Here is a 230,686-nt window from a genome sequence, read left to right as displayed (position 1 = left end):
TCGGGCTCGTGCCGTTTTTCGTCTACTCGCGCCCGTCGGTGCGCGCGGCTTTCGACAACGCGCTGGATCTCGTGCAAGCCACCTGGCGCGAAACGCAGCGCCGCCAGCGGCTCGACAGCGTGCTGCAACATCTGCGCGACGGCGTGGTCGCGCTCGACGCGCGCGGCCGCGTGGAGGCGATCAACCAGCGCCTCGCGGCCGTGCTCGGCATCGATCCGGCGGCGGCCGCGGGCCAGTCGCTCGCAGCGCTCGCGCCCGACATCGCCTTCGCGCTGCCCGAGGCCGATGGCGAATCGCTCGAAACCGTGCGCGGCGTGAGTTACGTCGTGCACCGCGGGCCGCTCGTCGACAACGGCGTGACGACGGGCGCCGTGCTCACCTTCCAGGAGTCGCGCGCGGTGGAGCGGCTCGACCGCACGCTGCGCTCGCGTCAGCGCACGCAGCAGTTCGTCGCGCGCTACCGGCTGGACGACCTGAGCGGCGCGACGCCCAGCATCGAGCGCGTGCGCCAGCTCGCGCGGCGCTATGCGAAGTCGGACGCCACGGTGCTGATCCGCGGAGAAAGCGGCACCGGCAAGGAGATGATCGCGCAGGGCATTCATCGCGAGAGCCCGCGGCGGGACTTTCCGTTCGTCGCCATGAATTGCGGCGCGTTTCCCGAGGCGCTGCTGGAGAGCGAGCTGTTCGGCTACGAGGAGGGCGCGTTCACGGGCGCGCGGCGCGGCGGCAAGGTGGGGCTCATCGAGGCGGCGCACCGCGGCACGCTGTTTCTCGATGAAATCGGCGAGATGCCGTTGCCGTTGCAGAGCCGCCTGCTGCGCGTACTGCAGGAGCGCGAGGTGGTGCGCCTCGGCGCCACGGAGCCCACGCGCGTGGACGTGCGCGTCGTCGCCGCGACGCACCGCGCGCTCACCGAGCAGATCGAAGCGGGCGAGTTTCGCGCGGATCTCTTCTACCGCCTGAACATTCTCAATCTCGCCATTCCGCCGTTGCGCGAGCGCGGCGCCGATATCGCGCTGCTGGCGGCGGAACTGCTGTTCCAGGCCTCGCGCCGCGAGCCGCGCGTGGCCGTGCGCATCCGCACGCCCGAAGACGCGGCGCGCACGCTCGCGCTGGTGAGCGGCGCGCTCGCGCGGCACGCATGGCCCGGCAACGTGCGCGAGCTGCAGAACGTGGTCGAGCGGATGGTGGTGGAGCTGGCCGATACGGAAGAGGAGGTGCTGACGCCCGATGTGCTGCGCTCGATCGCGCCGGAGGTGTTCGAGTCGCGCGGTGCGGCGAGTGGCGCTGCAACGACGGCAGGCGAGGGCGCGCTCACCTTGCGCGAGCGCAGCCTCCACACCGAAGCCGATGAAATCCGCGCCGCGCTCGACGCGTGCAACGGCGATCGCGACCGCGCGTGCGAGATGCTCGGCATCAGCAAGACGACACTGTGGCGGCGCCTTTCCGCCGCGAAGGGCAAGCGCGGCGGTGCGGCCGCGGAGGCAACGGCGGCCACGGCTTCCCGCAAGGCGCCGCGCGCCTGAAACGTGCTCAGTTCTTCAGGGCGTTGAGCAGCGGCGCCACGGTGCCGTGCAAGTGCAGGATTTCGGGGCTCGCCTGCAACAACGCCTGATAGCGCTCGTAGAACTCCGCCGATTCCTCGCCGGAAAAGAGCGCCGCCACGCCTTGCGCCGCGCCGATGCGATCGTCGGGGCTCGCGTCCTTGGCGTCGAGCGTTTCGTCGACGTTGGCGATCACCGTCGAGAGCGGCATGAGCCAGCGAAAGCCCGAGCCGTTGATGAGCACCTGCAGGAAGGCCGCCGGCGTGACCGGTCCGAACTCGCGTTCGTAGTCCTTGCGCTCGTGGTCGAGAATCGCCTTGTGCAGCGTGAGCAGGGGCTTGCGCACGGTGGTGAGGAATTCAATCGCGCTTTGTTCGTTCATCGTGCGGCTCCTTCGGTAGCGCGAACCGTTCGCGCGGATATGCGGACGATGGTAGCGCAATGGCCGGCCGCACGTGGCCAAGCGGTAGATGAGCAGTGGACGAGCGCGGCAGCGCTACACTCTGCCGGTCCGCGAAACCGCGATGCTTGCGCCGATCACCCCGAGAACGCTTCGATGACGATGACGATCCTGCCACTGCACCGCAACGACCTGCCGCTCGACACCGCCGAGCTGGCGCGCTTCATGGTCGGCAAATACGTCGTGCGCGACCTGGCGCGCGGGCGCATGGCCGGGCGGCTCGTCGAAGTCGAAGCGTATCCCGTGGGCGACTCCACGAGCTACGCCTACATCGGACGCCGGCCCTATAACGCCGCGATGTTCCTCGAGCGCGGTCATGCCCACGTGCGGCTGACCTACGGCAGCGCCTGGATGTTCAACATGTCGAGCGAAGCCGTGGACGTGGGCGCGGGCATCCTGTTTCGCGCGCTGGAGCCGCTCGAAGGCATCGGCGCGATGGAGGCGCTGCGCCCCGGCGTCCCGCTGCGCGATCTCGCGCGCGGGCCGGGGCGGCTCTCGCAGGCGTTCGGCATCGCGGCGGCCTTCGACGGCGTGGACCTGTGCCGCGGGCACGGACTCTGGATCGGCCGCGTGGACGAACCCGAGCGGCCCGTGGGCGTGACGACGCGCATCGGGCTCTCGCGCGAGAAGGACCGGCCGCTGCGCTTCTACGAACTGGGCAGCCGGTTCGTGAGCGGCCCTCGCAAGCTGCTGGACGGCAGCGTCGCCCCGCTGTGACCGGCTCGAGCGCCCCGTGGGAAGGCGCGGGAAGCGCCGTGCCGCAAGGCGCTCGGGCGATATCGCATGCGCGCGGCATTGTTGCCGCGAATGAAAGTGTATTTTCTCAAAATAAGGGTTTCCCCTGGGCTCCTGTCTCAATACACTGAAATCACTGGTTCGGCGATGCAGGCAGACACCGCCGCCGGCATAAAACAAGTGATGGAGGTAATGAACATGAAGTCCCGTACCCTGATTCAAGCCGCAATCGTCGCTGCCCTCGTGGCTGCTCCGGCCCTTTCGTTTGCCCAGGTGCAAGGCAACGGTCCGGTCACACGCGCCGAAGTGAAGTCCGAATTGATCCAGCTCGAGAAGGCCGGCTACAACCCGGCTACCGCCAACGACGCGACGTACCCGAGCGACATCCAGGCCGCCGAAGCCCGCGTGAGCCAGCAGGAAGGGCTGGCGCAACAAGCGCCGGCAGCCGAAACGAGCGGCTATGGCCCGTCGACCTCGGGTTCGGCGCAGTCGGGCCAGCCGGCCACCGTGCGCCCGTCGCAGTCGGTGTACTTCGGCAACTGAGCGGCTACCGGCGTGGGCGACCGGCCCGGGCAACTGAGCGGATAACCGGGCAGGGCGCGCCGTCATGGGGCGCCGAAGTCCGGGGAAAGCGAACGGTGCAAACGGCCGTCGCTCAGACACCGGCGCAGGCGACATCGACCGGCCACAGTCTGGCCGCTCCCGCGCCAGCCGGTGCCGGGGCGCTTCGAGCAGGCCCAGACGCCCTCGCAAGTTGACCCGGCCGCGCCCCCACCCAGCCTGGCTCCCAACCGATACCGGCGAAGGCGGACACCGTTCCGCCTTTGTCGCATGCCGCCCGCGCAAGCCATCGCGCGATTTTTCATGCGTGGAACCTCCGCCGCCGAAAGGTGGCTTCGCCCAACCCCGTCGGGATTGGGCGCTTTTTCACGTCTGGCGGTCTGGAGGGAGGGGCGGGCGCGTTACGTCAGGCGCCAGGCCCGCCGGTGATGTAATGCTCGAGCTGCTCGATCGTGAACTTCTGCTCGGCGATGATTTCCTTCACCAGGTCGCCGATCGACACCATCCCCACGAGCTTGCCGTCGTCCATGACGGGCAAGTGGCGCATGCGCCGCTCGGTCATGAGCGCCATGCAGTCGTAGGTGGTCTGCTCCGGCTGGACGAAGCGCACGTGCGTGCTCATGATGTCGCGCACGGCGGTCGTTTTCGAAGATCGGTCCATCAGCACGATCTTGCGCGCGTAGTCACGCTCTGTGACGATGCCGGCGATCGACGGACCGTCGGTCACGAGCAGCGCGCCGATCTGCTTATCGGCCATCAGGCGGATTGCGTTATAGACGGAATCGGAGGCTTCGATCGTGTACACCACCTGTTCCGGCTTCGATTTGAGTACCTGTGCAACGCTTGTCATAGGGCGACCCTCTTCGTCCTTCTGGTTGTCCAGTCATTGCGCGGTGCGGCAAGCCGGGTGGATTGCCCGTCAAGCCATTGGAAAGCCTTTTCAGTATAGGCGGCTGGCGTGCCGCGCGTCGTCGGGGTATGCGCGGGGTCGCACCATTTATGCCGAGGGCATGCGGCGCAGACCGTGCTCCCCCTACGGGGCTGCGCGGCGGGGCGGAGCAAATGGCGGTAAACTCCGGTTCCGAACCTCAACCCGGCCCCTTGCCGGTTTTGCCCGTTTTTTGCTCGAGAATCATGCCTACGCTTCCTGAGTCGTCCTGTGCGGACGGCGACAACGCCAACGAATGCGTCGTGCTTGACGCGACTGCCACGCTGCCGACCCGCTACGGCACGTTCGAGTCTTATGTCTACCGGGTGAAGGACGGCGGCGCCGAGCATCTCGCGCTCGTCATGGGCGACGTGGGCAGCGGCGAGCCCACGCTGACGCGGCTCCACTCCGAGTGCCTGACCGGCGACGTGTTCGGTTCCTACCGCTGCGACTGCGGCGAGCAACTCGACCTCGCGCTGCGCTACATCGCCGCCGAAGGCCGTGGCGTGCTGCTCTATTTGCGTGGCCACGAAGGCCGGGGCATTGGCCTGTCGAACAAGATCCGCGCGTACCAGCTGCAGCAGCAGGGCCGCGACACCGTCGAGGCGAACCTTGACCTCGGTCTGCCCGACGACGCGCGCGAATACGATTCGGCGGCGGCGATCCTGCGCCTGCTGAAAGTGTCGTCGGTGAAGCTCATGAGCAACAATCCAAAGAAGTTCGACACGCTCAGGCAGCACGGCCTCCCGGTGATCGAACGCGTGGCGCTCGCGATCCCGATGCGCGAGGAAAACGAGCGTTATATCCGCACCAAGCAGGTCAAGTTCGGGCATTACTTCGAAGAAAACGAATAGCCTCGAACCGTCGTCACGACGGGCCGGGAACGGCAATTGCGCAGCGGCAAAACAAACTAGCTGGAACAGGGAGAAACGATGTCCAAGCGCTTCAACACGCGCCTGCGCGCGCTCGTACCTGCGCTCGCCAGCGCGTGCCTCGCAACCAGTCTCGTGCTCGCGTCGTCCGACGCCAGCGCGCAATCCGCGGCCTACACGAGCGAACCGGTGGATCTGTACGCAGGGCCTTCAGGCGACTATCCCGTCGTTGCCGAACTGGGACCCGGCCAGCCCGTCACCGTGATGGGCTGCGTGGGCGACTATTCGTGGTGTGACGTCACGGTGCCGGGACTGCGCGGCTGGGTCTACGGTGGGTATCTCAGTTATCCGTATCAGGGCAACTACGTGCCGCTCACCGACTATGGCGCGGAGATCGGCGTGCCGATCGTGGCGTTCTCGCTCGGTGCCTACTGGGGCAGCTTCTATCGCGACCGGCCGTGGTATGGCGAACAGCATCGATGGGATCATGTACCGCCGCCTGAACGCGGCCGCCCGCCGGCCGCGCCGGCGTGGCACGGCGCGCCGGGCCGTCCGCCCGCGATTGCGCCAGGCGGCGAGCGCCCGCCCGCGCCCAATGAGCCGATGCGCGGCGCACCGCCGCCCGGAGCGCAACGCCCGCCTGGCAACGTGGAGCAGCCCGGCACCATGCGTCCCCACGAGGCGGGGCATCCGCCCGAGCAGCAGCAGTTCGGCGGCCGGCCGCCGGCCGGCGCGCCCGCGCAGGGCTATGCGCGTCCGCCGGAGCCCCAGCCGCAGGGCGGCATGCGTGCGCCCGGGCCCGCACCTCAACAGCCGCAGGGTGGCATGCGTGCGCCCGCGCCCGCACCTCAACAGGCGCAGGGCGGCATGCGTGCGCCCGGGCCTGCACCTCAACAGCCGCAGGGCGGCATGCGCCCGCCCGCGCCCGCGCCCCAACAGCCGCAGGGGCGGCCGGCTGCGCCGCCTCAGGGTGGTCAGGGCGGCCACGGTCCCAGCCAGGGTGGCGAACGGGGCAACGAGCGGCAAACCGAGCACTAACGCATAGCGCGTTGCTTCGCTGCAGCGGCGGGATCTCGATGGCGGGAATCCCGCCGCTGCTGTTTTCCGGCTGAGAATTAGGATTGCGAATCAATCAAGGGGCGTGACGGTCATGCTCGGCGTTACGCGGGCTCACTGGAGCCATCGCCCGCGCCATGCCATCCGCCCGGCGTTTCACCGCTTTTCGTCGGTTCTGACAGATTTAACAATCCCTGACAGTAAATTCATGGCGCCCAGGTGAGAATACGTCGTCGCGGCAAGTGCAAGCACGGCCGCGCTCCGCCAGCGCCACGCGAGCTTCGCGCATGCGCCGCTGGCAACGGATTTCTGCTACGGGGGCTGGCTCGCTCGGGACCTGGCGACGCAGTCAGCAAGAGGAAGTCAGAGCGAACCCGAGTTCGCCGGATAACGCTGGGAAAACCAGTGCTTTGAGGTGGACGTGGCGATGGCGGCACGTGCCTCGTCGTGCAGGGAGGCGGCTGCGGCCCGCTGACAGCGTCGGGCGGTGACGCTGGCAGCGGGGCTCGCGCCGCGTACGACGATGACTGCGCTGGCGGTCCGACTCCGGGGGCGGAATCCGGAGACCACGCAGTGCGCAGCACGCGGCCGTCGCCACATTTTTTCCGCACTCCAGAACGCATTCTTTTTGCCGCTTCGCGCATGGCGAGCGGCTCGACGTTGTTGCGTCCTCGAAAAAACGCCTGGCCGCTTCACTTCCGTTGCTCTGCCTGCTTGTCTTCACGGGGGCTACATGTTTTTCCGATCCGGCCGTATGCGTTTTCCACCGGGCACGCGCGTGGACAGCCCCGACGGTGGCCGCGAGTTCGACCGCATCGAACTCGACCTCGCGCGCGACCGCCATGCGCGCGCCGCAATGGAGGCCTACGCGGACTCCTGCGCGGCCGAACTCCCGTGGCTCAGCGAAGCGCTGCACCTTTCGCGTTTCGGCGCGGCCGAGCGCCTGACACAGTGTTCGTCCACAGTGTTGCGCGTGTTCGTCATGGCGCAGTCGCGCGCGGCCTTGCAGCCCGACTATGCGCATGCGGCATGGGAGCACGTGCGCTCCCATCTGACCGCGCTGCTCGCGGAATCGCCTTCAGCCGCGGGCGAGGCGGCCAGGCCCGGTTCGAACGAAGGCAAATTCGACTACCATGAGTGATTAACATGAGAGCGATCTGTTCACCGAAGTCGAGCGCGGCCTCGCGCTCCCATTTTTTTCGAGACGCGGCGAGAGTAGCGGCCTTTGCTGCACGGCGGGTTGCGCGTGCCGCCAGGGCCAGGGCGGGTGGCCGACGATCCGGTGCCGAAGCGCGCGCCAGAGCCCGCCAGGCGATGGTCCCGGTGGCAGCGCGGTGCGGCAGGGAGGCAGTCCATCGCAGGACGATGAAGAACAAACCTGGTTGCGGGGTGCTATGAGAGTTGCAGTACTGGATGACGATGCAGCGCAGACCGAGTTCGTCTGCCAGGCCTTGAGCGCGGCGGGCCACGTCTGCCACGCGTTCGCCAAGGGCAGCGAGCTCGTCAGGCAGCTTCGGCGGCAGACGTTCGATCTGCTCGTGCTCGACTGGAACGTGCCCGACATGGCGGGCGACGAAGTGCTGCACTGGGTGCGGCAGAGCCTCTCCACGCGCCTGCCGGTGCTCTTCATGACGAGCCGCAGCCGCGAGGCCGACATCGCGCAAATGCTCAACGCCGGCGCCGACGACTATGTCGTCAAGCCCGTCTCGGCGCCGGTGCTGAGCGCCCGCGTCAATTCGCTGCTGCGCCGCGCCTATCAGCTGCACACGCCTGCGTTCAAGGAAACCTTCGGCGAGTACGAGTTCGACCTGAAGTCGCGCCAGGCTTCGGTGAGCGGCCGCAACGTCGCGCTCACGCAGAAGGAGTTCGATCTCGCGCTGCTGCTGTTTCAGCACCTGAGCCGGCCGCTGTCGCGCGCGCACATTCTCGACGTGATCTGGAAACAGTCCGACGACATTCCTTCGCGCACGATGGACACGCACGTTTCCATGCTGCGCTCGAAGCTCGGCCTGCGTCCCGAAAACGGCTATCGCCTCACGCCGATCTACGGCTACGGCTACCGGCTCGAGCGGATCGAGGGGGACAACGCGTGAGGGGCGTGCGTGCGGTGCGCGCCACCGCGGCGCCGTTCCTTGCCTTCGCGCTTGCGTTCATTGCCCTTCCCCGCGGCGCCGAGGCCCGCGAGCACGCGCCGGCGCAGCCGCCCGAGATGACCACCTACGTCACGCGCCCCGGCGACTCGCTCTACGACATCGCCACGCGTTACCTGCGCAATCCCGCCGACTGGAAGACGCTCGCGAGCCTCAATCATGTGAGCGAGCCGCGCCACCTCCGGCCGGGTACGACGCTGCGCGTGCCGGTCGCGCTGCTGCGCCAGGATGGCCTGAGCGCGAAGGTGGTTGCCGCGAACGGTCCCGTGCAGCATGCGTTCCGCAGCGGTCCGCTCCTGCCGCTCACGGTCGGCGCGAGCCTCGTCGAAGGCGACCGGGTGCAGACCGGCCACAACGGCTTCGCCACCCTCGAACTGGCCGACGGCTCGCATATCGCGCTGCCGCCCGATACCTCGCTCGACCTTGCCACGCTGCGTCAAACGGCGCTCACGGGCGCGACCGACCGCATCGTCGATCTCCATCATGGCGAGGTGAACAGCGAGGTCACGCACGCCACGAAGAAGGACGATCGCTTCCAGATCCGCTCGCCTTCCGTGGTGGCCGGCGTGCGCGGCACGCAGTTTCGCGTGAGCTACAACGGCGACAAGCGCGCGACGGCGGTCGAGGTGCTGGACGGCGCGGTGGGCGTGGACGCCGACTCGCCGACCCGCCGCCGCAGCGGCGCACACGCACGGCCGCCGGCACCGGGCATGCCGCTCACGGCCTCGGAGCAACTCGTCGCCGCGCACCACGGCAACCTCACGCTGGCGGGCCAGCCGGCGGGCGCGCCCGTCACGCTGCTCGACGCGCCCGAGCTGCTGCATCCGTCCAAAGTGCAGGATGACGAAGCAGTCGCCTTCGAAATCGCGCCGTCGGCGGGTGCGAGCGCCTGGCGCGTGCAGATCGGCCGCGACGCGGGGCTGCTCGACATGATTCGCGACCAGCGCAGCGCCGAGCCGCGCGCGTCGTTTGCCAACCTCGAAGACGGCACCTACTTCGTGCGCATCTCCGCCATCGACGCCCGCGGCCTCGAAGGCATGCCGGCGTCGTATGCGTTCGAGCGCCGGCGCGTCGCGCTCGGCACGAGCGCCGGCCCGATCGAAGGCTCGCGCGACTTCGCGTTCCGCTGGTTCATCGACCGCAACGCGCCGAACACGCGCTTTCGCTTCGTGCTCGCCACGACGTCCGATCTGCGCGCGCCGCTCATCGACCGTACCGACATCACGGCGGGCGACGCGGTCGTGCGCGACCTGCCGAAGGGCGTCTACTACTGGACGGTGATCGCCGAGCAGTTCGACAACGGCCACTATTACCAGAAGGCCAGCCCGGTCCAGTCGTTCAGGCTCGATTGGTGACGGAGCCGCGCATGAGCGTGAGGCCGCCCGCGCGCCTTGGCCGCTCCGTCGGGCGACGCTTCCTGTTCGAATGGGCCGGGGTGGGCTGCGCGGGCGTGGTCGTGGTCGTGCTCTGCGTGCTCGGGCGGCTCACGAGCGGCGCCGACCATCTGGTCTATGACCGTCTGCTCTCCGCGCGCGCGCTGCCGGTGTCGCCCGACATCGTGCTCGTGGAGATCGACAATGCGAGCGTCGCCGCGCTCGGACGCTGGCCCTGGCCGCGCGAGCTGCACGCGCGGCTCGTCGATCAGCTCGCGAAAGCGGGCGCGGCGGCCGTCGTCTACGACGTGCTGTTCACCGAATCGTCTCCCGACGACGCGCACTTTGCGCAGGCGCTGCGCGCGCGCCCGTCGTTCCTGCCGATCCTGCTCACGCCCGCCGACGACACCGGCCACCGCGAGGCCGTGCCCCCGGTCGCGCCGCTCGCGCAGGCGGTCGCCGGCATGGGCCATATCAACCTCGAAGTCGATAGCGACGGCATCGTGCGCAGCGTCGCGCTCTTCGAAGGCGACGCGCAGCAGCGCTGGCCGCAGCTGATGGTGCCGGTCTGGCGGGCGGTGCGCAGCGGCGCCGTGAAGCTCGCGCACGGTACGCCCGGCGCCGCGCAGCGCGATGAGGTGCTGCATGCGGCGGCACCCGGCAGCGAGTCGCGCTTCCTGATTCCGTTCGGCGCGAATTCGCAGGCCTTCCGCAAGGTCTCGTTCGCCGACGTGCTCGATGGCCGCGTGCCGCCCGAGCAGTTGCGCGGGCGCGTGGCGATCGTCGGCGTCACGGCCTCGGGGCTCTACGACCGCTTCGCCACGCCGCTCTCGGGTACGCTCGGGCCGCTGCCCGGCGTGTACATCCACGCCATCGTGCTCGACACGCTGCTCAACGGCGGCGCCATCCAGCCCGTGCCGCCGGTCATGGTCGTGCTTGCCTCGCTCGCGCCGCTCGTGCTGCTGCTGGCGGGCTTCCTCGTGCTCTCGCCGCTGCGCACGCTGCTGCTGCTCGCGTTCCTGATCGCCGTGTCGCTCGGCGCCAGCGCGGGCATGCTGCACGCGCGCCTCTGGCTTCCGCCCGTGCCGGCGATCGTCGCGCTGCTCATCGTCTATCCGGTGTGGAGCTGGCGCCGCCTCGAGATGACGATGGCGTATCTGCGCAAGGAACTGCGCCAGCTTGCCGACGAACCCTACCTGCTGCCCGAGGCCCCCACGCCGCGCCGTGAATTCGCCGGCGACGCGCTCGCCCAGCAAATGGCGCTCATGGCGCAGGCCGCGCAGCGGCTGCAGGACATGCGCCGCTTCGTGTGGGACAGCCTCGATTCCGTGCCGGAGCCGATTCTCGTGGCCGATCTGCGCGGTGTCGTGCTGATCGCGAATCATGCTTCGCGTGCGTATCTCGAGCGCCTGAACGTGAGCGCCGCGGAAGGGCGCCGGATGCAGGACGTGTTCGGCGACCTCGCGCTCGTCAAGCCGATCGACCCGGCGCCCGACGCGATGGCGTTTGCGCACGCGCACTGGCCCGCGCCGCTCGACCCGGCGCGCGACGAGTTCGCGGAATTGATGGAGCGTGGCGTGGAAGTGCGCGCGCGCGACGGCAGCGACTACCTGCTGCGCTACGCGTGCTGCACCAACGCGCAGGGGCAGGCGGTGGGCTGGATCGCGGGTCTCGTCGACGTGACCGAGCTGCACGACGCCGAACGCCAGCGCGAGGACGCGCTGCGCCTGCTGTCGCACGACATGCGCTCGCCGCAGGCCTCGATCGTTGCGCTGGTCGAGACGGAGCGCGAACGCGGCACGCTCGGCTCGGAGCCCGTGCGCGGCGTGATGGAGCGCATCGAGCGCTACGCGCGCCGCTCGCTCGAGCTCGCCGACGACTTCGTGCAACTCGCGCGCGCCGAGTCGCAGGTGTATGCGCTCGAGCCCACGAGCCTCGCGGAGCTGGTGATCGATGCGAGCGATGAAGTGTGGCCGCAGGCGCACGCGAAGCGCATCCAGATCGACACCGTGTTCGAAGGCGAGCAGATGGGCTGGATCAACGCCGACCGCTCACTCATGACGCGCGCGCTCGTGAACGTGCTGAACAACGCAGTGAAGTACAGTCCTGCGGATACGCGCATCGTCTGCACCGTCGCGCTGGACGACCGCGCACCGCCGCGTGTGCTCTGCTCGATTCGCGATCAGGGCTACGGTATTTCGCAGGAAGATCAGGCGAGGCTGTTCCAGCCGTTCCAGCGCTTTCACGCGGAACAGCGGCCCGAGGTGAGCGGCGCGGGGCTCGGCATGGCGTTCGTGAAAACAGTCGTGACGCGCCACGGCGGCGACGTCCAGCTGGATAGCGAGCCAGGCAAGGGCACCGTTCTGACGATGTCGCTGCCCGCGTTCGACGCGCCGGTTTGAGCCGCGCCGGACCGTTGCGGCGGCACATGCATAACCCGAATGCCGCTGGCCCCATGCCAGCGGCCACCCGATGGAGTGTTTCGTGAAGACCTTGCTGTCGATCTGTCTCCTGCCGATGCTCGTCGCCCTCGCCGGATGCGCGGGCGTGACGACCGACGTCGCGGCCACGGGTGCGCTGCCCGCTGCGGCGGCGACCAGCCAGCCCGAGCTCTACCGTTTTGCGCCAACCCCCGCCCAGGCCGATGCGGGCGAGATCCTGCCGTACCAGGCGTTGCTGAGCGACGGTCTCGCGCAGCGCGGCTTCAAGGCAGGCGCGCCCGAGGCGGCGCGCTATCTCGTCTCGGTGGCGTGGGACACGCATCCCGCCGAGGTGAAAGTCGTGGATAGCCGTTGCGGCGCCGGCTGCGCGCCGGCCGAGGGGCCGTCGTTGCCGTGGTTCGGGCGGCCCTACGTGCATACGCTGACGCTGCGTTTCTTCGCGTTGCCCGAAGGCGGCGAGGTCTACAAGGTGAGCGCCGTGAAGCGCGACCGCAACGCCGACGCACGCGAGGCCGTGCCGTATCTCGTGGCGGGCGCACTGGCGCGGCTGCCGTACGCGGGCGCGCCGCAATGGCGCGTCAAGCTGAAGGCTCCGGCCAGCGCCGGCACGGCGGAGCAGGCGCCGGGCATGCCGGAAGTGCTCTCCGTCTCACCCGTCAATCCGCAGTAGTTCAGGGCAACTTTTCCCAGGCCGCGCCGAACGCGAAGGCGCTATGCTGGCTCCAGAATCTGGCGCAACGGTTGCGCGCAGACATCACGGGAGTCGCTCATGTTCGATCACATCGGATTGCGCGTGCAGGATCTCGCACGAAGCGTGCGTTTTTACGAGGCGCTGCTCGCGCCGTCAGGCGTCGTGGTGTGCATGCGCGACGACACCTACGCGGGGCTCGGCCAGCCCGGCGAGCCCAAACTCTGGCTGCACGCCATATCCGCCGACACCGCGCTGGCGCCGCGCGGCGTGCACGTGGCATTCGCGGCGGCGAACCGCGCGGCGGTCGTTGGTTTCTATGAAGCGGGCCTGCGCGCAGGCGCGAAAGACAATGGCGAGCCCGGCGTGCGTGCCGATTACAGCCCCGACTATTACGCAGCATTCCTGATCGATCCCGACGGCAACAACGTCGAGGCCGTCTGCTACGCGCGCGAGGCGTGAGCGGGCGTCAGGCGCCGGGCGTTGCGTCCGGCGCCGCTTCGGCCACGCTGGCCGGCTCGTCATGCGGCCAGCGGTTTTCGAACACGCATTCGCCAAGCGGCTTGCGTTCGGCCCATTTCTCCATTTCTAGCATCGGCTGCGGGTAGAACGCGTCGACCTGACCCACGCACAGTATCGCCACCGGCTTGGCGCCGGGGGGCATGGCGAGCAGGGCGCGTACCTCGTCGACGTCGAAGATCGACACCCAGCCCATGCCGAGGCCTTCGGCGCGCGCCGCGAGCCACATGTTCTGGATCGCGCACGCCACGGAAGCGAGGTCCATCTCGGGCAGCGTGCGGCGGCCGAAGACGTGGGCTTCGCGGCGATCCATCAGCGCGACCACGAGCACCTCGGCGCAATCGCGCATGCCCTCCACCTTGAGCTTCATGAACTCGTCGCGCCGTTTGCCCAGCGCATCGGCGGTCGCGATGCGTTCGCGCTCGACCGTCGCATGCAGCTGTTCGCGCAACGCATGGTCCGTGATGCGCATGATGCGCCACGGCTGCATGAAGCCCACGCTCGGCGCGTGATGCGCGGCGTCGAGCAGACGCGCGAGCGTCGCGGGGTCGATCGGGCCCGGTGCGAAGTGCCGCATGTCGCGGCGCTCGTAGATCGCGCGGTAGACCGCCGCGCGTTCGGCTTCGTCAAAGGGCTGTGCCATGGAAGAGTGCGGCCGCGAAAGCCGGGTTGGAGGGCCAGTAAACGTGCATATAGGTGGCCGCGATCGAGCCGTGCCGATACAGCGCCTCGCCGGGCGCGCCAGTTTGAGCGTGGCGTGCCGTGAGCGCGGGTGCGAGCGGTGTGGAAACACGCGAATAGTGAAACGTATGGCCGCGTAGCTCGCCATGCGCGCCGTCGAGCTGCTGCATGCCGAGCGCCGCGAAGCGCTTTTGCATGACCGCCTCGCCCGGAAGCAGGCCGAGCATCGGCGTGCGCGTGCCTTCCACGTCGGTCAACGCATCGAGCAGATAGAGCATGCCGCCGCATTCGGCGACGAGCGGTTTGCCTGCGGATACATGCGCGCGCAACGAATTCGCGCTCCGCGTGTTGTGCGCGAGCGTCGAAGCATGTAGCTCGGGATAGCCGCCCGGCAGAAAGACCGCATCGGCGCCGGCGGGCGCGGGCTCGTTCGCGAGCGGCGAGAAGTAACTCACGCTCGCACCCAGCGATTCGAGCAACGCCATGTTCGCCGGATAGAGAAACGAGAACGCGGCGTCGCGCGCAATGGCGATATGACGGCCTTCGAGCCGCCGCGTCATCGCTTCGTCGTGCGAAGGATCGGCGAACGCCACTGCCGACGGCAATTCGGCGAGCGCGGTTTGCGCGAGCGCGTCGGCGGCGCGTTCGATGCGCGCGTCGAGGTCGTCGATCTCCGCGGCCTGATGCAGGCCGAGATGACGATCGGGCAGCGCCATCGTCGCTTCGCTCGCGATGTGCCCGAGCCAGCGCACGTCGGCGGGCAATGCTTCCTGCAGCATCTGCGCGTGGCGCGGCGAGCCCACTCGGTTCGCCAGCACGCCATGAAACGGCACCTCCGGCCGAAAGCGCGCGAGACCGAACGCGATCGCGCCGAAGGTCTGCGCCATCGACTTCGCGCTGACGATGGCGGCCACCGGCACGCCAAACTCAGTCGCGAGATCGGCGCTGCTCGGCGTGCCGTCGAACAGGCCCATGACGCCTTCGATGAGGATCAGGTCGGCTTCGCGCGCGGCCTGTGCGAGCAGGGCGCGGCACGCTTCTTTACCCACCATCCACAGGTCGAGCGAGAGCACGGGCGCGCCGCTCGCGCGTGCGAGGATCATCGGGTCGAGAAAATCCGGCCCGGTCTTGAAGACGCGCACGCGCCGGCCCGCGCGCCGGTGCAGCCGTGCGAGGCCGGCCGTGAACGTGGTCTTGCCCTGGCCCGAAGCGGGCGCGCTGATGAAGAGCGCGGGGCAGGCAACCGTTGCGCTCATGCGCTCAAAACTCCACGCCCTTTTGCGCTTTCACGCCTTGCTCGCGATACGGATGCTTCACGAGGCGCATTTCCGTGACGAGGTCGGCCGCTTCGATCAGGGCGTCGGGCGCATGGCGACCCGTCACGACCACGTGCACGTGCGGCGCGCGCGAGGCGATCACACCGAGCACTTCGTCGAGCGGCAGGTACTCGTATTTGAGCACCGTGTTGAGTTCGTCGAGGATCACCATGGCGTACTCGCCGCTCTCGATCATGCGCTTCGCTTCGTCCCAGCCCTTGCGCGCGGTGGCGATGTCTCCGTCGCGATTCTGCGTGTTCCAGGTGTAGCCGTCGCCCATCGTCACGAACTCGCAGTGCGCAACACTGCCGAGGAAATCGCGTTCGGCCGTGTGCAGTGCGCCCTTGATGAACTGCACGACGCCTAGCTTCATGCCGTGGCCGAGCATGCGCACGGCCATGCCGAACGCGGCCGTGCTCTTGCCCTTGCCGTTGCCGGTGTTGACGATCAACAGGCCCTTTTCGTGCGTCGCGGCGGCCTGCTTCTTCTCGTGGCCTTCGCGGCGGCGTTGCGTCATGCGTTGGTGCGATTCGGGATCGGTTTTCATCATCGGGAGTGGGTTGGTGGCGGCGTTTTCGCGTCCGCGTTTTCGTGATCTTGCAGAATGCCTGCGATTGCGACCGTCACGCCGTCGAGCGCCAGCTTGCCGCGCACGAGCGGAGCGCCGCCCGCCGCGAGACGCGCGCAGGGCTCGCACACGCCGTCCACACCGAACTGCGCCTGCGCGGCGGCGGAGGGCGGCGCCAGTGTCGGCGTCGCGGCGAGCTGCTCCCGCGTGTACGTCTGCAGCGGCAGCGCGTGTGCCGCGCAAAACGCTTGCAAGGCGGGTTCGCCGGCTTTGGCGTCGAGCGTCGCCACGGCCGTTACGCCGTCGAGCGGCCACGCGCCGAGCGCGGCGCGCACTGCGGCTTCGACCTGCGCGAGCGTCACGCCGCGCCGGCAGCCGATGCCGAGCGCAAGCGGCGGCACGCGCTGCGCGGGCTCCGGCGTGGCTTCGAATGAGGCTGCGCGCGAGGCGCGATGTTCGGCAGGATTCACGGCGAGAGCGTCGATCGAAGGCGTGACCGCAGAGGCAAAACGAGCAAAAGCGTCGCGTTCCAGCAGGCGCCGGATGCGCGCTACGATAGCACACGCTTTTGCGGCTTCCCACGCCTTCCTTGACGCGCAGGCCCCCCGCGCCTACACTCGCACGCACTCTGGTGCTCGCGCGCGCGATTCATAATGCACGCGCAGTTAAACGGGAATCAGGGAGCCATCCCGCCTCGGGCATGGCCAACCTGAACTGCACCCGCAACGGTACAACGAGCGCGGCGTTCGCACGAATGCCGCAAACCGCTTCCATGCTTTACGCAGTCCACGCCACTGTGCAAGCCGGCCGCAAGGCCGCTCGCGCGGGAAGGCGAAGCGGTGTTTCGTCAGTCCGGATACCGGCCAGATACGTGGGATTCGCGCTGCGGGGATGCGGTGCCGGGTCCGTGATTTTCATGCGTCAGCCGGGCGAGGCCCGGGTGCGTTTCTGGTCGTTCGTCCCCTGCAGGTTGTTGCATCGTTGCGCGTGACAGCGTCTCCATGGATACGCGCGTGTGCGCAACACGGCACCCGCACGAACGGCAGGCGCGACGCACCATGCCCCTCGATACGGCCTGGCGCCGAAGGAGCACTTCATGCAAATGCGCAAGATTCCGGTCACGATCGTGACGGGCTTTCTCGGCAGCGGTAAAACCACGCTGCTGCGTCACATTCTTCAGCACGCGGGCGGCCTGCGCGTCGCGGTCATCGTCAACGAATTCGGCGAACTCGGCATCGACGGCGAAATCCTGCGTGGCTGCGGCATCGGCTGCGACGAAGACGGCAACGAAACCGAAGGCCAGCTCTACGAACTCGCAAACGGCTGCCTTTGCTGCACCGTGCAGGAAGAGTTCTTTCCCGTGATGGAGAAACTGCTCGAACGCCGCGGCGATGTCGATCACGTGCTGATCGAAACCTCGGGTCTCGCGCTGCCCAAGCCGCTCGTGCAGGCGTTCAACTGGCCGTCGATCCGCAACGCGTTCACCGTCGATGCGGTCGTGACCATGGTGGACGGCCCCGCCGCCGCGAGCGGCCAGTTCGCCGAAAATCCGCAGGCCGTGGACGCGCAGCGCCGCGCCGACCCGAACCTCGATCACGAGTCGCCGCTGCATGAGCTGTTCGAAGACCAGCTTTCGGCGGCCGACCTCGTCATTCTCAACAAGACCGATCTGCTGGACGTTGCGGACCAGGACGCGCTCATCGCCGAACTGCGCGAAGAACTGCCGCCGCAGGTGAAGATCGTGCGCGCGCAGCACGGCAAGCTCGATCTGCATACGCTGCTCGGGCTCGAGGCGGCCTCCGAGGAGAGCATTCATCTGCGGCACGACCATCACGGTTCCGCCGACGATCCCGATCATCACCATGACGAGTTCGATTCGGTCGTGGTGTCAGGCGCTGCCGCTTCGCGCGAAAGCGTGATCGAGGCGCTGCAACAACTCGTCGATGCGCACACGATCTATCGCGTGAAGGGCTTTGCCGCGTTGCCGGGCGCGCCCATGCGCCTCGTGATTCAAGGCGTGGGCCGTCGCTTCGACAGCTATTTCGACCGCCGCTGGAACGCGCAGGAAAGCGCGGCACAGCCGCTCGCGAGCCGTTTCGTGCTGATCGGCGAAGACCTCGATGGCGCGACGCTGCAAGCGGCCTTCGATACCGCATTGGCGAACCTGCAGACCGCGGCCGCGAAGTGATCGCGCCGAGCTAGACGAGGCTGTTCCATGCATTTGCTGCGCACCACGCCGGGCGGTTTCGTCGACGACACGCAAGGCGTTATCCGGATCGACCAGCAGCCCGCCGAGATCGTCGTGCTCAGTTCGGCGGACACCACGCTCGCGCTGCTGGCGAGCGTGGTGCCGCGTCTGCCCGCCGGTTTTCCGGGCGTGCGGCTCGCGAACGTCACGTATCTGCGCCAGCCCGCGTCGGTGGACTTCTACGTCGAAGACGTCTTGCAGCACGCGCGCGTGGTGGTGGTCGATCATCTGGGCGGCGAAACGTACTGGCCTTATGGGATCGAGCAGGTCGTCTCGCTCGCCGGGCGTCGCGGACAACTGCTCGCGATGTTTTCGGGCGACTTGCAGGAAGACCCCAATCTCATCGCCAAGAGCCGCGCCGAGCCCGAGTTTTGCCGCTTGCTGTGGCGTTATCTGCGCGAAGGCGGCGCGGCCAACGCCGAATCGTTCCTGCGTGCGCTCGCGTGGCGCGCGTTCGACTGGGGCAGCGAGCCCGCGCCGCCCGTCGCGCTGCCGGCCGCCGCACTCTATTGCCCGCAGCGCGATGTCGCGACCATCGACGAATGGCGCGCGCGCTGGCAACCCGGCGCGCCGGTCGTCGCGCTGCTGTTTTACAAGGCGCATCTGCAGGCGGCGAACACCGCCGCTTTCGATGCCTTGATCGCCGCGCTGCTCGCGCGCGGCCTGAACCCGCTGCCGCTTGCGATCACGTCGCTCAAGGACGCCTTGAGCCGCGACGTGCTCGACCAACTGGCGGCCGAACACGACGTCTCGCTCGTGCTGAATACCACGGCATTCGCGGCTTCATCGCTCGATGACCCCGAACCGATCGCGCTCGCCGGCGACGCGCCTGTGCTCCAGGTGATCCTGAGCGGCGGCAATCGCGAAGACTGGGTGAAGGACAATCACGGCCTGAATTCTCGCGACATCGCCATGCATATCGCACTGCCCGAAGTGGACGGCCGCGTGATTACGCGTGCGATCAGCTTCAAGGGCCTTGCGTACCACTGCAAGGAGACGCAGGTCGATGTCGTGCGCTATCAGCCCGACGCCGAACGCGTGGCTTTCGTCGCCGAACTGGCGCGCCGGTGGTGCCGTCTGCGCAGCCTGCCGAATGCAGAGAAGAAGCTCGCGCTCGTGCTCGCGAACTATCCGATGAGCGAAGGGCGCATCGGCAACGGCGTGGGGCTCGACACGCCGGCCTCGGTGGTCGGCATCCTGCGCATGCTGCGCGACGAAGGCTATCGCGTGGCCGATCTGCCCGCAGACGGCGACGCGCTCATGCGCATCCTCACGCAGGGCGTGACGAACGATCCGGACACGCGCGCGCTGCGCCCCGCATGGCAAAGTCTTTCTCTCGACGACTACCGCGCGCGCTTCTCGCAGTTGCCCGTCGAGGCGCAAAACACGCTGATCGCGCGCTGGGGCGTGCCGGAGGATGACCCCACGGTGCGCCGCGGCCGCTTCATGATTGCGGGCTGGCGCTGTGGCCAGGTGTTCGTGGGTATCCAGCCGTCGCGCTCGCGCGGCGACGACACCTACGCGAACTACCACGACGCCGAACTCGTGCCGCCGCACGCGTATCTCGCGTTTTACTTCTGGCTGCGCGAGACCTTCGGCATCGACGCCATCGCGCACGTGGGCAAGCACGGCAACCTGGAGTGGCTGCCCGGCAAGAGCGTGGCGCTCGCCGACACCTGCTGGCCCGACATGGCGCTCGGGCCGCTGCCGCATCTGTACCCGTTCATCGTCAACGATCCGGGCGAGGGCAGCCAGGCCAAGCGCCGCGCCCAGGCCGTGATCATCGACCACCTGATGCCACCGCTCACGCGTGCCGAGAACTACGGGCCGCTGCAAGACCTCGAACGTCAGGTCGATGAGTATTACGAAGCATTGATGGTGGACCCGCGCCGCGCCAAGCTGCTGCGCAAGACCATCCTCGCGACGATCATCGAGCATCGGCTGCACGAGGAATTGAGCGTTTCCGCGCCGCAGGATCAGGCGGGCGAAGACGAATTGCTCACGCGCGCCGACGCTTACCTCTGCGAGCTGAAGGAAGCGCAGATTCGCGACGGCCTGCATACGTTCGGCGAATCGCCGCAAGGCCAGCAGCGGCGCGACACGCTGCTCGCGCTCGGGCGCTACGCATGCGGCGACGGGCAGGGCGCAAACGCGGGCCTGATCGACGCGCTCGCGCGCGACCTGCGTATCGATCACCTCGTCGATCCGGCTACGGTCGATTGGGCTGCGCCGTGGCAGGGCCCGCGTCCGCCGCAACTCGCTGTCGTGAGCGATACGCCATGGCGTCATGCCGGCGACACGCGCGAACGCCTCGAAATGCTGGCGGCCACGCTGATCGAAGACATTTGCTCAGGCGAACGAAGCGATGCGGAGCCTGCATCGCTGCCGCACGCGGCCCGGGTGCTCGCGCGCCTGCGCGACGACGTGCTGCCGCGCCTCGACGCCTGCGGCCCCGAAGAGTTGCGCCAGCTGCGCCGTGGCTTCGAAGGCCGCTTCGTGCCGCCGGGCCCGAGCGGTTCGCCCTCGCGAGGCCGTCCCGACGTGCTGCCCACGGGCCGCAACTTCTATTCCGTCGATACGCGCGCCATTCCGACCCAGGCGGCGTGGGCGCTCGGCATGAAATCGGCGCATCAGCTCATCGAGCGGCATTTGCAGGAGCACGGCGACTACCCGCGCGCCGTGGGGCTTTCGGTCTGGGGCACGGCGACGATGCGCACCGGCGGCGACGACATCGCCCAGGCGTTCGCGCTGATCGGCGTACGGCCGAAGTGGGCTGCCGGCAGCCAGCGCGTGACCGACTTCGAAATCATGCCGGTCGAGGCGCTGGACCGGCCGCGCATCGACGTGACGCTGCGCGTATCGGGCTTCTTCCGCGACGCGTTTCCCAACGTCATGCATTTGTTCGACGCCGCCGTGCAGGCAGTGGCCGATCTCGACGAGCCGGAGCACCAGAACCCGCTGCGCGCACGCGTGCTGCGCGAGCGCGATGCGCTGGTCGCGAACGGCATGGCCGCCGACGAGGCGCGCCGCCGCGCGGGCTGGCGCGTGTTCAGCGCGCGCCCCGGCGCGTACGGCGCGGGCTTGCAGTCGATGATCGACCATCGCCAGTGGCAGACCGACGCCGATCTCGCGAACGCGTATCAGGCGTGGGGCGGCTACGCCTACGCGCAAAAGAGCGCGGGCGATGAGGCGAGCGAGGCGTTCCGCGCGCGTCTCGCGTCGCTCGACGTGGTCCTGCAGAACCAGGACAACCGCGAACACGACCTGCTCGACTCGAACGACTATTACCAGTTCCAGGGCGGCATGGCCGCGGCGGCGCGGCATTTTTCGCAGGCGCAGCCCGCGCTCTATCACGCGGACCACAGCAATCCCGCTGCGCCGCGGATTCGTCCGCTGCACGAAGAGATCGCGCGCGTGATCCGCTCGCGCGTGGTGAACCCGAAGTGGATCGACGGCGTGAAGCGTCACGGCTACAAGGGCGCGGCGGAAATGGCGGCGACCGTGGATTACCTGTTCGGCTATGACGCGACCACGCGCGTGGTGGGCGATCATCAGTACGCGCTCGTCGCGAACGCCTACGTGCACGACGACGACACGCGCGAATTCATGCAGCGCCACAATCCGCACGCAATGCATGCCGTGTGCGAGCGCCTGCTCGAAGCGATCCAGCGCGGTCTCTGGCAGGAGCCGGGCGAGCATCGCGCACAACTCGAACACCGTCTGCTCGAAGCCGGGCAGCATCTGGAAGGATCAGGACCATGAGCGCTGCGGCCACGCGTCCCGCGTTTCCCTTTACCGCGCTGGTCGGCCAGGCGCCGTTGCAGCGCGCACTGCTGCTCGCGGCCATCGACCCCGCGATCGGCGGCGTGCTGGTGAGCGGGCCGCGCGGCACCGCGAAATCCACGGCCGCGCGGGCGCTCGCGGCCCTCCTGCCGGAAGGCGCGTTCGTCACGCTGCCGCTCGGCGCGAGCGAGGACAAGCTGATCGGCACGCTCGACCTCGAAGCGGCGTTGCGCGAGAGCGCGGTGCGCTTCGCGCCAGGGCTGCTCGCGCGCGCGCACGGCGGTGTGCTCTACGTGGACGAAGTGAACCTGCTGCCCGATGCGCTCGTCGACGTGCTGCTCGACGCGGCGGCGAGCGGTGTGAACACCGTGGAGCGCGATGGCGTGTCGCACACGCACGACGCGCACTTCGTGCTGGTCGGCACGATGAATCCCGAAGAGGGCGAGTTGCGTCCGCAATTGCTCGATCGCTTCGGCTTGATGGTCGAACTCGGCACGCCTTATGACGTCGCTGAACGGCAACGCATCGTCAAGGCGCGCCTCGCGTTCGACGCCGATCCGCAGGCGTTCTGTGCGGCGCGCGAGACCGAAAAGCGCGCGCTCGCACAGCGTCTCGCGGCGGCCCGCGCTGCGCTCGGCAAGCTCGACTGGAGCGATGCCGTCCACGAGTGCGCGGCGCAGCGTTGCATCGAGGCCGCCGTCGACGGCTTGCGCGCCGACCTCGTGATGCTGCGTGCGGCGCGTGCGCTCGCGGCGTTCGAAGGGGCGCAAGCGGTGAGCCCGGAACACGTCGACGAGGTTGCCGATTGCGTGCTCGCGCATCGCCGGCACGCCATGCCGCGGCGTTCCGATGCGCCGTCTTCCCCCGAGCCGCAGCAGCCGCCCTCCGCTTCCAGGCGCGAAGACAAGCACACCGAAACAACGTCGGATGCCGATTGGGGCGAGATGCCGCCCGAGCCCGTCGCGGCGAAGGCCGTGAAGGGCGTGGTCCCGCTGCCCGCAAAAAAACGCTGACCCGTCGGGCACAGGCCGCCGCCTCGGCACAGGGCGGCGCTCGACGGCGAGAAGGCCCGGGGCGCGGTCCCGCGCAAGTCGCGAAGCGCGGCGAGCGCATCGCCTGGCCGCCCACGCTCGCGGCCAAGCGCGCCGGGTCGTTGCAGGCGCAACATTTCCGCTACGCCAGACGCAAGACCGGCTCCGGCGCGCTCCATTGCTTCGTGCTGGACTGCTCGGCCTCGATGCTCGCGCGCGGCCAGCTCGCGCTCGCCAAGGGATTGTTGGTCGCGCTGTTCGATCGCGCCCGCGCCGAGCGTGTGGAGGTGGCGCTGATTGCTTTCGGCGGCGCCGGCGCCGAGCTGAGGTTCGGGCCCGCGGTGCCGCGCTGGTGGAACGAGCGCTGGATCGAGCCGATCGGCGGGGGCGGCGGCACGCCGCTCGAAGTGGGCATCGGCCGCGCGGCGCAAGTGCTCGAAACCGCCGCGCGCCGCGATCCGGCGCGCGCGCGTCATCTCTGGCTGTTCAGCGACGGCCGCACGACGCAGTGGCCCGAGCGGCCGCGCCACGCCGACCACGTCACGGTGATCGATTGCGAACTTGGCGCGCTGCGCGTGGGGCGCTGCGAGGCGCTCGCGCGAGCCTGGGCCGGCGAGTGCCTGGACGCTCAGGCATTGCTCGCCTGAACGCGCATTAGCGCATGCTGCCGGTCCAGTACAGCACGTCGTCCTGACGATCGAATACGTAGACTTTCATCGCCATCTGTTCGGCGGGCGTGAGGCGGTCGAGTTCGAGGCCGAGCGTCGCGTGGGCGGGGTCGCCCGTTTCCGCCTGCACGTTGCGGATGATTGCAGTGGTTTCGATCGCCGTCGCGTTGTCGCCCGAGCGCAGCTGGAAGGCCACGCGCAGCCGCTCGCCCACCTTGCCGAGTGCCCACGCGGCGCTCACCGAAAGCCCGAGCGCGCTGATCCCGCGTGCGAGCGCCACGCCGTCATAACCCGCACCTTCCTCGCCGATGCCATAGCGCACAGGAAATTGCGCGCGCACCCGAATCGAGCGGCGTTCGCGCAGGCGGCGGATGTTGGCGGGCTTCGAAAGCACGAGGTAGTCGAGCGGCGACTGGCTGAGCGCATGCACGGTGCATACGAAGCGATAGACGGCCTGGCTCGCAATCGCGACGATCTCCACGTTTTCGCCCGGCGTGATGGCGATGGGGCGGCCGTCGACATAGGGCGTCGTCACGAAGAGTGCCTCGTTGGGCGCGAAGCCGATCAGGCGGCACGGGTGCATCGGTGCGCCGCTCGCGCCCATCTGCGGACGCAGGCCCATCAGCGCGCCGATGGTCAGGTGCATGTCGCGCGTGGTGGCGGCGGTATCGCCGATGCTAGCCGCATTCGCGGCCGTTTCGCTTTCCGCTGCAGCCTCGAGCCGTTCCCTGTCGCCGCGATGAGGCGCGAAATGCTGGAACAGAAAGTCGCGTTCCGCTTCGCCCATCAGCACCGAGCCGGCGTCGAGCAGCAGGGCGCCGTCGCGATCGACGACGGGCCAGGCGAGCGGCTCGCCGACCGGCAGGGCTTGCGGCGTGAGCGGGGCGGCTTCGGTTACAGCATCGGTTGCGGCGTCGGTGGCTTCGGCTTGAGCTTCGGTGGTCGGGTTGGTCATCGGCGCAGGCTGGGCAGTAAGCGGTTCGCGTCGCGAATTCACTTCGCGGGTTCATCTGGTTTACGGCGCCGCGGCAGGGAAATTGAGTAGGTGCCGCGATTCGAAGGCGGTTTCGCGAGCCGCAGTATGATGCCCCTGAATGCAATCTGTAATTGGCCGGCACGCGGTACGAACGGTATCAACCCAATGAGCGGAGCAAGAGGAAACGCCTCATGAAGCTCTGGACACGATGTTTGCGAATCCTCCGCCAATGGAATCGGGCGCTCATGCAGTGGGTGGGAAGCCATCCGTTCATTGTCGGCACGATGGGCTCGCTGGTCGGCGCGGCCATCGTCGCCATCGTGCTGTTGGGGCTGATGCAGCAGCGCACCCAGGCCATCGTCAGCACGCAGCACAACTCGGGCGCGCTCGTTGCGCTGATGTCGAACGACCTCGAGGCCAATTTCAGCATCTGCGACCTGTTGCTGCTCGACGCCGCCGAGAGCGCGCGCGACCCGCGCACGCAAAGCCTGCCGCCCGACCTCCGCCGCAAGCTGCTGTTCGGCCGCGTGGCGACCGGCGCGTATCTCGACGACGCGTTCTATGCCGACGCGAGCGGCCATATCGTCGAATCGCGCGACGGCCGCGCGTATCCCGGCGTCAATCTCGCAGACCGGGACTATTTCACGGCGCAGCACGAGCGCTCGGTCGGCATGTATATTTCGGACCCGATTCGCTCGCGCACGCGCGAAGGCCAATATTCGATCGCGCTGTCGCGCCGCGTGAACGAGTACGACGGCTCGTTTGGCGGCGTCGTGTTGCTCACGATGCGTCTTGCGTATTTTCAGCAGCTGTTCGACCGGCTCGACATCGACCCGAAGGGCAGCGCGTTCATCCTGCTCAGCGATGGGACCTTGCTCGCGCACCATCCCTATTCGGACTACGAAGTGGGTGCGCAGATCGGCGAGCTCGACTACATCCAGCCGATGCTGAAAAACAGTGCCGGCTCGTTCATCGCCGTGGGCGAGGCGGACGAGGTCGAACGCATTTATACGTACAAGCGCGTTCCGCACACGTCGCTCGTCGCGGTGGTCGCGCCTTCCGTGGACGGCGCACTCGACGCATGGCGCCACCGCCTGCGGATCTATGCGCCGATGGCGTTGATCTTCGGCGCGCTGATCGCGGCTTCGTCGTGGCTGCTCGCATTTTCGATGCGCACGCGGCTCGCCACGCAAAAGGAATTCGAACGTCTCGCGGTCACCGACGCGCTCACGGGCCTCTTCAACCGGCGCGCACTCGACTTGCGCATCGAATCCGAATGGCAGCATGCGAGACGCGCGGGCGAGCCGCTCTCGGTGCTCTTCATCGACATCGACAAGTTCAAGCTCTTCAACGACTTCTACGGGCATGCCGAGGGCGATAAAGTGCTCGCCGCGGTGGCCCGTGCGATACGCGAGGCCTGCCGCCGCGCGACGGACATGGTGGCGCGCTACGGCGGCGAGGAGTTCGCCGCGGTGCTGCCGGCCACGCCGATCGACGGCGCCGTGAAAATCGCGGAAGCGGTGCGCCAGCAGGTGGCGGCGCTGGGCATCGCGCACGAGCATAGCGAATACGGCACGCTGACCGTGAGCATTGGCTGCGCCACCTGCGTGCCGCACAAGAGCGATGGCGCGCAGGCGCTGCTGCGCGCCGCCGACGCGGAGCTTTACGCCGCGAAGCAGGCGGGGCGCAATCAGGTGAAAGCGCGCGAGTTCGAGGGCGCGCCACCCGACCCGCGCGACTCGCTGCCCACCCTGAAGGCGTAAGTTTCTTTTAGGTATCCTCGCGATACCAGCGCGGCGTGTAAATCCACTCGCTGCCGTCGCCGCGAGCGAACCCGCGCGTGGCCGACGACCCGACGATCACCATCGTGCGCATATCGACGTCCGCCGAACGCAGTTCGCCGAGGGTCGTCGCGCGCAGCGTCTCGCCGGGGCGGCCCACGTCGCGGCCCAGCACCACGCGCGTGTGCGGCGCGCGCACGCTGCGCACGATGTCCAGCGCGCGCTCGAGCTGCCAGGGCCGCGCGCGCGAGATGGGGTTGTAGAACGCCATCACGAGATCGGCCTGAGCCGCATGCAGCAGGCGCTTTTCGATCACCGTCCACGGCTTCAGGTTGTCGGAAAGCGACAGCATGCAGAAGTCGTGGCCGAGCGGCGCGCCGACTTGCGCCGCCGTGGCGAGCGCTGCGGAAACGCCTGGTACGATCGCCAGCTCGACGGCATGCCAGCCGGCGTCACCCGAGCCTTCGAGCGCTTCGAGCACGGCGGCCGCCATGGCGAACACACCGGGGTCGCCCGACGAGACCACGGCCACGCGCCGGCCCTCGCTCGCCATCTCGAACGCGTGGCGGGCGCGCTGCAGTTCCTCGCGGTTGTCGGTCGAGTGGCGCTGCTGGTCCGCGCGAAACGGGCCCGCCATCTCCACATAGGTGGCATAGCCGACGATATCGGTGGCGCTGTCGAGCGCGGCGCGCGCGGCGGGCGTGAGCAGGTCGGGGCGTCCGGGGCCGAGGCCCAGCACCGTGAGCTTGCCGCGCGCGCGGCCCAGCGTGAGCGGGTCGAGCGGCGCGGCCGCGCAGGCGAGGGCGACGCCGTTATCGTTCGGCGCGTAGCGCTCGACATTTGCCGCGAAGTCGAGGGCGGCGAGCGTGGCTTGCGCCGTGTTCTCCGTGCTATCGACGAAGCGCAGCGGGACGCCGAGTTCCGCTGCGGCCTGCGCGAGCGATGCATCGCGCGTGTGCGCAGCAGGGGCGACCAGTGCCGCGAGCGCGAGCGGCGCGAGGCCGTGCGCATCGAGTGCGCGACGCACATCTTCAGCAAGCGCTGCGCGTGGCGCGCCCACGGCCGCGACGATGCTGCGCGGATGAATCACGAGATCGTCGGGACTGCCGTCCCAGGCGTTCGCGCTCACGCGGATGGCATGGCGTGCCGCGACGTCGCGCGGCAGATCGACGTTTTCCAGCCACGGTGCCTGGCCGTCCACGCGTGTCGTTGCGCCCGCAAGCAGATCGGAGACGAAGCGCTTGCCTTGCGCGAGACTCGCGAGCGCGTAGCCCGCGGGCGGATTGAGCAGGCAGGTGCCGAAGCGCAATTCGCCGCTCGTGGTGATGGCGGGCGCAACCGCGAGCGCCGCGCCAATTTCGCGCGCCATGACGTTCACGCCGGTGAGTCCACCGAGCAGCGGCACGACGGCGCTGCCGTCCTCGGCGAGCGCGAGCACCGGCGGCTCCGCGCCCTTGTTGGCGAGGAGCGGTGCGAGGCAGCGGATCACGATGCCCGCCGCGCACAGCGCGACGATGGGCAGGCCGCGCGTATAGCATTCGCGCAAATGCGCGCCAAGCTCGCTGAACGCGACATCGCCTGCCACGCGGCCCTGCAGTGCATGGACCTGCGCGCCGGGGTAGAGCGCCTGCACGCGCCGCGCCGTGGCGAGCGCGCCGGGCCCGAGAATGACGATCGCGGGCGGCGTCACGACTGCCATTTCACCCCCGGTACGACGAGCAGCGAGAAGTAGGGCGAAGCCATCGGATCGACGTCGTCGAGCGGGACGATGCGCTGGTTCGCCATGGTTGCGCGCTCGACATACCGCGCGCGATGCGCGAGGCCCAGTTCGCCCAGCACGCGGCGCACCTTGTCGAAGTTGCGGCCCAGTTTCATGATGACGGCGGCGTCCGCGTCGGCCAGGCGCCGGCGCAATTCGTCCTCGGGCAGCACGCCCGAGAGTACGGCGAGGCTCTGGTTGCGGTAGACGAGCGGCACGCCCAGCACCGCCGCGCCGCCCAGCATCGAGCACACGCCCGGCACGACTTCGGCCTCGTAGTGCGCGGCGAGCCGGTCGTGCAGATACATGTACGAGCCGTAGAAGAACGGATCGCCTTCGCAGATCACGGCCACGTCGCGTCCGGCGTCCAGATGGCGCGCAAGCATTTGCGCCGCGCCGTCGTAGAAGTCGGCGATGATCGCTTCGTACGAGAGCGGCGGTTCGAGCGCTTCGGTCGTCACGGGGTACACGAGCGGCAGGCGTTCCTGCTCCGCTTCGAGATGGGCCTCGACGATGCCGAACGCATTGCCTTTCTTGCCCTTCGCGACGAAATACGCGACCACGGGCGCGGCCTTGAGCAGGCGCAGCGCCTTGAGCGTGAGCAGTTCGGGGTCGCCGGGGCCGACGCCAATGCCGTGCAGACGTCCTTTGCGGATCATTTATTCGGTCTCCGAAGCGAGTGCGTTGACGGCGGCGGCGGCCATCGCGCTGCCGCCGCGGCGGCCGTGCACGACGACGAAGGGCACGCCGTGACTTTCGGCTGCGAGCTGCGCCTTGGACTCGGCCGCGCCGACGAAGCCGACGGGAAAGCCGAGGATGAGCGCGGGGCGTGGGGCGCCGGCGGCAATCATGTCGAGCAGATAAAAGAGCGCGGTGGGCGCATTGCCGATCGCAACGACGCTGCCTGCCAGATGCGGCCGCCACAGTTCGAGCGCGGCTGCCGAGCGCGTGTTGCCGATCTCGCGCGCGAGATCCGGGACGGCGGGATCGTCGAGTGTGCAGATCACGGCGTTGTCCGCGGGCAAGCGCGCGCGCGTCACGCCATAAGCGACCATTTTCGCGTCGCAGAGAATCGGCGCGCCGCCCGCGAGCGCGTTGCGGCCCGCCATGCCCGCGCCTGCGGAAAACGCGAGGTCGGCGGCCACGTCGACCATGCCGCATGCATGAATCACGCGCACGGCGAGTTTTTCGAGGTCGGCGGGAATGCGCGAGAGGTCGGCTTCGGCGCGGATCGTCGCGAACGACTCGCGATAGATCGCCTGGCCGTCGCGAATGTAATCAGACATCTTGGGTACTCCGGGGCCGCTGCGCGAGTGCCAGCGCGGCGGCTTCGATCGTCAGGCTGCGCGCGACGAGCCGGCCGAAGCCGCTTTGCGTATCGTCGCGCTGGTACAGGTCGTAGTGGTCGGGGGCGCTGGCGAGCAACGTGAACGGCGCGCAATGCGCGGCCGCGCAGGAGCGTTCGCAGCCGCTCAGGTGGGCTTCGGCGCCGGGCGGCAGCAGGGCGGCGAGGCGCTGGGCGTCGGCTTTCGTGTCTGCGCTGCTTTTCGCACATCCGGTCGAGCCCGTGCACGCGATGAGGCGGGCGAGCGGGTCGGCGCGCGAGACGATCAGGCCGAGCGCGTGCAGGCGTTCGAGCGCGGCGGGCATGGCGTGCGCGGGCACGTTCGGCAGCAGCACGCCTTGCCATGGCGTCACGCGCAGCGTCGCATCGCCCGAGTCTTCCGCGAGTGCGGCGAGTGCGCGCAGCGTTGGCGCGTCGATACGGCCGAGCGCGGGCTGCGCGCCCACGTAGCCGCTGCCGTCGGCGTGCAGCGCGTGCGCGCCGAGGCGCAAGCCGGCGGGGCTCGGCGCGCGGCGCCACGCGTGCAGCGTGGCGTCGTCACGCGTCAGCGCGCATTCGCCATGCTGTTGCGCGCGCTGCAGCAGCGCATCGAGCGAATGAGTGGCGAGGACGTCGCGCATGCGGGTGGCGTCCGCGTCCGCGAGATCGAGGAACGCATGCAACAGCGCGCGCATCGATGCGCAAACGTCTTCGGCCGCGAGCGTGCCGACTGGCTGCGCCGTGGGGCAACCTGCGAGCCCCAGCGCGAAGCGCACCGTTGCGCCATAAGGCAGCGCGGCGAGCCAGATGTCGTGCGGATGCTCGAGCATCGCCACACGCTCGCCGCCGTCCAGTTGCAGCGCGAACTTGGGCGAGAGCGCGGCGAGGCGTGGCTCGCGCTGCATCATGTCGATGAGCGCGGCGGCGAGTTCCGTCGTGTCGCACAACGCGTCAGGGTCGAGGCCCGCGAGCGGGCTCAGCATCACGTTGCGCAATTCGTCGGCGGCGCACGCGCGCTCGACCGGGCTCGCGGCGTCGATGCCGGCGGGGCCGAGGCCCGCGCCGATCAGCGCAGCGCTCAACGCCGCTTCCTCGCCCGCGAGCACGCCGCGAATCTGCACGTTCGCGCGATTGGTCAGTTCGAGCACGCCGCTCGCGTGCGTCGACGCTGCGTCGGCGAGGGCGCGCGCCCGCACGGCGCTCAGCATGCCGCCGGGCAGACGGATGCGGCACAGGCCGCCGTCGCGCGCCGCGACCACGCGCACGAGCCCCGGGCACGCCGAGGGGCGGAGCACGGCCAATGCGGCAGCGGGCGAGACGGGCTTCGTTTCGTGTTTCAAGGGAATACCGGGTAAGCATTGCGCGGCAACGGCAGCGATATCGGTACACCCCGCCCGATATGGGTTCGCGCGAACAGTCGGCCGGCAGGTCTCCTGGCTCACAGGTCGTCGACCGCATCGGCCTTCCCGGTAATACCAGTGGCTCAGGTGGATGCGGTCTCGCTGCTCACAGTCGCGAGGGCGGCCACAGCTTGCTGTGTTCCCTGATTGCGATCCGGAGTTAGCGCTTTAGCGCTGACTCTGGTCTCACGCAAAGTTGCCTTAACGGCGCCGGCGGACACGGTATTATGCCCGTTTTCGCGCGTGCTCCGCCCCATGATCGGGCTGCGGGCCCGTGGCGGCGTAGAGAAACAGGCAACAAAACAGGCAACGGCGGGAGAACGCATGCAGGGCAAGCAGGCATGGCTGACGGTGGTGGGCATCGGCGACGACGGCTACGCGGGGCTCGGGCGCGACGCGCGGCGCGCGCTGTTCGACGCGGCCATCGTGACGGGCGGCGAACGCCATCTCGCGATGCTGCCCCCACGCGTGCGTGCGCGGCGCGAGGCGTGGCCGCAGCCGTTCAGCGTGGAGGCGCTGCTCGCATACCGCGAGTCGAATGCGTCCGTATGCGTGCTCGCGAGCGGCGACCCCATGCTGTTCGGCGTGGGCGCGACGCTCGCGCGCCGCGTGCCGCCCGGTGAAATGCGCGTGCTGCCCGCGCCGTCGTCGCTCTCGCTCGCGGCGGCGCGCATGGGGTGGGCGTTGCAGGATACGGCGATGGTCTCGCTCGTCGGCCGTCCGCTCGATGCGCTGCGCCGCCATCTCTACGCGCGCTCGCGCGTGCTCGCGTTGAGCGCGGACGGCCGCACGCCCGCGGCGCTTGCCGCGCTGCTCGCCGAAGCGGGCTTCGCCGCCACGCGTCTTGCCGTGTTCGAGCATCTGGGCGGCCCGCTCGAACTCCGCATCGAGGGCCGCGCCGATGCGTGGCACGTCGAACAAGCCGCGGCGCTCAATCTCGTCGCATTCGAATGCGAAAGCGATAGTGCGCAGACGCCCGCGCGCGGCTGGACGCTCACGCCCGGCCTTCCCGACGACGCCTTTCGCCACGACGGTCAGATCACGAAGCGCGACGTGCGCGCGCTCACGCTCGCGCGTCTCGCGCCGACGCCCGGCGCGCTGCTGTGGGACGTGGGCGCGGGCAGCGGCTCGATCGGCATCGAGTGGATGCGCTCGCACGCCGCCTGCCGCGCGATCGCGATCGAGGCGCACGCCGAGCGTCAACGCTTCATCGAGCACAATCGGGCGGCGTTGGGCGTGCCGGCTTTGCAACTCGTCGCGGGCCGCGCGCCCGACGCGCTCGCAGGACTCGCCGCGCCCGACGCGGTCTTCATCGGCGGCGGCGTGACCGTACCCGGCGTGCTGGACGCATGCTGGGCGGCGCTCGCGAGCGGCGGGCGGCTCGTCGCGAACGCGGTGACGTTGCAGAGCGAAGCGGCACTAGTGGCATGGCGCGCACAGCACGGCGGCACGCTCACGCGCATCGGCATCGGCGAGGCGCAGCCGCTGGGCGGCTTCGACACCTGGCGTCAGGCGTTGCCCGTCACGCTTTACGAGGCGGTCAAGCCATGACGGCGCGCATCCTGCTGCTCGGCGGCACCGGCGATGCGCTGGCGATCGCGCGCACGCTCGGCCCGCAGCACGTGTACTCGCTCGCGGGCCTTGGCCGCGTGCCCGCCGATCTCGCCTGCGCGGTGCGAGTGGGCGGCTTTGGCGGGGCAGAAGGGCTCGCGCGCTTTCTCGCCGACGAAAACATCGCGCTCGTTTTCGACGCCACGCATCCCTATGCCGCGCAGATCAGCGCCAACGCGGCGCGCGCATGCGCGGCGGCAGACGTGCCGTACTGGGCGCTGCGGCGTGCGCCGTGGCAGCCGCAGCCCGGCGACGACTGGCGCATGGTAAGCGGCTGGGCTGGGGTAGTCGAGGCGATTGCGCCGTTCGCGCGCCCGCTCTTCACGCTCGGGCGCGAGCCGCTCGCGCATCTGAGCGAAGTGCCGCCGCAGCAGCACTGGACGATCCGTTGCCTCGAAGCGCATCCCGGCCACGCCCGCGCATGCATCATCGATGCGCGCGGGCCATTCACGGAAGAAGGCGAGCGCGCGCTCTTTACCGAGGCGCGCACCGACGTCGTGGTCAGCAAGAACAGCGGCGGCGCCGCGACCGAAGCGAAGCTCGCCGTCGCGCGCGAACTGGGCTTGTCGGTGGTGATGATGCAGCGCCCGCCGCTGCCCGACGCGCAACGTGAATTCACGTCGGCGCAAGCGGCAAGCGACGCGCTCGCGAACCCTATTCAGCGGAGTTTCCACGCATGACCGTTTTCTTCATCGGTGCGGGGCCGGGCGATCCTGAACTGATCACCGTGAAGGGCCAGCGCCTTGTGCGCAGCTGCCCCGTCATTCTCTACGCGGGCTCGCTCGTGCCGCCGGCCGTGCTCGAAGGCCACCGCGCGCATAAGGTGGTGGACACGGCGCCGCTCAAGCTCGACGAGATCGTCGCATTGCTCGAAAACGCGCATGCCCAGGGCTTCGACGTGGCGCGCGTGCATTCGGGCGACCCGTCGCTCTATGGCGCGATCGGCGAGCAGATCCGGCGCTTGCGCATGCTCGGTATTCCTTATGAAGTCGTGCCCGGCGTGACCGCGACCGCTGCGTGCGCGGCGGCGCTCGGCAGCGAACTCACGCTGCCCGGCATTTCGCAGACGCTCATCCTGACGCGCTACGCCACCAAAACGTCGATGCCCGAAGGCGAGCAGCTAGGCGACCTCGCGCGGCACAAGGCGACGCTCGCGATTCACCTGGGCGTGCGCCATATCGCGCGCATCGTCGACGAATTGCGGCCGCATTACGGCGAAGATTGCCCGGTCGCGGTGATCTATCGCGCGAGCTGGCCCGACGAGGAACGCGTAACGGGCACGCTCGCGGACATCGCGCAGAAGGTGCTGGCGACTGATATCGAGCGTACGGCGCTCATTCTCGTGGGGCGCGTGCTCGCGGCGGAAGGGTTTGCGGATTCGACGCTGTATGGGGCGCAGAAGCGCTAAGGCTACGAAAGCGCGCGCAAGTGCGCCCGCAGCTTGTCCACCTCGCCCTCGGCGAATTCCTTTTCGATTTCGGCATGCGTTTGCTGCCAGAGCGGAAACGCCGCGTTGAGCAGCCGATGCCCCTCGTCCGTGAGGCTCAGCAAGCGGCTGCGCTTGTCTTCCGGGTCCTGCTCGATCACGACGAGACCGCGCCGCTCCAGCGGCTTGAGCGCGGCCGTGAGCGTCGTGCGGTCCATGGCCAGCAGCGACGCCACGTCTTTCATGCCGGGCGGATGCGGCCGGTTCAGCGACATCAGCAGCGAAAACTGCCCGTTCGTGAGATCGAGCGGCCGCAGCACGTCGTCGAAAATGCGCGCGAGATTGCGTGCCGCCCGCTGCATATGCAGACACAGGCAGCAATCGCGCACCAATAGCGTGGTTTCGAAGGGAAGTTTCTTTGCGCGTGCCATGTTGCAATTATGTTGATATCAACCTATGCTGTCAAGGCCGGATGAGCGACATGCCGTTGCTCCCGTTTTCAGACCAGCAACCAGACCAGCAGTTGGAGGACACATGAGCGATCAGAAACTGTTTCTCGCTGTTTTTCTCGGTACCAAAGACAACGCGCGCATGAAGGGTTGGGCGGCGCTTTCCGAAGCGGATCGACACGCAAAGGAAAAGGAGGGCATAGCGGCCTGGCACGCGTGGGTCGAAAAGCACAAGGCGTCGATCGTCGATATGGGCGGCCCGCTCGGCAAGACCAAGTCGATTGGCGAGCATGGCATCGCGGATACGTCCAACGCGCTAACGGGCTATACCGTGCTGCGTGCCGCATCGCACGAAGAGGCCGCGAAGCTGTTCGAAGGGCACCCGCATTTTTCGATTTTTCCGGGCGAGGGCGTCGAAGTGATGCCGGTTCTGCCGATTCCCGGTGTCTGAACGGAGGCGCGCCATGAAACTCTACGGCTTTGCCGGCACCCGTTCGCAACGCGCGCTATGGGGCCTCAAGGAAGTCGACGCCGATTTCGAATTCATCTCGGTCAATCTGCTCGCAGGCGAGCACAAGCGGCCGGAATACCTGCGCATCAATCCCGCGGGCAAGGTGCCCGTGCTGATCGACGGCGACCGCGTGATTCCCGAATCGGCTGCCATCGTGCTGTATCTCGCGGATAAATATCCTGAGAAGGCGCTGTTGCCAGCGGATCTCGACGAACGGGCGCAGGCGTATCGCTGGACCCTGTTCGCGGTCACCGAGCTGGAGCAGCCGCTCTGGAGAATCACGCGGCATTCGTTCCTGTATCCGCCGGAAAAGCGCAGCCCCGCCGAAATCGAACTCGCGCGGGAGGACTTCAGGACCATGGCCGCGGTGCTCGAAAAGCATCTCGAAGGACGCGAGTTCATCGTCGGCAACCAGCTTTCGGTCGCCGACTGCGTGACGGTGTATCTGATGGACTGGGCCAACGAAGTGCAACTGCTGGACGGCTTCCCGCGTTTGCAGGCGTATCTCGAACGCCTCTACGCGCGACCCGAGGCGCCGCAGCGCATAGCCGAAGCGCGCAAGGCGGCATAAATGGAAAACGGCCCAACCGGATCACGCCGATTGGGCCGCCTCGCTATCGCGTTACGCCATCTCAATGCGCCCGCGCATGCTCATGATCCACATGCGTGCGCGGCTGCGTCACCGTGCTCACCACCACGAGCACGATCACGTTCACGAACAGCGCAAGGAAGCCGATGTTGACGTCCTTGAGCGCGTCCGGCGCGAACGGAATCAGCTGAGCCACGCTCACATGCGTGAGCGTCGTGGCGATCACCACGAGCACGCCCGCCACGATGCCGCAGAACGCGCCTTGCTTCGTCACGCGATTGTGCGCAAAGAGGCTGCACACCAGCGCCGGGAACAGCTGCGTGACGAAGTTGTAGCCCATCAGCAGCAGCGCGACGATGGTGTCGCCGCCCTTGAGCGTAAAGCCGACCGCCACGAGCGCGATTACCGGCACGAAAATGCGCGCGAGCTTCGCGACTTGCGCGTCGTCCGCGCTCTTCGAGAGTGCGCCGCGATAGACGTCGTTGGCGAGCAGCGTCGAAGCCGTGGTGAGGATCATCGAGCCCGGCACGAGTGCGGTGAGCACGCCCGCAGCGCCGATGACGCCCACGAACCACGGATCGAACGTCTGCAGCGCGAGACGGAACAGCGAGAGGTCGATGTCGGAGCCCTTGAGGCCCGGCACCTTGAGCACGGCCGCGAAGCCGCAGAAGAACACGAACAGCAAAATGAGTTGATAGAGCGGCAGGATCATCGCGTTGCGGCGGAAGATGCGCTCGTTCTTCGCGGTGTAGACCGACATGAACGTGTGCGGCCACATGAAGAAGCCCAGCGCCGTGAGCAGCACGGTGGACTGGAACCACGTCACGCTCTGGCCTCGCGCCGGGAACGTGAGGAAGCCGGGCTTGGCGGCGTCGATGGCGCGGAACATCTCGCTCAGGCTGCCATAGTGGTGGATCGGCAGGTAAATGCCGAGGAACACGGCAATGGCGAGAATCATCGTGTCCTTCACGACCGAGTTCCACGCGCAGCCGCGCACGCCCGAAACGATCACGTAAGCCGTGACCACGGCCGCGCCGATCCAGATCGCCGCCGTGGAGGAGATCGCGCCATAGGAGGCCGTCGTCACGATGATGCCGAGGCCCTTGAGCTGCAGGACGAGATACGGCACGAGCGCGAGCACGCCCACGCACGCCACCAGCACGCCCAGCGCGGGGCTCTGGTACTTGCGCGCGAAGAAGTGCGGCTGCGAGACGAGCCGGTGCTGCTTGGCGAAGCGCCATACGGGCGGCAGCATCCAGTACGAGAGGATGTATGCAAGCGTGCCGTAAGCCAGAATGTAATAGACGGGCGCGCCCTTGCCATAGGCGAAGCCGCTGCCGCCGAGGAACGTGAAGGTGGTGTAGATCTCGCCCGCCATCAGCAGGAACACGAACGCGGTGCCGAAGCTGCGGCCGCCCACGGCCCACTGCTCGAGGTTCATGTCGTGCCCGCGGCGGGCGCGCATGCCGAGGTAGAGCGCGACGAAGGTCATCGCCGCGATGATGATGAGGGCGCTCATGATCGCACCTCCGCATCCGCGTCGCCCGAAAGCCGGTTGACCGGGTCGAGTCGGTAGACGATCCCCATGATCACCGCGGCCAGCACGACCCACATGACGATCCACGCGAGCACGAGCGGCATGCCGAGCACGAGCGGCTCGGTGCGATTGACGAACGGCACCCCTAACAGGATGCCGATAAAGGGCAAGGCAGCGAGCAACCGCAGTGACATGGCAACTCCTCTTTCATATAAGAAGAAAAGAAACGTCGCGTCGGGGTGCGAGGCCACTCACTCTATGCTTGTGAACGCGCCCCGTAAAGCTGCCAAAAATACTGAAGGACTTGCCGTAAAGTTTGGTGCAATGCGCCATTTTCGGGGGCATCGAGCGACATCGATCCGGCACGCGTGACGCCGATCCGGCTACACTTCTGGCAGCCCGGCGCGCTTTTTGCGCATGCCCTTAACGGATCGACTCCATGATCGAGAGCCTGATTTCAGACATCCTGTTCGGTTTCACCGGACTCATCAGCATCATCAATCCCTTGAGCGGTGCTTTTGTTTTTCTCGATCGCACCACGACGCTTACCGACGAAGAGCGGCGCCTGCTCGCCAAACGCGTGGCGATCAACGCGTTCTTCGTACTGGTCGGGGCTTTTTTCGTCGGCACGCCCATCCTGCATTTCTTCGGTATTTCAATGGAAGCGCTGCGTATCGGCGGCGGCCTCGCCGTAGCCGTGGCCGGCTGGCAAATGCTCAACGCGCCCGAGCCGGAGCCGCCCGCGGTCGATCATCCGGTCAAGCCCGTGAGCGCGAGTTCGGCTTCCGGCAAGGCCTTTTTTCCGCTGACCATTCCGCTCACCACCGGCCCGGGCTCCATCGCCACGGCCATTGCGCTGAATGCCAACCGCACGCACAAGCTTTCGGCGTGGCTGCTCTCGAGCTTCGCGTCGCTCGTGATCTCCGCGCTCGTCATGCTCGTGATCTATTACGTATACAGCCGCGCTGCGCGGCTTTCGCAGTACCTGGGTGTGGAAGGCACGCGCGTGGCCATGCGCGTGTCGTCGTTTCTGCTCCTGTGCATCGGGGTGCAGATCATACTGACTGGCCTGACCGGCTTTCTCACGCCGATCGCCGACCTGCGCGCCGCGAAGTAGCGGCGCTGTCAATCGGGCCGGCGTACACAAGCGTTCTCACGCGAAGGAGACCATCATGTGCCGCTGGCTTGCGTATAGCGGGAACCCCGTGCAACTCGAAACCGTGCTATTTCACGCACGGCATTCGCTGATCGACCAAAGCCTGCATTCCACCAAAGGCGCGACCACCACGAATGGCGACGGCTTCGGCATGGGCTGGTATCAGGACCCGCACGACATTCCCTATCGCTACCGCAGCGTGCATCCCGCCTGGAACGACCGCAACCTGCGCGAGCTGGCGCGCGCGGTGCGTGCGCCGATGTTCGTCGCGCACATTCGCGCGGCCACGCATACGCCGGTGCAGGAAACGAACTGCCATCCGTTTCGGCACCGGCGCTGGATCTTCGCGCACAACGGCCTGATCCGCAGCTATCCGCTGATGCGGCGCGATCTGTTGGTCGCGATCGATCCGGGGCGCTTCAATGCGCTCGAAGGGTCGACGGATTCGGAAACGATGTTCTATCTCGCGATGACATTCGGCCTTGAAGTCGATCCTGTTCTTGCGCTGGAACGCATGGCGGGTTTTGTCGAGGCAACCGCGCAAAAGCATGGCGTCGAGCCGGCGCTCAACATGACGGTTTGCGCATGCGACGGCGAGCAGATCGTCGCCGTGCGGTATTCGAGCGAACGCAATTCCCGCTCGCTTTATCACACCACGGCGTTCCGGCATCTGCGCGAACTGTATCCCGACGACCCGCGCATCATCGCGGCCGGCGACGACGCGTATCTGCTCGTTTCCGAGCCGCTTGGCGATGCGCCCGATGTATGGGCCGAAGTGCCGGAATCGACGGCTATTGTCGTGCGCGGGCCCGAGGTCGAATACCGGCCGTTCGCACCTATCTCACCTTAAGGCACCGTAACTTAAGGGCGCGATAAGTCGACCTCACGCGCTGCGGCGCCTTTGCCTTGCCGCCGCGAGCGCGAGCACCTCGTCGAACAGCGTGACGTCCACGGGCTTCACGAGGTGCATCTCGAAGCCCGCTTCGTGCGTGAGTTCGATGTCGGCGGCCTGGCCGAAGCCCGTCATCGCGGCGAACAGCGTGTGTTTGAGCGGCGGCAGCGCGCGCAGGGCGCGCAGCGTTGCATAGCCGTCGATCTCCGGCATGGCGATGTCGATGAGCGCGGCGTCGGGCGTGAAGCCGTCCACTTCCTCGCACGCGTGGGCGGCGCTGTAGGCCACGCGCACGTCGTGCCCTTTGAGTTCGAGCAGCATGGCGAGGCTGTCGGCCGAGTCGCGGTTGTCGTCGACCACGAGCACGCGCAGCGGCGGCACGCCGGCTTCCGCCAGCGCGGCAAGCTCGGTGGTGTCCGGCGTGAGCGGCGCCGGCTGCACCGCGTGCGCGCTCTCGCGCGCGAACGGCAGGCGGATCGTGAACGTGCTGCCTTTGCCGGGCCCGTCGCTCCTCGCGGAGATGGTGCCGCCATGCAGCTCGACGAGCGAGCGGCACAGCATGAGGCCGATGCCGAGCCCGTTTTCCGTGGGCCCCGGCATCGAGCGGTCCTGGCTGAAGAGGCCGAAGATCGACTCGTACGTGCCGGGCCGCAGGCCACGGCCTTCGTCGTGCACCTGGATCTGCACGGCGCGCGCGGCGGAACGTACGTCCACGACGATGCGGCTGCCGTCGGGCGAGAACTTCGAGGCGTTGTGCAACAGGTTCTGCAGCACCTGCACGAGGCGCGTGTGATCGCCCGTCATGGTGAGCGTCGCGTCGGGCATCTGCACGTCCACGTGCTGGCCGCGTGCCGAGGTGAAGGGCTGCGCCGCGTCGATGGCGTGCGCGACCACTTCGTGCAGGTCGAGCGGCGCCTCGCGCAACTCGATCTTGCCCGACGTGATGCGCCCGACGTCGAGCAGGTCGTCCACGAGCCGGGTGAGGTGCACGATCTGGCGGTCGATCATTTCGCTCGCTCGCTCGATCTCGGGGCTCGGCGCATCCATGAGGCGCATCGTGGCCACGGCGTTGCGCACCGGCGCGAGCGGGTTGCGCAGTTCGTGCGCGAGCAAGGCGAGGAACTGCTTCATCTGCTCGCTCGAATGCTCGAGTTCGTCGGTGCGGCGGCTTTCGGTCATGTCGCGCGTGACCTTCGCGAAACCCGTGAGGCGGCCGTGGCCGTCATGCACCGCGGTGAGCGTGACGTTGGCCCAGAACATCGAGCCGTCCTTGCGCACGCGCCAGCCCTCGGTCACGACCCGGCCCAACTCCTTCGCGCGGCGCAACTCGCGCTCGGGCTGACCGGCGGCGACCTCGTCGGGCGGATAGAACACGGAAAAATGCTGGCCGACGATCTCGGCCGGGCGGTAGCCCTTCAGGTTGGTCGCGCCGGTGTTCCAGCTCACCACGTGGCCCTGCGGATCGAGCATGAAGATCGCGTAGTCGCTTACGCTTTCCACGAGCAGGCGAAAGCGCTCTTCGGAAAGGCGCAGTGCCTCGACCTGGCGGCGCTCGGCGGTGAGGTCGCGCGTGACCTTGGCGAAGCCGGAGAGCGAGCCGTCGCGCTCGCGCAGCGCCGTGATGACGACGTTGGCCCAGAACGTCGAGCCGTCCTTGCGCACGCGCCAGCCTTCGTCGTTGAAGCGCCCGTGCAGCGCGGCCTGCTCCAGCTCGTGATCGGGCCAGCGGCGCGCGTTGGCGTCGTCGGTGTAAAAACGCGAGAAGTGCTGGCCGATGATCTCGTGCGCTTCATAGCCCTTGATGCGGGCCGCGCCGCGATTCCAGCTCACGATGTAGCCGCGCGTGTCGAGCAGGAAGATCGCGTAGTCCTCGATCGGCTCCACGAGCGCCTCGAAGCGGCGTTCGTGGTGGCTTTCGGTCGCGGTGTCGTGCGGGGCGATGCCGGGGTCGGGCGTCGTCATGGTCCTCGGGTCTGTCATGGGGCCTGTTCACAAGTTTGACAGGCTCTGGCCTCTTGAATGGACGTCCCGCGCGCAGCGGGCGCCGCAGCTTACCACGCGCGCTGCCCCGAGCGGTCGTACTTTTCGGCCATTGCCGGAATGCCTGCGCGCACGTGGCGTTCCGCGCGGCGTACCTGGCGGGTGAGCAGTACGACGTGGGGCGGCACCACGCGGCGCGCGCGCAAGGTCCAGAACGCGCCGCGCAGCAGCGCCACGCCCGCGGGCCCGAGCGAGCGCTGGCGGGCGAACACGGCGAGCGCACGGCCGGTCGCCGCGATCGCATCGCGCGCGGGCAGGCGCATCCATGCCACCCAGGCGGTGTTGCGCGCGAGCGCGCATTGCTGCGCGCGCGTGAACCAGCGGTAAAGCGGCTCGCGATGCGCGAGCGCCTGCTCGCAATAAACGATCTGGTGGCCGGCCGACAGCATGTCGAGCGCGGCCAGCTCCTCGGCGCCGCCGTGCGAAAGCCGCTCCTCGTAGCCGCCGAGCGCGCGGAACACGGCTGCGCGGAAAATGCACGCGCCGGCCATGAAGTTCGCGAGCCCCGGCCCGGCCTCGCCTTCCGCGCCCGGCGATGTGGCGGCGAGCATCAGGCAGGCGGGGTGAATTTCGCGCTCGTCGCCGCTCACCACGCGCGCGTTGAGCACGGCCACCTGCGTGTGGGCGTCGAGCAGCTGCGCCGCGCGTGCGAGCGCGCCGGGCGCGAACCAGGTGCTGTCGTCGCAGCACGCGACATAGTCGGTGCGCGCGAGCAGCACGGCGCGATTGAAACCGGCCATGCCGTGGTCGCCCAGCGACTGGACGATGCGCACCTGCGGAAAGAGCGACGCCAGCAGGGAGACGGTGGAATCGGTGGAGCCGTTGTCGGCCACGATGACGTCGGGGTGTTCGGGAAGGGCGGTGAGGCGCGCGACGGTATCGATGATTTGACGCACGTGATTGCGCGTGAGGACGACTACCGTCACGCGTGGCGCGCTGGGAGTTCCGGGGGCAGGGGCGGAGTCGTTCATCGCAGCAGGCGGCGGGAGCCGGCCGGTGAGTTGTCGAATTGACCTATGTCAGCATACGCCGATGGCGCGCGACATGCAGTACATGGCGTGCGCCAGTGGCGGGGCGGCGCAGCGGCGGTGCTGCACTGCACAGCCGGGAACTGCGCAATTTTCGCGCCGCGTCCGGCGGCGCGCGCGATCAACCCGATTCGCGGCTCGATCCGCCGCTCAATCGCGCGCGCAGACTTCGTCGAGGTGGCCGAGCAGGTCGGCGGGATCTTCGTACACGCGCAGCGCGCCCGCGCGTTGCAGTTCCTCGGTGCCGTAGCCGCCCGACTGCAGGCCGATGCCGAGCGCGCGGCAGCGCTGGGCCGCGAGCATGTCCCAGACGCTGTCGCCCACCACGAGGCAGCGCTCGATCGGCACGTTCAGCCGCAGCGCCGCGGCGACGAAAAGATCCGGGTCGGGCTTGGCGTGGCGCACTTCGTCACGCGTGACCACGGTCGTGACGGACGGGTCCACGCCGAGCGCCTGCAAGTTCACGGACGCCGTGGCGAGCCGCCCGCTCGTGGCGATCGCCCAGGGCACCTGTGCGGCGCTGAGCGCGTCGAGCAGCGCGCGAGCGCCGGGCAGCGGACGCACCTTGTCGGCGTGGCGGCGGTAGGCGTCGGCGTGTAGTTTTTGCAAGCGCGCGATGCGCTCGGGCGCGATCGACTCGTGGGCCTCGTGGGTCTCGCGCAGCAGCTGGTTCATGAAGAGGCCGCCGCTCATGCCGATGCGACGGTGAATGCGCCACACCGAAAGCTCGATGCCGTCCGCGTCGAGCGCTTCCTTCCATGCGAGCACATGCTGATACACGCTGTCGACGAGCGTGCCGTCGAGGTCGAACAAAAAGGCCGTTTCGTTGCGCATGGGGGGCTCCTGTTGCTACACGACGATTACGCGGTGGTGGCGCAAAAAGTGTACGCCGCGCGGCGACGGCGTGCGCCGCGGAGGGCGCGCGGCGTCGCCTCAGGGCGCGCTGGCCGCAGACGCGTCGGACGCCGCCGGTGCGCCTTGCGCGGCGCCCGTCTGCGGATACAGCTGCAGCAGCACGCGCAGCACGCCGTTGGTCCATCCAAAGCCGTCCTGCAGCGGATATTCGCCGCCGCCCGCCGACGAGGCCTTGGTGGCCGACGCGCTCACGTCGTACTTCTCGACGAGCTTGTGCGTGCGGGTGTAGTAGGCGAGATTCGTGGTGATCCAGCGCGTGGCGATTTCCTGCGCGAGGTCCTGCTCGCCATAGCGGCGCAGCCCCATGACCGCGAGATATTGCAGCGGCGCCCAGCCGTTCGGCTCGTCCCATTGCTGGCCGGTCGCCACCTGGGTGGTGGCGAGGCCGCCGGGGCGCAGCAGTCCGGCGCGCAGCGCGGCGGCCACGTCCTGCGCCTGGGCTTTCGTCGCGACGCCCGCATAGAGCGGGTAAACGGTCGCCGCCGTGAGCCGGTGCGTGAGCGTATGGTGCACGAAGTCGTAGTCGCTGTACGCATGCAGTTGCGGGTCCCACAGCACGCGGTCGATGGCGTCGGCGCGTTGTTGCGCGCGCTTCGTCATCAGCTCGGCCTCGCGCGCGTCGCCCTGCAGGCCGTAGGCCTTCGCGAGCGTGCGTTCGAGGATCACCATCAGCGAATTGAGGTCGACCGGCGCGAGCGAGGTCACGTCGATGGTCGAGAGCGTGTGGCCGTCGGCGAGCCAGCGCGAGCTGTAGTCCCAGCCCGTTTCCGCGCCCGCGCGCAGGTTGCGCCAGAGGTCCGAGGCGTCGCGCTGCGGCGTGGCGCGCGCGGTCAGGATGTCCTCGCGGTACGACTCGTCGCGCGGACGGTTGCGCGCGTCCCAGTAGCGGTTGAGCAGCGTGCCGTCGGGCAGGCGCACGAGGTGGCGCGCGACGTGGCCGGGCTTGAGCGTCTGCGCGCCGGCCATCCAGTAGTCGTATTCCTTGCGTAGTTGCGGCAGGTAATGGAGGTACACGGCGTCGCCGTCTTTCTGCGCGACGAGGCTCACCATCTGCGCGAAAAACGGCGGCTGCGAGCGGCTCAGGTAGTAGGTGCGATTGCCGTTCGCGATATGGCCGTAGCGGTCGATCAGCGCGGCGAAGTTGTTCAGCTCGTCGAGCGCGAGTTCGTGGCGGCCGCTCGCTTCCAGGCCGAGCATGATGAAGTACGAATCCCAGTAGTAAATTTCGTTGAAGCGCCCGCCCGGCACGACGTACGCAAAAGGCAGCGGCAGCAGCGACGAATACGGATTCGGCTTTGCGTCGGGGCGGCGGCTCAGCACGTTCCAGAGCGTGTCGATGTGGCCGACGACATCCTGGTTCGGATCGGAGACGTAGTGGTCTTCGGTTTGCGCCGGGGCCGTGAAGGACTGGTTCACGAACTGCGTGAGCGCGGCCTTGCGCGCGGCGTTGTCGTGCAGCCCTGCGTGCTGCTGGCGCCAGCGCTCGTAGCCCGCCGTGATCTGGCTCGGGCGCTCGTTGGGCAGCATGTCGGCAAACGTCTTGCTGTCGGGGAAGATCTGTGCGAGCTGCACGTCGTGATAGAGGCGGCCGTAGAGGTCGGCGGGTGTGGCGGGCTGGCTTTCTTTTACCGCGTCATGCTGAGCCGGCGAGCGAACCGGCTTTGCCGATCGCGCCGGCGTTTGTAATTCCTGCGCGGCGCCGGGCGTGCTGGCGGAGGCTGCGGCGTCGGCGGCCTGGGCGGTTTGCGCGAGCGGCCAGGCAAGGCACAACGCGGCGGCGAGCGTGGCGGCAAACGGGATGGGGCGGGATTTCGTGGTGGATTCGGGCGTGCGGGAGCGGAACGGGAAAGACATGGCCTTGATGTTTTTGATGGGCGAAGAGCGCGCCCGCGCGAACCAGGAGCGCAGGCGAAGCGTGTCCAAGAGCAATTTCCGTTCCGCGCAGCGGGCTGGCGAGGCGGCTGGCAACTGCGTCGCTATTCGAAATCGGGATAGTGCATATTCTTCATATCGCGTTGCGCGATAACGGGTGCAGCGGCGAAACTTGCGAAAAATCAATTCAAGCAACGCCGCATCAGGAGACATCTCATGCGCACTCAGGTTGGTATCATCGGCGCCGGGCCCGCGGGCCTGCTTCTTTCCCATCTTCTGCATTTGCGTGGCATCGACTCGGTCGTGCTCGAGCTGCGTGGCCGCGAGCAGATCGAATCGACCATTCGCGCCGGCGTACTCGAGCAAGGCACGATGGATGTGCTCACCGAAGCGGGCGTCGGCGCCCGCATGCAGGCCGAAGGCGCGCTGCATCACGGCTTCGAACTCGCGTTCGAAGGCAAGCGCCGGCGCATCGATCTCACGGGCCTCACGGGCAAAGCCATCACCGTCTACGCGCAACACGAAGTGCTCAAGGACCTCGTGGCCGCGCGCGTGGCCGCGGACGGCAAGCTCTTCTTCAATGTCTCGGACACGTCGATTCACGGCGTCGACACCAGCACGCCGTCGATCCGCTTCATGCACGAAGGCGAGGCGCACGAGCTGCACTGCGACTACGTGATCGGCTGCGACGGTTTCCACGGCGTATCGCGCGCCTCGATTCCGGCGGCGTTGCGCCAGGACTACGAGCGCGTGTTCCCCTTCGGCTGGTTCGGCATTCTCGTCGAGGCGCCACCCACCTCCGACGAGCTGATCTACGCGCGGCACGAGCGCGGCTTCGCGCTCGTCAGCACGCGCTCGCCGAACGTGCAGCGCATGTATTTCCAGTGCGATCCGAAGGACAACGTCGACAACTGGTCCGACGATCGCATCTGGGCCGAGCTGCACGCGCGCGTCGATTCGCGCGAAGGTCACCAGGTGCTGGAAGGCAAGATCTTCCAGAAAAACATCGTGGGCATGCGCAGCTTCGTTACGACCACGATGCAGCACGGCCGCCTCTTTCTCGCGGGCGACGCGGCGCACATCGTGCCGCCGACCGGCGCGAAGGGCCTCAATCTCGCGGTGGCGGACGTGCGCGTGCTGACCGCGGCGCTGGTGGCGTTCTACCAGGAAGGCCGCACCGATCTGCTCGACGGCTACAGCGAAACGGCGCTGCGCCGCATCTGGCGCGCCGAGCACTTCTCGTACTGGATGACGCGCATGATGCACCGCCTCGACGACGCCACGCCGTTCGAGCAGCGCCTGCAGGTTGCGGAACTGGAGCACGTCACCACGTCGCGCGCCGCCGCGACGGCGATGGCCGAAAACTACGTGGGCGCGGTTGCCGTGTGAGGTAAGCGCAACGCATGAAACGGCCGCGCGAGTCCCAAAGGGCTCGCGCGGCCTTTATGTTTACCGCGTCGCGTTGGACAGCCTCAAATCGCCGTGAGCGGCGCGATGGCCAGTTCGTTGGCGATATCGGCGAAAGGCTTTCTCACGGAGTCGGGCAGCGTGATCGTCTGCATGTGCCGCGCACGATTTTCCGCTTCGTACTGGCCGGGGTACTGGACCGGCTGCGCCGGATCCTGCGGCGGGCAGCTGAGCAGATAGTCGAGGAACGATTCGACCTCCTGCGAGCGCCACGTCGTGTTGAAATCCACCTGCGGATCGAGCACCAGCGCGAACAGATTGTTGGTCGCCACGCCATTGCGCGGGTTGTCCGGATGGATCGTGCCGCCGCCCGAGAGCACGCCCGCGAGCAGTTCCGCCACGAGGCCGAGCGCATAGCCCTTGTGCAGACCGAACGGCAGCAGCGCGCCGGGCGGGTCGGCGAACAGCACGTTGGGGTCGGTGCTCGGCTGGCCGTTCGCGTCGATCACCGAGCCGTCGGGTGCCGGCAGGCCGTTTTCGGCGAGCACGCGCGCCTTGTTCACGGCGATGGCGCTCGTGGCGATATCCACGACGAAGGGCGGCCGCCCGCCCGGCAGCGGACCCGCGAAGCACAGCGGGTTGGTCGTGAGCCGGGGCTCGCGCCCGCCGAACGGCGCGACGGTCGGCGCGCGATTCACCACGTTGGTGAAGGCGAGCAGCACGTAGCCCTGCGCCGCGACCATTTCGCCGTAGTGGCCCATGCGCCCCAGGTGATGGCTATGGCGCAGCGTCACGATGCACTGGCCATGTTCGCGCGCGCGAGCGATCGCGTCTTCCATCACGACCTTGCCGACGTGCTGGCCGAAGCCGCTGTGGCCGTCATAGCCGATCAGGCTGCCGCGGTCGACGACACGCTCGGCGCGGCCGTCGGCGGTGACGAAACCCGCGGCCAGCACGCGCTTGTAGTTCGGCAGGATCGACAGGCCGTGGCTTGCGTAGCCCACGCGGTCGGATTCGATCAGATGGTCGGCCACGTCGGCGGCGATGTCTTCGGGCACCGAGACGTTCGTGAGCACGGCCGTGGCGAAGCGGTGTGCGTCGTCGATCTTGACTTCCATGAGCGGCTCCTTGCTAACCGTGCAGCATTCGGGTGCAGCGTTCAGATCCAGCCCAGCCAGCGCCACCACGTCGCGGCGAACAGCAGCAGCAACACGTAGCCGACGATGGTCAGCACGATGCCCGCGCGCGCGAACTGCTTCGCCGTGAACGTTTCGGTGGCGAGGCACACCATGTTTTGCGGCGCGTTGATCGGCAGGATGAAGCCGAAGCTCACGACGTAGCCAAGCAGCATGGTGAGACCGAGCCGGTTGAAGTCGCCCTGCATGGACTGCAGCACCGACACGAGAATCGGCAGCATCGCGGAGGCGAGCGCCGTTGCGCTCGCAAATCCGAGGTGGATGAGGATGAGGAAGGCCGAGAGAATCGCGAAAGCCATGAACGGGGTGGCGGTGTCGAGCCCCGTGTGATGCGCGACGAGGTCGCCGAGCCATTGGCCCGCCTTCGTCGTGAGCAGCGCCGTGCCAAGGCTGATGCCCACGCCGAACACGATCACCGTGCCCCACGGAATGCGGCTTTGCACGGTCTTCCAGTCCATCACGCCAAAGCGCGGCAACAGCAGCAGCACGAGCCCCACGTAAGTGACCGAGGTGGTGTCGAACGGGTGCAGCTTGCCTTCGGTCGCCCAGAACAGCAGCAGGCCGATGGACACCCCGAGCAGGCGTTTTTGCGGGCCCGTCATGGGGCCGAGTTCGCGCAGCGAGGCTTCGACGGCTTCCTTGCCGCCCGCGATGGCGTCGGCTTCGGGCGGCAGCATCTTCAGCACGATGAAGAGCAGCGCCGCCGACATCACGATCGCCCAGGGCGCGCCCGCAATGAGCCAGTCGAGCCACGTGACACGTGCGCCGAGCATCTTGTCCATGAAGCCCACGGTCAGCAGATTCTGTGCGGCGGCGGTCTGGATGCCGACGTTCCAGATGCTCGTCGCTTGCGCGACCACGATCATGATGCCCGCCGCGATGTTCGAGCGCTTGTCCACGCCGAACGCCGAGATCACGCCCACCATGATCGGCACGACGCAGGCGCTGCGCGCGGTAGCGCTCGGCACCACGAGCGAGAGCACGATGGTCACGGCGACCGCGCCGATCAGGATGCGCCGCGTGGTGGTGCCGATCAGCGAGAGCGTGACGAGCGCAATGCGCCGGTCGAGCCCGGTGACGGTCATCGCCGCGGAGATGAAGAGGGCGCCGGCCACGAGCGCGAGCGCGGAATTGGAGAAGCCCGCGAGCGCCATGCTGATGGCTTTGTTGGTGCCGTAATCGACAGCGGGGTTTTCGATGGTGGGCGCGGTGCCCACGAGAAACGCCATGAGCGAGGTGATGATGATGGCGCTCGCTTCGTACGATACGGCTTCGGTGAGCCACACGACCACGGCGAACGCGAGGATGGCGAGCATGCGCTGGCCGGCCGGCGGGAGGCTATCGGGCAGGGGCAGCAGCAGCACGACGACGAGCGCGATCACGCCCGCGATCAGGCCCACGGGTATGCCCTTTTTCTGCGGCGCGGCGCTCGCATTGGCGGCTGGCTGGGGTGCATTCATGGCGATGACTCCATGTTGGGCATGCACGCGGCATGGCTCGCGTGTCGCTTCTGGCAGAGCGCATACCGCGTCGAAAAGCGGCGGTGTGGCGGCTTGCGAACGAGTCAGCGCATTCGCTTCGCGGATGGTACTGCCATTCGACTGATGAAGCGTTTAGTGTGTACAGCGGGAGCGCGCGAGCGTGAAGGCGGGGAAGCGCAGCGTTGCAGCATGCTGCGGGTGATGCGGGCGAGTTGAGGGTGAAGGCGTTTTAACCGGCAAAACAGCCGGTTAAAACGGCCGCTGACGCGAATTATTGGCTGGCGCCAACCGCAGCGTTAGCTTTCTTCTGTGCGTCCTGCAGGTTCTGCGGATAGTTCGGGTCGTTCAGCGCCGGCTTGTAGCCCGCGTCTTCCAGCTTCTTCAACTCGGCATTGTTCTTCGCGCGAGCCTGCTTGCGCTCGGCCTTGCGCTGCGCTTTGGCTTGAGCCTTGGCCTGTGCTTTCTGTTCCTTCGTGAGCGGTTGCGAGGCCGCGGCGGCGGCGGGTGCGCTGGCTTCCGTTTGAGCGAACGCCGGCGCGGCAACGCCGATCAGGAATGCGGCGGTAGCCGCGGCGAGAGTCAGCTTGCTGGTGGTGGAGCGCATTGATTCCCCTAATGTTGATTTGAACGACTTGCCCAGGGCTGGGAGGATGGGCGCCAACGGCTGCGGCGCGCCCGTCCCTCAATGTAATCGATCCCCACCAAAGACGGTAGCAAGCGCTGACCCTGGCTTGCCGGCAACCGCGGCGGCTAAGCCCGGCGGCCTCATCGGGCGTTCAGGCGCCGAGCTTCGCGGCCGCTGCCGCGACTATGCGTGCGCGTGCGGCGAGCGACGCGGCTGTCTGCGCGCGCAACCTTTCCACGATCGCGCGCGGCGCGCTGGCGGGATCGCCCGCATCGAACGGCGGCGCGGGCGCGTACTCGAGTTCGAGCTGGAGCGCCTGGGCGGCTTCGTCGCCGATCAGCTCGGCGGCTAGCGTCAATGCGAAATCGATACCCGCGGTGATGCCGCCGCCGGTCAGCAGGTTCCCGTCGCGCACCACGCGCGCTTTCACGGGCAGCGTGCCGAGCGGCTCCAGCAGTTCGTGGAAGGCCCAGTGCGTGGTCGCGCGGCGGCCGCGCAGCAGCCCGGCCGCGCCGAGTACGAGCGCACCCGTGCAAACCGAGGTGACGTAGCGCGCCGTGCTCGCCTGGCGGCGCAGGAACGCGAGCGTCTCGTCGTCGGGAATCAGCTGGGAGACGCCGCTGCCGCCCGGCACGCAGATCACGTCGAGCGCCGGGCAGTCCTCGAAGGTCGTGTCGGGCGTGAGCATGAGGCCGGTGCTCGAGCGCACCGGATCGCGCGTCTTCCAGATGAGCCGCGCCCGGCTGTCCGGCATCGAGGCGAGCACGTCGTACGGACCGGTCAGGTCGAGCTGTTGAACGTTGGGAAATGCGAGAAATCCGATCTGCAGTGCCATGTAGTGTTCCCGGTCAAGGTTGGACGGTCGAAAAGGGTCGACGGTGTGCCGATGATGCGGAAATCACTCTAATCTCGCCCCGGTCCACAACCATGCCAAAAACCGCGCAAAAACTGCCAGCGGCGCGCGAGCCGCAATCGGGAAGCACTCGGTGACCGGTACCTGCGCCGCGTTCAGCCGCCGCTTAATTTGCGGCAGCTGAACGCGGCGCGTTTGCTGCTTCGAACTCAGGCCGGCAGCTTGCGGAACGTCACCGCGATGCGGTTCCAGCCGTTGATCGCGATGATCAGCAGCGTGAGGTCGGCTATCTCCTGATCACTGAAATGCGGCTTCACGCGTTCCCACACTTCGTCGGGCACGTGCGTTTGCGCGAGCAGCGTGACCGATTCGGTCCATTCGAGCGCCGCACGTTCGCGCTCGGTGAAGAACGGCGTTTCGCGCCACACCGATACCGTGGCGAGCCGGCGATCGGTTTCGCCGACTTTGCGCGCATCCGCGGTGTGCATGTCCACGCAATACAGCCGTTGATCTGCGAAGCGCGCAGGCGCACCAGTTCCGCGAGGGGCTTTTCGATCGAGCTTTTGCTCGCGCGCTCTTCGAGCGCAATCATGGCCTTCGTGTTTTCCGGATTGGCCTTGTAGAAATCCAGACGTGCTTGCATGAGCGTTCACCTGTCGAGTTGAATGTCGTGGCGCAGTCGTCGACAGCGAGGCTGACAACGATGCGTTGGACTTGCGAATTGCGTCACCACAGGGGCACTTTAGGCGTTGCGCTGGCGCGTTCACATAGCCATTCTGGCAATATTTCGGGTGACCACTTTCACCCTCGTCGAGCGCCACCTGCAGCATCATCATGGAACTCCACGTCACCGTGTCGGGCCGCCGCGACCTCGCGGGCCAGATCTATCGCCAGCTACGCGACAGCATCGTCGATGGCCGGCTGGCCGGCGGCACCCGCCTGCCGTCCACGCGCGATCTCGCCTTGCAGCTCGGCGTTTCGCGCAAGACCACGCTCGACGTCTTCGAACGCCTGCTCGCCGAAGGCTATCTCGGGCGCGAAGGTCGTGCCGGTGCCGGTGGATCGCGACGGGCTCGTCGTCGCGCGGCTGCCGAAGTCGGCGCGGCTCGTGTACGTGACGCCCTCACACCAGTTCCCGCTCGGCATGCCGCTGAGTCTCGAGCGGCGCGTCGCACTGCTCGAATGGGCGCAGGCGTGCGGCGCGCTCGTGATCGAAGACGACTACGACTGTGAATACCGCTTCGAGGGCCGCTCGATGGAGCCGCTCAAGAGCCTCGACAACGCCGGCTTCGTGGCCTACGTCGGCACGTTTTCGAAGACCATCTTCCCCGAACTGCGCGTGGGCTACATGGTGCCGCCTGCCGCGCTGGCCGCGCCGCTCGCCCGCGCACGGCAGATCGGCGACGCCCACGGCTGCGTGCTCACGCAGACGGCGCTCGCCGACTTCATGCTCAACGGCCATTTCGCGCGTTATTTGCGGCGCATGCATCAGATGTACGCGCAGCGCCGCGACGTGCTGCTCGCGCATCTGCGCGGACCGCTCGCGCCGTGGCTCGAAGCCGTCGAACCGAACACGGCGGGGTTGCACCTGGCGGCGCGGCTCGTCGCGCCGCTCGACGCCGCAGCGGTGGCGCAGGCCGCGCGCCGCGCGTCGATCGGGCTGCATCCGCTCGCGCCGTTTCATCTCGAAGCACCTGTGCAGAGCGGTTTTCTGTTCGGTTACGGTGGGGTCGACGCAGAGCGTATCGACGCCGCGCTGACGTCGCTCGCCACGCTGCTGCCCACGCTTTGACTGCATCCTGGCGTCGCGGCGACACCGGCGCGGCAGCCGAAATCGTGCAAAAACGCCATACGTATGGCGCTTTCCTGACGAACGCGCCGTACGCCGCGCCGACCGAAGCGTGTCGTCCGTCAGTGATCCGGCTGCGCCAGGTGCACGTTTACCCCTGTAAACAGGCGTCAAAATGTGATCGGGAGTCAGCGCCGCGCAACAAAATCGTAACGACAATGCAAAAGCTTCACGCAAAACGCTTGCGCGTATGTAGAATCCGCCGTTGAAGCACGTGCATTCCGCAGTGCTTCTTCGATTCACTGACCAACACTGGTAGGAGAAACATGCCGACTTCCGCAAAGAAAGTGGCCGCAAAAAAGGCAGCTGCCCCGGCCAAGAAGGTTGCCGCAAAGAAAGCGCCCGCCACCAAGACGGCCGCAGCTAAGAAGGTCGCCGTGAAGGCGTCCGGCGCACCGTCGCCGATCAAGGACACCTTCACGAAGGCCTCGCTGGCTACCCACGTCGCTGAACGTGCAGGCGTCGAGCCGAAGGCTGCCAAGGCCGTGCTCGCCGCGCTGGAAGACACGATCCTCGGTTCGGTCCACAAGAAGGGCGCTGGCGAATTCACGCTGTCGGGCCTTCTGAAGATCGTCGTCCAGGCCGTGCCGGCGAAGAAGAAGCGCTTCGGCAAGGATCCGTTCACGGGTGAAGAGCGCTGGTTCCCGGCGAAGCCCGCATCGGTCCGCATCAAGGCGCGCGCCCTGAAGAAGCTGAAGGACGCAGCAGCAGCCTGATTGCGCTTGAAGCCGCGGCCTTCGGGTAGCGGCTTCCCGTCAGTACCAAAAAATCCCCGTAGGCGTCGAGCCCGCGGGGATTTTTCATTTGGTGCGTGCAATGCGCACGGGCGCTGCCATGCTATGTCCTTATGTTATGGCAGACATCCGGTATCATGTCCCAATCATTCAGGAATAATCGTCATCTGCATCGTATGTAAACGATGCCGTGGACCCATTAATTCGAATATTCATAACACAGTGTTATGCAGACAGCCGACCTCAGTTTGCGCCAGGTGGAAGCGTTTCGCGCGTTGATGCAGTGGCGCACCGTCACGCGCGCGGCACAGGCGCTCGGCGTTTCGCAGCCCGCGGTGAGCCGTTTGCTTGCCGACTTCGAAGCAAAGATGGGGTTCGCACTTTTCGAGCGGCGCCAGGGGCGTTTGCTGCCGACCGTCGAGGCCCAGACGCTGCAAGACGAAGTCGAGCGCGCGTTCTTCGGCTTCGAGCGCGTGGCCCAGGCGGCCGCGCAGATTCGCGCGCAACGGCGCGGCATCGTGCGCGTTGCGGCTTCAGCCGATCTTTGCGCCGACTTCCTGCCGCGCGTGGCCGCCGCGTTTGCGAGCGAGCACGAAGGTGTCGATTTCGAACTGCTGACTGGCGAAGCCGCGGATATTGCCGAGCGCGTGGCGGCGCAACGCTGCGATCTCGGCTTCGTCGCGCAAGCCGTCGCGCATCCTGGCGCGCGTCTCGAGTATCTGGGCGAATGGCCGCTGCGCTGCATCGTGCCGCGCGGACACCGGCTCGCGCGCAAACGCGTGATTCATGCACAAGACTGCGCGGGCGAACGTTTCATTTCGTTTGCCGCGGCGAGCGAGGCGCGTCTGTCCATCGACCGGCACTTTGCCGAATGCGGGGTGGCGTGCGAGCCCGGCGTCGAAGCGGCGCTCGCGCAATCGGTCGTGGCGATGGTGGAAGCGGGGATGGGCATCGCGCTCGTCGACGCGCTGACCGCCCAGCATGCGAGCGTGCGGGTGAGCGTGAAGCGCTTCACGCCCACGCTGTCGGGCGCGCTCCATGTCGTGCGCGGCACGCAGCGCGCAGCGACGGCGCTGGGCGACGCGTTCGTGTGGCACGCCGCCGCCGCGCTGGCGCGGCTGCGCTGAACCTTTCGTCCGTGTAAATGGCGTGTAAACGGCGCAAGGCGCGGCTGTGCGCGAACACGCCCTGGAGGATCGCTTCTAAAACCCCGCGGGCATAAAAAAACCAGCCAGGGCTTGCGCCCGAGGCTGGTTTGTGCAGCGTGTCGTTTTTAGCTGCGTGGTCTTGCTCGCTGCGCCGGAATGGCTCGTCAGCCAGTTCCGGCGCCGGGCCGAGGCCCGGAATGAAGCGTTGCTTAGAACTTGTGGCGGATGCCCAGGCTGACGATTTCCTGCGAGCTCGACGACGAGTTGAAGCTGTACGAGCCGATTGCTGCGCCAGCCGTCGTCGTCGTGCCGTCCGCGTTGCGCTGCGTGCCGTTGGCGTGCTGGTAAGCCGCAACAGCGTACAGGTCGGTTCGCTTCGACAGGTTGTAGTCCGCGCCAAGCGAAACCTGGTTGTACGTGTTCGACGTGTCGCCAGCGCCGTGCGTCCAGGTGTAGCCGAGGCCGAGCAACAGGGCCGGGTTCAGCTGGTAGCCGACGAAGCCGCCCGCGACGTTGAAACGCTGGTTCGAAGCGAACAACGAAGCGCTGTCGCGACGCATCTGAACGTTGCTGTAACGGCCGCTGAACGTGAACGGACCAGCGACGTATTGCGCTGCAATCGAAGCGATACCGACCGAACTCGCCGTGTTGTAGCCAGCGGTGATCTGGTTGTCGCCGAACATCGAGTCCGACGTTGCGGTCGACGACCAGCCGGTGCGGGCAACTGCCGACGCCGAGTTGTCCATGCGGAAGTAGCCGCCGGCAATGTTGAACGAGCCGATGCCGTACGTAGCCGCTGCGCCCCAGCTCTGACCCGAGCCCGTTGCGCCAGCCACGCCGCCCAGCGCGTACATGCCTTCGAACTGGAAGCCCTGGATGTTCGGCGAGACGTACTTGATGGCGCTGTTCGTACGCGAGCTGTTGTCGTTGTTGTCGACGTCACCCGGCGTCGTGAACGTGCTGCCGAAGTAGTTGTCGGCGGTCAGCGGCTGGACCATGTCGACCAGCGGGTCGTACTGGCGGCCGAGCGTGACCGTACCGAACTGTTCGTGCGTCAGGCCAACATAGGCTTGACGGCCGAACATCTTGCTGCCTTGGCCGAGCTTGCCGGTGTTGATGTCAAAGCCGTTTTCCAATTGGAAAATCGCCTTCATGCCGCCGCCCAGATCTTCCGTGCCCTTCAGGCCCCAGCGGTTGCCCGACAGGTTGCCGCCAGCGAGGCCCCAGAAATTCTTGTTCCCTGCTGCGCCGCCGACCGGGCCGGTGTTGTGCGCGAACTGGATCGATTCGTCGATCACACCATAGAGGGTCACGCTGTTCTGAGCGTGCGCGGTGCCAGCTGCGGCCAAGAGGGCCAGCGAGAGGGTCGAGAGAGCGACTCGTTTCATTCTGTTTTCTCCACGCAGAAATTGTGTAGTTGTTGCGCGTTGGAGAATAACGCAGCAGGCCAGGCGACCTGAAATGAAAAAATAAAGATTGTCGCGAAAACCTGACACCGGCCAGAACCCCTTGTCAGACGGGGCCTCCGTCGATTATGCCGTTTTAAGGAATATTGGATTGTTGATCGAGCATTATTGTTGTTTTTGATAAAAGTTCCGTAAACAACCGTTATTTTTTCGCCTTACTGCGACCTTTGGTGGCGGCCTCAATTGGCCCGGCGGCGTTGGGATGCCGGCGCCTGCCGACGGCCGTCATGGCGAGCGCCGCGCTCGCGACGAACAGGACCGAACCCCACGGGTGGCGCTTCACGTAGCGGTCGGCGGCGGCGACCGTGCGGCCCGCGTGGACCAGCGTGAGTGCGGCCGCGTAGGTGGCGTTGTCCTCCATGCGCACGACCGAGCGGCGGATCTGCAGCCCCGATTTCAGCCTTCCGAACGCGCCGCCGTGCGCGCTCGCGCGCCCGATTGCGCTGAGCGGCGTTTCCGATCGTGTCGATTTGTCTGCCGAAACGGCCGCCGCCAGGGCCGCAGGCATTGCCGCAGCGGTTGCGCCGCCGTTTCCGATCGGCACGGCCGACGGCGCCGTCGCAGCGGCGGGGCGGTCCGCACGCTTCGTGTCGTGCCGCGCGACGATGGTGGAGGCGGCGAGCACCGAGGCCAGCTTGGCGCGGCTGCCGGGCGGTGTTTCCTCAAGGAAACCCCACGCGCCGCGCGGGTCGTGCATGCGCCCGCGCGCGGCCGAGAATTCCGCGCCGAGCAGGAGCACCGCCGCTGAAAAATAGAGCCACATGAGCAGCACCGCGAGCGAGCCGGCGGCGCCGAAGGCCGTCGCCATGCCCGCGTGCGCGAGATAGAGCGCGAACAGCTTCTTGCCCGCCGAGAACAGCACCGCCGCGACGATGCCGCCCACCATCGCGTCGCGCCAGCGCACCCTGGCGTCGGGCAGGAAGCGCAGCAGGGCGCCGAACGCGACGGCCAGCACCACGAGCCCCACGCCAAGCTGCATCAGGTTGCCGATGATCACATAAGGAGAATCGCCCCAGAGCCACTGACCGACGAATGTAATGGCCGTGTCGAGCACGAGCGAGACGATCAGCAGGAACGCGACGCCCAGCACGAGGCTGAACGAAATGAGCCGCACGCGCACGAGAGCCATCACGCTGGAGGGCCGCTGCCCGTCCGGCGGCCAGACGATGTTCAGCGCGGAATTGAGCGAGGAAAAGGTTGCGGACGCGCCGATCACGAGCAGGGCGAGCGAAATGATCGCCGCGACGCCGCCCTTGCCGCCCGCCCGGTGCGCGTTCTGCACGATGGTGGTGATGCCCGCGGCCGCGTCGTCGCCGAGCACGTTGTGGACCTGGCGGAAAAGTTCGCCGCGCGCGGCATCGACGCCGTAGAACCAGCCCGCCACGGCAATCACCATCACGAGCGTCGGCGCGAGCGAAAACGCCGAATAGAACGCGATGCTCGCCGCGAGCGACGGGCAGCGATTGGCGATGAACTGGCGCAACGCGCCCACCACCCACGACGCTTCCTTGCGTGCGGCGGACTGCAGTCGTTCGGTGGAAAGCGTTGACATGACGGAGTGCCCCGCGGTGGTGCTTCAGTGGTTCGTTTTCGTCACAAAGATGGCTCTTTCGCCATTCAATATTAGCAAGCGTGGTTCCCGGGCGAACTCGCGCTGCACGCGTGTAACGCTCGCGAGCATCCAGCGCGATCCGTCTCCCAAAACGTCTTATACTGAAAAAACCCACAACCAAGCCGAGGACGAATCATGCTGCAGATGTCCCGGCGTCAGTTCCTCAAGGTCACGGCAACGTCGCTGGCGGGTTCCAGCCTCGCGTTGATGGGTTTCGCGCCCGACAACGCGCTTGCCGAGGTCCGACAATACAAACTGGCGCGCACCACTGAAACCCGCAATACCTGCCCGTACTGCTCGGTTGGTTGCGGGATCCTCATGTACGGTCTCGGCGATGGCGCGAAGAATGCTACGACGAGCATCATCCATATCGAGGGTGATCCCGATCACCCCGTCAATCGCGGCACGCTGTGCCCGAAGGGCGCGAGCCTGATCGATTTCATTCATAGCGAGAGCCGCCTCAAGTACCCCGAGTACCGGGCGGCCGGCTCGAACGAGTGGAAACGCATTTCGTGGGATGAGGCGCTCGACCGGATCGCGAAACTGATGAAGGAAGATCGCGACGCGAACTTCGTCGAGAAAACCGCCGACGGCAAGACCGTGAACCGCTGGTTGACCACGGGCATGCTGGCCGCATCGGCAGGCAGCAACGAAGTCGGCTATCTCACGCACAAAGTGGCCCGCAGCATGGGCCTGCTCGCGTTCGACAACCAGGCGCGTGTCTGACACGGCCCGACGGTGGCAGGTCTTGCCCCGACGTTTGGCCGTGGAGCGATGACGAACCATTGGGTCGACATTCGCAATGCGGACGTGATTCTGGTGATGGGCGGCAATGCGGCCGAGGCGCACCCGTGCGGCTTCAAGTGGGTCACGGAGGCGAAGGCGCACCGAGGCGCGCGGCTCATCGTGGTGGATCCGCGCTTCACGCGCACGGCATCGGTCGCGGACTTCTACGCGCCGATCCGAACCGGCACGGACGTCGCCTTCCTCGGCGCGGTGATCAACTACCTGCTCACCAACGACAAGATCCAGCACGAGTACGTGAAGAACTTCACGGACTTCCCGTTCATCGTGCGCGAAGACTTCGCGTTCAACGACGGCATTTTCTCGGGCTACGATGCGCAGAAGCATGCGTACCCGGACAAGTCGTCGTGGAACTACGAGCTCGGCGACGACGGCTTCGTGAAGACCGACGACACGCTGCAGAATCCGCGCTGCGTGTACCAGATGCTCAAGCAGCATTACTCGCGCTACACGCCCGAGATGGTCGAGAAAGTGTGCGGCACGCCGAAGGACAAATTCCTCAAGGTGTGCGAAATGCTGGCGAGCACGGCCGTGCCGGGCCGCGCGGCCACGATCATGTATGCGCTCGGCTGGACCCATCACTCGATCGGCTCGCAGAATATCCGCACCGGCGCGATGGTGCAGCTCCTGCTGGGCAACATCGGCATTGCGGGCGGCGGCATGAACGCGCTGCGCGGTCACTCGAACATCCAGGGGCTGACCGACCTCGGGCTCATGTCGAACCTGCTCACGGGCTACATGACGCTGCCGTTCGAAGCGGAGCAGGACTACGACGACTACATCAAGAAGCGCGCGTCGCAGCCCATGCGGCCGAACCAGCTCAGCTACTGGCAGCATTACGGCGCGTTCTTCGTGAGCTTCATGAAGTCGTGGTGGGGCAATGCGGCCACGAAGGACAACAACTGGGGCTACGACTGGCTGCCCAAGCTCGACAAGCCGTACGACCTGCTGCAGACCATCGAGCTGATGAATCAGGGCAAGGTCAACGGCTATATCTGCCAGGGCTTCAACGTCATGGCGTCCTCCCCGAACAAGGCCAAGACCGTCTCGGCGCTCAGCAAGCTCAAGTGGCTCGTGATCATGGACCCGCTCGCCATCGAGACGGCCGAGTTCTGGAAGAAGTACGGCGACTATAACGATGTCGATACGGCGTCGATTCAAACCGAAGTGTTCCGTTTGCCCACTACGTGCTTTGCGGAAGAAAACGGCTCGCTCGTGAGTTCGAGCCGCGTGCTGCAGTGGCACTGGAAGGGCGCGGAGCCGCCGGGCGAGGCGAAGAGCGACCTCGAGATCATGTCGGGCCTGTTCCTGCGCATCCGCGCCGCGTATCAGAAGGACGGCGGCAAGCTGCCCGATCCGATCGTCAAGCTCGACTGGCCGTATTCGGATCCCGCGAGCCCCACGCCGGAAGAACTGGCGAGGGAGTACAACGGGAAGGCTCTCGCCGACCTGACCGACGCGAAAGATCCCACCAAGGTGCTCGTGAAGAAGGGCGAGCAGCTCGCGGCCTTCGCGCAGCTGAAGGACGACGGCACCACCGCGAGCGGCTGCTGGATCTTCTGCGGCGCGTGGACCCAGGCGGGCAACCAGATGGGCCGGCGCGACAACGACGACCCCACGGGTATCGGGCAGACGCTCAACTGGGCCTGGGCGTGGCCGGCGAACCGGCGCGTGCTGTACAACCGTGCCTCGTGCGACGTGGCGGGCAAGCCCTTCGATCCCACCCGCAAGCTGATCGCCTGGAACGGCAGCGCATGGGCGGGCGCGGACATACCCGACTACAAGGTCGACGAAGCGCCCGATCAGGGCATGGGGCCGTTCATCATGAACCCCGAGGGCGTGGCGCGTTTCTTCGCCCGCGACGGCATGAACGAAGGTCCATTCCCTGAGCATTACGAACCGTTCGAGAATCCGCTCGGCTATAACCCGTTCCACCCGAACAACCCGCTCGCCACGAGCAATCCGGCGGCGCGCGTGTTCCCCGACGACCGCAAGACGTTTGGCACCGCGCAGCAGTTCCCGCATGTGGCGACCACGTACCGGCTTACCGAGCACTTCCACTTCTGGACGAAACACGCCCGGCTGAACGCGATCATTCAGCCGCAGCAGTTCGTCGAGATCGGCGAGGCGCTCGCGAAGGAGGTGGGCGTGGTGGCGGGCGAGCGCGTGAAGGTGTCCAGCAATCGCGGCTACCTGGTCGCTGTGGCGGTGGTCACCAAGCGCATCAAGCCGCTGACCATCGAGGGCAAGACCGTGCATCAGGTTGGCGTACCGCTGCACTGGGGCTTCAAGGGACTCACGCACCCGGGCTATCTGACGAATACGCTCACGCCGCCCGTGGGCGACGGCAATTCGCAGACGCCCGAGTTCAAGTCGTTCCTCGTGAAGGTCGAAAAGGCATAGGGGAGGCGACGACATGGCATGGCAATCACTTGACGTCAAACGCCTCTCCGCGACCACCTCGGAGCCGCCCGGCGTGCGCGAGCCGGTGACGGGCACGGTCGCGAAGCTCATCGACGTTTCCAAATGCATCGGCTGCAAGGCGTGTCAGACCGCGTGCATGGAGTGGAACGATCTGCGTGACGAAATCGGTGTCAATACGGGCGTCTACGACAATCCGCACGATCTAACCGAGCACTCGTGGACCGTGATGCGCTTCACCGAGTACGAGAACTCGCAGGGCAACCTCGAATGGCTGATCCGCAAGGACGGCTGCATGCATTGCGAGGACCCCGGCTGTTTGAAGGCGTGTCCCGCGCCGGGCGCGATCGTGCAGTATACGAACGGCATCGTCGACTTCCACCAGGAAAACTGCATCGGCTGCGGCAATTGCATTACCGGCTGTCCGTTCAATATTCCTCGCATGTCGAGCGAACGCCGCGTCTATAAATGCACGCTCTGTTCGGACCGCGTGGCCGTGGGGCAGGAGCCTGCATGCGTGAAGACCTGCCCGACCGGTGCGATCGTCTTCGGCACCAAGGAAGACATGAAGCAGCACGCGGCCGAGCGCATCGTGGATCTCAAGGAGCGCGGCTTCGAGAACGCCGGGCTTTATGACCCGCCGGGCGTGAGCGGTACGCACGTGATGTACGTGCTGCATCATGCGGACCGGCCGTCGCTCTATGCCGGACTGCCCCAGGATCCGCACATCAGCCCGATGGTGCGGATCTGGAAGGGCGTGGCCAAGCCGATCGGGCTCGCCATCATGGCGCTCACCGCACTGGCCGGTTTCTTCCATTACACGCGGGTAGGCCCGAACGAAGTGACGGCTGAAGACGAAGCCGCTGCGCGCGAAGAGGCGCGGCGCATGCGTGGCGAACCCCCCGAGGAGCGCGGCGATGAAAGACGATGAACCGCAACTGATCGAGCGCTACACGCCCAACGAGCGCAGCAACCACTGGATCACCGCAATCTGTTTCATCCTGCTCGCGCTCTCGGGCCTCGCGATGTTTCACCCGGCCATGGCGTTTCTGTACGCGGTGCTCGGCGGCGGCCAGTGGACGCGCATTCTGCACCCGTTCATCGGCGTGGTGATGTTCGTCTCGTTCCTGATTCTTGCGCTGCGCTTCTGGCATCACAACTATCTGGACAAAGACGACATCCAGTGGATGAAACAGATGGACGACGTGCTGAACAACCGCGAAGACAGGCTGCCCGAGATCGGCCGCTACAATGCGGGCCAGAAGCTGTTATTCTTTGTGATGGTGGTTTGCCTCGTGCTGTTGCTCTTGAGCGGCATCGTGATCTGGCGGCGATATTTTTCGGTCTACTTTCCGATCGAAATTATCCGGCTCTCAGCGTTGGTGCATGCGGTAGCGGCATTCGTGCTGATCTGCGGAATCATCATTCATATTTATGCAGCGATATGGGTGAAGGGCTCGATCGGCGCGATGACGCGCGGTTATGTCACCTGGGGCTGGGCGAGAAAGCATCATCCGCGCTGGTTCCGCGAGAGCATCAAGTAACGCACAGGCTGCGCGCCGCCTGCCGCGCCGTTTGGCCAGGGCAGTGGCGGCGCGAGCGGCAAACCGCCGGCGCCCGCGAGGGCACGGCGGTTTTTTCTTTGTGAAGCCGTTCTGGAGCCGACCCGTCGTGACGCAACGCATTCTCGACCCGCAGCAAATCGAATCGCTCGATCCTTCGGCCATTCCGCGCATCCGTCTGCCCGAACGCGTCGCCTTTTTCAGCACGCGCGCCGTGCGCCTGCGCCATCTCGCGGACCACAACCCCATTGGCGGCTACGTGCGGCTCATGGCGGCGCTCGTCGACGCGCAGCAGGAGGCCCTCGAACATTGCAGCGCGTCCATGCCCTCGCGCGAAGCCATTGCGAACGCGCAGCATCACTCCATGCCGATTCTGCCGGCGCTTTCGGGCGAGCGCGACCCGCAGTGGCGCGCCGTGCTCTTGCGTCTCGCCGATCGGGTCGAAGCCGCAGGGGCGGTCGCGCCTGCGCTCGCGAACGTGCTGGGCGAGCTGCGCGCCATGACCGATACGCAACTCGACGCCCAGGCCGATGCGGTTCTCGCCCAGCGCTATACCGAAGTCGCACCCGCCACCGCGCCGTTCATCATGGCCGCGCTGCAGGTGGTGTGGACCGACCTCGCGAGCCGCATCGACGTGCGCGACGTGCCCTATGTCGACGCACCGGGCGCGTGCCCCGTGTGCGGATCGCCGCCCGTTGCCAGCATCGTGCGCATCGGCGGCGTGTATCAGGGCTACCGGTTTGCGCAATGCGGCCTGTGCGGGACCGAGGCTCACGTGGTGCGCGTGAAGTGCACGCACTGCGATTCGACCAAGGGCATTGCGTATCACGGCATCGAAGGCGGCAATGCTGCACTCAAGGCCGAATCGTGCGACGAATGCCACACCTACCGCAAGATCGGCTATCAGGAGAAGGATCTCGACTTCGAGCCGCTGGCCGACGACCTGGCGAGCCTCACGCTCGATCTGCTGATGAGCGATGCGGGCTACCGTCGCGCGAGCCCGAATCCGTTGCTATGGCCCGAAGTGCCTGGCGACCAGTAAGGAGCCGCGCACGCCATGAGTGAAGCCGTGGGACAAACAGCGGAGCACGATGCGCACGCCCTGCATGCGCTGCTCGCGCAAATGCCAGCGGTCGAGCGTGTGATTGCCTCGGAGCAAGCGCAGCCGCTGATCGCGCAGTACGGACGCACCCAGGTGCTCGACGCAATACGCGCCACGCAGGACGGCTGGCGTCGCGATGTGCGCACTGGCGTGCTGGCGCATGAAAACAAGGATGCCGAACCATTTTCACTGGAGCGCGTGATCGAAGCGACCGCGCAACGGTTGACCGAACGCGCGCAAAGCCGCCTGCGTTCCGTCTTCAATCTCACGGGCACGGTGCTGCACACGAATCTCGGCCGCGCGCTGCTGCCCGACGAGGCCGTCAAAGCCGTGGTGCAGGCACTCACGCAACCCGCAAACCTCGAATTCGATCTCGCGAGCGGCAAGCGCGGCGACCGCGACGACCTGATCGACTCGCTGATCTGCGAACTGACGGGCGCGGAAGCCGCGACCGTCGTGAACAACAACGCGGCGGCCGTGTTGCTGCTCTTGAGCGCACTCGCCAATCGCAAGGAGGTCGTCGTTTCGCGCGGCGAACTCGTCGAGATCGGCGGCGCGTTTCGCATTCCCGACATCATGAGCCGGGCGGGCGCACGCTTGCGCGAGATCGGCACGACGAATCGCACGCATCTCAAGGATTACGAAGCGGCGATCAACGCGCACACCGCGCTCCTGATGAAAGTCCACTGCAGCAACTACGCGATCAGTGGCTTTACAAAGAGTGTCGAACTCGATGAACTCGCGCCGCTGGCGCGTCAGCACGGCCTGCCCGTAGCGGTCGATCTGGGCAGCGGGACGCTCGTCGATCTCGCGCAGTGGGGCTTGCCGGCCGAGCCCACGGTGCGCGCGACCGTGGAAGCGGGCGCGGACCTCGTGACCTTCAGCGGCGACAAGCTGCTGGGCGGCCCGCAGGCGGGGCTGATCGTCGGCCGCAAGGAACTGATTGCGAAGATCAAGAAGCACCCGCTCAAGCGCGCGTTGCGGGTCGGCAAGCTCACGCTCGCTGCGCTAGAACCGGTGTTGCGGCTTTATCAGGCGCCCGAATTCCTGCGCGAGCGGCTCACGACGCTGCGTCTGCTCACACGGCCCGCCTCGCAAATGCAGGAGGCCGCGCAGCGCGCGCTGCCCGCGTTTCAGCGCGCCATCGGCGAGGGGTATACCGCGAGCGTCGAGCCGATGTTCAGCCAGATCGGCAGCGGCGCGCTGCCCGTAGACGTGCTGCCGAGCAGCGGGCTCGTCGTGCGCCATGCCGGGAAGGGCGGCAGTGGCCGCGCGCTGCTCAGGCTCGAACGCGCCTTGCGCGAGCTGCCGCGGCCCGTGATTGGCCGCATTGCCGACGACGCGCTGCGTCTGGACCTGCGCTGCCTCGAACCCGCGGACGAAGCGGCGTTCGCGGCGCAACTCGCGGAGCTGCGTCTGTGATCGTCGGGACGGCGGGGCACATCGACCATGGCAAGACCACGCTGGTCCGCGCGTTGACCGGCGTGGACACCGACCGCCTGAAAGAAGAGAAGGCGCGCGGCATTTCGATCGAACTGGGTTATGCGTACCTGCCGCTCGCCAACGGCGACGTGCTGGGCTTCATCGACGTGCCCGGCCACGAAAAGCTCGTCCATACGATGGCAGCGGGTGCGTGCGGCATCGACTTCGCGTTGCTCGTGATTGCGGCCGACGACGGCGTGATGCCTCAAACGCGCGAGCACCTTGCCATTCTGCAACTGCTGGGCGTGCAGCAAGGCGCCATCGCGCTGACCAAATGCGATCGCGTGGGTGCGGCGCGGCTCGACGCCGTGCGTGCCGAAATCGCCGTGTGGCTCGCTGACACGATGCTGGCGGACGCCCCTGTATTCGAGACCAATGCCACGCAGCCGCATGACGAAGGTGTGGCGCGCCTCGACGTCTGGTTGCGCGAGCGCGCGAGTACATGGCGGGCGCGACGAGACGATGGACTCTTTCGCCTCGCGGTGGATCGCGTATTTACGCTGACGGGCCAGGGGACGGTGGTGACGGGCACCGTATTCGCCGGGCGCGTCCAGGCGGGCGACGCGCTCGTGCTCGCGCCCGCCGGCACGCCTGTGCGCGTGCGCGGACTGCATGCGCAGAATCGCGCGGTACAGGCAGGCGAGGCGGGCCACGCCGGCCAGCGTTGCGCGCTCAATCTCGCGGGCATCGACAAGGAACAGATTGCGCGCGGCGACTGGATCGTCGATGCGCGCCTGGCTGAGCCGGCCGTGCGTCTCGACGTCGAACTGCAGTTGCTCGACGACGCGGGCATTACGTTGCAGCACTGGTCGCCGCTGCATGTGCATCTCGGCACGACGCATCGCGTCGCGAACGTCGCGTTGCTCGAAGGCGAAACGCTCGCGCCGGGCGCGGCTGCCCGCGTGCAGCTCGTGTTCGAAGCGCCGTTGCACGCGTTGCCGGGAGACCGCTTCATCGTCCGCAACGCGCAGGCAAATCACACCGTAGGTGGCGGGCGTGTGCTCGATCCGTCCGGGCCGTCGCGGCGGCGCCGGACGCCGGAACGGCGTGCATGGCTCGACGCATTGCGCGCGTGGCTCGACGAAGCGAGCCTGGCGCTGCTGATCGAAGAAGCGCCGCGCGGCATTGCGCGCGCGACGCTGGTGCAGTTGACCGGTTACGACGAAGCTGCGCTCGCTTTGCCCGCCGATGCGATTTCCATCGCACCGCAAGGACGCGACGACGAAGGCGCAGTGATCGCACACGCGCACTGGACGAGGCTCACCGGGCGCATTGTCGAAGCGCTCGCCGAGTTTCATGCGCGGTCGCCCGATGAGCAGGGGCCGGACGCGGCACGGTTGCGCCGCATGGCGGCGCCGCTCGTGAGCGATGCGGTGTGGCGCGCCGCGATTGAAGCGCTCGAGCGCGAGGGGCGTGTGGCGCGCAGCGGGCCGTGGCTGCATCTGCCCTCGCACGCGGTGACGCTCGACGCCGATGATGAAGCGCTCGCCGCGCGCCTCATGCCGCTGCTCGCGCGAGGGCGTTTCGATCCGCCGTGGGTGCGGGATCTGGCACGCGAGACGCGGCAGCCGGAAGAGAAGGTGCGTGCGCTGCTGCGCAAGCTCGCGCGCCTGGGTATGGTGTATCAGGTCGTGCGCGATCTCTTTTACGATCGCGACGTGGTGCAGACGCTCGCGCGTGCCGTCGCACAGATTGCCGCGGAGCAGGGCGGCGCAGTCAACGCCGCGGCGTTTCGCGACGCCACGGCATTGGGCCGCAAACGCGCGATCCAGATTCTGGAGTACTTCGACCGCGTTGGATATACTCGCTTTCAGCGCGATACGCATCTGCTACGGCACGATAGCCGGATGCGCGAATGGTTGTAGGCACATCGATATGTGTGTGCGGTTGCGGTTGGTTGGATTTGGTGAAGGAAGGCATTCGTATCCGGTGGTACGGCCGGGCTTCAAACCCGGTTGGGGGCGTCAGCCGCTCCCGGGTCAGTTCGACTCTGGCTGCCTTCCGCCAGTTTTTTTATGGGGACCCCGATCCCCATCATCAGTTGCGGAGGTAGCCATAAAGCTTCCGCCTGGAAGTCGACAATGTCGGGACGACGCGGACGTACGCTCCTGTTTTAATAGGAGGGCTTGTCTCAACGGGCACATTGCGCGGAGATTTTTCGACAAAGTTCAGCGCCGTCACGCGAGAGAAGAATACTTATCGCAATAGGTTGATCTTGCGTCGATCTCTGGAGAAAACCAACAGATCGAGCACGCGCCCGCGAAGACCGGGAGACGCGCTGTCCCCAAAGTGGCTGGAAACGGTTCAAGGCAGCTGTGCGCCACGGCGGGGAACGCGTGCCAGGCCGCTAGCCTCAACAGGAGACTCACAAGTAACCCGGTGGCGGGGGCGTGTCGTAGGCCGGCCGAGGTGGCGGTGCTTCGTCGCGAGTCTGAGATACAGCGGCGGCGCCCGGGACTGGCACACGCTCGCCATTTGCGTACATGCATTGAATGTACGCCTGGTCATAGCGAGTTTGAAGGCTGGTGGCGGCGCGCTGTGCTATGCCGGCGCCGATCATGCTGCCACCGAGCAAGCCCATACCTGCACCGACTGCCGCGCCACGGCGGCCGTTGAACGCGGCACCGGCGGCGGCACCAAGCGGGGTGCCGACGGCCGTACCGCCGAGCGCGCTGCTTCCTGAGGCCGATTGAGTGTTGGCGCCGCCTGTCTGCCCGGAAGCGAATTGCTGGCACATCGCGTCATCGCTGCGGAATTGTTCGAACGATTTGCCGGTGCCGGGCAGCGCCATCACTGTGGGGGCCATCGGCGTGGCAGCGCAACCGGCGAGCGCGACGATACCGGTTGCGATAGTCATGGCAACTACGACGAATAAGCTCCGTTTCGCGCTCGGAATCGGGGAAATCAAATTGTTCCTGGTCATGTCATTTCGTCCCGGCCGGTTTCGCAGGCACCTCTACCCAACCGCTCGAACATTCCTTGACGTATGGGTAATATTTCTTCGTCGCTGGGCAATACCACCACGAGCCCACCGCCGGACTTTCCTGGGCCTTTTCAACATACGCGGTCGTCGGCGATGGCTGGATCGATTGGACGACGACGGGGGATGGCGCTGCGTAGAACATCGGCGCGGGCGCGACCATGACCGGAGGCGGCACCCCTACCACTACCCCGATGCGCGTATGCGCTTGCGCACTGCCACACAAGCATGCGGCTATAGTTGTCAAAAAATGTATAACTATCCTCAATCGCACAGCAGTGTCCCTATTCAATGAAGCGGGTATAGTCGCGATCCGGCGCACAACGGCTGGCGATTCCAGACAGGAACGCGAAGGACCACTAACTTCCCGACGTACCGATGCAGCTGACGGAAGCACAGTTTTGTTCGACGTCCTACACCGGCGTCGCGTTACGCAAGACTTGACAAGACTGGAAAGGTTTGCCTATAGCGCGCTTCGACGTCCAATCAACTTTCCTGATAAATCGAACGATAGGAGGCCAGGCGCGACGCAGTCGTTGCGCCGGAAAGCGATGAATCGTATTTCACTGCGCTGGCTCTGCTGAACGCCTGCTGTCGAGCCGCCAGGCTCGCCAAAGTCACGTGCATGTCCGCAGGACTGGGCGAATAGCCATCGATGCGTTCGCAGTCCGCCTGCTGCAGTTGAACGCTGGCTTTGCGCGCCAGTTCACGCGCCAAAGGATCGTTGTTCTCTGCGGATCTGACAGTGGAAAGAGGGAGGACTGATACGACCGTGAAAACGGGCATGGATGCGTTCGCCATGGTGAACTTCCTATCTTGGGCGTCGGAGACAATGACGCGGATTATCTGGAAATGACCTCGGGAGAATCTGGGGATCTTTCTGCCTATGGTCTCGAGGAGCGTAATATTCGTATCCGCGTATTTCAAACGGCTTACATAAATTCATTGTTTCCGGGTATGCAACGTTCGTCGCCAGATAGTGCGGGAGCCGTCGTCGCTGCGCCTTGGCCGGAAAGACCTGCGCTACGCCTCGACGCCGCTCCGCAGTATTCCGGGCGTTCGCCGATACGCTCGTTGCGCCTGAAGAGCTGCCACGGGACGGCTCGCCCGCAGCCCCGCCACGCTCATTGCGGAGGCACCCCGGTGCGGTGCATGGAGCAAAATCGTTCGCAGGTTCGACAAAGGGATTATGTACGCAAACAACGTGAGCAACGACGCCCACACGCGGGACTCATTTCTGTTTTGGGCAACAACTCCCTGTCGAACCATCTGCGCACGGACCGCACCAGAAATATTCCGACGCCGCATGTGAGCAGGGCGCTGAAGATATGAGCGGGGACGATAGTGAGCGCACGCAGCCGGTCGCCGCCCAGAGCCAGGGCGCCTACTACGACAACGCAGACGGCAGCGTGAATCAGACCCGCAAGTGTCGACCGACCTTCCGGTGAATTTCCGGCTGCGGCCATTGCAGTACGTACCCGGTTCGCATGAAACAACGAAGCGCCGATGGTCAACGCGACGATCAACGCGACTAGACCGCGAGTGCAATGTGGACGAAATCGCGACAGCTATCAGTCAACGCCAGGCGCGGCCACAGGTCGTCGCCGTGTTGCCACGTCTCGTTTGCCCCGCCAGTGTTCGTCGGGTGGTCGATGAAAGAGGCAACTGCAAGACAAACATCCATAGCGGCCGCGAGTGTCGTGTGCATTTGCGCAGGACTTCGCGGCCGCGAGCAGCTTCTATCAGTTCTATTGGGGGAATTGCGGAAGCGGTGACGAGGGGGGCGTCGGCAGTTTAGGGAGCTGTGTCGGCAACTGTGATGGAAGCTGGCTCTGGGCTTGAGACGTTCCCTGCGCCAGCTGCTGCGACGAAGGCTGCTGTGACGAAAGCTGGCTCCGGGCTTGAGACGTTGCCTGCGCCAGCTGCTGCGACGAGAGCTGCTGTGACGAGGGCTGCTGCGAAGCGAGCTGCTGACACGTTACGCTTTGGGCGAATACTGACGAGCTGATAAGGACAACGAACGCTGCCAAATAAAGTTGTTTCATGGTTATCTTCTGGTTTTTGAGGAATCAAGTTAACTTCGCCGGCCTGCGAAACCGGCCACCTGAACTGTCGCGCCGCTAACTTCAAATATCCGATATCACGCTGCTGCCGGAAACGGGTTGCACTGACGAATGCTTTGCGGACGAACCTCTCACGCCCCCATATTGTTCAAACGCCTGTTGTTGAGCCTGCATCCGCGCCTTGGCGCATTCAAAGTCCATCGGATAGCCGGCGGCGGCGGTTGTTCTGTCCAGGTAGCTTGGACCCTGCTGCCGAACCGGAACGCGCACTTGTTCGCTCATTGGCGAGCCAGTGCTGTGTGCGAATGAAACAGCCGGTACGGATAGCACAGACGCGAGAACGGTACTTGGGATGAACTTTCTTGCCTTTGCCATGATGGTCTCTCCACTAGCGCGTCGGATACAAGAGAACGCGGATTTCTGAAATAACGTGCTGGCGCAGCACAGTGTCTTGCCGCCAGTTCGTTGAGCGAGAGTCTATCGAATTACTAACCACTGACAAGCAACTGCGCGGCAACGAACAGTTCCTCCGGGCGCAACGTCAGAAGCTCGCACGGACCAGCCCATCGCCGCGTTCGTTGGCAAGATGGAAACAGACAATTTCGAGCGGCGATTCAAGGTCTGCGGCGCATATACTTCCCGCCGTCACCTCATCCATCAGGTGCCGGATTCTTATTGTCCAGAGAAGGAGTACTTATGGAAAAGAAATTCATCGCGAGGATCGGTAAAGCAAGACCAGAAAGCGCTCACCAGATCGTACGGGCCGCGCTTCGCAGTGCTGCTACGGCGTCCACGCCCAACGGCGCCATTGACCTGCTTGGCGAGGCCCTGCTGCATCTGGAGCGCCTGCTCGCACTGAATAGCGAGCAGATGCACTGAACTTCATCGGTTCACGTGGCCGCCCCAGAACAGATGCAACCCTCCAGTGAGGTATCAATGAAGAAGTCACTTGCCGCGCTGCTCCTGCCGATAATGGTCCATGCCAATGCGGCTACCGATGCGTCAATCGAGACCACAGTCGTGGGCGCTCCGGCCACTGACTCGAACGGTGGTTTCATGGTACTGGCGTCGGTGGATCAGAAATGTCGCTACTACGGCGACCTTTGGGAAAGGCCGCGGGAACCCCGCGGCCTGGTTGAACAGATCAAGGCGATGCCGCGTGGCGGGAAAATATACGAATGGGTAGCTGTCGTCAGGTATTCGGCATGCGTGCAGCCGGACGGGAGGGAGTTCAGTAAACCGGTTTCACTGGTTTCACCGGCTGGCAAGCGGTTCCATATCGGAGATAGTGCGGTCCTGCGAGCGGCAACGCATGCCGCGGAAGAGGGCAGATCAGACTGTAGTTGACGACATAGCCACGAGTGATGATAACATCACATATGTGGACTGCGGGCGTGTTTCCGCTGTCGCCATGCGGTGCCCGCAAATGCGTGGTGATCAGGGCAGGGTAAAGGCAGCGCATGCGAGTCAACCCAGTTTGCGGCGCCGCTCGCGTGCCGAACAGATGCTTTAACGCCGAAAGGTCGTACCTATGATTGCCTCATCGCCAATCATTGTTCTGGGGAGCCGTCGCCTTGTCGGCCGGCGTCTTGCTATGGATCCTGCGTCCCGTCCTGATGCCGTTTCTGCTCGGTGCCATGATCGCGTACATTTTGCTTGGGCGGCTCTCGAAATTCTCCAGAGTCTCGCGATCTAATGCCTGCCGATCCTCCGCTTGCTTTAACACTTTGATATGCTTCCCAGACAAGCGCGTTAGGAATGTCATACGACTTGGTCATTGTGCTGTCCTCCTCCCGCCTACGCGGTTGACACAACACACTGCCTGGATAATTCAGCCCCTTCGCTCCGCCGCCATTACAGCGGCTTCGACACTACTACGAGCTGCTCCGCCCCTTGGTGGCGCATCGCTACTGTCGGCCTCGCCTTTCGAGCTTGTGCCTTTCGCTTTACATCGCCACCGAAGGTTCCCGCAGTTCAACGTAAGAGCCTGGATCAGACTCACGCTGCCTCTATGTCGGACACCGCCTGGCCCGTAAGCCCACCATCGCCAACACCCGTTCGCGCTCAGGTGAGGGCTTGGTGCCTGGCTGCGACGCGAAGTCCAGACGCTGCATGGCCAACTCCACGGCGTGCACATGGCCGTGAGCGAGGGAGCCGGTGACTTCGAACGCCTGGCCCAGCGGGATGAACGTCTCGCCCTGCAGCGAGCGCCGAATGATCTCGACCAGCGACTCGGGCAGATGCGAGAGGTTGCCCAGCGTCTCGTTCTTGACCTTGCCGTCCTCGCGGTAGCTACGTCGCAGCAGGTGTGTGCGGTACACCTCGCCCTTGTAGGTGCGCGACGTAGTGACGACATGAGCGGTGCCGGTTCTGGATGCCATGCACGAAGATATAGTCGAAAAATCGCATACTTCAATATATTTTAGTGACTACATTATGAAGCCAATAAAAGCGCCCAAAGGGCGCCAATATTCAGCCATCACGCGGACTTGCGGCCGCGTGATGAGTACGGGGAAGTGGGGAACTTAGGGTTGCCCTAAAAGCCAGGCGGGGGCGGCAAGGGTAGGCCGGGTGGGGGGGGCAGCGATGGCAGGGACGGAGGCGACGGAGGGGAGGGCAGGGACGGAGGGGAAGGCAGGGACGGAGGGGAAGGCAGCTTTGGCAACGCACCAACGGGCGGCTTGAGCATACTGATAACGGATTTGAGCTTCTTGGCGATGGCCTCGGTGACCGCCTTTTTCGCCTCGTCCGCGAGCGCCTCGCACACGGCACCGATGATCTCCGGCGGAGTGGCGCCGTTCGTGGTCACGCCGATATTGGCGAGATGCAGCGTAGGCAGCGGTACCGTAAGCGCGCCTCCAGGCAGGTGAATGTCAAGTGATAGCGTGCCGCCCATGACGGCAAGGTTGCGGATGATGACCTTGCGCGCGTTGCTGCCGCCCTGGATGGCGGCCGGGGTGGCGGAATAGGCTTGGGCTTTGTTCTTGATGGTCTCCAGGTTGCTGGTGTCGGTGGGACTTTGCGCCTCGTAAGTAATCTGCGGTGCGATCACTGTGGCGGAATCAACAATGACAGGGCCGCCGCCGAGAAGTGAACTGCTCTCCACATGCAAGGCGATACGGTCCACCACGACGGCGTAGGGCGAAGAGAAACCAGTGGGGTTGCCCACGGTAAGTCCATCAAGCGCGCCCACGCCGGTTAAGGGCGAGAATTCGACGCTACCCACGAGCACCTGCGTCTGGGTCGCAAGCGCGCCGTCCGTCTCGATAGTGGACTTGATGGATGGTTCGAACCGGGCGAGCAGGGTCCACAGCGCAATAGCGGCGATGGCGAGCAGGGTGGCAACGGCAAGTCCGAGGGTTTTTTGCATGGTGTTGGGTAACCCGTGAAAGGCGGTGGGCCGTCCAGACGCGCGGCATGTTCGGACGGGCCGACTCCGCAATAACTCCATCCGAACAGTGCGGGGGCTGAGTGTTGAATGCGCAGCGTAAGGGGGACTGAAGGGGCAAGCGGTTGAGCGCGACGCACGAGTCCGGCGATGGGTCGTTGCGACCGACTTTGCCAGCCGCAACGACCTCAGCTTAGGACTGCTGGAAACAGGTCACTCCGCCTGAACCTTCTTCGGCTTAGGCGGCGATTGCACCTTTGCGTACTGGAAATCAGGCGTTGCCTTCAGGGCGTCCCTGGTGGCGCCCGGCAGATATAGATTGCCGCCGCGCACGTCGAGTGCGGCGATGGGCACAGCTAGGTCATGCGTGGCGACGCCGAGGAAGCCGCCTGTAGCGATGATGGCCGCCGAGACGGAGCCGTCCGGGGCCACGATCAGATCTTTGATCGCGCCGATTTTTTCGCTTTGGTCGTTGTAGACCGATTTTCCCAGCACGCTCTTCTTGACGCTCCATCCCTGCAAAATCGCCTGGGACTGCTCAATAGTGACGCTCAGAGGCTGTGTGCCGGCGAACTGTGCGTGCGCATCGATACATGCTACAAGTGCCACTGCTACCAATACTGCCTTGTGCAAAGCCATATCGCTCACTCGATGGTTAGAATCGGTTTCTTCCACGTTCTTCGGACCCCCCGGGGGCGACGCCGGCCGAGAGCCTGTATGCCAGATCGTTGGGCGGCAGTTTATCCACTTGCTGTCGGCTTACAAGCCCCGTGGCGCCAACTCATAGTTCCCGTGTTCGCAACGTTGAGAACCAACGACGCTTGGTCGATGATCTGTAAGCGCCAGTTTGCGCCCACCTGGCTTCCGTGCTTGAGAAGGTTCACGATTGCGCCCCCAACTCATCTTGCGGACGCAAGCTTCGACCGCGTGGACAAGCAACGACTGATTGATGCCTGCTGCAACCGGGCGCATTGCTGTCTGCAGTCGTCCCGGATTCGGATAAGAAGTGCTGATCGGCGCCGTCAGGCAACGCCCGTTCGGGCCGTTCCCACCGAGCAATTTGATAGTCGCAAGTCGCCAAAACCCTCGATCAGGCGAACGGTCGCACCGTCGCCCGCATGGAAGATTCACTGGGAATAGCGGCGACGGCCTGACGGGGACGGTGCGGAATACGCTTCAATGCTATCTATCTAGGATGGCTATGTGATTTAACATAAATTAAATGATCGTTTTTCGGTTTGTAGTCCTATGTTTTTGAATCGAAGCAGCGATGACGTCGCGAGGCGATCTGGCCTCAAGGCGATTACGCTGGTGAAAGCAGTGGTCGTGAGTGTTAAGAACGCGAGCGCTGTTGGTGAATAAAGGGCCGGATCCACGTCTTTTTAAGCGGTCATGTGTCAAAGCGACAGCAATTGCCTGTCTTCGCTGCCATTACAGGGTGTGGGAGGCGGATTTCGCGGCTCAAACGACAAGAATTGGTTGGAAAACAGCGACATTAATTGGTGAACTCCACACAGTCGTCAGCAGTGTAGAGGTAGCCATAAAGCTTCCGCCTGGAAGTCGACAATGTCGGGACGACGCGGACGTACGCTCCTGTTTTAATAGGAGGGCTTGTCTCAACGGGCACATTGCGCGGAGATTTTTCGACAAAGTTCAGCGCCGTCACGCGAGAGAAGAATATCTTTATAGTAATGGAGTCTTCATTTCTGACGAAAACTTCCGCCGCTCACACAACTAATCTTGTAGTCCGATTTCAGCTAAGGGCGTATATACCCGTGCGTCTTTGCCACCGCGTGCGTGGCTCCGCTGCGTTTGAAGCGGAATAACGTGCGTGCGCCCTTGCACTCGCATTGAAAAGTAGAGGTAAGCTTCAGCAGGTCAAGCAAAAAACGTGTAATCCTTATTATTTCAGTTCTCCGTGAGCGAGACGTTTGCGCGAGCCGTGACATGCCTCCCCCGGAGGCCTTTTCTTCCGAAGCGGGCGCGGCGCGGCACCTGGCGCTTATCTGGAAAGCTTCGCCCGCATGCGCGCAACGCCGATTAGGCGCGTGGCGAGCGATCCGTCAGGCGGCGTCTCCTGCAAGGGCGCCTCTCGGAGGAAGGTGACGAGCACCTTGATCTTCTCGATCGGCATCCGTGGTGCGATGGAATTGCCAATACTGTCCGAGCCCAGCAGGAGGCCCTTACCCGGAAAGAGCTCTCCCGGGTAGAACTTCTGAATGGCCCAGAAACGCCGCTCCGCAATGGGCGTGAGGAGCCTTTCGCTGTCGACGTAGATCGCGTCCCCGTTGGGCAGCGGCACTGCATCAAACAGCGTGCATTCTATGAGTCGGGATATTTGCTCGTAGTCGCCGTTGCACCTGATCTTTCTGATCGTTGTTGCATATGGGTCGATAAGGATGGCCTTCACCGTCTGTCTCCTTTGTCCCAGGGTAGCTGGATAGCTGGAGCTTCGCTGGCCAAAAAAAGACAAAAAAACAAATGTGCCGAGGTTATCTGCGTAGCGGGAGGCCGAGACAGACCTCAACACGGGCGGTCATGCGAAACGGTGCGTGGTCCCGATGGGCTTTCCTTACATCCGACCTCTAATACGCGTGGCTTCTGCCGCATTACGAGGCCTGTGGATCGACGCGAATGCGATTTTCGTCGTGTACATGGTGGCACGGCCTGGTCGGAATTCGGTCCGCATCCGCTTCCCGCTCGTGCCGCTGGCCGCAGACAAGCGCCCCCGCGTTGACCCGCAATGGTGCGACGCGGGCCCTGCTTGCCAAGGGCAAATCGTCTTGGCGTACGATTTTCCCCAAACTCTGAATTCCAGCACAACTAGACAAAGCGCCCTGCCTCAAGGTCAGCGAACGCCTCCGCAATTTCGCTATCGGTGTTCATCACGAACGGGCCGCCGATGGCAACGGGTTCGTCGATCGGTGCACTCGAGCAAATCAGCAGCTCGGTTTTAGTATCGGCGACGATCGGAAGCGACTCCGCTTGCGACGTCGGTTGCGATTGCGAGGCCCAGGCTACATTTCCCCGTGCAACCACCTGGCGAGCCGCACCCAACTGCGCTGCCCCTTCCATCAACCAGGCAAAGCAGCGATCGCCTCCCGGTATGGGAAGGTCATAAGAAGCGCCAGCCTCCAGCGTCAAATGAATGAACGTTATAGGCCACGTCGATCCGAACGGTACGGTCTCGTCGCCCAACTTGCCCGCGTAGACCCGAGCTAGCACCCCCGGAGCTTCCACAGTTGGCGCATCGGAACAGCGAACATAGGCGTATCTGGGCTGCACCCTCTTTAGCGCGCTGGGCAGGTTCAGCCATAGCTGTAACGTATGCACACCTTCCTCGCCCGGTAGTTCACTGTGCAAAACGCCGCGGCCCGCCGTCATGAACTGAACATCCCCGGCTTTCAATACACCGTGCGCGCCGGTGTGATCTGCGTGGTGCAATTCCCCTGCAACGACATACGTAACAGTCTCCATACCGCGGTGGGGGTGGGTGGGGAAACCGCCCGGCTTCGCAAACCAGTCTTCAGCCATCAATAGGAACGGGCTGTTTGCAGTGACGTGGTATGGGTCGATGACAAGGCGTGCCACATGGTTGCGGCCACGCGCTTGCTTGGCGCCCACCGTTTCGACGCGATCGATCAACAACATGATTCACCTGTCTCCTGCCGCGGCCGTCTGCCTGATACTGGTCTCGTGCATGAGGACATCGGCTTTTGGCACTCCCAGCGTCTTGCGATACTTGGGTACGAGCATGTGCGCGGATTTGGCCATCCTGTTGAGCCATCCTGTCGTGACCAATCCGATTCCAGGCAATTGCGACGCACCCGCCCGGCTTCCTAGCGTGACGACCATCGTCGGATCGTTCGTCTTGGCCTTGTAACGCTTGAGTGCATCTGAACGCCCCTCGAGCACCGACCGGATGTTTGCTTCGGCCACTTTGACTTGACCTTGCACGTGCCAAGCCATCTTGTTCTCGGCCAAGTCCGTGATATCGCCGAGTGCAAACACGCTGCGTTGTCCGCAAACGCGTAAAGTCGGATCGACTTTGATCCGTCCTGCCGAGTCGAGCAGTTCGAGATGCCGTCCCCGCATAAACGCAGTGTTGGGCTGCCCGCCGATGCACCACAACAGCAGATCATAGGAAAGCATGCGGCCGCGGTCGGTTGTCGCTTCTCCACCGGGGGCAAACACGTCGTCGGTCGACTGACTTCCCGACAGTCGCTCGTTCACGATGACGTTGACACCGCGTTCGGCCAATACCCGTTGCGCGTGGGCGGCGAGTTCTGGCGTGGTTCCTCCGAGGATTCTCGGCCCTGCCTCCAGCACGGTTACCCGCTTGTCTGGAAACGCCTCGCTGAGCTCCCCTGCGACCTCGATCCCGATGGGGCCGCCGCCAACGATCAATACGCTCTGCGCTCGCTGCAGGCGCGCATGGAAGCGGCGATAGAAGGTCTTGCGCTCCTCGAGCGTGCCTTGCTCCGAGCGCATCAGCGGGTTGGAAAAACGGCTGCCGGTCGCCAGGACGCTAACGTCGCTTGATAAGGTCGACATGTGGCCATCCTTCTCTTGCACCTTTGCCGCATCCGTGGACCACTCGATCAGCCGTCCGCGAATGTGCCTGACTGTCGGCAGCGCTGCCGAGAACGGGATGATTGCCGCCTCGGCGAAGTTTGGCGCAACGAGGCTACGCGGCGCCGACATGGGCACTTCGAAGTAGTCGAGCGGATCCACGAGCGTAACCGGATAATCCGGGCTTAGCCGGCGAGCCAGCGACGCGCCGGCGATTCCGCCGCCGAAGATCGCAACGGTTTTTGAAGAAAGCGGCATAGAAGATCCTTCTTTTGCGAATGGGCACACGAACTCCGACCGCAAGGCGCCGCGCATGTACACTTAAAGGTTACCTTTGATAACCTGGTAAAAATACAGTACTGTTTAAGACACTACAAGAAGGCACATGTATGTTACCGACCAGGAAAATTCACTCGGGCAAGCAGCCAGCCGAGAAGCAGGTGCCACAGAATGGCAATTCCTTATCGGCGCTGACCATGCAACACGTAGGCTCTGAGGAAAGCTCGGCCTGCCAGACAGTGGGCACGGTGCTCTCGCGTATTGGCGACAAATGGAGCATGCTCGTCGTCATGCAGCTAGCGGACGGCCCTCGTCGCTTCAACGAATTGAAAAGAGCGATCGGCGGCATCTCGCAGCGCATGTTGACGCTTACTTTGCGCGGACTCGAGCGAGACGGTATGGTTATGCGCACCGTATTCCCGACCGTTCCGCCGAGGGTCGATTACTCGCTGACGGAGTTGGGTCAGTCATTGAAGGCGCCTGTAGAAGCGCTTGGCATTTGGGCGTTCGAGCATCTTCCCGCGATCGAGGAAGCGAGGCAGGCCTTTGATATTCGGCATGGACTCGATGAAAGCACTTGATGGCCGAGCCTACCGGGCATGGTGGAACCGGAACCGGCGTCAGATGGCGGTTTCACCGGCCCACGCGGCATGCCCTGTGAGCCGGTACCAGGTGTCGAGCCATTCCAGCGCTGATAAGCCTTCCTGCGCCGGTCGCCCAAATGTCTCCAGCGCCGTTTGCGGGCGCAGGAGACAGCGTATTCGCGGCCGTAGCTGCAGGTGCCGATGACGGCTAGCTCATGTACAGGCCGCCGTTTAGCGAAAAGTCTGCTCCCGTCGCGAACCCGGCTTCGTCGCTGGCAAGCCAGGAGACGATTGAGGCAATTTCAGGGGCTTCCCCGAGACGGCGGACCGGAATGCTCTGAACGATGGCATCCAGTATCTCAGGGCGCACTGCGCGAACCATGTCAGTCCCGATGTAGCCCGGAGACACTGTATTCACGGTGATCCCCTTGGTTGCGACCTCCTGAGCAAGCGACATCGTAAAACCGTGGATGCCGGCCTTGGCGGTCGAGTAATTAGTCTGGCCGAATTGCCCCTTCTGACCGTTCACGGACGAGATGTTGATAATTCTGCCCCACTTTTTGTTGACCATCTCGTCGATTACCTGCTTGGTCACGTTGAACAGGCTCGTGAGGTTAGTCGCAATGACCTCGTTCCAGTCCTCCCTGGACATCTTGCGGAACACGCCGTCCCGAGTGATGCCTGCATTGTTGACCAGCACGTCGATGTCGCCGACCTCCTTCTTCACCTTTACAAAGGCAGCCTCGGTCGACTCCCAGTCAGCGACATTGCCCTCCGACGCGATAAACGAGAAACCCCGTTCGGCTTGCTCAGCCAGCCACCGCTCTCGTCGCTGAGATTTCGGCCCGCATCCTGCGACGACAGTGAGCCCGTCCGTGTATAGACGCTGGCATATCGCCGTTCCAATTCCGCCCATGCCGCCGGTTACATAAGCAATCCGCTTCGCCATATCATTCGCTCCAGGTGGGTTACGGTGACTCCGGTAAAAAATAACGGACGTCGTTTAAGACTTGCAACGCTACGTTCTACTGAGTGATTCAGGGGGAAGCGGCTTTGTTGCGTGTGGGTCAAAACATCCGAAGGTGCTGTGCCTTAGATGTGACCGACGCCATGTGTGGAAACGGTCACGCGCACGACTTCTTCGCTCACGCGGGTGCAATCGATTTTTGCAGGGTCTTAGGTGACGATCGTTGGCTCATCTCGGATCGAGACTCTCACGTATGACTTTTAGTTATCGCGCGCTAGGGCTTTGAGGGCGCATGCTTACGCTAACCGGAATTTTTTTCAATTTCAAGTGCTACCTTCGAATTCTTATGCGGGACCTTGAGTGGCTGGAAATTATCGGCGCATGTCGCGCAATGACGTGCGTTTCTCAGACGCTTTCAACGCGTCGCGGTGAAAGTTCGGTCGCCGGCAAGTTCCTTGCCGATCTGTACGCGCACATGCGCGGGATTGGAAAGAAAAGACGGCGTGAGCCCGAAGTATCGCTTGAATGTTCTGCTCAAGTGCGCCAGATCGGCGAATCCCGTGGCATGGGCTATTTCGGTGAGTGTCGACCTTGTGGAGAAGAGTTCTGCCGCCTTGCGCATTTTCACCCATAGCAGATATTCGCGAATCGAACTTCCTGTCGCAGACGCAAAGAGATGGGCGAGGCGGCTCTCCGATAATCCGCAGAAATGAGCCAGTTGCTGCGGATTCGTGCGCACCGGAACGTGCGTCGATAGCCAGGAGGCGACCGCGTCGACGCGCGCATCGATCGGTTGCGATCTCGCGGCCAGGGGAAACAGCGTGTTCAGAATCTGCTCCGAACCGGCGCGAATCTGTTCACAGTCTTGTGGTTGACCCAGCGCTGATTCAGCAGTTCGCACCACGAAATCGTCGGCTAGTTCCGAAAGATCAACGATTTGCCTTCCTTTCAATACGTGTTTAAGCAGGTGCTGGAAAAACGCGTTCGTCAACTCCAGTTGAACACTGTAAAGCCCTCCATTGCGTGCTTCAATCGAGCGACTGACGTTGGGGGCGACAAGGAGGATCCGCCCGATGTGGCACTCCCGCGCCGTTGCGATCCGCAGCGTCTCCCCTGTAGAGACTGCCAGCACCATGACAGGGCGCGACGTCCAATTCGCCGCGAAACTCGGCGAAGTGTAAATGATGCGATCCGCCAAGATCGAAAGAGACGCAACCGGGTTGTCCATAACCAAATTCGCCGAACACGTCGTCGGCATGCGGTAAGAAGGCACGTTCTGGGTTTCCCGAAAGATTTACCTGAGGTAATTCCAGAAGATCCTTTCCGGGCCGCCGCCCGCTAGCTGAAGCCGCGTGACCAGGTCATCAGGCACTTTCTGGGGGGGGCTCAAATTCATTTGGCGCCGCAAGGGGCGAATTCTAACAGGCCGTCACAGCAAGAAAAAAACAAAGCCTCGCTCTCGAAAAAAGGGCTTCCCCTATGAGAAAGGAGCAGTTTCATTCAAGTCATTCCGCCCCACTGGCACCGATAATGTGAACGAGCCGCGAGAGACGCGACCTCGTGATCGCGACCGGAATCGTCGCTCGAAGATATCCCCCATAGCAAGAAAGATAGTAAAACTAAACCATGCATGACAACGGGCGGTTACACAGCGCGAATATGCACACGCGGACGATGTGATGCTGATGTCCGTCACCGACGCTCAGAGCCGCATTCGCTATGCCAATCCAGGTTTCATTGCCGGCAGAGGCTTCGACAAAAGCGAATTGATCGGCGAGCCCCCCAACATCGTGTGGCATCCCGACATGCCGCCCGAAGCGTTTGCCGACAAGTGGTCGACACGGCGCGCGGGAATGTCATGGAGTGCGCCGGTCAAGAACCGGCGCAAGAACGGCGTCCAATACTGAGTCCGCGCCAACGCCACCCCAGTCGTGCGCGACGGCAAGCTCGAGGGGTACATGTCGGTTCGCGCGGCCGGATCGCGACGATGTCGCACTTGCCGTCAATCGGTACTCGACCGGACGACCCAACACAACGCGGCGCTGGTCGGGCAATCGGCCGCAGCCGCAGAGAGTCTGCGAGACCGCGCTCAGCGCTTGCGTGAGGCAAATGGCTGCGTTCGTATAAACGCTGGCTGGACGCATCGCTTTCGGCCTGGCGCCGGCGCAATGCCTGGATCAATGGCCGATATCTGACCGCTCGTCTGAAAGCCGGTGCTCCGCGCCCCGCAGGCAGTTCTGGAGCGCACGCCCATTTTTCGATGCCTGCCCGCAAGAGTGCGGGCCGTCTGGCCACGCCCGGGGACCAGGCGTGGCCAGATCGAGGCTCCGCACACTCTCACCGAAAGCTCGCATGTGCCGAGATCAGAGGCGCCCGAATTAACGATGTAAACGTGAAATCATTCAATGATGAATTTGTAATTAATGAAGATCTGCACCATTGCGATGATTGCCGGGAAAGCGCTTGAGCCACATTGGTGCCGGAATTCGCAATAAGAGAGCAAATGCCTAAACATGATATTGCTCCATCAAAAAAAGTTTTCTCACCGGCATTTTTTTTTGCTATCTTCAATCCGCTTCAACAAAACTGACACATAGAGCTGCTGTCCTCAAGCGCCCGAAGGGTTCAGGCGGAAAGCAAGAGCGGACAGCTGGCCGGATCGGTGTCGGCACGAAAGGCATTGAGTTAGGACGACTATCAAATAGTCGCAAGGAAAAAAGCATTGTGGTTCCCGGAGCGGCTCGAAATTGCTGTACAGAATCGGTTTTTGTAATTCGTAGTGCTAATGTAATTTCACATCGAGTGAATTTCGGTCACGCGGACTAATGGTCACGACGTGACGAGGGTTTTCTGCGGCAGGATTGGGGCGTACTGCGCCGAGGGAGCGAAGGTGGTGATGAAAGTGCAAGTGGGAGCGGCAGCCGAAGGCGTGCGCTCGGGCGGATCAGGCCGCCCACGCGAATTCGGGCGTAGGCAGCAGAACCCTGTGCGCCGCTACGGCGGAATTGGCGCGGTAATCGTATTGCACATTGTGCTCATCTACGCGTTGGTCAATGGTCTTGCAAACAAGGTCGTGCAGGTGATTCAGCATCCGATCGAAACGAAGATCATCCAGCCCGTGGCGCCGCCGCCGCCGCCCCCGCTGCCTACCGTACAACTGCCGCCGCCGAAGTTCGCGCCTCCTCCGCCGCCTTTCGTGCCGCCTCCTGAAGTGCCGGTGCAGGCACCACCGCAGCAGTCGATCGTGCATCAGGCTGCGCCCGTGGTCAGCGCGCCTGTCACCGCACCGCCTGCGCCGCCCGCGCCGCCTGCACCCGTGCAGAAGCCGGTGAGCCACGAAGTGGGCGTCGTGTGTCCAAACTCGGATGAGATCCGTTCGTCGATCCGCTATCCGAAAGAGGCACAGGACAACGGTGTGACCGGCGACGTGCTCATCGAATTCGTGGTGGATCCGCAAGGTCACGTTACGAACGAGCGAGTGGCGCAGTCGGCCAATGACGACAGTCTGGATGCCGCTGCATTCAACGCAGTCAAGAAGTTCAACTGCATTTCGCAAGGCCAGCCGGTACGCGTGCAGGTTCCGTTCTCGTTCAGTCTCAACTGACGCTCGGGCTCCATGTATCGGGTGGCGAGTCATTACCCGGATTTTTAGATGTTCAACGGATGAATTGGAGCAGGCATGAAAAAGCGTTCCTACGCCGCACTCGCGGCAAGCATGTTGATCGCGGTAGCCACGGTCGATACCTTTGTCGCACCGCAGCTTGCCAACGCGCAGGCTAGCGCCCCGACTGCAGTCGCGTCGGCGCCCGCCACTGCGGCCATCGCCGCACCGTCACCCGCTGCGAGCGCGGACCAGCCGGCGCCGCCCCCGGCACCGGCCACCTCGGAGACGGTCACGAACCCGTACGGTCTCGGCGCGCTCTGGAAGAACGGCGACTTCGTCGCGCGCTTCGTGCTGTTGCTGCTCGTGGTGATGTCGATGGGCAGCTGGTACATCATGATCACCAAGTTCTTCGAGCAGTTCCGCGCAAACCGTCGTGCGAAGAGCGCAGACGAGCAGCTCTGGAGCGCGCCGTCGCTAGCAGAAGGCGCAAAGCAGCTCGAGGAGTCGTCGCCGTTCCGGTTCATCGCGGAAACCGCGATCGAGGCCGGCGAGCATCACGACGAGGCGCTGCTCGAGGCCGTCGATCGAAACACGTGGATCGACGTTTCGGTCGAGCGCGCCATCACCAACGTGTCGAACCGCCTGCAGGACGGCCTGGCATTCCTCGGCACCGTGGGCTCGACCGCGCCGTTCGTCGGCCTGTTCGGTACGGTGTGGGGCATCTATCACGCGCTGACGGCTATCGGTATTGCAGGTCAGGCTTCGATCGACAAGGTCGCCGGTCCGGTCGGTGAGGCGCTCATCATGACCGCCATCGGTCTGGGCGTGGCCGTGCCGGCGGTGCTCGGCTACAACTTCCTCGTGCGACGCAACAAGGCGGTGATGGAGCGTGTCCGCGGCTTCGGCGCTCAACTGCATACGGTTCTGCTGGCTGGCGGCAAGCGCGTCGCGCGCTCCGCGCCGCGCGCCGCCGTCATGGCCGACTGAGCGAGGAGTACGCCATGGCCATGAGCGTGGGAGGCGAGGGCGATGACGACGAGGTCATCTCGTCCATTAACACGACGCCGCTCGTCGATGTGATGCTGGTGTTGCTGATCATCTTTCTGATCACGATTCCCGTGGTGACGCATACGGTGCAGCTCCAGCTACCGAAGCAGACGGTGACGCCGCTGCAGACGCAACCGAAGAGCATCGAGATCGCGGTCAATCGCGATGGCGACTTCTTCTGGTACGAGCAACACGTCGATGCGCCGACGCTGCTGGCACGCCTGAAGACAGTGTCCGTACAGACGCCGCAGCCGGAAGTGCATATCCGCGGCGACCAGGCGACGCGCTATGAGGCCATCGGGCGCGTGATCACGTCGTGCGAGCGGGCGGGAATCGCGAAGGTGTCATTCATTACGGAGCCGCCGGCGCGCGGCGGTTAAGGGGCGGTTATGGGCATGAACGTATCGTCGGGCGGTGGCGGAAGCGAACCCGAAGTGATGGTGGACATCAACACCACGCCGCTGATCGACGTGATGCTGGTGTTGCTGATCATGCTGATCATCACCATTCCGATCCAGATGCACGCGGTGAAGATGAACTTGCCGGTGGGCAATCCGCCGCCGCCGGCCGTGCAGCCGGAGGTGGTGCAGATCGACATCGACTTCGATGGCACCATGACATGGAACGGCACACCGGTGCCCGACCAGGCGACGCTGGAGCACAGGTTGGCGCAGGTCGCGGCCGAACCGGAGCAGGCTGAAATTCACCTGCGTCCGAACCGGCTCGCGCCATACAAGGACGTGGCCGAAGTGATGGCCGCGGCCCAGCGCGAAGGCGCAACGAAGATCGGCTTGATCGGCAACGAACAGTACATGCAGTGAGGCATTCGAAAGCGATGAGCATTCCTTATCGATTCAAGAGGGCGGCGCTTACACTCGCGGTGAGCGGATTGTCGACGCTGGCCATGGTGCCGACAGCGGCGCGGGCGGCGGGCACGCTACGTCCCGACGTGGCGAAGCCGCTGAACGACGCGCAGAACCTGTACCGCGCGCACCACTACGAGGACGCGCTCAACAAGATTGCGCAGGCCGCGGCCGTACCGAACAAGACGTCGTACGAAACGTACATGGTCGAGGAGATGCGCGGCGCCGCCGCCATGGCGGCAGGCCAGAACGGCGTTGCCGCGCAGGCGTATGAATCGCTGCTCGCGAGCGGGCAGCTCAAGGGCGAGGACGCGCAGCGCACGACGGCGGCGCTTGCGGGCATCTACTTCCAGCAGAAGAACTATGCCCAGGCGATCAAGGTCGCGCAGCGCTACCAGAAGGCTGGCGGCAGCGATCCCCAGATGGCCACGCTGCTGGTCGAGTCCTACTACCTCTCGGGCGACTATGCCAGCGCGACGCGTCTGCTGAATGCGAGCGTCGAAGCCCAGCTGCGCGGTGGCCATACGCCGGAAGAGGCGCAACTGCAGCTGCTCGGTACCTGCGCTCAGCATGCGAACGACCAGGAAGCTTATCGCGGCGCGCTCGAAAAGCTCGTGGCTTATCACCCAAAGCAGTCATATTGGGACGACCTGCTGCACGCAATTCGCAGCAAGCCCGGCTATCTCGGCGCAGTGGATCTGGACACGTATCGCCTGCGCCGCGCGACGGGTTCGCTCTCCGGCGCCGATGACTACATGGAGATGACGCAACTGGCGATCGTTGCCGGATCTACGGCCGAAGGCAAGCAGGTCATCGATCAGGGCTTTGCGTCTGGCGTGCTGGGTCACGATGCTGGAGCCGATCGCGAACGTCGCCTGCAGGCACTAGCGGCAAAGCGCGCCAATGCCGCACCCGACCCGGCCAATCCCGTCGCACCGTTCGATGTGGCATTCAATCAGGTATATGCGGGGCAGGCGAAGCAGGGTCTTGCGACCATGGAATCGCTCATTGTGAAGGGCGGCCTTGATCACCAGGATCTAGCGCGACTGCGCCTCGGCGAGGCTTATTTGGCCTCGGGGCAGAAAGCACGAGCCATCCAGGCTTTCAATGCAGTACGGGGCAACGATGGCAGCGCTGATCTGGCGCAGCTCTGGGTGCTGGTGGCATCGAAGCAGTGAGTGTTTGAGCGAACCGCAACAACGCATCAAAGTTAGTCATTTAATTAGGTATACGTAAGAAATAAGGAATGGCGTGGCCCGGTTTGGCTCGGCAGGGGTGGACGTGACAGAAGTGAAGCAGCACGAGGCTTTTGGGGTAAGTGGTCGGCTGTAAATGGAAGAGCCCTGGGGAGGGCGAATCCAGGTAAAAAGTGGCGCGATGCGACAGCGTCGTCAAATCTAATGCGGGGGTTCACGAGACCTTGCTTCGCATAACGAAGTAGACGTGACCGACGAGAGAGAAGGGGGAACTGTGAAACAAAGGGCATTGGCGGTGGCCATTCGAAGGATAATCTGGGCTGAACTCGCGTTTTCGGCTGCGTTCGCCGTACCGGTATTTGCGCAGAGCCAGGCGGCGACTAACGGCGGTGTGGCTCTCGCGGCCGATAATGCAACCGCACCAGCGGCAACGCCGCAATCAGGCGCGAGCGCGCAGTCAGATGCTACCGGAACAGGCAGTGCGGCCGCCACGACTGGGGACAAAACAGCCGTCAAGCAGATGAAGAAGTTCGAAGTGACCGGTTCGCTGATCCGGCAATCGGACAAGACGGGCTTCCAGCAGGTGCAAACGATCACCACGAAGGACATTCAGAATAGCGGCGCGACTACCGTGGCCGACTACCTGCGCTCGGCCTCGGCCAACTCCGCCAATAGCTGGAGCGAGGGCCAGGCGGGCAACTTCTCAGCGGGCGCGTCGGGTATCGCACTGCGCGGCTTGAGCGAGAAGTACACCCTCGTGCTCGTCGACGGTCAGCGCGTTGCGCCGTTCGCCTTCTATTCGAACAGCACCGACAGCTTCTTCGACCTCAATACCATCCCGCTCAACACGATCGACCGCATCGAGATCGTGAAAACCGGCGCGGTGTCGCAATACGGCTCGGACGCCATTGCGGGTGTAGTCAACATCATCACGAAGCACGATTTCCGCGGTCTTCAGCTCGACGGCAGCTACGGCAGTTCGGTGAGCGACGGCGGCGGTAACGGCACGACGAAGTTCGGCGTTCTGGCGGGCTTCGGCGACCTCAATGCGGACCGCTTTAACGTCACCGCGTCCGCGAGCGTCTATCATTCAGCGGGCTCGACGCTGGCCGACCGCGACTCCACGGCGGCGCAGGACTTCACGAACAAGCCGGGCGGCCTCTCGCTGCTCGCGCCGTCCTATTGGCAGACGAGTCCCAACACTGCGCAGGCGTTGAGCGGGTGCCCATACGGCGGCGCGGTCCATCCAGCCGCCAGCAATTTCCTGGGCGCGGCTGCGGGCCTGGGGGGCACGGTGTGCGCCTTCAATACCGCCAACAGCATGTCGATCGCGCCGGAGACCACGCGCGCGAGCGCGAAGGTCCATGCCGACTTCAAGATCGACGACACAACCACTGCCTTCGCCGATCTGTGGGAAAGCTACAACCAGACGACCCAGAACGACGGTCTTTGGAACAACACAGTCGGCAGCCCGCAAACGCCGACGCTGGTGTACACACCGGGCGTCGGACTGACGCCGTTCAACAACGTCGTGCCGGCAAGCAATCCGTACAACCCGTACGGCGTGGCGACGCCGCTTACCTATTCGTTCCCACGTACCGTGGCAGAAGAGACGGACGCGAACTTTTGGCGGGCGTCCACGGGCATTCACGGGTCGTTCACTGTGCCGAAGTATGGCGACTGGGACTGGTCGACTGCGTATAGCCACTCGCAGAGCAACGTTTCGAACACCTACACGAACCAGCTCAACGCTGCGACGCTGAATAACATCTATCAGAACGGCACGTACGACTTCGCCAATCCGTCCGCGACGCCGAACGGCTTGAATGGCCTGTACATGAACGCGAACAACCAGGGCATCTCGAAGCTCGATACGGTTGACGCGACGCTGGCCACGCCAAACGTGTACCACCTGCCGATGGGCGATGTTGGCGTTGGCTTCGGCGCGCAGTTCCTGCACCAGAGCGAAGTCATCAACCCGGGCGCGGAGTTTTCCCAAGGCCTCGTGGCGAACCCGATGTTGCAAACCGTCAACGGCCAGCGCAACGTCGCGGCGGTGTACTACCAGTTCGATGTGCCCATCATCCACAACCTGACGTTTAGCCAGTCGGGCCGCTACGACCACTACAGCGACTTTGGTGGCGCGTTCTCCCCGCGTTTCGCCCTGCGCTATCAGCCCGTCCAGGCGCTGACGATGTACGGCTCCTATAACCGCGGCTTCCGCGCACCGACGTTCGTCGAAAACAGCACTTCGCAGACGCTAGGTATCCAGCAGTCGGCCACCGGCACGGTTTCGACGATCACCGAGGGCAATCCGAACCTGCAGCCGGAGCGCACGCGCAACATCAACCTCGGCTTCCAGACGTCGCCGACGCGCACGACCGATTTCGGCTTCGACTGGTACAAGATCCGTGTCGATCACGTCATCGGCGAGGCGGCTTCGCCGTCGCAGGTCGTTACAAATGCGCAAGGCCAGGTGGTTTATGAAGTTTTCCCGTACGAGAATCTCGGTTACCTCGACACGAACGGCTTCGAAGGCACCCTCCGTCAGTCGTTGCCGACGAAGGCGGGCACGTTCACGCTGACGGCCGACTGGGCGTACGTGAAGGACTTTACGCTGGGGCAGTCCACGGGTCCGATCAACGGTGCGGGCAACAACTACACCATCACGCAGCCGTTCGGCGGCAGCTTCCCGCGCTGGAAGGGCAATACGACGCTCGACTGGGCATATCACGGCTGGAATGCGGCGCTCACCTGGATGTTCACGGGCCCGTACGCGCAGGCGCTTTCCGTGGCGGCCCCGACGGCGGTAGCGGACAAGGTGGGCTCGTATAGCCAGTTCAACCTGATGGTCACCTACACGGGCATCAAACACTGGACGATCTACGGCGGCATCAACAACATCTTCAACCGCACGCCTCCGTTCGATCCGATCTTTGCCAGCAGCTCGCTCGACCAGACGGGCTACGACACGTCGCTGTACAACTATATCGGCCGTTTCGCGCAGATCGGGGCGACCTACAAGTTCTGAACATTCGGCGCAACGTAGTGAGCAGTGCATGAAGCAGGCGGCCCTGGCCGCCTGCCTCGGATATTTCCTGTAGTGGCGAGCGACGGCGGCAGACCCCTGCCACGTCGAACCGACGAACCGTGCATCGGCCACACGCCGGCGCACGTACTCATGCAGACAGACGATGAGATTGAAGAAGTTGAGGTTGTCACGATTGTCGCCGCATTGGTTTGGTGCTGCTTCCGCACTGGTACTGGTAGCTGGTGTGGGTGCGCTTTACGTGGTGCCGGCGCAAGCGGCTACGGCGCTCGCACAGTACGACCAGCCGAAGTATCCCGCCGGCTTCACGCATTTCGACTATGCGGACCCAGATGCATCGTCGAATGGCGTCCTGAGTTTCGAAAACTACAATGATTTTCAAAGCTACGATTCACTGAACCCATTCCTTGTGCGAGGTGCACCCGCGCCGGACATCCAGAATCTGATGTTCGACACGCTAATGCAGCGCAGTTGGGACGAACTGGCCTCCGAATATCCGCTGATCGCCGATAACGTTGAAGTCGCGGCCGACCTTTTGTCAGCGACGTTCCATATCAACCCGGCTGCGCGTTTCTCGAACGGCGATCCAATAACGGCCACCGACGTCAAATATTCGTTCGACACGCTCACGAGCCCTCAAGCTTCGCCGCTCTTCAATGCGCAGTTTTCGGTGATAAAGAAAACGGTCGTGGTGAACCCCTCGACGATCCGTTTCGAGTTCCGTCGTGCGGAGCGTGACGCGCCGCTCATTGCGGGCGACTTGCCAGTCTTCTCGCCGAAGTGGGGGATGAAACCCGACGGCACGCGCGTTCCATTCGACCAACTCTCTAACGTGCCGCCCATCGCGAGCGGTGCTTATCTGATCGCCGAACGCAAGAACGACAAGCAGATTGCGTATCGCCGCAATCCCGCGTACTGGGCCGTCAACCTGCCCACGCGCCGCGGCATGTACCACTTCGAGCGCATCACGTTCAAGCTCTACCTCGACCTGTACACGCAACTCGAGGCGTTCAAGGCCGGCGATGCCGATGTGCACGTGGAAGACAGCGCGACCCAATGGGCGCGCAAGTATGTGGGCAAGAACTTCCGTAACGGCATGCTCAAGCAGACCAATTTCCCGGACGGACCGGCACAAATGCAGGGCATGCTCTTCAATCTGCGCAAGCCGATGTTCCAGGACGCGCGCGTGCGCCACGCGCTTTCCCTCGCGTTCGATTACGACTGGATGAACCGCATGATGTTCTACGGGCAGTACCTGCGCCTGCACAGCTATTTCGAAGCAAGTCCCTTCGGCGCGACCGGCGTGCCGGGCGAGAAGGAGTTGAAGCTGCTCGAACCGTGGCGTGCGAGCCTGCCGCCGGAAGTGTTCGGGCCGATGATCACGCAGCCCACGACGCTGCCGCCCGATTCGCTGCGCGGCAATCTGCGCGAGGCGCGCGATCTGCTTGCGCAGGCGGGTTGGCATTATCGTGACGGCGCGCTGCGCAATGCCGCTGGCGAGCCCATGAACATCGAGATCCTCGACGACCAGCCGGGCATGGACCGCGTGATCCTCCCTTATACGCAGGCCCTCGCGACGCTGGGCATCAATGCGCATCTGCGTGAAATCGACAGTGCGCTGTACCAGAAGCGCCTGGACAACTTCGACTACGACATGACCACCTGGCTCTACAGCCCGGTGACGATTCCCGGCGCGGAGCTTGAACGCCGTTTCGGCAGCGCGGCTGCCTCGCAGGTGGGCTCGGAAAACTATCCGGGCGTGCGCTCGCCGGCCGTTGACGCGCTCGTGAAGGCAGTGCAGGCCGCGAACACGCTCGACGATCTCGAAGCGGCAACACGTGCTCTCGATCGTGTGCTGCTGAACGAGTACTACCTCGTGACGGAGTACTACCCACCTAACGCACGCATCGCATACAAGACGTCGCTCGGTTATCCGTCAGTCGTGCCCGTATCGTTCGGGGCCCAGGACTGGATCATCGACTACTGGTATCGCAAGCCGAAAAACGCACAGGTCGCCCAGACCGCGCAAGCGGCTGTCCACTGAGGATCACCATGTTCGCCTACATTTTTCGACGTCTATTGCTGATGGTGCCGACGCTGATCGGCGTCGTCACGCTCACGTTCGTCGTCACGCAGTTCGTGCCCGGCGGCCCGGTCGAGCAGATCATGGCGCAACTGCGCCATGGCAATGCGACGCGCGGCGGCGAGACCGGCGCAGGAGGAGGCGGCTATCACGGCAGCCAGGGCGTGGATCCGCAACAGATCGAGCAGATCAAGAAGGAATTCGGCTTCGACAAGCCGCCGCTCACGCGCTATTTCCTCATGCTCAAGAACTACGCAACGTTCGATCTTGGTCAGTCGTACTACCAGCACGACAGCGTCTGGAACGTGATCCGCTCGAAGCTGCCGGCTTCCATCACGCTCGGCTTGTGGACAGTGCTGCTAACTTACGTGATATCCGTGCCGCTCGGCATCGCCAAGGCGGTGCGCAACGGGTCGCGATTCGACACCGTGACCAGCGTGCTCGTGCTCTCCGGCTATGCGGTGCCGGGTTTCGTGCTCGGCGTGCTTCTCCTGATGCTTTTCGGTGGTGGCACATTCTGGCAGGTGTTCCCTATGCGGGGTCTCACGTCCGATGACTTCGCGGACCTGAGCCTCGCGGGCAAGGTGCTCGACTACCTGTGGCACATCGTCTTGCCGGTAACGGCCTCGGTGGTCGGCAACTTCGCGATCGTCACGATCCTCACGAAGAATACCTTCCTCGATGAGATCGGCCGCCAGTACGTGCTGACCGCGCGGGCAAAGGGGGCGCCCGAGCGCGACGTGCTGTGGAAGCACGTATTGCGCAACGCCGCCATTCCGCTCGTCACTGGCCTGCCCGCCGCGTTCGTGGGTGCTTTTCTGAACGGCAACCTGCTCATCGAAACGCTGTTCTCATTGGACGGCATGGGCCAGCTCTCTTACGACTCGGTTATCCGCCGCGATTACCCCGTCGTCCTTGGCTCGCTGTTTCTGTTCACGCTGATTGGCCTCGTAACCAAACTCATTGCTGACGTCTGCTATGTCCTCGTCGACCCCCGCATCCAGTTCCACCGCCTGGACCGCTGATTCCGCGGCCGTTCCGCACGCGCCGTCGGTCTCGCCGTGGCGCCGCACCTGGCAACGCTTTCGCGCACAGCCGCTCGGCTATTGGAGCCTTGTCATCTTCGTCACGCTGTTTGCGATCAGCATGCTCGGCGAGGTGCTCGCAAATGACCGGCCGCTCGTCGTGCGTTACGACGGTCAATACTACTTCCCGATCGTGAAGGATTATCCGGAAACGATCTTCGGTGGCGACTTCCCGGCGAGGACCAATTATCTCGACCCGTATATCCGGCAACGTCTGGAATCGAACGGCAATTTCGCGATCTACCCGCCCAATCATTTTCATTACGACACGATCGACTACTTCGCGGCGCGACCGTATCCGTCCGCGCCCTCGGCCACAAACTGGCTCGGTACCGATCAGTTCGGCCGCGACGTGCTTTCGCGCTTGCTCTACGGCTTCCGGCTTTCGGTGCTGATGGCATTGGCGCTAACGGTTTCGGGCATCGCGTTGGGCGTGTTGACGGGCGCGGTGCAGGGTTTCTATGGAGGACGAACCGATCTCATCGGGCAGCGACTCATCGAAATCTGGAGTTCGATGCCTGATCTGTACCTGCTCATCATCTTCGCCTCGATCTTCGAGCCTACGCTTTGGCTGCTATTTATCCTGCTTTCCATGTTTGGATGGCTTGTGCTTTCCGATTACGTACGCGCTGAGTTCCTGCGCAACCGCTCGCTCGACTACGTGAAGGCGGCGCGCACGATGGGCCTCTCCAACTGGCAGATCATGTGGCGCCACGTGCTGCCGAACAGCCTGACTCCGGTCATCACGTTCCTGCCATTTCGAATGAGTGCGGCCATTCTCTCGCTCACGAGTCTCGACTTCCTCGGGCTCGGCGTGCCGCCACCTACGCCCAGCCTTGGCGAGCTGCTCCAGGAGGGCAAGAACAATCTCGAGGCATGGTGGATTTCGCTCTCGGCTTTCGCGGCGCTCGTGATCACGCTGCTGCTGCTCACGTTCATGGGCGATGCACTGCGTAACGCACTCGATACGCGTACGCGTGGCTCGGCATTCGGCGGAGGTAAATAATGAATCGTCCTTTGCTGGAAATCGAGCGCTTCAGCGTGCGCTTCGGCGAGAAACAGGCGGTGCGCGAACTGAGTCTTTCGATTGAGCGCGGTGAACGCGTGGCGCTCGTCGGCGAGTCGGGCTCGGGCAAGAGCGTGACGGCATTATCGATCCTCGGCCTCGTCGAGCATGCAAGGTTCACGGGACGCATTCTGTTCGACGGCGAGGATCTGCTGCAGAAAACCGGGCAGCAGATGCGCGGCATTCGCGGAGCCGATATCGCCATGGTCTTTCAGGAGCCGATGACTGCCTTGAACCCGCTGTACACGGTAGGCAAGCAAATCGCCGAAAGCCTGCGCCTGCACGAGGGTTTGAGCGCCGGCGCGGCGCGTGAGCGTGGCATCGAGCTCTTGCGGCGGACCGGCATTCCCGAGCCGGAGCGCCGCATCGACAGCTTTCCGCATCAGCTATCCGGCGGACAGCGCCAGCGTGCGATGATCGCGATGGCGCTCGCGTGCCGCCCGCGCCTCTTGCTCGCCGACGAGCCCACCACGGCGCTCGATGTGACCGTGCGCCAGCAGATCGTCGATTTGCTGATCGACCTCCAGAAGCAGGAGGCCGCAGCCCGTGGCATGGCCATATTGCTCATCACGCATGACCTGAATCTCGTGCGGCGCTTTGCGCAGCGCGTAGCGGTAATGGAAAAGGGCGTCCTCGTCGAAACGAACACGACCGCAGAGCTTTTCTCGAACCCGCAGCATCCCTATACGCAGCGCCTGCTCGATAGCGAGCCGCGTCGCGAGGTGGCTCCGGTCGCAGTGGATGCGCCGCCCATCCTCGAAGTGCAAGGCCTCGCCGTGGATTACCGCACGGCGGTCAAGGGTTGGCGCTCGGTGTTCGGCAGCTCGACTTTCCGTGCCTTGCACGAAGCGAACCTGACGCTGCGGCGCGGCGAAACGCTCGGTATCGTCGGCGAGTCGGGCTCGGGCAAATCGACGCTCGCGGCCACCGTGCTCGGCCTGAAAAGCGCGGCAGCGGGCGAGATCCGCATCGACGGGGTCGCGCTCTCGGCGCAACGCAAGGCGAGGGCCCGCCGCGCACTGTACTCGCGCATGCAGGTGGTGTTTCAGGATCCATTCGGGTCGCTTTCTCCGCGCATGACGATCGAGCAGATAGTCGGGGAGGGGCTGGCCGTGCACAGACCGGAGGTTGACGGACCGGCGCGGCGTATGCGTATCGCATCACTGCTCGAGGAAGTGGGCCTGCCCGCCGATTCGCTGCAGCGGTACCCCCACGAATTTTCTGGCGGCCAGCGCCAGCGCATCGCCATTGCCCGTGCACTGGTGGTGGAACCGGAACTGATCGTTCTCGATGAGCCAACCAGCGCGCTCGACGTCTCGATTCAAAAACAGGTGCTCGCGTTGCTGACGAACTTGCAGAAGAAGTACAAGCTGAGTTATTTGTTCATCACGCATGATCTCGCCGTCATGCGCGCGATGGCGCATCGTGTGATCGTGATGAAAGCGGGCCGCATCGTCGAGCAGGGCGACACGCTCGACGTGCTGCACGCGCCGTCTCATCCTTACACGCAATCGTTGCTGGCGTCGTCGATGCTCGACGAGCCGGCGGTGCTACAGGAGAAGTTCGCATGATCGAAGAGCGTTGGGTGCAGGGCGCGCGCACGCTGAAGAGCAGCGCCGATTTCTGGTCGCTGCGCATGATGGACGAAGTTGTCGAGGACCACGTGGTGCGCAACGACGTCGCGCAGCCGCTGCGTGTGGTGCGCGAGCGGGGCGCTATGCTGACAGCCTGGGCCGGCGCCGGTGCCGGCTATGCGGCTACCGCCGATCTCAGTGCCGGGGGCCTCCAGTGTGCACTCGATATCGCCACGGCGCGGGCGTTCGCATGTGCGCAAGTCTCATTGATCGATCACCGCCGCATTGCCCGGCCCGTTGCGAGCGGCAGCTATGCTTCGCCGAACATCGACGCGCCGCTTCCCACCCGCCGTGAGTGGCTCGGCCAACTCGCGCACGAATGCGCGTCGGCGAACCTCGACGCGCGCATCGTCGAGCGCGTAGCGAGCATGCACGTCGTGCACACGGATCAACTCTATCTCACGAGCGACGGTGTGCGCATCGAGCAGCGCTTTCGCTACCTCATGCCAGGACTGAGCGTGGCCGCGCATGCGAACGGCGACACGCAGGTGCGAACGCTTGCCGGCGACCACGGCGCGCTCGGGCAGGGAGGTCTGGAGATACTCGCACGGCACGGCTTCAATGGCGCTGGCGCCCGTGTGGCGGACGAGGCGCTGCAACTGCTCGCGGCGCCGAATTGCCCGTCGGGCATGCGCGACCTGCTGCTGATGCCGGACCAGATGATGTTGCAGATTCACGAATCGATCGGTCATCCACTCGAACTGGACCGGATTCTCGGCGACGAGCGCAACTTCGCTGGCTGGAGCTTCGTGAAGCCGGAGATGTTCGGCAGCTATCAGTACGGCTCCCCGTTGCTGAATGTGACGTTCGACCCGGAGCTGCGCGAAGAAGCCGCTACCTACGGGTTCGACGACGAAGGCAGTTCGGCGAGCAAGCAATACCTGATCCGCAACGGGGTGCTGGAGCGGCCGCTCGGTGGGGCACTCTCGCAGCAGCGCGCCGGACTGCCGGGAGTCGCGAACTCGCGCGCGGCCAACTGGAATCGCCCGCCTATCGACCGCATGGCGAACCTGAACATCGAGCCCGGTACTGAAACACTCGTCGCGATGGTTGCAAGCATCGAAAACGGCATTCTGATGACTTCGAATACGTCCTGGTCGATTGACGACCATCGCAACAAGTTCCAGTTCGGTTGCGAATATGGCCGGCTCATCGAGAACGGCAAGCTCAGGCAGGTCGTCAAGCGGCCTAATTATCGCGGCATTTCGGCGAGCTTCTGGCGCAGTCTCGTCGCCGTAGGCGACGCGAGCACCCGAGAGGTCTACGGCACGCCTTATTGCGGCAAGGGAGAGCCCGCGCAGGTCATTCGTGTGGGGCACGCGTCACCCGCGTGCGTCTTCAGCAACGTAGACGTTTTTGGAGGCGCCTGATGAGCGACACACTTTTTGCAAGCGAACGCGTGGCGGTGGATTGGCACACGCATTTCATGATGCTCGCCGATGCGATCGACCGGTTGTTGCTGGCCGGTGAAACGGCGCTCACTTCTTTTGCCGCAGAGCAGTCGGACTTCATTCGCTTCAACGGCGGCAAAGTCCGGCAAATGGGACTCGTCTCCCAAGGCAAGCTCACGCTCCGGATGATCGACGGCGCGCGCCAGGCGTATTCCACGCTCGACATCTGCGGCAACGCTGATCAGGATCTGCGCGATGTGGGCGCGACGTTGCAAACGCTTCGCTCGGACCTGCGTGATGCACCTGATGATCCGCATCTGCTCTACGACACGACAGCGTGGCAGCGTTCGACGCGGCGCACGGGACGGCTGCGGGACCCGCATGCGCTCATCCATGTGGTGGCCGAATGCGCGCGCGGGCTCGACTTCGTTGGCTTCTACGCGGGCGGCATGCTCGCGCGCGGCTTCGCATCCAGTTGCGGCAGCCGTGGCTGGCACGAAGTCGAAAACTTCTGCTTCAGCTGGTCGCTCTATCATCCGGGCGGCCGCGCCATCAAGACGACATATGCGGGCGAGAACTGGGACGATGCGAAGTTTGCCAGCAAGGTGCAGGAGGCGGCGGCACGCCTGCCCGTGCTAGCGCTCGCGCCGCGAGCGCTCGGGCCGGGCCGGTACCGTGCATGGCTCGCGCCAGCGGCGCTCGAAGAACTGCTGGGCGTTGCTGCGTGGGGCGGCTTTTCAGCGCGCGCGCAGGCGACGTCGCAGAGCCCGCTTTACCGGCTGCATGGCGGCGAGCTTTCGCTCGACGCGCGCGTCTCGATCACTGAAGAGCTCGGACTTGGTATTACACCTGCCTTCAACGACGACGGCTATTTGCGCGAAAGCGTGCCGCTCGTGCGTGAGGGGAGGAGCGTCGCGCAATTGACAAACGCCCGGACGGCGCGCGAGTACGGCCTGCTCCCTAACGGTGCACTGGCGAGCGAGGCGCCGTCGTCGCTTTCGATGCCGGGCGGCGACCTCGCGGATGCGGATGTACTCGCGGCGCTAGGCACGGGTTTGTACGTCGGCAACCTCTGGTACGTGAACTTCTCGGATCGCATGGGCTGCCGCCTGACCGGCATGACGCGTTTTGCGACGTTCTGGGTGGAGGCGGGGCGTGTCGTTGCGCCGGTAGACGCGATGCGCTTCGACGACAGTCTGTACGGCCTGCTGGGCGAGCGCCTCGAGCGTCTGGGTGCGCAGCCCGAGCTGCGCCTGTCCGAAGACACGTGGGGTCAACGCGCGACAGGCGGCATGCAGCTTCCCGGGGTGCTGGTGAAGTCGTTTGAACTGACGCTGTAGCCTGCCTGACCGTCCCTGACGTCTCAATCAAGAAGGGAACAACAATGCAGTCGCGCTTACCCGAGGGGCTCGTCGTGCGCGCATTGCGCCCCGGCGATGCCGAAGCGTTGCATGCGCTGGGGCACAGCCCGTCAATAGTGCGGGGCAATGCAGAGCCACCGTATAGTTCGGTCGCACAGACCCGTGAGTGGATCGCGAACGTGGTATCGCCGGCCGTCATCATCGGCGCGTTGGTGGGCGAGACAATCGTGGGCGAAGCTGAACTGCATCCGCAGAAGTTGCGCCGCGCGCACGTCGGCGAGATCGGCATAAACGTACACGACGATTGGCAGCGTCGGGGCGTCGGAACGCTCCTCATGGAGCAAATCCTCGACTTCGCCGACAACTGGCTGGGCCTACGGCGGCTCCAGCTTCACGTCTATACCGACAATGCTGCCGCGATCGCGCTTTACCGAAAGTGCGGTTTCGAAGTCGAGGCGCGTTTGCGCGGCGCAGTATTGCGCGAAGGAGTACTCGCCGACTTCTTCTTGATGGCGCGCCTGCACGATCCGCTGCCCCTCACCCCGGAGTGATCCCCATGCACGTCCCGACACCATCGCCCGCGTTCGCGTCACCCGGTACTATTCGCGTGCGCACCTGCGAGCCCGCCGATTTCGAGGCGATCGCCGACTTGATGAATCAGCCAGGTGTGCGCCACGGCACGCTATTGAGCGGGTGGCGCACCCCCGAATCCTTGCGCGCGTGGTATGAGAGCCGGGCGCCCGGCTGCATCACGATTTGCGCCGATATCGACGGGCGCGTGGTGGGACAATCGCAGCTCGATGTCGCGAAGGCGCGCCGATCACACTGCGCTTGCGTGGGCTTCGGCGTGCACGACGCCTGGCAGCGTCGTGGCGTGGGCAGCGCGCTGATGGCGGCGATCGTCGCCTGTGCCGACCATTCGCTGGGCCTGCGCAGGCTCGAACTCGAAGTGTTCGCCGACAACGAAGCCGCGATCGCGCTCTATCGCAAGTTCGGCTTCGTCGTAGAGGGCCGCTCGCGCGGTGCCGCAATGCGCGCCGGCGTACTTGCCGATACGCTTCATATGGCGCGCTACGCGGAAGCACCACCGTTCGCTTCCCCCTTGTTCCCCTAACCGTACCGGCGAGCGCGTGCCCTTCTTTTTTATCGACAGGCCGGTCTTCGCATGGGTCATCGCGCTCGCGATAATGGTCGCGGGCGTGCTCGCGATTCCCATGCTGCCGGTCGCACAGTATCCGCAGCTCTCGCCGCCGCGCATCGTCATCAGCGCGGAATATCCGGGTGCGTCGGCGGAGGAGGTGGGCAACAACGTCGCGAGCGTGATCGAGGAGAGCCTCGATGGCGCCGAAGGCCTGCAGTACTACGAAACGACCAGCGATGCGCAGGGGGACCTGGAAATCGACGTGACCTTCACGTCGGATACCAATCCCGACATCGCGCTCGTGGACGTGCAGAACCGTCTGAAGCAGGTCGAGGCGCGGTTGCCGCAGCAAGTGGTGCAGCAGGGCATCGACGTGGAGAAGGCGTCGAATACGTTCCTGATGCTCGTCGCGCTCACGTCCACCGACGGCACGCGCGATTCCGCGCAACTCAGTGACTACCTGAACCGCTTCATCCTTCGCGACCTCAAGCGTGCACCGGGCGTTGGCGCGGCGGAGCTCTGGGACGCCGACGAGGCCATGCGCATCTGGCTCGATCCGGTGAAGCTGCGCGAATACGGCCTCACGGCGGCCGAGGTCAACGCGGCCATTGCCGCGCAGAACTCGCCGGTGACGGCGGGCACGCTCGGGAACGCGCCGTTCGTGAACGGACAGCAAATCACCGAGTCGGTGAGCGTGAAGGGGCAACTCGAAACGCCCGACGAGTTCGGACAGATCGTGCTGAAGGCGAAGCCGGATGGCTCGCTCGTGCGCTTGCGCGACATCGCGCGCGTGGAACTCGGCCGCGCCGACTACTCGTTCTACTCGCGCCTGAACGGCAGATCGGCGGCGACCGTGGGAATCCATCTCGGCCCACGCGGCAACGCGCTGGAGACTTCGAACAGGATCCGTGCGCGTCTCGCCGAGCTGTCCAGACGTCTGCCGCCGGGCGTAGCGATCGAAATTCCATTCGATACCGCATACTTCGTGCGCGTGGCGATTCACGAAGTGGTGATCACGCTCATCGAAGCCGTGGTGCTCGTATTCGCGGTGATGTGGCTGTTCCTGCGCGACCTGCGCTCCACCCTCGTGCCCACGATGGTGATCCCCGTCACGCTCATGGGCGCATTTGTAGCACTGTATTGGGCCGGGATGTCGATCAACGTGTTCACCATGTTCGGCCTCGTGCTCGCTATCGGCATACTCGTGGACGATGCCATCGTTGTCGTGGAGAGCGTGCAACGCACAATGCACGAGCGCGGGCTTGCACCGCGCGAAGCCACGCGCGCCGCGATGAAGCGCATTGGCGGCGCGATCGTCGGTGTGACGGCGGTGCTCACCGCCGTATTTGTGCCGATGCTTTTCTTCAACGGCAACGTAGGCGGCATCTACCGGCAGTTCGCAGTGGCGATGATCGCGTCGATGCTGTGTTCGTCGTTCATGGCGCTCACGCTAACGCCGGCCCTTTGTGCGAGTCTGCTAAGGATGCCGAAGCGAACGTCGAAGCCCGAGCGCGGTTTGACGGCGCAAGCGGCGCGGGCCTCGCGCGGCTACCGGGCGGTCGTGGCTGCGCTACTGCGGCGCGGCCCGCGTGTGCTAGCGATCTACGTGGTGCTGTGCGCGTTTGGGGCGCTCTTGTACTGGAAGCTGCCGCAGGGCTTCCTGCCGAGTGAGGACGAGGGTCAGTTGCAGGTGATGATTCAGTTGCCCGCGGGCGCCACGCAGGCACGCACGCTTGAGGTGGTAAAGCGCGTGGAAGCGATGCTTGGCAAGCAGCAGGCCGTAGGCAACGTGACGAGCGTGGTGGGGTGGAGCTTCGCGGGCAGCGGGCAGAACGTGGCGATGGCGTTCGTCGAGCTCAAGCCGTGGGGTCAGCGCGGCAAGGACGAAATCGACGCGCAGACTGTGCGCGACACGCTAAACGAGCAATTCGGCACCATCCTCGACGGCGACGTGCAGGCTATGCTGCCTTCCGCGGTGCCGGGCATCGGCCACTCCGAGGGCTTTACGTACCGGCTGGAAGATCGCGGGGGCGTCGGCATGGACGGATTGAAGGCCGCGCGTGACCAACTGATCGACGCGGCCGGCAAGAGCCGCATGGTGGCGCAGGTCCACTCGGAGGACCTGCCCGACGGGCCGCGCGTGGAACTCGAAGTCGACCGCGACAAGGCCTACGCATATGGCGTATCGTTCGACCGCATCGCGGACGTGCTGGGCAGCACGTTCGGCTCCAGTTATGTCGACGACTTTCCAGCAGGAGGGCGCATGCGCCGCGTCATCGTCGCCGCCGACGCACCCACGCGCATGAACGCCAGCCAGCTGCTCGACCTGCCTGTGCAAAATACATTCGGCGGGTCCGTGGCGATGTCGTCGATTGCGGCCACGCACTGGACGCTCGGCCCCGTGATGCTGAGCCGCTACAACGGTTATCCGTCGCTCGACGTGACGGGGCGCGCGGCTCCGGGGCATAGCTCGGGCGAAGCAATGGCGGAGATGGCGCGGCTCGCGCTCGCTTTGCCCGAAGGCGTGTATGGCGAATGGACCGACGCCGCGTTCGAAGAAGTCGAGGCCGCGCGCCAGACGCCGCTCCTCATCGGCCTTTCGCTGCTTGCGGTGTTCATGGTGCTGGCGGCCCTCTACGAGAGCTGGATTACGCCTCTTTCGGTACTGCTGGTCGTTCCGCTCGGGGCGCTCGGCGCGGTGAGCGCGTTGCTCCTGCGCGGGCTGCCCAACGACATCTATTTCAAGGTGGGCATGGTGACCGTGATCGGCCTCGCGGCGAAGAACGCCATCCTGATCGTGCAGGCCGCGGCCGTGCGCCGTACGGGCGGGGTGCCGCTGCGCGCCGCGGTTGTGGACGCGAGCGTCGAACGTCTGCGACCTATCGTGATGACTTCGGCGGCGTTCGTGCTCGGCGTGCTGCCGCTCGCTTTCTCGCAGGGCGGCGGCGCGCAGAGCCGGCACGCCATCGGTACGGGAGTCCTCGGCGGCTTGATCGCGGCGACGCTGTTCGGGCTCGTGTTCACGCCAGTGCTTTACTACGCGGTGGCGTCGCGCGTGGCGGCAAGACCCGTGCATCGCGTACCGCCGCGCCGAAGAGAGGAAGCTGCGCAACGCACGAAGGAGACGGAAACAGAGGAACCCTGACCGCTACGCGCACATATGCTCGTATGGCCGCAGCTCAGAACAGACGCGGCGTCCCCACCCAGACGAGTACGGTCTCCTGATCGGACATATTGCTCCAGGCGTGCGGCACTGTCGATTCATAGTGCGCGCTGTCGCCCGCGCGGACCACGAAAGTTTGACCTTCTAGCGTGAGTGTCACTTCACCAGAGAGCACATGCAGGAACTCTTCGCCTGCGTGCGTGGTGACTTCGCTGGAGCGCTCGCCGGGTGGCATACGCACGAGAATGGCTTCGAGCTGGCGTCCGCCAGAAGGATTAGTGAGGCGTGCATAGAGGTCGGCGGAATTTGCGAAACCGAAAAACTTCAGATCCTGGCCACGGCACACGCAGCCCGCTTCGGTGGGCGCATCGACGAAATAGCTTACCGGCACGCCGAGCGCCTTGGCGATGCTCACGAGCGAGGTGATCGAGGGAGTGGCGCGATCGCGCTCCACCTGCGAGAGAAAGGGTTTGGAGAGCTGCGCCGCGGTGGCGATGTCTTCGAGAGTACGGCCTTGTCTCTTGCGCAGTCCGCGAATCTTGCTGCCTACGGAGACGACGTTCAGTGATTCAACGGGTTTCGAAACCATGGCGGAATTTTGTTGTCTGTTTAATATGTTTGAGTCCGAACACGGGACTAGGTGAAAGCCCGGCTTTGCCGTACGCCATTAGGTGTCCAATAATTTTTATCGCAAGGGTGGTCTCACGGTGTGTATCTGGCAATCCCAGAGACAAATCGGCCAATAAGCGATGGGATATGCCTTTGGAATCTAATTCTAATTCTCGCGCATACGTCGGCGTTCACGCCTTGACTGCAGGTCACGGAACCGCTCATCGCAGGGGCCCGCCCTCTGCGGCTCATGACCGATAGTGTGAAATCTGCAGGGTACCACTATTCGACGGCGCGCTAAAAATCGCCAAACGTTTCAGGCAATGGCTTAGATGCCCCGTGAGTTTGGTCCGTGAAATCATTTCCGACATCGAGATGATTCGTCGCCGGCCACGCTTTAACCAGGCGATCTCGCGTTCAATGTGCAGTTCGGGTTCCTCCCCGTCATGCGAAGCCAGGGTTCGGTGGTGCGAGCGAAGAACCTTGCCGAGTAAATCCGCCAAGCAGTCGTGCTGCGAGCGGTCTTCGGACGCGATTGGGGCCTTTAACCGACCATCGCTGGGCAGCAATCTAGACATTTACTGACCCGCGGCCTGGCGTTTCGGGGTTCCGGAGTGTCCCTATCAGCGAACATCTGCGCGCGAGGCCGATGGACTCCCGGGGCATCATTTCCGCGCGCTGCATTCGCCGAATGCCTTCGGCGGCTTTGGCGCAGGATGCAACGGGTTCAGCACGCCGTTCACGCGTTCGGCAAGCTGAATGTGCTGGTCAACGACGCGGGTATTTCGACCTACGGACTCATCGAGCATCTGGACGACCACGATTGGGAAAAAACGCTCGCGGTCAACCTCTCTGGCGTTTTCCGAGGCATCAGGGCGACGATTCCCGCGATGAGAAGCGCGGGCAGCGGCTCGATCGTCAATATTTCGTCTGCGGCGGGGATGCTCGGTAACACCGGTCTGCCGGCCTACGTTGCGCCGAAATTCGGCGTTCGCGGTCTCACGATGGGATCCGAGTTCATTGTGGATGGCGGCCAGACCGCAGGGGCGATCGTGTGGGGCTTTGACGACGACTCAGCTACGTCACTGGTACGACCCATTCAGGTAGCGGGGGCGACACGGTCGCGATCATGGACTGGGATTGCAACCGCTACCTGCAGTTCTATTTCGCAGTTCCGATGATGGGTGCCATTGGCGTAATTTTGATCGGCTATCATCCGGGAAAACCCGGGCGTCCTGGCTCGCGTCGCGCCCTCGACGGAGATCAGGTGTAGCCCGGAAGTACGCCTCGCCGGGCGCATGCCAGACCGGAGATCCCGGGAGGCGTGCGCATCAGGTGTCCATCCCAACGCCGGGCTGTAACGCCCGGACATCGGCCACGGCCACAAGCCCAGTTGCCGACACGCACGGATATCGTCGACCATGATCGCCGCCGCCTTCTCACGCGCGTTGCAGCGCGCACTTGTCGAGGACCCCGATTTTGCGCGCCTGCGCGGTGCAGCACGGTCGACGCTCGCTTGCCTGCTGACGGCGGGCGTGGGCGTGTCCTGGGCGCTCCATCATGATGAAACGCCGACTCTTGCCGTACCTGGCGCGTTGTTCGCAATGATTGCGCCTTTGTTTCTGCGCGAAGCGCGTTGGTCGAGCTGGCTCACCTCGCTCCTCATTTTTTATATGTGCAACTGCGCCACCTTCGCCGGCGCCACCGCGCTCGCCTTGCAGCCCGCGCAGCGCGACGCCGGAGCGCTGCTCATTGTGTTCGTGGGCATCTTGTGCCAATCGCTCGGTGCCCGCGCGGTGGGCGCAGCGATGCTCATGCTGGTGTCCTTTTACCTCGGCCTGTATCTGCATCCTTCCCCCACGCGGCTGAAGGAGATGCTGACCGCCATGGCGGTGGTTCCGTTCATCGTCGCATTCGTTGGGCGCGTCGTCATCCCGATGGAGCGGGGCCGCGCGCCGGCGCCGTCGTTCATGTTCGCGTTGCCCCATACCATCGTGGCCGCGAAGGCACGGGCTCGCGCGGCCGTGCGTTACGTGGCTGTCCACGTGACCGGACGGCAGACCGAACGGCCCCTTTCCACCGTGCTCGCGCATCGATTTCACCGGCTCGCATGGCGGCCGGCTCTCGTCGCCACCGTCGCGGCCCTCCTCGCCATATTGATGGGCGGCGAGTTGTCGGAAGACCGTTCGATGTGGGCGGTCATCAGCACGTTCGTCGTTTTTCTTGGGACGACCTCGTATCAGGGCACGCGCGCACGTGTCATCAAGCGCATTGCTGGCACGCTGAGCGGCGCGGCGGCCAGCGTGCTGCTCATTACCGTGTGCGGACACCAAGCCTGGATTCTCGTGGCCGCCATGGCTTTGTCGGTTTTCGGCTGGGCCTATTACATTCTTCATGCGTATGCCCGCGGCGTGTTCTTTATCACGATGCTTGTCGGGCTCGTTTACGGCCAGCTTGGTGTCGCCATCGTGCCGCTTGCAGAATTGCGTATCGAGGAAGTCTGCGCCGGATGTCTCGTCTCGCTCGCGGCAGCCTTGCTGCTTATGCCTTCCACGACCGCGCGCGCGGGTGCCGTGCTGGCTCGGGAGTGACAGCGGACGCTTTCGCGCGTCGGCTTGCATTGACTCCTGGCACGCGTCCGCCTACGGCGAGGCGGCTTGCGACGCCGTGTTGATACTGTGCCTGCGCGCTCGCTTCGGCGAACGATGAACGCCAGAAAGCTCACGCGACACCCTGGGTCGGGCCGCCTCGTAACGGTATGGGCAGTGCCATCCTCATGGTGCGGCTACGCGGCACCTACAGGAGGGTGTTCGATGGCGAGCTGGATCCGGTTGGCCTCTTCGGCGTGTTCGCCAATGACGACGACGTGCCGGCCGAGGCATTCGAGAAGCGGCATGCAGCGGTCGAGCGTTTCGCTGTCGGCGGCCGCGAACACGAGAAGATTACGTGAAGCCGCGAGCTGCGGATTTCCGAGCACGGGCGCCGACACAAATTGCTGACCGAGCGCGTGGTGCAGATCGGCGAGTTCACGCGCCGTTTCCCTACCGATGGTGCTCATCGACACATGGACCGCGTAGGTAAGGAGCACGTTCGAGAGCTGGAGTGCGACGTCGAGCACCGCGCCGTCGCCAGGTAGCATCGTGATGACGAACTCGCAGTCGGCCAGGTCTTGCCAGTCGTTCGTCGCAATTGCCTTTCCCCGCGCGGCTCCTTCAGCCTTGCTCAGGTCGCGGTCGAGCAGTACCGTCGCGAATCCCGCGCGGTCAAGATTTGCGGCAATGGCCGCCCCCATATTCCCGACCCAGACCACTCCGACACGCTTTTTACCCGCCATTGCCACGGCGGCCGGGTCGGGCGATGCTGCATATGGTGTATTCATGCTTCTCATTGCGCCCACAGCGCTGCTTCCACTTGAAAGGTTCAGCAACGGCCGGCCCGCTCTCGCGGGCGGCCGTCGTCACGTCGGCGCTTAGATCAGGTAGTCCGTGCGCAGCGGTTCCATGAGCTTCGGGTTGTCGGAATAGTCCACGGGAATCGCGACTACGGCGGGACCTTCCGTCTGCATGGCGGCGCGCAGCGTCGCGCGCAGCGAGTCGGCCGATTCGACCGCAAAGCCCTTGGCACCGAAAGATTCGGCATAGGCCTTGAAGTCGATCGGGCCGAACTCCACGCCGGAGCGGCGCTTGTACTTTTTCACTTCCTGGATCTCGACCATGTTGTACATGTTGTCGACCCAGATGACGTGGACGATGTTGCTCTTCAGGCGCACCGCCGTTTCGAGCTCCATGCTCGACTGCATGAAGCTGCCGTCGCCCGACACCGAAATCACCTTCTGGCCGGGGCGCACGAGTGACGCGGCAATGGCCCACGGCAGGGCGACACCCATCGTCTGCTGGCCGTTCGAGATGAGAAGCTGGCGGGCACGGAAGCTATACAGGTAACGCGCGATCCAGATATGAAAGCTGCCCATGTCGACGCACATCGTCGTGTCGGGGCCCACCACGTCCTGCAGCTCCTTGACGATGCGAAGCGGGTGCACGGGGCTACCGCCAAGCGTGGCTGCCTTTTGTGCAAGCGCGAGACGCGCGCCGGCCAGCGTCGTCAGCACACTCTCGAACTGCGGCGAGGTCGTGCGCGACGGGACTTCCGCGGCGAGTTGCGTCATCGTTTTCGCGATGTCGCCGATCAGCTCTACCGCAGGCCGGTAATAGCGGTCGGTGTCGGCGGGTTGCACGTCCACATGGATGAGCGGGCGGCCCGCGTCCTTGTTCCAGAGTGGCGGATCGTACTCGACGGGGCTGTACCCGACAGTCACGATCACGTCGGCCTGTTCGAGCAGCACGTCGCCCGGCTGGTTGTTCCAGAGGCCGACGCGTCCCGCGAAGCGGCTGAAATTATCAGCGTCGATGGTGCCTGCGGACTGATACGTGCCCACTACCGGGATGTTGGTACGGGTCACGAACTCGCGGATCGCCTCGGCGTTCTCGGGGCGGCTCGCCAGCAGACCGACCAGCAGCACGGGATTGCGTGCGTTGCGGATCAGCCCGGCGGCCTCGCTGAGCGCCTCGGCGGCCGCGGCGCCGAGCGCAGGCGGCACGTACTCGGTTAGCACGTCGCCTTGTGTCGGCGCGTTGACGATGTCCATCGGCAGGCTGACGAACGACGCGCCGGGGCGGGACCCTTCGGCAGCACGGAAGGCGTTGCTCATCACCTCGGAGATCGTCGAGCCGGTGACCACTTCCGCGGCGTAGCGCGTGATGGGCTTGAACATCGCCACCGTGTCCATGGTCTGATGAACCTGCTTCAGGCGGTCGTCGAGCTTCACGCCGCCGCCGATCGCGACCATGGCGTCACCTTCGGAGGTCGCCGTGGCGAGGCCCGTGGCCAGGTTCGAGCAGCCGGGGCCCGAGGTGACGAGCGCGACGCCCGCCTGTCCCGTCAGGCGGCCGACGGCCGCTGCCATGAACGCAGCGTTCGCTTCGTGGCGGACCACGACGGTCTCAATCGTCGAGTCGACGAGCGAGTCGAACACGCGATCGATCTTCGCGCCGGGAATGCCGAAGACGTGCTTGACGCCTCGGGCTTCGAGGTTGGCGACGACGAGGTCGGCGCCGCAAGTCCATGTCTGGTTTGCTTGATTAGTTTTCCTGAGCATGATGCTATCCATATCAGATGTTGAATCGGGTCGCGCCACCGGTGCCGATGCGCGATTCTCGTGTTCGGCGCTTAGCCTTCCGCTGCTTCGATGGCGCTTGCCATGTCCTCGGAGTGCAGTGTGGCGCGCTCGAAGTGGTCGGTCTTAGGCAAATCGATGCGTAGTCTCGAGATGCGCGCCACCTCGACCTTGCCTTCGATCAGGCGGTAGTCCAGCACGTGGCCGCCGCCTTTGCGGTCGTCGGTGATGAAATGAACGTGAAAGCCGGCAACGTTGATGCCCTGCACGTATTCGGGGCAGCGGAAGCCGACGAGCGTGCCGGAGGTTTCCTCGAACGCAAAGATGGGCTGACCCTCGATCGCCTGGAGCATCGGACGGTACGGCATGGTCTGGCGCGGCACCGTGCGCGTCTCGACACGGGAGAAACGGCCGTCGATGCGGAACGCGCAAAAGACGTTGGGCGAGCCGATCAGCTCGTCGATGACGGCGTGAACCTCGTGCTTCGTGCGCGGCTCGGTCAGCGAGCCGAACATCGTCGGGCGGAAGTGGGTCACGACGGCGAACGGGGTTTTCTGATCGGGGCTGACCGCGCGGGCGCTGCCGTCTCCGCGCAACTGGTGCACCTCGCTGTCGAATGCGACGAGTTCGCCGTCGAGTTCGTTGAAAGTGCCGAGGCCGAAGTCGCCATGCTTGAGCAGTTCTTCGATCGTCATGTCGCCGTCATACACGCCGTCGATGAGGGCGCTCATCAGCGAGGTCTGGTACAACTCGCTTTCCGTTTGGCCGTCCCGCACAAAACGTGTGAATGATCGTGCGATGTCGCTGACACACGAGCATGGATTTGGGTTGATCATGCGGTTTCCTGAAAGAGTGTTGCGGTGGAGAAAGTATGTTTCCCAGGCGCCGTGGCGTCTAATATCGCAAACAGTCTTTTTCGATATGAGTTCGATATGGAGTTTCGCCATCTGAAGTACTTCGTCGCCGTTGCGGAAGAGCTGCACTTCACGCGTGCAGCAGAGCGTCTTGGCATGGCGCAGCCGCCGATCAGCCAGCAGATTCACAAGCTGGAACGGGAAATGGGTGCGCCGCTCTTTCGGCGCCTCACGCGTGGTGTCGAACTCACGGACGCGGGATGCGTGCTTTACGAAGACGCCGTGCGTATCCTCGAACTCGTGGAGCAGGCGAAGTGTCGTGCACTGAGTGCGGCGCGAGGTCAGAGCGGGCGCATACGGGTTGGTCTCGCCAGCTCGATCGTGTTTCATCCGGTCATCTCCGATGTCATGGCGTCCTACCGGCAAACGCACCCGCAGGTGTCGATTTCGCCGTCGGAGAGCAATATCTCGGCGCTGATGGACGATCTCGTCGAGAAGCGGATCGACGTCGCCATCATTCGCCAGACCTTGCAGGCGACGGAGCTCGTGAAGCTCGAGCCGCTGCTCGACGAGAACATGCTGGTCGTCCTGCCCGCGCGGCACGCGCTGGCGCGCGAGGACAGAGTGCCGCTCGATGCCCTTGCGCAAGAACGTCTCATCATGTTCCCGCGCGCCATCGCGCCCGTGCTGTACGACGACGTGATCGCCGCGTGCCAGGACTGCGGCTTCAGCCCGCAACTGGGCGAGCAGTCCACGCAGGTGGCGTCGGCGGTCAGCATGGTGGCGGCGGGATTCGGCGTGACCATCGTGCCGAATTCGATTCGCGACCTTCATCCGCAAGGCGTGACGTACCACGAAATCGAGGGTACGCAGCCCACGGCTCGTGTTCTGCTCGCTTACCGTTACGACGACCGCTCAAAGGTGGTGCGCGATTTCGTGGACGCGGCGAAGTGCGCGGGCATGCGGCACCGCGGCGACGCGTCCTTGTCGCTTGTGTGAGGGGAGAAGGGATACCGCCGCTCGGTATCGATTGTTCCGTTTAGACCGCGATGGGTAGCGTTTCGGTATCCGATGCAAGTTCGCTCAATACCGCATCGTCTTTCTCGAGACGAGGTGGGAGCCAGTCGCAAATGAAATTGATCCACGATCGTGTCCGCGCGTCGACGAACCGGCGCGAGGGGTAACGAATGCAGACTTCGCGCGTATCGATGGTGTACTGGGGCAGCACTCGAACGAGCGTACCCTCGCGCAACTCGTCGAGTGCGGCGTAGGCGGGGAGCGGCGCGATCCCCATGCTCTCGCGGGCGGCCGTTGCAAGCGATTCGGCAATGTTGATGCTGACCACGCTGTCGACCGCGAGCGTAACGGGCACTCGGTCAGAACCTTCGAGGCACCACGCTCGCGAAGATAGCGTCGTCGTACGAAGCGTCAGGCAGTCGTGCGCGTTCAGATCGTCCGGCGTTTGCGGCACGCCGCGCGCGGCGAGATAACCGGGTGAAGCGCAAAGAATGCTGTGCGACCAGCCCAGACGGTGCGACGCAAGGTTGGCGTCCGGTGTCGGCGAAAACGCGATGACCGATGCATCGCAAGTGCCGTCGAAGAAGTTGGGCAGCGTCTGCGACAGGCTCAGTTCCACCCGGACGTCGGGATAGCGTGCACGGTAGGCCTGGATCGCGGGCATGACGTGCCGATGGCCGAGACTCGCGAAGCTGTGCACGCGCAGTAGTCCGCTCGGGTGGTCGGCGGCGCGCGCGGTGTCGTCTTCGGCCCGCACCACGTCGGCCAGGATCCTTCGGCAACGTTCGGCGTAGGCCAGTCCTTCGGGCGTCGGGGAAATTCGGCGCGTGGAACGGTGCAGAAGGCGCGTGCGCAGATGCTCCTCCAGTTCGCTGACTGCCCGTGACGCGGTGCCGAGGCTCACGTCGAGCGAGGCCGCTGCGGCCGTGAAGCTGCCCGTATCCAGCACACGGACGAGGATCTGCATGTTGTGCAAGGTATTCATGCGACAGTGTGCAATCGTGGGTTTGTTGGAGGCGCCGATGTCCGCAAGCGCAGCATCGACCAATCGGCCCCGGTGTGTGCGGCAAAGCCGGAGGGCTGCAACTGTGTGCGCATTCTTGTGGGCTGCAGTTTCGATGCCATTTCAGCGACGCATGCGGCGCGTTTCAAATGAAACGAAGTTCGGATCGATGTGAGGCATTGCCCATTGTTGTTTCAACTGTAACGAAAGCGCCCGGTCTCCGAAATGGCGCTGCAACGGCGGCGGCCGATTCTGTTTCGCCAGTGCACGCCGCGCGAGAGACGGGGCGTGCGTTCGGCTCCATCACCCTGTGCCGACGCGAACCGGGCGCATCGCAAATCAAAGCGCGCGGCTTGGCCGGTCGCAAGCGACGCCCCTGTATGCAATCGTGACTTCCCGACCGGTTTCCGAATCGTCAGCGCCCGAACGACGTGGCGCTCCACGAGATTTGTTTTCGACGCGTCTGCGCCGCGCCATGGCCGATTTCGCTGCGCGCGACGGCCTGATCTGGCTGCACCTCTTCAAGACCACGTGCGCGGCGCTCGTCGCACTCGGCGTGGCGATGGCGCTCGAACTGCCAGCACCGCGCGTGGCGATGGTGACGGTGTTCGTGCTCATGCAGCCCGTGACGGGCATGGTGCTCGCCAAGAGTTTTTACCGTGTGCTCGGCACGGCGGCGGGCGCGGTGGCCGCCGTGGTGTTCGGTGCGCTATTTCCTCAGCAACCCGAGTTGTATCTGACGGTTCTGACGCTGTGGACCGCTACGTGCACGGCACTCGCGGTGCGTTTCCGGCATTTTCGCTGGTACGCGTTCGTGCTCGCCGGATATACGGCGGTCCTCGTAGGCATACCGGTGGTGACGCATCCCGACGCGTTGTTCATAGCGTCGCTCACGCGCGCGGCGGAAGTGACAATCGGTATCCTCAGTTCGGCGGCGATCAGCGCGCTCGTCTTCCCGGTTCGCGCGAGCGCCGCGCTCATGCACGGCCAGCGCCAGCGCCGCAGTGCGATTCTGGAACTGTGCGCGGACGTGCTTGCGGGCCGTTGCGATCATGTCACGTTCGGGCAGCGCTTCGCGCGCCTTGCGGGCAGCATCGCGGGGTTCGAGGCCGCTCGCACGTTCGCCTCGTACGAAGACCCGAACCTGCGCATGCGCAGCCAGCGGCTCGCCGCGATCGACAGCGAATATGCAGCGATCTGTTCCCGACTGCACATGCTGGAGCAGCAGATCGAACGACTCGACAGCACCGGCGCGGCGGCGCTGATAGCGGACATGCGGCCGTCGCTGCTGCAGGCGGCGGGTCTGATCGACCGGCTGCGAGACGGCCTTTCCGACGATGCGCCCGATTCGCAGTCCGTAATGGCGTTGGCGCGTCTCGCCGCCTCGCTCGCACCCGTTGCGGAGGAAGCGGCGGCCGAAGCCGGTCAGGGGCCGACCTCTTCGGCCGTCGAGGTACGCACAATGCGAGAAGCGCTTCGCCGGCTTCTGCGCAACCTGCTCGACTACCTCGAAGTGGGTGCCGCGGGGGCGGGCCCGAACCCTTCGCCGCGCGCGCCGGCCACTCCTCCGCGGACCAGCTCCTACGTGGTCGCGCTCACCTTCGTGCGCAACGCACTGACCGTGGGCGCCGTTGGCGCGCTCTGGCTGTTCACGGCTTGGCCGAGCGGCGGACTGGCAGTGATCGCGGCCGCGATCGCTGCGGGTCTGACCTCGGCCGCACCGCGCCCCGAGAAGCTGGCGATGCAGATCGCGTTGGGCGCAGCAGGGGCCGTGGCGATCGGCTACGTCTACATGTGCTTTGTCTATCCCGCCATCGACGGTTTTCCCCTGCTCTGCGTCGCGCTCGCGCCGATCGTCGCAGGCAGCGCATTCCTCGCGAGCCGGCCGGCCACGTCGGGTTACGGTATCGGCTTGTGCGTGTTCTTCGTGGTGCTGGCCGGCCCGGACAACATGATGGGCTACGCCCCGGACGCGCTGCTCAACAATGGGCTCGCCGCGGTCACGGCGCTGTTCATCGCCGTGATTGTGGCGACGATCGTGTTTCCGTTCCAGGCGCCCTGGGTCGTGGGTCGCATCCAGCGCGATCTGCGCCGCGAAGTGGCGTTCGCATGGGAAACCCGGCTGGACGGGGCCGATGCGCGCTTTCGCTCGCGCACTCACGATCTCTCATCGCAACTGCGCTTGCTCCTGACACCAGGCACGCGGCGCCACGACGAAGCGTGGCACTGGCTTCTCGCGACGCTCGAAGTGGGGCAGACGTTGCTGGATCTGCGCACGGACCTCGCGACACTTGCCCCCCCGCGCCCATCGGACCGTCCCCGCTGGCTACTGTGGGTCGAACAGGCCGGCCGGCGCGCAGCGGACCTCTTCGAACGACCCGATGCGCGACGCACAGCGCTGGCCGTCCGCGCAGCGAGCCGCGCGCTGGAAAAGGTGGCCGGGGAGATGCAAAGAACCGCGCAAGGGCGGCGTCGGGCCGCGCTACAGCAGCTATGGGGCGACCTCCACCTCATGCGCAGTGCGCTGCTCGACCCGGACGCGCCGTTTCATCGCCAGGCCGGCGACAGGTCTTGACGCGCGGCGCGCTCGAATCGCGCAGATGACAGTCGCGCGATAGACGATTGCGCCCGCTCCGCCGCGAGAACGCCAACGATGTCGGCACACGCCCGCGCCTTCGCGAGTCATGTGCCATCTGCGAAAGGATCCCTTCCGCAGTGACCGCTTAATTGAGACGCCACGGCGTCTTATAGTTTTCACCGTCGCAGCAAGTTTTGCTGCTTGTCTGGAGTCCAGCCATGAAATCCCTGAAGTACCTCGTTCTCTCGCTGACCCTATGCGCCGCCGTCGCGCATGCGCAGGGCAACCAACCTCAGGCCGGTGCCGTGAGCACCCAGGCCGCGTCGAACAACGGCACGCAGTCGGCGGCGCAGTCCGCAGGCCGCGCCACGCCGGAAAAGCAGACCCAGAAGAAGGACGAATGCGTCGGTCCCGTGTCGTTCTGCAATATCTACTTCGGCAGCTGAGCGGTCCTGGGTCGTGCCGTCCATGCCCGCAACGTAGCGCAGCGCCGGAGCGCTCTACCGGTGCGTCGCCATGCGCGGCCGCCGAGCGCGAGGCTCTGTGAGAAGACGTTTCAGATGTAATCTGGCGGCGTGCGGCCCGAAACCGGCGGGTAACCGCGCTCACCTAGCATCGTATCGCCAGCCTGCGCTAGGTGCGCATGGCGGCGAGGCAAGGGAAAACTGTGAGCGCGGACGAAATTCTTGTTATCGAGGACGACCCGGTGATGCGCGACCTGATCGTCGCGACCCTGCACGATGCAGGGTTCGCGGCGAAGGCGTCGCTCGCGGCGCGCCACGCGGGGGCGGCCGCTCGACTGCTGGTGGTCGACCTTGGCGAGCCGAAGACGGACGGCGCGGATAGCGTGCGCGCCTGGCGCGCGCGTCATCCCGACGCGCGGATCATTGCCATCTCGGGCCGTTTCAGGTTCAATGCGGCCACGGCGGCTTCTGTCGCGCGGCAACTGGGCGCCGACCGGGTGCTCGCGAAGCCGCTCGACTGCGACGCACTCGTTGCCAATGTAAGACAACTCATGGGCGGACCTGTCCTGTGAAGCCTGCCGCGCGAACTCCGTTCATGCCGGAACCCGCCGGACCCGCCGGGTCCGCCGGTGCATACGACGGCTGGCCGATCCACAGCCGTTACCGCACGACGGTCGCGGGCGGCCTGCTACTTGTCACGCTCGTCTGCGTGGCCGCCTTCTACAGCGTTCACCAGAATCGACAAACCACGCTTGCCGCGGGCCATCGTACGTTGGAACTCGTCGCGCGCGTACTGGCCGAGCAGATCGGCAGCACGATTGACCGGATTCCGGCGACGCTCCAGTACGAGGCAGATTCGACGCCCAACCTGACCGGCAAAGACGGGTTCGCGGCCTTCGAGCAGCAAGCACGCGCGCGCATGCCTCAAATTCGGTCCCTCAATGCGGGCGGCTGCGGATACGAACACGACGAGCACGACCTCGGCGACGGCGCGCGCGCGGGGGGCGCATGGGCGCACTCATGCTGGCCGTCGTCCGCATACGCCGCCGCCTCGCCTGCGGCCGGCGCGGCAACATTTCCGCTGCTCGTTCGCCTCGCCGCGCAGAACGGGCAAGGCGTCGTTCCCGTTGTGGCGAACATCGACTGCGCCGCACTGCTCGCCCGGCTGGCGGCCACGGCGCGCGACGAACACCTGATTTTCACGGTGGCAAGCAAGGACGCCGCAAACGGCTTTCGCTGCGCGGTGAGCGCTTCTTTTGGGCAAGAGGCGTTGAACGACCTCGAGACCGCGCAATCCGCGGTGCCGGGCTATCCGCTGACCATCGATGTAGGCCGTCCGCGCGCGGATATCCTGCGCGAGTGGCGCCGCAACACGTGGGCGACACTTGCGCGCACGCTGGCGATCTCGTCGTTCGTTCTCGTGCTGCTGTATGTGATGGTGCGTCAGGTTCGCCGTCAGGCGCTGGCCAACCGGGAACTGCGGGCCGGCGAGCAGCGTTGGCGCGCCGTGTTCGACGAGGCACCGGTGGGTATCGTGATGCTGTTGCCCAATCAGCCTTACATGGTCGCCAATCCCGCTTTCAAGCGCATGGTTGGGTATTCGCTGGATGAACTGCATCAACTGGCCCCCTCCGATATCACACATCCCGACGACGTCGAACTCACGCGCGCGAAAGTCGCGGAGCTCGAGCGCGGCGAGCGCTCCGCTGTCAAGTTCGAGAAGCGCTATCTCCACCGGGACGGCCGGGTGATCTGGACGGAAATCACCATCTCGCGGCTGTCCGAAACCGGCGCGCTGGGCGGGACGCTGGTCGCCGTGATCGACGACGTGAGTGCGCGCCGCGAGGCCGAGGCCGAACGCCTGCGACTCGAGGCGCAACTGCGCCAGTCCCAGAAGCTCGAGGCGCTCGGCACGTTCGCAGGCGGCATCGCACACGATTTCAACAACATCCTCAGCGCGATTCTGGGCTACGGCGAGCGCGTCTTCCGCGCGCTCGGCGCAGACTCGCCGCTGCGGCGCGACGCCCAGCAGGTGCTCAACGCAGGCATGCGCGCAAGCCTGCTGGTCGAGCGGATTCTCGCATTCAGCCGCAGCGGGATGACGGCGCGGCTGCCGGTGCATGTCCAGCCGGTCCTCGTCGAGACTGTGGATCTCTTCAAGGCAAGCGTGCCGCCTGAGGTGAAGGTCGTTCTCCAGCTCGATGCGCCGCAGGCCTATGTGCTAGGCGACCCCACGCACCTCCATCAGGTGGTGATGAATCTGTGCAGCAACGCACGTCATGCGCTGGAGGGGCCGGGGACAATCACCGTGTCGGCGGTGGAAGTCGCGACCGGTGAAGTCCGCGCGCTGCATTCGGGCACGCTCCAGCCCGGTGACTACGTTTGCATCGGCGTGGCGGATACCGGCGCCGGCGTCAGCCCCGATGTACAGGAGCGCATGTTTGATCCGTTCTTCACGACCCGCAAGACGATAGGGGGGACAGGTCTCGGCCTTTCGCTGGTGGACGGCATTGTCAAGGAGTATGGCGGCGCCATCGAAGTGCGCAGCGAACTCGGGCGCGGCACGCAGTTCAACATCTATTTACCCTTGTCCGCGCAGCGGCCGGCCGCACCGCCGACACCCGCCACCGGGACGCGTCGCGGAAACGGGGAGACGGTCCTGCTGGTGGACGACGAGCGCGCGCTGGTCGAGCTCTGCGAGGATCTGCTGGCGGACCTCGGCTACGAGCCGCTCGGATTTTCTTCGCCACGCGAGGCGCTGGAGGCTTTCCTCGCCGAACCACTGCGCTTCGATCTCGTGATAACGGACCACACGATGCCGGAAATGACCGGCATCGACCTGATCCGGCAGATCCGCGCGGTGCGCCCCGAACTGCCGGTCCTGCTGATGAGCGGCTACGGCACCCACCTCGTTGAGGAGGAGTCGCGCTCGCTCGGCGTACGCGCGATACTCAAGAAACCGCTGATGCGTGCCGATTTGACCGAGGCAGTCACCGACGCCTTGACACGCGAGCCGCCGGGCTGAGCGTGTACTGCGGCCATGCGGGTGCCGTCTGTGGTGGCCTGGTGAAAAGCGGAAACCGGATCTGATAAGAATCACTAAGCGTCTGCATCGGATTCCAGATTATCGGGACATTGCGCAAAAGTGGAGTAGCAATCATCAGACGTACTGCGCGCCGCCCGGCCGGTCGGCGGGCGGCCAAATGCCGCTATAATTTTTCCGTTTAACCAGAGCTTGTCCACCATGAACGACATCAATCTTCCTCGCGTCCTCGTGGTCGACGACGATGAGGCGGTGCGCGATCTGATCGCCGCCTATCTGGGCGAAAACGAAATGCGCGTAAGCGTCGCGGCCAATGGCAAGCAAATGGCCGAGGCGCTGAAGGAACATGCGATCGATCTCGTGGTGCTGGATCTGCGCCTGCCAGGCGAGGACGGCATCGAAATCGCACGCAGGATTCGCGAACAGTCCACATTGCCCATCATTGTGGTGTCGGGCCGGCGTGATGAAGCGGACCGGGTGATGGCGCTGGAACTCGGCGCCGACGACTACCTGACCAAGCCCTTCAGTTCGCGTGAACTGCTCGCGCGCGTGCGCGCGCTGCTGCGCCGCTCCACCGCCGCGGTTGCTGCGAGCGGGCGTCAGCTCGACGCGCGGGCATATCGTTTCTCGGGCTGGGAACTCAACCTCGGCACCCGCAAGCTCACTTCGCCCGCGGGCGAGAACGTGCCGCTCACCAACGGCGAATTTTGTCTTCTGAACGCTTTTCTGGCTTCGCCGGGTCGGGTGCTGACGCGCGAACATTTGCTCGAAGCGAGCCGGCTGTACGACGACGTCTACGACCGGTCGATCGACGTGCAGATTCTGCGCTTGCGGCGCAAGATCGAGGAAAACGCGTCGCGGCCCAAATACATCAAGACCGAACGGGGCGCCGGATATGTTTTCTCTGTCGCGGTGGAAAGGCTGAGCAAGGCCGCTACCTGGGACGACGGTGGCGCCGTGGAGGTCTGAGCGCGGCGCACATGGGCCGTGGCGAGGCTTTCCCCACGCCCGCGCGCTTCACCCAACCGTCAGCGCTGCCGCTTCCTCGTGGTCGGCTTAGAACGTCGCGCGTGCGCCGTGTTCGGGCGTGAAAGCCGGGCGTGCCGGCTGCCAGTCGCGATGGCTGCTCAGGCTCGCGAGCGATGCGTGATCGCGTGCGAGCGCGGGGGGCAAAAACTCGCGCATGTAGTCCAACCATGTCCGCGTTCTTGCGTCGACGTAGCGGCGCGACGGAAAGAGCGCGCAGATGTCCTTGCTCTGCAGCGTGTATTCGGGCAGCACGCGCACGAGTGTGCCCGCGCGCAAGCCGGCGAGCGCGGAGTATACGGGCAAGGGGCCGATGCCCATGTGCGCGCGGATTGCCGCCGCCAGCGACTCAGCGATGTTGATGCGAAACACGCTGTTGATCGCGATGTTTTCGGTGTCGCCACCGCCCGCCTTTTCGAGCATCCACTCGCGCGACGAGAACGTGAGCGTGCTGAGGGCGAGGCAGTCATGGTCGATCAGGTCGCTGGGATGCCGGGGCGTGCCGCGCGCATTTAAATAGGCTGGCGACGCGCAAAGGATGCTGCAGGTCGAACCCAGCCGATGCATCACGATTTCCGAGTCCGGCAGGCCGGAGACCGCGAGGATCGAGGTGTCGCAGGTGCCATCGAACAGATCGGGCAAGGTCTGCGAGAACTGGAGATCGATTCTCACTTCGGGGTACAGGCGGCGATACGCGTGAATGGCGGGAACGATGTAATGCTGCCCGAAGCTCGCGAAGCTATGGATGCGCAACATGCCGCGTGCACGACTCCCTGCCTCGGAGACTTCTTGTTCAGCTTCGTCGACCGCGTGTACGATCTCCCGGCAGTGCTCGAGGTAGGTGCGCCCGGCATCGGTCAATGCGATGCGGCGCGTGGAGCGGGTCAGCAGACGGACTTTGAGGTGTTGCTCCAGTTCGCTGACTCCCCTGGATGTCGACGCTGAGCTCGAGTCAAGCGAATCCGCCGCCGCCGTGAAACTGCCCGTGTCCACGACGCGCACGAATGTCCGCATGTTCTGCAAGAGGTTCATAAACCATTCCCGTGGGCTGGAGGTTGGCGGCTCGTCTGGCACCGGCGCGGTGCCGGCGTGCCGTGCGGATCGCCGCGGAATGCACGAAAGTGTGCGGGTGCGCGATTACTGCGTTGTTTCGCGCAGCCGCCGCCGTGTTGCAATTGAAACCGGGCTTCAGGGGAGGTGGGCTCAGAACCTGTGACGGATGCCCAGCGCGAGTACGAGTTGGTCCGGACCCGCGGCGTGCGAAAAGTTCGAAATCTGTGCACCGGGAATGCCGGTGCCCGCAAGCCCGTTCGCGCGTTGGTAGATCGCTTCGGCGTAAGTTTCGGTACGCGCGGACAGGGCATCGATTCCGATCAGGCCGAACTGATGCCAGGTAGGGCTCGCATGGCCCGAAGGCGAGTCGAACGATCCGCTCGTGAAGGTATAGCCTGCGGCCACCGTCCATTGGTTCGTCAGGGCATAGCGCGCGTTCAGTTCCGCGTTGCGAAAGACGATATCCTCGCCGCGCAGCGCGATCGGCGTGTCGGCGACATTGTTGATCGACGTTGCGTTGTCGAGCTGGGTCCTGGTGACAATGGCCGACACGCGCAGGCGGTCCCACTTGCAGGCGCCGCCAAGGCCCGCCGTGCGCTGCCGCGTCGCGTTGAACGGCGCGCCGGCGGGCTCCGCGCCTTGTGTGTTGGCGGTTGCGAGGTTGCTTTCGCCGGCGAACTGCTCATAGCTCGCGCCCGCCGAGCAGGCTCCGTGCGCGTAGGTGCCCGCGACGCTGTAGCCGCGGTTGTTCGAAAACGCCCCCGCCTCGTTGGAAAAGCCATACGTCGCGCCGAACTGGAACCCGTTCATCATCGGGCTCGTGTACTTCACCGCGTTGTTGGTCCGCGTGTAGTTGGCGAGATCGTCATTGTCGAACGGATGCGCGAAAGCGACACCTCCATAGGGCGTGCCGCCCAGCGCGAAAGGCTGGACGAACTGAAGCATCGAGTCGAACTGCCGCCCGAACGTGACGGTGCCGGAAGCATGGGAGGCGAGCCCGACATATGACTGGAAGCCGAACATGCGCCCCTGCTGTCCAGTTGCGCCGTTTGTGATGGAGAAGCCGTTTGCCAGCACGAACAGCGCGCTCAAGTCGGGATTCAGCGGTTCGTTACCGGAAAGGATCCAGCGGCTGACGTTGACGTCGCCCGATTTCGCCTGCAGCGCGCGCGTGCCCTGGCTGCCGCCGAAATCGTCCACGTATGCGAGGCCGCCGTCGATGAGGCCGGTGATGGCCACCGTGCCCTGGGCGTGAGCGGCGGCCGGTAGGCCCAGCGCGAAGGCACAGCAGGAAACGGCTTTCAGCCATCCCCTCGCGCCTTTCCACGTGGATCCGGAAAAGGTATTGAACATGGTCTTGGTATAGGCTGCGTCCGGATGGACCACATGCGTTGCCCGGAAGATAAGGACAACTACCCTCAGCGCAGCACGCGGGATCGCAGCAGGTGTGCGACACACGCGCTTTCGGTGACTTCGCGTTCGATCTCGCGAGCGTGGCAGGACGATGCCTGCGGCGTGGCGCCGAAGCCCCTTGACGGAGGGATATCGGCGGAGGACGCGTCACTGGTAATCAAAGCCTGCGCGTTCTGGGCGAGTTCGGCGAGCCGCGCGAGGTCTGCGTCATTGAGCATCGCGTTAACGTATTCGAGCGGGCAGAGCGCCCCGACCAGCGTTTTGAGCCGCTGCATCAGCACGCTCGCGCACGCAGCCTGTTGGTTCACGACCAACGACTCGAAGCGCGTGGCGGCGATCGTGGCTTCGAGCTTGTCGATTTCGAGGCAGGCTCGTCGGCGCAGCTTCCGCAGTGCTTCGGGCTCTCGCGGCGCGGGCTGGGCGAGACGGCCCGCCACCGCCTCGAGATACGCGGCTGTGCCCTCGATTGCGCCCGCAGCGCTGCTGCCGAGCCGATGGTGTTCGCGGTCGGGCCAGGCGAAGAGGCTGACGAGGAAGCCGACGAGCACGCCTGCCGCGCTGAACTCGATCCGCGCGACGGCGAGCGCCCACGGTGTGCCGACGGGCGTGCCGAGATGCGCGACCAGGATGAAGTGCGAGGTCAGGAACAGGATGTACGAGACGTAGCTCACCGTGCGCGCGGCCAACGTTCCGGTGGCAAGCGGGAGGACGATGAGGGCGAGCAGCAGCGGGTCGTGAACGAACAACGACAGCGCCGAAGCCAGCACCGCGCCAAGCAATGTCCCGCCAATGCGCAGGCCGGACACTTTCACCGTTTGCGACAGCGTCGGCTGAAGGATGAACATCGTGGTCAGCGCCAGCCAGTAAGCCTGCTGCATGCCCGAGAAGCGTGCGAGGCTAACCGCGATCATCGCCGCCACGGACAGGCGCGCAGCGTACCGCGTGTAGGCATTCTGGGCGGCGAACTCCGCGATCAGCGCCGTCAGCCGGCCCTGGCGCGGACGTTTGCGCGGCGCCGCGAGTGGGGCTGCCACGATGCCCGGAGCAGCATCCATGCGCGCTTCGCGAGCGAGCAGAACGGACAGGCGCTCGACGAGATCGAGATTGGCACGCAGCCACGTCAATCCCTCAGCAGACCCGTGGGTCGCGAGCCACGCAGGCTCGCACGCTCGCAGGGTTTGTTGCAGCCGGGCCTGACACTGCTCGACCGCGCCCCGGAATGCGCTCGAACCGTTGCGCAGGCGCGTCGCGCTCGCGTCGATCTGCGCGGCGAGCTGGCCGTAGGCGGGCGCGAGCAGGGCGGCGGCTTCACGCCGGGCGGCATCGTGCCCACCGGCGAGGAGTGTTTCCAGGCCCGCGAGCAGGGCCATCGCCTGTTCCGCGTCGTGGACCCACCCGGCGCACGCCGAAGGGGCGTCGCCGTTGCAGTTCGCGACGGCCACCGTCATCGTATCGAGCTGCGTGCGCAGTTCGGCGCGCCCGTGCTCGAGCTGCGCCCGGTTGCCGTGGGCCGCCTGCCCGAGGCGGCTGGCAAGCGACGACATCGCATACAGATAGGCGAGCGTTGCCTGCTGCGCGCGCTTCGTGCGGCTGGTCTGCCAAAGGCCGCCGCCCGCGAGCGTCGCCCATACGCATCCGATCAGATAGAAGACGGCGTAGTGCGTCGCGGCGTCGAGGCCATGCGCCGGGAAACAAGCGGATACCGAACAGGCCGTTGCCGTAAGCAGGCCACGCAGTCCCGGCGCCGGACCTCGCGCACGCACGGACGCGCCCGCGTAGGCAACCGCGCCGACCACGGCAATCGACAGCACGGGGAGCGCATGCGCCGCGATCGCGCAGGCCGACGCGAGCGCTCCGGCCACGCCGAACACGAGCCCCTTGCAATGGCGTTCAAAGCCCGGCCGCCCAGGTTCGTCTGCGAGGCACGTCCAGAACGCGGCGATCGCAGACCAGCACAGCAGCGGCATGTGCAGCATGGCGGCCAGCACGGCGGGCGCGACGCAGATCACGCCGCCCCGCAAGGCGTCCGCCATGGGTAGCCGGTGGCGGCCGTGGTGCCAGAAACGCAGCAGCTGGTCGCGGCCGCTCGCGAAGCGTTGCATTTTGCGGGTCCGGTTATCGTGCCGCGTTCACACGAGGCACGGCAATCACGGTCAGCGACCGGATGCCCTGCGCCCCGCGGATCAGCACGCCCTCGATATCCGCCGTCGCGGACGGGCCGCTCATGAGGCACGCGTAGCGCGCCTCGAAGAACTCCCGGCGGTGATAGGCGTGATGGAGGTTGTCGACGATATCGGACGGATCGACGAGCGCCACGAGATGCTGCGAGAGATAGCCGAGCGCATTGACGCGATACTCATGCTCGCTCAGCCAGATCGAGCCAGTCTCCGCGACCGCGAAGGCGGGACGGACGATGCCCACGTCCACATCTTCGAGATCGTGTGGACGCTCGACGTCCCCGATTCGGCGGGTGCCCTCGACTTCGGGCACGGCCGAGCAGACCACGCGCGCCTGCGGGAAGCGCGAACGGATCAGGGCTTCGAGATCGCCGTCGGAAGGCGCGTCGCACCACGTGCCGCCAAGGCGCGCGAGCGACTTCTTGAACGTCTCGAGCGTGGGCGGCAGATGCTGGTCGAACAACGGCACTTCCGGCAGCGGACGCGGCGCGGGCGCCACTTCGCGAAGACGGGAGAGAATCAGGTCACGGCTGCTCATTTCTTGTTCCTCTTCAGGTACCAGTCACGGAAGGTTTCGGTCGGCGCTTCGGGCACCTCGCGTTGCTTGCCCCATTCGTTGAGCGGGTTGTAAAGAACGACGCGCGGCAGCGTGGAAACGGCCTTGTTGGCGGTTTTGACGGCGGCGCGGTAAAGCTTCGGATGCGACAGCACCTGGCCCGCGACCTTCATCGCTTCCTGCTTGACGAATGGGAGCTCGTGCTTTTCGGCGATGATCTGCCGCCACTTGTAGATCTGTTCGTGAATGTTGATCTTCACAGGACAGACGTTGGTGCAGCTGCCGTTCATGGTGGAGGCGAATGGCAGCGAGCTGTACTTCTTGAGGTCGTAAGTCGGGTTGATGATGGCGCCGATCGGACCGGAGTACACGCCGCCGTAGCTCAAGCCGCTGCTGCGCCGATACACCGGGCAGGTGTTCATGCACGCGCCGCAGCGGATGCACTTGAGCGAGTACCAGAAGTCGTCCATCGCAAGGCGTTCGGAACGGCCGTTGTCGACCAGCACGAAGTGCATCTCGCCGCCCTCGCGCGGCCCACGGAAATGCGAGGTGTACTGGGTGATCGGCGAGCCGAGCGCGTTGCGCGACAGCATCCGGATAAAGAGGCCCAGGTGCTCCAGCTTCGGAATGAGCTTCTCGATACCGATGGAGGCGATATGCAGCGACGGCACGTTCGCGCTCAGGTCGGCGTTGCCCTCGTTCGTGCAGACCGTGATGCCGCCGGTTTCGGCCACGGCGAAATTGCAGCCGGTCATGCCGGCGTCCGCGTTCAGGAAGAGCGGGCGTGTGGCGTTGCGCTGGGCTTCGGCGAGCTTCGGAATGTCGGTTTCGTTCGGGTCCGTGCCGAGCTTGTCGGCGAAGATCTTTGCGACGTCCGTCGCGAGCTTGTGGACGGCCGGTACGACGATGTGCGAAGGCATTTCGTCGTCGAGCTGCTGGATCTGCTCTCCGAGGTCGGTTTCCACGACGGTGATGCCGCGCTCCTCGAGATACGGGCGCATCTCGCACTCTTCGGTCAGCATCGATTTGCTCTTCACGAGAACCCGGGCGTTGCGGCCGCTCAGGATCTCGTACACGATGCGATTGTGCTCCTCGGCATCCTTCGCCCAGTGAACCGTCACGCCATTGGCGGTGGCGTTGCGCTCGAACTGCTCGAGGTAGTCGGGCAGATGCGTGAGCGTGTGCTCCTTGATCGCCGAGGCGAGCGAACGCATTTCCTCCCACTCGGGAATACCGTGGACTTCGATGTCGCGGGCACTGCGCAAGCCCCACAGGCGCTTGTCGTGGAATTCGATGTGCTTTTCGTCTGCGATGAACTTCTTCGAAAAACCCACATGATCGACGCGTTTCATGCTCGTGCTCCATTCAGGATCTGGGCGATATGGATGAACTTCAGGCCAAGTCCGAGGCGGTCCGCGCAACCCTTCTGGTGCATCAGGCACGAGGAGTCGGCCGAGACGATGTACTCGGCGCCGTTGCGCTTGTGATCGCGCACCTTGTCTCCGCCCATGCGGGCCGACACGGGCGCCTCCGAGACGCAGAACGTGCCGCCGAAACCGCAGCATTCGTCAGGCCGGTCCGGCTTGATGAACTCGATGCCTTTTACGCCCTTGAGGAGCGTCATCGGCTTGGAGAAGACAGGTCCCGCGATTTCCGACATGCTCGCCGTCTTCAGGCTGCGCAGCGTGCCGCAGCTGTTGTGCAGCCCCACCTTGTGCGGAAATTCGGCCCATGGGAATTCGCGCACGTGCAGGACGTCGTGGATGAACTCGACGAGTTCGTAGCTGTTGCGGCGCACCTTCTGCGCGTCGCTGGTCTGGTCCGCTGCCGTGAGATGGTCGCGGACGTGGTGCACGCAGCTGCCGCTCGGCGAGACGATGTAGTCGTAGCCGGTGAAGTTCCGCACGAAGAGGTTTTGGGTGGCGGCGGCCTGTTTTTCGCAGCCGCTATTGCCCATGGGCTGACCGCAGCAGGTCTGGTCGAGTGGATAGTCGACGTCGCAGCCGAGGCGCTCGAGCAGCTCGAGCGTGGCGATGCCGACATCGGGGAAAAACGAGTCGATGAAGCACGGAATGAACAGGGCGACCTTCATGGCAGCAGTTCCTCAAACAAGATAGTCGATTCAGTGATAGACATGGTCGCTGGATACGCGGCCGCGGAAAACGGCGTACGCCACGTACGTATAGGCGACGATGATCGGGAGAACGAAGAGTCCGCCTCCCCAGAACATGAACGTCTGGCTGGAAGCCGGTGCGGCTGCCTGCTCGATCGTGAGATCGAAGGGGACGACATACGGCAGGTAGGACGCTGCGAGCGTCACGAGGAGCAGCGCGCAACTGAGCGCCGCAAGGACGAAGGGCGTGCGTCCCTCACCGCGGCGCGCGGCGAGCGGCAGGCCGATCAGCGTCGCAAGGGTCAGCAACGGCAGAACGAAAAGCGCCGGGTGAAGCTGCCAGCGCGCTTCGATCACGTGATGGTCGAAGAGCGTGGCGGCGAACATCGCCGCGAGAACAAGGACCGTTACCGGCGTCAGACGGGAGAGAGCCGAGCAGCCAAACTGGCGCAGATCGTTCTCGCCCTTGAGGACCAGCCAGCCGGCGCCGAGGAGGCCATAGCAGAGCACTGCGCCGAGACCGCACCACAGCGGAAATGCAGTGGCCCACTCGAAGCCGTTACCGGCGTAGTGCATGTTCTCGACTGGCACGCCCTTGGCGTAGGCGCCGAGCGCGACGCCCTGCGCGAACGCGGCGAGCAGCGAGCCTGCGAACAGCAGCAGATTCCACACCCAGCGCGAGCCGTGCGCCTTGTGGCGGAATTCGATCGCGACACCGCGCATGATCAGGCCGGCCAGCATGGCCGAGAGCGGCGCGTAGAGCGCCGGGAGCGCGATCGAATAGATCGCCGGGAACGCACCGAACATTATGGTGCCCGCGATCACGAGCCAGGTCCCGTTGCCGTCCCAGACGGGCGAGATGGAGGCGACCATCTGGTCGCGCCGCGCGGTGCTTGCGGCGAAGCCGCTGAGAATGCCGACGCCGAGGTCGAAGCCGTCGAGCACGATATAGGCGGCGAGTGCGAAGGCGAGTTCGACCAGCCAGAACCAGTCAAGCATGATTTTCTCCCGATTAGTGGTTGGACGACGAGATGCGCGACGAGGCGTGCACGGCGCTCGTCTGCGAGCGCGGCTCGTAGGTCTGCGGAATGACGTGCCCGTTCCAGACGGTGAGCACCTTGCCGCTGAAAACACCGCCGCGAATGATGCGCAGGATGTAGTAGACGCCGAAGCAGAAGATGAAGCCGTAGACGGCCACGTACATGATCAGCGACGCGAGGGCGAAGTGAGCCGAGAGTCCGGGCGTCATCGCGTCTGCGGTGCGCAGCACACCCCAGACGGTCCAGGGTTGACGACCGACTTCAGCGGTGAACCAGCCGGTGAGGACTGCGGCGAAGCCAAGCGGGAAGCTGAGGGCGACTGGCCACAGGAGCCATTTGCGTTCCTCCAGCTTGCCGCGCCGTGCCACATAGGTGCCGATCCAGGCAAGGGCCAGCATCAGCATCCCGCAGCCCGCCATGATCCGGAATGCGAAGAAGGGAACGAGGATCGGTGGCCGATTGGCGAGGGGGAAGTCCTTGAGGCCGACTTCGCGCGAATCGAGTGTGCTGGAGGCAATGAGACTGCCCAGCACCGGGATCTTCCATTCGTAGCGGTTGCGTTCGGCATTGACGTCGGGTACCGCGAAGATCACTTCGGCAGCCGGCTGTTCGTCGACCCAGCGGCCTTCGACGGCCGCGAACTTCACGGGCTGGTAATCATGGATGTAGTCGCCTGTGAGGTGACCGAAGAGGATCTGCAGCGGCACGAGCACGGCGGCAAGGCCAAGTGCCATGCGGAACATGACAGTGGCCTCCACGCGGCTCGTGTCCTTGAGCAGGTACCACGCGCCGACGGCCGCGACGCAGAACGCCGTGGTCAGATAGGCCGCGAGCAGCATATGGGGAAAGCGAACCCAGACGACGCTGTTGAAGACGATGGCGGCCCAGTCGGTGGGCACATAGACACCGTTCTGCACGATATAGCCCACCGGATGCTGCATCCACGAGTTGTTGACGAGGATCCAGAACGCCGAGAGCGTGGTTCCCAGTGCCACGAGCATGCATGACATCAGATAGAACCACGGCTTGACGCGGTTACGTCCGAACAGCATCACACCGAAAAAAGTGGCCTCGAGTGCGAACGCCGTCAAGGATTCATAGGTCAGGAGAGGGCCCTGAATCGGGCCGCTTGCGCGCGACAACTCGCTCCAGTTGGTGCCGAACTGGAACGCCATGACGATGCCGGACACGACGCCCATGCCGAACGCAACGCCGAAGATTTTTAACCAGAAGTCGAACACGCGCCGGTAGACAGGGTTGCCGGTCGCGAGGCGCATGGCCTCGAGCACGGACAGCCAGGCGGCGAGGCCAATGGTGAAGGACGGAAAGATGATGTGAAAAGAAACCGTCGCGGCGAACTGTATCCGCGATAGCAGGAGTGCAGAGGCTTCCACGTGCTTGCTCCAGTCAAGTGGGTGTTGACTGGAGTTTGGGTCTCGCGTATTGCTGGCCGGTTGCGATCCGGCGCTCGTGCATTACATCCGTAACTACTCGTGTAGCAAAGCCAGGATAGTCGTCGCGTTCACCGTGGCGCGGAGGCGAATCGCGCACGCGCACCCCTTCACGGCGTCTGAGCGACGGGTTAGATGGCGCAAGGGCAGGGCGCAGGTTACAGACGTAACCGAGCCCTCGGCCTTTGCAACGTTTGCGAAACGACGCGCACCCATCATTCACGGGCACTGACCGACGAAACCGTTCGAAACCGTCGGCAGGTCATACTGAGTATCCGGATTGGACATGGAACGCGAAGGGAAAACTCCAAAGCCACGCGCCAGCGCCGCGCCGCGTCTGCGGCGCGCATTAAGTCTGCACGAAATCGCCGTACTGCTGCTGCTCGCCTCTGCGCCTGTCGAGGCAACGGTCTGCACGCCAGATTATTTCGCGCTTCAGAACGCGGGGCTGGTGGATGTCGTGGATGCCCGCTTTGCGCTGACCGACTCGGGCAGGGCGCTACTCCATCTGCTCGAACGCGCCTGAATCGTTTCCCCGGGCTCGGGTTTCGTTTCTTGACAGATTGAAGCCAAGGGTGGCTGCGTAGCTATACCTCAACGCTGCCTGCTGTATTCCGGGCGTTCGCCGATACGCTGGTGGTGCCGGCTAACGAAAAACTGCTACGCGGTGGTCCGTTCGAAGCGGCCCCGTGCCCATCGGGGGCGCAAACGAGCGGTCCGTGGACCAAAACCGTTCGTGGATTCGACAACGGGATGTCCGCGGCACGCAGCCGCTTCAGGATGGCGAACAGAAGTTCACTTCTGGTGTCGGCAACGATCCTGGGACTCCTGACGTGCCCCGTGACCGTGAGTGTAATGCCATCGGGCGTCAACTGACTGAACATCACGGACGGCAACGGATGCTCCAGAACCGAAGGGTGATCCCTGTAGGCGTCGAGAAGAATCTCGCGGACCCGCTCCGGGTCGACATCCAACGCGAATGTGAGCACCAGGGAGGTGACGCCTTGTGTGGTGTTTCCCATCGTGACGTTGCGCACATTCTGCGATATGAGCTGTGAGTTCGGCACAATCACGGTTGACTTGTCTGCAAGCTGGATCTGGGTGGCGCGTACACTAATGCGTCGTATGTCGCCCTCGATGCCGGCGATACTGATCATATCGCCCACCTTCACCGGCCGCTCCGCGAGCAAGATGAGTCCGGAGATAAAGTTTTTCACGATCTCCTGCAGGCCGAAACCGATTCCCACCGACAATGCACTCACTATCCATGCAAGGTTGTGCCATCTGACACCTAGCACGGACAAGGTCTGCAGTACGACGAGTACGTAACCAATGTTCGCAAACAACGTCAGCAGGGACGTGCGCATGCCAGGACTCATTTCTGTCTTCGGCAACAACTCCCTGTCGAACCATTTGCGCACGGACCGCACAACGTACAGACCAACGCCGGATGTGAGTATGGCGCTGAGGATATGAGCGGGGACGATATTGAGCGCACGCAGCCAGTCCCCGCCTAGCACCTCGAAAATGCTGTCGATGAGATCGGCGGGCGTAGTTCCCAGACCACCTGTGAGCAGCGCAACGACCGCAGCGACGATGAGCGCGCTTCGGCAGACTCCGGAAAGGACCGTCGCAATCTGGGCGAGATGGGCATTTTCGAGACCAAACAGATGCTTGATCGTATTGCCGCTTGAATGCGCCGGCGAAAAGACGCTTTCGCATAGATCACGCGTAAGCATCACAAGAAAATAGAGACTGCACAGGACGATGTCGAACCACACGAGTTCATAGGTCAGGAAACGCGCAACGGAAACGTACCCGCAGAGCAATGCGGCCAGGGCCCCCACGACGACAACGCAGACGGCAGCATGAATCAAGCCCGCAATTGTCGACCGTCCGTCAGGCGAATTTCCGACCGCAGCGAGTGCGGTGCGTACCCGGTTCGCGTGCAGCAATGAAGTACCGATGGTCAACGCGACGATCAACGCGACTAGACCGCGAGTGAAAATCGTGAGTTGAAGGCTGGTATCGACGGCCCTGTTGATCTGCTCTATCGCTCCTGAAAACAGCAGGAGCGCGGCCAAAGTCCGTGGAAAAGATCTGAGCGCGTGCGCAACGGGATCGGCGATGGCAGGTAGGCGCCAGGTTGGATGCCTGGTGCACAGAAACGCCCTGCCAAGCGCGACGACCAACGCACAATTGACGATGTGTTTGACAAGTTCGTCGGTGAAAGTCTGAAGGGCGGGCGACAAACTTTGTTGACTGGTTATGGCCAGGCCAGCGAGGTGTACCGCCACCATCGTGGCTGCCAGCGTCGCAAACACGGTCGATATCGCGAAAGCGCTGCGCCGCAGCCGTCCTTCTGGCAGACGCCGAAGGCAAACCGATCCTGCCGTTCGCTCAAGAACGCGAACACCAACTGTTGCGCACGCCAGCGCGATCAGTAAAAGCAACGTGGTCGTGATGTGGCGTCCCGGCTGCCACATCGATTGCATCTGCTTTTCGACCTGCTCGCCAAACGCTCGCAGACTTTGATAGTCAGCCGCATCCGGGTGAACGACGGGCGCCCAGAACGCAGCGCTCAGAATGCTGCCGGTGCGAAGCGCCAGTTGGTCTTTCAGATGTTCGTGAAGCAATCGTGCAATCTGTGCGTCGACGTTGACCAGATTACCTTTGATGCCTTCCGCCTGCCTGACTTGCGCATCAAGCCGCGCTTTCTGCGTCGTGAGTGCGTTGCGATGCTGCGTGACGGCGGGTGTTTCTGAACTTGCGCCGGCAACGGGCGCAGCTCCGAGCACATCGAGCTGCGCATGCGTCCTTTCGAGCTCGGGCTCCAACGAGGTTGCGACCAGTCTGTCGACGTCGTCGACGATACGCCGGCTCAGCGAGTCCAGTTCGATCAGTTCGGCATCACCGGTTGCCGTCGATGCGCGTTGCCTGATCGCGTCTTCCTTGGCCTGAAGCGCATTGAGTGCTTCCGCCGCGTCGGAACCGACGCCAGCGACGGGCACAAAATAGCCACTGTCGGGCGCGAGAGGCGGGGTGCCAGCCGCGCATGCAAAGGCCGGAACCAGGCCAGACAATGCAAGGACGATGAGGCGGAAAGTGACCAGAAGTACTTGTCGCATAGCTTGGGCATGGGAAGAGACGCGCAGAACGTCTTTGCATGCCAGATGGCGCAGCAGGCGCCATCCATCAATGTGCCCACGCCGTAATGGAACAGACGTTAGCAGTCCGACGTCGTAAATGACAAGTGTATCATAAATGATGAAAGTGCGTGAGAATGTGCGGCCGTTGCCGCGTCCGGTCGCGGCTCGAGGTCGCGTCAGGGCGGTCTACGGAAAACACAACTGCGAGCTTGCCCGTTATGATCCGGCCGGTTCGTGGCCCTTCGTCGATACGATATGAGAAACAGGGTGGGGGACGCCCGGGCATACCCTGCGTCTGGTTTGTAGCACGTTTGACACATCACCATGCGCCTCGCCGCATCGGGCGCTACGCCGAATATATCCGGCGGGCGGGGCGGGCTTTGCGGCTCGCGCGTTGGCGAGATGGAAACAAACAATTGCGAGCGTCGATTCAACGTCTGCGGCGCATATACTTCCCGTCATCACCTCGTCCATCAGGTGTCGGATTCACATTGTCATGAGAAGGAGTACTCATGGAAAAGCAATACATCGCTGCAATTGGTGAAGCAAAACCAGAAAGCGCTCACCAGATCGTACAGGACGCGCTTCGAAGTGCTGCTACGGCGTCCACGTCGAACGGCGCCATTGACCTGCTTGGCGAGGCGCTGCTGGAACTGGAGCGCCTGCTTGCACTGAATGGCGCGCGGGTGCACTGAACTCGATCGGATCACGTGGCCGCAAAAGATGCAATATTCGAATGTGAGGCATTAGCTTTCCTAAAGCATTGTTGAAGCGTTAGAGGCGATATTTGCGTGCCTGGCGTCATGCCGCCGATTCGCTTGAAACGCTTGCCGCTTGAGGGGGCGCAGGGAAGGGGCGATGAGCAATCCTTTCGGCTTCGGTGCGTTTGAGGCCGAACGCCTGCAACACAATGGCCGCCGTGCTGTCGGCGAACTTTTCGTGCCTGGATCGAAGGGTCTTTCGTGCGCGAACCGCCCGCTTTGAAGATCCAGAGAGGTGAAGCTCAGCAGCTATTGCAGCGACGACAGTACCGATCACGGAAAACACGCACATCAGTTCGTCCGCGACCATGAAGCGTCGTTCCGAAATCCCTCTCTTTGTGTCCCGCAGTAGCCGCTGACCCAGCCCCCTGCTCAGTACCCGCGTGGATAGCCCTTCGCGTATCAGTAATTGCCCCCAAACCGGCTCCCGGTAGGCCCGCAAAAGCGTGTGACGTACCGACACTGCGATCGCTTCGGCCGGGTCGGACAACCCGGTTGCGAGACGATCAAGCGTAGTCGCGAATTCCTCGAATGACCATTCGACGAGCGCGGCGAAGATCCCTTCCTTTGAATCGAAGTGGTTATAGAAGGACCCAAATCCCACGTCGGCGGCGTTCGTAATCTCGGTGATCGTGACGCTTTCCATTCCCTTTTCCGTCGCCAGCGCAAACGCGGCATCGAGCAAACGAAGCCGCGTTTCAAGCTTACGTCGGGCCACGCGCGGCGATCGCGTGGCGGTGGACTCGCGACCGGCAACGGGCGCCTTCGCCAGTTGCCGACGACTCGTGCGGGAAATCGGGACGTTGGGCATGTCAACTCCTGGAACCATATATTGTCAGATTTTAGATGCAAATGTCATGGTTGACAAGAGCATCAGTATTGGGTTTAATCTCATCCGTGCGACGGTGGAAGCGGAAAACAGTCGGGACCCACGGGAAACGAAAGCGTCTCGGAGACGCTGGTAGATACCTGGTGCCAAAGTCCGCGGGCGCCGCGCAGAAAAGCGCAAATGCATTAGCGAATGCGCCTATCAGATGGTGCCGAGCCGCTTCGAGACACGTGTGGCGATCAGCTGCGATGGCCTGTCAACAACGCTCGGGCCGCCGGTCCATGGGGTCGTCGAAGAGGATCCGTTCCGCATCAATGGCTTCGTCTTCGCGCTACGGGCAACGCGCGCTTCTTGCAGGCGCGACTAGCCATCGGCGCAGATGACTTTTCTATCTGTATTCATCACCTGCCTTGTGAACATCGTGAAACAACCCGGTCTTGTCGCGCTGAAACGAGTGCGCTCCCTCCTACCTTCCTTCGTTCCATCGACGCACAAGTTGACTGTCGTCGTTGCGGCGTGCAGCGCCATCGCTCTTTGTGCATGCCACCAGACTGATGCAGTCGTCCCGGAGGCCAAGCCCGTCGTTGCGCTTGCGGTTCATCCGGATGGGCACGCTGAGAGCAACTCGCTGCCGGCACAGGTCCAGGCGCGTTATTCGACGCCTCTGTCGTTCCGGGTGGGCGGCAAGGTCATCGAGCGGCGAGTGCATATCGGCGATACGGTCAAGGCGGGACAGGTGGTTGCGTTGCTTGACCCGACGGATTTGCAGAACAACCTCGTCAATGCGCGCGCCCAGCTCGACGCCGCCGAGCATCGCCTCGTTTTTGCAAAGCAGCAGCTCGACCGCGATCAGGCTCAGGCGCGTGCGAACCTGATTGCTCCCGCGCAACTGGAGCAGACCGAGGATGCCTACGCTTCGGCGCTTGCGCAGCGCACTTCCGCGCTCGCCCAGATGGCGCTCGCAACGGATCATCTGCGCTACGCGACGCTGACCGCGGACCACGACGGCGTCATCACTTCCGAGGATGTGGATACCGGCCAGAACGTCCAGGCAACCCAGGCTGTGTATCACCTCGACTGGACGGGCGACGTCGATGTCGCTTGTGACGCGCCTGAAAGAACGCTGAACGCTCTCGCCGTCGGCAGCAACGCGCTCGTCACCTTGCCCGCGCTGCCCGGCAAGACTTTCGAAGCGCGGGTGCGCGAGGTTTCTGCGGCGGCCGATCCGCAAAGCCGCACGTGGCGTGTGAAGCTCACGCTGACCGCACCGAGTCCCGAGGTCCGTCTTGGCATGACCGCGAATGTGGCATTCAGCGTAGCGGACGATGCCGGCCAGGTCTTCACTCTGCCGGTGACGGCGCTCTTCCACAAGGGTGAGAATCCGGCCGTGTGGGTGGTGCGTAAAGGCAGCGACACGCTAGAGTTGCGCCCGGTCACGATCGAGCGGTACGACGAACGCACTGTCTCGTTCAGTTCGGGACTGCACGATGGCGACCGCGTCGTCCTGCAGGGCGTGCATGCCGTGAGTTCCGGGCAGCATGTGCAAGTGGTGCCTCCGCTGCATTCAGAGGACGCTTCGGTATGAACGCGCGCGACCACGAACACGCGCTCGACAGCGCGCCGGCGAACGCTTCTGGCGAGCAAAGCGCTAGCGGTACGGGCTTTAACCTCTCTGCATGGGCGCTGCGGCACCAGCAGCTCGTGATTTTTCTGATCGGGCTGGCCACGCTTTTTGGGGTGATCGGCTATACCCATCTTGCGCAATCGGAAGACCCGCCGTTCACGTTCCGGACGATGGTCATCAAGACGTACTGGCCGGGCGCGACCGCCCGCGAAGTGCAGGAACAGATCACGGACCGGATTGGCCGCCAGCTGCAGGCGGCGCCGTACGTCGACAACATCAAGAGCTACTCGCGCCCCGGCGAGTCGATGATCTTCTTCGCGATGAAGGACTCGGCGCCTGTCAAGGAGGTGCCCGAGACCTGGTACCAGGTCCGCAAGAAGGTGGGCGATATCGCGGCGACGCTGCCGAGGGGAACGGCCGGACCCTTCTTCAACGATGAGTTCGGTGACGTCTACACAAACATCTACGCGCTCGAAGGCGATGGCTTTACGCCTGCGCAACTGCATGACTATGCGGATCAGCTGCGCACGGTTCTGCTGCGCGTGCCGGGCGTCGCGAAGGTCGATTACTTCGGTGACCCTGATCAGCATATCTTTGTCGAGATATCGAACGCGCAACTCACGCGTCTGTCGATCACGCCGCAGCAACTCGCTCATGCAATCGACGCGCAGAACACCGTCGCACCCGTCGGCACCATTACGACGGCGGACGACCGCGTATTCGTGCGGCCGAGCGGCGCGTTCAAGAACGAACAGGCGCTCGCGGACACGCTGATCACCGTCAACAACCGCTCGTTCCGTCTTGGCGATATTGCAACCATCAAGCGCGGTTATGACGATCCGCCCGTAACGCAGATGCGCGTTGGCAGCCACGCTGTGCTCGGCATCGGTGTAACGATGCAAAAGGGGGGCGACGTCATTGACCTCGGCAAGGCACTCGACGCGAAGACGGCGGAATTGCAGGCGTCGCTGCCGGCCGGCGTGAAGCTCGAGCCGGTCTCGAGCATGCCACACGCGGTCAAGCACTCTGTAGACGACTTCGTCGAGGCGGTTGGCGAAGCGGTGGCGATCGTGCTGGTTGTCAGCCTCGTTTCGCTCGGCCTGCGCACGGGCATGGTCGTCGTCATTACGATTCCGATTGTGCTGGCCGTGACGGCGCTGTGCATGCATCTATTCGGAATCGGGCTCGACAAGGTTTCGCTCGGCACGCTCGTGCTCGCGCTCGGGCTGCTCGTCGACGATGCAATCATCGCCGTCGAAATGATGGCCGTGAAGCTGGAGCAGGGCTGGAGCCGTATGCGCGCGGCGGCCTTTGCCTACACTAGCACCGCATTCCCGATGCTGACGGGCACACTCGTCACGGTCTCGGGCTTCCTGCCGATCGCGCTCGCGAAATCGAGCACGGGTGAATACACACGCTCGATCTTCGAGGTATCGGCCATTGCGCTCGTCGTTTCGTGGTTCGCTGCAGTCGTGCTGGTGCCGTTGCTGGGCTTCCATCTGCTTCCGGAGAGCAAGGCTTATGCGAGCGGTGGCCATGAACATGATGTCTACAACACGGGCTTTTACCGGCGTCTGTCGGGCTGGGTCGCGGCGTGTATCGACCGACGCTGGATCGTGCTCGGGGTCACCGTCGTGCTCTTCGTCATTGCGATGGCGGCATTCACGCGCGTGCCGCAGCAGTTCTTCCCGAACTCCGAGCGGCCCGAACTGCTGGTCGACCTCAGGCTGCCGGAAGGCGCTTCGTTCGAGGCGACGTTACGTGAATCAAAGCGCCTCGAGAAGGTCCTCGATGGCAAGCCCGGGATCGACCATTTCGTCGACTACGTCGGCACGGGCGCGCCGCGCTTTTACCTGCCGCTCGACCAGCAGCTGCAGCAGCCCAACTTCGCGCAGTTCGTGATCACGGCCAAAGACGTCGAAACACGCGAGGAACTGATGCACTGGCTCGACGCGAAACTGGAGCAGGACTTTTCCGGTGTTCGCACACGTGTGGCACGCCTCGAAAACGGTCCGCCCGTGGGTTTCCCGATCCAGTTCCGCGTGAGCGGTGACGATATCGCGACTGTGCGATCGGTCGCGGAAACGGTCGCAGAGAAGGTCCGTGCAGACTCGCGCACGCGCAACGTCCAGTTCGACTGGGACGAACCGGCAGAACGTTCAATCTCGTTCGAGATCGACCAGAACCGCGCGCGCCAGCTTGGCGTCACGTCAGAGGACGTTTCGAGCTTCCTCGCCATGACGCTGTCGGGCTACACCGTGACGCAGTACCGCGAGCGCGACAAGCTGATCAACGTCGATCTGCGTGCGCCGAAGAGCGAGCGCGTCGACCCCGCAAAGCTCACGAGCCTTGCGATTCCGACACCGAACGGTCCGGTTCCGCTCGGCTCGCTCGGACGTGTGCGCGACACGCTCGAATACGGCGTGATCTGGGAGCGTGACCGCCAGCCGACCATCACCGTGCAGGCCGACGTGCGCGGCGACGCGCAGGGGATCGACGTAACGCGCGACATCGAGCACGCACTTACGGCCGTGCGGGCGAAGCTGCCTGTCGGATACCGGATCGAGGTGGGCGGGGCAGTGGAAGAGAGCGTGAAAGGCCAGAGGTCGATCAACGCGGAAATGCCGCTGATGATTATCGCGGTACTGACGCTGCTGATGATCCAGCTGAAAAACTTTGCGCGCACCTTCATCGTCGTGCTTACCGCACCGCTGGGTCTGATCGGCGTGGTGACTGCGCTGTTGCTGTTTGGCAAACCGTTTGGCTTCGTCGCGTTGCTCGGTGTGATCGCGATGTTCGGGATCATCATGCGCAACTCCGTCATTCTGGTGGACCAGATCGATCAGGACATCGCGGCGGGGCACGCGCGCTTTGACGCCATTATCGGCGCAACGGTGCGGCGTTTCAGGCCGATCATGCTGACTGCCGCCGCCGCCGTGCTCGCGCTGATTCCGCTGCTGCGCTCCGGCTTCTTCGGGCCTATGGCGACCGCGCTGATGGGCGGCATCACCACCGCCACGGTGCTGACGGTGTTTTTCCTGCCCGCGCTCTACGCGACGTGCTTCAGGGTCCGTCGTGACGAGCGCGGCACCCACGAGGTCGTCGTCGAGCATACGGAGGGTTGATCATGAGTTTTACATATAAGGCATCCGTGCTCGCTGCTGCGGCGGCGCTCGCCATGACGGCGTGCTCGTTCGGGCCCAGCGGCGAGCCACCGGCCATGCCGTCTCCCGAGCATTACGGTGCCGAGACGCAGCCTGCGAAGACGGTGGCAGCGGGTGGCGTTGCGCAAACCTTCGATGTCGGCGCCACGCCTGGGCCGCAATGGTGGCAGCTCTACCACTGCGCCGCGCTGGACGCGCTTGTGGACGAAGGACTGCGCAACAGCCCGACGCTCGCGGCAACGCAGCGTACGCTCGCCGCGGCGCACGAGCAATTGCGCGCGCAGATCGGCTCATCGACGCTGCCGTCGATCGACGGAACCGCGCAGGTCCAGCGCGCCCGTTCACCGGTGGCGCCCCAGCTTGGCCTGCCCGAGCAGGTGCAATACAACTTCTTTGCCGGGCAGTTGCAAGCGCATTACACGTTCGACCTGTTCGGCCAGACGCGCTATGCGAATTCCGCGAGCGCGGCCCGCGTGAATGTGCAGGCATTCGAACTAGAAGCGTCGCGCCGTGCGCTCGCTGCAAACATCGTGGCTGCCACGATCAATGTGGCAGCACTCGATCGGGAGATCGCGCTCACCGAGCGGCTCGTCGCCGTGTCGGACGATGCGGCGAACGAAGACGCGCAGCGCTACGCGCTCGGCTCGGTCTCGCGAGCCCAGGCGTTCGAGTCGAAACAGGATGCGGCCTCCATCGCGGCGACGTTGCCCGCACTGCGTCAGCAACGCGCGACTGCGGTTCATGCACTCGCGGTGCTGATCGGCCGTACACCGGACAACGCCCCGAGCGTGCCGGATCTGGACAGCCTGTCGTTGCCAGAGCACGTGCCCGTCGCCGTGCCTTCGGACCTGTTGCGCTCGCGCCCGGACATCCAGGCTGCCGACGCCGCCGTCAAGGCGGCCGCCGCCGATGTGGGCGAGGCAACGGCGCAACTTTTCCCGAGCCTGTCGCTGACGGGCGCAATGGGTCGCGGCGGTTTCAGCTGGCCGGCAGTGGTTTCGGGCGCGGGCGGCCTTTGGGCTATCGGCGCGAGCCTCTCGCAGCCGATCTTCCATGGCGGCGCGCTGTTCGCGCAGCGCCGCGCGTCGATCGATACTTACGACGCCACCGTGCTGCATTACAAGTCCACTGTGCTTTCGGCGTTCCAGGACGTAGCGAATTCACTCGCCGCGCTGGATAACGACGCACAGGCCCTCGCGTCGAGCGAAGTCGCCGCTGACGCCGCGCGGACGGCATTCGAGGACACGGCGTCGCGCCACCGCCTGGGCTCGCTGCCTTCGGCGGCAACGCACGCGAGCGAGTCGCGGTATCTGAACGCAGAGATCGGCGCAGTGCGCGCGGCGGGCCAGCGCATGAGCGATACAGCTGCACTGTTCCAGGCGATGGGGGAGCTGCCCTCGGCTCAGCGGACTCAGCAGACGACCGCATCAACGCATTGACCCAGGCGTTCGTGCAACGCGAGGGCGATCCGCCAGGACCGCCCTCGCCGTTCAGCAGTGGCTCGAGCCACGCGATGGCCGTTGGACACATCAATTGACGGGCTGCCGCGCCGGCCGCGTGATTCGGCCGTTGCGCCAGTATGAATGCCACCGGATTTCCGCTTTATTTCCGTATGGAATATCAGAGACTAATTGCCTGCCACGAATGCGATCTGCTGTTTCGCAGGCCTTCCAGTGTCAAAGGGCGCCGCGCAGCCTGTTCGCGCTGCGGTGCGGGCATGACAGCGCTACCGGGCAGCGGATGGCCGCTTGACTGGATTTGCGCTGTGACGCTCGCCGCATTGATCGTTTTTGGCATCGCGCAGAGTTTCCCTGTGATCGAGCTACGCGCGAACGGCATGACATCCGAGGCGACGTTGTTTGGCGCCGTGCGCTCCCTTTGGTCCGGCAACATGCGCGTCGTCGCGATCATGGTGTTCTGCTCGGCGGTACTCTTCCCGTTGATCGAACTGCTCTCATTGCTATATGTGCTGGTGCCGCTCCGGCTAGGCAAACTGCCACCCCGGTTCAACGCGATGGTGCGTCTCGTGCAGCTCGTTCGACCATGGGGCATGGTCGAGGTGTTCATGCTCGGGGTGCTGGTGACGATCGTGAAAATGGTCAGCATCGCGGAAGTGATCCCGGGACCGGGATTGTTCGCAACGGGCGCGCTGACTGTCATGCTGGGCGTTGTTGCTTCATTCGACCCGAGCAGGCTCTGGGCGGTCCGTGACGAAATCAGGTGTGCTCGAATCGCGGACGTTCGCTGGTCGAGAGTCAGTGCAGGGCGAGGGCGTTTCACGCGGCCATCGGGGGCGCGCAAAACCGGCTCATCGCCCGCCATTACGGCACGGCGCGCCGGCCTCGTCGGCTGTCACGCATGCGGGCTCGTTCAGACGCGTATCGATCGGGAAGCCCACCAGCGCTGCTCCCGATGCCAGCATGTGCTGCACGAACGCAGGCCGGACAGCCTGACGCGAACGGCCAGTCTGCTTCTTGCCGCCGCGTTTGCCTATATTCCGGCGAACCTGCTGCCGATCATGCACGCCTCATCCGTGGGTGGTTCGGAGGACGACACGATCCTTGGCGGCGTCGCGTATTTCTGGACTTCGGGAGACTGGCCCCTTGCTGTCGTCGTTTTTGTCGCCAGCGTTCTCGTGCCGGTTCTCAAGCTCGTTGTTCTCACGCTTCTCACGGTAGCCGCTTCTCACGGTTCGGGATGGCGCGCTCGTGAAAGAGCCATCCTGTACCGGCTCGTCGAGCGCATTGGCCGATGGTCGATGCTCGACGTCTTCGTCGTTGCACTGACGGTCACACTGGTTCATTTCGGCTCGCTTGCCGTCATCACTGCGGGACCGGCCGCTCTCGCTTTCGGAGCGGTTGTGATCCTGACCATGCTCGCATCGCATCAATTCGATCCGCGGCTCAACTGGGACAACGTGGACGCGGGGCAGCGTGACGCTCCAACTGCGAACGATGAAGTTCCTCGTGCTTGTCTCCCCACCAACCGCATATCCTGAAACAGACGATGCATCTTTCCAATCTATCCGGACCTGAATTCAAGCCGCGCAAACGTTGGCTGCCATCCCTCATCTGGTTAGTACCACTAATCTCTGCATTGATCGGGGTTGCCCTGGTGGTCAAATCCGTTGCAGAAAAGGGGCCGGTCGTGACGGTCACCTTCAATAACGCGGAGGGCATTGAGGCAGGCAAGACGAAGGTAAAGTACAAGGACGTTGAAATCGGTGTCGTGCAAGCCATTGCACTGTCCGCCGATTTGCGCCGCGTCATCGTGAGTATCCAGTTGAGCAAGGACGCAGAGAAATTTGCGACGCAAGGCACGCGATTCTGGGTCGTACGCCCGCGCATTGGCGCCAACGGCATCTCCGGGCTCGGTACGTTGCTCTCTGGTGCGTACATCGGCGCGGACATCGGGCGCTCGACCGAGAGGCAAACCGCGTTCCTCGGTCTCGAAAGCCCGCCGATTGTCACCACGGGACAGCCTGGGCACCAGTACACGCTGCGAGGCGAGTCGCTGGGCTCGATCGATATCGGCGCCCCCATCTTCTACCATCGCATCCAGGCGGGTCAGGTGATTGGCTACTCCCTCGATCCTCACGGCGCCGGCGTCATCGTGAACGTCTTCGTGAATGCGCCGTACGACCAGTACGTCGGCAGCAATACGCGGTGGTGGAATGCAAGCGGCGTCGATCTGCGTCTCGATTCCAACGGGCTGAAGCTCAATACGCAATCACTCGCGACTGTCGTCGTCGGAGGGCTGGCGTTCCAGTCTCCGGCCGGGCAGGACGCTGGCCGACCGGCAGCAGACAGGGCGGAGTTCCGACTCGCCGCGGACGAATCGGACGCCATGCGCGAGCCCGACGGCCAGCCGCTCAATGTCGTCATGCGTTTCAATCAGTCTTTGCGTGGACTGTCTGTTGGCGCGCCTGTGGACCTTCGCGGGATTGCGCTGGGGCAGGTGACAGAGATTGGTATCGAGTACGACGAAAAGCAGAAGAGCTTCAGCATGAAGGTGTCGATGGCGCTTTACCCTGACCGGCTCAGCCGGCGCTCCAGCGAGGCACTGCCGGCGCCGGACACGCCCGGCGGTCACGAGATGCTGCAGCATCTCGTGACGGAAGGGCTGCGCGGCCAATTGCGGACCGGCAATCTCCTGACGGGACAGTTGTATGTCGCGCTCGACATGTTCCCGAAGGCGCCGCGCGCGAGTGTCGACGTGCACAGCAACCCGATCGAACTGCCGACCGTGCCGAATACGCTCGACGAGCTCCAGGTGCAGGTGGCGGACATCGCAAGGAAACTGAACCAGGTGCCGTTCGACCGGATCGGCGCCAACCTCGACGGTGCACTGGAGAACGCCAGCAAGCTGTTCGGGCATATGGACACCGAGGTCGTGCCGCAAGCACGCGACACGCTCGCTGCCGCACAAAAGACCTTCGCGACCGCGGAATCGACGCTGCGGCAGACGGCGCCGATGCAGTCCGACGTTCAGGACGCCATGCAGCAACTCACGCGTACGCTGCAGTCGCTCAATGCGCTCTCCGAATACCTGGAGCGCCATCCGCAGGCGCTGCTGTTTGGCAAAAAAGGAGACCAGCAATGATCGCAATGCAAACCCGCTCGTCCCGCACCATGGTGAGGACGCTCGTCTCTGTCGTTGGGCTGGCCCTTCTGACGGCGTGCGCAACGCCCGCGACGCGCTTTTATACGCTCGAAACCGACGCCGAGCCGGCCATCGCAAAGAATACGACAAGCCCCGCTTTGCGGATCGATGTACGCCCAGTGAAGGTGCCGGCCGCCGTCGCCAGGAGTCAGCTTGTGGTGCAGATCAACCCCGCCCAGGTGCAGGTGCTCGAAGACGATCGCTGGTCGTCGGCCCTTCCGGACGAGATTCGCGATGCACTTGCGGCTCGCGTGAGCCGGCAGGCCGGCGCGTCCGTCGCCAACGCAGTTGGCCGTGGTGAGGAGGTTCCCGTCTATCAGGTCGGCGTCGACGTTCAGCGCTTTGAATCGTGGCCGGGATCACACGTACTCGTTGATGTCGTATGGAGTGTAAGCAGGTCTGCGGGCCTGGAGACGCTGAGTTGCCACAGCGTAGTGAGCGAGCCCGTGTCTGGCGGGTATCAGGCGATCGTCGACGGGCATCGTCATGCGATCAACGCGATCGCTGATCAGATAGGCGAGGTCGTGCGGGAGTTCGCTGGGACCGCGGCGGATCGGCCGTTTAGACCTGCGGGCGCGTCCAGCAGAACGGGGATGACGACGCTGTCCTGCCCGCAATTTTTAGACGGCGCGCAAACCGCGGTCGAGGGGGCGGCGGCTCCGCGCTCTGGGGTATAAATTCGCGGCGTGTCGCCAGTCGGAACGGGGCCGGTTGCCAGACCGGCTCCCCTCGCGACCGGCCGAACTCACGCTGCCTCGTCGGCTTCCTCGACGATGGGCAGTGGACGCGCGGCAATCTTTTCCGCCTCCGCCCGCTTCAGGCCGAGCATCTGCAGCAACATGGCTGCCGTGCGCTCGGGAAAGTGCTCGCCGCTGAAACCCAGTTCTTCCAGCGCGCTCGCCGCGCTCGCGCCGGGCGCGGCGAAGTTCAACTCGGCCGCAATCACGGAGAGCACCGTGCCGCCGACTGCGAGAAATCCGATAAGCGGGTCGCCAACGACAAATCGCTTTGCCGCAATGCCGGCTCGAATGTCGCGCAGGAGCCGCTGGCCCAGCCCGCGACTTGTCACGCGCGCGGAAAACCCTTCCCGTATCAGAAAGCGTCCCCACACGGGATCGTGCCGCGCACGCAGGACAGTGTGGCGCACAGCTACGGCAACCACTTCCGCAGGATCAGATAAGCCCTCCGAGATGCGATCGAGCACGTTCGCAAACTCTTCGAACACGTTGTCGACGAGCGTCGCGTAGATCGCCTCCTTCGACTCGAAGTGGTTGTAGAACGAGCCAAAGCCGACATCGGCGGCCTCCGTGATTTCATTGATCGCCACGCCTTCCATACCCTTTTCGGCCATCAGCCTGAGGGCGGCGTCGAGCAGACGTGCGCGCGTCTCGCGCTTGCGGCGCGCACCACGAGGCTCTTTTTCTTCGATGACGGGGGCCGGGGTGGCGGGCGCCGCCGGCGGAGAGCGCCTGGCTGCCCCGCGCTTGGTCGTGGTTGTCATGATGGATCCAGGTCTGGTCATGACCACAGTATAGATTCGAATGTCTTTATTGACAAAACGATCATCGATGAGTTTAATGTCATCATCGGCTGTCGAGAGCCGGTCTAACTAAAACAGACGGAGTGACTGTGGAGACAGCAATCGCAATCGGCATTGCGCCAAGCGGCCGGCATCACCTTCCCCATCCGCCCATCCGGGCATTACGACCCGCTATCCCCCCCGCGCCAGCAAATTGGCCGTCAGGTGAGCCTGCGAGCGCTCACGTGCTCCCGAGGTGCGGCGCGCCAGCGCTGCGGTCTGCATCACCGATCCCAACTGCCTGAGTACCGTCCACCATGAAACTGACTACTGCACAGCCGGCTCGTCACCCGAATCCAACGGCGAAAGCGAACGCATTGGCCTATCTCATGTTCGATCGGCCGGACCTCGGGCAAGCTGAACGGTTTCTCAATGACTTCGGGTTTCGAACGGTAACGCGTGGCGAAGAGATGCTGCTTCTGCGCGGTACGGCCGCGTCGCACTTCTGTTATGTCGTACGCAAGGCGTCCAAAGCGCGATTTGTCGGGTTCGGCCTGCAGGTCGGCAGCGAAGCCGAACTGGACGCGCTGGCCAGGGTGCCGGGAGCATCGGAGCTGGAACACTCTGCGCTGCCGGGCGGCGGCTACGTGGTGCAGTTGCAGGATCCGTCCGGTTTCCGTGTCGATGCGATCTGGGGCCAGGCGCCCGCCTCCGCATTGCCGCATCGGCTGCCGTTACCGTTCAATTCCGTCGATGCTGCTGTTCGCGTCAACGGCACGCAGCGACCGCCCGAGAGCGCGCCTGAAGTCATCAGGCTTGGGCACGTGGTGCTGGAACTCGCTGATTATCAGGAAACCTGTGCGTGGTACACGCGCCATTTTGGTTTTATCCCCAGCGACGTGCAGGTGCTGCCCGATGGGTCACCGGCTGTCGCGTTCATGCGGCTCGATCTCGGCGACAGACCCGCCGACCATCACACGCTTGCGCTGGCACAGGCGTTCGCCCCGAAATACAGCCATAGCGCCTACGAGCTCGTCGATGCGGACGCGGTCGGTATGGGCCAGCGCGTCCTGCGCGCGAGCGGATGGACGCATGCGTGGGGCATCGGCCGACATATCCTCGGGAGCCAGATTTTCGACTATTGGCAGGACCCTTGGGGAGATAAGCATGAGCACTACTGCGACGGTGATCTTTTCACCAGCGACACGCCGACGGGAATCCATGGCGTCAGTCGCGAGGCGATGGCCCAGTGGGGGCCGACAATGCCGCGCAGCTTCACCAAGCCCCGATTGACGCCCGCGAACATAGCGGCGCTGATCGCAAACCTGCGCCGAAGCCCCGACGTCACGCTGGCGAGGCTACGGGCACTGTTCAAGATTTTTGCCTGACGCACCCCTTTTTCGAACCCGGAGACCGCCAACATGGCAATTCACGTTCTGCATTATCTGCACGATGGTCGCGCCCAGTGGGGCGTAGTGGCTCAAAACGCTATCACGCCGATTCCCGGTGAGTTCAAGACGACCGCTGAGTTTGTCCATGCCAATCCGGTCGAGCGGTTAATGACGCTGAATGGCCCCACGATTCCCGAAGCGGATGTGCAGTGGCTCTCGCCTGTGACCGCCAATCAGCAGTTCATCTGCCAGGGCGCGAATTATCGCCAGCATATGATCGAATCCGGCATGGACCCGGACGCGAAGAAATTCAACATGATCTTCACGAAGGCCACGAGTTGCATCGTTGCTGCGGACTCGAAGCTGGTGAAGCCGCACGAAGTGAAGTTCCTCGACTACGAGATCGAAGTCGGTCTTGTATTCAAACGCGACATCACGTCCCGGGCAACGATTACCGACGAGAACCTGCACGACTACATTGCCGGCGCCGTGATCGTGAACGACTATTCCGCGCGCGATATCCAGATTCCGCAGATGCAGTTCTACAAGGGCAAGAGCTATCGCACGTTCGGCCCCGTCGGCCCGTACCTTTGCCTGCTCGAGAAGCACGACATGCCGAAGCTCAAGGAGCTCGTGCTGACGCTGACGGTCAACGGAACGGTCCGACAGAACGATTCCACTTCGGGTCTTGTCTATGGTCCGGCAGAAACATTGACCGAGCTGTCCGGCGTTCAAGACCTGCATGCCGGTGACTTGCTCGCCACGGGTACGCCGTCCGGTTGCGCGCTGATCATTCCGTCGCCGGAAAAGCAACGCGCCGCGGCACAGCTGCCCGAAGCGGAGAAATGGCGTCTTTTCCTCGCGTTGCAAGCCGAGCGACCGCAGTACCTTCAGGATGGCGATGTGGTCGAAGCACGTATCGTCAGCCAGGATGGCTCGATCGATCTTGGCACCCAGCGTAATGTCGTCATCGCAGAGGCCGCATGAAAGGCGTCGCAAACGAGCATGACGTCCTCGCTATCGAATCGCAGGGGCAGCAGCCGGCGGATCTACCGTCGAGCACCTACGAATTGATCTGCCGGGGCGCCGCCATTAATCCATCTGCACCCGCGCTTTCGTTCTTCGCAACCACGAACGACTACGCGACCCCCGAGCGATGGACGTACAGCGAACTGGTGCGCGACATCACGCGCACGGCAAACATGTTGTCGCGGCTAAGTGTGCAGCGAAACACGGTCGTCGCTTATGTACTGCCGAATCTGCCCGAAACGCACTTTGTGATCTGGGGCGGCGAGGCGGTCGGCGTTGTCTGCGCGATCAATCCGCTGCTCGAAAGCGACGCGATCGGCGAGCTGCTCAATGCCTCAGGCGCCAGCGTGATTGTCACTTTGGCGCCTTATCCCGGCACGGACCTCTGGCCGAAAGTGCAGGCGGTCTTGCACAAGATTGCCTCGCTCGAGCATGTCGTGCTGGTCAACCTCGCCGACCATGCACCCGGCGAACAGCGATTTGCAGCTCGAATGCTTCAGCGCGGCGAGTGCACAAGGTTGCATGGCGAGGAGGGCGTGCGAGGCGCGGTTCCTTCGCAGATCAGCATCCACGACTTCGGCGAAGCCATCGCGCGGGAGCCGGGCATCGCGCTCTCCACCCCGCACCGCATGAACCGGGATGACGTATCGTCCTACTTCTGCACGGGCGGCACTACAGGCCTGCCAAAAATTGCGATGCGCCGGCACGGCAACGAGGTGGCCAATGCATGGAGCGCCGGAGAATTTCTCGGTGAAAGCGTTGCGCCAGGCAAGACGATCTTCTGCGGATTGCCGCTTTTCCACGTGAACGCCGTGATGGTGACGGGTTTGCTGCCGTTTTCACGCGGTGCACATGTCGTGCTGGGCACGCCGCAAGGTTATCGCGGAGATGGCGTCGTCAAACGCTTCTGGGATATCGTCGAGCATTACCGGATCAACTTTTTTAGCGGCGTGCCAACCCTCTTTGGGTCGTTGCTGGACGTTCCCATTGGCGGCCGCGATATCAGTTCGCTCGAATACGGGTTGTGCGGCGCCGCGCCGATGCCGGTGGAATTGCTGCGTGCTTTCCAGGCTCGAACCGGAATCAGGATCCTCGAGGGCTATGGCCTCACGGAGGGCACCTGCGTTAGCAGCGTCAATCCTCCGCTTGGCGAACGGCGGGTCGGCTCCATTGGCCTTCGTCTGCCGGGCCAGGCCATGAAAGCCGTGATGGCCGATGAATCGGGCCGTTATGTGCGGGACTGCGTTGCGGACGAGGTTGGTCAACTGCTGATCTCCGGCCCGAACGTGTTCATCGGCTATATGCGGCCGGAGCAGAACAACGCCATCTGGATGGACCTGGCTGATGGCGGCAGATGGCTGAATACCGGCGATCTCGGACGCTGCGACGCGGAAGGCTACTTCTGGCTCACAGGCCGGAAGAAGGAACTCATTATTCGAGGCGGACACAACATCGATCCTGCAGCGATCGAAGAAGCGCTGCACCGACATCCCGCAGTGCAGATTGCTGCAGCTGTAGGGCGCCCTGATATGCACGCAGGCGAACTGCCCGTCGCCTATGTCCAGCTCAAGCCTGGCATAACGGCAAATGAAGCAGAAATGACAGCGTTCCTGCGTGACGAGATCAGCGAGCGAGCCGCGTTCCCCAAAGGCATACGGATCGTCGAAACGATGCCCCTGACGGCTGTTGGCAAGATCTTCAAACCCGCGCTTAAGCGGATCGAAACCGTAGATGCCCTGCAGTCGGCGCTCGTGGAAGCTGGTGTTGAGGGGGCAACCGTCAGCATCGTTGAAGAAGCCTTGCGTGGGATTTCCGTTCATGTCGAACTCTCCGACGCCGAACTCGAACCATTGGCGACTGCCGCGCTTGGCCGCTTTCCGTTCGCGTTCTCAATTGCGGTCGCGGAGGGCTCCAGAGGCAGCGTTGACGGCAACGCAATGTAAGAGACGCACAGAGTTTCAAAGTGACATGGTTTCTCGCATCGACACAGGCGTCCAGTCACTCGCATGCGCGGTGATGGCACGCCTGAATCGCGAATGTCACCGGTTTTGGTTTGGGGAAGAAGATGGACATTGCATCAGAGAGATCCTTGCGTTCGGTTGTTGAAAAATGGCTTGCGCTGGATTCCGGAGCCCCGGTGCGAGTTACCCGATTAGGTCGTGCGCAGTCGCATCCGTGGAACTGCGTGCATATCGAGCTACTTTTGCCGACAAGGCCGGTTGGGATGTTTTTTTCCGGCACCGCGACGGTTCGTGGAACGTGTTCCCGCCGCATGCCGAGCGCCTTGTGATGCGAGTTCACTAGCATGCCGGGCAACTTGTCAAACCTGGCAACCGCGCAGAACGGCAAAGAGAAGTAACAGGCGTACGCAGCCCAGGACTCGATACGTTGCACAGGCAGAAAGCAACGCGGGGATCCGGGTAAATCAATTCATTGTATTTAGTATACCTATATAAAAGGAGATGATTTTTCGAGTCGGTCTATACCTACGAGGACCGATCCAACGAGCCGGATCAATGGGCGGCTCGTTAAAGCCCTGAGCACGATAAAAAGATATTTAGCCGATGAGGCAGGAGAAGACGCGTGAGGAACTACGGGAAAAATGTTCGACCTGCCGTTATGGCGGGTTTTATCTGTTCGGCTGCGCTTGCTGGAAATGCGAATGCGCAATCGGCCGGAAGCTTTACGCTGGCGACGGGGTGGCTTTACGTAGCCCCACAGGGCCATGCCACGCCGCTTACCGTGGAAAGCGTGGGCGGTATGCCGGTCAATCAGCAGTTAACGGGTAGTGGTGCGCACGCGTCGTCGACGAATACGCTCGGCATCACCACCGAATACTACGTGACCGACCACATCGGCATCGCCACCCTCTTTGGCCTGCCACTAACAGTGAATCTTGTTGGCGACGGGACACTCTCGAAGTACGGCACCCTCGGCACGACGAGGCCGATGCCGCCCGCCATCGAGCTTCGATACCACCTGTTCGAGGCTCAGTCGAAATTTCGTCCTTTCGTCGGATTGGGCGTGAATTACACGTGGTTCACCCAGGTTCGCGCAACCAACAACCAGTTCATCACTGATAGTGTCGGTCCTGGCGGATCGATACATGCGACCCTCAGTGCGTCGTGGAACCCCGTGTTCGAGGTCGGGGCAAGCTACGCGTTCTCCAAACACTGGTCGGTCGGAGCATCAGTTGGCTACATGCCGCTAAAGACGAACATGACCATATACGGACAAACCGCAAACGGAACGCAGATCGTTTCGAAGTCGACGCTCCGAATCGAACCCATTAACGTATTTTTGAATGTCGGCTACACATTCTAGCGAGTACGACCCGCGTTCCCAGACATCGATCGAGGCGGCGGGTCGTGCCGCCAACGCTCCCTAAACACCACCAGACATGATTGCGCCCGCCTGAGCGGCTTGCCCGTTCAGGGAGCCGGTCCGCAATTCCATGATGCTTGCACCTGCGAAGCCTTACCATTGGATCAAAAAGTGAAACGACAGATCCTCAAGACCATTCTCTTTGCCATGCCCAAGGTCCTCGACCTGACGGCACGCCGCTTCCCTGCCTATCGCGACCGGCTAAAGCAGCGCGATCTCGTCGCGTGGATCGGGCTCATGGATCAAAGCATCGGCCGCGTCATCAGGCTCAAGAACGGCCGCATCCGGTCGTGTGCCGGCAGGCATCCGCAGCCCGACGTGCGCATGCTCTTCAAGGATGTGGCAACCGCCCTGAAATTTCTCTCCGCCACTCCGGACTACCTGGAGATCATTCACGCAGCGAAAAATTTCAAGGTGGTTACGGAAGGCGACGATGAATTGCTGGTGTGGTTCATGCAAACGCTGAGCATGATGCAAACCATCAGCCTGCCGATGGGCACGCCCATGCATGACGGCACGCAGCGCTACACCACGTGCACCAACGGCGGCCCGTTATTTGTGTACGTGAAGAATGGACGCATCATTCGCGTGACGCCTGTCGATCTCGACAGCAAGGATGCTCCGAGTTGGGAGATCGAAGCGCGCGGACGCCGGTTCAGCCCGCCCCGGCGCGGCCTCGTTGCGCCGCACGCATTGGCGATCAAGTCGCTCGTCTATTCGGACAAGCGCATCCTTCACCCGATGAAGCGGGTCGATTTCGACCCTGATGGCGAACGCAATCCGCAGAACCGTGGCAAGTCCGGCTATGTGTCGATCAGCTGGGACGAGGCCCTGGACATCGTCGCGAAAGAGATCAACCGGCAAAAACGTGTTCACGGACCGGGCTCGATCACGTTCCCCATGTCGTCGCACCATCAGTGGGGCAACATCGGCTACTACCTCAGCGCGCTCACGCGTTTCGCCAACCTGATCGGCTTCACACGGGTGGCCGCGAATCCGGACAGCTGGGAAGGCTGGTATTGGGGCGCCATGCATCACTTCGGCAACTCGATGCGCGTTGGCGTGCCCTCCGGCTATGGCGGAATCGAGGATTGCCTTAAGGAAGCCGAAATGATCGTTTTCTGGTCTAGCGACCCGGAAAGCACGAATGGCGCTTACGCCGGATTCGAAGGGACGCCGCGGCGTCTATGGGCCAAGGAACTGGGAATCGAGTTCGTCCATATCGATCCGCACTGCAATCCGACCGCCCAGTTGCTGGGCGGGCGATGGGTTCCGGTCCGACCGCAAACGGACGCAGCCCTCGCCACCGCCATCATGTATGTATGGCTGACGGAAGGGCTGTACGACAAGGATTACGTCGCTAACCGGACGACCGGATTCGACGAATGGCAGGCCTACCTGACGGGCGAGACGGATGGCGTGCCCAAAACGCCCGAATGGCAGGAGCTGGAAACTGGCGTGCCGGCCAAAGACGTTCGCGCCCTCGCGCGGCGGTGGGGGACGAGGAAAGTGTATCTCGCCGTCGGAATGACGGGCGCGGGATTCGGTGGGGCTGGACGCGGTGCGACGGGGGCGCAATGGGCGCGTTGCATGATCATGATGATGGCGATGCAAGGCTGGGGCAAGCCGGGCGTGAATTTTGGCTGCCTCGAAATCGGTGTTCCGCACGATCTGAATTTCTACTTTCCGGGCTACGCGGACGGTGGGATGTCGGGCGACCTCGCGTGGACCGCGAACGCCGTGAACAACTATCAGCGTATGCCTCACATCCTGACCATGAATCCGGTCAAGCAGATGGTCCCGCGGCAGCAGTTGCCCGATGCCATCATCAACGGCCACGCGACTGGCTACCTCTGGGACGGCATGTCCCAGGAAGCGCAGTTCGCGCCGTTCAGTTACCCGATGCCCGGTTATTCGCCGATCCGCATGATCTATCGCTATGGCGGCTCTGCCTTCAGCACGGTCACGAAATCGGGGCGCTGGGCCGAAGCGTACCGTCACCCGAGCATCGAGTTCGTGGTCAACCAGTCGATCTGGATGGAGGGCGAGGCGCAGTTCGCCGACATCATTCTGCCTGCATGCACATCGCTGGAGCGGTGGGACATCGGCGAATGGTCGAATTCCGGTGGCTATGCGCATCACGGCTTCAACACGGTCAACCACCGTATGATTACGCTGCAGCACAAATGCATCGAACCTTTGGGCGAGTCGCGCTCCGACTATGACATCTTCACCGCTATTCTGACCCGCCTGGGCCTTGGCAGTGTGTTCACCGAGGGCTGCGGTGAGCTGGACTGGGTCAAGCGCGTATTCAGCTCGTCGGATTTGCCGGATCACATTTCGTGGCGTGAGTTCTGCCGTAAGGGCTACTTCGTTGTGCAGACCGAAAAAGCGGAACTGCGACATCCAGTGGATATGCGCTGGTTCGCGGAAGGCCGGCGCAAGGATCTACAGGAACCGCATCCGATGCCGTCGCAATATGCCGAAAAATTCGGCATGGGCCTGCAAACGCCTAGTGGCAAGCTCGAGTTCGTACCCGAGTTGCTGAAGCGGCACACGGCGGACAACCCGGAGCGGCCGCCGCTGAACCGATACATCCCGTCCTGGGAGGGCTTGCGCTCTCCACTGGTACAGCGGTATTCACTGCAACTGATCGCCACTCATAGTCGTTACAGTTTCCACACCCATTGCGACGGCAAGAACTCGTCGGTCAACAGCATCGAAGATCATCGTGCGTTGATCGGCGGACATCGCTTCTGGCTGCTGAGACTCGGTCCCGTCGACGCGGCGGCCCGAGGCATTGCCCATCGCGATCTCGTCAAGGTGTACAACGACCGGGGCGCAGTGATCTGCGCGGCTGATGTGTCGCCTCTGGTCACCGCCGGAGTAGTCAAGTCGTACGAGGCGAGTGCTGAGTTCCAGTTGATAGAAATAGACGGCGAGTGCGTCGAAATTGGCGGCTGCATGAACCTGCTGACCCCAGATCGGCCCCAGACGGCGGGTACAAGCAGCATGAGTCCGAATTCGTGTCTTGTGCAGGTGGAAAAGTGGAAAGGCGCGGACGCTTTCATGATCCGTCGCGCAGCGTGAGGAGCACACGATGAGCAAGTGGAATCTGGTTATCAAGGTCGGGCAATGCGAGAACTGCCAGAACTGCGTCATCGCTGCACGGGATGAGCACGTTGGCAATGACTTTCCTGGGTATGCCGCGCCTGCCGCGGCGAGTGCCGAAAGCCCCATTCGCATCCTGCGCCGCGTGCAGGGCGAGTCCCACATGGTCGAAACGACGTACTTGCCGGTGATGTGCAATCACTGCGACGACGCACCCTGCATGCGCGTCGGCGGCGATGCGATCCGCAAGCGATCCGACGGCATCGTCATCATTGACCCGGACAAGGCGCGAGGGCGCAAAGACATCGTCAAGTCCTGCCCATACAAGGCGATAGTCTGGAACGAAGAACTGCAACTGCCGCAAACGTGGATTTTTGACGCTCATCTGCTCGACCAGGGTTGGCAGCATCCGCGCTGCGAGCAGGCTTGCCCCACCGGCGTCTTCGAGGCCGTCAAGCTCGATGATGCCGCCATGGCCGAAAAAGCCCGGCGTGAAGGGCTCGAGGTTTTGCGGCCCAATCTCGAAACAAAACCCCGCGTGTGGTATAGCGGCTTGAAACGCTGGAAAAGCTGCTTCATAGGCGGAAGCGTCAGTGCCAAGGTCGGGAGCGTCGTTGAATGCGTCGCTGCTGCAGCGATTGTCCTGTACTCGGGCGACCAGTGCGTTGCAGAAACGGTCACGGACGCATTCGGCGATTTTCGGTTCGGTGGTCTCGCGAAAGATAGCGGCATGTACCGGATCGAGATTCGTCATGCTCTGGGGAATGCATCGCGCGAGTGCAAGGTCGGCGAAAGCGTGTACCTGGGTGAAATCAGCCTCGCGCTGTCGCACAGCGCGGTCGAGGCCAACTGATGCCGCCAATCTCGCGCCAACTGGCGGACCGCAGGTGCGGCCGCTGGCTTGAGCCGGCAGGGACAACTGGTCGCAATCGCAGTAGGCATGGCTGTGTGTATCAATCGAGCCGGCCTCGCTCGCGCCCTCAATTTATATATTGACTAAATGATCAGTTATGAGTTTAATGTCGCATATCCGTTGGATTGCATGAGCAGGTTTCAGCGGGGTCATCGACAAACAGCAATTTCACAGGTTCGCCTTTGCGCAGGCGAGCGCGGACCGTGGGATAGCCTCAAACCACGCCATGAAGCCCGAACGCCTGAGCCACGCGCGCAGAAAAGAGCTGACCCGGGAGCGCCTGTACGTCGCCGCAAGGACCATGTTCCTTGAGAAGGGTTTTGCTGCGACGAGCGTGGGGGACATCTGCGAGACCGCCGGGTACACAAGGGGCGCGTTCTACTCCAATTTCACGAGCAAACAGGACCTGCTGACGGAGCTGTTGCGGCGCGATGCCGATGAGGCGCAGGCGAATCTGCGGGCAATCCTCGAGGGCACCACGCCTGAGCAAGCCACGGCACGCGCGATTGCTCATTTCGCCCGCTCTTACCGTGACCTCGAATGCTTTCCGCTTTGGGTTGAGGCGTACCTTCTTGCGCGCCGCGACAGCGCCTTTCAGGAGCGGCTTCATGCGTTGCGACGCGCGAGGCTATTACAGGTCAGCGCCTATATTCGAACGCACCTGAAGGAAAGCGACAACGCATTGCCACTGCGTGCGGACGCGCTCGCGCTAGGCCTCGTGAGCCTGTGCGATGGCATGCAGCTCTTCAGTCTGTGTTATCCGCAGAGTGCAGCCGACCAGCTGATCCAGACAGTGCTGGAGGAATTTGCATCGTCCGCACTGTATCGGCAGCCAATGGAAAAAAGCACCGCCGACGCCTAGGGCAGAAATGCCGTAAATATTCAATTCGCTGACGAGTCCAGACGGGCTGCGATTAGACCTTGCAGAGGCATACGCGTGATGAATCTTGCTGCCGAAGTATGGAGTATGCCCGTCGCAAGCCTTGGCGGACACTCCACCGCGAGCGAGACTGCCGTGGACGATTTATCTCTTCAACGATGGCGGGATCGCCCCGACTGGGACCGTGAAGGCGGTTGCCAGAAAAAGTAGATCATGGAATATATAGAAAGCTTGCGCCTCTTCCGCACGATCGTCGAAGTGAGAAACTTCCGACGCGCGGGCGAAATGATGGCCCTGTCACCATCCGTTGTTTCACGCTCGATAGCATCACTGGAAGAGCGTCTGGGAACGCGACTGTTTCACCGTTCGACACGGCAGTTTTCGCTCACGGAAGCCGCAGAGCACTTTTACGAGGGTTGCTGTCGCGTTCTCGACGATCTCGACTGCCTGGAAGCGTGCGCTGCAGGTCACGGACGACTACCCGCGGGCGTATTACGCGTGGTCGCGCACACTACCGCTGCGTTGACATGGCTTGCGCCATTGATTGCATCTTTCAAACGCAAACATCCAAATGTCAGTCTCGATATCACATTGACCGAGCGATCTGTCGACCTGACGGCCGACGGGTACGATCTGGGCATCGTGCTACCGTTCATGTTGACGACGGATCTTGCCGTGACGCGTCTTCTTCAGCGGTTGCCGCTGGTCATCGTCACAACGCAGGCGTACCTGGGCAGACGTCCGCCGCCGCGGCATCCTGCCGACCTGGCTGATCATGTGTTCGTCACGGTGCCGCCCTCGATGCACAAGCCAACCCTGAGTTTTCGAATAGATCAGGAAAACGTCGCGGTGCCAATCACATACGAGATTGCCTCGAATAACCCAATATTCAATCGCGACATCATTCTCGAGGGATTCGGTGTGGGCCTGCTTCCTTTTGCGCTTGTGGAGCAGGACATCAAGGCGGGTCGACTCGTACGTCTGCTGGAAGACTTCGAGATCATTGACTCAGCGGCGGAAGTCCGACTGGCCTATATCGGGCGAGCGCTGTTACCCGCAAAGGTCAGAGCATTCATCGACCATACCGCAGAGTTCTTTGAACAGGGCATGGAGGCTCCCCGCCGCTCAACGACGACTGACGGCCCGTGGTTCCAGGCGACCGCATCCAGTTAACGCAAGTCATCACCAACCTGGTCGTGAATGGCATCCAGGCGATGGACTGTATCGAGGATCGGCCCCGCGAACTGTCGACAGAGGCGGAAAAATGACACCGCTTTTTCACGTTGGTGAAGCGTCTTCCCTCCGGTTCGCTTCGCGCCTTCGCGCGCCTGGCAGCGTGAACTGGAACACAGCGCCGCGTGGCGCATTGGAGCTTGCCCATAGGCGTCCGCCGTGTGCTTCTATGATCGACTGGCAGATTGATAATCCCATGCCCATTCCGCCGGCTTTGGACGTGTAGAAAGGCTGGAAGATGCGGTCGATGCTATCGGCCGCCAGGCCTCGGCCGCGATCGCGCACGCAGACGATAACGTCGCCGGACTCGTCGCTTTTAGTGTCGACGATCAATTCGCGCCGCTGATCCTCGAGCCCGCTCATTGCTTCGACCGCGTTGACCACGAGGTTCAGCATCACCTGTTGCAGTCCGATGCGATCACCTTCGATGATCGGCAAATCGTCTGCAAGCTGCATGCGCACCGATACGCCGCTTCCGGCAACCTGAGCGCGCATCAGCGCGATTACCTCGCCGATGACCTCATTGATCCGCAAACGTTCTGTGGAAGGCGGGTTTTGCCCGACGAGGCCATGGATCCGGTCCAGGATTCCCGCAGTTCGCTCGGCATCCTTCAGGATTCGAGCGAACGCTTGCTCGATCTTCGGCAAATTGGGCGTCGCCGCATGCAGCCAGATCAGCCCCGCGTGAACGTTGGTCATGATAGCGGCTACCGGTTGCTTGATTTCGTGGCTCATCGACGTTGCCAACTGTCCGATCGTCGTGACCCGGTTTGCATGTGCGAGCGCCATCTGCGCTTCACGGTATCGCCGCTCGCTCTCATGTGATGCGGCTTCCGCGCGCTTTTGCTCTGTGATGTCGCGCGAGATGCCGATCAGGAATTGAGGCTTGCCGGTCGCGTCGACGATTGGGATCTTGATGGTGTGCACGAGGCGCGGTCCATCGCGGGTCTGAACCGTTTCCTCCGGTATGTCCACCGACTGGCGTGCCTCCAGCACGGCGCGGTCCATTTGCGCGAAGAATTCCGCCTGTTGCGCGGGGAACAGGTCGTGAACCGATTTCCCAATGAGTTCCTCGCGCCCGTAGCCAAGCAGGTCCTCGGTGGCCCTGTTCACATGCAGGAAACGCAGCGACACGGCTTCCTTGACGAAGAGTATGACCGGAATATTCTCGATGATGCTGTCCAGGAAGTGCTCGCTAGCTCGCGCCGCTTCTTCGGCGCGTTGACGTTCGGCCATCTCCGCGGTTTGGCCCGCAAGAGCCGCTGCCAGTTCGGCGGTGCGCTGCGCGACGCGCGTCTCCAGTTCGGCATTCAGCCGTTTGAGCGCGTCCTCGGCCCGCGCGCGCTCGCGCCGATCTTCGAGAAACTGCTCGACTGCACGCGCCATGTCGGCGATCTCGTCGGCGCCCTCCACAGGCACTCGGGTTTGCGCGCCGTCGCTTTCGCCTGCGGCCTCCCGATCGCCGTGTCGCAGGTAGTGGCTGACAAGGCGCAGCCGCGCCACGATGTGACGGCCGAGAAACACCCGCACGATCAACCAGGTGAGCAACAGGCTCACAGCGACTTCGCCGACGACCCACGCGCGCAGGCTCTCTGAGTTCTGTGCCAGGTTTTCGATCGTCTTGCGGTAGTCGAGCGTGAAATCGTCCGCCACCTGGCGCGCCGCGGCGGACAGCGCGTCGGCCTGGCGTCGTACCTCGTCATCGAGGCCGGCCATGGGGCCGGCGGCCTGCGTGCCGGCTCCCGGCAGGCCTGTCGACGCAAGCATCGTCGCGCGCATCTGCGCCTCGATGTTCACTGTATTGCGAAAACGCTGGCTCGATCGATGCAGCGCCAGCACATCGACACCGACGTCGTTGCCCGCGGCGGCCGACGCGAGGCGGTCCACCAGACGGTCGAAAACTTCCAGCTGTTCGAGGATATGCAGATGGGTTTGTCGCAGCGCACCGACGGTGTGGTCGCTCGACAACTGCAGCGCCATCCTCTCGATCGTCAGTGTGCGCTGCACCAGCGCTTGAGCATCCTCTCCGCGCTCGAGCTTGGCCTGCGCGAGTCCGCGAACCGCATTGGCCGAATAGGTCAACGAGTAGAGGGCCGTGGCGCCCACCGCGAGCACCAGCGCAGCGAGGCACGTGACCACCAGAGCAAATTGCGCGGTGAGCGATTGAGGCAGCAGGCGTTTCATGGCCGTTGCCAGATGCGACGATAGATGTCGCGATAGCCGTTCGCGGGGTCGTAAACGAGCCGCTCGCCGCCGTCCGCGGTGACGTTGGCAGCCGTCACGAGGTGCACCGGAAACACGTAATCCGTGACGTGTTCTCCAGCGAGCAGGCGGTTCATTTCGTCGATAAGCTGCCAGCCCTGCAGAGACAGCGGCTCGGCGACCGTTCCCGTCTGGAAAGTGCCGGTGCGCACGCGCAGGAACGCTGACTCGCTACCGTCGCCTGCCGACAGCATAACCATCGCGCTGGTGGGCAAGCCCGCCTGCGTGAGCACCGGGACGGCGTAGTCGAAGTAGATGTCGTTGATGGCCAGTGCGCAACTCCAACGCTTGCCATAACGCGCGAGCAACTCGCGCGTCGTAGCCGGCATCAATTGCTCGCTGCGCGAAATCGGGACATCGCGCACTTCCAGCAGCCTGCATTGTTTGCACGCCCGCACGACGGCGGCCATCGCATCGGCTTTGTCTTGCGCCACCCTGAAGTTCGAGTCCGTGAAAATGACGACGCCCGGGTGCCCGCCCGACTGCGCGATGGCCGCGAGCGCGGTCACGCGCGCAACTTCGCGCGGATCCGTCGACACGTTCATCGCCACCGGCGTGCCTCGCACTGGACCTGCCTGAGGCGCGACATGCCAGCCGACGATCGGCAGCTTTCGGCCGGCAAACGGCTGTAATCCCGGCAGCAGCGCCTGGGCGTCGCCGCCCACCACGATGAGACCGTCGGGGCGACTTGCGAACGCGTTGGCAAGCGTCTTCAGCCGCAGGTCGGGCTGTCCCTCCGAGTTGAATATCTTGACGTTCCAGCCGATTACCTTGGCCGCGTCGACAACACCGTCGACGACGCCGAGAATGCCGCCATTGCGCAGATCCTCTGCGTCGATCGCGATGTATTTGCCCGGTTGTGCGCGCGGTCCGTTGCGCGGCCCGCTCCAGGGCGGGGTGGGTTGCGCGGCGGTGTCGGCGACTTGCCGCGCTGCCGCGACAGAGATGTTGGCGGCGTCATACGGGGCTTCAGCAACCGGCTCCGGCAGAGCCTGCCCGATGCTGGCCGACGCGGCGAATGCACAGGCAATTGCGCATGCGCACGATAAAAGCAAGTTCCTCATGCTGATTCCCCTGCTGCCTGCAGGTTGATCGACTGACAGTCCGCGCGAGGTCGTGAGCGCATCTGTCGGTAGAATCACTTGACAGTGGGCCCGGGATGGGACCACTTGCTCTCGACAGTTCACTCCCGTTCGTCCCGAACTGGAATGCCGTATCGAGTCCGGAGACACCCCCCATGCCGACAGCAACGCCGAATATCTTGAGCCAGAATCCGAATACCTCACGGTAGACACGGTTTGCGGTCGCGAGTGCCATCGCTTCGAGTACGGCCAGCCGCGCAGCCAGTCCGATGGTGAACGATGGGAAGATGATGTGGAAGGAAACGGTCGCCGCGAATTGTATCCTCGACAACAGCAGGGCTGAGGCTTCCATAAGAGCGCTCCTTTCAGAGCGAGGTGAGGGGAAACTGTTCGAACGGGGAGCAGTGATTTACGCCATAAAGCCACAACGGAAGGCGGCCTGATAGCTGTGACTATGAGCGCATTCCACGTCAGATCAGCAACGTCAGGCGACCGGGAAAAAACAGAAAGAGTTACTGGATGCAGACCTGGTTGAGGTCAACTGTTCTGCGGTACATGTTCCTGTTGAGCCAAGGGACGAACGTGTATTCGTCGTATGCGTTGGCGCCGATGTAGATCCAGTTGTGCAGTCTGTTGGACATGTCAGTTAGCTCGAATAGAAGGTTGGTGAGTAGTGCTGTCCGCATCCGGGACGCGCGGCGACACTACGGCTGGTGCGAACGCGGGACTAATATTTCGCTTATCTGGACGGCGGCCGCCTATAGACGAGAGAAGGCTGCTGGCCAGAAACAGGATTTTCGTTACGCAGTCGATGAAAGCGACGGCTGGCTGGAGCAGCGGTCCAGTAAGGTGAACCGCTGCAAGCGCAGGGGCGATCGCGAGCGCGCTCATCGCGCAAAGAAAACAGAAGACCGAGCGTGCAATCCGGGAGTTGAGTACGACTGCGAGCCCGCACACCACCACGATTAATCGTGTTCCTATCGTCGTGGCTAGCGTGGCGTCGTCTGTCGATGTGAAGTCGAGCGCTATCTCGATCAACTCCCACCAGCAAACGACAAGTGCTGAAACGGTGGTCGCCAGCCCGGATGGCTCGATGCCGCTGCGGGCATCGAGCGCGGGCTGTGGCAGATCGCCATGACGTGTGCGCTTGCTGAACATGGTTCAACCCCTTCGCCGACATACTTGACGGGAACACCTGCGCGCCGTGACTCACGAATTGCTTGCTGCCAGTTAGCGAACAGCTTGCGACGCATCGGCTCCTGGTAGACGGAGAGGGACCTGTCACGACGTCATAAATCAGGCGCCGAAGCAACACCGTCTATGATTGCCAAGATAGAAGGAAGATCGGTATCGATTCCATTCTGCTAGCGTATCGACCTTCGCCTACCGTTGCTTGCGGCATCTATACGTTCGTATGACCCGCATTGCCAACGGGGTGAAGCAAGTGTGCGGATGGTACGGACGCGAATGGACAAAAGCCGGTTTCGAACCGGGGGCACACAGCGAGTCGCAACGCTGCGCCAGGCGCCTGGCTATACATTCCGGAGGGATAGCGCGATATACGCCGGTATTATGGACAAGCAGCTATTGGCCAGATAGATTGGATTCGCGGGTACTTCGGCGGAAAACTCATGCCCTCAAGCCGTCCAACTAGCGCTCCGCCCCCGAGCCGGGCTCAGGGGACCGTCTGGATTGTTGACGACGATGAATCCTCGCGCCTTGCAATCGAGAGCCTTGTGGAATCGCTCGGCTATCCGACGCAGGTCTTTGCTGCGCCGGACGAGTATCTGGCTGCGCGCACCGCCCGCTTGCGCACCGAGGATGGCGTCCTGATTTCCGACATCCGTATGCCCGGCATGACCGGCCTGGAGTTGCTCGATCGTCTTGTAGCGCTGGGCGCAGCGCCACCGACAATCTTTGTGAGCGCGTTCCCAAGTGACGAGCTGCGGTTGCGGGTGCGGGCAAGCGCGGCCGTCGCGCTCCTCGATAAACCAGTGGACGCCATGGCTCTTAAGCGCGAACTTGCAAACATCCGGTTCTGACCCGGGAACCGGAAAGTCGACAGTTGCGCCCCCTCCTTTGAATCATCTACCACCCGTCAGCAAGCAGACGTTGATACTGCGCCCTGTTTCCATTGCCACGGGCTTGAACACGATGTCCGCGAGCGAATGTGCGACCTTGGGGAAAATCGCAGCCTGCCTGGCGTGAAAGGCGCATTTTCCGCCGCTGCGTTGTGCGCACGTATTGCACGCGAACTCCCTGCGCCTTATACCGGCGTATAGCATTCGATGCGCACGTAGAGGCGGCGCTACCCGTTAGTAGAATGGAATCATCGATCTGGCAAGACTATCTTGTCTTATGGCAGGTGCGATCGGGCGGTGGGTTCGCGTTGAGCGTTTTCATATGGCGGCTCATTCGTATGCATCAAAGGGGTTGAATCCGGTCCGTCGACACGCTCCGGCAAGAAGTCCACGAATTGCATTATCTTTTGTACTAAGGAAAGCAAAATGTTGGAGAACTGCGCTGAATCTCAAACTGCCGAGCAACTGAAGGACGTAGCGGAATTGCACAGCTGGATTGAAGCCTGGTATCACCATTCCGTTTTGGTTGGCTACATTCAGCCCATGTACGTTCTTGACAACTTTACTGCACACCGTCTTGAAAACTATTTCCGTTGGGGCCTTACGCCCTGCGAGTGCGCTGACGTGATGTTCGGAACCTTGCATTGAGGGTGGCTACAGACCGCGCGATAGCGCCACTTTGTTCGTAAATCGATGTAAGACCTCGGAGAAAAGCCAGTTTTCCTTAGCGTGTATTATCCGGCACGCAGTCTTGCCGCCGTTGGGTCGGCGTGACGTTGCTCCGGGGATGGGGACGCCGACAATCGTCGTGAGTGCGTTCACGAGCGACCAGGTGCGCTCGCGAGTGCAGGCGAGCCAGGCCGTGACGCTTCTGAATCAGTGGACGCGCTAGCACTGAAGCCCGAGCTTGCAAACCAATCTGAACCGGGCACACGGGACCGGCGTGTTTGAGTGTGTTCCGCCCATCCATGGCGGAGACTTCTCAGGTATGCGGCTGCCCAGGCTTCGGGCCGATATCGAGCGCAGCGGCTTTGAACACGAGATCCGCAAGCGAATGCGCGTCCATTTTTTTCATCAACTGTCCCCGATGTATCTTCACGGTGATTTCGCTGACGTTGAGCTGCACGGCGATCTGCTTGTTCAGCATGCCGCGCACGACCAGGGCCAGGATTTCTCGTTCACGCGGCGTTAGCGAGTCGTAGGCCGCGCGTAGCGCCGTGAGGCTTTGCTCCTTTTCGAGGCGTTGCGCGTCCTTTGAAAGTGCCTCGGAGATCGCGTCGAGCATGTCCTGGTCGCGAAACGGCTTCGGGAAGAAATGGAATGCGCCAGCTCTCATCGCTCGCACCGACATTTCCATGTCGCCGTGACCGGTCATGAAAAGCACCGGCATATGCAATCCTTCGCGAGCCATCGCCTGCTGGAATGCCAAACCGCTTTCCCCTTTCAGCCTGACGTCGAGTACAAGACAACTGGGGCCACCGGATTTGCGGAAATCGAGGAATTCCCGGACAGAGCCGAATGTTTCGACGCCATACCCGACCGACTCCAGCAAGTCGCGCAACGCGAGACGGATGGACTCATCATCGTCGACGACGAAGACTGTCGAGCCACGGATACCACTCGTAGCCGACGGAACATGTCTATCGGTAGCCATGGAAAGTCCCTGGTAGGCGCGGACGAGGCCTGCAGTATCTGGCGTGCCTGTCGCACGCACGTCGTGACCTGTTCGAGGAAGAACCACCATTTTAGTATGGTACGGCGATAACCAGGGAAGGGGGTAAATGTGCGAACGCAGTTCTGCGCCGGCTCTGGCCGGATCGTATGCTCGAATTGAATTCCGGTTGCGTCGTGGCATGCTCGGCACCGCGAACGCTACGGCCGGCCGCTGTTACCGCTGAGCCATCACAGCTCTTACGCCGCCCCGGTGCATTCGTGTCGTTCGGCAGGCAGGGTCAGCCGGAACACTGCGCCGCGGGACTGCCCCGGACTGGCCTCGATGCGTCCGCCGTGCGCCTCCGCGATGGACTTGCAGATCGCTAGACCCAGCCCCATGCCTTCCGGTTTCGTCGTATAAAATGATTCGAAGAGGCGTGCGGATTCTGCGCCCTGTATCCCGGCGCCCGTATCCCGCACCTCGATGAACGCATAGCCTTTCGGATCGACGCCTGTCGCGATGGTCATTTCGCGGTGTTGGTCGTCCACGTCACGCATTGCATCTATCGCGTTCACTATCAGATTGATGAGTACCTGTTGGACCTGGACGCGATCGCCGTCGATAAAGAGAGGGGCATCTTCGATTTCCTGCATGAGCCGGATACGGTTGCGCGCGATGTCGGCCCGAGTTAGCACGGTTGCTTCTTTTACCGCTTCGTTCATATCCCAGCGCTCCGAGCGCGGCGGCGCCTTCTTGACGAGCGAACGTACACGCGCGAGCACCTCGACCGCGCGGTCGCCATCGTTGACGATTCGCGCAACGGCCTGCGCCGCCTTCTGCGTGTCCGGGGGAACGTGACCGAGCCAGTTCAGCGCCGCCGTCGCGCTCGTCATCATCGCGGCAATCGGCTGTTTGATCTCGTGTGCGATGGACGCAGTCATCTCGCCAAGGACGAGTACGCGGTTCATCCGGAAGAGGTCGGAGCGCGCCTGCTCGAGCGCATCTTCTAGGCGCACGCGGTCGGTAATATCGTTGTTGGTTTCGAGAACCATCGAAGGTCGACCGGCCGCATCGCGCTGCAACGTCAGGCGGCCGCTTACGATGCAAGTTGCGCCGTCGGCCCGACGCCGGACGAATTGGCCTTCCCAGCTATCGTGCTGGAGCAGCCAGTCGATGATCTGTTCTAGCGGTACAGTGAATTCCGTGTTGAGCACGGTGTGGACGATTTTGCCGAGGACTGCCTCTCGGTCGAACCCGTACAGCGCTTCCGCGCCAGGGTTCCAGTAGAGCACTTTCCCGCTCATGTCCCACGTCAAGAAGGCATCGCGAGTCAGTTCGAGCAGGCTTGCCTGATATCGATGCCTCTGCTCGGTCCGCACATTGCGCATCATGAGAAGCGTCACCACTGCAATCGTGACCACGCTTATGATTTCATTGATGACTCCCTCAATGACAGGGCCGCCCGGCTGCGTGAGAATCCAGCTGATCGCAGTGAGCGCGATGCATGCCGCGCCCGCCCACATTACCGTACGAGTCGACCCGGACCTCGCTGACAGCAACACGACAAGCACGTACAGGGTGGCTACAGCGATGTCGAGGACTGTGACGGTATCGGCGATGAAAATGAGCGACGCCAATGCGGACATCGCAATCGCCATCTGCCAGTTGCGGAAACGAAGCCGGTCCATTCGCAAATGTTCGGATAAGTGCACCAACCGCGACATGAAAGACCCGCCGCGTCCTCGAAACAGTATAGGGCGCGATGTACTGTTTCACGAACGCGCGTCTGCTTGCAGAACCAAATCAGGTACCGAACGAGTTCCTTCGTGTTGCAGCGCGGCAAGAGCCGTCTTCGCCTCATCGCTTGGTGTGGGTCGCGGCTGGTTCGAGTTGGTGCACGTGTCCCGGTTATCGGGCACGAGCTCTGGAGGAGACGCGGAGATGGTTTGCCCGAAAATCTTCTCGCCATTGGGCGCTCAGTGAATCCCGACGCCCAGTGGAGAAAAACTTGACGACGGTCTGCAGGACCGACCGGCCGTGCTGCTTGACGCTATCTACCATGAACTCCTGCTCGAAGCGCCGGAACTAGTAAGAGTCGCTCAAGCCTTCATTTTATATTGACAAAATAATCAGAAATGAGTGTAATTAACAAAAATGCGGCAATCCGGGCAGATGTTGATTTATTGAGAAACCGCCCCCACAGGCGCGCGCCTTCGTTGCGGTGAATGCGGAACGCGGCACCACGTAAGCGCTACGTATTGATCGCGACTGTTTGACACTAACGTTAGGCCTCGAAATCATCATCCTGCTCAGGATCTGACAGCACGTATTGACGTGGCGCTCAGGCGGGCCAGTGTCAGCTCAACCTGCAGCGAAGTGGATTGGCATGAGTGACTGCGACTTTCAACTCTGGCGCCACGGATGACGATTCCTCCGCCGAAAGCTCGCGCACATCAACTGCCGTCAAAAATACGATGTTCGCTGCCACTGCACGGGCGGCCGCGACTCTCCTGGATGCTCGATTAGTGCGGCGCGGACTCATCCGTCGTCACCGTCACTTGCGCGGATGCGCCTCTTGGGTTGTCGAAGCGAACCAACAGTTGACCAGGCATAGGCCAGGAGCATTGATATGACAAGAGGTCGTCGCAAGAGGGCAGTTGTTGATGCGCTGTGGCTGACTGAGCATGAAATGGAGCTGGCGCGGGGCGTTTCCCACATCGCGAGCATGCTGCACGAAGAAAGCATGCAGGCGGCCATCAGGGAAACGCTTCACCAGTTTGAGGCCGCACACGGACGCGAGGATCTGAAAATATTTGCGCGCGCACTCGCCATGAAGCTACAGGAGCGTGGGGACCTGGGAGCAGTCGAGGCGCTTCAAGGGTTTATAAAGCGTGGCCGCTCACCTGACGCAACGTCCTGAACCGACACTCCGAACCGGTGGCGGAGAAGATCGTGCTCATGCGCCGAAGGTACATGACAACGGCGCTGAAACACGAGTCCACTGCTCGCAGCAACGAAGAAGGGAAACGTCACGTTGCTGACCTCGTCACCGACCTCGGCCAGCTCGTTGATGAGCGCAGATATGATCGATTGGGCCGGCGCGAGCGAACCCGCTACCGTGAGCCCGATTGCCGACTCGCCCAGGTTGCCGCAGGCGTATCGGAGCGCCTGAGCGAGGTGATAGACGAAGCGCACGGGCTCGTCGTCCTCGGCGTCGATCGAAAGCCAGGCGACCAACACGCCCCGTGCCGCAGCGGCTGGAGCCACGTCAGCGCGAGGGACGTCTTGCCGAAGCCGGCCGGCGCCTTGATCACCATGAGCCGTTTGTTCTCCGCGTCCGCGACGAACCGGATAAGGCCCGGACGATCAATAAGACCAGCGAGAAGCCGGGGCGGAACGATGTTCGTAGCGAGCAGTAGAGGAGGCCTCGCTGGGGGCGTTGCTACTTCCCGTGAATCAGCCTCGCGCATCGGCTGCTCTCGGTATGAGGCAGGGTCCGCACATATTGATCGGACTTGCGCGACAGATCGAGCATGTCATCCTTACTGCCCAACGCCGACAATTCTCTCGTTCGCTTGCGCCGGTTGGAGCTTGAACCCAGGCCGGACGGCATTTTCACGTTGTTCGTGGCGCCCCTTGCGCTGGTCAGACACCTGCTCGATTCCGTTGCGCGCCACATCCTCTATGAAGGCCAGGCGGGCCCGGTAGTAATCCACACGAATCTGTGCATGCATTACTTGTTGCTCCGCCTGAAACAGGTCCATGCGTAGGTCCTTCACCTCGCGTTCAGCCTGCTTCTCGGGAGTCGGCGCCTGATGTGCAATCAGGCTTGCAAGCAGTCGCCACATGTTCGGTTCCCCCTGCGTCTGGTTGTACTTTCAATGGTGTCTACCCGCATTGCGTGTTTGCAATTCAGCGATCTTTTAGCCGCCGGACCGGAAAGAGCGACCCCGAAGAGGCGGCGGCCAACTGCACTGATCGATTCGAACGCATTTTGATCAGGATTCCATATTTCACAGTTTCACAACGACCCGACGGCGGCGTCAAAGAAGAGTGAGCTTTTTGGCTGTCTTCATTAGAAGCATTCCATTCCCCGCATTCCGTCATGGGTTCGATATGACATCTCGCTGTGCAAAGCGCCATATAGAAGGAGGGCGCGCTCGCCGTTTTTCCAGATTGTGTGGCAGGTTGCGCGCAGTGCCTTGAATGAAACCGATGCGGCGCTCCCGGAAGAACCCTTTATAAGAGGCGAACGCGGACACCGTGCAACACTACGCATGGACTGGCGAATGGACTTCACAACGCCACCTAACGGCGGTTTCGCTACACGTCTGCATGTCGACCCAGATTCGCCCCCACGCCACGGCGTATTTCAAAGCATGCTCAGCATCGTGGAAGTAATCCAGGGCGGCAAAATTCTGCGGAGAATTCCCTGGTTGCTCGATGACCAGGTCTGCCCGATTGAGACCGTCGAGCATCGGCGCAGCGCTCGCCCTCAGCCGATAGCCTCGGTGCGTGGTTAGAACAGGTATCGTCATGGTGACTTTTCAAATTGCATGGCGCAAAGTGACGAAGCGGCAGGGGCTGCCCGCACGACGTTGCGGGCGCGTCCCGCGCCGTAGAGCACTGACATGCACGGACTGCATCAGGTATCCCATGCCGGTGCCCGAAATCCTGCGATGCCGTTTAGCTCCAGGAGGTCATGTGCAAAACAGTAACCAGGAATGTGTTCCCGTTCTGGCGCGAGCTGTCGGCGCCAAAAGGCCTACTCCTTTGCAATGGATTCGACAGATTCAAGCTTCTGGCGGGTCCGTTTGGCAGTAGACGCAGCGTTGAGATCGCTTTCAGGAGTTTCCACTGCTTGTCTTGTGGCTTTCGCCACAGTTTCGTACACCGAATTGGCCGTATCGCTTGCGGTCGTGATGAATGTCTTCCATGCCGTCACTGCGGCTTCACTTCCCGCTGGCGTATTTGCCGTTAGCCCGTCGATGAAAGAGCGCGCATCGCTCTGGAACTGCTTGCACTGTGCTTCGGCGAGCGCAGAAAATTCGGCTTGCGTGCTGGAGAGGATTTCGTAGACGTGGTGCCAGTATGACTGCACCCTCTCAAGGACAGGTTGCGCCAGGATCGACTGTTGCGAAAACGTTTCCTGAGGATCTTTGGCCGAAAGTGCCTTGATGACAAATTCCTGATTTTCAGCGAGGATCGATTTGACCGCTTGCACATTCAGTTCGGCCAATCTATCAATGCCTTCGAATGCTTTGTTCAGGAAAACAAACGATGTTTCGACGCCGGCTTTCCGCGCGGCGACGAGCTGTTCCGTTGTAAGACTGCTCATCAATGGCTCCATGAAAGGTGGATGTGCCGAATTCCACGAGATCCGCTCGCGGACAACAAGACACAGAAGAGAGTCAGTGGTGCGATGCAGCAATATCCATTCTAGGTTCGAGCTGGCATATGTCAATGGTTTGTTCGTGCAAGCCGCTTCAGGTCGCGAAAACAAATCTACAAACGCCCGGCGGGCTTTGGTTTGGGGGCGCTCACCAGGTGGAAACCCGAATAAGGAATGCGCTCACGCCGCAAGCGCAAAAATTCATTCAGCAGACATTTGCGACGCAGCAAAGCGCGTAGCAATCCGTTTTTGTGCGCGCTTCGGAACCCGCCGCCTCAGAACTCGACTGCACGAACCGGTCATTGCTGGGTGGGACAAGCGGAACAAAGGTGAGAGCGGTAAGTAGGGGGGCGAGTTCGTCGCAGAGTGAACGCGTCAAGGCACTGGAGGGTGAGGTCAAGAAACGACGGTGTCGTGCGCTAACCCGGCGTTCTTCTGCTCGAGCAGCTTAAGCCCCTTTTGGTGCGAAAGCTTTGTCGCGTCGCCAGCAGGCACGACCACACGCGCTAAAACGGCGTCGATTGGCGTCTTCGTATTCCCTCTGGCGGTCTGACGCACCATCGAGTTCGTCCTTTCGCATTTTGCGCTTGTCAAGCGTCTACGCGTGCTAAGTCGCGACCGGGACGATCCGAGTGCAGGGCACGGTATCTACCAAGCGACAAAAGCAGCGCGCTCGCGCCAACGAGCAATACCGGCGCGAGCCGCAGCGGCAACTCGTAATTGCCGTTCATATCGAAATATCGGCCGGCCGCGAGCGGACCTATTACCGCGCCGAGGGCATACCCCGCAAATGCGATCCCATAGTGCAGGCCGAAACGACGCAGACCCAGATAGGCGCGTACCAGGTACGAGAGCAGATCGCCTTCGGCGCCTATCGCGAGGCCGATGCATGCGCATGCGAGCAGGGCGGACTGCAGTGACGATGCGTTCATCAGAAGCAGATAGCCAGCCGTGCCGGCGAGAAAAAATCCTGTACCGATAAGAGGTGCATGGAAGCGGTCGATCAGGACACCCGAAAGCAGGCGTCCGACGAGAATTCCAATTCCGATAAGCGACGCGCAATGTGCAGCAGACGAGGCGGATAAACCGCGGTCCATCAGCAGCGCAGGCAGATGCGGATTGAGCGAGAGCGTGGCGCTCGAAGCGAAAAACGCGACGAGAAAGATAACGGCGAGCTTAACCGGCGAGAAGGGGCGGGTGTCGTCGGTGCGGCTGGCGAAGCGGTCGTCGTGTGCCTGCGCGTGTGGTGCTGGGCGACGCTCGCTGAGGAGCGCATATGCGATCAGCGAGCCCACGAGCGAGACGCCCGCGATGATCTGGTAGGCGTGCCGCCACTGATACGCGGCGATCAGGTGCTGCGTCGCAGTGGGGGCGATCGCGGCACCGATGCCCAGCCCGATCATCGCGCAGCCTGTGGCGAGACCGAGTCGTCTGTCGAACCATTGCGGCAGGATCGCGAGATACCCGAGCACCGAAGTCGCCGCGCCGGCCACGCCGATCAGCAGTGAAAGCGCGATCCAGGCCATCGTGCTGCCATTCTGCAGGCTCATGGCCGCCACGGCGAGGCTGAACACGATCGCCGAAACGAGGATCACGCGGCGCACCCCGAAGCGGTCCATCAGCATGCCGACGAACGGGCTCGCCACCGCCAGGCCGCCCATCGATGCCGCGTACGAAACGACGGCCTGCTCGCGGGTCCAGTGAAACTCTTGCAAGACGTCGGGCGCGAATACGCCCGCGGTGGCGTTGAAGGCGGGCGCATAGCCGATGGCCATGCCGATAGCCGCCCCGCCAACGATGGTGGCGAGCTGTAGCTTGCCGGGTTCTGCGATACGGGTTGCTGCAACGGGCGCTGCGGGAGTGACGCTCATGATTGTCTCCTCATGGCTCTTTTCCGGCGCGGCTCTGTGGCCGGTCTCGCCGGATGGATGGTGAACGCGGTGGCGCCTGTGCGCTGCGGGTCAGTCGAGACCGCGGCGGTCGCCGAGATACGCGCCGGCGCCTTGCAGCTCTGGTTCGAGTCCGAGCAGCCTGAGCATCTGGCGGACCGTGCACGCCGCCGTAGACGTGACCGGCACGCCAAGCTCGCGTTGCGCAAGCTGCAACGCGGGCAGCGACGGCATCTGCACACAGGCGGAAAGCACGACCGTATCCACGCCGCGAGTATTCAGGCGCTTGACGTCGTCGAGCAGCTTGAGCGGGTCGCGCGAGCCCACTTCGAGGTTGTCTTCGATTGAGAAGTTGATCGCGTCCTGAACCTCGATGCCTTCCGCCTCGATGTATTCGACGACGCGCCGCGTGAGCGCGTCGCTGTACGGTGCCATCAACGCAATGCGCTTCGCACCGAAGCTCTTGAGTTCGTCGACGAGCGCGCCCGCTGATGTCATCACTACCGGCCGCGCGACGTTCGCGTCGATGGCCTCGCGCAGCGCCTGCGCCGCGGCGCGATGGTAGCCGTGGCCCATGCACATGATCGCGACGAGGCACGCGGTGCTGAGCACATCGACGCGTGCATCGGCAAGCTCGACGGCGCAGCGGCCCATGTCGCGGTTCATGCGTTCAAGTTCGTCGGCGACCACCTTATGCATACGTACGCGGCTCGAATGGAACGTGAATGTGTGTTCGGGATGGTCGCTCATGTATGACGCGAACATCGCCGGAATCTCCTTTTCCATCGTGATGTTCGAGCTGGGCACGATCTGCCCGATGCGGTAATTCATGTCCTGTTCACCTTGTTGTGACGGCGCGCCCGTGGCGTGCCAACGTCGCGCGCAGCGGCGCGGGAATGTCCGTGCTCTCGCGCACGTGGGCGTGAACGCAGATCGGGGAGAAGCGCGCACTGAAGACCGGTTCGCCGCCAGGGCGGCGGCCTTCACAGTGCAAGTCGAAGCTGCGTGTGCGGATCTCGCCGACGTAGCATTCGAGATCGACGACGTCGTTGGGCCAAAGCGTGCCCCCGAAGTCGAACGTCATGCCGCGACAGGGCAGACCCACGCCGTAAGGCTGGCCGAGCGCTTCCCCCGAGCCGCCCGCGATGTGATCCTTGAAGAGCGCCAGGGCGCCGAGCAGATAGTCCGGAAAGCGCCCCGTGTAGACGACGCCGGCCGGATCGCAATCGCCCCAACGTACCGTTCGCCGCACGACGAACGGTGTGACGCCTAGCACGTACTCGTAGCTGTGCGTCATTGCATGGCCTCGCCGGCCGGCACCGCGCCTGCGCTCGCCAGCTCACGCATGAGTGCGGGATACTGCTCGCGCAGACGTGCTGCGTCGACGCGCCCCGTGCGCGTCATGAACTGGTAGACGAACTCGTGCGGGGTGTATGCGTTCATCCATTCGCGGATCTGTTCGTACCATTCATACGAGGCTTCCGACGCGCCGATCAGCCGATCCTTTGCTTCGCGGCGCACCTGGACGTACGCGTGCAGCGCGGCCCCTGCGTCGTCAGCGTGTGCTGCGATAGACTGTGCGAGTGCGATCGAGTCTTCCATCGCGATACGCGTGCCTGAACCGATCGAGAAGTGTGCGCTGGCCAAGGCATCGCCGATCAGCACACGATTGCCGCTGAACCAGTTCGCGTTGCGGATCACCGGGAACTGCCGCCAGATCGAGTTGTTCGAGACAAGACCGTGGCCTGCGAGTTCGGGCGCAAAGACGCGTTCGAACAACGCGCGGCGTTCTTCGGCGCTGGCGTGTTCGAGGCCGAAATCGTGCCACGTGTTGTCGTCGCATTCGGCCACGAAGGTGCTCATGTCTTCGGAATAAGGGTAGTAATGAGCGACGAAATAGCCGCCTTCATGGCGTCGGAACACGAGCGCGGGACACGCAAATGCCTTCTGCACGCCGAACCACGCGAAATGATTGCTCAGGTCTCGCCGGGTCGTGCCAAATCCCACTTCATCGCTCGCGCGCACAAGCGAATTGATGCCATCTGCACCAACAACGATGTCGCCGTCGAGCGTCGCGACGTCGAGCACGCGTGAGGACCAAGTCGCGCGAATGCCAAGGCGGGCAGCGTGCTCCTGCAGGATCGAAAGCAGTCGCAGCCGTGCGATCGCCCCGCCCCCCTGGCCCGGACGCTGCACTGTGATGGCCCTCTCGTCGCTGACGATGGTCTGCTGTGTGCTGAATTTCATCGCCCTTACCAGCTCGGCGCAGACTTCTGGAGCAGCGTCGCTGAGGCGAGCGAGACCTGTGTCGGCGAGCACGACTCCGAAGCCGAACGTTGCATCGGGCGCGTTCTGCTCGAACACTTCGATGTCGACGCCAGGCGCGCTCTGCGCAAGCAGGATGGCGAGAAAGAGGCCGGACGGGCCGCCGCCTACGATATCGACTTTCATTGTTGCACCATCGGGCTGATCACGAGTCGGTCGGTATCGAACTGCTCGATGCGGCCTGCGAGGCCGCCCGTGAGCGCGCCGTACCACACCGCGGGCTTGAAGCCGAGCGCCTTGCGGGTGAACGTGATGCCGGGATTGCCGTCAATCCGGATATAGCCGTCGCCGGTCGTCGTCGTGCGGTAAATGCCAGACCCGCGCGCTGCGTCGACGAGTGGCCGGAATTCGGGTACGTCGAGTACGAAGACCGAAGCAACCCCAGCCTCGCCAGAAACTTCCAGACGCCGCCCCTTGCACTGCCACACCGGTTCGATCGAGGCAAATGGTTCGCCGGCCGCGCCTCGCCGTTCCATGTCGATTGCGGCTTCGATCGTGCGGGCGGCGTCCGCGGCATCCATGGTGTCGAACGGGCGCGTCTGGTAGGTGATTTCGATCGGGTAACCGTTCGGATCGTTGAAGTAGATCGACTCGATCACTTCGTGACGTACCTGATAGCGCAGTTCGATTCCTGCCTGCTCGACACGCGCGCGCCATGCGGCCAGCTCGGCCGCGTCAGTAACCTGCCACGCGGTATGCGTCGCTCTCACCTGGTAGTGATCGCTTGGTGCAAGCCGTTCAGGACGCTCGGTGCCGATGTAGTAGAAGAACGCAATCGTGCTGCCGTTGCCGCTGTCGAAGAAGAAGTGCAGAAAGTCGGCGTGATCGACTGGACCCCAACCGCGCGCGGAGATCGCGTGCACGAGCGGCAGGCCGAGCAGGTCGCGATAGAAATGCACGGTTTCTTCGAGCTTCCAGGTGGGGCGCGCGGTGTGATGCACGCCGCGCAGCACGGGGCCCGCGAGCTGGTACGAGTGGATGGGCTGGTTCATGACTTATCCTCGATTGGAGGTGAATGCAGCGCCCTCATGCTGGAGACGCTCGATCAATTGCTGGCGCAACAACACCTTGCTGCGCTTGCCGGACGCGGTGACAGGAAATTCGTCAATCAATTCGAGTCGTTCGGGCCATTTGAACTTTGCGAGTCCTTCCGCTTCGAGAAAGGCCGTAAGTTCGGCGAGCGTGAGCGTCGTGGCTGCCGGGTCGAGCACGACGAACGCGCAGACCTTCTCGCCGTAAACCGGATCGGGCATGCCCACGACTGCCGACGCATGCACGTTCGGACAGCAGTTAATGACGTTCTCGAGTTCTTCCGCGTTGATCTTTTCGCCGCCGCGATCGACGACGTCTTTCGTGCGACCCCGGAAAAAGTAGTAACGCTTTCCGTCGATCACCTCGGCCATCATGAGATCGCCTGAGCGATAAAAACCGTCGGCGGTGAAGCGATGCACGTCTTCCTTTTCCGACTTGTAATACCCGCGAATCGTGTACGGTCCGCGAAAAATCGCTTCGCCCGTTTCGCCGTCGGGAACTTCCTTTTCGCCGCCAATTTCGACGATTTTCACCTCGTCCCACGTGGACACCGGGCGGCCGACGGATTCGTCGAGCGCGTAATCCGGATCGCCTGCCTGCGTGAACATGATCACGCCCTCGGTCATGCCGAAGATGTGATAGCAGGGCGAGCCGAGCATCTCGCGCAGGCGCGGCGCGTTCTTCGGGCCGATCAGCTTGCGGCGCGCCTTGGTTTCGGGAGCGGCACGCCTCATCTGGTCTGCCACGCGTGAAAGTATCGGGCCCGCAAGGCCGTACCAGGTCGGGTCGTAGTGCTCGATCGTGGTTGAGAGCGTTTGTGCGGAGATATCGGGGCACACCGTCACTCGCCCGCCCGCAAGGAGGATCGGCCCGAAGAAGCAGACCATGTTCATGTTGTGCATGAACGGCGTGGGCATGAAGAGGACGTCGTCGCTCGTATAGCCGTTCCACGCCGCGACAGCCTGCATGTTGTATAGATACTCGTTGTGAAAGCGAGGGATGATCTTCGGCACGCCGGTCGTGCCGCCTGAGAGCTGAAATACTGCGGCCTGGAACGGATCATCCTCGATCTGTGCAAGCCGTCCGCGCGCTTCATCCGCGGGCATGCCTTCGATGAGCGACCACAACGCGAGCGTTTCGCCGCGTTGCACGCCGCGCGCCTGGATCGCGATCTTCAGGGACGGCACATGCTCGCGCATTTCCTCGGCGAAGGCGACGTCGTCGAACTTCGGGTCATCACCCTGGATCACGTGTACCGTCGCCTCGCAGAGATTGCCGAGATACGTGATCTCATGCTTGCGGAAGGCCTGGAGCGCGCACAGCGGAATCAGCGAGGCCTTCAGGCAGCCAATGAATGCGATCAGCAACTCGTTGCAGTTACCGCACTGCAGGATTACGCGATCGAGCGGCCGCGCGCCGAGCTCGAGCAGCGCAGCGCCGAAGCGGTTAGTGAGGTCGTCGAGTTGCGCATAGCTGTACTCGGCCTCCGGGCCGACGATCGCGGGCTTCGCGGCATGTTTCTCGAACGCTTCGCGCAGCGCCGATGTCAGCGACTGCGTGCCGAGCACGCCGGCGTCGAGATACGCGCGCAGCCTCGCTTCGTCGGGGTATCGCACGCCCGGCAACGCGACGCGGGGTCGGATTGTCTGTTGTTCCAACGTTGTCTCCATCGTGATGCGAATTCCAGTATTCAGTGTGCGCCGAAGCGCGTGTTCAGCCATTCGACGATATGGCGCCCCGCGATCTCGCGTCCCGACGGCTCGTCGCGTTGCAGTGCCATGCCGTGGTGGTTGCCGCGCACGCGAATGCGGGTTTTGTCGGCGGCGCCGAGGCCGTTGAAGATGACCTCGAAATCCTGCGGGAACGCACACTGGTCCCCCGTGTATTCGAGCAGCAGCGTGGGGGCGACGATCGACGCGGCGCATTTCTCGAACGATGCCTGCGACGAAAGTCCCGACCACGTCGAAAGCCACGATTCCGGCGTGACCACGCGCCCGAAGGCAACGCTGCCCCAGTTCGACGCGAACGGATCGTTGCCCCACAGCGAGCCGGGCTTGCGATCGGACGGATCGAGCGAGGTATCCCACGCGCGCAGATCGGCGTCCGTGCGCCAGACCGGGAAGATCGGCGCATGCGCAGCGACGCGACGATCGGCAAACGAGGGCGCTTCGCCCTTCAGGCGGCGGCGCGCATCCAGCTTTCGTTCGATCAGGCTGCGCGCTTTTTCGTCGAGTTGCTTTGCACGCAACAGTTGGGCTGCGCGGTAGCGTTCGACGAACGCTTTTGTGTAGCGCGCCGTGCGCGTAACAGGGTCATAGCCGTTGTCGGGTGAAAACGGGTCGAGCAGGGGATCGACGGACGTCGGGTCGTTCTCGTCGACAACGCTTGGATCGAGACTGTTCAGCAGGATCGCACCTTGTCCCGGATGCGGAGAGACCAGAATGAAGCCGTCCGCGCCCGGCAGTTCAACCTCGGCAAGCCCTGTGGGCCGTCCCGCTGGTGTGCGTGCCAACCGCTGTGCGGAAACGAGTTGCGACTGCTGGTTATAGAACGCGTACAGCGCGCCGCCGCCCGAGTTGCCGAGCAGCACGATATCGCGATAGCCGAGTGTACGCAGATGCTGCATGCCGGCCGCCACGTCGAGCAGGGCGATTTCGTGTTCGAGCCGCAGATCGTTGCCGATAGAACGCGGACCCTGTACCCAGCACGCGCAGCCGGCGTCGAGCACGGCGGGTACGAGGTAGTGCGTCACGGACATCTCGCGCGGATGCATGATCGACACGACCGTCTTTTCCTCGCCCGTCGCCGAAAACAGAAAGCCGAGCGTCTTCTGGCCGTCTGCGGTTTGCAGCGCGTAAGGGACGACCGTATGAGGGCGGCGCATGAGTGCCGGGTCCCAGTTCGCACCGCGCAAACCAGCGGTCACGACCGCTTTTTCCACCTGATCCACGTCTCCTCCGATGAGAATTTGAGCTTGATGCAGATCAGGTTATGAATTAATTGAGACTATGTCAAATAAAATTTGAAGGTACACTGTTGGGACTTGCCCGAGCCACGACTGTCATCGATGACCGCACGTACCACCAGGAAGCCAGAAACCACCGCAGAACTGCCACCGCGCAGGCGCGGACGCCCGCCGAAATCCGCAGCGCCCATCGGCGCGGAATCCTTGCTGTCGCGCAACGTCATCATCGAACGCGCGAGCGAAATGGCGAAGACCCTGCCGCTCGATCAGGTATCGATGGTGCAGTTGGCGAAGGAATTCGGAGTCGCCCCTGGGCTGATTCATTACTACCTCGGCAGTCGCGACGACCTCATTTCCGGCGTCCTGAATGGTTACTACCGGCGGCGTCTCGAAGCGCTGCCAGCCTTGACGGGAAACTGGCGCTCCGATGTGGAGATCATCGCGCGCACGTCTTACTCGCTTGCCAGGGAAATGCCAGGGGTGAGCCTTTATGTGGCTTCACACAACCGCTTTCGCCTGTTTCAGGCGGTGGCGCCGGGCGAGATCGACTATGGGATGGCGCTGTTCAATCACATCACATCCGCCTTCCTGCAAGGTGGCTTCGCCGCCGATCGCGCAGCGCTCGCGTATCACCTGCTTGCGCAATACCTGTTGTCGTCGAGCATTTCAGCGGCGGGTCGCCAGTCGCCTGCGGAACATTCGACCTATCTGCGCGGGAAGTTCGACGAGGTGCCCGACGATCGTTATCCGGCTGCGAAGATCGTAGGTGCGGCCTTCTCACGGCTTAGCTCGGAACAGGCCTTCGACGAGGGCCTGAAACTGCTGCTTGACGGTTTTGCGATTTGGCAGGCGCAGAGCGCGCCAGCCGCCGCAAAGCTGCAAACTGCGCGCGCACCCCGTAAGCTGCGCGGAGCGAGCGCCGGCTAAAGCCTCAAAACTTATGGCGAATGCCGATGCGTACGCCAATTTGCTTATTGGTTGTGGATGGGCTGAAACCGGCGATTGACGCTACGGCGGATTGCCCCAGGGAATCCGTTCCCATCGCGCGTTGCATCGCGGTCAGAAGGTAAAGGTCCGTTCGCTTGGACAGGAAGTAATCGACCGCGAGATCGAGTTGCAGGTACTTCGCGCCGTCGTCGCCCTTTACCGAGTTTCGGTGCGTGTAGTCGATGCCGCTCCCCAGTTGCAGGTATGGAGTGAGGCTGTATCGCACGTTGAAATCAAAGCTGGTAAACACGGCATCGCCACTGTAGCCGAGCGGATTCGGGCCGGACGTCGAGCCGAGGTGGTTGAATCGTGTGTTGGTCGCGGCAAATGAAAAAGCTGCGCCGCCAAGCGTGTACGAAGCGCCGGCGCCCAGAATTTCGAGCGTTTTTGCCGAAGCATATCCAGCGTAGACCGGATACGACTGCGGGCTCGTGGGACTTCCGGCCGAACCGATGTTGTTCGCCGTCGCTGTCCCCTTGTTCGGGGTATTCCCGTAAAAGGATACATTCGGGTCGCGCGCATTCAGGTAGCCTGCGCCGAACGAAAAAGCACCGCCCGTGTAGCCCGCGCCAAGAGACCAGATCTGATTTTGCGTGGCGTTGCCTGCGACACCTCCCAGGCTGTACAGTGCGCCCGCGCTGAAGCCGCCGAATTTGGCCGTGGAAAACTTGATCGAATTGTTGATCCGGTTTGTATTGGTCAGATTGTCGAGGTCATCGGGGTGGGCGCCCATATAGCCGGCCCACGATCCCGAAGCCGCAAATGGCTGCACAAAATCGATGAGAGGGTCGTATTGCCTGCCCAGCGTCACCTTGCCGAGCGGATTGGACAACCCAATGTAAGCCTGGCGACCGAATTCAGCACCGCCTTGTGCCAGCGCGCCGCTATTGGCAAGGAAGCCGTTTTCCAGAACGAATATCGTACTCAGCCCGCCACCGAGGTCCTCTGAGCCGCGCAGGCCCCAACGGCTGCCGCTAAGTCCGGTCGCGTGAGCGTCTGTCAAGGCGAACTGTGAGCCACCGACGGGCTTTCTGCCCACGACACCTGTCTGTGCATTATTCGTATACGTCAAGCCGATGTCGACAATTCCATAGAGCGTCACCGAACTCTGAGCGTAGGCCGGCGCGGCAAGAATGGCAGTAAAGGAACAAAGCGCTGCGTGTCTCCGAAGCATGCTGCATCTCCATATAAGTAGTTGTACGAATTGTTGTTGTCTTGAGTGCCATCTGACCGCGCTGTCACATCGGCTTATTTGATACAGAATCAATTATGCGATAGAAATTTAGCATAATTGAGAGCCGTGTCAATAATTGAGGGGTCGCTCGGGTTACATCGTTTACCCGGGTAGTCCGCTGTCCTTAAGCCTCGGGGGCCAAGAGGGCAAAACAGCGTTGAATTGGCCGTATTCGTTCGTTGGAGGCGAGAGGAAGAGGGGCAAGTGCGGGCATGCGAAACCGCAACGGCAGCGGCCTTTTAGGCGACTTGCGGCAAGGGGGAGTCGAGCTGCTCTCGAAGGCAGGCTGAAAGGTCGGCTGCGGAGGCTGCCCCGGCGACCGGTACGCCCGCGGCAATGGTAAGAAAACGCTGTGGACGCCGCTAGCGGAAATTGCGAGCGACAACAGCTACCGACGAACGTCGGGAGGGAGAATCTCAAGCAGCTGCCTGACCGAAGCCGATACCCGATTGTCGGCAAAGGCCGACCTGCCCGCACTTGAACTTAGCCGGGTAGTGGCCACTTGCCTCATTTAGTTACTCGTATGCGGCCGCTTGGCGCCGATGGCCTCTTTTCCGGCGGCTCCTACCTTACTGACTATTGAGAAACACACGAGGCTCGGTCTGTAAGTCGGCGATCTTGACTGCGTACGCTCATGGCTAGCTTCCGGGATCAAGCAGATTTGAGGAGAAATCGCACGATTGCGCAGCCAGGCGCGCCACCGCGGCACTCAACGAATGTGACTGTTCTGCCCGATGCATGGCGATGTATCTCACAGGTGGCAGCGCGGGCCGCGTGGGCACCACGACGAGCGCGCGTCGCTCGAGCATGCGCGCGAGGCATGCTTTGGGTAAGTAGCTGACGCCGAGCCCGGAAATCGTCAGCCCGATCTGCGCGATGAGGCTGTTGCTCGCCAGCACTTTCTGCAAGGCCACGCGTTGTTCTTCCAGAAACCGGCTGTAGACGTAGCCTGTTCCGGATAAGCCGCCCTGCAAAATCAGCGGAAACTTCGCGATCTCCGCCAGCGGAATGGCACGTTTGCCCGGCGCGAGGCTCGCCGCGCTCATCCATGCATTCTCGACCTGACCGACGAGCGTGGCAGCGAACGCCTCGACCTCGTGCGTCTGCGGCACGATGATGACGTCCACCGTCGCCGCCGCCAGCCGTTCGCGCAACGTCGCGTTGAGATCGACTTCCGCTTCGACCTTGACCTTCGGATACTCGGCTTGAATCGCCGCGATGAGACGTGGCAGCCACGTCAGCGCCGTGAGCTCGGTGACACCGATGCGAATCTGTCGCACCAGCGATTCCTTCGAACTCATGCGCTCGACGATCCGGTCGCGGCGTTCGAGCAATTCCTTCGCGTGCTCGAAGAAGTCCGTCCCTTTCTCCGTGAGACGCGCACTGCGATTCGCGCGGTCGAACACCGCGACGTCGAACGCACGCTCCAGTTCCTGCACGCGCTTGGATACCGCCGACTGGGTCGTGTTCAGGCGCGTCGCCGCGGCCTCGAAGGAACCGAGCTGAACGATCCAGTACAACGCTTCCATCTGCTTGAAGGTCAGCATGAGCTCGGCATTGTCATCACTTAAAGCGATAGTTTCTCATAGAAAAAAATCGTTTTTTTAGTTCTTTTCGGCTGGTTACCTTTTGCTGTAACGAGTCCCGGGCGAGGCTCGCCAGGGTGCGCTAGTAAGAAGCGGCCTATCCATATCAACTGGCAAGTGTCTGGAGGATGCATGGAATCCGTCTTGGAAACACCTCAAACCCAGCGCGCGGAGCGCAAGCGGCGCGTCGGGCTCGCCTGGCAAATCCTGATCGGTCTCGTCGTCGGTATTGCGGTGGGCGCGGTGCTCAACCGTTTTCCCGAGTTTCGCGAATCGGCAATCAACGGCTTTCTTCAGCCGGCCGGCGACATCTTCATCCGCCTGATCAAGATGGTCGTGGTGCCGATCGTCTTCACAAGCATGGTGATGGGCATCGCGGGCGTGGGCGACGGCCGTTCGCTCGGGCGCATCGGCCTGAAGACGCTGATCTACTTTGAAGTGGTCACGACGATCGCCATCGTGCTGGGCCTCGTGCTCGGCAACGTCCTGCACCCGGGACTCGGCACCGATCTGTCGCAACTCGGCCACACCGACATCTCGCGCTATCAGCAAACGTCGCAGCAGACGCAGGGACATCACGGCTTCATGGCGCTGTTGCTGAGCATCATTCCCGACAACGTCATCATGGCGATGGGCCGCGGCGATCTGTTACCGGTGATTTTCTTCTCCGTGCTTTTCGGGCTCGGCTTGCAATCGGTGCCCGCCGAATATCGCAAGCCCGTGCTTGCGACGTTCAAAGGTATCAGCGATGCCATGTTCAAGGTCACCGGCATGGTCATGCGGTATGCGCCCTTCGGCGTGTGCGCGTTGATCGCTGTGACCGTCGCGAGCTTCGGCTTCGGTTCGCTGCTTCCGCTGATCAAGCTCGTCGCGGTTACGTATCTCGCGATCATTCTGTTTGCGGTGTTCGTGCTGGGTGTGACCGCGCGACTCTTCGGTTTCAACATCTTCACGTTGCTCCGAGTCATCAAGGATGAACTCATCATCGCGTTCTCCACTTGCAGTTCGGCTACGGTGCTGCCGCAACTCATGAAAAAGATGGAGGACTTCGGCGTGCCCAAAAGCATCACGACCTTCGTGGTGCCAACGGGTTACACCTTCAACCTCGACGGCGCTTCAATCTACCTCGGCATCGGCACGCTGTTCGTCGCGCAGCTCTATGGCGTGCATCTCGGCCTGCAAGAGCAGATCGTGCTCGTGCTGACGATGGTCGTCACGTCCAAAGGCGCGGCGGGCGTCCCTGGCTTCATGTTTGTCATCTTGCTGACGACGCTCGCGAGCGCGGGTCTGCCGCTCGAAGGGCTCGCGTTCATCGCGGGCGTCGATCGCATCATGGACATGGGACGCACTGCGCTGAACGTGGTCGGCAATGCGCTCGCTCCTCTCGTCATCGCCAGATGGGAAGGCCAGTACGACGCGGAGAAGGGTAAGGCTTACGTCGCCTCGCTGGACGCGTGAGCATCGGTGAAGACAGACAGGGAAATCATGGAACGAGGAGCAAGTAAGATGAGCAGTCGCCAGGGGCAGTTGTTTGCCGAATCGCTCATGGAGCAGATCAAGAGCCGCTTTCATTACGTCGATTGCGATGTCGATGGGCGTGCGCGCCTCTTCTTCGACAACGCCGGCGGATCGTTCAGACTGAAGGCGGCGTCGGAAGCGTTCGCTCGCATCGATGCGCTGCCGGATTGTCCCGAGCGCATTCACGAGCGCGCACGGTATTTGCAGGACATCCAGACCCGCGGAGAAGAAGACATTCGCCGCATCTTTAACGCGCGAGACGGCAGTGTGTATCTCTCGCTGACGGCATCGGCCGCGATGTTCGAGATGGTGCGCGCCGTTATGGAGAACGTGCCGGGAACGAACGCCGTGACGACCATTCTCGAGCATCCATCATCCTTCGATGCGATGAAGCTCTACTGCGAACGCACGGGCAAGGCATTGCGCATCGCGCCGAGCAACGCCGAGACGGGCGGTATCGATGCAGATGCGATCGTCTCCCTGATCGACGACGACACCGCGCTGCTGAGCGTGATGTACGCTTCCAACATTTCAGGTGCGAAACTGGATATCGCGGCCATCGTCGAACGGGCGCGGGCGCGCAAGCCGGATCTGTACATCATCGTCGATGCAGTCCAGCATGCGCCGCACGCGGTCATCGACCTGCAGAAGACGCCGGTCGACGGCATCAGTTTTGCGCCTTACAAGTTCTTTGGCTGCAGAGGAGCGGGCGTCGCGTGGCTGTCGGAACGACTCGCCGAGCTGCCGCATCATCGGCTCGATGCCAGGGAGAAGGGCGTCTGGGAACTGGGAAGTCCCGCGCCGGCGCACTTCGCTGTCGTGAGCGCAATCGTCGACTACGTCGCGTGGATCGGTGCGCAATTCAGCGACGCCGAAGACCGGCGCGAACTGCTCGTGAAGGGCATGCTGCGTATCGAGGAGCACGAGCGTGCGCTGCTTTCGTTGTTGCTCGACGGGGTTGCAGGACAGCGTGGACTGCGAGCCATTGACGGCGTGCGAGTGTTCTGGGACCACGACGACTTGACGCGCCGCGACCTGATCGCAGGCATAGGCTTCGATGGGTTGGACCCGACCACCGCCGTGCGCGCCTATGAGGAGCGTGGAGTGACCGTATATGAGCGAATCGCGACGAGCCTTTACTCGGGGCGCATGTTGAAATCGTTCCGTCTTGACGGCGCCGTGCGCATCTCTCCATTGCATTGCCACGGACCGGGTGACGTGGCGAGGTTTCTTGCAGTGACAGAGGATCTTGCGACGGCGAGTCGGGCCTGAGCAAGAGAGCGACTCATCGAGACGTTGTCCCCGGTGCTCGGCGCGTCGAATGGCCAGGCTGCGGGCGGCTAAGTTCGCACCTCGGCCGCAGTGATTGCCAGTTCTCGTCGCGTCGACGAACCGCAACTCCAGGCCGGAGTGCACGGGCGACCGTATCCGGGCGAATGGACGTTCTTCCGCCGATACCGGCCTACGAACCTCCGATTTGAGCGGCTGCAGTGGGGCGGTTGGGCGCATTCGCCGACGGAACGGCGGCGGCCATGAGCCAGCGTTCACCAGCGGCAGGACCTGGCAATGAGGGAGCATTCAGCTTGCGCGAACGAGTGGCCGAAGTACATCGTAGATGCGACGCCAGGCATCCGCAGCGTCTGTCGACCTTCCTGCGAAATAAATCCGCACGACACTGGCACTCGTACCGCGACGATGCCGACAAGTCCCTTCACATGAAGCCCGTCGAGGACGCCCTTGCAGCTGCTGCATGACGAATTTTGGCGTCACTAGCGCGACCCACGTGCAAGGGGTTATACTGATAAAGTTATCACCCATTCGCGATCCCTGTTCCTTTCGAAACGGGATGTCGTGCCAGCATGGTAACGCGCAGCCCCCCAACCGGGCAGGTTGTCGACGCAATGCGATAGCGACTTTCCAACCCTTGCGGCGGTGTGTCAGAGGCACAGGCAGGCATTTCGATCGAGGGCGGCGAGGTGGAGACAAGCTCGCAATTTGCAAACGTGGGCGCAGGAAACGGCGCAAAACGCAGCTTCATGATTGCGCTTCCTGTGTGATCCCTCGCGCGTCATTTCGGTGGCCGCCGCGAGCCTTGAGTCACGTGCTGGTATGCGCCGGGCACCGATTCCGGTGGCAAGCACCGTTGCAGCGGCCGGATCAACGGACGCATGGCGGCACGCCGATCGTTACAGGAATTCGTCTGGAATGCTGAGTCGTTGATTGACTGGAATATGTTGTTGCGCGCAGCCGCGTTGCTCGTGCCGATCTTCATCGTCGAATGGGTAACGGGCGACACCAAATGGTTGGGCGTGCCTGTCGTTACCGTCTCTGCGTTCGTGGCGGTCGAGCGGGGGCGGCCTCGCGCCCCTTGGCGCCGTGCCCTACGCGCTCGTCGCAACCTTGCCCGTTTATTGCCGCCTCGATCGTCAGCTATGCCATCCAGCGTGAACCACGCTCCGAGCACGGCTGGCTGGCGCTACGGCAGGTGAGCGAGCCGCCTTCACCGGGGCGGCGTGAGGCGATCGTTGCCGGGGTACTGGCGGTGGGATTGGCGTCGGCCTTGGTGGCATGGCATTCGATGCCCTATCAGGAGTAACGACTCGAACCAAAGCATTGCACCTCTGACCGCCATACGGCTCGCGTTGCCGCAATGCTGACGTGAGTACGGGTATCGGGTTGGGCGGCGACATCGGGTGCCTACGGTCGGCCGCGTCGGACCGCAGTCGAGTGAAAGGACAGCGTCACTTCGTTACGTCGGTAACGAAGTGACGCATTCGAGTTTCACCTGTGACTATTAAGGAACGTTGGTACCCCTTAATTTCGAACCGCCGATGCCGATATATGATCCATTGCAATTCACGGAGTCGGTATGAAGATCGGCAGTCGATTGATGGCGACGTTCGGTGTTGTGCTTTTGTTGCTGGTTGCAACTTGCTCGGTTGTACAAGTGAAGATGTCGCGCATGAGCGATGACCTGCATGCAATTGTGGACTTCCATCTGCGTCAGCAGCAGCGCCTGACGCTCATCGAAAAAAATTCCCTTACCGTGACGCGGATGGCCTACGCTACGCTGCTCGATTCACCCGAACAGCAGGCGTCAGATTTGGCCGAAATGCGCAGGCTGATCAACGAGAATACTGAAACGTACAAAGAGCTGGGCCAACATGTGGTGACGGACAGAGGCAAAGCCGCCTATGCGCCGGTCTTGCATGCACGTGAGGCTTACCACGTGGCACTCGTGTCTGTTCTCGATAAGCTGGGAGCGCACGATCCCCGTGCACAGGACGATCTGGCAGCCCTTGGGCCGATCCTGAAATCGTACTTCGCAGCTCTCGATGGCTTTGCCAGGCACTCGGGATCGGCGATGGACGAGGCTAAACAAGAATCCGTGGACGCTTATGCAGCGGCGCGCCTCATGCTATGGACCGCGGCCGTGCTGTCCTGCGTCGTCGCGCTGGCGCTGGCCATTTTGGCCACCCGCTCAATCGTCCAACCCATGCAGGAGGTTGTATATGGCGCGCAAGCGCTGGCACAGGGCGATCTGAGCGTGGCAATTGATGTGCGCCGGCGAGACGAGGTCGGTTTGCTGGCGGAAGCCGTGAATGCGGCGATTGCGCAGTTGGCGAGAATCGTCGGCAATGTGAAGCAGGCCAGCCATTCCATCGGCGAAGCGACCCAACAGTTGGCCGCGGGTAATGCCGATCTCTCGCAGCGCACGGAGGAGCAGGCGGCGGCTCTCGAGCAAACGGCTGCGAGCATGGAAGAGTTAACGTCGACGGTTCAACAAAACGCCGATAACGCGAATCAGGCCGCCGTGCTGGCCGCTACCGCATCGAGCGTTGCTGTGCGAGGCGAAGATGTCGTCGCGCAGGTATCGGGGACGATGGACGCAATTTCGGAAAGTTCGAGCAAGGTCTCCGAGATCATCGGGCTCATCGAGGGAATTGCATTCCAGACGAACATCCTCGCACTGAATGCAGCTGTGGAAGCGGCCCGGGCGGGCGAACAAGGGCGCGGGTTCGCCGTGGTTGCGGGCGAAGTCCGCACGTTGGCGCAGCGCAGCGCCGTGGCCGCGAAAGACATCAAGGACTTGATCGGCGAATCGGCGGACCGCGTTCGTGCGGGGGCCAAGCTTGTCGAAGAGGCTAGAGGCACGATCGTCGAAATCGTGCAATCGGTGCAGCGGGTGACGGGCATCATGAGCGAGATTGCTTCGGCCTCGCAACAGCAACGCGACGGCATCGAGCAGGTAAATGTGGCGATCACGCAGATGGATCGGGTCACGCAGCAGAATGCGGCGTTGGTCGAGCAGGCTTCCGCCGCCGCGCATTCGATGGCAGAACAGGCTCGGGCACTTCAGGATGAGGTCGCCGTGTTCAAGGTGGCTCAAGTATAGGCCTTGAAGGCCGGCTCGCGGCGTTGGCGCCGCGAGCCTCAAATTTCAATTGCAATAGTCCAGTTTCATTTGGAAATCGACTCACATTGCAGCTCGTGTACTGCCGCATGCCGCCATCCCACAAAAGCGGACGAAGTCATAACGCACGGTTCGCAGGTGCGCCGAGTTCCCATTGCCAAACCCATGATGCAGATTTCCGCTGCCAGGCGTTCGTACAAATATGACTGACCGATACCGTGATGACTACCCCACTGCGTTCATTCTTTCTCGCCGCAAGGTCCTGGTGGGCGGCCTCTTGTTGGCCGGAAGCGTGGCGGCAATGGCCGCCCTTCCTGCGCTCTGCACGCAGGTGCCATTGTCCGACGAGTTCGCGGCGCAGTTCATGGGCATTTCGTCGCGGCTGATTCCCCACCGCCTCGATGGCCATATCGGCAAACGCATCGCGGCTGCCATGCTTGCGCGTGACCCCGCACTGCGCGATCACGTAACGGCGCTGCTTGCGATCGCGAATAAGAAGAACACGCGCGTTGTTGAGGACTTTTTCCCGGACGTGCCGGACGGCCCGGTCAAGGAAGCGGCGCTTGCCATCATCTCAGCGTGGTACCTGGGCGTCGTGGTGGACGAGCCCGGCGCTGAGGTGATCGCCTACGAGCACGCGCTGATGTATCAGCCCACGCGGGACGTGATGACGATTCCGAGCTACGCCAGGTCGCGCCCCAACGGCTGGAACGCCGACGCGGCCGCCTTGAGCGATATGCCCAGCTTTTAATCTGATTGGCTCCAAAAGGAAATAGCAAATGTCGAGTGATGACAGCGCCGACGTCGTCGTCGTGGGAACCGGCGTGGTGGGTTGCCAGATAGCGGAGCAGGCCCTCGATGCAGGGTTGTCAGTTTTGATGTTAGAGGCGGGCCCCCGGGTCGAACGCTGGCGCGTTGTGGAGAACTTCCGCAACTTGCCGCCCAGCCTTCGCATCGGTCATTGGAATGCGCCTTATCCACCCAAACCGTGGGCCCCGCACCTCGAAACGAGGACGCCCCACGAACAGGAAGAGTATCTGCAACTGGAAGGCCCCAATGCACGTGCGTACATGCAAGGCTACGTGCGTTACGCAGGCGGCGCGACATGGCACTGGGCAGGGATTTGCTGGCGTATGACGCCCGATGACATGCGGCTCAAAAGCCTTTATGGCGTGGGGCGCGATTGGGCGTTCGGCTATGACGTCCTCGAGCCGTACTACACGCGGGCGGAATACGCATTGGGCGTGTGCGGGCCATCCGATCCCGCGCATCAATGGCCGCTGGGGAATAAACGCTCGAAGCCCTATCCGATGGGGCCGATTCCCTTTGGACCGGGCGAGCAACGATTTACCGATGTCGCCGCGAAGATTGGCCTGCTGAACATCCCGGCGCCTCAAGCGCGCAACAGCGGCGTTTCCTATCACGGACGCCCGGCGTGCTGTGGCAACAACAATTGCTTCCCTGTCTGCCCCATCGGCGCCAAATACGACGCCGCGACGTCGTTGCCCCGGATCGAGGCGAAGGGTGGGCGGATCCTAACGAACGCAGTCGTGTACCGGATCGAGACCGGGAACAAGAACGCCGTTCAAGCCGTGCATTATTTCGATCCGGAAAAACGATCGCACCGGGTCACGGGTAAGCTCTTCGTGATCGCCTGCAACGGCATCGAGACGCCGAAGCTGCTTTTGCTCTCAAAAGACGCGAACAATCCGAATGGCGTGGCCAACAGCTCCGATCAGGTCGGCCGCAACATGATGGACCAGCCCAAGCTGATCGCCGAGGTCGAACTCGACGAACCGCTATGGACTGGCGTTGGCCCCGTTCAGAGCAGCAGCATCCTCAACACGACCCAGGGAGAGTTCCGGAGTCTATATGCGGGTGCGATGTTCCGCATGGAAAACCTGGCACGCAGTCCGATCGGCGCGGCCGCGGCGTTGAAGAAGGGGCTGGTGGGCAAGGCGCTGGACGCCGAGATTCGCCGTCTTTCGGCCTGCACGGCAAAGCTGACCGTGGAACATGAGCCGCTGCCGCTGCCCTACAATCGGCTCACGTTGTCCGACAAGAAGGACTGGCTCGGAATCAACAAGCCGAACATCTACTATGACGTCAGCGACTACGTACGCCGCAGCGCGCAGGAATATACCGTACCGACGTTAAAGCGCCTCTCAGCCGGACTCGGTGCGACCAAAGTGGTCATCTCGCCCGAGTTTCTCAACAGCGATCACATCATGGGCGGCTGCATCATGGGCACGGATCCCTCGACCTCCGTTGTCGACGTGGATTGCCGTGCACACAATCATCCGAACCTGTTCCTTCCGGGCGGCGCCGCGATGTCGACCGGAACCGGGTCGAACAGCACGCTCACCATGACGGCCTTAGCATTGAAGGCCGCAGACGCCATCGTTGATCAACTGAAGCACAGTTAAACATGCGCAAACTTGTAAATCGCCTTGGTCGACTCTCGGCGCTCGTCGCGGGCATCGTCACGGCGGTCTGTGCTCATGCCGCAGACGACCTGAATCAAACCTCCCGATTGATCAAGCGTGGCGCATACCTGGCAACCGCCTCGGACTGCGTGGCTTGCCATACGGCGCCCGAAGGCAAGCCCTTTGCGGGCGGACTGGCGATCAGTACGCCGCTTGGGACCATTTATTCCACTAACATCACGTCATCGAAGGACGCCGGGATCGGGAACTACACCGAGCAGGAATTCTCGGACGCGGTTCGACACGGCATACGTCGCGACGGCGGGAATCTGTACCCGGCAATGCCTTATACGTCGTATGCGAAATTGACAGACGACGACGTGCATGCGCTTTACACCTACTTTACGCAAGCGGTGACGCCGGTGGACAAGCCGGGGCCGAAGACCAGTCTGCCGTTCCCGATGAACGTGCGCATGTCGATGAGGCTCTGGAATCTGTTGTTCCTGGACCCGAAGCCATACGAGGCGGATCCTCGCGAGTCGGTCGAGTGGAATCGCGGCGCTTATCTCGTGCAAGGCGCGGCGCATTGCGGCACGTGTCATACGCCGCGCGGCTTCTTGATGCAGGAGTTGGCGAGCCAAGGCCTGGCCGGCGCGGATGTCGGTCCGTGGCATGCCCCGAACATCACGTCGGATCCGACGAGCGGCATCGGCAACTGGACTCACGCGGAGCTCGTCGAATATCTGCGTACAGGACGCGTTGCGGGCAAGGCGCAGGCCGGCGGCAGCATGGGGGAAGCGGTCGAACACAGCTTCCAGTATCTGACGACGGATGACCTGAACGCGATCGCTACTTACGTGAAGGCGGTGCCCCCCGTCCACGACCCGGCCGACGACGCCTCTCGCTTCACGCAGGGCAAGGCCTCTATGGAGGTCGTAACGTTGCGTGGCACCGACGGCGTCACCAACGGCGACTCGAACCCCACCGGTGCCGAGCTATTTCAGGGCAATTGCGCCTCCTGTCACTCCGCGCACGGCGAAGGCAGCAAGGACGGGTATTACCCGAGCCTGTTCGATAACTCGGTCACCGGCTCGCGCGCTCCGAAGAATGTGATTGCAGCCATTCTCTATGGAGTGGATCGGACGACGGCGCACGGCCAGGCGTTCATGCCGGGTTTCGGGGGCAAGCCGACCGACGCCGAGCAACTGAGCAATCGCGAGGTTGCGCTGTTGGGCAGCTACGTGTTGCAGCAATATGGTGGGCATAGCAATGCGCCCATCACGGAGCAGGACGTGGCGCAGGCGCGGCGTGGCGGGCCCTCATCCAATCTGATCGCGCTTGCGCGCGGCGGCATCGTTGCTGGTTTGATTGTCGTGCTGCTCGCCCTTTGTTTGCTGCTTGGCCGACGCAAGAAAGTGTCGTTCAGCTAACGTCGGCCATCTCACTGTGAAAGATCTTTTTAAATTCGCACCTGCGAACTTTTGGGCGCGTTGTTCGCCAGCAGCGGTTGGTCGGTGGCGAGCGGTAGCTTGATGCGAGAACACGTGCGCCGTCTAGCGCATAACTCCGCTGTTAGCGGCATTGCGCTTAATGGCATAAGAATGCGGTTGGAGCGGCCGTTATACCCCGGAAGCCGCCGCTGTGGTCACTCGGGTTGAACGACCGCAACGGGTGGCTACGGAAGTTCGGAGCAGCGGTAGGATGCACGAGCAGCGTTGGGCGACGAACTTCCGAGTGCGGCCACTTTCTGCCGGTCGCAAAGGCGACACAGTCGTCACGTGAATGGCCGGTCCACTCCGAAATCCGCCCAACGCTCAGTGCGCACTCCTGTTCGTTGGCTGGCGTCACGTGCACAGCAAGCAGTTGCCCCAACGTGTCGGCCGCCATGTGGACCTTGCTGCCGCGTTTGCGTTTGTAGCCGTCGTAACCGGCACGAGGCTCGCTCTCGCAGGTCGACTGCAGGGTACGCCCATCGAGAATGACCGCGCTGGCTTGACCGCGGCGGTCCTGCGTGATCCGGATGGTCAAACGTGGGGCATTCGCCATGGCCTCGAAACAGCCCGCATGGATCCAGCGCTGCGTCTGCTGGTAGCCCATTCCCCACGGTGGAAAGTCATTGGGCAACGAACGCCACGGCGCACCCGCGCGCACGATCCAGCGCAGCGCGTTGGACATATCGCGCAGTTCGTAGCGGCGCTGCGGTGCGTCTTTGCTCATCAAGGTCAGATAAGGAGTAGCGAAGTGCCATTGTTTATCCGATACATCCGTTGGGTAGGGCCTGCGTTTTGTCATCCCACCAGGATTCCGGATCTGGCCGAAAGTGCCTTCTAGGCGCGTCGCTTACGGCGTAACCTATGAGGGTCTGTGCGTTACCACCATCAATCGGGTGGCTGGGTATGGAAAAGAACTGGCCCACCATCTTGTTTACCGCGATGGTGGGTGTTCTTATAAGTGCAAGTAAGCAAGATCGCCGAGCGGTAGGCGGCCAATACCACCCGCCACTCAAGCGCGAGCGTATCAAGGAAATTTGTACGTCGCGTTCCAGTCGGCCTTGACGAACGGATGACCCGCGTCCGATGACCCACTCGCCGCACCGCCGACACCCGTCGCCGCGTGCTGCGCAGCCACCTTGGCTTCAGCAGCCTGAATATCTGTTGGGTAATCGGGATCTTCGCCTCGAGCCGGATTGTAGCCAGCCTTTTCAATCTGGATCAATTCGGCTCGCACCTGCGCACGGGTAACGGACTGGTTCGCCTGGGCGAACACTGCAACGGGAGCCGCAATGGCGGCTGCGACCACAACGGTTTGAATCAGGGGCTTCATGATAGCTACCTCCAAGGTTTCATTTCGTCCTGCTACGAACAAAGCTGTTCGTAATCAGTACATTTTTTGAATAGAACAGGCCAGTCACCCTTCCTTTTCAACGTTGCAACGAGAGGATCGGGTGGATGAAATTATTGTTCGAGCCCGTTATGCCTCTGTTTCCGCCAATCGCGCCTTTTGTTACTGCTGAAACCGGCGCTGTTCAATACGTTTCAGTTGAAATCTCAAGGCTCGAATGTGAAATGTGGGGATCACCGCTCGCCGGTCAAATACCAGTCATTGGGCAGGGCTGTCGAGAATCGGAAACGACGCCCGCCCGACTCGGGTGCCGTTGCAGTCAAGCGGCGTTTAGTTTCTCGACGGGCCGGATCGGGCGTCGCAATTGGATAGTTAAAGGAACGCAGATGAATCGCAGGGAAATGATGCAATCCACCCTTCTTGCATCGGTGGCGCTTGCCAGCACAAGAGCGTTTGCACAATCCGCTGATGCGGGTGCATCGGCATCGGCGCCGGCGGCGGGCTTCCGCCAGGAGACCGATAGTATGGGCATCGTCAATGTGCCTGCCGACAAACTGTGGGGTGCGCAAACCCAGCGCTCGCTCGAGCACTTCAGCATCGGCCCCGATCTGATGCCGAGGGAGATGGTCACCACCTATGCGATCCTGAAAAAGGCAGCGGCCAACGTCAATTACTCGGAGAAGCGGCTCACTGACCAGCAGCACGACCTGATCGTCAAGGTGTGTGACGAGATTGTCGCCGGCCAGCACGCCGATATGTTCCCGCTGCACGTGTGGATGACCGGCAGCGGCACGCAGTTCAACATGAACGTCAACGAGGTGATCTCGAACCGCTGCTGCCAGATCGCGGGCACGCCGCTAGGCAGCCATGCTCCAGTGCATCCCAATGACCATGTGAACATGTCGCAGTCGTCCAATGACTCGTTCCCGACCGCCATGTACATGGCAGCCGCGATGAACGTCAAGCAGCGCCTGATGCCAGCCGTGGCGACCCTGCGCGACTCCATCGGCGCGAAGGCGAAGGACTGGATGGACATCGTCAAGATCGGCCGGACGCACATGCAGGATGCGACGCCCATCACGCTCGGTCAGGAATGGTCCGGCTACGAGGGCATGCTGACCGACAACCTCGAACGGCTCGACGATGCGCTCAAGGGTGTCTACCGCCTTGCGCTGGGCGGGACGGCGGTGGGTACCGGCCTGAACACGACGCCACGGTTTGCGCCCGCCGCCGCCGCCGAAATTGCGCGTCTCACGAACCTGCCGTTCGTGACCGCTCCAAACAAGTTCACCGTGCAGGGCGCCCACGATGCGCTCGTTCACCTGTCAGGTACCATGCGCACGCTGGCCGTGTCGCTCTACAAGATCGCTAACGACATCCGGTTGATGTCGTGCGGACCCCGTGCCGGCTTCGCAGAACTGATCATTCCGGAAAACGAGCCGGGCTCGTCGATCATGCCCGGCAAGGTCAATCCCACGCAGGCGGAAGCGCTCGCCATGGTGGCCACGCATGTCATGGGCAGCGATGTTTCCACGGGAATCGGCGGCGCAAGCGGATACCTGGAAATGAACGTGTACAAGCCGCTTATCATTTTCGACATCACGCACTCGATCACGATCATGACGGACTCCTGCACGAACTTCCGCAAGTTCCTCGTGGAGGGCACAAAGCCAAACCTGAAGAAGATCAAGGAGAACGTGGACCGCTCGTTGATGCTCGTCACCGCGCTGGCGCCGGTCATTGGTTACGACAAGGCTTCGAAGATCGCGCATTACGCGTACGACAATGACCTCACGCTAAAGGAAGCGGCACTCAAGCTCAATTACGTTAGCGAAGCGGACTTCGACCGGATCGTCGATCCGCGCAAGATGGTGATGCCTTACGTTGCGCACAAATAAGGCGCGGCGCATGAGCGATGGCGCTCCCATGCGGGAGCGCCGATACGGACTGGATGATGTTCGGGCTTCCGCCATCAGGAAATGAAGATGGAATCAGTGAAAGCAAATCCGGCAGTCGCGATACTGCTCACGTTGTGCGGTGGATTTCTCGACGCGTTCACATTTGTCGGCCACGGCCGGATATTTGCGAATTCGATGACGGGAAACATCGTGGTGACGGCGGTCAGTCTCGCCGCCGGAAACGGCCGCGCGGCACTTGCGCATCTGGTCCATCTGGGCGGATTTGCAGGCGGCGTGTTCGGCGCGCAGCTGTTGCGTCTGGCTAATCGCGTGACGAATCGGTTTCAGCCATCGTAGCGCTGCTACTCGAAACTGCGTTCCTCTTCGCCGCCGCAATAGCCCGCCTGCCACAGGAATGGCTGATACCGGCCATCTCATTCGTTGCCGCTTTGCCGCGACGCAACGGTTTCACGATGTCGCGTTGCTCGGCCCTTCGTCCCTCGCGTTCATTGCAATGATTTGTCTTGTCGCGCTGAAAACGTGCAATCGCAGGCAAGATGCTTAACGTTACATTTCCGGGCCACCAGGCCAATTTTAGGTTCGACACAACGACGCATTTTTAAGGAGCATTGTCATGGGATCGCTGAGTATCTGGCATTGGTTGATCGTTTTGGTCATCGTTTCACTGGTCTTCGGAACAGCGAAGTTGCGAAATATCGGCTCCGATCTTGGGTTTGCGGTGAGGGGTTTCAAGGATGGCGCGAAGGAGGTCGAGTCGCTTTCGCGAAGCGCAGACGCTGAGCTCGCAGGTGAACGCGGCGGACAAGGCCATTGATCCGCGGCGACGCTTTTCGTTGCATGACGATTGGTGCTACGAAGCAACGTCCGCTGAAACATGCGGCCGTCAAGAGAAGGAACCGCATCGGTATGGGAATTCCCCGCTGACCGCGCGACAGTGCAAAAGGTAACACACGATGAGCAGTACACAAAAGCTCCCGTACGGAGCCGATGAGCAAGCCGGCCAAACCGACCAACCGTATCTGACTCGCATCGTGGAACTGCGCCGGCGTTTGATGAGAGCAGGCGCCGCGGTCCTCGTGGCTTTCGTGGGGCTCGTGTATTGGGCACCGGGGATTTTCCGCCTGGTGGTGCGGCCTCTGGCGGACAATCTGCCGCAAAACGGCAAGCTCATCGTAACCGACGTCACGGGCTCGTTCTTTGTGCCGATGAAAGTAACGATGATGGTTGCATTCGTCGTCGCGTTGCCGGTCGTGTTGCACGAGCTGTGGTCGTTTGCGGCGCCGGGCCTCTACAAGCATGAAAGGAAGCTCATCGGGGCGCTCGTAGTTTGCAGCTATGTGCTGTTCCTGGCCGGGATGGCCTTTGCCTATTTCCTCGTATCTCCCGCGATCCTTCATGTCATGGCGCACTACAATGCGCCGCTCGGCGCGCAGATGATGACGGACCTCGACCATTACTTGCGCTTTACCGTTCGCTTGTTCATCGCGTTCGGCGTGGCCTTCGAGGTGCCGGTGGTCATCGTTGTGCTGGTCCGCAGCGCGCTCGTGGACATTGCGAAATTGAAGCAGATGCGTCCTTACATGATCGTCGGTGCATTCGTCGTCGCCGCGGTCGTGACGCCACCCGATGTCGTGTCGCAGTTGCTCCTTGCCGGCCCGCTCATGCACCTTTACGAGCTTGGAATCGTGGCAGCAAAGATGTTCGGCAGCATTGGGAGATCGGCTGACCAGTGACGCGTACGCAGGTCGATACCGCACTGAGGCCAATGCATGACAACCGTAAAGGATCGATTGTGGAAGATCGAAAGAGGGTGTTGGTGATGGAGGACGACATGTCCATGCGGACGCTGCTCTCGCTCACGTTCCGCGGTGAGGGCTATGACGTGCTGGAGTCAACAGGCGCGAGCGTGCCGGATTTCCGTCTGGGCCCGGTCGATCTTGCGGTGGTCGATATCAGTCAGCCGAAGGCGATGGATCCCGAGCGGATCGCTCTCGTTCGGACTGTCTTTCCCTCGGTGCCCGTCATAGCGATCTCGGGCTATTTCCCGACACAGGCTCACGCCATGTCGATGCTTGCCAGCCGGTTGGGCGTGGAACGGGCGCTGGCGAAGCCGTTCAAGCGCGAAGCGTTGCTGCAAGCCGCTGCGGCGTTGACCGGCTGGGGCGCGAATCGCTCTGGGTGACGAGGCGCGGCGCCGGGGGCGCCGTAGACAGTCGTGCGGCGACGCGAGCGCCTAGTCGGGCAGCAGATGCTTCAGCGTGCGCGCCAGTTCCGCCCTGCGCAACGGCTTGCGCAATTGCGCGTTGACGCCTGCCTCGCGCGCCTGCGCTTCCAGGGCGGGGCTGCTGAATCCGCTGACAAGAATAATGGGTATCTCGGCGCGAAGCGAACGGATCATCCGAGCGAGTTCGACGCCGGTTATCCCAGGCATCGTCTGGTCCGTAACGACAGCGTCGAAGCGCTGAGGATCGGCGCGGAAGGCCTGCCACGCCGCGTCGCTGGAGACGAAGCCTGCCGGCTCGTAGCCCAGTTCCGCGAGGCGCTCCTCGCCGATCCGCACGAGCGCTTCTTCATCGTCGACGAGCAGGATGGTCTGCCCTTCACCGTAAGGGCAGGCCTTTTCGTCCTCGCGTGGTTGACTGGTGTGCGAATCGATTGTCGGAAGCAGAAGCTCGAATTGGCTTCCTGCGCCGACCATCGTACTGACGTCGATTCCCCCGCCATATTCGCGAACGATTCCGTCGACGAGCGCCAGTCCCAACCCCGTTCCCTCGCCGGCTTTGCGCGTCGTGAAGAAGGGATTGAAGATGCGTTCGAGCAGATCGGGCGCCATGCCTACGCCGCTATCGGATACTGCGAGCCGCACGAAATGCCCCGCTTCCACGGCGCCGTGCGACAGCGAGCGCGCTGCATCCAGGTCGAGCGTGTCGAGGACCACTCTGAGCGTCCCGCCGCCCGGCATCGCGTGGATCGCATTGACGCAAAGGTTGGTCACCAGCTGGTCGAGATGCGCAGGATCGCCTTCGATGTGGGCCTTGGGTGCGTTCAGTTCGACTTCCAGCCGGATGCAGGCGGGAAGGCGCACCTTCAGCATTTCGATCGAGTCTTGAACAATGGGCTGAACGTGTACGGGTTGTCGGGTCGTCAGTCCGCTGCGGCTGAAGGTGAGAATCCGCTCGACCAGCGAGCGTGCGCGATCCGCCGACTTGAGCACCTGCGCGACATAGCGCTGCTCGGGTGTCTCGTCCGCGAGTGCCTGGAGCGCGAGCTCGCCATAGCCGACGATGGCGCCGAGGATGTTGTTGAAGTCATGGGCAATGCCGCCGGCGAACGTGCCTAGCGCTTCCAGCTTCTGCGATTGCCTCAGCTGGCTTTCGAGCTGACGGCGCGCCTGTTCGTCTTCGCGGCGCTGTGTGACGTCCTCCACGGTCGCCACGATCACATCTTCCTCGCGTGCGGGATCCTTGCCTGACGCCTGTTCCGACACGGTCACGCGTGCGAGCCGCACGTCGGTCCAGACGGTGTATCCGTCGCGGTGCTGGTAGCGCTTTTCGAAGCGGACGCTTTGCAAGCCGCCTTGCAACAGCCGCTCGATATGCTGCCGGGTGGTCTCGACATCCTCCGGGTGGGTGATGTCGGTCGCCGTCAGGTTCTGGAGTTCCGTTGACGAGTAACCGACCATGCGTTGAAACGCGGGGTTGGCGGCGAGGTAGCGCCCGCGCGGCCGCAACAGCATGATGCCCGCCGGTGCGTTGTCGAACACGGCCCGCCAGCGTCGCTGGCTCGACTGCAGCCGGCGCGTGAAGCGTCCGAGTTGCTGCAGCCGCCTCATTAGCGCGATGCCGAGCCCGACGACGAGAAGCGAAAGCGCACCGGTGCCCATGAAGTCGTAGATCGTAGATACGCGCCATGTGTGAAGCGCCAGTGCTTCGTCGCGAGTGATGTCGACTGTCAACTGGAATTCCGGCACCTGCTTGCGCGCGGACAGTACCGGCCGGCCGGCCTGGCCCGATCGCTGCCGGTTGTCGGACGATACGACCGGCGCGCCGTCCTCGCGCCGCAGCGTGATGCCGGTGCCTTCGTCTGCATCGACCTGCCGGTAGAAGTCGAGGAAGTAGCCGTCTTCGATCAGCGCGACCACGGCGCCCTTGAATCGGCCGTGTTCGTCCTCCAGACGAGTTGCCATCGCAAACGTGGGCCGGCCGTCGATTATGCTGACGAGCGGCTCGCTCACCACCAGCGCGTTGCCCGATGCGCGCTGGACGGCCTTGAAGTAAGCCCGCTTTGAAACATTGGCGGCGGGGCTGTCGGGAAGGGTGGTGGCTATCCGCTGGCCACTCGCATCGACGATGTCGAGCTGCCTGACTTGGGGGACGCCGGCGATTTCCTCGCGAAGAAAGCGGTCCGCCGCCGCCCGGGAGTCCTGTGCGATCTTTGCGTCGAGCGCCCAGCCGGAAGTGCGCCGAAGAATGAATTCGACGCCCTGCAGGGAGCGGGCGGTTTGCTCCGCAAGCGCGCTCGCGAGGCTCGACAGTTCTCTGTCGTTGGACTGGAGCACCAGTTGGCGCGATCGAAAGCTTTCCGTGACGGCGCCGATCCACAACAGGACCACGAGCAGGCACCCGCCCGCCGCCAATAACCTGTACCGGTGCGGCCACGCAAACCGGCGCCTGCTTCTTTCGGTCCTCATCGAGGCTTTTGTATTCGGTTAGCAATGGTCAGACAAAACGTGGCCACTCGTATTCCCGCAAGTCATCCGACGTCGAGGGGGCAGTGTCCGCCGAAGTGTATTCCGGCTGAAACAGTCCTGCGATCCGGTATCGCATGTGAAACGTATTGGATGCGGCGAGGCAGCCAGCTGCGGGTCAGCGCCTTTCCCACACGACCAGGGCGGCGAGTTTTTCCACCTGCGCGGCAAAGACGTAGCCCGCGCCGCGCTCGGTCTTGATGTAACGCGGGTTCGACGGGTCTTCCTCGATTTTTCGGCGCAGCCGCAGAATTTGCACATCGATTGCGCGGTCGTAGACCTCGTCGTAAAGCCGGCTCGATTCGAGCAGTTGATCTCGCGTCAGGACCATGCCGGGCGAAGCGAGAAACGCGGCGAGCAGCGAAAACTCGCCGTTGGTCAAGCCCACCGGTTCGCCGGCCGGGGAGAGAAGGCGTCGTGTGTTGATGTTCAGTTCCCAACCCGCGAAACGGTAGCCTCGCGCATTGGCCTGCCGCCCGGTGGCAACCTGGGCGGTCTTCGACCGGCGCAGAAGGGCGCGAACACGCGCCAGCAGCTCGCGGCAACTGAACGGCTTGGTCATGTAGTCGTCCGCACCCAGCTCCAGCGCCATCACGCGGTCCGCCTCTTCCTGGCGGCCCGAAAGAATCAAAATGGGGAGCGTCGACTCTTCACGAATGCGGCTGGCGATTTTCATACCGTCTTCGCCAGGCATGCGCAAATCCAGAATGATCAGATCAACAGCACCGTCCCTGAGCGTGACCGCCATTTCCCCACCGTTTGCCGCAGCGGAGACGCGGAAGTCATTCTGTCCGAGGTATTCGGTCGTGACGTCGCGAATGGCGGGATCGTCATCGACGATTAGGATGTGAGGCAAGGTGACGTCGACCATGACTGAAAGCCTGAGACAGCAAATGCCCGGGTTAGCCCATGCGATTTGCGGTTGCCGATCGCGGTTGCCGATAGTTCGGACAACGTTGCGTAAGAAAAGGTCAGTCTGCTGATTTGACCGTACGCAGATTCTAACGGCTATGCGGAATCAGCATCAACACCGCCGGCAACGTTATCGGCATTGCGTGGGGCGCGCAATTGGCGGGGGGGGGGGCTCAATGCGATCCGTCACCCATTTCAAATGCAATCCAGTGAGTCGAGATTTGCCATCGGCGCGCGAACCAATGTCAATGTGCGGCATGAAGGTAGGTCATCAAAACCGAAAGCGAGACCAGCGAAACCGCGGTGGAGAGCAGAATGATGCGCGAGGTCAGCGATGCATCGCGCTTGTAGTGCTCGGCCAGCATGTAAGGCCCGGTGCCGGTCGGCAGTGCGGCCAGCATCACGACGATCTGGCCCAGCGAGGCAGGCAGCGCAAAAACGCGAAACGCCAACCACCAGGCAACCAGTGGCTGCATCAGCAGCTTCGCGAGCATCAGCAGCACGCTATCGCGCGTCGTGCCGCGCGCCGGACTGCGCTTTTCGGCAAGGAACATACCGAGCCCCACGAGCGCGGCCGGGGTTGCGGCGCCGCCAAGCAGGCTCAGGAACGAACCGGCCGCGCCAGGGACTTTCAGCTTCAGTCCGGACACCAAGGCTCCCGCAAGCGGCGCCACGATCATCGGGTTGCGCGCAAGCCCTTTGAACACCTTGAGTACCATCTTGAGGCGGCTTGGCTCCTCTTGCAGGCCGAACTCCATCAGCACGCAGGTGACGCCGAAGAGGACCGTTGCGACCAGGATATTGACGATGGTGGCCGCCGTGAGGCTCGCAGGCCCGAACGCGAGCAGGCACAGAGGGAAGCCTATAAAGCCTGCGTTTGGATAGGACGCGGCGATGGCGTCGATGCTGGCATCGGCCAGGCGGCGGCCCGAGATCATGCGCCACGCGAGCACGGCGGCAAACACCGCGGCGCATGACAGGGCAAATGTCGTGGCCAGTGCGGGCTGGTCGAGATCGCGCCACGACGTGCGGGCCATGGCGGAGAACAGCAACGCGGGAAACGCCAGATGAACGACGAACCGGTTGAGCTCCGCCGCCGCCGCCGGGCCGAACCAACCCAACCGGCGGGCGACGAAGCCCGCTGCGATCAGGGCGAAGATGGGCAAAAGGATATGCGCTGCAGAAGCCACTTTGAGGTTACCTTTACGTTCACTTCCGGCTGAGACTGCGGCCGCACCGCGTGCCGGGCGCCGCGTCGTCGCTTCAATGCAACTTGATGCGAGGGCTCGTCGACCGGCGCAGCCAGTTCGCCACAGTGTCGAGCGCCATGCGCCGGATGCCGTACAACGCCGCGACGTGCATGCGCTCAAGCGACGCGTACAGGCCGCGCGCAACCCAGCCGGCGACATACATGCCCTCACCGCTGCCTGCCACGAGGTTTCCGACCGCGCCGAACCGGCTCAGCGAAACCAGAGACCCAAAGTCGCGATACTTGAACTGTGGCAGCGTCTTGCCCTCGACCCGGCATGTGAGCGCTTCGACCATAAAAGCGGCCTGCTGATGCGCCGCCTGCGCGCGCGGCGGCACGCCGCCGCTTTTTCCCGGCCATTCGCAGGCTGCGCAGTCGCCGAGCGCGAAGACGTCGTTGTCGGTTTCGGACTGGAGCGTGTCGCGCACGACCAGTTGGCCGCGCCGATTGACGTTCAAACCGTCGAGAAGCGAAAGCACCGGCGGCGCCGTCACGCCGGCGGACCAGACCGTCAAGTCCGCGCGTATCCGCTGGCCGCTGCGCGTGAGCACGCAGCCGGGGAGCACCTGCGCGACGGACTCTCCCACCATCAACGTCACGCCCAGCTGGCCGAGACGTTCAGCCGTTGCGCGTGCCACGCGCTCGGGAAGCGCTGGCAGGATGCGCGGCCCCGCCTCTATAACGACGATGCCAACATCGTGCGTCGGGTCGAGATCGTGAAGTCCATATTGCGACAATTCGCAGGCGGCATCGCGCAGCTCCGCCGACAGTTCGACACCCGTTGCCCCAGCCCCGACGATGACTACCTGCATGCGCGGCGCGAGGGCGCCGTTCTCACTGCCGCGCGCCCCGCCGGCCCGCCTGCACGCCTCGATGAAGCGCCTGCGAAAGCGCTCGGCCTGGGCGACCGAGTCGAGCGCGATCGCATGACTGGCCGCGCCCTCCACACCGAAGTACTGAGTCGTGCTGCCGATCGCGACGACCAGCGTGTCGTAGTCGAGTGCGCGCTGCGGCAACAACTCGACACCCTGATCGTCATGCACGGCGCCGAGCATCACCTGCTTTGACGAACGCGAGAGCCCGACCAGTTCGCCCTGATGGAAATCGAATCCGTGCCAGCGAGCCTGGGCGGCATAGGAAAGCTCGTGGGAGGCCGGGCTCATGCTGCCCGCTGCCACCTTGTGCAGCAGGGGCTTCCAGACATGGGCGGGGTGGCGGTCGACCAGCGTGACGCAAACATTGCGCTCGCCTTGACGCTTGCGCAGGCCGAAGCGGTTGCTCAGACGGGTCGCCAGCTCGAGGCCTCCGGCCCCGCCGCCTACGATTACGATTCGATGCATTCAGGCACCTGCCTTTCCGTGGGTTCGATTTCGGTGCGCCGAACTGCGCCGGGCGGCGCAGTTCGAGACGCGGTCATACGGCGGCGCTGAAGTCCGCGATGCTCCGATAATCCGCACGATATGCGCATGCGCGAATGTGAGCGCCCATGTCGGCGGGGCGCGGCGCACGGGCAAAGCCATGGTCATGGATGAAGTTCGCCACGCGGGTGGCGACATGCAGCGAAGCTTCGAGAATCGATTGCTGCGGCGGATAGATCAATCCCTTCTCCAGGTCGGAGGCGGATACCTGTTCGGCTACTGCCTGCGCGGCAACGATGAACATTTCATCGGTCACGCGGGTGGCCTCGGTCGCGTAGATCGCCATGCCCAGTGCGGGGAAGATATACACATTGTTGCCTTGCCCCGGGACGAAGGTGCGGCCGTTGAACGTCACGGGCGCGAACGGACTGCCGCTCGCGAAAATCGCACGGCCATCGGACCAGCGATAAGCCTCCTCGGCCGTGCATTCGGAACGCGAGGTCGGGTTCGAGTAGGGGAAGATGATGGGCCGCTCGTTGAGCGCGCTCATGGCTTCGATCACGTCCTTGTCGAACAGGTGCGGCACGGTGCTCACGCCGATGATGCCTGTCGGGCGCAATGCCCGGATCGCGTCGACGAAGCGGTCGACCGGTGAGTGGTCGAGCGCGAAGGGGCGCTGGAAGTCGGCCAGATCGTCGCGCGAACGCACCAGCAGGCCGTTCGCATCGAACAGCGCCGTGCGTTGCAGCGCTTCTTCGCGCGACAGCCCCTCCTGCATCATGGCCTGCGTGATCAGCCCCGCGATGCCGGTTGCCGCGGCGCCTGCGCCGAGGAAGAGGAAGCGCTGTTCCGAGAGCTTCTGGCCGGTGATGCGCAGGCCGCCGTAGATGCCGGCGAGGGCGATCGCGGCTGTGCCTTGAATGTCGTCGTTGTATGTGCAGATGCGGTCCCGGTAACGGGCGAGCAGCGAGACCGCGTTGAAGTTCGCAAAATCTTCCCACTGAATACAGCACTTCGGAAAGCGCGCCTGGACCGCTTCGACGAATTCCGCCAGGAAGGCGTCGTATGCTTCGCCGCGTACGCGCTCACGGCGCAGGCCGAGATACAGCGGGTCGTCCAGCAGGGCCTGGTTGTTCGTCCCGACGTCGAGCATGACCGGCAGGCAGGCTTCCGGTGGGACACCCGCGCAGGCGGTATAGAGCGCGAGCTTCCCGATCGGAATGCCCATGCCGCCGACGCCCAGGTCGCCCAGTCCCAGGATGCGCTCGCCATCCGTCACCACGATGAAGCGAACGTCTTCGACCGTCCAGTTGGCGAGTAGTTCGTCGACACGGCCGCGTGCCGTGATGGGGAGGTATACGCCTCGCGTCGCACGAAAGATATGGTCGAACTTCTGACACGCCTCGCCCACGGTCGGGGTGTAGACGATCGGCATGAACTGTGCGGGATCGGACATGACCGTCGCATAGAACAACGTTTCGTTGCGGGCCTGCAGATCGGACAGCAAGAGGTACTTCTGAAGGTCGTTGTCCAGTGCTGCGACTTCGGCCTTGACTCGCGCGACTTGCCGGTCCAGCGGCAGCACCGCGGGGGGGCAACAGCCCCTCGAGCCCAAAGCGGCGGCGCTCCTCTTCGCTAAAGGACGTGCCCCGGTTGCTGCGGGGATCTCGAAGGATTTGACGTGCGGTCCGTGTGTTACTCGTGCTCATAACATGCTCCACAGTTTTTCACATGACATCGGCGGCAGCCGCCCGCAAGCGCGCGGTTGTTACGCCCCAGGCACTGTCCGGTTGGTGGTTGCCTGCTTTCGGGACTCATTCTTGTTCCCCTGAGGCAGGTTGTCCATATCTCCCGATTTACAAATGAAATCTGCTTGAAGTCACCGATTAACAAACGCGTCCGGCAAGCGGTTTTGACGTTACAAAGGATTGCGAAGTAATTTGATGGAATTGTGCTTCGCCTGAGCCGGGTGGCAAAAACAGGAGACATTTTCGCAATCGTTACGACTGAAACCGCTCACGTGCCGCGTTGAAATGATTTGCTAACCGTCGGAGAAAAAACTCTGCGTTCACCCCATCGTCAAGGAAGGCCCAATGCTCGTGAAATTTCATTTTCTTTCTCGGCGGAACTGGGAACGGCGGCGTCGGTCAACGCCTCGCCGTATCGCACTCGACATTCGAACTGACTGAACCAGACATTGCGGACACCCATTCATGAACGCCATTGTCCTCGTTGCGCTGCGCCGTCCATTGACCTTCGTGGTGATGAGCATACTCATCATCCTCGGGGGGCTATCGGCAATCAGCAAGACACCCACAGATATCTTTCCTGCCATCCGCATTCCCGTTGTCGCGGTCGTGTGGACCTATACCGGGCTGATGCCGCAAGACATGTCCGGGCGCGTGGCGTACTACTACGAACGCGCGCTGACCGCCACAGTCGACAATATCGAACACATTGAGAGCCAGTCGCTCTATGGGCGCGCCGTCGTGAAGATCTTCTTCCAGCCCGGCACCGACATCGACGCGGCGCAGGCGCAGGTGGCCTCGATCTCACAAACCGTGCTCAAGCAGATGCCCGCGGGCATTACGCCGCCGCAGGTCCTGTCGTACAGTGCCTCATCCGTGCCGGTGCTCGATCTGCAGGTGTCGGCGTCGAACATGACTGCCGCCCAGGTCTACGACATGGCATCGAACCTGATCCGGCCCGCGCTGGTGTCGGTGCCCGGCACGTCGATCCCGAGCCCGTATGGCGGTGCGCCGCTGTACGTGGAGGTCGATCTCAATCAGGCGGAGCTGCTCGCGCATGGCCTTTCCGCCGCGGACGTAGCCGCGGCGCTGAGCCACGAGAACGTCGTGCTGCCGGCGGGTGACCAGAAGATCGGCGCGCTCGATTTCATGGTGGAGACCAACTCCACGCCGGTTGCGGTATCGACGTTCAACAACCTGCCGATCAAGACCGTCAATGGCGCCACGGTCTACCTGCATGATGTCGCCTATGTCCACCGCGGTCCCTCGCCGCAGATGAACGCCGTGCTCGTCAAGGGCAAGCAGTCGGTGCTCATCGAAATCCTGAAGAGCGGCAATGCTTCGACGCTCGCGGTGGTGGCCGGCGTCAAGAAGGCGCTGCCCGCCATCGAGCGGACGCTGCCGCCCGGCGTGAAGATCACGCCGCTGAACGACGCATCGGGCTTCGTGAGCGACTCGATTCGTGAGGTCGTGCAGGAAATGTTGACGGCCGCAGTCCTCACAGGCATGACCGTGCTTCTGTTTCTCGGAAACTGGCGTGCGACGATCATCGTGGCGACTTCCATTCCGCTTGCGATCCTCTGCTCGGTGATCATGCTGCACCTGACCGGGCAGACCATCAACGTGATGACACTAGGTGGCCTGGCGCTCGCGGTGGGGATTCTCGTCGACGATGCCACCGTCATGATCGAGAACATCGACTCGCACCTCGAGTCCGGCGCGGAACTCGAACCCGGGATCATTGCTGCCGCGAACCAGATCGTGATGCCCACGCTGGTGGCGACACTCTGCATCTGCATTGTCTGGCTGCCGATGTTCCAGCTTGGCGGCATCTCCGGCTACCTGTTCCGGCCGCTTGCGGAAGCCATCATCTACGCGATGATCGCTTCGTTCATCCTCTCGCGTACGCTCGTGCCCACCATGGCTGCGTGGCTGCTTCGCGGCCAGGCACATGGTCACGGCGGCGACCACGGCGATCCCGGCTTCTTCAAGCGTTTCCAGCGCGGCTTCGAGCGACGCTTTACGAGGTTCCGAGAGCGATACCGGGTGGTCCTCACGGGCGTGGTGCACCATCGGCGGCGCTTTGTGCCGGTGTTCGTCGCGTGCACCGTCGCCTCGATGTGCCTGATCGCATTCCTCGGCCGTGACTTCTTTCCGGGCATCAAGTCCGGTGAGATCGCGATGCACATGCGCGCGCCGGTCGGCACGCGCCTTGAAGACGCAAGCCGCAATGCGGTGCTCGTGAACCAGACGATCCGGCAGATGCTGCCGGGCCAGGTGACCAACCTGGTCGACAACTGCGGGCTGCCGGCGAGCGGGATCAATGAAGCCTACAGCGCAGACGGCACCATCGGGCCGCAGGACTGCGACATCGACATCGGCTTAAAGAATGACGCGTCGCCCGTGGACGATTACCGGTTCAAGCTGCGTCGCGAACTGCCAAAGCTCTTCCCTGGCACCGAATTCTCGTTCCTGCCGGGAGATATCACGGCGAAGATCCTCAACTTCGGATTGCCCGCGCCCATCGACGTGCAGATTTCGGGCCGGGGGCAAGCGGCCAACATGGCGTATGCACAACAGCTCGCAGCCCGTTTCAGGAAGATCCCCGGGACCGCCGACGTGCGCATCCAGCAGGCCTTCAATGAACCGACGCTGCTCGTTGCCGCCGACCGCTCCTTTGCTTCGGGCATGAATCTTTCGGAGTCCGATGTCGCCAACAATGCGCTCGCGACGCTCTCGGGCAGCGGCCAGACCGCGCCGACTTACTGGCTCGACACGGCGAGCGGCGTTTCGCACCTCGTCAACATGCAGACGCCCCAGGACCAGCTCACCTCGATGAACGATCTCGAGACGATCCCGATCGACCAGGGCAAGGGCGCACCGAGCGGCAACCGCATGGAACTGCTGGGGGCGCTTGGCCACATCAGCCAGACGGGCACGCCGCTGCTGGTGTCGCATTACAACATCCTTCCCGTGGTGGATATCTACGTCAGCAATCAGCGACGCGACCTGGGCGCCGTGTACGACGACGTTCAGCAGGCCATTCACGAGCTGGCGCCGCAACTGCCGCATGGCGCGAGCATCCATGTGCGCGGCCAGGCAACGACGATGATGAGCGCCTACCTCGAGCTGATTGGCGGCCTGGCCGTCTCGGTGCTGCTCGTGTATCTGGTGATTGTCGTCAATTTCCAGTCGTGGCTCGATCCGTTCATCATCATCACGGCGTTGCCCGGCGCGCTTGCCGGCATCGTCTGGAGTCTGTTCCTCACGCACACGCGCCTTTCGGTTCCAGCGCTCACCGGGGCCATCATGTGCATGGGCACCGCTACCGCCAACTCGATCCTCGTCGTCTCGTTCGCCCGCGAGCGTCTGGCTGCGCACGGCAACGCCGTCGCGGCCGCGATCGAAGCGGGCTACGCACGGATCCGTCCGGTCATCATGACGGCGCTCGCAATGATCATCGGCATGCTGCCCATGTCCTTCAGCAATTCGCAGAACGCCCCGCTCGGCAGGGCCGTAATCGGCGGCTTGCTGGTCGCCACGTTTGCCACTTTGCTATTTGTTCCCTGCGTCTTTGCCATCATGCATCGCAACGACAAGAAAGCCACGGAGTCTCATCAATGAACGTACATCGCGAGGTAGAGCTGGAGGCCCAGGCTCCGAGCCGTACCCGACCCAAGCTGATCGCGGCGGTCGCCGCCTTGATACTGGGAGGGCTGGTGATCCACGGGATCGTCGAACGCCACGACAACGTGGCAGATCTGCAGAACGTCGCTGACCAGGACGCCATTGCCCCCGTTCAGGTGACCTCCCCGGCCGCGGGGCCGGCGACGCGTTCGGTTACGCTGCCGGGCAACGTCAAGGCGTGGTACACCGCGCCGATCTATGCGCAGGTATCGGGCTACGTGCACAAGTGGTACGTGGATTACGGGGCGTTCGTGAAGGCCGGCACGTTGCTCGCCGCGATCGACGCGCCGACCGTCGATGCGCAATACCAGGCCGCGCTCGCGAAGCTGGCGGTCGCGAAGACGAACAGCGTGCTCGCCGACGTCACCGCCACGCGCTGGAAGGCGCTTTCCGGTACCGAAGCCGTGTCGCAGGAGGATGTCGACATCAAGGTGGCCGATGCCGCCGCGAAGAAGGCGCAGGTACAAGCCGCCCAGGACGAGGTGCAGCGCGACCTCGCGCTGACGAAGTTCGAGCGCATCGTAGCGCCCTTCGACGGCATCGTGACCGCGCGCAATACCGACATCGGCAATTACGTGAGTCCCGCGGGGGGCGATGTCAGTTCGCACGGCGCGGCGGCCGAACTGTATTCGGTGGCCGACGTGCACGCCATGCGCATCTTCGTTTCGGTACCCCAGGATTATGCAGCGATGCTGAACGCGGGGCTCCACGCCACGTTTACGGTGCCGCAGTATCCGGGGCGCGTATTCGATGCACAGCTCGTGACCACAGCCAACGCATTCGATCCACAGACGAGAACCGTGGTGGCCGAACTGGTCGCACAGAATCCCGAGCATCTGCTGTGGCCCGGCACCTATGCAACGGTGCACTTCGAGGTTCCCTCGGACAAGAACGTCCTCGTCATTCCCGAGCAGGCGTTGCTGTTCCGCGATCAGGGCATGCAGGTCGCGCTCGTCGATTCGCACGACAGGGTCCATCTCCAGAACGTGAAGCTCGGACTCAACCTCGGTCAGGACGTGCAGGTCGTGTCGGGCCTCAAGCCCGACGATCGCGTGATCGTCAGTCCGTCCGCCGGGATACTCGAAGGTCAGCAGGTGCGCATCGTGAGCGGCGTGCCGGGCATCGGGCCGGGCAACGCGGCTGGAACCCCCCAGGGGCAACCGCAGGCGCCAGTGCAAGCGCATGCCGACAATGCGGGGAACAATTCAAAATGAAATCTCCAATCAAGATCGCACTGCGCCGGGCTGGCGTACTGCTGGCGCTCGTCGCACCGCTCGCCGCATGCAGTCTCGCGCCGACCTACAGCCCGCCCAAAACGGTGCTGCCCGACAGCTACCAGGGGACCGGACCGTTCGTGCTCGCGCGGCCCGGCGATCAGCTTTCGCGGGGACCCTGGTGGGAAGTTTTCAAGGACCCGCAACTCGACACCCTGGAACGCGAGCTGGATGCTTCGAATCCGACACTGCGCGCCGAGCAGGAAACGTATACGCAGGCGCGCGACGTCGTGGCCGAGGCCCGTTCGCAACTGTTCCCCCAGTTGAGCGCGCAGGCGTTCGCGACGGACAACGGCTTGTCGAAGCACGCGCTCTTTCACAGTGCCAGTTCCGGATCGCCGCTCGAAGAGTCTTCACTGGGATATGGCGCGGCCGCGACCTGGGAGCCTGACCTGTGGGGCGAGATCCGTAACCGGACGAACTATGCGAAGGCCAACGCCCAGGCTGCCGCGGCCATGGTCGCCTCGGCGCGGCTTAGCCTCGAGATGGAACTGGCGGACGACTACGTGAAGCTGCGAGGTCTGGACGAGCAGCACGTGATCTATACGAACACGGTCCGGTCGTACAACGAGGCCGTCAAGCTCACTTCGCTGCGCTACAACCGGCAGATCAGTCCGGGCCTCGACGTTGAGCGGGCGCGCAACCAGCTGGCCGCCGCGCAGGCCGCCGATACGGAGATCGAGGCGCAGCGCGCCGTGCTCGAGCATGCGATCGCGGTGCTGGCGGGCGCCAATCCGTCGACGTTCACCTTGGCGCCCGATGGGCTTGCGCATCTGAGCACGCCGGTCGTTCCGGTTGGCGTGCCCTCTGCACTGCTGCAACGGCGCCCGGACATCGCGGCGGCGGAGCGCAGGATGTCTGCGGCCAATGCAGCGGTGGGCGTGGCGCGTGCCGCGTTCTACCCCAATATCGATCTGGCCGCCAGCTTCGGCTTCGAGGACAACGGGCTTGCACTCGCGGCGCTGCCGGAAAGTCTGTGGTCGGTAGGCGCTTCGGCGATGTTGCCGCTGTTCGAGGGCGGCTCGCGTCGGGCAGAGCTTCAGCAAAGCTGGTCCACCGTGCACCAGGCGGCCGACAACTATCGTGCGACCGTGCTGGATGCATTCCGGCAGGTCGAAGATGAACTCGCGCTCACTGACAAGCTCGCGACGGAGTACGGACAACAACGCGACGCGGTCACCGCGGCGTTGAAGGTCCAGACGATCGCGATGGAGCTATACACGAGCGGCCTCGACAACTATCTGAACGTGACCGTGGCGCAGGTCGCGGCGCTCAACGCGGAGTTGTCGGCGGCGAAGGTGCATGCAAGGCGGCTGCAGGCGGCGGTCGACCTGGTCGGCGCGTTGGGGGGCGGCTGGACGGCGGCGGCGCTGCCGACGCCGCAGGAGACCGTCCCGTTTTCGCCGCTCGCGCTGCGTTCGTCGGCGGGCGAGGCCTCCCAAACTCCGACGCCTCGTTAAGTTCACCCCCGGGGGGAGGCGCCTTCCGTCCGCCGGGGTCCGCCAGCGCAAGCGTTCGAACCGGACGCGAATACTCGCGCGCAAGGTGAAACGTGTAGCAAGCGCTATCGACGACGGTGCAGTTAAGCACGACGAGATACGACGGCGCTTGCCGTCAATGGAATTGATCACGTTCGCTTCAAACGGCGGAAGAGGAAGCGTTGCAAGACGACAAGGCAGTGACAACGCCGGGTTCGTCGCGAGCGTCGCGACATATGTGAGCGACAGCCAGCGATCGAAGTTCTTCAGCGCGACGCCGTTCAACAAACGGCTAGCAGCGACGTATATCGAGAAGCAATTTCACTGTTGGCCAACGCGCGGCGACGTCACACCCCTGGGGTGTTGCGCCGCAGAGAACGCGCCCCCTGACGCGCGACGAACACGAACGCGATCCCGATGGTGCTGCCGAGCACTACGTCAATGAGGCGTGCATCCGCGCAGAACCAGGCGTGGCCTGAAATGACGATCGCGGCCGCATGCATCGCACACCGCACGCCGAACGCAACCACGTACCGATGGAAAGCAACGAGTTCCAGCGCGATCGCAATCTCCACCGCATTGGCAAGCGGGTGGCTATGCGGCAAAAGCATCGCCACCAGCACGCCGGCCGGCACACCGACAATGGTCCCCGCCAATCGGTCACGCCACTTTGAGCGCGCCGATTTCCAATCGCCTGTCACAACGCTGAAGGCCGACCAGACGAACCACTCCTGATAGGGCATCGGATGCCATGCCACCAAGGCCGACGCCAATCCCACCCCGAGCACCCCGGCAACGATCGCCTCACGCCGCCCCGGTGAAGGCGGCTCGCTGATCAGCCGTAGCGCCAACCAGCCGTGCTCTGAGCGGGGTTCACGCTGCATGGCGTAGCTGACGATCGAGGCAACAATGACGGGCAGCGTTGCGGCCAGCGCATAGGGCATGGCCTCTATGCCGGCGTTCAGATACGCATGGCCATGCGCCTCGCGCGCCGTTTCGCAGCCGAAGTACATGACTGGAATAAAGGCAAAAAAACCGGTCCAACGCATCTCGCTGCCGCCGGCGAGCAAGCTCGCGCATGCGGCCGCAAGCACCACCGAAACGCCGATATACGCGGCGGGCGTGCCATAAGAGGCGGTCACTGCGACGAAGGCCACGCCAATCGCGAGCGCGTAGAGCACGGCACCAAGCGGCGCGAGACGTCCGCGCTCTACCGCCACAAACGCAGACACGGTGATGACCGGTACGCTCAACCATTCGGCGTCGCCCGTCACCCGTTCGACGATGAAGATCGGCGCGAGCAACGCGGCTGCGCGCAACAACATATTCCAGTTAATCAAGCGACTCAGCATTTCCCGACGAATTTCTATAGCGATGGGAGTGCCGCCAGGCGTCCGTTGAACCGGTCGCCGCAACGGTACCTTGCAAACGGAATCGGTACCCTGCCGCGTGCCAGACGTGACTGACCGCGCGCGGCGGGCCCCGAAATGACGGTCGAGAATTACACCGGGAGCATGATCGTGAAGCTGCGTTTTGCGCTGCTTCGCGCGCCCACGTTCCTGGATTGCGAGCTTGTCTCTGCCGCGCCCCCTCGATCCGGATGCCTGCCTGCGCCTTTGACATATACCGCCGTAAGACTGAAAGGAATGTCGGCATTGGGCGTGCCGACCGTCGAAGGCGGCGCCGCAACGGCGATCAATCAGCCCATGCATGCCGTGCGTGGGCGTGTCGCGGATTCGTTGCGTCTCGACTGCAGTCGATGGGTGTATTTCAGCAAGCGGCGATTACTCGAGAGTTTCAGTTTCCGGCTGGATCAATTTCAATTGAAACGGTCTCGCATGTAATGGAATCGGTATATAGCCTGATCCGAAAGAAACTTATTCGGAACGTGGGGTTAATGCCAGTTTTTTGGCTGCTTAGTCTCACCGCTTTTGTGTGGATTCTCCTGTCGGGGATCTGTGATACTAGGAAAAGAAGTGAAAAGTTCTATTCGACGGAACATCGGGCCAATCGCACTGATGCTCACTGGTTTAGGCTCGATCATCGGTTCGGGCTGGCTGTTTGGTGCATGGAAGGCCGCGAAAATCGCGGGTCCGGCGGCTATCTGTGCCTGGCTCATCGGCGCCGTGGTGATCCTGGCCATTGCGTTGACGTACGCGGAACTTGGCGCGATGTTCCCCGAGTCCGGCGGCACGGTGCGCTACGCCCGCTATTCGCATGGCGCGCTCGTCGGCTTCGTCAGCGCGTGGGCCAACTGGATCGCAATGGTGTCGGTGATTCCGGTCGAGGCCGAAGCTTCGATCCAGTATATGAGCACCTGGCCCTACGAGTGGGCGCACCGATTACTCGTAGACGGATCGCTGACGTCAACCGGTATCTTTCTCTCGGCGCTGCTCGTCGTCATCTACTTCATGCTGAACTATTGGGGCGTAAGGGTGTTCGCGCGAGCCAATTCAGCGATCACGATCTTCAAATTTCTCGTGCCGGGTGCAACGATCCTCGGCTTGATGCTGACGGGCTTTCACAAGGCAAACTTCGGCACGATTGGCAGTTTCGCACCGTTCGGATGGCCAGCGGTGTTCACGGCGGTCGCTACGAGCGGCATTGTATTCAGCTTCAATGGTTTCCAGAGCCCGATCAACCTGGCGGGTGAAGCGCGCAATCCGGCGAAGAGCGTGCCATTCGCCGTGATCGGCTCGATCCTGCTCGCACTGGTCATCTACGTGTTGCTGCAAGTCGCCTATATCGGCGCCGTCAACCCCTCCGATGTCGCGAAAGGCTGGAATCACTTCGACTTCGCGTCGCCGTTCGCGGAACTGGCGATCGCGCTGAATCTGAACTGGTTGGCAGTCCTGCTGTACGTCGATGCATTCGTCAGTCCGAGCGGCACCGGTACGACCTACATGGCGACAACGACGCGCATGATATACGCAATGGAGCGCAATCACACGATGCCAAAGATGTTCGGAAACGTGCACCCGTTCTACGGCGTGCCGCGGCAGGCCATGTGGTTCAATTTGTTCGTCTCGTTCATTTTCCTGTTCTTTTTCCGCGGCTGGGGGACCCTGTCCGCGGTGATCTCCGTCGCGACAGTCGTCTCCTTTCTCACGGGCCCGATCAGCCTGATGGCGCTGCGCCGTGCGGCCAGGGATCTGGCTCGTCCGCTGCGCTTACCGTTCATGAATGTGATCGCACCATTCGCATTCGTCTGTGCATCGCTCGTTCTCTATTGGGCGAAGTGGCCGCTGACTGGGGAAATCATCCTGCTAATGGTCGTCGCACTGCCCGTGTACTTCTATTTTCAGGCCAAGTCGGGCTTTAGCGGATGGGGCCGCGATCTGAAAGCGGCGTGGTGGCTGATAGCCTATCTGCCGGCAATGGCGGTTCTGTCGCTGATCGGCAGCAAGGATTTCGGCGGTCTCGGCGTACTGCCCTACGGATGGGACATGCTGGTCGTGATTGCCTGTGCGCTAGTCTTCTACTACTGGGGTGTGAGTGCGGGTTATCGTACCGAATACCTCGACGAGCGCGAACACCATGGCGACGTGGACGCTTCCGCAAATATTGCGGATCGCGTGTCTGGTTAAGCGTCGCCAGGAGATCAGTTAAAGAGAAAAGCGGTTGCAGTGGCGGTATTGGTAAGCGAAGGAGAGCAGCATCCTGAAACAAGGTGCTCTCGTTCGCTGCCGCCTCGTTCACTGGTGCATCGCGGGAATATCACTCTCATGGCTGCGGAGTCCGCGGACGGATTTCGGGCCTGTCATGGCGACCTCAATCCGCCATCCTCGCTTTACAGGAGGGCGCCCCGCTAGTCTGGAAAGCTTTTGGACTCTCGATATATCCGACTGACAGGGCAATTCGAGTCCTTCGGGGATCAAGCGTCTAATTGGATCAGACATTTCCAGAAACGCTATTAATTGAAAACAGCCTTGTCGGGCCGAGGATTGAGCTGCAACGTCCATACGCGATGCATGGAAAACATACAACAGCGCTTAAAGAAAGTTGCCCGGAAAAATTACGGCGAACTATTCTCCCGATGACGGTTTACCCGTTCTGTCTCGGTGAAGCGTTGATCGAGTCGAAAAGTAATTAATCATGGTCAGGACGAAAATGAAGAAAGTCGCAATTTCCGGTGCTGTAGGCGCACTTTTCACTGTTGCAGCGTCATCGGTATTCGCACAGAGTTCAGTCACGCTCTACGGGTTGGTCGACAACGCTATTCGGTATCAAACGAATGCGGCCCCGGGCGGTGGTGATCAGGTCTCCATGACCTCGGGCCCGGAAACTCACAGCCGTTGGGGCTTGAGGGGCTCCGAAGACTTGGGGGATGGCCTCTCCGCCGTCTTCCGCCTGGAAAACGGATTCGAAGCATTTAATGGACAGCTCCACGAGGCTAACACGCTGTTCAGCCGGCAGGCCTACGTGGGGCTGTCCAGCAACAGGTGGGGCGCGCTGACCTTTGGTAAGCAATACGCGCCCGCTTACGATACCCTGGGCGATGTCTTCGACCCGTTGACGGTTGGCAACTACTGGCAAAACAGCTGGATGTACAACGGTATCGGCAGTTATCTGGAAGTCAACAACTCGGTCAAGTATAGGGGCACCTTCAACAACCTGGCGATCGATGCCATTTACGGCTTCGGAAACCAGCCAGGCGCAGTGGGTCTCGGCGCGACCTATGCCGTGGAATTAACGTACACGTATGGCCCCGCCATGCTGAACGCCGGCTTCCAGCAGGTCTCCGTGCCGACGTCTGCAACCGGCTCATCGGTTGGCAACAATACCGGCAGCGTAATCAATGGCGGTAAGACGAATTTCTTCCACATCAGTGGCGCGTATCAAGTCAACCACGATGTCCGCCTGCTCGCAGGATGGCTGCATGGGCAGGACCAGACTGGATTGACCGACTACAACATGCAGCAAGGTGGCGCGCCGACATTGCATGGTTACAGCCCTAACCGGATCGACGACACCTATTATGTCGGTGCCAACTGGCAAGCTACCGCTCCGCTGCTGTTCACGTTTGCGTACTACTACGGCAAGACACGCAATGCGCTTCTGCTCGATGGTAACCTCGGAAGGGGTGTGAACCAGTCAGCCAGTATTCTCGCCGAGTACTCATTCTCGAAGCAAACGGAAATCTATGCGATTACCGACTGGGCGCGCGGCAGCGGTGCCTTTGCTGCTGACTATCCGGGCGCGGTCGATTCAGCCAACGTTCCGACCAACACGATTGGCCGCACGAACCAACTGGGCGTCGCAATGGGGCTTCGCAAGATGTTCTAGAATTTCATGTACGCCTCCGGGCGTTCCCCGCGTCAGCGAGACTGGCCGGCGCAATTGCGTGGACGTATACTTCCTTTGCGGACCTCGTACATTCCCGGCGGTCTTGAGCCGATCATCTTGTTTGGGATACTGAGTAACGGCCACCAAAGATCTGGTGGCCTATCGTTAGTGGGCACATTGTGTTTGCGTCGGCAAACTCAATGTGCCGTGGTCGCAGTAATCCAGAGTGGCAAATAGTTTGCGCGAACCGTCGAGGCGGGTGCGAGATTTTTAAATCCATGTCGAAAGAGTCGTTGCGAAGCCCGTCATCTGACACGCACCCCCAAGCGGTGACACCGCAGATAGCGATCGAACCAATACGTTATGCCGTGAAACGCGAACGCCTGACGCAAGCACAGAGGAGAGAGTAGACGCGGGAGCGCCTGCTTTCGGCCGCCCGAGAGATTCGTCGAAGAAGAGGGTGGCACGCGGGTAGTTGAGGGCGCGCGCTATCGCTCATTACAGCCAATATCTCCGAGATCACGACTGCTTCGCACTTTGGATCGAGACCAGGCTACTCGCGCGCAGAGACGCCACATTTCAAAAACACATTAGCGCCTGCAGGCATGGAAAGCGGGATCAGGTCAGCACGTACATCCGGCGCTGTTTCGCGGTGCGACGGCAGCCCATTTCCCCTGCAGGTGGACGCCCTCGCTCTCGCCCTGGTAAGCCTGTGCGACGGCGTGCAGTTCTCCATAATGAGCGTGCCCCAGGAAATGAGCGAGGCAGTAATACAGGAAGTGCTCGCCGTTTTTTCATGCGCATTGCCCGGCAGCCCGAAGGGACGCAGACGGCCGTCATGAGGCATTGACGCAGTGACTTTCGAGTATGGGTTTCGAAAGAAGCAGGCCGAAAATCACGATATTCCCCCGGGGGGACGCTTAACGCAGTTGGCGGAAAGCTGGCTGCCCCGGGCCAGACACCACGTAGGCACCGCAAAGGGCGTCTACTCGCTTTCCTCACTATTACGACTTCAAGTCGACGTTGAACGGCATGGGATAACGGTAGCCGTCCGCGCACCCGCACAGTGCAGCGCTTGGCTTGAACTTAGTGGTATTCGTAAATCTGAGCAGAGTACGACGAAAGCCGAACGTCGTGCGGCGAACCCGCATCCGACGAAGCGTTCGTGGCTCCGCCATAACCGCTCGAATTACCGTTCGTTGCGGCAACCTTGGCTTCTGCGGCCTGAATGTCTGCCGGATAGTTGGGGTCTTCGCCACGGGCTGGGTTGTAGCCGGCTTTTTCAAGCTGGACCAACTCGGCGCGAACTTGCGCACGGGTGATCTGGCCATTCGACTGGGCGAACGAGGTAAGCGGTGCGACGAGAGCAAGTGCGACGGCAACGATCTGAATCAGCAATTTCATGGTTAACTCAATCCCATTGGTTTTCGTGGGCGGCCAAGCAATGCGTCGGCGCCCCATAAAAGTCTAAGCTGAAGAGTGAGTTCTGGTTAACCGTCAACTGCAGATAGCATTATTCCGGAATCAAACAGAGTCATGTCCCCGAGGTATTCCATTTGCGTTCTGCCCGTCGGCCTGATGCCCGCTGCCGAAACCAAAATGGTGTCACTCAGTTATCCAGAGCATTGGACGCGCCATCTGCCCGATCGCATACCGCGTTTTCGCCGTGGCAAGCAACTCGAAGCAGCAGGCTTCGTAACAGTTCGCGTTCACGCTCGTCGATTCCGCTAAGGAATCTTTCCTCACTGTCGCGCAAGACGGCAGGCACACGATCCGCGAGCGCGGCGCCCGCGCTGGTCAGCGAAAGCCGCACCGTACGGCGGTCGTCTGCGCACCGATGGCTCGTGATCAGATTCTTCCTTTCCAGCACGGGAACCAGGCGGGAGATATGGCTGCCGTCCCAGTCGAGGCGCCGGGCCAGTTCCGTGCAGCTGACAGGGCGAGAGCCGGCTAGACAGAGCATGGCGCGCGCATGCGAAAATGAAACGCCAAGTGCGTGCTGGAGGTCATCGGTGAGCGCACGACTGAGGCTCCTGTGTACCCGGAACACCAGCATGAGGGCATCGCCGCAATCCGGGTGCACTTGTGCGGCAGCCAGGGTTTGCGGCATCGCCCCGGTCAGGGGCGTACCGAAAGCAGTCCGCAGGATCGTCGTCATGGGTGATCAGCCAGAAGGGCATCCGCCTTGGCGTTGTAGCCACCGCCAAGCGACTTCGTGAGCGCGATGTTCTGGCTCAGCCGCTGCGCGTCGATATCGAGCAAGGCGATGCGCTCAAGCACGACCGCCTGGCGCGCGTCTGTGACCGCGAGGCGGCTCGCAACGCCGCTTTGGTACTGCGCCTGCGCGCTCGCTTCGGCGAACGATACCGCCTCGATCTTCTGCGTCTGCAGGTTCGTCTCCTCTTCGAGGTCCTGCAGCCTGTTGCCCGTCACAGCCACGTCGCGTACCGCATCGAGCACGGACTGGTTGTACTGCTCGATCAGCGCATTGCGCGCATTGCGCGCGGCATCAAGGTTTGCATTGAGGCGGCCGCCCTCGAAGATCGGCAGATACAGCCCCGGGATCAGGTTGATCTGCTGGCTCGCATGCGTGAACAGGTCGGAGAGATGCAGCGCATTCACGCCAAAGAAAGCCTTGATGTCGAAGCTCGGGTAGAACGCTGCCCTGGCGGCGTCGATGCGGTCGAACGAGGACTGCACGTACCAGCGCATGGCCTGGAGATCCGGGCGGCGAGCCAGCAGCTCGTACGACAGGGTAGGCGGCAAGCTGGCCTGCGGCAGGGGCAACGGCATGGGCCGAATCTGCGGGAGATCGTCTGGCCCCGCGCCGAGCAGCGCGCGCAGCGATTCGCGCAACTGCATGATCCGGGCCTGAGCCGCCACGATCTGACGCTGCGTCGCCAGCAGATGCGCACGAGCGAGTTCAGTCTGCGTTTTGGGCTCGAGGCCGCGTGCTGCGCGGGCGGCGTGAGCGTCGACAGAAAACGCCGCCTCGTCCTGTAGCTGGTCGAGCAGGTCGACGAGCCGGGATGTCGTCTGGATACCGTAATAAAGTTGCGCCACATCGGTGGACAGTTCGAGTTCCACGGCCACCAGTTCGGCGCGCCGCGCGTTGCTCACGCCCATCGCGGCTTGCACCTGGGCGCGCTGCTTGCCCCAGATGTCGACGCTCAGGCTGGCGCCGAGGCCGACAATGCCTTCCGTGTACCACGGCCCCGTGGCGCCAATTAGCGGCTGGTCGCCCGAGTACGCGCCGAGGAACCCGTTGGACGACACGTGCTGGCGATCTATGGCTCCTAGCGCCGCGATCTGGAGATTGGTGCCCGCCCGTACCAGATCGATGTCCGACTTCGCCTGAGCGACGCGCGTGCGCGCGATCAGGATCGACGGCGAGGAAGCCAACGCGCGCTCGATGAGAGCGTCCAGCTGCGGGTCCGCGTACGCTCTCCACCATGGACCGGCGGGCCAGTCCCCGTGCGCGAGCTGGATGTCGCTGGCGAGACGGATCTGCTCCGCGGCGACAGGCGCCGGGGCTTTGCTGGCTTCGTGGACCAATGCGCAAGCGGACAAGGCGCAGGCCACGGCGGCGCTTGCGCCCCAGCGCAGACAGCGGGACACAACGGAAACAGAGGATACGGTCATGCTTGCGATGCGTGGGTAGTGAAGGCGCGGTCTGACGAAGCCACGCCCCAGTGGGGCAGCGTCGAAATCTGCGCGGCCAGTTTTGCGGCGCCTGCGACGATGCGCTCATCGGCGCTGTGCGGTTCGGCGATCGGCGCGGGAACGACGAGCGCGGGCGCGCGTACCGATCCAGGCCGGGCAGTCAGGTCGTCTGCGTAGCCTTCCAGCGAGGCGGCACTCGTTTCGCCGAACTGCGTCGGGGTACCCAGGCCGCCTGGTGTCTGTATGGGCAGCGCGCGCCACTCTGCTTCGAATGCGTCGCTTGCCAGCAGGATCTCGCGGGTCTGCGCGAGCACTGCCTGCATGTGTAGCTGGAACATCTCGTGTTGCGCTTCGCCCGGCTGCCAGCCGGGTTCCAGCGCGACACGGGCCGCCATTGCCTCGCAATCGGCGTGTTCGGCCCACAGCAGGGCGGGAATCGCGTCTTGCGGTTGCCGCAGGCGCGCCGCGATGCGGCGCAGCAGGCGCGCGACACGCTGGCGCAGCGCCTCGCCTTCCGCCTCGGGCCACAGCGACGCGTGGATGACTGCGGAGATGGCCACACCCAGCAGAATGCCGAGCATGCGGTCGCGGATTTCTGTGAGATCGGTGGTCGGCCCGAACTGCTCGAGCAGGGCGAGTGCAAACGTGAACATGAGCTGGGTGCCCGCATAGCTGATGTGCTCCGATCCGGCAGCCAGCCACGCGCCGAGCGCGATCACGGGCAGTGAGATTAGCAGCAAGCCGGTCAGCCCGTCGATGTTCGGTACCACCCAGATCACCATGGCGAGCGCGAGCAGGCTGCCCGCGGCGGCTCCCGCAATACGCAATATCGCGCGCCGGCCCGTCGCGCCCAGGCTCGGCTGCGCCACGATCAGCGCCGTCAGCATGACGGTGTGAATGCCCTGCCAGTCCGTGGCGCGGTAAAAGAGGTAGCCCAGCAATGCCGCAAACAACGTCTTCAGTGCGAATTGCGCATACACGGGATTGGAAAAGGCGTCTTGCACGAGCATCCGCTCTTTCTCCGCGGGCGACTCGGCCGGCTCCGGCGCTGCGCTGCGGTCGGCGAAGGCCCGCAGGGCATTGCCGATTTCGAACAGCGCGCCGGGCAGGGGCGCGGCGCGGGAAACGGGCGCCGCGCCGGCGAATACGAAGCGCTCGCCCGTGCGGATGGACTCCGCGAGACGCGCGCAACCGTCGCGCAGCGCGGGGACGATTCCGGCTCCGGCATTCCCGGCGCTGCCGTCCAGATGCGCCGCCGCTGTGAACAGTCGCGAGACGGTCGCCACACGGGCCAGGTGAAAGGCCGGTCGGCGCCTGAACTCCGGATCGCGCATCGTCGAAAAGCGCAGCAGTTTCTGCAGCGTGAGCGCGGCGTTCTGGACGCGGCCCGCGTTGGGGCGGGCCACCGAAGTGTCGCCGCGTTCGAGCGCTGCGAGGAGCCCGTCGACCGCCTCAATTTGACCTAGCATCGCGTCTTCGAGCTGGCGCGCGGGCTCCGCGGGCAGGAACAGGGTGTTGATCACGAGCGTGACGGCAATGGCGTAGGTGTTGGCGACCCACACCCATAGTGAGACGCGAACCAGCGCCTCGGCCTGGTCGGTCAAATCGACGAACGACTGTACGTAGATGACGACGATGCCGACCAGCATGAACGCGGCGCCGACCTTCGCCACGCGCATCAGGTAAGCGCTTGCGAAGAACAGGGCCGCCGAAATCACGATGCGCAGCAGCGGGAAGTCGTACGTCAGCTTGAGCACGACAATCATGCAGCCGATGCCGAGCGTCGTGCCGAGAATAAACAGGATGCCGATCAGGCGCGTCATCACCACATTCGACTGCGTCACGAAAAACACCGCGATGAGAGAGAGCGCGAGAAACGGCACCTGCAACGCCATGGACACGGTGATCACGATTGCGCTGGCCAGCATGCAACGCAGCATCAAGTTCGCCCTTCCCGGGTAGGCGCGAACCTCCTCCGCCAGGAAGCGGGCGAGTCGCGCGAAACCTGTCGGGGACCGGGCGGCGGCATCCATGGCGACGTTCATTGCGCCGGACCGCCTACCGCACGGGTGCGCTCGAGCGTAGCAACGGCCGACGTGCCAAGGCGGAACAGCACCGGGTCGGGATTGCGCACGGCGATCTTCACCGGGAAGCGCTGGGAAACGTGGACCCAGTTGATGCTGCGCTGGACACGCGGGAGCCCTTCGAGCACGAGGCCGCCGTCGTCGGGCAGCACACCGTAGCCGACCGAATCCACGACACCCGAGAAGCGCTTGTTGGTATCGGTCATCAGGTAGAGGGTGGCTGCCGTTCCTGCGCGCACGTTTTTGAGCTCCGTTTCGCGGAAGTTGGCGACCACGTACCACTGTTCCGTGTCGATCAGCGTAAAGACAGGCTTCAACGGCGAGGCGTACTGGCCGACGGTCGTGTGCAGCGACACGATGCGGCCGTCGAACGGCGCGCGAACTTCGGTGAACGCGACGTTCAACTCGGCAATCGCAATCTGCGCCTGGACCTCGGCGCGCTGCGCGACCAGCGCATCGACGCCGCTCACCGCGGCGTTGGCTTGCCGGGCCTGCAGCGCCGCGGCGTCGAGTTCCGCCTGCGCGGAACGTTGAGCCGTGCGTGCGCGATCGACTTCTTCCGCAGAAACATAACCCTGTCCGAGCAGAGGCTCGGTCCGGCGCAGCGTGTCGGCGGCCTGGGCTGCCACGGCGCGCGCGCGCTCGACCGCAGCCTTCACCGATTCGGCGTTGTATTGCTGCGCGTTTACCGAGCGCTGGGTCAGCTCGATCTGCTTGTCGAGCGCGACAAGGCGCGCGCTTGCTTGAGCGAGTGCGTCTTGATAAGGACGAGGATCGACGCGCAAAAGCAGATCGCCTTTCCTGACGGCCTGATTGTCGTGTACGGGAAGGTCCACGATCCGTCCGCTGACTTCCGGAACCACGTCGATAGTGTCGGCATACACATACGCGTCGTCGGTGCTGGGGGCGTGATCTTTGCGCCAGACGACGATGCAAAGCAGTGCGATGGCGATAAGGGCGATAATCGCCGCGGGCAGCCGTTTCGTGCGCAGCGGTGCGCGAGCGTTGTCAGTCATATGCGATACGCGCAGTCATAGAAAAGAAAAAACCGTCGATGCGAGCGACGAAAAGGCGGTCCCCAGGACGCAGTCAAGCCGCCAAAGCACTAACAGCGATGCTGCAGCGCCGGCGAGGACGATTGCGGCTGCGGTGCGCGTGGTGTTGCGAAAGGCGCGAGCGTCAGGTGTCATGGGCGAGCGCACCCTCAGCGGGAAAAGAAAATGAGCCAGGCTGCCGTCGCGAAGATGGCGGTCAGGGCCGGATAGCTGACGGCTACGGGCGACAGCGCCCCGCGCAAGTCGCGGCGGCCAAGCTCACGATGCACGATGATCGTTGCCGCGACGCCGCCCACGATGCAGAAAAGCCAGTCGGGAAAGGCAGCGCCAAAGAGCGGTAAGGATGGCGAAATCGCGCATCCGCCCAATGACAGCGATGCGCACGCCGACCAGGCAAGCCGTTTTGCAGTGGAAAGGGTCATGAATGAATCACAGGCATCGCAGACGATGCAAACGCGTTGAAGGGCGAGCCGGCGCGCAAGCAACCCCGCGTGCTGGTTGCGCTGCGGGCGCGGGGGGCCGGCAGGCTGATACTCAGCAAAAGCGACATCGGCGGGAAGCCTCTTGTCCCGAGCGCTTATCCTAGGCGGACAAAGGTGCATGGTAAATTGGCAAACGGCACAGGCCCGGTGTGTCATTTCACGAAACGGCCTACCGCCTCATTCTGTCCCCTGTGGTACGCATGCACTGACGACTCATGGCAGGACCCCCTTTGCTCATTACCGCTCCCCAGATCAGCCCGCGACTGCGCCAAGGGTTGACAGCCCTTGCTAACGACCCGCATGTGCCCATCGAGCGTGTGTACGCTTCGCTCATGAAACTGGAGGGCTATGAGGCGCTTCCACCCGCTATCCGCGACGACATATTCCAGTCCGTCGAGCAACTGGCGAGGCTGTGGTTCCGGCTCCTGCTGACGGGGAGCCAGCCCGCGGAACCTGTGAACGCGGACATCGAGGAATCAGCCCGTCGACGCGTTCACCAAAGCGTGCCACTGCAGGCGTTGCTACGCGCCACCCAGATTGGCGCGCGCGAAGTCTGGCAAGCCAGCGTGGAAGTGGCCGGTGAGGAAGTACACCTCGCGCGCGAGCTGGCGCTGACGGTGGCGCCGTTCCTTTTCGAGTTCTTCGAAGGTATCGCGCAGACCCTCGCGCAAGCATATGTCGAGGAGCAACGCCACCGCGCGAATTGGCGTGAGGCGAATCTTTACCAGCTGCATGCTGCGATCTTCCATTCTCCTGACGATCACGCGAGCTTCACAACGGCGATGAGCGCGCTGGGGCTCGACGCTTCGGTGCCGCGAATCGCGATCGCGCTCGATGCCGGGTTCGAAGCGCTCACGTCAGAAATCCGTCACCGCGAATCCGAGCGCTACGCGCTTGCCGTGTCGCGTCACTTCCGGATTGAGCGAGAGACGATCGTTCACGTGTGGCATCGTGGACGTGCAATCTTCTGGCTTCCGGGCCAGCGCGGAGATCTGGCTGCGCAAAGTGATCTCGCAGCGAGTCAATGCGCGCAAAACCTTGTGAGCGCGGAAGAGCGCCTTCGTGCGGTCGGCGTCGGTTTATTGAATGAAGGAGCCGCGGGATGGGCGGCCTCCGCCAACGAGGCCATTCGTGCGGCGGAGGTTTCGCTGCGCAGCGCAGACGGGGCGCGGGTCGCGCGATACTCTGACATCGCACTCGAAGAAACGGTGCGCACGGCCAGCGATGTGACGCGCTATCTCGTCTCGCTCGTCGAGCAGATCAGAACCGACTCGGATCTGCTGGCGACGCTGACCGCGTTCTATGCCAACGGCAGACGCCGCCGCCCGACGGCGGACGCGCTCGGCATTCATCTGAACACGCTCAACTACCGGCTGGAGCGCATCGAAAAGATGCTCGGCGCTTCGCTCGACGACGCGCAGTGGATCGCGCGGCTCGATATCGCGCTGAAACTGGCGCACGGCGCCGGGCGCGAGTAAAGGCGAAGCAGCGGTGGGTCGTGGCGCCCGGTGGCCTGCAGTCAGGCAAGGACGTCGCGAGCGACTTTCACTGCTCGGCGGTACACAGTCCCTAGCGGACGGCTTGCACTGCAGGAATACGTCAATGCTCTCGGATAGACGAATCAGTTGTCCCGGTCGACCGCAAACGCATAGTTTCCGTCATTTTGCGAAAGGCAATATTCCAGATTGTGACCTGAAATCCCGCTCGGCGCAGCGATACAATTTGCCTCGCCCCTTTGACTAAGGGAGCGGTCTTTTTTCATCTGTTTTTACGCGGCTTTCGGGCCGCGTTTTTTTTTGAAATGGGCGTTCGTATCATTCAAATTGACGCTTAGGCACGCCGCATTTTGCAAATTACATTCGCATAACTAATCACCTTTCGAAAAGATCAACGTCGCGCCGGGACTGTGCGGTGAGCGCGGAAAGCGGACTTTCTGGAGCGTTGAAGCAGAGACGGGAGTTGGCCGCGCCCCCTCCAACGCGGCGCCATTTGCTCCCCGCGCTGGCGAACGTGGCAATTAGGGGGAATGTCCCCACGACTATCTCGGGTCTGGCTCGGGTGCGTCAATAATGGCGGTGCGACATACTCGGTCCGATGGCGGCAGTTTTTTGGAAACTGCGTCGCTTGCGCATTGTGGCGGCCGTTTTGCTGCCGCTACATGCCAATGCCGGTCATGGGTTTCCGCTTATCGGGAATGCCAGGCAGGCTGTTAGCATTCCTTCCCCTCCAGCTTATTTTGCCGTCTGGCAGATTCGCGATGCTCAACCGCCACCGTCAGAAGCTTGGTGCCTGGCTCGGGATGCTTGCCATCCTGCTGAGCGTGTTCGCGCCGACGGTGTCCCAGGTGCTGCGCGGCGTGTATGGAGAGGTCGAGCATCACGCCCATCATGCGCATCACCATCAAGCGGCCGTCGAAGTCGCGCATGCCGGACATGCCATGCATCACCATGGTTCCGATTCGTCCTTTCAGTGCGACGCGTGCCCATATTGCGGACTGTTCGCACACTCTCCAGCCCTGCCTGGCGTGACCGTCGCATCGAGCGTCGTGCCGCTGCGTCCCTCCTTTCCGTCCCCCCTCATCGGCCCTGCGTTCCGTCCATATACGGTGCTGACGCCAGCCCAGCCGCGCGCTCCCCCTACCTGGTCCTGATCTTCGTCAACGTTTCTCAACCATTCCAGCAATGCCGATGACCGGCGTCGCTGCGTTGTCGCGCATCTTCGGGGCGCGGCCTGCAAGGACTTCCTGGTCCGCCTGCAGGCAGCCTGCAGGGCGCGTCACGACAATCTGATCAGGATCTGAAAATGCGAACCACGCCCAAACGTGCCGCCGCCGCGCTATGCGCGCTCGCGTCGTGCCTGCTTTCCGTTGACGCGTCGGCTCATGCAGTCGTCGGGGACCGGGTCTTTCCCGCCACGATGGCTGTCGATGACCCAGGCGTCGGCGACGAATTCAACCTGGAGTTCAGCCACATCAAGACGCCGGATAGCAACGGCGACGACATGAACGTGAATACCGTGTCGTACGAATGGGACAAACTGATCACGAAGAATCTCGCGTTCAGCATCGCGAGCAATTACACAAGCCTGAATTCACCAGATGGCAGCGCGAAGGGCTGGGACAATTTCACGCTCGGCGTCAAATATCTTGTTTACACGAACGCGCCGCACGAATTCATGGCGTCGGTCGGCCTGCTCGCCACACTCGGCGGTACCGGCGCCAGATCGATTGCGAACTCGTTTTCGACGTTCACCCCGACCGCTTATTTCGGCAAGGGCTTCGGCGACCTGCCGGCATCACTCGGTTACCTGCGGCCGCTCGCGATTACCGGCACGATTGGTCCCAACCTGACGACGGCGTCATCCGATAACGGTCCGAACTCGCTGGGCTGGGGCGTCACGCTCCAGTACAGCATTCCCTACTTGCAAACGCAGGTGAAGGACCTCGGGCTGCCCCAGCCGATCGGCAATCTGGTGCCGGTCGTCGAATTCCCGATGAGCACCTGCACGGCGGGCGCATGCTCAGGTCACACGACGGGGACGATTAACCCCGGCGTAATCTGGATCAACCGCTACGGCCAGTTCGGCATCGAGGCGCAGATTCCCGTCAATCGCGCGAGCGGTACGCATACGGGAATACTGTTGCAGGCTCACGTGTATTTCGACGATATCTTCCCTGACACTCTGGGCAAACCGCTCTTCGGACAATGAAAACCGCTCTGGTCCCCCTTTCGATGCGCGGCGCCGCCGCCGCGCTGGCGTTGACCCTCGCGCAACTCGCACACGCGCACGCGTACCCGACCCATCAGGCGCCAGCGGCCGGCTCGACCGTCCCCGTCTCGCGGAAGGACGTCGCAATCGATTTCGACGATGGCCTGGAGCCGGCCTTCAGTTCGATCAGCGTCACGGACGCCCATGGCGGCACCGTCACCAGTGGCAAGGCCGTGGTTGACCAGTCGAACATCAAGCACATGTCGGTGTCGCTGAATCCGCTGACTCCGGGTGTCTACACGGTCTCGTGGGTCGCTGTCGCTGCGGACGGGCATCGCACGCAGGGGCACTACACGTTCAAGGTGAAGTGATGATGGAGCCGCTCGTCGTCGCGCAGATCGCCCTCGCCGCCGTGCAGGACGTCCTGTTCGCGACTGCAGCCGGCTCGCTTGCGTGCGCCGTGCTGGAGAAGAGGAGCGGCTGACGGTCGAAGCGCTCGTTATGCAGGGCGTTCTCGCGAGCGCGGCCGTGCCCGGACATACGTCTCCAATGGCCGGCTGACGAAGTCAGGCTGCTGGTGAATGTTGGCAGGCTGATGGTGAGCCATGGGCAGCGTTCGCGCCGATGGTTGTATGAAATCCCACCGATGGTCATCGGTGGTGCACAGTCGTCCTCAATCAATCAAGCGATCATTTACCGAGCGAGCGCGTCGATTTAGTGACCGTATATCCCGGCCTGCTCGCGGAATGCTGGCAGGCCGGGGCGTCGCAGAGCGTCACACCATCAGAAGGTCACGACCGTCCGCAGTCCGGCCACGGCCTCGTTGCCGATGCGTGCACCGCTGTTGTTCGGATTGGGGATGCCGCCACCCGGATGGAAGATGTACTGGAGTTCGCCCTGCAACAGCCACCACGGCGCAACCTGATACTGGTACGTCGCCTCGATCACCGTTTCCGCCGAGCGCACGGGGTAGCCTGGCGTCTGGAGCGTTGCGATGTCACGGTCGAGCGCGCTCGCGCTCGAACTGACGTTCGCGTAGCTCACAGCGAGCCCGACCGAGTCGCTGTCCCGGCCCTTGAACGGCGCTTTCAGCACGACGCCCGCGTTGAGATTGAAGTCGAGCAGGTTACGGTCGCCCGGCGCGCCCATCACACGCGTGAAGACGCCGACCGATTGCGGGCTGTCGGCACTCGGGCGCCACACCATCTGGTCTGCAATGGCATAAATGCTGAAGTTGCCGCGATGCGTCGCCGGCACGCCATTCGACGCGGAGCTCGCGAGCGAGATGCCGTTTGTATCGAGGTGCTGATCCGCGAAGTGATTGTTGTTGTACCAGAAGCCCAGCTTGTAGGTGCCGGGCAGGCCGCCCGGCTGTGTTGCGCCGGAACCTCCTGCCGGTGGCTGATTGATCGCGTACTGGACCTCGCCGATCATCATGACGCCGTTGTGCAGGTTGAACTGGGTGCCGCTGGCGTTGAACTGCTGCGGGTCGCCGTTGCCCGGCGCGGGGTTGCCGTCGAAGATGCCGCCGAGAATCGTCATCGAATCACTCGGCTTGAACCGCAGGCGCACGCCAAGCGACGATAGCGGGTACGCGGGGCCGCCCGCAGGGAGGTCGGTGGCAGCCAGCACGGGCCAGCCGAATGTCGCGTTCGCAAACGTGCTGCCGTACTGGCTGATGATGAATTCCTGATCAAGGCTTTGTTGGCCGATCTTGACGTCGAACCTGTCGCCGAACGCCTGCTGGTACCAGAGTTCCCACAAACGCGTCGACGCTTCGGCCTCGACGCCGCTCACGGCCTGCAGCGCATTCAGGCGTGCCGCCGTGATGCCGTGCCCGTGAATCTGCAAGGCATCGACGAAGAAGGTGCCGCCCTTGAGGCCGAACGCCTTGTCGGTATCCACGTTAAGGCCAAACTGTGTGGCGCCGTTGTATGAAGCGCCCTTCGAAAGACCGCCGGAGAAGTTACCGTAAAGCTCGCTTGTTTCCTGCGCGTTAAACGTGACGCCGTGGTCGCCCAGGAACGTGCGCAGTCCGCCCATGTCACCGAGCAGGTTCGAGCGCTCCCAGAGTCCGGTGGGCGCGGGGGCGGCGTCGGCCGGTGCGGCGTTTGCATCTGCGTTCGTGGCTGCCGCAGGGTCCTGGTCCGCGGATGTGGGAGCGGGTGACTGCGACTGTGCGTAAGCCGGATCGGTTGTGCCGGCGGCCAGCGCAATTAACAGCACCGCGGTGGCGCAAACCGGTTTAATGCGCGAGGACGGGTGGAGGAGGCGTCGCGTGCTAATGCCATTGTCGTTTTGTGTGGGCATGCCAAAGGAGATCATTTTTGCTTTCTTCTGGGAAACGAACTGATGAATGAGCGACGCCGAGGCAGGAACGTGTTCGGCGTCAACTCGCCACAAGGCGGCAGGTTTGTGGAGTCGTACTCGCGACGGCCCGCTCAGGCGGGCCACGAGGTACTGCCGGTGTTACGTTTTGACGTTGTCCAGAGGGCCGCGACCGAGGCGTCGCGTCGCACTGCGTGAACTGGGCGGGCGTCTGGGTGCCCCCAGAGCTGGCCTGGTCCGTCAAGTTCGTGGCGCGGTGCGATGGCCAGCGTCGCACGCAAGTAAGTGCGTGAGACGCGAAGAAAGCGTTCGATATGCATGGTTCAACTCCCGTCGAGCCCGGCGAGACCGGGCAACGTTCGATAAGCGACACGCCGTCAGCGCAGTCAAGCGCTGTCGGTGTTCTTAAGCAAAAAAGGGAGCGAGCTACAGTTAGACCGAAGAGGCGGTCCAGAAGAAGCGCGCTGACCCGACAATCGGAGTCAGCGGCAGGAAGGAAAGTCCGGCGTCGCTAACGCGCGATTGCAGTCTGGGTGCCGGCACAGGCCGGCGTACAAGATCGACTACTAGAGCTTGCGTCCACGAAGGACTCTCCTGTTTCTAAGACAGGGCGGATTCTATGCGCGCCCTCTGTGAACGTGCAAGCAGAAATTGTCACGCAGTGCTTAGTAGCTTCAACAGGGATGCCGAACGCACACCACCCTCGGGCAACGGTCTGCACTGCACGAATGCGAAACGAAGAGTTATGCAAATGATTTGCATCCACCGCAGTAACAGATTCGAAAGAAAAATCTTTGAAATAGTCGTTGACTCGGCTTGCGCGTCGTCACTAGAATTCGCCTGTTTCCACGAAAGGGGCATTTGCCTTGGACAGTTGTAGTAGTCGACCTTCGAATCGTTTTTCTGCCTGACCGGCACGACGCCCGCCTGGATTCTTCCTTAGCCGCCGTCCTGCCAGCAGGCAGACGGTGCGCGCCGCAGTAGTTTTCGCAGTTTTTCCCGCGCATCTCTTCGATTGGCCGCCGTCGTTGACGCGCGTGCTGTCACGCACGTTCGTCAACGCGACTCCGCGCGTCGGGCCATTGGCTCGCGACGCCGCTCGTTCACGCCGTTTTCGCGCAAGCAATTGCGTGCCGGAACCGGCGTGCGGTTAAACACGTCCGTCAAACATGAACCGGACCCAAATGAAAGTGGAGCTCACGATGCCCGACCCTGAGCCTTGTTCCTGTACGACACAGCACGCGTTCTCGCCGAACGCCGCTCACTTCGCCTGACATCTGGCCGCACACGTTCCTCCATCACGCCCGAGCGCATCGGCGCGCGTGGACTGAAACGAGAGCAGGCCTGGTCAAAGGCGCCACGTTTCAAGTTACTGGAGGAATCACCATGCACTTCGCACTCCTCGTTTCGCAACTTCCGCACGTCGAAGAAGCTCGCTCGCACTACAACGGCATGCTCGCGCTCGACGCCCGTTCGCACGCATCGACCGGCGTAGTCGCTGCCATCTGGACGGCGCTCAAACAGCTCGCTCGCTGACACGGCCGGGCGTGGCCGACTGTCTGCCCACTGCATCAATACCGGCAGGCGGCAGGGCAGTGCCACGCCTCAATCATCGATTTCAAGCAGTACTGCCAAGGAATAACTAAAAAATGTCTACCACTCCCGCAAACCTCACGCAACGTCGGAGTGCCGTGCTCGACGACGCGCACGTGGGCGATATCAAAGGCGCTCTCGGCACGATCGCCCGCCACGACACCGCCCCTCGTAGCAACTGGATGGCGCGCCTGCGCACGCTGCTGGCCATTCTCGGCCCCGGCCTCATTGTCATGGTCGGCGATAACGACGCCGGCGCCTTCGGCACCTATACGCAGGCCGGGCAGAACTACGGCACGTCGCTGCTCTGGACGCTCGCGCTGCTGATCCCCGTTCTCTACGTGAATCAGGAAATGGTCCTGCGCCTCGGCGCCGTGACCGGCGTCGGTCACGCGCGCCTCATCTTCGAACGCTTCGGCAAGTTTTGGGGCGCCTTCAGCGTCATCGATCTTTTTCTGCTCAATGCGCTCACGATCGTCACCGAGTTCATCGGCATTACGTTTGCGCTCGACTTTCTCGGCGTCTCGAAGGTACTCGGCGTTTGCATCGCCGCGGTTCTGACGATGGCGGCGGTCAGTACGGGCGACTTCCGGCGCTTCGAACGCTTCGCGATCGTGTTGTGCCTGTTGAGCCTCCTGCTGATCCCGGTGCTCGTTTCGATCCACCCGCCTGTGGGCGTCATCGCGCGTGACTTCTTCGTGCCGACCTGGCCGGCGAATTCGAAGCTCTCCGATGTGATGCTGCTCGTGATCGGCATCGTCGGCACGACCGTCGCGCCGTGGCAGCTATTCTTTCAACAGAGCTACGTGATCGACAAGCGCATCACGCCGCGCTTCATGAAGTACGAAAAGGCGGACCTCTGGATCGGTATCGCGTTCGTGATCGTCGGCGCTGTGGCGATGATGGCCTTCACCGCCGCGCTCTTTGACGGCAAGCCCGAGTTCGGCAACTTCACCGACGCGGGTGGCGTGATTGCAGGTTTGCACAAATACGTCGGACAGACGTCGGCCACGATCTTCGCCGTCGCGCTGCTCGACGCGTCGATCATCGGCGCTGCCGCGG

General features: G+C 63.4%; 186 protein-coding genes, 1 tRNA gene, 7 pseudogenes and 2 riboswitches (2 of these 196 only partly in view). Of the genes and pseudogenes, 105 read left to right on the top strand and 89 right to left on the bottom strand.

From position 1 onward, the window contains the following. Window positions 1–1,526: the 3' portion of a propionate catabolism operon regulatory protein PrpR gene (gene prpR / locus AB4Y42_RS21495; protein WP_368695325.1), read on the top strand. 511 nt of this gene lie to the left of the window's left edge; 1,526 of the gene's 2,037 nt are visible here — the last part of the coding sequence; its start codon lies beyond the left edge, outside the window; it ends in the stop codon at window positions 1,524–1,526. Window positions 1,527–1,533: 7 nt separating this feature from the next. Here prpR and AB4Y42_RS21490 read toward each other — a convergent pair whose 3' ends face one another. After that, entirely contained in the window at window positions 1,534–1,926 is a 393-nt protein-coding gene (locus AB4Y42_RS21490) for a hypothetical protein (RefSeq protein ID WP_342922541.1), read from the bottom strand. Window positions 1,927–2,100: 174 nt separating this feature from the next. Here AB4Y42_RS21490 and AB4Y42_RS21485 point away from each other — a divergent pair, with 174 nt between their 5' ends. Together AB4Y42_RS21485 and AB4Y42_RS21480 are read left to right on the top strand one after the other, a co-directional pair. Further along, window positions 2,101–2,721, top strand: coding sequence for a DNA-3-methyladenine glycosylase (locus AB4Y42_RS21485; protein WP_368689652.1), 621 nt, complete (start codon window positions 2,101–2,103; stop codon window positions 2,719–2,721). Between the two features lie 216 nt (window positions 2,722–2,937). Next, entirely contained in the window at window positions 2,938–3,282 is a 345-nt protein-coding gene (locus tag AB4Y42_RS21480; RefSeq protein WP_368689653.1) for a DUF4148 domain-containing protein, read from the top strand. A 424-nt stretch (window positions 3,283–3,706) separates the two neighbouring features. Here the strand turns inward: AB4Y42_RS21480 and AB4Y42_RS21475 are convergent, their stop codons facing one another. Then, window positions 3,707–4,150, bottom strand: a complete 444-nt coding sequence (locus AB4Y42_RS21475; RefSeq protein WP_368689654.1) for a CBS domain-containing protein — start codon at window positions 4,148–4,150, stop codon at window positions 3,707–3,709. A 284-nt stretch (window positions 4,151–4,434) separates the two neighbouring features. On the opposite strand from AB4Y42_RS21475, the gene ribA reads away from it, so the two are divergent. From ribA to AB4Y42_RS21435, 8 genes are all read left to right on the top strand, one after another. Then, the gene (gene ribA, locus AB4Y42_RS21470) at window positions 4,435–5,082 is read left to right on the top strand and encodes a GTP cyclohydrolase II (protein ID WP_035513597.1); all 648 of its coding nucleotides are present in this window, start codon (window positions 4,435–4,437) and stop codon (window positions 5,080–5,082) included. A 78-nt stretch (window positions 5,083–5,160) separates the two neighbouring features. After that, window positions 5,161–6,138, top strand: coding sequence for an SH3 domain-containing protein (locus AB4Y42_RS21465; protein WP_368695268.1), 978 nt, complete (start codon window positions 5,161–5,163; stop codon window positions 6,136–6,138). A 772-nt stretch (window positions 6,139–6,910) separates the two neighbouring features. Then, window positions 6,911–7,297: a hypothetical protein gene (locus AB4Y42_RS21460; protein WP_368695267.1), complete on the top strand. Its 387-nt coding sequence runs from the start codon at window positions 6,911–6,913 to the stop codon at window positions 7,295–7,297. A gap of 253 nt (window positions 7,298–7,550) precedes the next feature. Next, on the top strand, window positions 7,551–8,249 hold the full coding sequence (locus AB4Y42_RS21455; protein WP_342922547.1) for a response regulator transcription factor: 699 nt from the start codon (window positions 7,551–7,553) through the stop codon (window positions 8,247–8,249). After that, window positions 8,246–9,661, top strand: a complete 1,416-nt coding sequence (locus tag AB4Y42_RS21450) for a FecR domain-containing protein (protein ID WP_368689658.1) — start codon at window positions 8,246–8,248, stop codon at window positions 9,659–9,661. Before AB4Y42_RS21455 ends, AB4Y42_RS21450 begins: the two co-directional genes overlap by 4 nt. Window positions 9,662–9,672: 11 nt before the next feature. After that, on the top strand, window positions 9,673–12,081 hold the full coding sequence (locus AB4Y42_RS21445; RefSeq protein ID WP_368695266.1) for a CHASE2 domain-containing protein: 2,409 nt from the start codon (window positions 9,673–9,675) through the stop codon (window positions 12,079–12,081). 82 nt (window positions 12,082–12,163) lie between these two features. After that, window positions 12,164–12,790 (top strand): DUF4136 domain-containing protein, encoded by a 627-nt coding sequence (locus AB4Y42_RS21440; protein ID WP_368695265.1) that lies wholly within the window; start codon window positions 12,164–12,166, stop codon window positions 12,788–12,790. Between the two features lie 99 nt (window positions 12,791–12,889). Next, the gene (locus AB4Y42_RS21435) at window positions 12,890–13,270 is read left to right on the top strand and encodes a VOC family protein (RefSeq protein WP_368695264.1); all 381 of its coding nucleotides are present in this window, start codon (window positions 12,890–12,892) and stop codon (window positions 13,268–13,270) included. Window positions 13,271–13,277: 7 nt separating this feature from the next. Here AB4Y42_RS21435 and bluB read toward each other — a convergent pair whose 3' ends face one another. From bluB to AB4Y42_RS21415, 4 genes are read right to left on the bottom strand one after another with little or no spacing between them, the layout of a single operon-like run. Then, a complete protein-coding gene (gene bluB / locus AB4Y42_RS21430; RefSeq protein WP_368689662.1) occupies window positions 13,278–13,970 on the bottom strand; it encodes a 5,6-dimethylbenzimidazole synthase in 693 nt (230 codons plus the stop codon). Then, window positions 13,954–15,264, bottom strand: a complete 1,311-nt coding sequence (locus tag AB4Y42_RS21425) for a cobyrinate a,c-diamide synthase (RefSeq protein WP_368695263.1) — start codon at window positions 15,262–15,264, stop codon at window positions 13,954–13,956. Before AB4Y42_RS21425 ends, bluB begins: the two co-directional genes overlap by 17 nt. Window positions 15,265–15,268: 4 nt before the next feature. Further along, the gene (gene cobO / locus AB4Y42_RS21420; protein WP_069266354.1) at window positions 15,269–15,871 is read right to left on the bottom strand and encodes a cob(I)yrinic acid a,c-diamide adenosyltransferase; all 603 of its coding nucleotides are present in this window, start codon (window positions 15,869–15,871) and stop codon (window positions 15,269–15,271) included. Continuing rightward, on the bottom strand, window positions 15,871–16,362 hold the full coding sequence (locus tag AB4Y42_RS21415) for a cobalamin biosynthesis protein (RefSeq protein WP_368695262.1): 492 nt from the start codon (window positions 16,360–16,362) through the stop codon (window positions 15,871–15,873). Before AB4Y42_RS21415 ends, cobO begins: the two co-directional genes overlap by 1 nt. Window positions 16,363–16,504: 142 nt before the next feature. Further along, window positions 16,505–16,775: riboswitch (cobalamin riboswitch) on the top strand. A gap of 213 nt (window positions 16,776–16,988) precedes the next feature. Between AB4Y42_RS21415 and cobW the strand changes: the two genes are divergently transcribed. The 4 genes from cobW to AB4Y42_RS21395 are packed head-to-tail and all read left to right on the top strand — an operon-like array spanning window position 16,989 to window position 23,601. Next, entirely contained in the window at window positions 16,989–18,080 is a 1,092-nt protein-coding gene (gene cobW, locus AB4Y42_RS21410) for a cobalamin biosynthesis protein CobW (RefSeq protein WP_368689665.1), read from the top strand. A 27-nt stretch (window positions 18,081–18,107) separates the two neighbouring features. Further along, complete coding sequence (gene cobN, locus AB4Y42_RS21405; protein ID WP_368695261.1) at window positions 18,108–21,902, top strand: cobaltochelatase subunit CobN; 3,795 nt, start codon at window positions 18,108–18,110, stop codon at window positions 21,900–21,902. Further along, window positions 21,899–22,936, top strand: a complete 1,038-nt coding sequence (locus tag AB4Y42_RS21400; RefSeq protein WP_368695260.1) for an ATP-binding protein — start codon at window positions 21,899–21,901, stop codon at window positions 22,934–22,936. Before cobN ends, AB4Y42_RS21400 begins: the two co-directional genes overlap by 4 nt. After that, window positions 22,858–23,601: a VWA domain-containing protein gene (locus AB4Y42_RS21395; protein WP_368695259.1), complete on the top strand. Its 744-nt coding sequence runs from the start codon at window positions 22,858–22,860 to the stop codon at window positions 23,599–23,601. Before AB4Y42_RS21400 ends, AB4Y42_RS21395 begins: the two co-directional genes overlap by 79 nt. Window positions 23,602–23,608: 7 nt before the next feature. On the opposite strand, the gene AB4Y42_RS21390 is transcribed toward AB4Y42_RS21395, so the two are convergent. Beyond that, complete coding sequence (locus tag AB4Y42_RS21390; RefSeq protein ID WP_368695258.1) at window positions 23,609–24,577, bottom strand: flagellar brake protein; 969 nt, start codon at window positions 24,575–24,577, stop codon at window positions 23,609–23,611. Between the two features lie 266 nt (window positions 24,578–24,843). On the opposite strand from AB4Y42_RS21390, the gene AB4Y42_RS21385 reads away from it, so the two are divergent. Beyond that, window positions 24,844–26,361, top strand: coding sequence for a diguanylate cyclase (locus AB4Y42_RS21385; RefSeq protein WP_368689670.1), 1,518 nt, complete (start codon window positions 24,844–24,846; stop codon window positions 26,359–26,361). Between the two features lie 7 nt (window positions 26,362–26,368). Here AB4Y42_RS21385 and cobJ read toward each other — a convergent pair whose 3' ends face one another. From cobJ to cobG, 4 genes are read right to left on the bottom strand one after another with little or no spacing between them, the layout of a single operon-like run. After that, on the bottom strand, window positions 26,369–28,078 hold the full coding sequence (cobJ, locus tag AB4Y42_RS21380; RefSeq protein WP_368695257.1) for a precorrin-3B C(17)-methyltransferase: 1,710 nt from the start codon (window positions 28,076–28,078) through the stop codon (window positions 26,369–26,371). Next, the gene (locus tag AB4Y42_RS21375) at window positions 28,066–28,797 is read right to left on the bottom strand and encodes a precorrin-2 C(20)-methyltransferase (RefSeq protein ID WP_368689672.1); all 732 of its coding nucleotides are present in this window, start codon (window positions 28,795–28,797) and stop codon (window positions 28,066–28,068) included. The genes cobJ and AB4Y42_RS21375 overlap by 13 nt, the downstream gene beginning before the upstream one ends. Then, window positions 28,798–29,424, bottom strand: a complete 627-nt coding sequence (locus tag AB4Y42_RS21370) for a precorrin-8X methylmutase (protein ID WP_368695256.1) — start codon at window positions 29,422–29,424, stop codon at window positions 28,798–28,800. Next, the gene (cobG, locus tag AB4Y42_RS21365) at window positions 29,417–30,802 is read right to left on the bottom strand and encodes a precorrin-3B synthase (protein WP_368695255.1); all 1,386 of its coding nucleotides are present in this window, start codon (window positions 30,800–30,802) and stop codon (window positions 29,417–29,419) included. Before cobG ends, AB4Y42_RS21370 begins: the two co-directional genes overlap by 8 nt. A 65-nt stretch (window positions 30,803–30,867) precedes the next feature. Then, window positions 30,868–31,056: riboswitch (cobalamin riboswitch) on the bottom strand. Window positions 31,057–31,186: 130 nt separating this feature from the next. On the opposite strand from cobG, the gene cbiE reads away from it, so the two are divergent. Genes cbiE through cobM form a run of 3 tightly spaced genes read left to right on the top strand, consistent with a single transcriptional unit; the run spans window position 31,187 to window position 33,881 of the window. Next, window positions 31,187–32,413, top strand: coding sequence for a precorrin-6y C5,15-methyltransferase (decarboxylating) subunit CbiE (cbiE, locus tag AB4Y42_RS21360; protein WP_368695254.1), 1,227 nt, complete (start codon window positions 31,187–31,189; stop codon window positions 32,411–32,413). Beyond that, window positions 32,410–33,153, top strand: coding sequence for a cobalt-precorrin-6A reductase (locus AB4Y42_RS21355; protein ID WP_368695253.1), 744 nt, complete (start codon window positions 32,410–32,412; stop codon window positions 33,151–33,153). The genes cbiE and AB4Y42_RS21355 overlap by 4 nt, the downstream gene beginning before the upstream one ends. After that, window positions 33,150–33,881, top strand: a complete 732-nt coding sequence (cobM, locus tag AB4Y42_RS21350) for a precorrin-4 C(11)-methyltransferase (protein ID WP_368695252.1) — start codon at window positions 33,150–33,152, stop codon at window positions 33,879–33,881. Before AB4Y42_RS21355 ends, cobM begins: the two co-directional genes overlap by 4 nt. A gap of 2 nt (window positions 33,882–33,883) precedes the next feature. On the opposite strand, the gene AB4Y42_RS21345 is transcribed toward cobM, so the two are convergent. Next, entirely contained in the window at window positions 33,884–34,330 is a 447-nt protein-coding gene (locus AB4Y42_RS21345; protein WP_368695251.1) for a MarR family winged helix-turn-helix transcriptional regulator, read from the bottom strand. A gap of 103 nt (window positions 34,331–34,433) precedes the next feature. Between AB4Y42_RS21345 and AB4Y42_RS21340 the strand changes: the two genes are divergently transcribed. Next, window positions 34,434–34,799 carry a hypothetical protein gene (locus tag AB4Y42_RS21340; RefSeq protein WP_368689677.1) on the top strand — a complete coding sequence of 122 codons (366 nt, stop codon included), beginning with the start codon at window positions 34,434–34,436 and terminating at the stop codon, window positions 34,797–34,799. Between the two features lie 13 nt (window positions 34,800–34,812). Then, the gene (locus AB4Y42_RS21335; RefSeq protein ID WP_342922571.1) at window positions 34,813–35,430 is read left to right on the top strand and encodes a glutathione S-transferase family protein; all 618 of its coding nucleotides are present in this window, start codon (window positions 34,813–34,815) and stop codon (window positions 35,428–35,430) included. Window positions 35,431–35,491: 61 nt separating this feature from the next. On the opposite strand, the gene AB4Y42_RS21330 is transcribed toward AB4Y42_RS21335, so the two are convergent. Continuing rightward, window positions 35,492–36,967 carry a sodium:solute symporter gene (locus tag AB4Y42_RS21330; protein WP_368689678.1) on the bottom strand — a complete coding sequence of 492 codons (1,476 nt, stop codon included), beginning with the start codon at window positions 36,965–36,967 and terminating at the stop codon, window positions 35,492–35,494. Beyond that, the gene (locus AB4Y42_RS21325) at window positions 36,964–37,179 is read right to left on the bottom strand and encodes a DUF3311 domain-containing protein (RefSeq protein ID WP_368689679.1); all 216 of its coding nucleotides are present in this window, start codon (window positions 37,177–37,179) and stop codon (window positions 36,964–36,966) included. Before AB4Y42_RS21325 ends, AB4Y42_RS21330 begins: the two co-directional genes overlap by 4 nt. A 245-nt stretch (window positions 37,180–37,424) precedes the next feature. Between AB4Y42_RS21325 and AB4Y42_RS21320 the strand changes: the two genes are divergently transcribed. Both AB4Y42_RS21320 and AB4Y42_RS21315 read left to right on the top strand, forming a co-directional pair. After that, window positions 37,425–38,102 (top strand): MarC family protein, encoded by a 678-nt coding sequence (locus tag AB4Y42_RS21320; RefSeq protein ID WP_069266235.1) that lies wholly within the window; start codon window positions 37,425–37,427, stop codon window positions 38,100–38,102. Between the two features lie 55 nt (window positions 38,103–38,157). Then, window positions 38,158–38,991 carry a class II glutamine amidotransferase gene (locus tag AB4Y42_RS21315; protein ID WP_368689680.1) on the top strand — a complete coding sequence of 278 codons (834 nt, stop codon included), beginning with the start codon at window positions 38,158–38,160 and terminating at the stop codon, window positions 38,989–38,991. A 33-nt stretch (window positions 38,992–39,024) separates the two neighbouring features. On the opposite strand, the gene AB4Y42_RS21310 is transcribed toward AB4Y42_RS21315, so the two are convergent. The 4 genes from AB4Y42_RS21310 to treF all read right to left on the bottom strand — a co-directional run bounded on the left by AB4Y42_RS21310 (window position 39,025) and on the right by treF (window position 44,870). Continuing rightward, window positions 39,025–40,995, bottom strand: a complete 1,971-nt coding sequence (locus AB4Y42_RS21310) for a PAS domain S-box protein (RefSeq protein ID WP_368695250.1) — start codon at window positions 40,993–40,995, stop codon at window positions 39,025–39,027. 89 nt (window positions 40,996–41,084) lie between these two features. After that, window positions 41,085–41,999 carry a glycosyltransferase family 2 protein gene (locus AB4Y42_RS21305; RefSeq protein ID WP_368695249.1) on the bottom strand — a complete coding sequence of 305 codons (915 nt, stop codon included), beginning with the start codon at window positions 41,997–41,999 and terminating at the stop codon, window positions 41,085–41,087. Window positions 42,000–42,251: 252 nt separating this feature from the next. Continuing rightward, entirely contained in the window at window positions 42,252–42,935 is a 684-nt protein-coding gene (locus AB4Y42_RS21300) for an HAD family hydrolase (RefSeq protein WP_368689683.1), read from the bottom strand. 99 nt (window positions 42,936–43,034) lie between these two features. Then, complete coding sequence (treF, locus tag AB4Y42_RS21295; RefSeq protein ID WP_368695324.1) at window positions 43,035–44,870, bottom strand: alpha,alpha-trehalase TreF; 1,836 nt, start codon at window positions 44,868–44,870, stop codon at window positions 43,035–43,037. Between the two features lie 234 nt (window positions 44,871–45,104). Between treF and AB4Y42_RS21290 the strand changes: the two genes are divergently transcribed. Continuing rightward, window positions 45,105–46,277 carry a 4-hydroxybenzoate 3-monooxygenase gene (locus AB4Y42_RS21290; protein WP_368695248.1) on the top strand — a complete coding sequence of 391 codons (1,173 nt, stop codon included), beginning with the start codon at window positions 45,105–45,107 and terminating at the stop codon, window positions 46,275–46,277. A gap of 83 nt (window positions 46,278–46,360) precedes the next feature. On the opposite strand, the gene AB4Y42_RS21285 is transcribed toward AB4Y42_RS21290, so the two are convergent. The 5 genes and pseudogenes from AB4Y42_RS21285 to AB4Y42_RS21265 all read right to left on the bottom strand — a co-directional run bounded on the left by AB4Y42_RS21285 (window position 46,361) and on the right by AB4Y42_RS21265 (window position 51,093). Further along, complete coding sequence (locus AB4Y42_RS21285; protein WP_368689754.1) at window positions 46,361–47,413, bottom strand: Ldh family oxidoreductase; 1,053 nt, start codon at window positions 47,411–47,413, stop codon at window positions 46,361–46,363. Window positions 47,414–47,454: 41 nt separating this feature from the next. After that, window positions 47,455–48,951 (bottom strand): DASS family sodium-coupled anion symporter, encoded by a 1,497-nt coding sequence (locus tag AB4Y42_RS21280; protein WP_368695247.1) that lies wholly within the window; start codon window positions 48,949–48,951, stop codon window positions 47,455–47,457. 292 nt (window positions 48,952–49,243) lie between these two features. After that, window positions 49,244–49,576, bottom strand: coding sequence for a DUF4148 domain-containing protein (locus AB4Y42_RS21275; RefSeq protein WP_368695323.1), 333 nt, complete (start codon window positions 49,574–49,576; stop codon window positions 49,244–49,246). Between the two features lie 172 nt (window positions 49,577–49,748). Then, entirely contained in the window at window positions 49,749–50,432 is a 684-nt protein-coding gene (locus AB4Y42_RS21270) for a DJ-1/PfpI family protein (RefSeq protein ID WP_368689756.1), read from the bottom strand. A gap of 227 nt (window positions 50,433–50,659) precedes the next feature. Beyond that, window positions 50,660–51,093: pseudogene (locus AB4Y42_RS21265) on the bottom strand (carboxymuconolactone decarboxylase family protein). A 191-nt stretch (window positions 51,094–51,284) separates the two neighbouring features. Between AB4Y42_RS21265 and AB4Y42_RS21260 the strand changes: the two are divergent. The 3 genes and pseudogenes from AB4Y42_RS21260 (at window position 51,285) to AB4Y42_RS21250 (ending at window position 54,160) form a co-directional block, all read left to right on the top strand. Beyond that, a pseudogene (locus AB4Y42_RS21260) lies at window positions 51,285–52,242 on the top strand (PLP-dependent aminotransferase family protein). A gap of 323 nt (window positions 52,243–52,565) precedes the next feature. Then, window positions 52,566–53,015 carry an HU family DNA-binding protein gene (locus tag AB4Y42_RS21255; protein ID WP_368689758.1) on the top strand — a complete coding sequence of 150 codons (450 nt, stop codon included), beginning with the start codon at window positions 52,566–52,568 and terminating at the stop codon, window positions 53,013–53,015. 245 nt (window positions 53,016–53,260) lie between these two features. Next, window positions 53,261–54,160, top strand: coding sequence for a LysR substrate-binding domain-containing protein (locus AB4Y42_RS21250; protein WP_368689759.1), 900 nt, complete (start codon window positions 53,261–53,263; stop codon window positions 54,158–54,160). A 230-nt stretch (window positions 54,161–54,390) separates the two neighbouring features. Here the strand turns inward: AB4Y42_RS21250 and AB4Y42_RS21245 are convergent, their stop codons facing one another. Then, window positions 54,391–55,569 (bottom strand): porin, encoded by a 1,179-nt coding sequence (locus AB4Y42_RS21245; protein ID WP_368689760.1) that lies wholly within the window; start codon window positions 55,567–55,569, stop codon window positions 54,391–54,393. Window positions 55,570–55,789: 220 nt separating this feature from the next. Then, the gene (locus AB4Y42_RS21240) at window positions 55,790–57,199 is read right to left on the bottom strand and encodes a YihY/virulence factor BrkB family protein (RefSeq protein WP_368695246.1); all 1,410 of its coding nucleotides are present in this window, start codon (window positions 57,197–57,199) and stop codon (window positions 55,790–55,792) included. 195 nt (window positions 57,200–57,394) lie between these two features. On the opposite strand from AB4Y42_RS21240, the gene fdnG reads away from it, so the two are divergent. From fdnG to AB4Y42_RS21205, 7 genes are all read left to right on the top strand, one after another. Continuing rightward, window positions 57,395–60,466, top strand: coding sequence for a formate dehydrogenase-N subunit alpha (fdnG, locus tag AB4Y42_RS21235; protein ID WP_368695245.1), 3,072 nt, complete (start codon window positions 57,395–57,397; stop codon window positions 60,464–60,466). A 13-nt stretch (window positions 60,467–60,479) separates the two neighbouring features. Further along, window positions 60,480–61,415, top strand: a complete 936-nt coding sequence (gene fdxH, locus AB4Y42_RS21230; protein WP_368689763.1) for a formate dehydrogenase subunit beta — start codon at window positions 60,480–60,482, stop codon at window positions 61,413–61,415. Then, window positions 61,402–62,028, top strand: coding sequence for a formate dehydrogenase subunit gamma (locus AB4Y42_RS21225; protein WP_368689764.1), 627 nt, complete (start codon window positions 61,402–61,404; stop codon window positions 62,026–62,028). Before fdxH ends, AB4Y42_RS21225 begins: the two co-directional genes overlap by 14 nt. A gap of 127 nt (window positions 62,029–62,155) precedes the next feature. Next, window positions 62,156–63,088: a formate dehydrogenase accessory protein FdhE gene (fdhE, locus tag AB4Y42_RS21220; RefSeq protein ID WP_368695244.1), complete on the top strand. Its 933-nt coding sequence runs from the start codon at window positions 62,156–62,158 to the stop codon at window positions 63,086–63,088. 15 nt (window positions 63,089–63,103) lie between these two features. Beyond that, complete coding sequence (gene selA, locus AB4Y42_RS21215; RefSeq protein ID WP_368695243.1) at window positions 63,104–64,570, top strand: L-seryl-tRNA(Sec) selenium transferase; 1,467 nt, start codon at window positions 63,104–63,106, stop codon at window positions 64,568–64,570. Further along, window positions 64,567–66,495 (top strand): selenocysteine-specific translation elongation factor, encoded by a 1,929-nt coding sequence (gene selB, locus AB4Y42_RS21210; protein ID WP_368695242.1) that lies wholly within the window; start codon window positions 64,567–64,569, stop codon window positions 66,493–66,495. Before selA ends, selB begins: the two co-directional genes overlap by 4 nt. Before the next feature lie 46 nt (window positions 66,496–66,541). Then, window positions 66,542–66,637, top strand: a tRNA-Sec gene (locus AB4Y42_RS21205). 358 nt (window positions 66,638–66,995) lie between these two features. Here the strand turns inward: AB4Y42_RS21205 and AB4Y42_RS21200 are convergent. The 4 genes and pseudogenes from AB4Y42_RS21200 to AB4Y42_RS21185 form a co-directional block, all read right to left on the bottom strand. Next, on the bottom strand, window positions 66,996–67,553 hold the full coding sequence (locus AB4Y42_RS21200; protein ID WP_368695241.1) for a YMGG-like glycine zipper-containing protein: 558 nt from the start codon (window positions 67,551–67,553) through the stop codon (window positions 66,996–66,998). Between the two features lie 543 nt (window positions 67,554–68,096). Then, window positions 68,097–68,411: a hypothetical protein gene (locus tag AB4Y42_RS21195; protein WP_368689769.1), complete on the bottom strand. Its 315-nt coding sequence runs from the start codon at window positions 68,409–68,411 to the stop codon at window positions 68,097–68,099. 387 nt (window positions 68,412–68,798) lie between these two features. Further along, a pseudogene (locus tag AB4Y42_RS21190) lies at window positions 68,799–69,151 on the bottom strand (DUF3772 domain-containing protein); the annotation flags it as partial. A gap of 585 nt (window positions 69,152–69,736) precedes the next feature. Then, a complete protein-coding gene (locus AB4Y42_RS21185) occupies window positions 69,737–70,048 on the bottom strand; it encodes a hypothetical protein (protein WP_368695240.1) in 312 nt (103 codons plus the stop codon). Window positions 70,049–70,369: 321 nt separating this feature from the next. Between AB4Y42_RS21185 and AB4Y42_RS21180 the strand changes: the two genes are divergently transcribed. The 3 genes and pseudogenes from AB4Y42_RS21180 to AB4Y42_RS21170 form a co-directional block, all read left to right on the top strand. Next, window positions 70,370–70,552 carry a hypothetical protein gene (locus AB4Y42_RS21180; RefSeq protein WP_368695239.1) on the top strand — a complete coding sequence of 61 codons (183 nt, stop codon included), beginning with the start codon at window positions 70,370–70,372 and terminating at the stop codon, window positions 70,550–70,552. 57 nt (window positions 70,553–70,609) lie between these two features. Then, window positions 70,610–71,020, top strand: a complete 411-nt coding sequence (locus AB4Y42_RS21175; RefSeq protein ID WP_368695238.1) for a hypothetical protein — start codon at window positions 70,610–70,612, stop codon at window positions 71,018–71,020. A 188-nt stretch (window positions 71,021–71,208) separates the two neighbouring features. Further along, a pseudogene (locus tag AB4Y42_RS21170) lies at window positions 71,209–71,328 on the top strand (AI-2E family transporter); the annotation flags it as partial. Window positions 71,329–71,682: 354 nt separating this feature from the next. Here AB4Y42_RS21170 and AB4Y42_RS21165 read toward each other — a convergent pair. From AB4Y42_RS21165 to AB4Y42_RS21140, 6 genes are all read right to left on the bottom strand, one after another. Then, window positions 71,683–72,054, bottom strand: coding sequence for a hypothetical protein (locus AB4Y42_RS21165; RefSeq protein ID WP_368695237.1), 372 nt, complete (start codon window positions 72,052–72,054; stop codon window positions 71,683–71,685). Between the two features lie 155 nt (window positions 72,055–72,209). Next, window positions 72,210–73,043: a hypothetical protein gene (locus AB4Y42_RS21160; protein ID WP_368695236.1), complete on the bottom strand. Its 834-nt coding sequence runs from the start codon at window positions 73,041–73,043 to the stop codon at window positions 72,210–72,212. 231 nt (window positions 73,044–73,274) lie between these two features. Next, a complete protein-coding gene (locus AB4Y42_RS21155) occupies window positions 73,275–73,700 on the bottom strand; it encodes a PRC-barrel domain-containing protein (RefSeq protein ID WP_368695235.1) in 426 nt (141 codons plus the stop codon). 1,363 nt (window positions 73,701–75,063) lie between these two features. Continuing rightward, complete coding sequence (locus tag AB4Y42_RS21150; protein ID WP_368695234.1) at window positions 75,064–75,471, bottom strand: hypothetical protein; 408 nt, start codon at window positions 75,469–75,471, stop codon at window positions 75,064–75,066. A 413-nt stretch (window positions 75,472–75,884) separates the two neighbouring features. Then, window positions 75,885–76,712 carry a pirin family protein gene (locus AB4Y42_RS21145; protein WP_368695233.1) on the bottom strand — a complete coding sequence of 276 codons (828 nt, stop codon included), beginning with the start codon at window positions 76,710–76,712 and terminating at the stop codon, window positions 75,885–75,887. A 3-nt stretch (window positions 76,713–76,715) separates the two neighbouring features. After that, window positions 76,716–77,891, bottom strand: coding sequence for an NAD(P)/FAD-dependent oxidoreductase (locus AB4Y42_RS21140; RefSeq protein WP_368695232.1), 1,176 nt, complete (start codon window positions 77,889–77,891; stop codon window positions 76,716–76,718). 218 nt (window positions 77,892–78,109) lie between these two features. Here AB4Y42_RS21140 and AB4Y42_RS21135 point away from each other — a divergent pair, with 218 nt between their 5' ends. Then, a complete protein-coding gene (locus AB4Y42_RS21135; RefSeq protein WP_368695322.1) occupies window positions 78,110–78,493 on the top strand; it encodes a winged helix-turn-helix transcriptional regulator in 384 nt (127 codons plus the stop codon). A 211-nt stretch (window positions 78,494–78,704) separates the two neighbouring features. Here AB4Y42_RS21135 and phbB read toward each other — a convergent pair whose 3' ends face one another. Together phbB and AB4Y42_RS21125 are read right to left on the bottom strand one after the other, a co-directional pair. After that, the gene (gene phbB, locus AB4Y42_RS21130) at window positions 78,705–79,445 is read right to left on the bottom strand and encodes an acetoacetyl-CoA reductase (RefSeq protein WP_368689777.1); all 741 of its coding nucleotides are present in this window, start codon (window positions 79,443–79,445) and stop codon (window positions 78,705–78,707) included. Between the two features lie 433 nt (window positions 79,446–79,878). Further along, window positions 79,879–80,691 (bottom strand): helix-turn-helix transcriptional regulator, encoded by an 813-nt coding sequence (locus AB4Y42_RS21125; RefSeq protein ID WP_368695231.1) that lies wholly within the window; start codon window positions 80,689–80,691, stop codon window positions 79,879–79,881. 457 nt (window positions 80,692–81,148) lie between these two features. Here AB4Y42_RS21125 and AB4Y42_RS21120 point away from each other — a divergent pair, with 457 nt between their 5' ends. From AB4Y42_RS21120 to AB4Y42_RS21040, 17 genes and pseudogenes are all read left to right on the top strand, one after another. Beyond that, on the top strand, window positions 81,149–81,370 hold the full coding sequence (locus AB4Y42_RS21120; RefSeq protein WP_368695230.1) for a PAS domain S-box protein: 222 nt from the start codon (window positions 81,149–81,151) through the stop codon (window positions 81,368–81,370). A gap of 99 nt (window positions 81,371–81,469) precedes the next feature. Further along, window positions 81,470–81,658 (top strand): annotated as a pseudogene (locus AB4Y42_RS21115) (methyl-accepting chemotaxis protein); the annotation flags it as partial. A gap of 701 nt (window positions 81,659–82,359) precedes the next feature. Beyond that, window positions 82,360–83,067 (top strand): energy transducer TonB, encoded by a 708-nt coding sequence (locus AB4Y42_RS21110; RefSeq protein ID WP_368695229.1) that lies wholly within the window; start codon window positions 82,360–82,362, stop codon window positions 83,065–83,067. Between the two features lie 75 nt (window positions 83,068–83,142). Further along, entirely contained in the window at window positions 83,143–84,054 is a 912-nt protein-coding gene (locus AB4Y42_RS21105) for a MotA/TolQ/ExbB proton channel family protein (RefSeq protein WP_368689781.1), read from the top strand. 14 nt (window positions 84,055–84,068) lie between these two features. Continuing rightward, a complete protein-coding gene (locus AB4Y42_RS21100; protein WP_254339487.1) occupies window positions 84,069–84,494 on the top strand; it encodes a biopolymer transporter ExbD in 426 nt (141 codons plus the stop codon). Window positions 84,495–84,503: 9 nt separating this feature from the next. Beyond that, window positions 84,504–84,935 (top strand): ExbD/TolR family protein, encoded by a 432-nt coding sequence (locus tag AB4Y42_RS21095; protein WP_368689782.1) that lies wholly within the window; start codon window positions 84,504–84,506, stop codon window positions 84,933–84,935. A 14-nt stretch (window positions 84,936–84,949) separates the two neighbouring features. After that, window positions 84,950–86,155 (top strand): tetratricopeptide repeat protein, encoded by a 1,206-nt coding sequence (locus tag AB4Y42_RS21090; protein WP_368695228.1) that lies wholly within the window; start codon window positions 84,950–84,952, stop codon window positions 86,153–86,155. A gap of 292 nt (window positions 86,156–86,447) precedes the next feature. Further along, window positions 86,448–89,204, top strand: a complete 2,757-nt coding sequence (locus tag AB4Y42_RS21085; protein WP_368695321.1) for a TonB-dependent receptor — start codon at window positions 86,448–86,450, stop codon at window positions 89,202–89,204. 244 nt (window positions 89,205–89,448) lie between these two features. Then, window positions 89,449–91,266: an extracellular solute-binding protein gene (locus tag AB4Y42_RS21080; protein WP_368695227.1), complete on the top strand. Its 1,818-nt coding sequence runs from the start codon at window positions 89,449–89,451 to the stop codon at window positions 91,264–91,266. Between the two features lie 8 nt (window positions 91,267–91,274). Beyond that, window positions 91,275–92,330 (top strand): microcin C ABC transporter permease YejB, encoded by a 1,056-nt coding sequence (locus AB4Y42_RS21075; protein ID WP_368695226.1) that lies wholly within the window; start codon window positions 91,275–91,277, stop codon window positions 92,328–92,330. Continuing rightward, window positions 92,284–93,396, top strand: coding sequence for an ABC transporter permease (locus AB4Y42_RS21070; RefSeq protein ID WP_368695225.1), 1,113 nt, complete (start codon window positions 92,284–92,286; stop codon window positions 93,394–93,396). Before AB4Y42_RS21075 ends, AB4Y42_RS21070 begins: the two co-directional genes overlap by 47 nt. Then, window positions 93,396–95,027 carry an ABC transporter ATP-binding protein gene (locus tag AB4Y42_RS21065; RefSeq protein ID WP_368695224.1) on the top strand — a complete coding sequence of 544 codons (1,632 nt, stop codon included), beginning with the start codon at window positions 93,396–93,398 and terminating at the stop codon, window positions 95,025–95,027. The genes AB4Y42_RS21070 and AB4Y42_RS21065 overlap by 1 nt, the downstream gene beginning before the upstream one ends. Beyond that, a complete protein-coding gene (locus AB4Y42_RS21060) occupies window positions 95,024–96,460 on the top strand; it encodes a TldD/PmbA family protein (RefSeq protein WP_368695223.1) in 1,437 nt (478 codons plus the stop codon). Before AB4Y42_RS21065 ends, AB4Y42_RS21060 begins: the two co-directional genes overlap by 4 nt. Then, entirely contained in the window at window positions 96,460–97,821 is a 1,362-nt protein-coding gene (locus tag AB4Y42_RS21055; RefSeq protein WP_368695222.1) for a metallopeptidase TldD-related protein, read from the top strand. The genes AB4Y42_RS21060 and AB4Y42_RS21055 overlap by 1 nt, the downstream gene beginning before the upstream one ends. 44 nt (window positions 97,822–97,865) lie before the next feature. Next, entirely contained in the window at window positions 97,866–98,393 is a 528-nt protein-coding gene (locus tag AB4Y42_RS21050; RefSeq protein WP_368689791.1) for a GNAT family N-acetyltransferase, read from the top strand. A 5-nt stretch (window positions 98,394–98,398) separates the two neighbouring features. Beyond that, complete coding sequence (locus AB4Y42_RS21045) at window positions 98,399–98,956, top strand: GNAT family N-acetyltransferase (RefSeq protein WP_254317305.1); 558 nt, start codon at window positions 98,399–98,401, stop codon at window positions 98,954–98,956. A 16-nt stretch (window positions 98,957–98,972) separates the two neighbouring features. Beyond that, window positions 98,973–102,128, top strand: coding sequence for a multidrug efflux RND transporter permease subunit (locus AB4Y42_RS21040; RefSeq protein WP_368695221.1), 3,156 nt, complete (start codon window positions 98,973–98,975; stop codon window positions 102,126–102,128). A gap of 34 nt (window positions 102,129–102,162) precedes the next feature. Here AB4Y42_RS21040 and AB4Y42_RS21035 read toward each other — a convergent pair whose 3' ends face one another. Next, complete coding sequence (locus AB4Y42_RS21035) at window positions 102,163–102,735, bottom strand: cupin domain-containing protein (RefSeq protein ID WP_254339465.1); 573 nt, start codon at window positions 102,733–102,735, stop codon at window positions 102,163–102,165. Between the two features lie 736 nt (window positions 102,736–103,471). Between AB4Y42_RS21035 and AB4Y42_RS21030 the strand changes: the two genes are divergently transcribed. Continuing rightward, window positions 103,472–103,936: an SDR family NAD(P)-dependent oxidoreductase gene (locus AB4Y42_RS21030; RefSeq protein ID WP_368695220.1), complete on the top strand. Its 465-nt coding sequence runs from the start codon at window positions 103,472–103,474 to the stop codon at window positions 103,934–103,936. A gap of 240 nt (window positions 103,937–104,176) precedes the next feature. Continuing rightward, window positions 104,177–105,346 (top strand): FUSC family protein, encoded by a 1,170-nt coding sequence (locus AB4Y42_RS21025; protein WP_368695219.1) that lies wholly within the window; start codon window positions 104,177–104,179, stop codon window positions 105,344–105,346. Between the two features lie 194 nt (window positions 105,347–105,540). On the opposite strand, the gene AB4Y42_RS21020 is transcribed toward AB4Y42_RS21025, so the two are convergent. The 3 genes from AB4Y42_RS21020 to budA form a co-directional block, all read right to left on the bottom strand. Next, a complete protein-coding gene (locus AB4Y42_RS21020) occupies window positions 105,541–106,134 on the bottom strand; it encodes an NAD(P)-dependent oxidoreductase (protein ID WP_368695218.1) in 594 nt (197 codons plus the stop codon). Window positions 106,135–106,224: 90 nt separating this feature from the next. After that, window positions 106,225–107,910, bottom strand: a complete 1,686-nt coding sequence (alsS, locus tag AB4Y42_RS21015) for an acetolactate synthase AlsS (protein WP_368695217.1) — start codon at window positions 107,908–107,910, stop codon at window positions 106,225–106,227. A 71-nt stretch (window positions 107,911–107,981) separates the two neighbouring features. Beyond that, a complete protein-coding gene (gene budA / locus AB4Y42_RS21010) occupies window positions 107,982–108,677 on the bottom strand; it encodes an acetolactate decarboxylase (protein ID WP_368695216.1) in 696 nt (231 codons plus the stop codon). Window positions 108,678–108,860: 183 nt separating this feature from the next. Here budA and AB4Y42_RS21005 point away from each other — a divergent pair, with 183 nt between their 5' ends. Next, window positions 108,861–109,781, top strand: a complete 921-nt coding sequence (locus AB4Y42_RS21005) for a LysR family transcriptional regulator (protein ID WP_368689800.1) — start codon at window positions 108,861–108,863, stop codon at window positions 109,779–109,781. 40 nt (window positions 109,782–109,821) lie between these two features. Here the strand turns inward: AB4Y42_RS21005 and AB4Y42_RS21000 are convergent, their stop codons facing one another. Beyond that, window positions 109,822–110,784: a LysR family transcriptional regulator gene (locus tag AB4Y42_RS21000; protein WP_368689801.1), complete on the bottom strand. Its 963-nt coding sequence runs from the start codon at window positions 110,782–110,784 to the stop codon at window positions 109,822–109,824. A 493-nt stretch (window positions 110,785–111,277) separates the two neighbouring features. Here AB4Y42_RS21000 and AB4Y42_RS20995 point away from each other — a divergent pair, with 493 nt between their 5' ends. The 5 genes from AB4Y42_RS20995 (at window position 111,278) to AB4Y42_RS20975 (ending at window position 117,856) form a co-directional block, all read left to right on the top strand. Continuing rightward, window positions 111,278–113,377, top strand: a complete 2,100-nt coding sequence (locus AB4Y42_RS20995; RefSeq protein WP_368695215.1) for an FUSC family protein — start codon at window positions 111,278–111,280, stop codon at window positions 113,375–113,377. A 221-nt stretch (window positions 113,378–113,598) separates the two neighbouring features. Next, window positions 113,599–113,826, top strand: a complete 228-nt coding sequence (locus AB4Y42_RS20990) for a hypothetical protein (protein WP_368689803.1) — start codon at window positions 113,599–113,601, stop codon at window positions 113,824–113,826. A gap of 221 nt (window positions 113,827–114,047) precedes the next feature. After that, a complete protein-coding gene (locus tag AB4Y42_RS20985) occupies window positions 114,048–114,416 on the top strand; it encodes a response regulator (protein WP_368689804.1) in 369 nt (122 codons plus the stop codon). A 23-nt stretch (window positions 114,417–114,439) separates the two neighbouring features. After that, window positions 114,440–116,869: an ATP-binding protein gene (locus AB4Y42_RS20980; protein ID WP_368695214.1), complete on the top strand. Its 2,430-nt coding sequence runs from the start codon at window positions 114,440–114,442 to the stop codon at window positions 116,867–116,869. A gap of 219 nt (window positions 116,870–117,088) precedes the next feature. Next, a complete protein-coding gene (locus AB4Y42_RS20975; protein ID WP_368695213.1) occupies window positions 117,089–117,856 on the top strand; it encodes a response regulator in 768 nt (255 codons plus the stop codon). A gap of 87 nt (window positions 117,857–117,943) precedes the next feature. Here the strand turns inward: AB4Y42_RS20975 and AB4Y42_RS20970 are convergent, their stop codons facing one another. The 8 genes from AB4Y42_RS20970 to AB4Y42_RS20935 all read right to left on the bottom strand — a co-directional run bounded on the left by AB4Y42_RS20970 (window position 117,944) and on the right by AB4Y42_RS20935 (window position 127,659). Beyond that, window positions 117,944–118,945, bottom strand: a complete 1,002-nt coding sequence (locus tag AB4Y42_RS20970) for a LysR substrate-binding domain-containing protein (RefSeq protein WP_368695212.1) — start codon at window positions 118,943–118,945, stop codon at window positions 117,944–117,946. Window positions 118,946–119,116: 171 nt separating this feature from the next. Further along, complete coding sequence (locus AB4Y42_RS20965) at window positions 119,117–120,319, bottom strand: porin (protein ID WP_368695211.1); 1,203 nt, start codon at window positions 120,317–120,319, stop codon at window positions 119,117–119,119. Between the two features lie 65 nt (window positions 120,320–120,384). Beyond that, entirely contained in the window at window positions 120,385–122,481 is a 2,097-nt protein-coding gene (locus AB4Y42_RS20960; RefSeq protein WP_368695210.1) for an FUSC family protein, read from the bottom strand. Between the two features lie 13 nt (window positions 122,482–122,494). Then, window positions 122,495–123,094, bottom strand: coding sequence for a lactate utilization protein C (locus tag AB4Y42_RS20955; protein ID WP_368695209.1), 600 nt, complete (start codon window positions 123,092–123,094; stop codon window positions 122,495–122,497). Further along, window positions 123,091–124,464, bottom strand: a complete 1,374-nt coding sequence (locus AB4Y42_RS20950) for a lactate utilization protein B (RefSeq protein WP_254317433.1) — start codon at window positions 124,462–124,464, stop codon at window positions 123,091–123,093. The genes AB4Y42_RS20955 and AB4Y42_RS20950 overlap by 4 nt, the downstream gene beginning before the upstream one ends. After that, entirely contained in the window at window positions 124,461–125,204 is a 744-nt protein-coding gene (locus AB4Y42_RS20945) for a (Fe-S)-binding protein (protein ID WP_368689811.1), read from the bottom strand. The genes AB4Y42_RS20950 and AB4Y42_RS20945 overlap by 4 nt, the downstream gene beginning before the upstream one ends. 30 nt (window positions 125,205–125,234) lie before the next feature. Continuing rightward, a complete protein-coding gene (gene cydB / locus AB4Y42_RS20940; protein ID WP_368695208.1) occupies window positions 125,235–126,224 on the bottom strand; it encodes a cytochrome d ubiquinol oxidase subunit II in 990 nt (329 codons plus the stop codon). Window positions 126,225–126,237: 13 nt separating this feature from the next. Next, window positions 126,238–127,659 carry a cytochrome ubiquinol oxidase subunit I gene (locus AB4Y42_RS20935; protein WP_368695207.1) on the bottom strand — a complete coding sequence of 474 codons (1,422 nt, stop codon included), beginning with the start codon at window positions 127,657–127,659 and terminating at the stop codon, window positions 126,238–126,240. Between the two features lie 343 nt (window positions 127,660–128,002). Between AB4Y42_RS20935 and AB4Y42_RS20930 the strand changes: the two genes are divergently transcribed. Then, window positions 128,003–128,242, top strand: a complete 240-nt coding sequence (locus AB4Y42_RS20930; RefSeq protein ID WP_368689814.1) for a hypothetical protein — start codon at window positions 128,003–128,005, stop codon at window positions 128,240–128,242. Window positions 128,243–128,303: 61 nt separating this feature from the next. Here the strand turns inward: AB4Y42_RS20930 and AB4Y42_RS20925 are convergent, their stop codons facing one another. After that, window positions 128,304–130,844 carry a DUF3772 domain-containing protein gene (locus tag AB4Y42_RS20925; RefSeq protein ID WP_368695206.1) on the bottom strand — a complete coding sequence of 847 codons (2,541 nt, stop codon included), beginning with the start codon at window positions 130,842–130,844 and terminating at the stop codon, window positions 128,304–128,306. Window positions 130,845–131,377: 533 nt separating this feature from the next. Between AB4Y42_RS20925 and AB4Y42_RS20920 the strand changes: the two genes are divergently transcribed. Beyond that, complete coding sequence (locus AB4Y42_RS20920; RefSeq protein WP_368689816.1) at window positions 131,378–131,560, top strand: hypothetical protein; 183 nt, start codon at window positions 131,378–131,380, stop codon at window positions 131,558–131,560. A 106-nt stretch (window positions 131,561–131,666) separates the two neighbouring features. On the opposite strand, the gene AB4Y42_RS20915 is transcribed toward AB4Y42_RS20920, so the two are convergent. Then, window positions 131,667–132,437 (bottom strand): TetR/AcrR family transcriptional regulator, encoded by a 771-nt coding sequence (locus AB4Y42_RS20915; protein WP_368689817.1) that lies wholly within the window; start codon window positions 132,435–132,437, stop codon window positions 131,667–131,669. 514 nt (window positions 132,438–132,951) lie between these two features. Between AB4Y42_RS20915 and AB4Y42_RS20910 the strand changes: the two genes are divergently transcribed. The 6 genes from AB4Y42_RS20910 (at window position 132,952) to AB4Y42_RS20885 (ending at window position 142,582) form a co-directional block, all read left to right on the top strand. After that, window positions 132,952–134,040 carry an efflux RND transporter periplasmic adaptor subunit gene (locus AB4Y42_RS20910; RefSeq protein ID WP_368695320.1) on the top strand — a complete coding sequence of 363 codons (1,089 nt, stop codon included), beginning with the start codon at window positions 132,952–132,954 and terminating at the stop codon, window positions 134,038–134,040. Continuing rightward, window positions 134,037–137,204, top strand: a complete 3,168-nt coding sequence (locus AB4Y42_RS20905) for an efflux RND transporter permease subunit (protein ID WP_368695205.1) — start codon at window positions 134,037–134,039, stop codon at window positions 137,202–137,204. Before AB4Y42_RS20910 ends, AB4Y42_RS20905 begins: the two co-directional genes overlap by 4 nt. Before the next feature lie 2 nt (window positions 137,205–137,206). Further along, window positions 137,207–138,682, top strand: a complete 1,476-nt coding sequence (locus tag AB4Y42_RS20900) for an efflux transporter outer membrane subunit (protein ID WP_368689819.1) — start codon at window positions 137,207–137,209, stop codon at window positions 138,680–138,682. Window positions 138,683–138,855: 173 nt separating this feature from the next. Then, window positions 138,856–140,241 (top strand): paraquat-inducible protein A, encoded by a 1,386-nt coding sequence (locus AB4Y42_RS20895; RefSeq protein WP_368689870.1) that lies wholly within the window; start codon window positions 138,856–138,858, stop codon window positions 140,239–140,241. Between the two features lie 8 nt (window positions 140,242–140,249). Continuing rightward, a complete protein-coding gene (locus tag AB4Y42_RS20890) occupies window positions 140,250–141,845 on the top strand; it encodes an intermembrane transport protein PqiB (RefSeq protein WP_368695204.1) in 1,596 nt (531 codons plus the stop codon). Further along, the gene (locus AB4Y42_RS20885) at window positions 141,842–142,582 is read left to right on the top strand and encodes a membrane integrity-associated transporter subunit PqiC (protein WP_368689821.1); all 741 of its coding nucleotides are present in this window, start codon (window positions 141,842–141,844) and stop codon (window positions 142,580–142,582) included. The genes AB4Y42_RS20890 and AB4Y42_RS20885 overlap by 4 nt, the downstream gene beginning before the upstream one ends. Before the next feature lie 68 nt (window positions 142,583–142,650). Here AB4Y42_RS20885 and AB4Y42_RS20880 read toward each other — a convergent pair whose 3' ends face one another. Then, complete coding sequence (locus AB4Y42_RS20880) at window positions 142,651–143,406, bottom strand: TetR/AcrR family transcriptional regulator (protein WP_368689822.1); 756 nt, start codon at window positions 143,404–143,406, stop codon at window positions 142,651–142,653. A gap of 335 nt (window positions 143,407–143,741) precedes the next feature. Between AB4Y42_RS20880 and AB4Y42_RS20875 the strand changes: the two genes are divergently transcribed. From AB4Y42_RS20875 to AB4Y42_RS20840, 8 genes are all read left to right on the top strand, one after another. Further along, complete coding sequence (locus tag AB4Y42_RS20875) at window positions 143,742–144,812, top strand: VOC family protein (protein ID WP_368695203.1); 1,071 nt, start codon at window positions 143,742–143,744, stop codon at window positions 144,810–144,812. Between the two features lie 33 nt (window positions 144,813–144,845). Next, a complete protein-coding gene (locus tag AB4Y42_RS20870; RefSeq protein WP_368689824.1) occupies window positions 144,846–145,802 on the top strand; it encodes a fumarylacetoacetate hydrolase family protein in 957 nt (318 codons plus the stop codon). Next, window positions 145,799–147,787, top strand: coding sequence for an acyl-CoA synthetase (locus AB4Y42_RS20865; RefSeq protein WP_368695202.1), 1,989 nt, complete (start codon window positions 145,799–145,801; stop codon window positions 147,785–147,787). The genes AB4Y42_RS20870 and AB4Y42_RS20865 overlap by 4 nt, the downstream gene beginning before the upstream one ends. A gap of 676 nt (window positions 147,788–148,463) precedes the next feature. After that, entirely contained in the window at window positions 148,464–149,168 is a 705-nt protein-coding gene (locus AB4Y42_RS20860) for an OmpW family protein (protein WP_368695319.1), read from the top strand. A 171-nt stretch (window positions 149,169–149,339) separates the two neighbouring features. Further along, entirely contained in the window at window positions 149,340–152,318 is a 2,979-nt protein-coding gene (locus AB4Y42_RS20855; RefSeq protein WP_368695201.1) for a molybdopterin-dependent oxidoreductase, read from the top strand. A gap of 10 nt (window positions 152,319–152,328) precedes the next feature. Then, window positions 152,329–153,192 carry a 4Fe-4S dicluster domain-containing protein gene (locus AB4Y42_RS20850; protein WP_368695200.1) on the top strand — a complete coding sequence of 288 codons (864 nt, stop codon included), beginning with the start codon at window positions 152,329–152,331 and terminating at the stop codon, window positions 153,190–153,192. A 286-nt stretch (window positions 153,193–153,478) separates the two neighbouring features. Continuing rightward, a complete protein-coding gene (locus AB4Y42_RS20845; RefSeq protein WP_368695199.1) occupies window positions 153,479–154,114 on the top strand; it encodes a TetR/AcrR family transcriptional regulator in 636 nt (211 codons plus the stop codon). A 231-nt stretch (window positions 154,115–154,345) separates the two neighbouring features. Further along, on the top strand, window positions 154,346–155,305 hold the full coding sequence (locus tag AB4Y42_RS20840) for a LysR family transcriptional regulator (RefSeq protein ID WP_368689829.1): 960 nt from the start codon (window positions 154,346–154,348) through the stop codon (window positions 155,303–155,305). 105 nt (window positions 155,306–155,410) lie between these two features. Here AB4Y42_RS20840 and AB4Y42_RS20835 read toward each other — a convergent pair whose 3' ends face one another. From AB4Y42_RS20835 to AB4Y42_RS20815, 5 genes are all read right to left on the bottom strand, one after another. Next, window positions 155,411–157,549: an ATP-binding protein gene (locus tag AB4Y42_RS20835; protein WP_368695198.1), complete on the bottom strand. Its 2,139-nt coding sequence runs from the start codon at window positions 157,547–157,549 to the stop codon at window positions 155,411–155,413. Then, complete coding sequence (locus tag AB4Y42_RS20830; protein ID WP_368695197.1) at window positions 157,546–158,691, bottom strand: substrate-binding domain-containing protein; 1,146 nt, start codon at window positions 158,689–158,691, stop codon at window positions 157,546–157,548. Before AB4Y42_RS20830 ends, AB4Y42_RS20835 begins: the two co-directional genes overlap by 4 nt. Continuing rightward, window positions 158,597–159,061, bottom strand: a complete 465-nt coding sequence (locus AB4Y42_RS20825; protein WP_368695196.1) for a cytochrome ubiquinol oxidase subunit I — start codon at window positions 159,059–159,061, stop codon at window positions 158,597–158,599. Before AB4Y42_RS20825 ends, AB4Y42_RS20830 begins: the two co-directional genes overlap by 95 nt. 160 nt (window positions 159,062–159,221) lie before the next feature. Beyond that, on the bottom strand, window positions 159,222–159,350 hold the full coding sequence (locus AB4Y42_RS20820; protein WP_302057933.1) for a hypothetical protein: 129 nt from the start codon (window positions 159,348–159,350) through the stop codon (window positions 159,222–159,224). A 1-nt stretch (window position 159,351) separates the two neighbouring features. Continuing rightward, on the bottom strand, window positions 159,352–159,867 hold the full coding sequence (locus AB4Y42_RS20815) for a hypothetical protein (protein WP_368695195.1): 516 nt from the start codon (window positions 159,865–159,867) through the stop codon (window positions 159,352–159,354). 473 nt (window positions 159,868–160,340) lie between these two features. Here AB4Y42_RS20815 and AB4Y42_RS20810 point away from each other — a divergent pair, with 473 nt between their 5' ends. Beyond that, window positions 160,341–160,751, top strand: a complete 411-nt coding sequence (locus AB4Y42_RS20810) for a response regulator transcription factor (RefSeq protein WP_368695194.1) — start codon at window positions 160,341–160,343, stop codon at window positions 160,749–160,751. A gap of 465 nt (window positions 160,752–161,216) precedes the next feature. After that, window positions 161,217–161,438 (top strand): hypothetical protein, encoded by a 222-nt coding sequence (locus AB4Y42_RS20805; RefSeq protein ID WP_368689835.1) that lies wholly within the window; start codon window positions 161,217–161,219, stop codon window positions 161,436–161,438. A gap of 334 nt (window positions 161,439–161,772) precedes the next feature. On the opposite strand, the gene AB4Y42_RS20800 is transcribed toward AB4Y42_RS20805, so the two are convergent. From AB4Y42_RS20800 to AB4Y42_RS20740, 13 genes are all read right to left on the bottom strand, one after another. Beyond that, complete coding sequence (locus tag AB4Y42_RS20800; RefSeq protein WP_368689836.1) at window positions 161,773–162,444, bottom strand: response regulator transcription factor; 672 nt, start codon at window positions 162,442–162,444, stop codon at window positions 161,773–161,775. Between the two features lie 257 nt (window positions 162,445–162,701). Then, entirely contained in the window at window positions 162,702–164,132 is a 1,431-nt protein-coding gene (locus tag AB4Y42_RS20795; protein WP_368689837.1) for a sensor histidine kinase, read from the bottom strand. Between the two features lie 1,186 nt (window positions 164,133–165,318). Next, window positions 165,319–165,711 carry a hypothetical protein gene (locus tag AB4Y42_RS20790; RefSeq protein WP_368695193.1) on the bottom strand — a complete coding sequence of 131 codons (393 nt, stop codon included), beginning with the start codon at window positions 165,709–165,711 and terminating at the stop codon, window positions 165,319–165,321. Between the two features lie 275 nt (window positions 165,712–165,986). Then, complete coding sequence (locus AB4Y42_RS20785; protein ID WP_368695192.1) at window positions 165,987–166,292, bottom strand: hypothetical protein; 306 nt, start codon at window positions 166,290–166,292, stop codon at window positions 165,987–165,989. Between the two features lie 917 nt (window positions 166,293–167,209). Then, a complete protein-coding gene (gene phaP / locus AB4Y42_RS20780) occupies window positions 167,210–167,782 on the bottom strand; it encodes a TIGR01841 family phasin (protein WP_368695191.1) in 573 nt (190 codons plus the stop codon). Between the two features lie 450 nt (window positions 167,783–168,232). Next, window positions 168,233–168,397, bottom strand: a complete 165-nt coding sequence (locus tag AB4Y42_RS20775) for a hypothetical protein (protein WP_368695190.1) — start codon at window positions 168,395–168,397, stop codon at window positions 168,233–168,235. A gap of 29 nt (window positions 168,398–168,426) precedes the next feature. Next, entirely contained in the window at window positions 168,427–169,707 is a 1,281-nt protein-coding gene (locus AB4Y42_RS20770) for an MFS transporter (protein WP_368695189.1), read from the bottom strand. A gap of 90 nt (window positions 169,708–169,797) precedes the next feature. Further along, a complete protein-coding gene (locus AB4Y42_RS20765; protein WP_368695188.1) occupies window positions 169,798–170,556 on the bottom strand; it encodes an Asp/Glu racemase in 759 nt (252 codons plus the stop codon). A 7-nt stretch (window positions 170,557–170,563) separates the two neighbouring features. After that, a complete protein-coding gene (locus tag AB4Y42_RS20760) occupies window positions 170,564–171,022 on the bottom strand; it encodes an acyl-CoA thioesterase (RefSeq protein WP_368689844.1) in 459 nt (152 codons plus the stop codon). Further along, entirely contained in the window at window positions 171,019–172,176 is a 1,158-nt protein-coding gene (locus tag AB4Y42_RS20755) for an FAD-dependent monooxygenase (protein ID WP_368695187.1), read from the bottom strand. Before AB4Y42_RS20755 ends, AB4Y42_RS20760 begins: the two co-directional genes overlap by 4 nt. After that, complete coding sequence (locus AB4Y42_RS20750) at window positions 172,173–173,042, bottom strand: VOC family protein (protein ID WP_368695186.1); 870 nt, start codon at window positions 173,040–173,042, stop codon at window positions 172,173–172,175. Before AB4Y42_RS20750 ends, AB4Y42_RS20755 begins: the two co-directional genes overlap by 4 nt. 3 nt (window positions 173,043–173,045) lie before the next feature. Further along, the gene (locus tag AB4Y42_RS20745) at window positions 173,046–174,740 is read right to left on the bottom strand and encodes an AMP-binding protein (RefSeq protein WP_368695185.1); all 1,695 of its coding nucleotides are present in this window, start codon (window positions 174,738–174,740) and stop codon (window positions 173,046–173,048) included. A gap of 32 nt (window positions 174,741–174,772) precedes the next feature. Beyond that, the gene (locus AB4Y42_RS20740; RefSeq protein WP_368695318.1) at window positions 174,773–175,966 is read right to left on the bottom strand and encodes an alpha/beta hydrolase; all 1,194 of its coding nucleotides are present in this window, start codon (window positions 175,964–175,966) and stop codon (window positions 174,773–174,775) included. 183 nt (window positions 175,967–176,149) lie between these two features. Here AB4Y42_RS20740 and AB4Y42_RS20735 point away from each other — a divergent pair, with 183 nt between their 5' ends. Further along, window positions 176,150–176,974, top strand: coding sequence for a TetR/AcrR family transcriptional regulator (locus AB4Y42_RS20735; protein ID WP_368695184.1), 825 nt, complete (start codon window positions 176,150–176,152; stop codon window positions 176,972–176,974). Between the two features lie 4 nt (window positions 176,975–176,978). On the opposite strand, the gene AB4Y42_RS20730 is transcribed toward AB4Y42_RS20735, so the two are convergent. Then, window positions 176,979–178,208 (bottom strand): porin, encoded by a 1,230-nt coding sequence (locus AB4Y42_RS20730; RefSeq protein ID WP_368695183.1) that lies wholly within the window; start codon window positions 178,206–178,208, stop codon window positions 176,979–176,981. Window positions 178,209–178,906: 698 nt separating this feature from the next. Beyond that, window positions 178,907–179,815 carry a LysR family transcriptional regulator gene (locus tag AB4Y42_RS20725; protein ID WP_368689850.1) on the bottom strand — a complete coding sequence of 303 codons (909 nt, stop codon included), beginning with the start codon at window positions 179,813–179,815 and terminating at the stop codon, window positions 178,907–178,909. A gap of 171 nt (window positions 179,816–179,986) precedes the next feature. Here AB4Y42_RS20725 and gltP point away from each other — a divergent pair, with 171 nt between their 5' ends. From gltP to AB4Y42_RS20695, 6 genes are all read left to right on the top strand, one after another. Further along, window positions 179,987–181,312, top strand: a complete 1,326-nt coding sequence (gene gltP / locus AB4Y42_RS20720) for a glutamate/aspartate:proton symporter GltP (protein ID WP_368695182.1) — start codon at window positions 179,987–179,989, stop codon at window positions 181,310–181,312. A gap of 48 nt (window positions 181,313–181,360) precedes the next feature. Beyond that, entirely contained in the window at window positions 181,361–182,644 is a 1,284-nt protein-coding gene (locus AB4Y42_RS20715) for an aminotransferase class V-fold PLP-dependent enzyme (RefSeq protein ID WP_368695181.1), read from the top strand. Between the two features lie 1,597 nt (window positions 182,645–184,241). Next, window positions 184,242–185,768, top strand: a complete 1,527-nt coding sequence (locus AB4Y42_RS20710; protein WP_368689853.1) for a methyl-accepting chemotaxis protein — start codon at window positions 184,242–184,244, stop codon at window positions 185,766–185,768. Window positions 185,769–185,988: 220 nt separating this feature from the next. Then, a complete protein-coding gene (locus tag AB4Y42_RS20705; protein ID WP_368695180.1) occupies window positions 185,989–186,537 on the top strand; it encodes a sugar dehydrogenase complex small subunit in 549 nt (182 codons plus the stop codon). A gap of 28 nt (window positions 186,538–186,565) precedes the next feature. Next, entirely contained in the window at window positions 186,566–188,212 is a 1,647-nt protein-coding gene (locus AB4Y42_RS20700) for a GMC family oxidoreductase (RefSeq protein ID WP_368695179.1), read from the top strand. Between the two features lie 2 nt (window positions 188,213–188,214). After that, window positions 188,215–189,642 carry a cytochrome c gene (locus tag AB4Y42_RS20695; RefSeq protein WP_368689856.1) on the top strand — a complete coding sequence of 476 codons (1,428 nt, stop codon included), beginning with the start codon at window positions 188,215–188,217 and terminating at the stop codon, window positions 189,640–189,642. A gap of 394 nt (window positions 189,643–190,036) precedes the next feature. Here the strand turns inward: AB4Y42_RS20695 and AB4Y42_RS20690 are convergent. Further along, window positions 190,037–190,504, bottom strand: a pseudogene (locus AB4Y42_RS20690) (transposase); the annotation flags it as partial. A gap of 225 nt (window positions 190,505–190,729) precedes the next feature. After that, complete coding sequence (locus AB4Y42_RS20685) at window positions 190,730–191,035, bottom strand: DUF4148 domain-containing protein (protein WP_368692061.1); 306 nt, start codon at window positions 191,033–191,035, stop codon at window positions 190,730–190,732. Between the two features lie 524 nt (window positions 191,036–191,559). Here AB4Y42_RS20685 and fumC point away from each other — a divergent pair. From fumC to AB4Y42_RS20660, 5 genes and pseudogenes are all read left to right on the top strand, one after another. Then, window positions 191,560–192,951: pseudogene (fumC, locus tag AB4Y42_RS20680) on the top strand (class II fumarate hydratase); the annotation flags it as partial. Between the two features lie 87 nt (window positions 192,952–193,038). Further along, window positions 193,039–193,308, top strand: coding sequence for a DUF1275 family protein (locus AB4Y42_RS20675; RefSeq protein WP_368695178.1), 270 nt, complete (start codon window positions 193,039–193,041; stop codon window positions 193,306–193,308). 277 nt (window positions 193,309–193,585) lie between these two features. After that, window positions 193,586–193,786, top strand: coding sequence for a Sec-independent protein translocase subunit TatA (gene tatA, locus AB4Y42_RS20670; RefSeq protein WP_368692059.1), 201 nt, complete (start codon window positions 193,586–193,588; stop codon window positions 193,784–193,786). Window positions 193,787–193,925: 139 nt separating this feature from the next. Next, the gene (gene tatC / locus AB4Y42_RS20665; RefSeq protein WP_368695177.1) at window positions 193,926–194,705 is read left to right on the top strand and encodes a twin-arginine translocase subunit TatC; all 780 of its coding nucleotides are present in this window, start codon (window positions 193,926–193,928) and stop codon (window positions 194,703–194,705) included. 32 nt (window positions 194,706–194,737) lie between these two features. Beyond that, the gene (locus tag AB4Y42_RS20660) at window positions 194,738–195,154 is read left to right on the top strand and encodes a response regulator (protein ID WP_368692058.1); all 417 of its coding nucleotides are present in this window, start codon (window positions 194,738–194,740) and stop codon (window positions 195,152–195,154) included. Between the two features lie 51 nt (window positions 195,155–195,205). Here the strand turns inward: AB4Y42_RS20660 and AB4Y42_RS20655 are convergent, their stop codons facing one another. The 5 genes from AB4Y42_RS20655 to AB4Y42_RS20635 all read right to left on the bottom strand — a co-directional run bounded on the left by AB4Y42_RS20655 (window position 195,206) and on the right by AB4Y42_RS20635 (window position 202,823). Beyond that, window positions 195,206–197,584: a PAS domain S-box protein gene (locus AB4Y42_RS20655; protein WP_368695176.1), complete on the bottom strand. Its 2,379-nt coding sequence runs from the start codon at window positions 197,582–197,584 to the stop codon at window positions 195,206–195,208. 253 nt (window positions 197,585–197,837) lie between these two features. After that, on the bottom strand, window positions 197,838–198,590 hold the full coding sequence (locus tag AB4Y42_RS20650; RefSeq protein ID WP_368695175.1) for a response regulator: 753 nt from the start codon (window positions 198,588–198,590) through the stop codon (window positions 197,838–197,840). A gap of 286 nt (window positions 198,591–198,876) precedes the next feature. Then, window positions 198,877–199,821, bottom strand: coding sequence for an AEC family transporter (locus AB4Y42_RS20645; RefSeq protein ID WP_368692055.1), 945 nt, complete (start codon window positions 199,819–199,821; stop codon window positions 198,877–198,879). A gap of 73 nt (window positions 199,822–199,894) precedes the next feature. Next, a complete protein-coding gene (locus AB4Y42_RS20640; protein WP_368695174.1) occupies window positions 199,895–201,220 on the bottom strand; it encodes an NAD(P)/FAD-dependent oxidoreductase in 1,326 nt (441 codons plus the stop codon). Window positions 201,221–201,293: 73 nt separating this feature from the next. After that, on the bottom strand, window positions 201,294–202,823 hold the full coding sequence (locus AB4Y42_RS20635; protein ID WP_368695173.1) for an NAD-dependent malic enzyme: 1,530 nt from the start codon (window positions 202,821–202,823) through the stop codon (window positions 201,294–201,296). Between the two features lie 628 nt (window positions 202,824–203,451). On the opposite strand from AB4Y42_RS20635, the gene AB4Y42_RS20630 reads away from it, so the two are divergent. Genes AB4Y42_RS20630 through AB4Y42_RS20620 form a run of 3 tightly spaced genes read left to right on the top strand, consistent with a single transcriptional unit; the run spans window position 203,452 to window position 209,407 of the window. Continuing rightward, window positions 203,452–206,610, top strand: a complete 3,159-nt coding sequence (locus tag AB4Y42_RS20630) for an efflux RND transporter permease subunit (protein ID WP_368695172.1) — start codon at window positions 203,452–203,454, stop codon at window positions 206,608–206,610. Next, a complete protein-coding gene (locus AB4Y42_RS20625) occupies window positions 206,607–207,887 on the top strand; it encodes an efflux RND transporter periplasmic adaptor subunit (RefSeq protein WP_368695171.1) in 1,281 nt (426 codons plus the stop codon). The genes AB4Y42_RS20630 and AB4Y42_RS20625 overlap by 4 nt, the downstream gene beginning before the upstream one ends. Continuing rightward, a complete protein-coding gene (locus tag AB4Y42_RS20620; protein WP_368695170.1) occupies window positions 207,884–209,407 on the top strand; it encodes an efflux transporter outer membrane subunit in 1,524 nt (507 codons plus the stop codon). Before AB4Y42_RS20625 ends, AB4Y42_RS20620 begins: the two co-directional genes overlap by 4 nt. Before the next feature lie 365 nt (window positions 209,408–209,772). On the opposite strand, the gene AB4Y42_RS20615 is transcribed toward AB4Y42_RS20620, so the two are convergent. After that, window positions 209,773–210,765 carry an FUSC family protein gene (locus tag AB4Y42_RS20615; protein WP_368695169.1) on the bottom strand — a complete coding sequence of 331 codons (993 nt, stop codon included), beginning with the start codon at window positions 210,763–210,765 and terminating at the stop codon, window positions 209,773–209,775. Between the two features lie 147 nt (window positions 210,766–210,912). Between AB4Y42_RS20615 and AB4Y42_RS20610 the strand changes: the two genes are divergently transcribed. From AB4Y42_RS20610 to AB4Y42_RS20600, 3 genes are all read left to right on the top strand, one after another. After that, window positions 210,913–211,269 (top strand): hypothetical protein, encoded by a 357-nt coding sequence (locus tag AB4Y42_RS20610; RefSeq protein WP_368695168.1) that lies wholly within the window; start codon window positions 210,913–210,915, stop codon window positions 211,267–211,269. Between the two features lie 132 nt (window positions 211,270–211,401). After that, complete coding sequence (locus tag AB4Y42_RS20605; RefSeq protein ID WP_368692069.1) at window positions 211,402–213,012, top strand: APC family permease; 1,611 nt, start codon at window positions 211,402–211,404, stop codon at window positions 213,010–213,012. 523 nt (window positions 213,013–213,535) lie between these two features. After that, complete coding sequence (locus AB4Y42_RS20600; protein ID WP_368695167.1) at window positions 213,536–214,711, top strand: porin; 1,176 nt, start codon at window positions 213,536–213,538, stop codon at window positions 214,709–214,711. Window positions 214,712–215,797: 1,086 nt separating this feature from the next. Here AB4Y42_RS20600 and AB4Y42_RS20595 read toward each other — a convergent pair. The 6 genes from AB4Y42_RS20595 to AB4Y42_RS20570 form a co-directional block, all read right to left on the bottom strand. Further along, the gene (locus AB4Y42_RS20595; RefSeq protein ID WP_368695166.1) at window positions 215,798–216,115 is read right to left on the bottom strand and encodes a DUF4148 domain-containing protein; all 318 of its coding nucleotides are present in this window, start codon (window positions 216,113–216,115) and stop codon (window positions 215,798–215,800) included. A gap of 205 nt (window positions 216,116–216,320) precedes the next feature. Beyond that, on the bottom strand, window positions 216,321–216,869 hold the full coding sequence (locus tag AB4Y42_RS20590; RefSeq protein WP_368695165.1) for a MarR family winged helix-turn-helix transcriptional regulator: 549 nt from the start codon (window positions 216,867–216,869) through the stop codon (window positions 216,321–216,323). After that, the gene (locus AB4Y42_RS20585) at window positions 216,866–218,353 is read right to left on the bottom strand and encodes an MdtP family multidrug efflux transporter outer membrane subunit (protein WP_368695164.1); all 1,488 of its coding nucleotides are present in this window, start codon (window positions 218,351–218,353) and stop codon (window positions 216,866–216,868) included. The genes AB4Y42_RS20590 and AB4Y42_RS20585 overlap by 4 nt, the downstream gene beginning before the upstream one ends. Then, window positions 218,350–220,302 carry an FUSC family protein gene (locus AB4Y42_RS20580; RefSeq protein WP_368695163.1) on the bottom strand — a complete coding sequence of 651 codons (1,953 nt, stop codon included), beginning with the start codon at window positions 220,300–220,302 and terminating at the stop codon, window positions 218,350–218,352. Before AB4Y42_RS20580 ends, AB4Y42_RS20585 begins: the two co-directional genes overlap by 4 nt. A gap of 113 nt (window positions 220,303–220,415) precedes the next feature. After that, window positions 220,416–221,474, bottom strand: coding sequence for a multidrug transporter subunit MdtN (gene mdtN, locus AB4Y42_RS20575; protein WP_368695162.1), 1,059 nt, complete (start codon window positions 221,472–221,474; stop codon window positions 220,416–220,418). Between the two features lie 188 nt (window positions 221,475–221,662). After that, window positions 221,663–221,998, bottom strand: a complete 336-nt coding sequence (locus AB4Y42_RS20570) for a YtcA family lipoprotein (RefSeq protein ID WP_368695161.1) — start codon at window positions 221,996–221,998, stop codon at window positions 221,663–221,665. 227 nt (window positions 221,999–222,225) lie between these two features. On the opposite strand from AB4Y42_RS20570, the gene AB4Y42_RS20565 reads away from it, so the two are divergent. Continuing rightward, the gene (locus AB4Y42_RS20565; RefSeq protein ID WP_368695160.1) at window positions 222,226–223,473 is read left to right on the top strand and encodes a PucR family transcriptional regulator; all 1,248 of its coding nucleotides are present in this window, start codon (window positions 222,226–222,228) and stop codon (window positions 223,471–223,473) included. A 731-nt stretch (window positions 223,474–224,204) separates the two neighbouring features. Here AB4Y42_RS20565 and AB4Y42_RS20560 read toward each other — a convergent pair. Further along, complete coding sequence (locus tag AB4Y42_RS20560) at window positions 224,205–224,444, bottom strand: hypothetical protein (protein WP_368692071.1); 240 nt, start codon at window positions 224,442–224,444, stop codon at window positions 224,205–224,207. Between AB4Y42_RS20560 and AB4Y42_RS20555 the strand changes: the two genes are divergently transcribed. The 3 genes from AB4Y42_RS20555 (at window position 224,331) to AB4Y42_RS20545 (ending at window position 226,074) form a co-directional block, all read left to right on the top strand. Beyond that, a complete protein-coding gene (locus tag AB4Y42_RS20555) occupies window positions 224,331–224,645 on the top strand; it encodes a DUF2946 domain-containing protein (protein ID WP_368692068.1) in 315 nt (104 codons plus the stop codon). The genes AB4Y42_RS20560 and AB4Y42_RS20555 overlap by 114 nt on opposite strands. A gap of 152 nt (window positions 224,646–224,797) precedes the next feature. Next, complete coding sequence (locus tag AB4Y42_RS20550; protein ID WP_368695159.1) at window positions 224,798–225,703, top strand: hypothetical protein; 906 nt, start codon at window positions 224,798–224,800, stop codon at window positions 225,701–225,703. Further along, a complete protein-coding gene (locus tag AB4Y42_RS20545) occupies window positions 225,700–226,074 on the top strand; it encodes a copper resistance protein CopC (RefSeq protein ID WP_368692038.1) in 375 nt (124 codons plus the stop codon). The genes AB4Y42_RS20550 and AB4Y42_RS20545 overlap by 4 nt, the downstream gene beginning before the upstream one ends. 412 nt (window positions 226,075–226,486) lie before the next feature. On the opposite strand, the gene AB4Y42_RS20540 is transcribed toward AB4Y42_RS20545, so the two are convergent. Continuing rightward, window positions 226,487–228,013 (bottom strand): carbohydrate porin, encoded by a 1,527-nt coding sequence (locus AB4Y42_RS20540; RefSeq protein WP_368695158.1) that lies wholly within the window; start codon window positions 228,011–228,013, stop codon window positions 226,487–226,489. Window positions 228,014–229,417: 1,404 nt separating this feature from the next. Here AB4Y42_RS20540 and AB4Y42_RS20535 point away from each other — a divergent pair. Both AB4Y42_RS20535 and AB4Y42_RS20530 read left to right on the top strand, forming a co-directional pair. Then, window positions 229,418–229,567, top strand: a complete 150-nt coding sequence (locus AB4Y42_RS20535; RefSeq protein WP_368692036.1) for a hypothetical protein — start codon at window positions 229,418–229,420, stop codon at window positions 229,565–229,567. 113 nt (window positions 229,568–229,680) lie between these two features. After that, window positions 229,681–230,686 carry the 5' portion of an Nramp family divalent metal transporter gene (locus AB4Y42_RS20530; RefSeq protein WP_368692035.1) on the top strand. 656 nt of this gene lie beyond the right edge of the window, so only the first 1,006 of its 1,662 coding nucleotides appear in the window; it begins with the start codon at window positions 229,681–229,683; its stop codon lies beyond the right edge, outside the window.

Source organism: Paraburkholderia sp. EG286B (assembly GCF_040965655.1).
GTDB lineage: Bacteria > Pseudomonadota > Gammaproteobacteria > Burkholderiales > Burkholderiaceae > Paraburkholderia.
Note: the sequence above shows the minus strand (reverse complement) of the source record. Positions and strands in the feature narration are given on the sequence as shown.

Excerpts from the sequence above, each read along its gene's own strand:
- AB4Y42_RS21490 (WP_342922541.1), bottom strand. The coding sequence starts at position 1,926 with ATGAACGAACAAAGCGCGATTGAATTCCTCACCACCGTGCGCAAGCCC.
- AB4Y42_RS21485 (WP_368689652.1), top strand. The coding sequence starts at position 2,101 with ATGACGATGACGATCCTGCCACTGCACCGCAACGACCTGCCGCTCGAC.
- AB4Y42_RS21480 (WP_368689653.1), top strand. The coding sequence starts at position 2,938 with ATGAAGTCCCGTACCCTGATTCAAGCCGCAATCGTCGCTGCCCTCGTG.
- AB4Y42_RS21475 (WP_368689654.1), bottom strand. The coding sequence starts at position 4,150 with ATGACAAGCGTTGCACAGGTACTCAAATCGAAGCCGGAACAGGTGGTG.
- ribA (WP_035513597.1), top strand. The coding sequence starts at position 4,435 with ATGCCTACGCTTCCTGAGTCGTCCTGTGCGGACGGCGACAACGCCAAC.
- AB4Y42_RS21465 (WP_368695268.1), top strand. The coding sequence starts at position 5,161 with ATGTCCAAGCGCTTCAACACGCGCCTGCGCGCGCTCGTACCTGCGCTC.
- AB4Y42_RS21460 (WP_368695267.1), top strand. The coding sequence starts at position 6,911 with ATGCGTTTTCCACCGGGCACGCGCGTGGACAGCCCCGACGGTGGCCGC.
- AB4Y42_RS21455 (WP_342922547.1), top strand. The coding sequence starts at position 7,551 with ATGAGAGTTGCAGTACTGGATGACGATGCAGCGCAGACCGAGTTCGTC.
- AB4Y42_RS21445 (WP_368695266.1), top strand. The coding sequence starts at position 9,673 with ATGAGCGTGAGGCCGCCCGCGCGCCTTGGCCGCTCCGTCGGGCGACGC.
- AB4Y42_RS21435 (WP_368695264.1), top strand. The coding sequence starts at position 12,890 with ATGTTCGATCACATCGGATTGCGCGTGCAGGATCTCGCACGAAGCGTG.
- bluB (WP_368689662.1), bottom strand. The coding sequence starts at position 13,970 with ATGGCACAGCCCTTTGACGAAGCCGAACGCGCGGCGGTCTACCGCGCG.
- AB4Y42_RS21425 (WP_368695263.1), bottom strand. The coding sequence starts at position 15,264 with ATGAGCGCAACGGTTGCCTGCCCCGCGCTCTTCATCAGCGCGCCCGCT.
- cobO (WP_069266354.1), bottom strand. The coding sequence starts at position 15,871 with ATGAAAACCGATCCCGAATCGCACCAACGCATGACGCAACGCCGCCGC.
- cobW (WP_368689665.1), top strand. The coding sequence starts at position 16,989 with ATGCAAATGCGCAAGATTCCGGTCACGATCGTGACGGGCTTTCTCGGC.
- cobN (WP_368695261.1), top strand. The coding sequence starts at position 18,108 with ATGCATTTGCTGCGCACCACGCCGGGCGGTTTCGTCGACGACACGCAA.
- AB4Y42_RS21400 (WP_368695260.1), top strand. The coding sequence starts at position 21,899 with ATGAGCGCTGCGGCCACGCGTCCCGCGTTTCCCTTTACCGCGCTGGTC.
- AB4Y42_RS21390 (WP_368695258.1), bottom strand. The coding sequence starts at position 24,577 with ATGACCAACCCGACCACCGAAGCTCAAGCCGAAGCCACCGACGCCGCA.
- AB4Y42_RS21385 (WP_368689670.1), top strand. The coding sequence starts at position 24,844 with ATGCAGTGGGTGGGAAGCCATCCGTTCATTGTCGGCACGATGGGCTCG.
- cobJ (WP_368695257.1), bottom strand. The coding sequence starts at position 28,078 with ATGGCAGTCGTGACGCCGCCCGCGATCGTCATTCTCGGGCCCGGCGCG.
- AB4Y42_RS21375 (WP_368689672.1), bottom strand. The coding sequence starts at position 28,797 with ATGATCCGCAAAGGACGTCTGCACGGCATTGGCGTCGGCCCCGGCGAC.
- AB4Y42_RS21370 (WP_368695256.1), bottom strand. The coding sequence starts at position 29,424 with ATGTCTGATTACATTCGCGACGGCCAGGCGATCTATCGCGAGTCGTTC.
- cbiE (WP_368695254.1), top strand. The coding sequence starts at position 31,187 with ATGCAGGGCAAGCAGGCATGGCTGACGGTGGTGGGCATCGGCGACGAC.
- AB4Y42_RS21355 (WP_368695253.1), top strand. The coding sequence starts at position 32,410 with ATGACGGCGCGCATCCTGCTGCTCGGCGGCACCGGCGATGCGCTGGCG.
- cobM (WP_368695252.1), top strand. The coding sequence starts at position 33,150 with ATGACCGTTTTCTTCATCGGTGCGGGGCCGGGCGATCCTGAACTGATC.
- AB4Y42_RS21345 (WP_368695251.1), bottom strand. The coding sequence starts at position 34,330 with ATGGCACGCGCAAAGAAACTTCCCTTCGAAACCACGCTATTGGTGCGC.
- AB4Y42_RS21340 (WP_368689677.1), top strand. The coding sequence starts at position 34,434 with ATGAGCGATCAGAAACTGTTTCTCGCTGTTTTTCTCGGTACCAAAGAC.
- AB4Y42_RS21335 (WP_342922571.1), top strand. The coding sequence starts at position 34,813 with ATGAAACTCTACGGCTTTGCCGGCACCCGTTCGCAACGCGCGCTATGG.
- AB4Y42_RS21330 (WP_368689678.1), bottom strand. The coding sequence starts at position 36,967 with ATGAGCGCCCTCATCATCATCGCGGCGATGACCTTCGTCGCGCTCTAC.
- AB4Y42_RS21325 (WP_368689679.1), bottom strand. The coding sequence starts at position 37,179 with ATGTCACTGCGGTTGCTCGCTGCCTTGCCCTTTATCGGCATCCTGTTA.
- AB4Y42_RS21320 (WP_069266235.1), top strand. The coding sequence starts at position 37,425 with ATGATCGAGAGCCTGATTTCAGACATCCTGTTCGGTTTCACCGGACTC.
- AB4Y42_RS21315 (WP_368689680.1), top strand. The coding sequence starts at position 38,158 with ATGTGCCGCTGGCTTGCGTATAGCGGGAACCCCGTGCAACTCGAAACC.
- AB4Y42_RS21310 (WP_368695250.1), bottom strand. The coding sequence starts at position 40,995 with ATGACGACGCCCGACCCCGGCATCGCCCCGCACGACACCGCGACCGAA.
- AB4Y42_RS21300 (WP_368689683.1), bottom strand. The coding sequence starts at position 42,935 with ATGCGCAACGAAACGGCCTTTTTGTTCGACCTCGACGGCACGCTCGTC.
- treF (WP_368695324.1), bottom strand. The coding sequence starts at position 44,870 with ATGTCTTTCCCGTTCCGCTCCCGCACGCCCGAATCCACCACGAAATCC.
- AB4Y42_RS21290 (WP_368695248.1), top strand. The coding sequence starts at position 45,105 with ATGCGCACTCAGGTTGGTATCATCGGCGCCGGGCCCGCGGGCCTGCTT.
- AB4Y42_RS21285 (WP_368689754.1), bottom strand. The coding sequence starts at position 47,413 with ATGGAAGTCAAGATCGACGACGCACACCGCTTCGCCACGGCCGTGCTC.
- AB4Y42_RS21280 (WP_368695247.1), bottom strand. The coding sequence starts at position 48,951 with ATGAATGCACCCCAGCCAGCCGCCAATGCGAGCGCCGCGCCGCAGAAA.
- AB4Y42_RS21275 (WP_368695323.1), bottom strand. The coding sequence starts at position 49,576 with ATGCGCTCCACCACCAGCAAGCTGACTCTCGCCGCGGCTACCGCCGCA.
- AB4Y42_RS21270 (WP_368689756.1), bottom strand. The coding sequence starts at position 50,432 with ATGGCACTGCAGATCGGATTTCTCGCATTTCCCAACGTTCAACAGCTC.
- AB4Y42_RS21255 (WP_368689758.1), top strand. The coding sequence starts at position 52,566 with ATGCCGACTTCCGCAAAGAAAGTGGCCGCAAAAAAGGCAGCTGCCCCG.
- AB4Y42_RS21250 (WP_368689759.1), top strand. The coding sequence starts at position 53,261 with ATGCAGACAGCCGACCTCAGTTTGCGCCAGGTGGAAGCGTTTCGCGCG.
- AB4Y42_RS21245 (WP_368689760.1), bottom strand. The coding sequence starts at position 55,569 with ATGAAACGAGTCGCTCTCTCGACCCTCTCGCTGGCCCTCTTGGCCGCA.
- AB4Y42_RS21240 (WP_368695246.1), bottom strand. The coding sequence starts at position 57,199 with ATGTCAACGCTTTCCACCGAACGACTGCAGTCCGCCGCACGCAAGGAA.
- fdxH (WP_368689763.1), top strand. The coding sequence starts at position 60,480 with ATGGCATGGCAATCACTTGACGTCAAACGCCTCTCCGCGACCACCTCG.
- AB4Y42_RS21225 (WP_368689764.1), top strand. The coding sequence starts at position 61,402 with ATGAAAGACGATGAACCGCAACTGATCGAGCGCTACACGCCCAACGAG.
- selA (WP_368695243.1), top strand. The coding sequence starts at position 63,104 with ATGAGTGAAGCCGTGGGACAAACAGCGGAGCACGATGCGCACGCCCTG.
- AB4Y42_RS21200 (WP_368695241.1), bottom strand. The coding sequence starts at position 67,553 with ATGACCAGGAACAATTTGATTTCCCCGATTCCGAGCGCGAAACGGAGC.
- AB4Y42_RS21195 (WP_368689769.1), bottom strand. The coding sequence starts at position 68,411 with ATGGCGAACGCATCCATGCCCGTTTTCACGGTCGTATCAGTCCTCCCT.
- AB4Y42_RS21185 (WP_368695240.1), bottom strand. The coding sequence starts at position 70,048 with ATGGCAAAGGCAAGAAAGTTCATCCCAAGTACCGTTCTCGCGTCTGTG.
- AB4Y42_RS21180 (WP_368695239.1), top strand. The coding sequence starts at position 70,370 with ATGGAAAAGAAATTCATCGCGAGGATCGGTAAAGCAAGACCAGAAAGC.
- AB4Y42_RS21175 (WP_368695238.1), top strand. The coding sequence starts at position 70,610 with ATGAAGAAGTCACTTGCCGCGCTGCTCCTGCCGATAATGGTCCATGCC.
- AB4Y42_RS21165 (WP_368695237.1), bottom strand. The coding sequence starts at position 72,054 with ATGGCATCCAGAACCGGCACCGCTCATGTCGTCACTACGTCGCGCACC.
- AB4Y42_RS21160 (WP_368695236.1), bottom strand. The coding sequence starts at position 73,043 with ATGCAAAAAACCCTCGGACTTGCCGTTGCCACCCTGCTCGCCATCGCC.
- AB4Y42_RS21155 (WP_368695235.1), bottom strand. The coding sequence starts at position 73,700 with ATGGCTTTGCACAAGGCAGTATTGGTAGCAGTGGCACTTGTAGCATGT.
- AB4Y42_RS21145 (WP_368695233.1), bottom strand. The coding sequence starts at position 76,712 with ATGTTGTTGATCGATCGCGTCGAAACGGTGGGCGCCAAGCAAGCGCGT.
- AB4Y42_RS21140 (WP_368695232.1), bottom strand. The coding sequence starts at position 77,891 with ATGCCGCTTTCTTCAAAAACCGTTGCGATCTTCGGCGGCGGAATCGCC.
- AB4Y42_RS21135 (WP_368695322.1), top strand. The coding sequence starts at position 78,110 with ATGCAACACGTAGGCTCTGAGGAAAGCTCGGCCTGCCAGACAGTGGGC.
- phbB (WP_368689777.1), bottom strand. The coding sequence starts at position 79,445 with ATGGCGAAGCGGATTGCTTATGTAACCGGCGGCATGGGCGGAATTGGA.
- AB4Y42_RS21125 (WP_368695231.1), bottom strand. The coding sequence starts at position 80,691 with ATGGACAACCCGGTTGCGTCTCTTTCGATCTTGGCGGATCGCATCATT.
- AB4Y42_RS21120 (WP_368695230.1), top strand. The coding sequence starts at position 81,149 with ATGTCCGTCACCGACGCTCAGAGCCGCATTCGCTATGCCAATCCAGGT.
- AB4Y42_RS21110 (WP_368695229.1), top strand. The coding sequence starts at position 82,360 with ATGAAAGTGCAAGTGGGAGCGGCAGCCGAAGGCGTGCGCTCGGGCGGA.
- AB4Y42_RS21105 (WP_368689781.1), top strand. The coding sequence starts at position 83,143 with ATGAAAAAGCGTTCCTACGCCGCACTCGCGGCAAGCATGTTGATCGCG.
- AB4Y42_RS21100 (WP_254339487.1), top strand. The coding sequence starts at position 84,069 with ATGGCCATGAGCGTGGGAGGCGAGGGCGATGACGACGAGGTCATCTCG.
- AB4Y42_RS21095 (WP_368689782.1), top strand. The coding sequence starts at position 84,504 with ATGGGCATGAACGTATCGTCGGGCGGTGGCGGAAGCGAACCCGAAGTG.
- AB4Y42_RS21090 (WP_368695228.1), top strand. The coding sequence starts at position 84,950 with ATGAGCATTCCTTATCGATTCAAGAGGGCGGCGCTTACACTCGCGGTG.
- AB4Y42_RS21075 (WP_368695226.1), top strand. The coding sequence starts at position 91,275 with ATGTTCGCCTACATTTTTCGACGTCTATTGCTGATGGTGCCGACGCTG.
- AB4Y42_RS21070 (WP_368695225.1), top strand. The coding sequence starts at position 92,284 with ATGTCCTCGTCGACCCCCGCATCCAGTTCCACCGCCTGGACCGCTGAT.
- AB4Y42_RS21065 (WP_368695224.1), top strand. The coding sequence starts at position 93,396 with ATGAATCGTCCTTTGCTGGAAATCGAGCGCTTCAGCGTGCGCTTCGGC.
- AB4Y42_RS21060 (WP_368695223.1), top strand. The coding sequence starts at position 95,024 with ATGATCGAAGAGCGTTGGGTGCAGGGCGCGCGCACGCTGAAGAGCAGC.
- AB4Y42_RS21055 (WP_368695222.1), top strand. The coding sequence starts at position 96,460 with ATGAGCGACACACTTTTTGCAAGCGAACGCGTGGCGGTGGATTGGCAC.
- AB4Y42_RS21050 (WP_368689791.1), top strand. The coding sequence starts at position 97,866 with ATGCAGTCGCGCTTACCCGAGGGGCTCGTCGTGCGCGCATTGCGCCCC.
- AB4Y42_RS21045 (WP_254317305.1), top strand. The coding sequence starts at position 98,399 with ATGCACGTCCCGACACCATCGCCCGCGTTCGCGTCACCCGGTACTATT.
- AB4Y42_RS21035 (WP_254339465.1), bottom strand. The coding sequence starts at position 102,735 with ATGGTTTCGAAACCCGTTGAATCACTGAACGTCGTCTCCGTAGGCAGC.
- AB4Y42_RS21030 (WP_368695220.1), top strand. The coding sequence starts at position 103,472 with ATGCAACGGGTTCAGCACGCCGTTCACGCGTTCGGCAAGCTGAATGTG.
- AB4Y42_RS21025 (WP_368695219.1), top strand. The coding sequence starts at position 104,177 with ATGATCGCCGCCGCCTTCTCACGCGCGTTGCAGCGCGCACTTGTCGAG.
- AB4Y42_RS21020 (WP_368695218.1), bottom strand. The coding sequence starts at position 106,134 with ATGAATACACCATATGCAGCATCGCCCGACCCGGCCGCCGTGGCAATG.
- alsS (WP_368695217.1), bottom strand. The coding sequence starts at position 107,910 with ATGCTCAGGAAAACTAATCAAGCAAACCAGACATGGACTTGCGGCGCC.
- AB4Y42_RS21005 (WP_368689800.1), top strand. The coding sequence starts at position 108,861 with ATGGAGTTTCGCCATCTGAAGTACTTCGTCGCCGTTGCGGAAGAGCTG.
- AB4Y42_RS21000 (WP_368689801.1), bottom strand. The coding sequence starts at position 110,784 with ATGAATACCTTGCACAACATGCAGATCCTCGTCCGTGTGCTGGATACG.
- AB4Y42_RS20995 (WP_368695215.1), top strand. The coding sequence starts at position 111,278 with ATGGCCGATTTCGCTGCGCGCGACGGCCTGATCTGGCTGCACCTCTTC.
- AB4Y42_RS20990 (WP_368689803.1), top strand. The coding sequence starts at position 113,599 with ATGAAATCCCTGAAGTACCTCGTTCTCTCGCTGACCCTATGCGCCGCC.
- AB4Y42_RS20980 (WP_368695214.1), top strand. The coding sequence starts at position 114,440 with ATGCCGGAACCCGCCGGACCCGCCGGGTCCGCCGGTGCATACGACGGC.
- AB4Y42_RS20975 (WP_368695213.1), top strand. The coding sequence starts at position 117,089 with ATGAACGACATCAATCTTCCTCGCGTCCTCGTGGTCGACGACGATGAG.
- AB4Y42_RS20970 (WP_368695212.1), bottom strand. The coding sequence starts at position 118,945 with ATGAACCTCTTGCAGAACATGCGGACATTCGTGCGCGTCGTGGACACG.
- AB4Y42_RS20965 (WP_368695211.1), bottom strand. The coding sequence starts at position 120,319 with ATGTTCAATACCTTTTCCGGATCCACGTGGAAAGGCGCGAGGGGATGG.
- AB4Y42_RS20960 (WP_368695210.1), bottom strand. The coding sequence starts at position 122,481 with ATGCAACGCTTCGCGAGCGGCCGCGACCAGCTGCTGCGTTTCTGGCAC.
- AB4Y42_RS20955 (WP_368695209.1), bottom strand. The coding sequence starts at position 123,094 with ATGAGCAGCCGTGACCTGATTCTCTCCCGTCTTCGCGAAGTGGCGCCC.
- AB4Y42_RS20950 (WP_254317433.1), bottom strand. The coding sequence starts at position 124,464 with ATGAAACGCGTCGATCATGTGGGTTTTTCGAAGAAGTTCATCGCAGAC.
- AB4Y42_RS20945 (WP_368689811.1), bottom strand. The coding sequence starts at position 125,204 with ATGAAGGTCGCCCTGTTCATTCCGTGCTTCATCGACTCGTTTTTCCCC.
- cydB (WP_368695208.1), bottom strand. The coding sequence starts at position 126,224 with ATGCTTGACTGGTTCTGGCTGGTCGAACTCGCCTTCGCACTCGCCGCC.
- AB4Y42_RS20930 (WP_368689814.1), top strand. The coding sequence starts at position 128,003 with ATGGAACGCGAAGGGAAAACTCCAAAGCCACGCGCCAGCGCCGCGCCG.
- AB4Y42_RS20925 (WP_368695206.1), bottom strand. The coding sequence starts at position 130,844 with ATGCGACAAGTACTTCTGGTCACTTTCCGCCTCATCGTCCTTGCATTG.
- AB4Y42_RS20920 (WP_368689816.1), top strand. The coding sequence starts at position 131,378 with ATGGAAAAGCAATACATCGCTGCAATTGGTGAAGCAAAACCAGAAAGC.
- AB4Y42_RS20915 (WP_368689817.1), bottom strand. The coding sequence starts at position 132,437 with ATGCCCAACGTCCCGATTTCCCGCACGAGTCGTCGGCAACTGGCGAAG.
- AB4Y42_RS20905 (WP_368695205.1), top strand. The coding sequence starts at position 134,037 with ATGAACGCGCGCGACCACGAACACGCGCTCGACAGCGCGCCGGCGAAC.
- AB4Y42_RS20900 (WP_368689819.1), top strand. The coding sequence starts at position 137,207 with ATGAGTTTTACATATAAGGCATCCGTGCTCGCTGCTGCGGCGGCGCTC.
- AB4Y42_RS20895 (WP_368689870.1), top strand. The coding sequence starts at position 138,856 with ATGGAATATCAGAGACTAATTGCCTGCCACGAATGCGATCTGCTGTTT.
- AB4Y42_RS20890 (WP_368695204.1), top strand. The coding sequence starts at position 140,250 with ATGCATCTTTCCAATCTATCCGGACCTGAATTCAAGCCGCGCAAACGT.
- AB4Y42_RS20885 (WP_368689821.1), top strand. The coding sequence starts at position 141,842 with ATGATCGCAATGCAAACCCGCTCGTCCCGCACCATGGTGAGGACGCTC.
- AB4Y42_RS20880 (WP_368689822.1), bottom strand. The coding sequence starts at position 143,406 with ATGACAACCACGACCAAGCGCGGGGCAGCCAGGCGCTCTCCGCCGGCG.
- AB4Y42_RS20875 (WP_368695203.1), top strand. The coding sequence starts at position 143,742 with ATGAAACTGACTACTGCACAGCCGGCTCGTCACCCGAATCCAACGGCG.
- AB4Y42_RS20870 (WP_368689824.1), top strand. The coding sequence starts at position 144,846 with ATGGCAATTCACGTTCTGCATTATCTGCACGATGGTCGCGCCCAGTGG.
- AB4Y42_RS20865 (WP_368695202.1), top strand. The coding sequence starts at position 145,799 with ATGAAAGGCGTCGCAAACGAGCATGACGTCCTCGCTATCGAATCGCAG.
- AB4Y42_RS20860 (WP_368695319.1), top strand. The coding sequence starts at position 148,464 with ATGGCGGGTTTTATCTGTTCGGCTGCGCTTGCTGGAAATGCGAATGCG.
- AB4Y42_RS20850 (WP_368695200.1), top strand. The coding sequence starts at position 152,329 with ATGAGCAAGTGGAATCTGGTTATCAAGGTCGGGCAATGCGAGAACTGC.
- AB4Y42_RS20845 (WP_368695199.1), top strand. The coding sequence starts at position 153,479 with ATGAAGCCCGAACGCCTGAGCCACGCGCGCAGAAAAGAGCTGACCCGG.
- AB4Y42_RS20840 (WP_368689829.1), top strand. The coding sequence starts at position 154,346 with ATGGAATATATAGAAAGCTTGCGCCTCTTCCGCACGATCGTCGAAGTG.
- AB4Y42_RS20835 (WP_368695198.1), bottom strand. The coding sequence starts at position 157,549 with ATGAAACGCCTGCTGCCTCAATCGCTCACCGCGCAATTTGCTCTGGTG.
- AB4Y42_RS20830 (WP_368695197.1), bottom strand. The coding sequence starts at position 158,691 with ATGAGGAACTTGCTTTTATCGTGCGCATGCGCAATTGCCTGTGCATTC.
- AB4Y42_RS20825 (WP_368695196.1), bottom strand. The coding sequence starts at position 159,061 with ATGGAAGCCTCAGCCCTGCTGTTGTCGAGGATACAATTCGCGGCGACC.
- AB4Y42_RS20820 (WP_302057933.1), bottom strand. The coding sequence starts at position 159,350 with ATGTCCAACAGACTGCACAACTGGATCTACATCGGCGCCAACGCATAC.
- AB4Y42_RS20815 (WP_368695195.1), bottom strand. The coding sequence starts at position 159,867 with ATGTTCAGCAAGCGCACACGTCATGGCGATCTGCCACAGCCCGCGCTC.
- AB4Y42_RS20810 (WP_368695194.1), top strand. The coding sequence starts at position 160,341 with ATGCCCTCAAGCCGTCCAACTAGCGCTCCGCCCCCGAGCCGGGCTCAG.
- AB4Y42_RS20805 (WP_368689835.1), top strand. The coding sequence starts at position 161,217 with ATGTTGGAGAACTGCGCTGAATCTCAAACTGCCGAGCAACTGAAGGAC.
- AB4Y42_RS20800 (WP_368689836.1), bottom strand. The coding sequence starts at position 162,444 with ATGGCTACCGATAGACATGTTCCGTCGGCTACGAGTGGTATCCGTGGC.
- AB4Y42_RS20795 (WP_368689837.1), bottom strand. The coding sequence starts at position 164,132 with ATGGACCGGCTTCGTTTCCGCAACTGGCAGATGGCGATTGCGATGTCC.
- AB4Y42_RS20785 (WP_368695192.1), bottom strand. The coding sequence starts at position 166,292 with ATGTGGCGACTGCTTGCAAGCCTGATTGCACATCAGGCGCCGACTCCC.
- phaP (WP_368695191.1), bottom strand. The coding sequence starts at position 167,782 with ATGAGCAGTCTTACAACGGAACAGCTCGTCGCCGCGCGGAAAGCCGGC.
- AB4Y42_RS20775 (WP_368695190.1), bottom strand. The coding sequence starts at position 168,397 with ATGGTGCGTCAGACCGCCAGAGGGAATACGAAGACGCCAATCGACGCC.
- AB4Y42_RS20770 (WP_368695189.1), bottom strand. The coding sequence starts at position 169,707 with ATGAGCGTCACTCCCGCAGCGCCCGTTGCAGCAACCCGTATCGCAGAA.
- AB4Y42_RS20765 (WP_368695188.1), bottom strand. The coding sequence starts at position 170,556 with ATGAATTACCGCATCGGGCAGATCGTGCCCAGCTCGAACATCACGATG.
- AB4Y42_RS20760 (WP_368689844.1), bottom strand. The coding sequence starts at position 171,022 with ATGACGCACAGCTACGAGTACGTGCTAGGCGTCACACCGTTCGTCGTG.
- AB4Y42_RS20755 (WP_368695187.1), bottom strand. The coding sequence starts at position 172,176 with ATGAAAGTCGATATCGTAGGCGGCGGCCCGTCCGGCCTCTTTCTCGCC.
- AB4Y42_RS20750 (WP_368695186.1), bottom strand. The coding sequence starts at position 173,042 with ATGAACCAGCCCATCCACTCGTACCAGCTCGCGGGCCCCGTGCTGCGC.
- AB4Y42_RS20740 (WP_368695318.1), bottom strand. The coding sequence starts at position 175,966 with ATGCGCCGCCCTCATACGGTCGTCCCTTACGCGCTGCAAACCGCAGAC.
- AB4Y42_RS20735 (WP_368695184.1), top strand. The coding sequence starts at position 176,150 with ATGACCGCACGTACCACCAGGAAGCCAGAAACCACCGCAGAACTGCCA.
- AB4Y42_RS20730 (WP_368695183.1), bottom strand. The coding sequence starts at position 178,208 with ATGCTTCGGAGACACGCAGCGCTTTGTTCCTTTACTGCCATTCTTGCC.
- AB4Y42_RS20725 (WP_368689850.1), bottom strand. The coding sequence starts at position 179,815 with ATGCTGACCTTCAAGCAGATGGAAGCGTTGTACTGGATCGTTCAGCTC.
- gltP (WP_368695182.1), top strand. The coding sequence starts at position 179,987 with ATGGAATCCGTCTTGGAAACACCTCAAACCCAGCGCGCGGAGCGCAAG.
- AB4Y42_RS20715 (WP_368695181.1), top strand. The coding sequence starts at position 181,361 with ATGAGCAGTCGCCAGGGGCAGTTGTTTGCCGAATCGCTCATGGAGCAG.
- AB4Y42_RS20710 (WP_368689853.1), top strand. The coding sequence starts at position 184,242 with ATGAAGATCGGCAGTCGATTGATGGCGACGTTCGGTGTTGTGCTTTTG.
- AB4Y42_RS20705 (WP_368695180.1), top strand. The coding sequence starts at position 185,989 with ATGACTGACCGATACCGTGATGACTACCCCACTGCGTTCATTCTTTCT.
- AB4Y42_RS20700 (WP_368695179.1), top strand. The coding sequence starts at position 186,566 with ATGTCGAGTGATGACAGCGCCGACGTCGTCGTCGTGGGAACCGGCGTG.
- AB4Y42_RS20695 (WP_368689856.1), top strand. The coding sequence starts at position 188,215 with ATGCGCAAACTTGTAAATCGCCTTGGTCGACTCTCGGCGCTCGTCGCG.
- AB4Y42_RS20685 (WP_368692061.1), bottom strand. The coding sequence starts at position 191,035 with ATGAAGCCCCTGATTCAAACCGTTGTGGTCGCAGCCGCCATTGCGGCT.
- AB4Y42_RS20675 (WP_368695178.1), top strand. The coding sequence starts at position 193,039 with ATGGAATCAGTGAAAGCAAATCCGGCAGTCGCGATACTGCTCACGTTG.
- tatA (WP_368692059.1), top strand. The coding sequence starts at position 193,586 with ATGGGATCGCTGAGTATCTGGCATTGGTTGATCGTTTTGGTCATCGTT.
- tatC (WP_368695177.1), top strand. The coding sequence starts at position 193,926 with ATGAGCAGTACACAAAAGCTCCCGTACGGAGCCGATGAGCAAGCCGGC.
- AB4Y42_RS20660 (WP_368692058.1), top strand. The coding sequence starts at position 194,738 with ATGCATGACAACCGTAAAGGATCGATTGTGGAAGATCGAAAGAGGGTG.
- AB4Y42_RS20650 (WP_368695175.1), bottom strand. The coding sequence starts at position 198,590 with ATGGTCGACGTCACCTTGCCTCACATCCTAATCGTCGATGACGATCCC.
- AB4Y42_RS20640 (WP_368695174.1), bottom strand. The coding sequence starts at position 201,220 with ATGCATCGAATCGTAATCGTAGGCGGCGGGGCCGGAGGCCTCGAGCTG.
- AB4Y42_RS20630 (WP_368695172.1), top strand. The coding sequence starts at position 203,452 with ATGAACGCCATTGTCCTCGTTGCGCTGCGCCGTCCATTGACCTTCGTG.
- AB4Y42_RS20625 (WP_368695171.1), top strand. The coding sequence starts at position 206,607 with ATGAACGTACATCGCGAGGTAGAGCTGGAGGCCCAGGCTCCGAGCCGT.
- AB4Y42_RS20620 (WP_368695170.1), top strand. The coding sequence starts at position 207,884 with ATGAAATCTCCAATCAAGATCGCACTGCGCCGGGCTGGCGTACTGCTG.
- AB4Y42_RS20610 (WP_368695168.1), top strand. The coding sequence starts at position 210,913 with ATGACGGTCGAGAATTACACCGGGAGCATGATCGTGAAGCTGCGTTTT.
- AB4Y42_RS20600 (WP_368695167.1), top strand. The coding sequence starts at position 213,536 with ATGAAGAAAGTCGCAATTTCCGGTGCTGTAGGCGCACTTTTCACTGTT.
- AB4Y42_RS20595 (WP_368695166.1), bottom strand. The coding sequence starts at position 216,115 with ATGAAATTGCTGATTCAGATCGTTGCCGTCGCACTTGCTCTCGTCGCA.
- AB4Y42_RS20590 (WP_368695165.1), bottom strand. The coding sequence starts at position 216,869 with ATGACGACGATCCTGCGGACTGCTTTCGGTACGCCCCTGACCGGGGCG.
- AB4Y42_RS20585 (WP_368695164.1), bottom strand. The coding sequence starts at position 218,353 with ATGACCGTATCCTCTGTTTCCGTTGTGTCCCGCTGTCTGCGCTGGGGC.
- AB4Y42_RS20580 (WP_368695163.1), bottom strand. The coding sequence starts at position 220,302 with ATGCTGGCCAGCGCAATCGTGATCACCGTGTCCATGGCGTTGCAGGTG.
- mdtN (WP_368695162.1), bottom strand. The coding sequence starts at position 221,474 with ATGACTGACAACGCTCGCGCACCGCTGCGCACGAAACGGCTGCCCGCG.
- AB4Y42_RS20560 (WP_368692071.1), bottom strand. The coding sequence starts at position 224,444 with ATGGTGATGCATGGCATGTCCGGCATGCGCGACTTCGACGGCCGCTTG.
- AB4Y42_RS20550 (WP_368695159.1), top strand. The coding sequence starts at position 224,798 with ATGCGAACCACGCCCAAACGTGCCGCCGCCGCGCTATGCGCGCTCGCG.
- AB4Y42_RS20545 (WP_368692038.1), top strand. The coding sequence starts at position 225,700 with ATGAAAACCGCTCTGGTCCCCCTTTCGATGCGCGGCGCCGCCGCCGCG.
- AB4Y42_RS20540 (WP_368695158.1), bottom strand. The coding sequence starts at position 228,013 with ATGCCCACACAAAACGACAATGGCATTAGCACGCGACGCCTCCTCCAC.
- AB4Y42_RS20535 (WP_368692036.1), top strand. The coding sequence starts at position 229,418 with ATGCACTTCGCACTCCTCGTTTCGCAACTTCCGCACGTCGAAGAAGCT.